The organism is Pseudomonas prosekii (assembly GCF_900105155.1).
Classification (GTDB): Bacteria; Pseudomonadota; Gammaproteobacteria; order Pseudomonadales; family Pseudomonadaceae; genus Aquipseudomonas; species Aquipseudomonas prosekii.
In genome coordinates this window covers 5,451,581-5,679,170 of the sequence record NZ_LT629762.1, presented here as the reverse complement: position 1 = coordinate 5,679,170, position 227,590 = coordinate 5,451,581, and the positions used below count along the sequence as shown (strand labels likewise).

The window sequence follows — 227,590 nt, the reverse complement described above, 5'->3', positions numbered from 1 at the left end:
ACCGATTACATTTTCTGACTGTGTTTTCTGACTGTGTTTTCTGACTATGTTTTCTGACTAAGTTTCCAAGGAGCCCTGATCTGAGAACCTATCGCCTGCCACCGTTGATACGCCGATTGCTCCGTCCGCTGCTGGACCCGTACCGGCGTTATCGCAACGCCCGAGTGATTCACGCGGTGCGGGTTTCGCTGGGTTTGCTCGCAACGATTGCACTGACCACCGGGATCAACCTGCCACACGGTGAGTGGGCCTCGGTGACGATGCTGGTGGTAATTGGCGGTTTGCAGCATCACGGCAACATCGGCAAAAAAGCCGCCGAACGGGCGATTGGCACGTTGATTGGCGCCGGAGTCGGCTTGTTGATCGTCGCGCAGCAAGCCTGGCTCGGCATGCCTTGGCTGACCTATTTTGCGATGTCGGTGGTGTGCGGGTTTTTCTCGTATCACGCCATCGGCAAGGGCGGTTACACGGCTTTGCTGTCGGCGATCACGGTGTTCATCGTCGCCGGTCATGGCGACAACGCCGTGACTGACGGCTTGTGGCGCGGAGTCGATATCTTGATCGGCATCGCCCTGGCGCTGGCGTTCTCCTTCGCCCTGCCGCTGTACGCAGTGTTCTCCTGGCGTTACAACCTCGCGGACGCCTTGCGCGATTGCGCGACAGTTTACGGGCGGATCATTAACGGCCAATCGGTCACCGCTGACGAACACCTCAAACTCATGGGTCGGCTGAACACGGTGATGGTGCAACTGCGTTCGTTGATGCCGTCGGTGTCCAAGGAAGTGAAGATTTCCATGACCGAACTGGACGCGATCCAACGCAATCTGCGCATGTGCATCAGCACCCTGGAAATCCTCGGTAATACGCGGCCGGACGCCAGTGACCCGGTGGCTATGGCCGACCTGCAAACGTCGCTGAAAGTCGAGCATCGACAGGTTCGGGTGCAACTGATCGGCATGGCCCGGGCGCTGAAATCCGGCGCGACCCAGCGCCTCAGCCGTCCCGGTGACGCGCCGGACGCCAGCCTCGACGCGCGGGTTTACAGTCCTTTGGACGGCTACCGTTTATTGACCCGGCAGTTGGCGGCGAATATCAGCGACATGCGTCAGCGTCTGGCCAAAACCGCGCCGCGCTGGAACATTTGACGTTTACGGCGTGGCCACCCGACGCAACTTGATGCGCCAACCTTGTTGCATACCGGCGGCGGCCAGCAGGATCGCCGCGACGCCGAGCCATTGCAGCACTTGCAGACGATGGCCGAAGGCAAACCAGTCAACCAGAATCGCCGCAATCGGGTAGATGAACGCCAGCGCGCCGGTCAGTGCGGTTGGCAGTTTCTGGATCGCGCCGTAGAGCAAAACGTACATCAAACCGGTGTGGACGATGCCCAATGTCAGCAGACTCGCCCAAGCGCTCGGTGCCTGCGGCAGTGCCGAAAAGTGCGCGAACGGCGCGAGCAGCAGCACGCCGGTGCAGACCTGAATCAGCGCGATCAAATGCGGCGGCGTGCCGGTCAGGCGTTTGATGATCAACGCGGCAATCGCGTACAAAAGCGCAGCGCCCAATGCCAGGCCAATTCCCAACAGATATTCATTGCCTCCCTCGCCCTGCTCACCGTGGGCGCTGACGATCGCCAGCATGCCGAGGAACGAAACGACGAGCCAGAAGAGCTTTTGCAGGGTGATTTTCTCGCCGAGAAACAGCGCCGCCAAGCCAACCAACATGAACGGCTGCACGTTGTAGACCGCCGTGCCGATGGCGATCGACGCCCGGGAATAAGAGCCGAACAGCAACACCCAATTGCCGACAATCGCCACGCCGCTGAGCACCGCGAGCGGAAACGTGGTGCGGGTCAGAATGCCGGGCCGGAGGAAGCCGAACGCGGCGCAGATCAACAGCAGCGTGCCAGCGCCGAATACGCAACGCCAGAACACCACGTCCAGCACCGGTTGCCCGGACATCAGCACAAACCAGCCGATGGTCCCGGAGATGAGCATGGCGGCGGTCATTTCAAATGAGCCGTGGCGCAAGGTTTTGTCCATCGTCAGTCTCCCGTGATTGAGCGCAAATTATGCCAATCCGCCGCAGGGCTTCTCCAGCGCAAAAATCAGGCTAAACTCGGCTTTCGCCTTTTTTATCGAGGGCGTTTTGGCTCAATTGCCTAACGGGGGCTTTGCGATGACTGACGACATTGATCAAGTGCTGATCAGCGCGTTGATGGAAGATTCACGGCGTTCACTCAAGGCCCTGGCGCAGATCAGCGGTCTGTCCTCGCCCAGTGTTGCCGAGCGTTTGCGACGCCTGGAAGAGCGCGGTGTGCTCAAGGGTTACACCGTCGAGATCGACCCGAAGTGTTTCGGTTATCAGTTGCAGGCGATTGTGCGTATTCGGCCGCTGCCGGGCCAGTTGCAGGAAGTCGAGCGACAGATTCAGGCTATTCCCGAGTTCACCGAGTGCGATAAAGTCACCGGCGACGACTGCTTTATCGCGCGCTTGCACGTGCGCTCGATGGAACAGTTGGATACCCTGCTCGACCGCCTCAACACTCACGCGGAAACCAATACGGCCATCGTCAAGAAGACCCCGGTCAAACGCCGATTGCCGCCGATGGCGTGATTGGGTTTTTGTCGATATCAACGTAAATCAGTGATTTTTTTTTGCTAAGGATTGGCTTTATGAAAATTCAGATAATGGCATTGGTCGCGCTTATGCTGACGGGTTGCGGCACGGTGCAGACGGTGGTGCGCAGCGATGAAGCGGCGGCAAAAAGTCTCAAGGAGCAGAAAAGTTATTGCGGCGCCATTCCGCGGATCTACAGCGGCGTGACCTACGACTTCTGTTACCTGAATGCGCCGCTGGAGAAAGGGCGTGATTCCGAGACCTATACCAATGCGCCGGCATTCATGTTGATCGACGTGGTGATATCCGGCGCGCTCGATACCTTGCTGCTGCCTTACACGATTTACCGGCAACAGGCTGATGGCAGCATAATTTTGAATGAGTGACGACAGGCCAGTAGAACCAGGCTGATAGACGATTTATCCAGTCAAACTTTTGCAGCGCCCATAAAAAAACCCGCCGAAGCGGGTTTTTTCATTGCTCAAGGCTGGCGATCAATCGTCGCGGCTCATGATGCCGAAGATCTGCAACAAGCTGATGAACAGGTTGTAGATCGATACATACAGGCTGATGGTCGCCATGATGTAGTTGCGTTCGCCGCCGTGAATGATGGCGCTGGTCTGGAACAGAATGCAGACCGAGGAGAACAGCACGAAACCTGCGCTGATCGCCAGTTGCAGCCCGCTGATCTGGAAGAAGATGCTGGCCAGCGTTGCACCCAGCAACACGAAGAAACCGGCGGTGATGAAACCACCGAGGAAGCTCATGTCTTTACGGGTGATCAGCACGTAAGCCGACAGACCACCGAATACCAGCGCAGTCATCGCGAACGCGGAACTGACCACTTCAGCGCCGCCCTGCATGCCCAGGTAGCGGTTGAGGATCGGGCCAAGCAGGAAACCCATGAAACCGGTCAAGGCAAACGCCGACACCAGGCCCCACGCGGAATCGCGCAGTTTGTTGGTCAGGAAGAAAAGGCCATAGAAGCCGATCAGCACCACGAAAATATTCGGGTAACCGACGCGCATCTGTTGAGCTACGAACGCCATCACACCGCTGAATGCGAGAGTGAGGGCGAGCAAGCCGTACGTGTTGCGCAGGACGCGGCTAACCTCTAGCTGCTCAGCCTGCACGCTGTTATTAACTGCGTAATCCTGTTCGCGCATGGCGACACTCCTGTTGGTTTGAAACGTTCAGTGGCAAAGATCATAACAGACGCTCTGTAACAAGCCATGCAGAGAGTTTGACAGTGTGTTTCATTCAGGTATTATGGCGCCCGCAACGCAATAGGAGGTGTGGCCGAGTGGTTTAAGGCAACGGTCTTGAAAACCGTCGACTGTAACAGGTCCATGAGTTCGAATCCCATCGCCTCCGCCATATTTGTACCGACAAAGCCCTGATTATTCAGGGCTTTGTCGTTTATGGGGTTTGTCGAATTCTTTGCTGCTGAGCATGTGTTACATAAGTATTCCGGAAGCGCTCATAACTGATTAGCGCAAAGCACTCTTCTGCCGTCCTGCCGACCGTATACAAACCCAAACCATACAATTCGTTGCTTCACCCTCGCTCGATCCTGCCCGACCCGATTACTGTTTACTCAAACAGTATCTAGGCATCTCCCCGTGGAACCGCATGACATCGAAGAAACCAGCGAGTGGCTGGGCTCACCGACCTAGCTGGAAACCTGCCGCGAGTTCCTGCACATGACCGAGAACGAAGTCCAACAGCTAACCTCGGAACTGCGCGAGTTCCTGCAGGACATCTTCGGCCAGGTGCAGATGCACGCCGAGGTGCCGAACGAGCGCGACCAGCTTAGCGCCGAACTGAGTCGCGCGCACAGAGGCCGCTGGTGCCAACCGCAAGGCGGGCAGCATCGAAACGAAATCAAATTGGGAGCTTTTGGCGCAGAACAAAGTGATCAGCGAGCTTCACGGAAAGCTTCGCGAGCTCACCGGCAAGGATCCGTTTATGAAAATTGAGTCGCCGGATCACTTGCCAATGCGGATGAATTTCAACGCTTAGATATTGCAGCTGTACTGATATTCGAAGGGAAAAAATACTGTATCTACCACCAATGAGAATGGTGCGTCGATCAGCAAAAAAGGAATTAGCTTTCCTTTCGAAGTACCCACGAGCCACCAGTCATATCGCAGCCCGATGTAGGGACAGCGATGTTTGTCGTAATCCATCCGCATAGCGGTGGCCATACACCCACCTAGACTGGCAATCAGGGTTAGCAGAATCACTTTTCGAACCACGTAACGTCCTTTTAATGGTCGCACTCATGTCAACGTATAGCGGTGATCAGTACCAGCAGAAAGGCAGCGAGGCCGTATCAGCTACGAAAGTGAATGGTAAGTCGATGATTACAAGCGGACCGAGAAACTGCGCGAGCACGTACTCACCCTTGACACCATCGTAGCAATCATACGGAGGGTTGGTGACTGCCCCAAGCCAAGCGCAACCACCGAGTTGGGATGTGATCAAAGTCAACATGAGCTTCCGTAGCACGTAATTTCCTTATTACTTTTCCATTGTCTGGTGCGTAGACGCCATCACCAAAAGTTAGTCACCCTCCCCGACTAAATCCGCATGCCCTCCCCTCCGCACCCAACGGCAACCAGCGGAACGGATGAGTGCAGCCGAGTTTTGTTGGTTCTCACCTCAACCGGAGATCGCCATGCATCCCAGCATCCAACTCGGCAACGAAGTGCGCGCAGCGCTGCGCATCCGCTCACGAATCGCCACGAAAGACCTGTACGAAATGATCGGCCGAGCAGTGCCGATGGCGCAGGCCCGCTTCACCGTCAAGGCAGCATGGATATATAACCTCAATCCCTAAATCCCATCATTCATCTGATATTCGGATATCTGATGTTCGTGAACAGTAGATACCGAAAGCTTCATGAATGACGGAGCATGGCTCTGCATCTCATGATGCCTACCATCTCTATTCAGGAATACTCAAGGTGCTGTCATCTAGTCCAAGCCATAACCTTTCAAGCGCTCAGCTTGAAGCGCGGAATGTTTGTGCCCCCCTAATAAAAGGGAGTTGCGCATGAACACTCATCTTCATGCGTTGGTCGTTGGAGCCAGCGGCATCATCGGTAATGCGGTGGTGGAGACCTTGGTGGCAGATCCGCAATGGAGTGTCCGCGCCCTGCGTCGCAGTCTGAACCCGGATGTCGATTCCATCGAGTGCGACCTCACAGATGCAGCAGCTACCAAGGCCGCGCTGGCGGATGTCAGCGATATCACCCACGTTTTTTTTGCGGCATACCAGCCCAATGGCAATGCGCTAACTGAGGCACAGACCAATGCGGCGATGTTGCGCAACGTCCTCGACGGCCTGAAAGCCGCTGGAGCCAGCGTTCAGCGAGTCGTGCTGTACCAGGGCGCGAAAGTATACGGCGGCCACTTGGGCGGGCCGGTTCCTACGCCATTTTACGAAGATGCTTCTCGGCATCTGGCGGCGAATTTGTATTTCGCCCAGGAAGACGTCCTGCGTGAACGCCAGCTCGCCGGCGAATTGGAATACTCAATTCTCCGGCCGGATGCCGTATTGGGCGACATCGCTGGCAATCCTTTCAATATCGCCATGGTCATCGGTGCTTACGCGGCACTGTGCCGCGAATCCGGTGTGCCACTCAAATTCCCCGGTTCGCCACACACCTATCGGGGCATTTACGCTCAATTAACAGATGCCCGCTGGCTTGGGCGCGCAAGCCTATGGGCCGCAACTGCCGATAGTGCGCGCAATGAAGCCTTTAACTTAGTCGGTGAACCGTTCCGCTGGAACCACCTGTGGAAGAAGCTGGGTGAAGCCCTTGACCTGCCGATCGATGAGCCACAACCGATGTCGATGAGCACGCACATGGCTGATCAGGCAGATGTTTGGCAGCACCTCGCAGAGAAACACGACTTGCAACCCATACCATATGCACAGTTAGTGAACTGGGGGTTTGGAGACTTTGTATTCAACTTCCAACAGGACCTGCTATCTGACATGGGCAAGATTCGCCGTGCCGGTTTCACGGAGCCTATGCACACCGAAGTCGCTTTGCTCGAAATGATCGCTAGCTTGCGAGCAAAACGCTTTTTGCCGTGATGTGTTTGGTATCCACACTGACGTTAAAAAACTCTTCCACACAACTACGCCAAGATGTTGAGATCCTGGCGACTAACCTTACCTCGCCAGCAACACTTGCTCTTCCTGCTTATTGAAAAGCGTTCAAGCCCCGCTGGACGGCGGGCCTTGCTTCGATGGCGTGAAACCAATCTGCCAGTCGAGGATGGCTTCTCCAGTCCAAACGGTCGCGAACAGATGAAGCGATCGTAAATGCAGAAATATCTGCCATAGAGAAACGATCTCCGGCCATAAATTCCTCCGTCAGAAAACCTTCTGCAAAAATGAGCTGCTCGATTACGCGCTCGCTCATTACTGCGGCGGCATCGTCCAATCCCGCCTGACGTAGGAAAAATGCAGCGTGGCTAGGAGCGATAACGTCAGTCACGAAAAAGAAGTAGCGATCAAAAACTCTGACAGTTTCTGGGCCGGGCCAAATTGGCGCGAGCTGACCTGGGACTTTGGCATCAGCGTATTGGATGATCGCGTTCGACTGATTGATGATCAGCGCTGGCGTCTCCGAATGGTCGACCAGTGTAGGAACCTTACCGGCAGGATTGAGAGCCTTGTAAGATATATCGCGCTGCTCGTGTGCCCAAAGATCCACTTTCCTGGGGGTATATGAAATGCCCGCCTCTTCCAGCGCGATCGCGGCCCGAAAACTATTTCCCGTATTGGCGCCGTACAGCTCAATTAAGTCGTTCATATGGCACTCTTTTCGATTTCAGAATCCCTAGCGACGGGTCAACCGTTATGGAGCGACCAGAATACGGTGGCGACTGCCAGACCCTGAGCCAGGAACTGATTGGTCGCAGCTCCGCTTGCGCTGCCGTCTGCACGGCATGTGTAGGTGTCGATGAGTCTCTGAAACAACTCGGTGTTCTGGCTTCCGCCCGACTTGATACCGGTGTAGTACTCATTAAGCGAGACGCTGCCATTAAAGCGATCTCATTACTTCTGAAAGAAACTCGGTGAATAGCCGTACTTTTTGCGAAGGAACCCGTCCCGCTGGATAAACGGCGTTGACCGCTATTGAATCCAGCAACCAGTCCGGCAAGACCGAGATAAGCTGTCCAGACTGCAACTCGGCTTGGCATATCCAGGCAGATGCAATCGTGAATCCCAGCCCTGAACAAGCACTCGCGAGGGCGGCCTCTGCCGAAGCGACACGAATACGCGGGGACATCTTCACCACAGTCGATACCCCATCACGACTGAAATTCCAACCTGGACTTGCTGACCCGCCGGGACCTGCGATGGAGTGAAAATTCGTCAGATCTGACGGTTGCTGAGGAGTGCCCATGGCAGCCAAAAAAGCAGGCGAGGCAACCAACAACCTGTTCTCAATGGCGAGCCGCTTGAAACCAAATGACGAGTCTTCCAATTCGCCAAAACGGATCGCCATATCAGCGCCTTCAGCGACAAGATCATGCATTCTGTCCAACGTCAGAAGCTCCAGCTTCAGCTCAGGATGAACTGCCAAGAATTTCGGCAACTGAGGAATAACGATCCTCCCCGCCAAGATAGAAGGCAGCGCCACTCGCAGTACACCTTTCAGGCTGTCCATCCCCATTGCGACGTGGTCGGCCTCCTCCAGATCAAACAGAATCTGCCGTGCTTTTTGCAAAAAAACCTGTCCGGCCTCCGTTGGCACAATTCGGCGGGTACTTCGCAGCAATAGTCGCGTATTTAATCTTGATTCGAGTTCAGAAATTATTCGGGAGATGGAGGGCTGAGATAAACCAAGCTCCCGGGCTGCTGCCGAAAAGCTCGCTGTCTCAGCCGCTCTCACGAACACCTTTAACTCTTGGAAACGATCACTCATTTTGATCTCGGATAGGTGATATTCAAAATCACCCGATAGTCTCCATTTTGCGAATACCGCACCATTCTTCAACACGCTCTGCGCCGCGCTTTGATGCACAAGCGTGGTGAGCTAAAACGTCACCACAGAGGATTGAAGATGAAAGTATTTGTCACTGGAGCATCGGGGTACTTAGGCGGTTCCATCAGCCACCGCTTGGTCGAAAATGGACATGAGGTTATCGGTTTGGTAAGGACGTCTGTACAAGCTGAATGGTTGGAAGCGCGGGGCATTGCTGCGCAGATCGGAACGCTTGATGACGCCGATTTGCTTCAAGAGGTCGCGCGCTCCGCCGACGCCACTATCAATGCCGCGAACTCAGATCATTACTTCTCCATTCGAGCATTGATCACTGCGTTGGCCGGTACCGGGAAAACCCTCATCCATACCAGCGGAGCCAGCATCGTCTGTGACGACGCGATGGGAGGTGAACCCAGTCAGGCCATTTACGCAGATGATCAGCCTTTCACACCCATGCTGCACCGCGTTCCCCGCATTGAAATCGATCGCATGGTCAGGACTGCGGGCGTCAACCAAGGTTTGCGCGCATTTGTAATCAGCCCGTCGACGGTTTACGGCAACGGCCTAGGCATGAAAGTCGTGAGTGACCAATTACCCAAAATCGTCGCGAAATCCAAAGAACTGGGTGCCGGGGTTTACATCGGCAGCGGCAAAACTATCTGGTCCAACGTCAACATCAACGACCTTGTGGATCTTTACCTTTCAGCCTTGGAACGCGCGCCATCCGGAGCATTTTTCTTTGCAGAGAATGGTGAAAGTACCTTCGAATCAATCGCGCGCGCAGTGAGCAAGTCCCTTGGTTTCGAAGGCAGAACCCTAAGTTGGGACATTAATGATGCGATGTCTGAACTGGGTGGTTTCGCTCGGATTGCGCTGGCGACAAACGCACGTGTACGCGCCATCAACGCGCGCAAGCTTTTGGATTGGCAACCCAGTGGTCCGTCGCTTGAGCAAGCAGTTGAACAAGGGCTCTGATTAACAAACCGTCTCAGCGATGCAAATCGCTGAGACTTAGCGGCCTGGTCAACCTTTATCGCTATCCCAACCACCTCCCAGTGATTTGTAGATCGCAACGATCGCACGGTATTGATCGGTTTCGCCGAGCGCCTGAGCATCCTCGGCGTTGAGGCGCTCACGCTGTGCGTCCAACAACACTAGATAATCCACGGTCCCTTCTTTGTATTGGATGGCTGCCAGATCAGCTGCTGCACGGCTCGACTCACTCTGCCGGATCAGCGATAGCAGCCGTTGTTGGCGTTTTCCGTAATCACTGAATGCGTTCTCCGACTCTTCCAGAGCCAGCAACACTTGTTGCTCGTAGGTGGCCAAGGCGCCTTCGGCGTCGGCGTCGGCGCCACGAATGCGTGCGCGAACGCTGCCCAAGTCAAATGCCGCCCAGGTAATGCTTGGTCCGAGCCCCCAGGCTCTGGCAGCACTGGAGCCAATCTGCGAACCTCGGCCGGCTGTGAAACCCAGAAAGCCGCTCAAGCTCACCCTCGGAAACAGGTCTGCGGTGGCCACGCCGATATCCGCAGTGGCGGATGCCAGTCTGCGTTCGGCAGCGAGCACGTCCGGACGCCGGCGCAGCAACTCGGCTGGATCACCGACTGGCAGCGCTTTCGCGATGGCCGGCAAGTCCGCAGGGGCCAACGATACGCTCAGTTTATCCGGGCGCTCACCCAACAGCGTGGCGATGCGGTTTTGCTGCCGCACCTGCTCCGCTTGTAGCTGCGGAACAGTTGCCTCGACAGCAGCCAGACGCGCATCAGCCCGTACTACATCGAGTTCATTTCCGACTCCGGCATCGCGCAGACTAACTGTCACAGTGCGCGAGTCCTGTTGATTCTTCAGATTCGCCAAGGCGATTTTTTCTCGCAGTTGGGCGCCGCGCAATTGTCCGTAGGCGTCCACTAATTCAGCGATCATCGTCACGCGCAGTTGGTATAGATCGGCCGCTGCTGCGCCCTCCTGCGCATTACTGGACTCCAGTTGACGCTGGATACGCCCAAACAGATCGACTTCCCAAGCCATGTCCAAACCAAGATCGTAACGTTCCTGATTGACTCGGCGTTCCGTTTGGCCCGGCACTTGAGCCCGCCCTTGCTCGCTACTAATACGGCTTGTGACCACCGGCAAATTGTCATTGCTGACGTCATCGCGTATCGCCCGTGCCGCCTTCCAGCGAGCGAACGCAACACGAAGATCGCGGTTACCTTGCAGGGATTTGCTCACTAACTGATTGAGCGTGGGGTCATCGAACTGTTGCCACCATACCGTTTCAAATCGCGACTGATCGTATTGGCTGGTGTGCGCTGCCGCGATCGTCGCGGGAGCGGTATCGGGTGCCTTGTAGTCCGGGCCTACCGTGCAGGCAGCGAGGGCTAGAACCAGGAGGCTGGGTAAAAAAAGCTTAAGAGTGTTCATCAGTGTGCCTCCGGATTCGAAGCGTGGGTTTGCTCAGCCTTGCCAACCTTGCGGGCGTTTTTGCGTTCGATGTAGCGACGGATCAACACGAAGAACACGGGTGTCAGTAGCAAGCCGAAGAAGGTCACGCCGAGCATCCCGGAGAACACCGCAACGCCCATGGCACGGCGCATTTCCGATCCGGCACCGGTCGATGTCACGAGCGGAATCACACCCATGATGAACGCAAACGAAGTCATCAGGATCGGGCGCAGACGCATACGGCAGGCTTCAAGCACCGCGTCCAGCGGCGACAGCCCTTGATCCTGTTTGTCCTTGGCGAACTCGACGATCAGGATCGCGTTTTTGCACGCCAGGCCCACCAGTACGATCAGGCCAATCTGGGTGAAGATATTGTTGTCGCCTTTGGAAATGATTACCCCGGCAATCGCCGACAGCAGGGTCATCGGCACGATCAGGATCACCGCTAACGGCAGGCTCCAGCTTTCGTACAGTGCCGCCAGTACCAGGAACGCCAACAGTACGCAGAGCGGGAACACCAGCAACGCGGTATCGCCGGACAAAATCTGCTGAAAGGTCAGGTCGGTCCACTCGTAGGTCATGCCGTTGGGCAGTTCCTCCTTGAGCAGTTTTTCTATCGCAGCCTGAGCCTGGCCGGAGCTGTATCCCGGTGCCGCGCCGCCGTTAATTTCCGCTGTGATAAAGCCGTTGTAGTGCATCACCCGATCCGGGCCGGAGGTGGGCGTGACCTTGACGAAGGTCGCCAGCGGGATCATCTCGCCACGGTCGTTGCGCACCTTCAACTGGCCGATCTGTTCAGGCTCCTGGCGGAACTGCTGTTCAGCCTGGACGTTGACCTGATAGGTGCGGCCAAACCGGTTGAAGTCGTTGGCGTACAGCGAGCCGAGATAGACCTGCAAGGTGTCGAAAATATCGCTGATTGCCACGCCGTGAGTCTTGGCTTTCTCGCGATCGATGTTTGCTTCGACCTGCGGCACGTTGACCGTGTAGCTGGTGAACAGGTTGGCCAATTCCGGCACCGAACGGCTTTTGGTGATGATGTTCATGGTTTCCTTGTACAGCTCGTCGTAGCCCAAGTTGCCCCGGTCCTCGATCTGCAAACGGAAACCACCGATGGTACCCAGGCCTTGTACCGGTGGTGGCGGGAACACCGCGATGTAGGCGTCCTGGATGCCGCCGAACTTGGCGTTCAGCGATGCGGAAATCCCCATCGCCGAAAGGCTCGGGTCGGCGCGTTCTTCGAAGTTGCTCAACCCGATGAACGCGATACCGGCGTTCGGGCTGTTAGTGAAGCCGTTGATCGACAGGCCCGGAAACGCCACGGCGCTGTCGAAGCCCGGTTCGTTCATGGCGATGGTGCTCATGCGACGGATTACATTCTCAGTGCGATCCAGGCTGGCGGCGTCTGGCAATTGGGCGAAGGTCACCAGGTACTTCTTGTCTTGCGTCGGCACGAACCCGGTTGGGGTGGTGCTGAAGCCCATGTAGGTCATCGCGATCAGGCCAGCATAAATCAGCAACGCAACGCTACTGCCCCGAATGATCTTGGCTACTGCCACCACATAACCGTGGCTGGCCTTTTCGAAGAAGCGGTTGAAAGGTTTGAACAACCAGCCACCTAGCAAACGATCGAGCACTTTCGAGAAGTGATCCTTCGGCGCGCCGTGGGCCTTGAGCAATACCGCCGCCAGTGCCGGCGAAAGGGTCAGCGAGTTGAATGCCGAAATCACCGTCGAGATGGCAATGGTTAACGCGAATTGCTTATAGAACTGCCCGGTAAGGCCAGAGATGAACGCCGCAGGTACGAATACCGCACAGAGCACCAATGCCGTGGCGATGATTGGCCCCGTCACTTCGCCCATGGCTTTCTTGGTCGCTTCGATCGGCTCCAGCCCGCCCTCGATATTTCGCTCGACGTTCTCCACCACCACGATCGCATCGTCGACCACGATACCGATGGCCAATACCAGTCCGAACAGCGACAAGGCGTTAAGCGAAAATCCGAGCAGGTGCATCACGGCAAAGGTACCGATCAGCGACACGGGTACCGCGACCAGGGGAATGATCGAGGCGCGCCAGGTTTGCAGGAACAGGATCACCACCAGCACCACGAGAATCAGGGCTTCGAACAGGGTGTGGACCACCGCCTCAATCGAGCTACGAACGAAGATAGTCGGGTCGTAGACGATCTCGAAATCCATGCCTTCCGGAAAGTTTTTCTTCAGCTCGGCCATTTTCGCCCGCACCTGGTTAGAGATGTCGATGGCGTTGGAACCGGGGCGCTGGAAGATCGGCATCGCTACCGCTTCCTGGTTGTTCAGCAAGGCGCGCAAAGCGTACTGGTTTGAGCCGAGTTCGACTCGGGCGATGTCCTTCAGGCGCGTTATTTCGCCGTTGGCACCGCTGCGAATGATCACGTTTTCAAACTCTTCTTCAGTGACCAGGCGTCCCTGGGAGTTGATCGACATTTGGAAACTGGTGGCATTCGGCGCTGGTGGCGCACCGAGTTGCCCAGCAGCGACCTGACGGTTTTGCTCACGTACCGCGTTGACTACATCAGTTGCGGTCAGATTGCGCGAAGCGGTCTTGTTCGGGTCGAGCCAAATACGCAGTGAGTAGTCGCCCATGCCGAACAACTGCACGTCGCCGATACCGTTCAGACGGGCCAATTCATCCTTTACATTGAGGATCGCGTAGTTCGACAGGTAGAGCATGTCGTAGCGCTTATCCGGCGATACCAGATGCACCAGCAACGTCAGCTCAGGCGAAGCCTTGTCGACGGTAATACCGATGCGAGTCACTTCTTCCGGCAGCTTTGGCTCGGTGCGGGTCACGCGGTTTTGCACTTGGACTTGGGCGTTGTCGAGATCGGTGCCGAGGGCGAAGGTCACTGTCAGAGTCAGGCGACCGTCAGCGGTTGATTGCGAGGACATGTACAGCATGTTCTCTACGCCAGTAATGGCTTGCTCCAGTGGAGCAGCCACCGTTTCCCCAATAACTTTTGGGTTGGCACCCGGATAGTTGGCGTGGACCACCACGGTCGGAGGAACCACCTCGGGGTATTCGCTGATGGGCAATTGGAACAGCGAGATAGTGCCAGCAATTAAAATCAGCAGAGACAGTACGGCGGCGAAAATTGGCCGCGTAATGAAGAACTGGGAAAATTTCATGTCAGATCTCCATTAACCGCGAGGCGAAATCGCAGTTTCCGTCTTCACCAGTTCAGGTGATTTGACAGAGACGGGCGACTGGATGACGGGACGATTACTGGCTTCAATTGCCTGACGCTGGCTCGCCAGTGTGGCAACCGTTTCCGGGCTAGCCATTGGCGCATCCTGCGGATCAATCACCGCGCCAGGACGAACGCGTTGAAGGCCGTTGATGACAATGCGATCTTCTTTCTGCAAACCACTGCGAACGATGCGCAGCCCCTCAAGCTTTGGCCCCAGATCGACGCTGCGATAGATAGCTTTGTTGTCTTTATCGACGACCAGCACAAATTTCTTGCCGAGGTCAGTCCCCACTGCTTCGTCTTTGATCAGCAAGCCGGGGTAGGCAGCGCTGCCGACTAACTTCAACCGGGCATACAGTCCGGGGGTGTACTGACCGTCAGCGTTATCGAACACCGCGCGGCCGCGAATGGTGCCGGTTTTCGGGTTGACTTGGTTATCGACGAAGTTCATCTGCCCGATGTGGCTGTTGCCCTCCTCGTTTGACAGGCCCATGTACACCGGAGTGGCTTGACCGCGCTGCCCTTGGCGGGAAAGCAGACTGTATTTAAGGAACATGCGCTCGTCAGTATCGAAATAGGCGTAGACCTTATCGGTGGAGACAACGCTGGTAAGCGGCGTGGTGTCAGCGGTGACGATGTTGCCGGCGGTGATTTCCGCCCGACTGACTCGACCGGTGATCGGTGCGGTAACGCGGGTGAAACTGAGGTTCAAGCGTGCGAGATCCAGCTGCGCCTGAATGGCATCGACACCGGCCCGGGCTTCTTGTGCAGTGGTGGTGCGAGTGTCGGCCAACTCTGCGGAAATCGCGTTGCTGCTCAACAAGCGCTGGCCGCGCTGAGCTTCGTTGCCTGTGCGAACCAAAGTTGCTCGGGCTTGTTGCAGCTGCGCTTCGATGCGATGGACTTCATGTTCGAACGGACGTGCATCAATCTGAAACAGCAAATCACCTCTTTTTACCAGTGCACCATCGGTGAAGGCCACACGGTCGATCTGACCCGAAACCCGAGGACGAACCTCGACGGTTTCTGGCGCCTCCAGTCGAGCGGTGACTTCATCCCACTCGGTGATGGGCTGTTCGAGTACCTTGGCAACGGTGACGTGTGGCGCTGCTGGTGCCAACGCTGCATCAGGTGTGCGGTCACACGCTGCCAGAACTGTCAGTGCCAACGCAGCAAGAGGATAACGCAGAGGTTTTAGTGACTGTTCCATGGGATGTGTCCGCCAGACGGGTTTAGGGATTTGTGGATTCTCGGCCTCACGCGAGGCCTCGACGAATTGAACGGAGTGAATTTGGGTATCACTATTAATGATAGGTGTCATGTTTAAAGCCGAAAGAAGAACTGGCCCTGTTCAACCCTTGGTATCCGCAAGAGCAACGCAAACAGAATCAAGCGCCGGGCCAAGCATTTGCGCTGCACTTAAAGCTCTAGGCGTTGGCACCATTGTGCGGCCATTGCGCTCAAACAATGGGTCGTTGAACAGCCTACGAAGTCGAATCAACGCAGCGCTCACCGCTGGCTGGCCGAGCGATAGCCTCTTGCCTGCACGAGTTAAGTTACGTTCCTGGATGAGCGTTTCGAAGACAACGAGCAGGTTCAAATCGATACTGCGCAGCTCATTACGTTTCATGGGACACATTCCCGTATAGATTTTGACTAGAGTCGCAGACTCGGGACACGCCTAGCATCGCGGAGGTCCGAAGGACGTTCGTCTACGACGTTATATGATCACCGTAATCAATGCTAGCATCGAAGCAAATCGGTTCAATCAGGTTCGCCTGCACTAGAGGAACACCTCATGAAAGTCACGAAAGAACAAGCGGCGGCGAATAAAGAGGCGATCCTCACTGCCGCATCCCGCCTATATCGCGAAAAAGGTATAGATGGAATTGGCATCGGTGAACTCTCACGATCAGTGGGTCTGACCCATGGCGGATTTTACGGACAGTTTCCTGGCGGAAAGGAACAGCTAGCATCGGAAGCCGTCAGCAGAACATTCGAGTCAAACATCCAAGAGTGGCAGAACGCAAAAACCATCTCGGAACTCATACAGGGTTACTTGACGCAAGCGCATCTGGATAATTGGATGGAGGGCTGCCCCATCCCCGCTTTAGGTGCAGACGTCGCTCGCACTGGCGGTGCAGTCAGCAGTGCATTCACCAAAGGTATTGAGGACTTGATTGAAACGCTGATGGTGCTGGTCGAGGGCGAAACTCATGACGAGAAGTACCGGGAATCGCTTCGCATACTTTCCTCAATAGCTGGTGCAATGCTGATTGCCAGAGCGCTGGACAGCCCTCAATTATCTGAACAGTTCTTGCAGTCGGTCATCAGTGGCTGGCCTGCCGCGCCTGAAAAAAAGAGCGGGCTGTAAAGCGCCGCTCAAAGGATGAAAACCACACCCCGAAGAACATCATATGAGTCTTCCTGGGCTGATCAGGTATGGAACGGCACCCACATCATCTTCACTTCGACATTCAGTAGGCCTGACTTAACCGTTGGATCGTCGGTGCCGATCTTGATGGCTTCTTCGAGGTCAGCGGCCTTGAAGATCGTCATGCCGCCGTCTGCCAGTACGCCATTAAGCCCGCCAGCTTTTTCCATGAACGGACCGCTGAGCACGGTCAGGCCTTTCTCTTGCATTTCGATCATGTAGCCAACATGGTCCATGAACCCAGGTTGCTCGTTGTATTTCACGCCTTGGACCCAGTTCGGGCCAGGGGATTGGAAGGCGACAAAATAATGTGGGCCGTTTTCGTCAATCATGATTGTTACTCCAAAAGGAAAATGGGGGATTCAAAAGCGATGTGCTGTCAGGTATGGAATGGGACCCACATCATTTTGACTTCGAGGTTTAGGAAGCCGGACTTGACCGTTGGATCGTCGCCGGCGATTTTTTTTGCGTCTTCAAAATCAGCGGCCTTGAAAATCGACATGCCGCCGTTTGCCAACACTCCATTGAGCCCGCCCGCCTTTTCCATGAACGGGCCGCTGAGCACAATCAGCCCCTTCTGATGCAGTTCGATCATGTAATTCACATGAGTCATAAACTCAGGTTGTTCGTTGTATTTCACGCCCGGTACCCATTTCGGCCCTGGGGTGTGAAAGGCTACAAAATAGTGTGGCCCGTTTTCGTCAATCATCGTTTTGCACTCCAGAAGGATAGTTTGTTTAGAAAGAATGATTATTGAGGGAGTAAGAAGTCATGCCCGGCGAGAGGGCCGCCGGCTTGTTGCATTCTTCCACCCTCCTTGAGTCCCCCGAGATCGACGGTGCGAAAGCCAATTCTCTGAATGAACTCGGTCACGAACGCCTTGGCTTCGCTGTCATCGCCGGACACGAACAGCACCCTTCGGCCTTGGTTGTGGACGGGGCCAGCATTGAAGTTAGCCATTTCAAGATTGTTGAACGCCTTGACTACCCGTGCGCCCGGCGCCAACTCAGCAACAATTTCACTCGCGCCACGCTCCCCGAGGTCGTCAAACACCCATTTGGGCGTTGTCTCCAAAAACGGGTTAGTGGCGTCAATCAGGATTCGGTTGTTCCATGCTGGCAGTCCACTGAGAACTGTCTCGATCGTCGTCCAAGGCGTAGCCAGTAGCACCACCGGAGCTGCGGCGGCTTCGGCGAGGGTGACGACGGAAGCCTTCGGCCCCAACTGCGACAGTGCATCGGCCAATTTAGTCGCACCACTGCGGTTGCTCAGCAAGACCTCATGGCCCTGATCAATCGCGTGCTTAGCAATGGACAGCGCCACAGTGCCCGAGCCCAACATCCCAATTTTCATAAAAGCGACCTCATAAGCGATGCGTTAAATCGGGGAAATGTTTTTTTGGAGTGATCACTCCTATATGCAATACTATGGCGCTGGAAATCCCCTCGTCAAGGAATATTGGAGTGATTGAACCAAAATTATCTGAACCCAAAAAACGTGGTCGCGGGCGGCCATCGAATTTCGACCGGGCGATTGCCGTGCACCAAGCAATGAAATTGTTTTGGGAGTCGGGCTACGAAGGCACATCCTTCGAAAGCCTGATTGCGGTGATGGGAATCAGTGCGTCGAGCTTTTACAACTCTTTTGGGAGTAAAGAGCAGCTCTACGCAGAGGCGACTAATGCCTATCTGGCAGCGTCAGGTGAGTGGTTTCTCGGCATCTTGAATGATGCGACTGACACGCGAACCGCCTTCAAACGATTGATGGAGGCGACCGCTACTGAGTTCACCCGAGACGATCTACCCTCCGGCTGCATGATTTCCGTAGCATGCGTTCACGTTCCTCCCGCGTTGCATTCGGTTCGCGAAATGATGACCGAGCACAGAGCGATGGCTCGCCATGCAATGGAGGCGAGGATTCAGCGCGGCATCGATGAAGGTGACGTGTCGGCCGACACCAATACCCAAGCATTAGCCGCTTACTTCAATGTGCTCGCCCGAGGATTGGCTGTACAAGCCAGAGATGGTGCGACCTCCCACCAACTTCTGGAGATCGTTCAGGTCGCCATGCAAGCGTTTCCTGCTGGCCCAAGGCTTTAGTCAGGTCCTCTAAGCCACGGATTGCGCTGGAACTCTTCCACTAGGAAATCCACCATCACGCGAGTCTTCTGCGGGATCCAGGATGAGGCAGGCATTACCGCATAGATGGGAACGAAAGCGGCGTCGTAATCTGTCAGCAGCCTAACCAATCTACCGGCCTCCAGATCCTCGCCGCAGGCCGACAATGGCGCTCTCAAAACTCCAAGTCCTGCGATCGCGGCTTCGCAAAGCGCTTCAAACCCGTTCACCCGATAGGGTCCTTCAACTTCAACCGACACTGTCTCACCGTTGACACCGCTGAACGTCCACTCGAAAGGCGTGGGGTTGCGCAGGTAAATCAGGCACGGTACGCGAGCCAAATCGCGAGGATGAAGAATCGCTGGATGGTCCTTCAGGAACGCGGGCGAGGCTACGGTGACAGGTTGGAGAGCACCGAGTTTTCGCGCCTGGTGAGAGCTATCTTTCATTTCGCCAACGCGGATAGACACATCTACGCCATCGCGAATCAGATCTGTCGCGGAATCGCTCAGGAAATGCTCCAACACGATGTCGGGGTAGCGCTGGAAAAAGCGCGGCAGCAACGGGGTCAATTGCTTTCGCCCGAGCAGAATTGGTGTAGCGATACGTAAGGTGCCTGAAGGCGTCTGGCGGGTATTGAATGCATCGCCTAACGCCATGGCGTATTGCTCAAGAATAAGCTTCGCCTGCTCATAAAACCGCTCACCGGCATCAGTCAAAAACAACCGGCGGGTGGTACGTGAAAATAGCTTGGCCTGTAGCTGTTTTTCCAAATCGGTAATTTGCTTGCTGACCGTCGATTGACTGATCGACAGCTCAATCGCCGTGCGCGAAAAGCTGCCGATTTCGACGACCCTCACGAAGATTTCTAACGCCGAAAATCTGTCCACACCGCCCCTCTACCGCTGTCATACCCGGCCTGCATATATTCCGGCCGGCGATAAATTTTATCGTCGCCCAACCAATTATCACTTTTGAACCGCTCTATTAGTCTGGCTCTGCGCAACGCCCTTAACATTCAGTTTTATGGAGTCAGTCATGACCATCAGCATCTACGGCGACAGTGGTTCCGGCAGTTTTCGCCGCGTATGGACCGCTGCAAAACACATGGGCATTCAGTTCGAACATATCCCGGTCGACTTGTTGAAAGGCGAAAGCCAAGCGCCGGAATTTCTGGCGATCAGCCCGGTCGGTCGCGTGCCGGTATTGGTCGATGGCGATATCGTCATCTCCGAAGCTTCGGCCATCAACATCTACTTGGCGGAGAAATTCGACTCGCCGCTGTTGCCCAAAGGCACCGCCCGGTATGAAACCTTGCAGTGGATGTTCTGGTCCGCTGAACACTGGCGCGTATTTTCCTCCTACCTGTTCAACGAACGCATCGGCAAACGCGTGATGGGCGTGGCGGAAGACCCGACTATGGTCGAGTTCATCTTCACCAACATCCGCAGCAACGCCGCGATGCTCGACAAACACCTCGAAGGCAAAAAATTCATCGTCGGTGACCAGGTGACGCTGGCGGACTTCGATATCGCAGCACCGTTCTCGCAGATGGCCAGAACCAAAACACCGTACGATGAATTCCCGAACATCATGGCCTGGCAGCAACGCCTGCTGGATGAAGTTCCGGCCTGGAAAGAAACCAAAGAGCTGCTGGACGACCGCATGGACCGCGCGTTTTCCGCGTTCGGTATCACGTTCTGATCTGACTGTGTGGGGGCGCCGAACATCGGCGCCTCCTTAACCAAATGGTCAGTGCGCCCCGTTGATCTCCAACAACACCTTGCCGCCTTTTTGAGTGTGGACGATGGCGTCCTTGAAGGCTGCCAGCGGATACACCTTTGCAACCGGTACTTGTAGACTTCCGGATCTGATCAACTCGACCGCTTCATGCAATATTTCAGGCACTTTCACCCTGAAGGCGGGTTTGTTCTGATAAAAGTTGTGCATCGTGATGCTCTTTCTCATCAGCGGCCTGAGATCTCCCGGTGCAGACATGTCGCCGCTCATTTGTGCGTAGTTGACCAACGATCCTCCAGCCGATAACGCGCTAACCAATCGCGCAGTCGCCACTCCGCTGATGCCGCAGAGCGCCAAGCGCACTGCACCGTCACCGACCATGTCTTGAACGCGCTCAGTCGCATCATTTTCATCCACCAAAACAATGTCTCCACCAGCCGCTTCCACCTCAGCGACTTGCTCCTGTCGCCGCACAAAATTGACCGTCCGTAACCCGCGCCCCTTGGCGATGGCGATCACCGCCCTGCCCACCCCGGAGTTCGCGCAATTCTGCACCACCCAATCGCCGGGTTGTAGGTCAACGAATTCACTCAGCAAAAGTGCCGCTGTGGGCGGATTGATACGCAACATGGCGAGCTGCTGAATATCCGCATCCACGGGCAAAGCGAAGAGATCTGCGGCGGGAATGACCATCCGCTCGCGCCAGGTAAAGCTATAGAGCGGTGGCGTCACGCGATCCCCGACCTTTACATCGTCCACGCCCGCGCCAACGACCAACACGATACCGACGCCTTCGTTGCCGACAACACTCGGTAATGGCGGATGCACCGGAAACTTACCGCCAAACAACAGTAAATCGTTGTGGTTAACTGGGGCGAACTCGACACCGATCAACACCTCGCCCGGTCCGGGTGGGGGTGGCTCAGCGATGTCGACCAACTCCAGACTTTCGAGGGGGTCGCCGTAAGCGTTGATCTGGATCGCTTTCATGTTGGAGTACCTGCGTGAGGGTTTAAATGTCCATGCCGGACACCTATCATAGTGATCGCCCGCAAAAGTATCCATTCTATTGGAGGCGATCACAATGAATGGATCAGTGTAGTTCAGGAGTGATGCGTGAAGGTTTCAAAAGAACAAAATGCTTACAACCGTGAAGCGCTCATTTCAGCGGCTTCCAGCCTGTTCCAGACACAGGGCTTCGCCGCCACTGGCGTCGCGCAAATCAGCGAAGAGGCGGGACTGACCCAAGGTGGTTTTTACGGACATTTTAAATCTAAGAGCCTGTTGGTCGAAGCTGCTTGCCGGAAAGCAATGGCCAACGGTCGCGACTCATGGCGCGCCATGATGGGGCCGGCTGCGAACGACTTGGAAACGCTAATTGACGCCTATGTGTCCCCCGAGCACGTCGAGGCCGTCGCTGAGGGCTGTCCGATGGCTGCTTATACATGCGAAATCAAAAGTCAGGATGAAGCCATCCAAAACACTTTTACTCACGGTTTTGAGGACATGGTCGCAATCCTCCAGGAAGTGCTGGCTCGGGATTTCGCGGATGAAACTGCTCGCCGCGAAGCATTGTTTTTCATGTGCAGTATGGTCGGCAGTGTCGCCATCGCGCGGGCGACCAAAACCACGAACCCTCTGCTTGCTGATGAAATCATTGCGGCAACTAGAGAGAATCTGAAGGCGGTTGCCAACTCAGCCGGTTCCTAAGCATCTGACAGCTCGGCGTGAGTCAGATGACTTACCGCTGTCTCCAGAATTTCAGCTGACAGCGCCGGGCGCGATGCCATTCTCGACAAGGTGAGCGCCCCCATCATCGTGCACATCGCGACGAGTGCACGAGCGCGTTCCGACTCGCCTTTCTCAGATTTGGACTGAGCGACCAATAACTCGATGATCCTTTCCAGACCTTGGGTCGCGACCTGCTTTACCTGCTCGTTGCTCCGGACCAGTTCACTCCCAAGCGCTGCATAGGGGCAGCTTTGCTCCAAGGCATCCCGGTGTAGAGGCGAAAGGTAATGGCCTACGATTGCATCAAAGCCTCCGTCGTCAGCGACCTTCTCCAGCTCTGACATCAGTCCGTCAACTGCTGCGCCGCATGCCTCTGCCACGACCTGATCCTTGGATTGAAAGTGGCGGTAGAAGCCGCCGTGCGTCAGGCCCGCCGCAGACATCAAACCAGAAAGTCCCGTCCCGCCAATACCGTTCTTGCGAAACTCGACGCTGGCAGCATCAACGATTCGTTGCCGGGTCTCGCTGGTTTCCTGCCGTGATTTGCGCATGCCAAAAATCCTGATCAATGGTGTTTGACTTAGATGTTACTTAACATCTATATTTATGACGAGCGTAATATTTAACCTTTCGCACCATAACCTGAGGCTACCAACATGACGCAAGCTACTATTCTCGTAACAGGCGCTACTGGGTACACCGGTCGTAGAACTGTCGAAATCCTCACCTCTAAAGGTGTTCCGGTCAGGGCCCTGGTGCACAAAGAAGATGAACGTTCGGCAGAGCTTCGTGCCATGGGCGCCGAAGTGGTGCTCGGTGATCTGCTGGATTTGAACGCCGTGCGCAGCGCACTTGAAGGTATTCGCACAGCGTACTTCGTATACCCAATTACCCCAGGCTTGATTGATGCGACCGCTCGTTTCGCCCAAGCAGCGAAGGAAGCCGGCGTCGAAGCCGTCGTCAACATGTCGCAGATTTCCGCGAGACGCGAAGCCAAGAGCAATGCGGCGCTTGATCATTGGACTGCGGAGCGGGTCTTCGATTGGTCAGGACTGGCAATGACTCACTTACGCCCAACCTATTTTGCACAGTGGCTGATCTACCCTCATTTCCGCTCGCACATCCTGGAAAAAGGTGAGATCCGCCTACCGTTTGGTGAAGGCCGGCACGCCCCAATCGCCGCTGAGGATCAAGCCCGTCTGATTGCCGCCATTCTCGAAAATCCGAGCCAACATGAAGGCCAAACCTACACCCTGCATGGCCCTACCGAGTTGAATCAGCAAGGTGTCGCCGACGCTATCGGCGAGGTGCTGGGGCGCAAGATCGCCTATCAGCAAATCAGCCTTGAAGAATACAAACACGAACTGCTTGAAGCAGGTTTACCTCCATTCGTCGTTCAACATCTGGTCGAAGTAGCGTTGGATTACCAGCATGGTGTGTTCGAAGGCGAAGACAAGATCATTCGAGAAGTCACCGGACAAGCGCCAATGACTGTGCAAGAGTTCGTCACTCTTCACAAAGATCTATTCGACGTATGAAGACGGTGAGTTGAGCCTGTGTCATGCACGGGCTCATCCTCTCTGAAAAACTTCGCGCTTGATCACGTTGATCGCGGGGCGCCCCGATGACGACGTTCTGCCTTGACACATTCATAGTGACCGCCTTCAATAAATCATGAAGGCTATTGCTCGTTATCTGTTGCTGAGCAATCGCAGGTGCTGCTGGATTTCCATTGAACTGGAAACCCATTCCCAAGTGGCTGATTTGCACGGGAACAAAACGGGGAATAAAAATGAAAAGCCTCAAGCGCAGTGAGTTGTCACGCCGCGACGTACTCAAGCAATCCATGCTCTTGGCCGCAGCAATGGCGGCGATCAATCATGGCTCCGCTTGGGCAGCCACTTCAGAGTCGCCGGCACCTCCCAGTAACCCAAAACTCGCATCAGGTTTCACTGAAAAAATTGTATTGAGGGAAAACCATCGAATCTACGTTCGCGACTATCCCGGCAAAGAACCTGCTTATGTCCTTCTGCATGGCTTTCCCGATAACTGTCGTATCTATGAAGACTTGGCCCCACGTCTGAGCGCCGCTGGCAGACGCGTCATCGCTTTCGATTTTCTTGGCTTCGGCGCGTCCGACAAACCAACAAACTTCCGCTACGACTTTGAACAGCAATTGGCCGACTTCAACGCTGTAGTCAATGATCTAAAATTGAATTCAGTCATCCCGGTTGGGCACGACGCAGGGGGGCCGGCAGCGGTTAACTTCGCATTGGACAATCAGGACCGCGTTGCCTCTCTCGTACTGCTCAACTGTTATTACGCAAACGCCTCAGTATTGGCCTTTCCCGACTTCATTGAACTGTGCTGCAATCCGAAAACCAAGCTTTTGGCCCACGCGATGATGACGGACCCTAAGCAAGCAGCTTACCTCTTCAATTTTCAGCAGGGCCTACTGCTGGCCAACATGACGCCGGCAATGAGGACGCGCTTCGAAACGGTGTTGCAACCTATCATTGCGCACAACTTCACCCAGCAGCCGAGTGCAATGCCCGCTTTTTTGGCCATGACCGGGAAAGCGTACGCAAACCTTGCGGCAAATGACCGGCGCCTTCCTGAACTGGCTAAATTCAATAAGCCGGTCAAACTGATCTGGGGTGGTCTGGACAAATACCTCAACACGGCCGTCGCTAAAGATATCGCCAGCCATTGCCCTCACGCGACGCTGACGACACTCGATGCAGAACATTGGCCGCAGTTCGATCTGCCTGACGAGGTCGCCAAGCACATGTTGGCCTGACCTTACCCTGTTCATGTCATGCTGATTTATTCCGCCTATCGATAGGTTTTATCGTGGCTCGGGCAATTATCGCCCGCCCTTCTCCCGGTTATTTTTGGCTCAAGACTCATCAACTAATGTCTTCAGCCATTACGGGATTCAGCATGACAAAATTATTTACGGGCAAAGTCGCCTTGGTAACTGGCGGGTCGCGCGGCTTAGGCGCGGCGACCGCCAAGGCCCTCGCCGAGCAAGGCGCAGACGTAGCCATCAGTTACGTGTTCGCCGAAGAGCAGGCACTCAACGTGATCGAGTACGTGACTGCTCAAGGCGTGCGAGGCGAAGCATTTCAAGCGGATCAGGCGGACGTCGACGCCGCGCAATCGCTCATTGATCGAGTAATGGCCAAGTTCGGCCGTATCGACATCCTCATCAACAACGCCTCCATCGATCAGCTGGGCAGAGTCGATGATCCCGCCCGCGATGCCGAAGCATTCGATCGCTTCTGGGCCGTTACGCTTTCGGGGTTCATGGCCACTGTGCGTGCGGCGTCCAAAGTACTCAGCGATCAGGGCCGAATCGTGATGATCGGTTCTAACCTGGGCAACCGACCTGGCATGTCGGGTATCGCCGATCTCGCGGCCTTGCGTGCAGCCATCGATGGCTATTCCAGAGGGGTCGCCCGAGACCTTGCCGAGCGCAACATCACCGTTAACGTGGTGCACGCTGGGTTTATGAAAACCGACCTCAACGCGCATCTGCGCGACGCTTTGGCGCCTTTGGTAGAGCGCTTGTGTTTCCCGCGATTTGGCCGACTGGAAGAAGTCGTTGCACCCATTCTCTTTCTAGCCAGCCCTGCCGCGTCCTACATCACTGGCACGATCATCGATGCCGATGGCGGCTACAACATCTAGTCGCCGCAGCACGCGGATGGCTCGGCTGAAATCACTGGGGAATACAGCATGAAAAAACTTGAAGGGAAAATTGCACTCGTCACCGGTGGCACCTCTGGCATTGGTTTGGCGACAGCACGCTTGCTGGTCGAAGAAGGCGCGCACGTATTCATCACGGGTCGTCGTCAGGCTAATCTGGATGAGGCTGTCCGTTCGATCGGTCGCAATGTGACAGGGGTCCAGGGCGACACGAGTAATCTTGATGACGTGGATCGGTTGTTTAGACTCATCACCGAAGAGAAAGGCCGGCTCGACATGGTGTTTTCCAATGCGGCAGCTCAAGCCAGCGCGCCGTTGGGTGCGATAGACATCGAGCAGTACAATCGTGTTTTTGACGTAAACGTGCGCGGCACTTTGTTTACCGTGCAGGGCGCTTTACCGTTGTTGTCGGACGGCGCTTCCGTTCTGCTGATGGCATCCGTTGCTGGGTCAAAAGGCAACCCAGGTCGAAGCATCTACGGAGCTTCGAAGGCGGCGGTTCGATCATTTGCACGGTCGTGGGCCAATGACCTCAAGTCTCGGAACATCCGTGTTAACGCGATTAGTCCTGGCCCCACCGATACTCCCGCATTCGATTCACCGGGAGGAGCCGAGCAGACCGCTCAGATCAAGACCCGGATTGCATCGACCATCCCCCTAGGTCGAATGGCCCGTTCTGAAGAAATCGCCAAAGCAGCCGTTTTCCTACTTTCCGACGACAGTAGCTTCACCACGGGCTCGGAAATGTTCGTGGATGGTGGCTTCACCCAAATCTAGAGTGCTCCCGGCCGAGCGGCCTTTAGACTCTAGGGTTCTCAGCGACCTTCCAGGTCTTATCCCGCCCCTCGCACTAGTTACTGGAGTATTAGGGGCGGACTGCTCGTGCTTACAAGAAAGAATTTCGGCAATAAGTTACAGCCAGAGCCATTGACGGGTTTGCTATCAACCTAAACAAGCCTCCTGACCGTTCTTTTTTTAATCTCCAAGTGGAAATTTCAGAGGTACCTATGCTTTCAGTATGGCTCTCCAATCTCCTCACTCGACGAGGATCCCACTATGCCTGGGCCATGGTCGCCGTGACATTTTTGGCTGCCTTGGTAAGTGCCGCAGCAGTAGGTGCGCCTGGCATCTTCATCGTACCGATGCAGATGGAATTTGGCTGGAACACTACGGAGATCTCGTCAGCACTTTCGATTCGATTTGTCTTGTTTGGTCTGACGGCTCCGTTCGCTGCTGCATTGATGAGCAAATACGGGCCGCGCAATGTCACGGTCGCAGCAATCACCTTAATAATGACCTGCCTCCTTGTGTCGCTCAATATGACGAAGGTCTGGCAGTTAGTTGCATTATGGGGTGTGGGTGTTGGCGTAGGCGCCGGCATGACCGCCCTTGTACTGGGTGCAGTGGTAGCGTCCCGCTGGTTTGAACACCGCAGAGGTCTTGTGATCGGTGTATTGACCGCGAGCAACGCGACAGGCCAGCTTGTTTTCATGCCGCTGCTCGCAACCATCACCGAACATCATGGCTGGCGTTGGGCGCTCGTTGTACTCTCTGCGCTGCTTGCCTTGGCTGCGTTCGCAGTACTCATGTTCATGCGTGACCGCCCGAGCGATCTAGGTCTGCGGCCTTACGGCAACACGAGCACTGATCCAATCGTTACGCCAGTCGCAAGTGGTGAGTCAGTGTTTATGGCGACTCTGCATACGCTGCGCGATGCATCCAAGACGCGTGTGTTCTGGATTTTGTTCGCCACCTTTTTTATCTGTGGCGCGAGTACCGCTGGTTTGGTTCAGGTGCACCTGATTCCATTGTGCGGCGACTTCGGTATTAACCAGATTCAAGCTTCAGGTCTACTCGCAGCCATGGGCGTGTTCGACCTGATCGGCACTGTTCTTTCGGGATGGCTCTCAGACCGTTACGACAGCCGGCACCTGCTGTTCTGGTACTACGGACTGCGCGGGCTTTCGCTGATCGCATTACCGTACACAGACTTCACGATCTTCGGCTTGTCGGTCTTCGCGATGTTCTACGGCCTCGACTGGATCGCAACAGTCCCACCTACAGTACGCCTCACCGTCAACAAGTTCGGGCCAGAGCGTGCTGGCTTGGTGTTTGGATGGGTATTCGCAGGCCATCAAATAGGTGCTGCGGTAGCTGCTTACGGTGCAGGGTGGTCCCGAGTAAATCTGCTGAGCTACCTGCCAGCGTTTTTCACAGCTGGTGTACTGTGCTTGTTTGCTGCGGCAATCATCATGACCATCAGGCAGACGAAACCTGCATCTGAGTTCGCTACCGCTTGAAATTTCCCAGAGGAGGTGTCCGCTCAGCGAATGCGATTTCGATTTCGTTGAGCTGGCAAACCACCGTGCAAGGCGCCCCAATTGCGCCCGGCGAGCGGCGTCCTGCCGAACGTTAAAAATCCTTCATGCAACACCGTGTAGTCAAACATGTGAAATCTCGCATCAGGACCGGTTTCGCTGAATCAGCATCCGCGTCAGGGTGTTGTCGCGTACCCAGTAGTGATGAAACAACCCGGCGGCGGCGTGTAAGCCGATCAACCAGTAACCCGAGCTGCCGATCAGTTCGTGCCAATACTTGAGCTGCTTGGCCAAGTCGGGGTCAACCGTGATCGGCGCGGGTATATGGAAGCCGAAGTATGGAAACGGTTTGTCGCCGGCGGCGAGCATCAGCCAGGCCAGCAGCGGAGTGGCGATCATCAACGCATACAGGGCCAGGTGCGTCAGGTGCGAGATTACGCTCTGCCAGGCCGGAGGTTTTGGTGTGATCGGCGGACGGGGCGTCAGGCGACCGAGCAGGCGCAACCACACCAGTACGAAGATGCTCGCGCCGAACAGGCCATGAAGTCCCATGAGCAGGCCGCGCAGTTCCGAGCCTCGGGCCACGTAGCCCTTGATCTCGACGCACGCATACACGCCGATAAACAACGCCAGCATCAACCAATGCAAGGTTATCGACAGTTTTCCATAACGGTTTACGGCGGTAGTGCGGGTCATAAGCGCCTCGAAATTATCATGAGCGACAGCCAAGTCTTTCAGCCGTTTGCATTCGGTTGCCGGGCAAACCGACGGGGCCACCCTGCCCTCTTAGTCTTAAGACAGTCTGAAGACCGTCGGTTCATAAAGCTTTTCTACCTTCAGACTTCGTTAAGAAATGGTTCGGATACTCGACTCAACCCTATTGAGAAAGGCGTTCCGCCCATGCCCCATTCTGACTGGAACATCCCTTTACCCTTGCACTTCGGCCAGACCGAAACTCCACAGATGCGTCTCTCGAGCGCTCTGTCGGGCGACGATCAACGCCTGCGGTTCGAGGCGTTCATCCAACAGCGCTTTCGCAAGGCCCACGGTGCCGACATCCGTCACTTCATGCCCGAATTGTTTGGTGTGCACAACAGTGACGGGCAGTTGTGTGCGGTAGCCGGGGTGCGCCGTGCACATATCGAACCGCTGTTTCTGGAGCGTTATCTGGATGAGCCGATCGGAACGCTGATCAGTGCCGCATCTGACCGTCAGGTGCAGCGGGACGCCATTGTCGAAGTCGGCAACCTCGCCGCCAGCGACACCGGCAGCGCACGCCTGAGCATCATCGCCATCACCTACTTGCTGGGCATGGGCGGCCTGGAATGGGTGACGTTCACCGGCAACATCGGGCTGGTCAACAGCTTCCACCGTCTCGGTCTGCAACCCGTCACATTGTGCGCCGCCGATCCGGAGCGCCTGGGTGACGAGCGTCAACACTGGGGCAGTTATTACGAAAGCAAACCGTGGGTGCACGTCGGCAACATCCGCGCCGGGTTTATCCATTTGCGCAACATCGGCCTGTTTACTCGATTGGGAATGCCGACCTCGATTGAAGGAGCCTGCCATGTCGCTTGAATTGCAACGCTTCCAGGAAACCTTGCGCAGCCATGCCCGGCGTAATGACAACACCACCGCACTGTGGGGCGATACGTTCAAGCTTGATTACGCCACCGTGTATGCCGAGGTGATGTATCGCCAGGAGCGCTTACGCGACGAGCAGGTGAAAGTCGTAGCCCTGGCGTTGGAGAACGGCGTCGAAGCGCTGCTGTGGGATCTGGCCATCCTGTTCGAAGGCTTGACCTGCGTGACGCTGCCGCCGTTTTTCAGCCCGGCACAACGTGCCCATTGCCTGGAGCAAAGTCAGGCCGAACGGGTGATTGCCGAGTCAGAGCTGGAGGCCGAATTGCTCACCGCAGGTTATGAAAAACGCGGCGAATTCTGGTGCCGCAGCTTCAGTGGTCCCAACCGCATGCCGGCGCTGACCAGCAAACTAACCTTCACCTCTGGAACCACCGGCACCCCGAAAGGCGTGTGTTTGAGCGCCGAAAGTCTGCTGCGGGTAGCGCGGGCGCTGAATCAGGCCAGCAAACCCAGCGATCCACAGCACCATGTGGCGCTGTTGCCGCTCGCGATTTTGTTGGAAAACCTCGGCTGTTATGCGGCGCTGTATGCCGGTGCGACGCTGAGCCTGCCCAGTCAGAAAACTCTGGGCATTCAGGGTGCCAGCGGCGTCGATGTGCCGCGCCTGCTCAGTTACCTGGCCAGTCGAGCACCGCACAGTCTGATCCTGGTGCCACAGTTGCTGTCGTTGCTGGTCAGCGCCGCCGAACAGCAAGCCTTCAATCCACGAACACTGCGTTTTGCCGCGGTGGGTGGGGCACGGGTTGCAGAGGACTTGCTGCGCCGCGCGCAACGCGTCGGTCTTGCGGTCTACGAAGGTTACGGCCTCTCGGAATGCGCTTCGGTGGTGTGCCTCAATCGCCCCGGCGCTCAGCGCCCGGGCAGTGTCGGCCGGCCCCTGCCCCACGTCGAGATACGACTGGCCGACGACGGCGAAGTGCTGATAAAGGGCTCGACCTTGCTCGGCTATCTCGGCGAACCGTCGTGCGCCGAAGAATGGTGGCCGAGCGGTGATCTCGGCGAGTTCGACGAGCAAGGTTTTCTCTACCTCAAGGGCCGCAAAAAGCATCAGTTCGTTACCAGCTTCGGGCGCAACGTCAACCCGGACTGGGTCGAATCCGAACTCACCCAGCGCCGCGACATCGCCCAGGCATTCGTCTATGGCGAGGCGATGCCGCACAACCATGCATTGCTCTGGCCGCACCGCGCCGACTGCAGCAACGCGGAACTGGCTACTGCGGTCGCCGAGGCTAACGCGGCGCTGCCCGATTACGCCCAAGTGCATCGCTGGACACGCCTGCCCCAACCGTTCACTGCCGCCAATGGCTTGCTCACCGCCAATGGCCGCCCGCGCCGCGAGGCCATCGTTGCGCAGTACCACGCACAATTAACCGAATCCATTGTTTCCAGGGAATCCGCATCATGAATTTTTTCGAAACCTTGCAAGAAGCCACGCAGCAGGAACGCCACGAGCTGTTCAATCTGCCGATAATCCTCGATGCCCTGCAAGGCAAGGTCAGTCTTGAGAGCTATCGGGCGTTTCTCGCTCAGGCCTACTACCACGTACGCCACACCGTGCCGTTGATGATGGCCTGCGGTGCTCGTTTGCCGAGCCGGCTAGAGTGGCTGCGCAAAGCAGTGTGCGAGTACATCGAAGATGAATACGGCCACGAGCAGTGGGTGCTCAATGATATTGCCGCGTGTGGCGGAGACCGCGATGCAGTTCGCGATGGCCAGCCGTCGCTGCCAATCGAGCTGATGGTCAGCTACCTCTACGACCTGATCGCCCGTGGCAATCCGGCAGGTCTGTTCGGCATGGTCAACGTGCTGGAAGGCACCAGCATCGCGCTTGCTACTCACGCGGCGGGTAGCATCCGCGCGCGTCTGGCGTTGCCCGAAACTGCTTTCAGCTACTTGAGCTCCCATGGCTCGCTGGACATCGAGCACATGCAGACCTACCGCCGCCTGATGAATCAGTTGGAAGACCCGCAAGACCAAGCGGCAGTGATCCAGGCCTCAAAAGTCGTCTATCGCCTGTACGCCGACATGTTCCGCGGCTTGCCGCGTGTTGCGGAGGCGCAACATGCAGCTGCGTGACGCGCGTGTTGTGTTGACCGGTGCCAGCGGCGGCATCGGTTTGGCCATTGCCGGTGTGCTGTGCGCGGCCGGCGCCCGGGTGCTGGCCGTGGCCCGGCATCAGGAGGCGCTACTGCCGCTGCTTGAGCTGTATCCGCAAAACCTTTGCTGGGTGGCCGCCGACCTGACATTCCTCAGCGACCGCCGCAAAGTGCTGACCGCCGCGCAAACCATCGGGGGCATCAACCTGCTGATCAACGCCGCCGGAGTCAACCACTTCGCCATGCTTGAACAACTCGATGACAGCGAGATCAACGCGATGCTGGCGGTGAATGTCAGCGCGCCCATCTGCCTGACCAAACTCCTGCTGCCGCTGCTCAAACAGGCCGACAGTGCCATGGTGGTCAACGTTGGTTCTACCTACGGCTCAATCGGCTACGCCGGTTACGCAAGTTACTGCGCAACCAAGTTCGCCCTGCGCGGATTTTCCGAAGCGTTGCGCCGGGAACTGGCGGACACCCGGGTCAGCGTGTTGTATGTCGCGCCACGCTCCACTAGCACGTCGATGAACAGCACCGCAGCGCAAGCCTTGAACGATGCACTGAAAGCCACTGTCGACGATCCGCAAACCGTGGCCACAGCGGTGACCCAGGCGATTGCCGGCGACCGCCGCGACTTGTATCTGGGCTGGCCCGAACGCTTCTTTGTACGCCTCAACAACCTGCTGCCGCATCTGGTCGATCGTGGCCTGCGCAAGCATCTGCCACTGATCCGCCATCTCAGTGAAAAACCTGCCAACGAGTCTTCAAAACCATGAGAAAACTTTCCGCATGCCTGCTGTTGGCCGCCCTGAGTCAAAGCGCTTGGGCGATGGACACCGCCGATCAACAACGCCTCAGTCGCATCCAGCAAAGTTGGGCGCACATCCAGTACGAAGTGGTGGAAAAACAGCGCGCCGCTGCTTTCGAACAACTTTCAACGCAAGCAATTCAGTTCACCAACGAGCGACCGACCTTGGCCGAGGCATGGATCTGGAAAGGGATCGTCACTAGCAGTTGGGCCGGTGCCGAGGGCGGCCTCGGCGCGTTGGGCAAAGCGAAGGATGCCAAGGCGGATCTGGAAAAATCGCTGTCCCTGGATCCCAAAGCCTTGCAGGGGTCGGCATACACCAGTCTCGCCGCGCTGTATGACCGAGTGCCGGGCTGGCCGATCGGTTTCGGCGACAGCGACAAAGCCGAGCAACTGCTCAAGCAAGCGCTGCAACTCAATCCCGAGGGCATTGACAGCCTGTACTTCTGGGGCGATCACCTCTACCGTGAAAAACGCTACGCTGAAGCGAAAGCGGCGCTGCAAAAAGCCCTGCAAGCCGCACCGCGTCCAGGCCGGGAAACTGCCGACGCCGGACGCCGCAAAGAGATTGCGGCACTGCTGGTGGATGTGACCAAGAAACTCGACTGACAGGAGTCCGCGTGCGTTTATTACTGATTGAGGACGACGTGGCACTCGGTGAAGGCATTCATCAGGCGTTGGGGCGTGAAGGCTATACCGTCGACTGGCTCAAGGACGGCAGCAGTGCGTTGCATGCGTTGCTCAGTGAGACTTTCGACGTGGCAGTGCTCGATCTCGGTTTGCCGCGCATGGATGGCCTCCAAGTGCTGCGCCGGTTGCGCGACAGTGGTTCGAACCTGCCGGTGCTGATCCTCACAGCCCGTGATGCCACCGAGGACCGCATCGCCGGGCTGGACGCCGGCGCCGATGACTACCTGATCAAACCTTTCGATCTGGCTGAACTCAAGGCACGGCTGCGCGCCTTGTTGCGCCGCAGCGCCGGCCGCGCCCAGGCACTGATCGAGCACGCGGGAATCTGCCTCAACCCCGTCACCCAGCAGGTCAGCTATCAGGGCCAGCCCGTGGCGCTGACGCCCAAGGAATATCAGTTGCTGCATGAATTGCTCTCGCCGCCGGGGCGGGTGATGACCCGCGATCAATTGATTCAGTTGCTCTACGGCTGGAATGAAGAGGCGGAAAGCAACACCCTTGAAGTGCACATCCATCACTTGCGCAAAAAATTCTCCACCGACCTGATCCGTACGATTCGAGGCGTGGGTTATCTGGTTGAGGAACGTCGATGACTTCGATTCGCCGCCGCACGCTCACCCTGATCATCGGCCTGTTGCTGGCCGGTCTGGCGGTGCTGAGCGTGTTCAACGTGCATGACAGCAACCACGAAATCGCCGAAGTCTATGACGCCCATCTGGCACAGAACGCCCGGTTGCTACAGGGCGTGATGCGCATGCCGATGACAGGTCTGGAGCACGCGCAGTTGTATCAAGCGTTCAATCAGGCCCTCAGCGAAGCGAAGCCGCGAGTCAACGGCCATCCTTACGAGAGCAAACTCGCCTTTCAAGTATGGAACCCCAAGGGTGAAGTGCTGGTACACACCGCCAGCGCACCCTCGTTCATCGCACCGCCGACCCAACCGGGCTTCAGCAATGTGGCGGATTTGAAAGGCCGGCAATGGCGTGCGTTTCTGCTGGAGGACAAACAGAACGACCTGCGCATCTGGGTAGGCGAGCGCGATGACGTTCGCGCTGATCTGGTCGATCGCATCGTCCGGCACACACTGTGGCCGAATGTGCTGGGCAGCCTGATTCTCGCGGGCATGGCCTGGTTGGCCATCGGCTGGGGCCTGAAGCCATTGGCCAACATGGCCGCGACCCTGCGGGCCCGGCACAGCGGCTCGCTGGAGCCGTTGCAACTTTCACCACTGCCCAGCGAACTTGAGCCGATGCAAGCTGCGCTCAACCGCATGCTCGCGCAGATCCAGGAAGTGCTCGGCCGCGAGCGCCGCTTCATCGCCGACGCCGCCCACGAAATGCGCACCCCGCTGGCGGTGCTGCGGGTCCATGCGCAAAATTTGTTGGAGGCAGGCACCGAACAGGAGCGCCGCGAGTCGCTGGAGTTTCTGATTTCGGGTGTTGATCGCACTAGTCGCCTGGTCAACCAGTTGCTGACGATGGCGCGCCTGGAACCCAGGCCTGACCTGCCGCCGCTGCAATGCATCGACATCAGCGAGACCGTGCGCAACAGCCTGGTGCAAATGACGCCGTGGCTGCTGAGCAAACAGCTGGAGCTGACCTTTGAAGACGGCGGGCAACCGTTTCACGTCATGGCCAGCACCGCCGCCATCGATATCGCTCTGAACAACCTGATCACCAACGCCGCCAATTTTTCCCCGGAACACGGCGTGATCACCGTCAGCCTGAGCCAAGCCGACGGCTTCTGCCATTTGAGTGTTGAAGATCAGGGGCCGGGAATTGACGAGCAGGAGTGGGGAAGACTGTTCGAGCGATTTTACAGCCGAGGTAACGCACAGGGGGCGGGGCTCGGGCTGACCATCGTCAATACCATCGCGACGCAGTTGGGTGGGCGCATCACGCTAGTCAACCGAACGGGAGGCGGCTTGCGCGCGACTTTGTCGATTTCCGCCAGCGAATAACCCATCAGGATCAACTGATTTCTCCTGTGTGCCATCTCAGGAGGATGTGACGAAAGGCCCTTCCTGGCTTTGCATAACGGGCGCCTGTGCAAACCCGCACATTCGCCCGCCACCAGCGCATTTTCACGGCAACCGGCGCAAATCCAGTCGCGACACCAGCAGCGCGAGCATCGAAGCCAGCAGCAGCAATACACCACTTGCGATAAACGTAGCCTGGTAACCAACCCCGTCATACAGCACGCCTCCCAGCGTCGCGCCGAAGGTGATGGCCAACTGAATGACCGCGACCATCAGTCCTCCTCCGGTTTCGGCATCGCGTGGCAGTGTGCGTGACAGCCAGGTAAACCAGCCCACCGGCGCGCACGTAGCAATCAGTCCCCAGGCCCCCAGCAAAGCTGCGGTCGCCCACATCTCGTGGCCGACGAGGAGTAGCGCCACGGCAATTGCCGACATTAACAGCGGAATAATCATCAGCACTCGGTAAAGCCTTGTGCCCAGTACCGAGCCGATCAGCATCGTGCCGAGCAAACCGGCCATTCCGATAATCAGCAACAGCAGCGAGAGCCCGGACACGTCTACGCGGGTCACCAACTCCAGAAATGGGCGCAAGTAAGTGAACAACGTGAACTGCCCCATAAACAGCAAGGCCACTGCCGCCATGCCCAGCGCTACTTTGGCGTTCTTCAGCAGCCGAAACACTTGAAGTGCCGAGCCCGATTCGTTTTGGCTGGGCATTTTCGGCAACGTAAACGCTTGCCAGCAGAACGCCAGCGCGGCGAGCGGAACCACGCAGAAAAACGCGCCGCGCCAACCAATCAACCCGCCCATGTAACTGCCGATAGGTGCTGCGACTGCGGTGGCAAGTGCGGTTCCGCCCTGAATCAACGCAATGGCTTTAGGCACAAAGTGCTCGGGAGCAATGCGCATCATGACGGCGGTCGACATCGCCCAGCTGCCGCCAATCGCGATGCCCAAAATGGCCCGGCCGATCATCAGTGTCGAATAGTTCGGAGCGAAGGCCACCAGCGTGCCCGATGCGATCATCAACGCTGTGAGGAAAAGCAATACCGGCCTTCGGTCGAGCCGGCGAATGACTGAAGCGATAAAGAGGCTGGTGACCACCGCGAACAGTCCGGAAATGGAAATGGCCTGTCCGGCCTGCCCTTCTGTCAGTGCAAGATCCGTCGCAAGCGGCGTGAGCAAGCTCACCGGCAAAAACTCCGAAGTCACCAATGCGAAAGCGCCCAGCGACATCGCCAGGACTGCTCCCCACACCTGTCGATCGACTGCTTGGAGGGGTAAGGTGGTGGTGCTCATCTAGCTTTCTCCAACACGAAAAACTCCCATACAAAAAGCTCCAATACGAAAAGCTCCGATCCCGACAAACAACACGAGGCGTCAGAATCGTTTCTGCCGCTATAAGTGCTGATCTATTTACGAGTACGGATCAGCAAGTCCTATGCCCCTACCTGCGACCACAGATGAGGCTTGCCCTATTCTCTGGGAATACGTCATGCTTGATAAGCTAATGAAATGTTGTAGAAGTTATTAGCCTGGCTAATCAATCAAGGTAAGCGGATTTCTATGCCACGCCATAATCTGAACGACCTTCTGGCCTTCGTGACCGTCGCCAGAGAAGGCAGTTTTACCCGCGCGGCCGCGCACTTGGGTGTCACCCAGTCGGCCCTGAGCCAGACGGTTTCCGGGCTGGAAAAACGACTGGAGATTCGCCTGCTCACACGCACCACGCGCAGTGTTTCGCCGACCAGTGCTGGCGAGCGCCTGATGCACGCCATCGGTCATCGGTTCGACGAGATCGAATCCGAGCTGGATGCTTTGACGGAGCTTCGCGACAAGCCTGCCGGCACCGTGCGTATTACCTGCGGCGATTTTGCCCTGAGGACCGTCCTGCTTCCGCGACTGACGCCCCTGCTCTTGGACTACCCGGACATCAAGGTTGAGTTTGATATCAACTATGGCTTCCGCGATATCGTGGCTGACCGCTTTGACGCGGGCATCAGGTTTGGTGACACGGTCGATAAAGACATGATCGCCGTGCCAATCGGCCCCGAAGTGCGGATGGCTGCCGTGGCATCACCGGCCTATTTCGCCCGCAACGGCATGCCGAAAAAGCCACAGGATCTGGTCAATCACACGTGCATCGACATACGTTTTCCAACACTTGGCGGCGTTGACGCCTGGGAATTTGAAAAGCGTGGTCGCAAGATCAATGTGCGCGTTACTGGCCAGATCATTGTGAACACCAGCGCGCATGTTCCGGCAGCGGCCGTGAACGGCTTGGGCATCGCTTACTTACCGGAGGAAGAGTTTGCCCCGCATATAGAGGAAGGTCGTTTAATACGCGTATTGGAAGATTGGTGCCCACTGTTCTCGGGTTATCACTTGTACTACCCGAGCCGACGCTTGCCGACGCCGGCGTTCTCTTTAGTTCTGAATGCGCTTAGAGAATCCGAGAACAACCGGGACAGCGTTTTGCGCCGATAAACACCTGAATGCCTCGCTACTTGAACACTTACCAGGGACGTAAAACCAAATGCCAGATCTGATCCAAAACCTCACCGGCCCCCGAACCGCTCAACAAGAGCTCTTCTACGATCTTGAAGACAGCGCTTCAATCATTGGCTGGGCGGTCAATCAACTCAGCACCATGGCTCAAACCACCACGGACGGAAACGCCCCGGCGCTGACAAAAATCTGCGAATTGCTCCTCGCCGAACAAAACAAACTGAGCCGTTATGCAGATGAGGTGAAGGCGGGATCGATTCTGCGCACAGTCGATTGACCCGCCCTCGCCGATTTATCAAGGCGTGGGATGTTCGCTCGCTACCGAGTTGGCTGCATCCACATCGGCCATTTCCTCATCTACTCCGACTTCATCGTCTGCCGACAGCGGGACTTCGGGCGCATTCTTCTTCGGGTCATGCCCGGTTTCGTTATCCGTGCCGCCCGTTACGCCCTTTTGGGAAATGTTGCCTGGCGCATTCTCATCGATGTCCATTTTGAATCTCCGTTTTGACGCGCGGGATATCCGTGCATTCAACTTCAGATATCGCCATGACCCGACAAGTGCCGAACTTTGGACGAACGGACGCACACCAGCGCTTGATCAAATGATGCCCGTAGAAAAATTGAATTAGCCCGTTGTCCGCTCGGTCAAGAATTATGAACAGAGTAATTCTCGCGAGGTAACAGCAATGACTATCGAAGCAGAGACACTTGTGCAACTCACCGAAGCGCTGCAACAGCGCGGTCTGAATCTGGTGTCGGACGTCACGTTCACCCGTGCGCCGTACCGGTTGAATCACCGCTGGACTTGCACCGTCGCCTGACCTTCCCTATTGCTGGCGGCTAGGCGATTAGCCTGCCGCCGGCGCCTTCCTGAACACCCCGCCCGCTCTATCTCAGCACTCTCCCGAATCAGCAAATGTGAAAAATTCATTAACTTCTTGCTGCCGAAGACTTTTTCGCACGGAAACAATCTGCCACACTAACGCGAACAATTATCATCATTATTAGTATTGCCAAGGACGGCGTTCGGGGAGATTCAGATTCATGCTGGGGCATCAACCGCTAAACCGTACGCCGTTTTCACCGACCCTTCTGGCTTTTGCCATCTGTATCGCCAGCGCTCAATTAGCCATCGCGGCCGAAACGCCGACCACTGCAGCGGAGGTCGCCGCACCGCCCGCGACTTTGGAACTGGATGCCACAAGCATCACCAGCCAACAGCTCGGCGCAACCACCGAAGGCTCCGGCTCCTACACCACTGGCCCGATGCAGACCGCGACCAAGTTGCCGCTGACCATGCGTGAAACACCGCAAGCGGTCACGGTGATCACCCGTCAACGCATGGACGATCAGGCGATGACCAGCGTCAACGATGTGGTGAAGAACACCCCCGGCCTGTTCCTCAGCCAGGCCAGCGGCCCGGGTCGGCAGACTTACAGTTCTCGCGGTTTCGACATCGACAACATCATGTACGACGGCCTGCCGAGTTCTTACTCCGGCTACACCATGGGCGTGCAGCCAAACCTGGCGATGTTCGACCGCGTGGAAGTGATTCGCGGCGCCACCGGCCTCGTCACCGGCGCCGGCAACCCCTCGGCGGCGATCAACATGGTGCGCAAACGGCCGACGTTCGAGCCGCAAGTCTCGCTCACCGGCACCGTCGGCAGTTGGGATGATTACCGTGGCGTATTCGACGCGTCCGGTCCGTTGAACGACAGCGGCACTTTGCGCGGGCGAATGGTCGGCTCCTATCAGGACGCCAATAGCTTCCGCGACAAGGAAGAAAGCGATCACGGCTTGTTCTACGGCATCGTCGAAGCTGATTTGAGCGACAGCACCACCGCCAGCCTCGGCTTCTCGCGTCAGGAAGATCAGACCAATTTGTTTTGGGGCGGCTTGCCGATCGGCACCGACGGCCATCACCTCAACCTGCCGCGCTCGACCTATCCCGGCACCGATTGGGAAAACAAGAAACTGCGCGTCGACACGGTGTTCGGCGATATCGAGCATCAGTTCGACAACGGTTGGAAACTTCACGCCGCCGGTTCCACTTCGACCCTCGACGGGATGTTCTCCGGCAGCTACCTGTCACGCTATAACGGCCCGATGGAAAACACCGTTTACCAGTCGCGGCAGGACGAAAAACAAACCGCGCTGGACACTTACGCCAGCGGCCCGGTCGACGCCTTCGGCCGAACCCATGAAGTGGTGGTCGGCGTCAGCAAGCGCATCTACGACAACACCAGCAAAGAGTACAGCCCGTACGACACCGGCTGGGCGCTCGGCGCGCCGAAACCGAACTTCGTGCGCGACGGCAAAATGCACAACATCACCACCCAGGACGCGGTTTACCTGACCACGCGCCTGAGCCTGGCCGATCCGCTGACGCTGATTCTCGGCGGACGTCTGGACTGGTATGACTACGATGATCGTGCGGGCGACGGCGACTACAAAGTCACCCGCAACCTGACGCGCTACGCCGGTCTGATCTACAAACTCGACGATCACTATTCGGTGTACGCCAGCTACACCGACATTTTCACGCCACAAACCTCGAAGGATCTGTCCGGTAAATTGCTTGAGCCAATCGTTGGTGAAAACTACGAAATCGGCATCAAAGGCGAGTACTTCGATGGCGCGCTGAATGCCAGCCTCGCAGTGTTCCAGATCGATCAGAAAAACCGCGAAACCCAGTCTGCCACGCAATTCGGTTGCCCGGTTTTGACCTGCTACGAAGCCTCGGGCCTGGTCCGCAGCCAAGGCGTGGACCTCGAGTTGCAAGGCGCGTTGACCGAGAACTGGCAGGTCGGCGCCGGCTACACCTACACCCGCGCCCACTACCTGAAAGACGGCGACCCGGCCAACGAAAACCAGCGTTTCGACACCGACACGCCTGAGCATCTGTTCAAGGTATCGACGGTTTATCGCTTGCAAGGTCCGCTGGAGAAAATGCGCGTCGGTGGCAATGTTTACTGGCAGAGCCGGATGTACAACGACGTCGACGTCACTGGCGGCAGCTATCGACTGGAACAAGGCAGCTACGCCGTGGCGGATTTGATGGCGGGCTATCAGGTCAACAAGCATCTGGACCTGCAACTCAACGCCAACAACATCTTCGACCGCACCTACTATTCGGCGATTGGCACCAGCACGGTCTGGGGCTCCACCGATACTTACGGCAGCCCGCGCAGCTATGCGCTGACGGCGAAATACAGCTTCTGACAATGACCGCCGCCGCTGCTACAGAATGTCCGTAGCAGCGGCTCGGCAAACCGCGACCTGTCGGTGAATAACCGACAGGTGTGTCAGAAGATTTCCGCTGCTACGCTGTCCTCACCACTGAGGATCGACGATGCCACATTCCGACTTGCTCCCTTCTCTGCTGTTCAAGCTCAACGAAAACCAGCTCGCGCTCGAAACCGCGATTATCGAACTCTCCAACTGGGTCGAAGCACGCGGCTCGGCGGACGTTGCCGATAATGTCCGTACCGCGTTGGACACCATCGACAAGAACGAAGAGTTCATCAAATTGAGCCTGGCGGTGCTAATGTCGCCGGAGTGAAATAACCCTGCGGCAAATTGATTAATCCTCGCGCGCAGAATTTTTCATATCTGCGCCGCTTTTGCGTTTCTGTGCGACAGATCGCGTTTTTGGGGCTGCCCTCGCGCTCGCTCATGGTGTTAGTTTGGAAATGTTTTGTTTCATCATCAAACACTTCCATCTAATGACTCGCTAAGGAATGCCCCCCAGCAATGGATTTTTCTCTCAAGCAACTTGCTGCAACCACACTCATTCTCGCCAGCCTGTCGGCGTTCACCACGTCGGCCCAGGCCAACATCACGGCGCAACAAAGCGAAGCGATCCTCAAGACCTTCAGCGACACTTCGGTCAAGGATTTCCGCCAGTTCCTCGGAGGTCTGGCCAAAAGCGATCTGGCTAAAACCGACAATCTCGGCGCCGCCATTACTGCGTTTCTCGACAACAAAACCCTGTCCGCCGACCAGTTGAACGAGATCCACCGCCTGCTGGGCATTTACGCCCGCGTGAAGTACGGCGCTGCAGCCAAGGAAACACTGCGCGAACTGGTGGAAATCCCGTCGTTCCAGGTGGACGGCGTGGCGCAGCACGACAACCCGGAATTCATCAAGATCGCCGCAAAAATCAAGGCGCTTGCCGAGTCCTTCAACCTGAAATTCCGCAACATCGATAACCGCGTCTACGAGATCTCGCTCGACGGCGCTGGCGAAGAAGTCGTCGGCATTCACGCGCACGCCGATGTCGTGCCAGTGACCCCGGAGAACTGGGTGCTCAAGGACGGCACCAAACTCGACCCGTTCAAAGTCACGCTGATCGGCGATCGCATGTACGGCCGCGGCACTGAGGATGACAAGAACGGCATCGTCGTCACGCTGTACGCGATGAAAGTCATCAAGGAAGAGAAGCTGCCACTGGCGCGCAATTTCAAACTGCTGGTCGACACCACCGAAGAAACCACCGGTGACGCGATTCCTTACTACTTCGAACGCAACCCGACACCGAACTACAACCTGGCGCTCGACGGCGGCTATCCAGTGGTGATTGCCGAAAAAGGCTATGGCACGGTGATGGGCAACTTCCCGGTGCGCAAGGGCCAGGGTACCGGCGCTGAAATCGTCTCGATGACTGGCGGCATGGCCACCAACCAGATTCCGTCGAAGTCGGTCGCGACCCTGCTCAGCGACAAACCTGCGGAACTGGCCGCGAGCCTGCAACAGGCTGGCAACGATTACGCCAAGCGCAATGGCGGCGACTTTGAAGTGGCCGCTGTGGTCGATGGCAAGGACGTCAAGCTGACCGTCACCGGTGTGTCCGCGCACTCTTCCGAGCCGGAATCCGGGGTCAACCCGGTCGCGCGCATGCTCGACTTCATTAATAGCCTCGACGGCAAAATCGCCTTCAAGCACAACCACATCACCGACGCGGCGCGTTATGCCGCTGACAACTGGGGCCTGGATTACCTCGGTGGCAAGTTGGGCGTAGGTTTTGCCGATGACTTCATGGGCCCGCTGACCACCTCGCTGACCTATGTTGCGCTGGACGACAAGACCTTCAAGTTGGCGGTCAATCTGCGCGTGCCGAAGGGCAAGACGCCGGACGCACTGAAGAAGGAAATCGCCGACAAGATCAGCGCCTGGAGCAGCACGTCCAAAGTTGCGGCGAACTTCGATTACTCGATCGCCGCGCCGATGTACCGCAACCCTGAGGGTGAATGGGTCAAGGCGTTGCTGGCCGTGGCCACCGAAAACCTTGGCATGGAACACAAGTTCGGCACGTCGGCCGGCGCGACTTCGGTGCATGAATTGCCCAACGGCGTGCAGTTCGGCCTCGCGCGACCTGAAGTCAAATACACCGGCCACACTGACAACGAGTTCAAGACTGTTGACCAGTTCATGCTCGACTTGCAGATCGTGACCGAAATGCTCGGCCGCATCGGCCAGTTGCCAAAACTCTGACACACCCTTCGAACCCGCCGTCCTGGCGGGTTCGACTCTTCCCGCACTCTTCCCGCAGCTCGTCGACATATCCCGATACATGCCGCTCGTCCGCTGCTCAGCACCTTTTCAAACGTCGTTCTTCAAATATTGTGTCAATCACTCGCACGGAAGACTTGAACGATGAAAAACACATTGGCAGTTCTCACCCTCGCCGGCCTGCTGTCCACGGGCTCGTTGTATGCGCTCGCCGCGGACAAGACCACCGAAGGTTCCGCCCTTCCGCCCGGCACAGCGCAGCCTCAAGGTAACGAAACCAACAGCGTCGGCACGGGCACGGACGGCGGCAAGTCGGCGACCGGGATTGATGGCACCAAAGGCTCGATGTCCAACGGCGCCGATGCTGGCACCACCGATAACGGCCCGACGCCAAGCGGCGGCGCCAAGGGTGGCGGCGAAGGTAAAGGAGGCAGCGGCTCCGGCAGCTGATCTACCCGGACAGATTGCAAAAACATGATCGAGCCCGCTGCATGCGGGCTTTTTCATGGCTGGGGAGAAGTCCGACAGGGTGCTCGGGCTGCTTTTTTCCTTGAGGTTTTGCCACGCGAAACGCCACTCGTCGCTAATGAATAGTTGGCTTGTCTGGCGTGGATGCGCATGGCGCAGGAGTTGCAATGGCCGCTCTTGTCAGCCCGCCACGACATAATTCTGACGCGGCTACACTCATATCAGTTTGATCAGTCCCTGGAGATGTAACCGTGTCAACTCTCAATGAAATCGCAGCGAACCACGCGAGAATGGCTAAGGAAATGGCAGAGAAGTCGACCGATCTAACCGAGCGACATCTCCAGATTGTTGGCGGCTTCGAAGTCCCTGCCGCTGATGAGCAACCGCACATGCCTTTGCACTTTATCGCTGTTGTGCAGGATGCTCACCTGGTGCAGACCACTGGGTATTTGAGCTGACTGGGGCCGGATGGCTGCGGGTCAGGCGGCCTTTGTGTTGTGCGGTTGCGCAAGTATGCTGCGGCCGCCGCCAGCTCTGAGGAAGTGCCGCAGCTTCAACGCCGGGCGCTCGACGAAGTAATACGAAACACCGCTGAACGCGAATGACAGCAACAACACCGAGTTGATGATCGTCGCGTCGTAAGCCACGGGCCAGAAGGCGCGCAGCACATACATGACCACGAAGTGATTGAGGAATACGCCGTAGCTGATGTTGCCCAGCAACTCGTCGATGCGGTGGTATTTCAGTTTACTCAGCAAGAAAACGACCGGAATGCCCAGGGCGATGCCGAGGGTCACTTCGGCGTTGAACGGTCGCCGGGCGATCCAGCCCGTCACTATCGCCAGAAACAACAGCGCCGCCGCAATGGCTGTGGTTGCGACGATAACCCCTGCCCGCGCGCGCATCCTGTACAGGTAGCTGCCGCACAGAAAAATGAACAGCACGCCGGGTAACAATCGGTAGCCGTAGACGTCGGTGTTTATGTAGCCGAGCGTTGCGCTCAGGAACACCGCGACCGAGGCCGCGAACGCGACGCCGCGAAGCCGATAGACCAGCAGAAACGGGATCAGCAGGTAGAAACACATCTCCAGCCCCAACGACCAGCCCGCGGGCAGAATTTCCGGCACGGTGATGCCGAACATGTAGAAGCCCAACGGCACGATGGGCAGGCTGGTGGCGATGTTTTCGACGGTCAGTGCGGCGGCTTGCGGGGTGCCGGGCAGGAGGAAATAAATCACCGCGCAGGAGCTGACAAAGTACAGCAGGAATTGTGGGTAGAGCCGCAGGACCCGATCCAGGTAAAACAAAGGGAATTGCGTCGGCGCGCTGTAATTGCGCTCGATCAGCGAAGTCATCACAAACCCGCTGATGATCAGAAAGGACACCACCGCAACCACGCCGGGATTAAATCCCCAAACCGTCACGCCCATGTGCGAAATCGCTACCAGCACCGCCAGCAAAAGCCGAAAAGCCCCCACGCGCATCATCCTTAATCAGCGTTTATTATTTTGCGCGTCAAGTTACGTGGCTTTTGGCGCGGGGTGAAGCGTTTTTCCGTGTCGGTGATGACGCCAGAATTGAGGGCAAGGCTGAGAGGTAGGCCCACGGGTAGATGCCGCGTTCGTGGCCGTCGCTGAAGATCAGTTGCAGGCCGTAGCCCTGGCTATTCAGCTCGACCAGACGAATCCGCGAATCAACCTTCACTGTCAGCCCTTGCAACCGAAAGGCCCGGCATTGCGAGCACGGGCATTGGCGACGCAGTTCGGCGTGATCGAGCAACTGTTCGCGGCCATCCGGCCAGTTCAGCCGTAGTTGCTGTCTGCTCTGGGAATTGCCCACCGCCAGCGGGTTCATTGCAACTGGCTCAAGGCAATGCGCACCGCTTTGCGCACTTCCGGGTCGCCGTCGTCCTGCGCGGCTTGCAGGGCGGCGATGGCGCCTCGGTCATGCAACTCGCCCAGCGCCAACGCCGCTTCCTTGCGCAGGTTGCTGATGCGATGGCCGAGGGTTTCGATCAGCGCATCAAGGGCCGCGGCAAACCGCAAACGCCCGAGGCTGCGCGTGGCCCGCAGGCGCACTTGCCAATAATCGTCGCTCAAGGCTTCGACCAGCGCCGGCCCTGCATCGACATGGCCGACTTTGCCCAGCGTGGTCGCGGCCTCTTCACGTACTTGCCATGCGTGGTCCTTCAAGGCCTGGCGCAGCGCTGGCAACACCTGAATATCGGAGGCCAAACCCAGCGCACCGGTGGCCGCGCGGCGCACTTCGGTGTCCGGGTCCGCGCTGGCCAATCGCGCCAACGCAGGCAACGCATCCAGCTGCTTGAGCCAGCCCAGCACACCCACTGCTTCACGGCGCACACTGGCGTCTTCGTCCGCCAACGCAAGCAACGCCGCATCAGCCGCCTGCGGGAAACGCAACTCGCGCAACGCCCTGAACGCCGCCACCCGCACGCTGATATCGGCATGCGCGGTCCACGGCAGAATCACCCGCCCCGCCGCTGCGCTTTTAAGCAGGCTCAAACTCTGCGCAGCGGCAGATTGCACGGCCACTGACGGATCAGTCAGCGCCCGGCACAGCGCCTCAACCACCGGCTCATCCTCCCAGGCTTCGAGCAATCGCGCGGCTTCGGCGCGGACTTCTTCGGTCGGGTCCCGGGCCAGTCGATTAACCAGCCAGAGCAGGCCCTCCGGCTCTTCAAGGTCAGCCAATTCAATCAGCGCAATGCGCCGCACACCGGGATCGTCATCGGTGAGGCGCGGTTGCAGGGCAAGAATGTCGTGGTTTTCGGTTGTTTCAAATAATGAGGTCATAGGGCAAATCGCGGCAGTTTGTTTTCTTGGGGAAGTCCGAGGGGGTTCAGGCGTGGCAATTGCCGACCGTCCTCGTGACGCAGGAGCTCGAGGCAGTGACGCTTCAAGCGTGAAAATTGGTGGCTGGTGACCAGTTCGGTGGTGCGCGGGCGCGGGAAATCGAGGCGCAGGTCTTCGATGATTCGCCCGGGCCGCGAGCTCATCACCAGCAGGCGATCGGCGAGGAACAGCGCCTCGTCGATGTCATGGGTGACGAACACCACGGTGGTGCGGATCCGCGTCCAGATGTCCAGCAGCAGCGCTTGCATGCTCAGCCGCGTCAGGGCGTCGAGCGCGCCGAACGGCTCGTCCATCAGCAACAGGCGCGGACGATTGATCAGCACGCGGGCAATTTCCACGCGTTGCTGCATGCCGCCGGAGAGCTGATCCGGCCAGCGTTCGGCAAAGCCTTCGAGGCCGACCAGCGCGAGGATCTCATCGGCCGCTGTGTGCCGTTCAGCCTTGCCGACGCCGCGCATTTTCAGGCCAAAAGCGACGTTGTCGCGGACCGTGCGCCACGGGAACAGTGTGTGATGCTGGAACACCATGCCGCGCTGCGGCGACGGGCCGAGAATCGGCGCGCCGTCGACATTAAGGGTGCCGACACGCGGTTGCAGATGCCCGGCCAAGGCACCGAGCAAGGTCGATTTACCGCAACCGGACGGGCCGAGAATGCACACGAATTGCCCCGGCTCGATCTGACAATCCAGACCTTGCACGGCTTCGAACGCGGCACGGCCCTCACCGAGGCTGATCGACAATTGGGCGATATCGATGCGCCCTTCTGGCTGCTGAAAAACGCTCATCAGGCTTTTCCTCGTGGTCGATGCCAAGGCGTGAACAGCCCGCCGAGGCGTTTAATCAGCAGGCTGCTGCCCATCCCGAGTACGCCGATCAGCAACATGCCGACGACGATGTCGGCGTAGTTCTGGATGGTGTAGGACTCCCAGGTGTAATAGCCGATGCCGTACTGGCCGGAGATCATTTCGGCGGTCACCAGGCAAAACCACGAGGTGCCCATGCCGATGGCGAGGCCAGTGATGATGCTCGGCGCAGCGCCTGGCAGGATCACTTCCAGCAGGATCGCCCGGCGCCCTGCCCCGAGGCTTCTGGCCGAGGCGATCAGGCGTGGATCAACGCCTTCGACGCCGTGCACGGTGTTGAGCAGGATCGGGAACAGCGCGCCGGTGAAGGTGATGAACACCATGGACAGTTCCGAGGACGGAAACATCAGGATCGCCAGCGGAATCCAGGCGACTGCCGGGATCGGCCGCAGCACTTCGAGTGGCGGCAGCAGAAGGTCTTCGGCCCGTTTCGAACGGCCGATGGCCAGGCCCAAAGCGATGCCGATGATCAGCGCCGCGAGGTAACCGGCGAACACCCGGCTGAGGCTGCTGCTGAGGTGCTGCGCCAGTTTGCCGGAGTCGCCGAGGCCAAGCGCGGCATCGACCACGGCCAGCGGCGTCGGCACGTTGGCGAAGGTCACCAGGCCGAGGTTCCAGTGACCGCTGGCAGCGAATTGCCAGAACAGCAGGCAGAGCAGCAGCGAAGCGGCTCTTGGAATCCAGCGTGTTATGGATCGTGACATAGATCTTCCTCTCAACCGAGATCACTGTGGGAGCGAGCCTGCTCGCGATTGCGGTCTGACATTCAGCATTTTTGTTGGCTGATCCACCCCCATCGCGAGCAGGCTCGCTCCCACAGGGGAATTGCGGTGTGTTGGGGTTAGCGAGTGGCAACGGCCTGGGTGGTGGCGTCGGTGAAGTCGAGCACTTTGCCGCCCTGCGCCGTGGCGAATTGCTGGGCTTGGCCCTTGAGCAGGAATGCGCTGAGTCGGCCCTTGGCATCGCTGGCAAACCACGCCTGATCCGCCAGCAATTTGATCCCGCTGTCGCTCGCCTGCGCATACACCGCGCGGATGTTTTTGCCTTCCGATTTCAACCCGGCCAACGCGCTGAACGCCGCTTCCGCCGAGGCGTACTGGCGCACTTTCGGCTCGCCGCGCACCCAGATTTCAGCAACATGGCTGACGTCGGTGATGGCTTTGCCGGTCGCGGCATCCACGCCGTTGATCGGTGTCGGCGCGTAGTTCGCCAGTTGCGCGCTGTAGTCGAGATTCGAGGCCTTGAACGCGGCGCGGATGTACTGGTCATCGATAAACGTGTTGAGGTCGAGACCTCGATCAGCCTTCTTCAGCAACTTCAGCGTATCGATCGCCGTGCCGACCGCCTGCCGATATTCCGGTTTCCAGCTCAGGTCGCGGGTTTGCACGCCCAACGGGCCGTAGAACAGGTAATTGACCTCGGCATCAACCCCGGTGACTTTGGCGATCAACTCGCTGTATTTCTCTGGTTCGGCGCTGAGCAATTGATTGGCTTCAATGCTCGCGCGCAAATAAGCGACGACGATTTCCGGGTACTTTTTCGCATACGCCTGATCGACCAACGCGCCATGGAATGTCGGCGCATTGGCCTGGGAACCGTCGTAAATCTTGCGAGCAAAACCCCGGCTCGGGAACAGTTCGGCGAACGGCACGAAGTCCGCGTGAGCATCGATCTTGCCAGCCTGCAATGCGGAACCGGCGACTTCCGGCGGCTGCGCGATGATGTTCACATCCTTGAGCAGATCCCAGCCTTGCGCCGCGACCGCGCGCAGCAACATGCCGTGCGCGGTTGAGGCGAACGGTACGGAAATGGTTTTGCCTTTGAGCTCCGCCAGCGACTGCACGCTCGATGCGCTCGGCACCACGATGCCGTTGCCGCTGCCCTTGATGCTGCCCGACAACACGCTGATAAACAGGCTGTGCTTGCCGGCGGTTTCGAACGCGACGCCGTTGAACGCGCCGGGGAAATCGGCCATGGCGCCGAAGTCGAGTTTGCCGGCGACCATTTCGTTGGTCAGCGGTGCACCGCTGGTGAAATTCTTCCACTCCAACTCGTATTTGGCGTCTTTGTATGGGCCGTCGTGGGGCAGGTATTTGTCGAGCAGACCGAGTTCGCGGATCAACAGCCCACCCGCGGCGCAGTTGATGGTGGTGTCCTGGGTGCCGATGGCGATGCGGATGGTTTCGGCCGAGGCCGACACGGTGAATGTAGCCAGTAGCAGACCGGCGAATCCTGCACGCAGCAATGTTTGCAAAGACATGAGTTTTGCCCCTCGAATCATTTATAGGATGTTCGTCTCCGCCACGATCAGGGCGCGGTGGGAAACGAGGGGTGTTTTGAATCTGGCGTCCGGTGGTTGCCGGATGGCTCTTTTGTTGTCAGGGCCGGCCTCATCGCGAGCAAGCTCGCTCCCACAGGTTTTGTGGTGTTGGCAGGATTTTCGGCTGGCTTCGATCCACTGTGGGAGCGAGCTTGCTCGCGATGGCTCCCTGTGAATCAGCGCAAGAGGTACGGGATTTCCACTTTCACCGCGCCGGTCGGGCAGTCCTTTTCACAGGGCATGCAGTACCAGCATTCGTCGAACGCCATGTAGGCCTTTTGCGTGGCCGGATTGATCGCCAACAGGTCCATCGGGCAGACGTCCACGCACACGGTGCAGCCTTTGTGGGCGATGCAAAGATCCTCGTCGACCGTGACCGGCGCGTTGGAGCGGAAGAAGATTTCCTGGGGTTGATAGGCCATGGTTCGGACTCTCTTTGATTGATCGTCAGGCCGCAAACGCGCCGACGCGCAGCCGGTCGTAGGCCTGCATTTCTTCGGCATCGAGCGGGATGATGTAAGGCTCGACGGCTTTCTTGAAGCTGGTCATCTGGCCGTCGTCGCCCTTCTTCAAATGGCAATGGCAGAACCAGTCACTGTCGTTGCGTTGCGGGTGATCGACGCGATAGTGGTAAAGCCCCCAGCGACTTTCGGCGCGGAACAGCGAGGCACGCGCGGCCATTTCGGCGCAGTCGCGGATCATGCTGACTTCCATCGCGCGCATCAGCTCGTGGGGGTTGTGCGCCTTGATCTGATCGAGATCGCGCTGGATATCGCTGAAGCGCTGCAGGCCGATTTGCATCTTCTTGGTGACTTTCGGCGGTTGCAGGTAATCGTTCACAAAGCGCCGCAGCTTGTACTCGACTTGCGCTGGCGGCAGACCGTGTTCGCGATCCAGCGGCGCGTAAACCCGCTGTTTTTCCGTTTCGATTTGCTCGGCATTCACCGCTGAAAATTCGCGCCCGGCGACAAAATCCGCCGCGTTGGTTCCGGCAAACCAGCCATAGGTAAACGCGCCAAGCATGTAGTTGTGCGGCACCGCCGCCATGTCGCCGGCCGAGTACAAACCCTTCACCGAAGTCTCGGCACGCTCGTTGACCCACACGCCCGAGGCCGAATGTCCGCTGCAAAAACCGATTTCGGAGATGTGCATTTCGACCATTTGCGTGCGGTAGTCGGTGCCGCGATTGGCGTGAAACTGGCCGCGACTCGGGCGCTCGTTGCTGTGCAGAATCTCCTCGATGTTCTGGATGGTTTCCTCGGCCAGGTGATCGAGTTTGAGGAATACCGGACCGTTGCCGCTTTCGAGTTCCTGGTGGAACTCCCACATCATCTGGCCGCTCCAGTAGTCACATTCGATGAAGCGTTCGCCCTTGTTATTGGCGGTGTAGCCGCCCAATGGACCGGTAACGTAGGCGCAGGCCGGGCCGTTGTAATCCTTGATCAACGGGTTGATCTGAAAACACTCGAGGTTCGCCAGTTCGGCCCCGGCGTGGTAGGCCATGGCGTAGCCGTCGCCGGCATTGGTCGGATTTTCATAGGTGCCCATCAGGTAGCCCGAGGACGGCAGACCCAGGCGCCCGGCGGCGCCGCAGGCGAGGATCACCGCTTTGGCCTTGATCACATGGAAGTCGGCGGTACGGCAATCGAAGCCCATCAAACCGTTGACCGCGCCCTCTTCGTCCGTCAGCAAACGCGTGCAAACGACGCGATTGGTGATGCTTACGCGCGCCCGTTTCAACTGGCGATAAAGCACTTTCTTGATGTCGTGCCCTTCCGGCATCGGCAACACGTAGGCGCCCATGTGGTGGACCTTTTTCACCGCGTAATCGCCGGTTTCGTCCTTCTCGAATTTCACCCCCCAGCGGTCCAACTGCTCGATGGTTTCGAAGCTGTGGGTCGCATAGGCGTAGACCGCAGCCTGGTTGACGATACCGTCATTGGCGATGGTGATTTCCTTGGTGTATTGCTCCGGCGTCGAGTGCCCGGGAATGATCGCGTTGTTCAAGCCGTCCATGCCCATGCTGATCGCACCGCTGCGCTTGACGTTGGCTTTGTCGATCAGCAACACACGCAGATCGCGGTTGCGTTCCTTGGCTTTGATCGCCGCCATCGGGCCCGCGGTGCCGCCGCCGATCACGACGATGTCGTATTCCTGTTCGAGCGTCTTTCTATTCATGGAGCTGGAACTGTGGGTCATGCCTGATCCCCTTTTTGCCGGTCGATCCGCAAGCGGTACTGGAAGGCATCGCCACGGTAATAAAGGTGTTCGAAGTCCACGGGGCGGCCGTCGGCATCGTGGGTCAGACGCTCGATGCGCATGATCGGCGAGCCGGCTTCGACGTTCAGCGCCTGGGTCAGGTCGCTGTCGGCGAGCACGGCGTCAATCGCCAGATCGGCATGCCCGAGCGCCAGACCACAGTCGTTTTCGAGGATCAGGAAGATGTCGCGAGTGACCAGATCAGCCTTCTCCAACCGCTCGCCGATGGCCTGTGGCAGGTAGGTGATTTCCAGCGAGATCGGCTCGCGGTTGATCAGCCGCACGCGTTTGATCTGCGCGACGGTTTCCCCTTCGGCGACTTGCAGACGCTCGGCGACGAGTTTGTCGGCGGCGATGAATTTGAAGCTGCGCAGGCGGTTGATCACCTCGTAGCCGCGACCGGTCATCGACTCGGCAAGGCCTTGCAGGGTGCTGACGTTTTGAAAGGTTTTCGGTTTGGCGACGAAGGTGCCTTTGCCGTGGATCTTGAAGATCAGCCCTTCCTTTTGCAGATCGCCGAGCGCCTGGCGCACGGTAATGCGGCTGACTTTGAACAGCGCGCCGAGCTCGCTTTCGGACGGCATCTGGCTGTCTTGCGGGTATTCGCCATCGAGAATGCGCGCACGCAACACGTCGCGCAGTTGGGTGTGCAGTGGAACGCTGCTTAAGGAAAGTACGTTATCGGTCATCGCAGATCACTTGTTATAACGAGTTATGACGTGATCTTAGAGAGGTGTGCCTTCGCTTGAGAAATACTGTTTGAGCATAAGGTTAGATTCGCAGCAAAAACGAACCCTTCATGTAGCAGCTGCCGAGCACCGCGAGGCTGCGTCCGGCGGCAAAGCGGTCACCAAATCAGCCAATGGGGTGCGTGCAGGGTTTACGACGGCTGCGCCGCCGAACGCAAAAACGATCCCTCTGTAGCAGCTGCCGAGCACCGCGAGGCTGCGTCCGGCGGCGAAGCCGTCGTCAAATCAGCCAATGGGGTGCGTCAGGGGCACCGTGCATGCAGGGTTTACGACGGCTGCGCCGCCGGACGCAGCCTCGCGGTGCTCGGCAGCTGCTACAGGGGTGGGGGGCTAGCGGTTGAGGATTTGGTCCATTACCCAATCGGTTTTCAGCGCCTCCGTAGCCAGTGCCGGGTGTTGCGATTCGCCGCGGATATGCGCATTCATACCAAGCACGTGGTGCCACTGGATGTGTTGGTGATTCTCGATATTCAGGCTGAGGTTTTCATCGGCTGCAAGCTGCACGGGGTGTTCGTCGAACACGGAGAAAGTGATCCGGCCCTTGCTGCCAATCAGCTCGACGCGGTCCTCGCGCCGGTCGGCGACGAAGTTCCAGCAACCCATACCCGTCGCGCCAGACGCGAAGCGCCAAGTGGCGCTGACCGCATCTTCCGCCGCATACAAACCCGCCTGGCGCGCGGTGAAACCGGCGACTTCGCGGATGTCGCCGAGCAGGTACTGGAACAGGTCGAAACCATGGCTGGCGAGGTCGGCGAAGTAACCGCCGCCGGCAATCGTCGGGTCGGTGCGCCAGTTGTCGGCGCCAGTCAGGTCGGTCGGCGAAGGCGCTTTGGTCAGGGTCCAGGTCAGGTGTCGAACCTCACCGATGCGGCCCGCCTCCAGCCACTGCCGCACTTGCTGGAAGCGCGGCAACGAGCGGCGATAGTAGGAAACGAACAGGTGCAAACCGGCATCGCTGAACACCTGCTGCATCGCCTGACTTTGCCCGGCGTTGAGCGACATCGGTTTTTCCACGCAGCAATGTTTGCCGGCGGCGGCGACCATCAACGCGTAAGCGTGGTGACTGTCGGGAGGCGTGGCGATGTACACCGCGTCGACCTCTGGGTCGTCGATCAACGCTTGCGCGTCGGTGTAGACCCGGGCGATGCCATGACGCGCAGCGTAATCGCTGACCGCGTCGAGTCGCCGGCCCATCACCGCCACCAGCGCCGAGCCGGGCGCCTTGTAGAAGGCCGGGCCGCTTTTACGCTCAGCGACGCTGCCACAACCGATCATGCCCCAACGCACCACGTTCATAGTCACTCCTTGATTGTCAGTCGATGCGCAATGCGCGCAGGTCAAGGTGGCCGTCCTGCAGCGGCGGGCACCAGTAATAGCCGCCAGTGATCGGCCGGCTGATGCGGTACAAACCGTCGGTGATGCCGTCCTCCAGACCGCTCATGCGCCGCAGTTGCGCTTCGAAAGCATCGAGGGAAAAGCCAAACGCGAGGAACATCAAACCGGCGCGCTCGCCGTCGATCCACGGCATCGAACGGCGCACCACGAAGGCTTCCGGGGCGAAGCTTTCCTGGGCGGTGCGTTTGACGTGGGCGGAGATTGGCGCGTCGTCGAGTTCTTCGTTATCGCTGAGACGGCGGCCCATGATGTCGTCCTTCACCTGGGACGACATGGCGTGGAAACCTTTGAGGTCGTGCTGCCATTGCTGGATCGCGGCGAAGCTGCCACCGACCAGACCGTCAGCGCCCTCGCCGACCAGTGCGGCAGCGACGGCGGCTTCGTCGTGGGGGTTTTCCGTGCCGTCTTCGTAGCCGGTCAGGTCGTGGCCGGTACGGTGGCGGAAGGTTTCGTTCATCTGCACCAGACGAAATGCCGGGGCCAGCGCGGCTTCGAACGCGGTGCTGCGATTGAGCAGCTCACCGCGATCCTCGCCATGCAACCAGCACCACAGCGCGTGTTGGGTCGACGGGTTATCGACGCCCACCCCGGTCATCGCCGGGAACACCCGCAGACCGTCGATTTGCGCGTGCAGGGCTTGCACCAGCGACTCGCCAAAACCGACCACGGCGCACTTGCCGTCGACCAGTTGAATCAGGTGATCAAGCGCGGCCGGCAGCGCGGCGGCGGATTCGAGAGCGAAGAACATATGACGGGCGTGAGGCGGAACAGGGGTGGCGAGAATGCCCGGCTGGTAGTGACTCATATGAACTCCTTTGAAAGAAGCGCGAAGTTTAACCGTTGCGGGGCGATCAAGGGCAACAAAGCCTTTGCAGGAGGTGGGGTTGCTCGTGATGGTGATGGGTCATTGGGTATTGATGTGGCTGGGATGGCCTCATCGCGAGCAGGCTCACTCCTACAGGGGATTTGGGGTGGGCGCGGGATTGTGGGCAACACCGATAAATTGTAGGAGCTGAGCTTGCTCGCGAAAGCGGTGGGTCATTGGGAGGTGATGCGGCAGGGATGGCCTCATCGCGAGCAGGCTCACTCCCACAGGGGGATTTGTGTTGGGCGCGGGATTGTGGGCAACACCGATAAATTGTAGGAGCTGAGCTTGCTCGCGAAAGCGGTGGTCATTGGGCGGTGATGTGGCTGGCATGGCCTCATCGCGAGCAGGCTCACTGCTAAAGGGGATCAGCGCTGAATCGTTGCAGAGCCGCTCATCCGAGAATCACCAGAACCTGTAAGTTCTGACAGTAGCGACGCAGCCTTGACCCGGTGTCTGATAGCCGACGCACGTTAATTCAGATACCGGGAGCCACTCATGAATCAGCAATTCGACGCAGAAATCAGCAACAGCGTTTTTGTGTTGTACCCAGTAATGGTTCCTGGCTGGGCCACACCGGTGGAGCCAAGCGGTATCGCCGACGGCGGTATATCACGCGATCTTTATGCGCAAGTGCCCGAGGGGCTGCTTTGTCTGGTTGATCCTTGGATCGAGTTCAGCAGTACGGTGGGCAGCTTGCAGGTCAGCGAGGCTTTCAGTCTTTCGCCGCTCGCGGTGGATGACCGGATCGATTTGTACCTTGAAGGCCGATCGCGGCCACTGGCTGGCAAGACCATTGAGGAAAAAGAGGCAGACCAACGCATTCGGCTTTATCTACCGCCCGGCCATTTGCGCGAGGGCGTCAACAAAATCTGGTACCGCGTAACGCGTCCCAGCGGAAATTATCAAAATTCACGAGCCCTTTCCGTGCTCTATCACCTGCGCGGACCGGAAGCGCCGCGCCTGGAATTCCCGGCCGATGTCATCGCCTCAGGGATCGACACCGCACGTGCCGACGCCGGGGTTGATGTACGTTTCCACTACGGCTACATGCGCCCGTACGATCTGATTGAACTGACGGGCGGACTTGCCTTCGCGGAACGACCTGTCGTCGATGGCGAGACGTCGCCGGTCACCGAAACGTATTTCACCGACTTTTTCCAACGGGTCGGCGACGACCCGGCGACGCACTTCTGGTACTGGGTTTTTGACCAATTGGGCAACAAAGCACAGTCCGAAGTGACCAATATTGACGTGCACCTGCAGCAAACGACGCTAATGCCACCCGCGTTGTTTGCCGCTACCAGTCCGATCGATCTGCTGGCCTATCTGAACGGCGTGACCGTGCGGGTCGAGCATCTGCCGGCTATGACCAATGACCAGGCGCAACTGGTGGAGATGAACGCGCCGGGGGCCGCGCCCTTTCCGAGTCTGGTGCTGAATGCCGACAAACGCGCCGATTTCACGTTGACCCCGGCGTTTCTGGCTGCGCGACAGGGGCAGGACATCACGTTGAAATGGGTGTTGATCCGCAACGGCGCACCTGTGGCGGAGTCGCCCACCCTGCAGGTGAAAGTGAACCGAATTATCGACGGCGACACGCGCCTGCCCACTCCAAAGATCACTGCTGTAACCGACGACCGCACGCTTGACCTGAGCAGCTTCACCGGTAACACACGAGTCCTGGTCAGCGCTTGGCCGGGGATTGCAATCCGGCAGCCGTTTTGGGTGCGGTGTGAAGGCACAAATGCCAGCAACGCGGCCGTGGTATTACGGATTCACAACGGTATACCCATCGATAGTGCCGGCGCTCAGGGCGGGGAAGTGACTCGCGCCTATCTCGACCAGTTGGCGAATGACTCGACGATCCGAGTGATCGTGGGCGTCAATTTTGACGGCCGGGCGGATGAAGCGACAGCCGTGTGGTTTCCGGTGCAACCGTACACCATCAGGGCTATCGCATTGCCTGTACCCACCCTGACCTCGGTCAAAGGCGTGCCGAGTGGCGTCGAAATTCTCGACAACGGCTTCACCGTTGAAACTTCCGTTGCCCTCACCGGGACCGCCAGCAAGGGCTTGCCCGTCGAAATTTTCGACGGGGCCGGTTCAAGCGCAGTGTCCAAAGGAACCGTAACGGCCAATGCCACCACCGGGGAATGGCGACTGACCATTGCCGTCGCGGTCGGCGCGCACAGCTTGTACGCGAAATCGGGGTATCACCCTACCCCGGTCTTTTCAAATGTGCGCAACTTGACCGTGACGGCTGCCGCCGCCACTACCATTACCTCGGTCAAAGGCTCGCCGAGTGGGGCCCAAATCCCCAACGGTGGCATCACCACTGAAACCAGCGTCATCCTGAGCGGCACTGCGAGCAAAGGTCAGAAGGTGCAAGTGCTCGACGGCGGCACCCTCAAAGGCGAACCCGTCGCCAATGCAAGCACCGGGGTGTGGACGCTCACCGTCTCGGGACTGACCGTAGCGGCGCATAGTTTTACCGCCAGGGTCGGCTCGGGCGCTGCCTCGGCAGCCAGGACGTTGACGGTGACGGCTGCTGCCGCCACAACCATCACCTCGGTCAAAGGCTCGCCGAGTGGGGCCGAAATCCCCAACGGTGGCATCACCACTGAAACCAGCGTCATCCTGAGCGGCATAGCCAGCAAAGGTCAGAAGGTGCAAGTGCTCGACGGCGGCACCCTCAAAGGCGAACCCGTCGCCAATGCGACGACCGGTGTCTGGACGCTCACGGTTTCGGGACTGACCGTAGCGGCGCATAGTTTTACCGCCAGGGTCGGCGCGGGGGCGGCCTCGGCGGCCAGAACCTTGACCGTGACGGCGGTCATCGTCCCGACCCTCACCTCGGTGAAAGGATCGCCGAGTAACGCCGAGATTCCCGACAATGGCATCACGGTTGAAACATCACTTCTTCTCACCGGGACTGCCAGCAAGGGCCAACTTGTCGAAATTTTCGACGGTTCAGGGGCCAGCGCAGTGTCCAAAGGAAAGGCAACGGCCAACCTCACCACCGGCGTCTGGCAACTGACTATTGCCGTCGCGGTCGGCGCTCACCGCTTGTGCGCAAAGTCGGGGTACCACCCTACGCCGGTCTTTTCGAATGTGCGCAACTTGACCGTGACGGCTGCTGCCGCCACCACCATTACCTCGGTTAAAGGCTCACCGAGCAATGCCGAAATCCTTAATGGCGGCATCACCGTTGAAACCAGCGTCATCCTGAGCGGCATAGCCAGCAAAGGTCAGAAGGTGCAAGTGCTCGACGGCGGCACCCTCAAAGGCGAACCCGTCGCCAATGCGACGACCGGTGTCTGGACGCTCACGGTTTCGGGACTGACCGTAGCGGCGCATAGTTTTACCGCCAGGGTCGGCACGGGGACAGCCTCGGCAGCCAGGACCTTGACCGTGACGGCGGTCATCGTCCCGACCCTCACCTCGGTGAAAGGATCGCCGAGTAACGCCGAGATTCCCGACAATGGCATCACGGTTGAAACATCGCTTCTCCTCACCGGGACTGCCAGCAAGGGCCAACTTGTCGAAATTTTCGACGGTTCAGGGGCCAGCGCAGTGTCCAAAGGAAAGGCAACGGCCAACCTCACCACCGGCGTCTGGCAACTGACTATTGCCGTCGCGGTCGGCGCTCACCGCTTGTACGCAAAGTCGGGGTACCACTCTACCCCGGTCTTTTCGAATGTGCGCAACTTGACCGTGACGGCTGCTGCCGCCACCACCATTACCTCGGTTAAAGGCTCACCGAGCAATGCCGAAATCCTTAATGGCGGCATCACCGTTGAAACCAGCGTCATTCTGACCGGCATAGCCAGCAAAGGTCAGAAGGTGCAAGTGCTCGACGGCACCACCCTCAAAGGCGAACCCATCGCCAATGCAAGCACCGGAGTGTGGACGCTCACCGTCTCGGGGCTGACCGTAGCGGCCCACAGTTTTACCGCCAGGGTCGGCACGGGGGCGGCCTCTGCAGCCAGGACGTTGACCGTGACGGCTGCTGCCGCCACCACTATTACCTCGGTCAGAGGCTCACCGAGCAACGCCGAAATTCCCAACGGCAACACCACTGTTGAAACCACCGTCATCCTGACCGGCACCGCCAGCAAAGGTCAGAAGGTGCAAGTGCTCGACGGCGCCACCCTCAAAGGCGAACCTATCGCCAATGCAAGCAACGGAGTGTGGACGCTCACCGTCTCGGGACTGACGGTAGCGGCCCACAGTTTTACCGCCAAGGTCGGCTCGGGCGCTGCCTCGGCGGCGCGCACCTTTACCGTGCAAGTCCGTTTTTCGTTAGATCAGTCCACTATGGTGCTTAATGGTGTGAAACTAGTCCAAAGCTATGGCTGGACTGTAAAACTAGCCGATATACCAAACAATAACAAAACCAGGACGCCTACTGGCGGAGTTCCACCTTACTCCTATCAATCCGCCAACTCGGCCATAGCTTCGGTAAACACAGCAGGCAAAGTTGTAGGAATGAAAAATGGCACGACGACCATTACCGTTAGAGACTCTCAAAGTCGTTCTGGGCAATTCACTGTCACCGTATCGAATATCCGAAGAATTTTGATCAACACCGCACGTTTGACTTATCAGCAGGCAGACGCCTGGAATAGAAGCGTTGGCGGTGGCGACCTAGGCAATGCCGACTTGACCCCAATGAAAGCGCAATATGACGTAGGCCAAATATTCAGCCCTACAGGCCCGAGCGGGAACCGCTGGAGCAGCCCGATCATCACGTCAGGAGGAAGAACTTTCATACGCGTGATGCATGTAGTAGGCGGCCAATTTCCCTACCAACCTACAGACTACTTCATCCCTGGCGAGCATTTATCTAAAACTTGGACCGCCATCGCAGTAGTTCCCGAATCGTGAGAACCTACCGAGCCATGAATAAAAAGTTCATTTAATACAATGTCCCAATCAACCAGCTCAGGGATTAGCAAAAGCGGACAGAGTTATTTAATTCTTCCGCTCTCATCTAAGAGCATGTCGTTGTTGTGACACGCGGAATATGCCTACAAGTAAACCCGCCGTTTCCGGCCTTTCGCCGGTTGACTGCCTAGCCCTGTCTCCCTGTCCTCACGCCCGTCACGACTCATTCGTGATCGGGTTTGACGGCTCGGGCGGAATCTCAAGACGTATGGTTTCCTTAACTTCGCACGCGTATAACTTCGTTCGCTGCAAAGTCCTATGGTGACTGTGCGTGGGGCACCTTAGGGTGCGCCGGGTACTTGAGACCGGTCCGTCAATCTGCGCACAGTTGCCGCCCATTCGTTTGACGGCGAGCAAGTGGTGACTTCCACTTTCTCAAGAGTTAAACCAATGACCAACGCCAACACAAAATCCACTGCCCTCCCCCCCTGCGCTCACGTTGAACCCGACATCCCCTGCTCGACGCCCTGGAACACGCCACCTTCAGTCGCTGGGGCTCTGGCGGAAACTCACCGCCAACCGATTCCAGCTGTTAATTGTGGTCACGGCGATGGTCAGGTCCACCAGTTCGCTTTCGCTGAATTGGTCCCGCGCCAAACTGTAAACGTCGTCCGGCACGTGGCTTTCAGAGAGCAGCGTCACCGCTTCGGTCCAGGCAAACGCCGCGCGTTCGCGGGGGTTGAAAAAGCTGCTGTCGCGCCACACCACAATCGAATACAAACGCCGGTCCGTCTCGCCGAGGCGCCGGGCGTCGACTGAGTGCATGTCGGTGCAGAACGCGCAGCCGTTGAGTTGCGAGGCGCGGATTTTGATCAGGTGCAGCAGCGCCGGCTCGATGCTCAGGTGGCTGGTCAGGGCTTCCATGGCGATCATCGCTTTCATCGCTTTGGGCGAGGCGCTGTAGTAGTCCAGGCGGGGATTCATGGCGCGACCTCGTTGTGCGCGGAGACAAGCTCCCAAGGTAGGCGCTGACTCAGCCGCGTTACAGAGCCAATTCGACGAAAAATTCGCAGACCAGCAGGCAGTAGACCAATCCGCCGGTTTTCCCCTGCGCAACTTCTCCACGACGGCGCAATGAGGGTAATCTGGCGCGACCTCAGTCGCCTATTCTCAGCCCTCAAAAAGCCCAGGAGCCCCGCCGGTATGGAACTTCACGTTGTCATCAACGGCCGCAAGGACCTGGCAGGCCAGTTGTACCAACAGCTGCGCGCCGCCATCGAAACCGGTCGCCTGGCCGCCGGCACGCAACTGCCGCCGAGCCGTTTGCTGGCGGAACAACTGGGCATTTCGCGCAAGACTATTTCCGACACCTACTCGCAACTGACCTACGAAAACTTCCTCACTGGCGTCACCGGCAAAGGCACTTACGTCAACGCGCGGCCGGCGAAAATCCAGCGCAAGCAAAGCCATTCGGAATTGGCCAGCAGCGAGGTCATCGAGTCCTGGCGCAACCTGCCGGTGTTCCTCCGTCACCCGACGCTGCAGGGTTCGCTGCGATACGACTTTATCGGCGGCGCCACCAGCAAAGGCCAGTTTCCGCAGGACGACTGGCGCCGCTGCACGTCGCATGCGTTGCGGCAGATCGCCGGTTCCAAAGGTTTCTACAGCCTGCCCGAAGGCTTGCCGGCGCTGCGCAATGCGATTGCCCGGCACATCGCGTTTTCCCGTGGGGTCAATTGTCAGGACGAAGACGTGGTGGTGTGCAACGGCGCGCAGCAAGCGCTGGACCTGATTGGCCGAGTGCTGATCCGGCCCGGCAGCCTGGTGGCGATGGAAGACCCCGGTTACCCGCCCGCGCGGCTGTTGTTCGGCAGCCACGGCGCCACCGTGGTCGGCGTGCCGGTGGATGCCGAAGGGATTCAAGTGGATTTGATTCCGCACGGCACGCGGCTGATTTACGTGACGCCGTCGCACCAGTTTCCGCTGGGCATGCCGATGAGTCAGGCGCGGCGCGTGGCCCTGCTGGCGCGTGCGCATGAGCTGGGCGCGATCATCATTGAAGACGATTACGACAGCGAGTTTCGCTACGAAGGTCGCCCGACTGATTCACTGCAAAGCATGGACGAGCGCGGCATCGTCGCCTACGTCGGCACGTTCTCGAAAACCCTGCTGCCGGAGCTGCGGCTGGGCTACACCATTCTGCCGCCAGCGATCCTCGAAGCGGTGATCCGCGCCAAGCAACTCACCGACCTGCACACCTCGACCCTGCCGCAATGGGCGCTGGCCAAGTTCATCGCCGAGGGCTGCCTGCTCAAGCACATCCGCCGCTGCCACACCATTTACGCCGGGCGCCGCGAGCGGATTCTGGCGCGCATCGCCGGTGATCTGGCGCCGTGGCTGGAAGCGGTACCGACCACCGCCGGGTTTCACATGGTGGTGCTGTGCAAGGTGCCGATCGACATTCCATTGGTCATCGAATTGGCGAAAAAGGTTGAAGTCGGGCTGTACGCAATCGACAGCTTTTACTACCAGCAAGCGCCACGGGCCGGACTTTTCTTCGGTTTTGGCGCGATAGAAACCCTCGATATCGACACCGCAATGGACCGCTTGCGCGACATTTTGCAGCAGGTCAGTTGACGATTGGTCTGTGGGTTTATCCGGCGATTGGCTATTGGCGGTCCCCCGGTGCAGGACTATTGTGCAGGGGCGCTATCCCTCAATGAGCAGGATTCGTCCGGCCTGATTCAGGAGTGTGAGCAATGTCCAACGAAGTGATCAACACCGTACAGGTGCAGGCCGCCGCCGGCCGCTCGGAAGAACTGGGCAAGCAGCTGCAAAAGATTGTCGAAACCCTGCGCGAACTTCCCGGCTGCGATTCCTATATGGTCGACCGCTGCCCCGAGGACAGCAACCGCTGGAACGTCAGCGCCCGTTGGCAATCGGAAGCGGCCATGCAATCGCACTTTTACCACCCCGAAGTGCAGGGCTTCATCGGCCTGATCGATAACCGGCTGGCGAATGCCGTCGATTTCAATACATTTCCGATCGTCTGAACACTGACTGACGTCATCGCGAGCAAGCTCGGCTCCCACAGTTGATCGCATTCCTCTGAAGGAACTCGTTCAAGTGTGGGAGCCGAGCTTGCTCGCGATGGCGCCCGCACTACCGCCCTGCTTCTTCCGTTGGAATCACAGGATTGGTCCCCTCGCCTTCACGAAAATTGGCCGTTTTGTTACCCCGGTTCACGGCTTACCGTGGTCCCTGACGACTAACTACTCAGGTGATTCCCCATGAAAGCAGTGCATTTACTCGCCGCCCTCGCCCTGACCCTTTCTGCCTCGGCATTTGCCCACGACCCTTCGGAAAAGATCACCGTGTTGCAGGACGAACTGCTGCAAAACGTCCCCGGCAAAAAAGCCATGATGATCGAGGTCGACTACAAACCCGGCCAATCTTCCATCGCCCACAAACACCAAGGCACGGCCATGGCTTACGTGCTGTCGGGCGAGATCATCTCGCAGGTCAAGGGTCAGAAAGCGATCACCTACAAGGCCGGTCAATACTGGTACGAACCCGCCGGCTCCGAGCATCTGCTGTCGAAAAACGCCAGCGAAACCAAACCGGCCAAGCTCTTGGTGTTCATGGTGTTGTCGCCGGACGAGAAAGTGCTGATCCCCCTGGAACACTAATCGCTGCTGCCCCAGCCATAAATAAAACCGCCCGCATGGAACCGGGCAGAACGTGCATTGAGCTTCGCGGGCAAGCCTCGCTCCTACAAGGGAATGCGTTGCCTTGTAGGAGCGAGGCTTGCCCGCGAAGAGGCCCGACCCGCCACAACAGAACCCTCAGCCATAAAAAAAGCCCCCGTATCTCACGACACGGGGGCTTTTCATTCAGCGCTGAATCAAGCCGCTGGTTCCAGCTCCTGCGTTACCGCCGGCACAACCGCCTGACCACTCAACGCGAGGTCGAGCAGCTCACGGTTGGCTACCGCGTACATGGCGTAATCAGTGCCGCTGGCGGCACGGATTTCTACCAGCATCGCGCGCCAGCGTTCGATCATGCCTTCGTGCTCTGCCATCCACAGCGCCAGACGTGTTTCCACGTCGTGGCTGCCGTCGCCCTGTTGCAGGACCGAAATGGTGATCGCCCGTTGCTGCCAGTCGACATCATCGCGGAACGCTTCACGGGCCAGCGCCTGCCAGTTGTTTTCAACCGGCAGAGCGCTGATCTGTTGCAGGTACCAAGTGATGTCCAGCGCGCTGCCGACCGCGAAGTAAGCCTTCGCCACGTCTGCTGCGTTCTGGCCAGTCACGTCGGCCGCTTCGATGATCGGCAGCAAGGTGTACAGGTGCGAAGTGCCAGCCACCATGCGTGCGAGCAACTCCGGCACACCGGCTTCGACGTACGCCTGATAACGGTTCTGCCAGTTTTCGTGGATCTCGCCGCTCAGCAGTTCGTCGAGCTTGAGGCCCAACTCCTTCAGATGCGGACCGAAGTGCGCAACGTCACGGGCAGCGTTCTGCTCGTTGCGGCGGGCACGCAGGAACCAGCGGGTAGCGCGGCGGCCGAGACGCATCAGCTCGTCCATCAGCTCCAGTTGCACGTCAGCGGCGACCTGATAGTCCAGGGCTTCGATCTGACGGAACCAGTGCGGGAGATGGAAAATGTCACGCACGATCACATAAGCGCCAGCCACGTTCGCCGGGCTCATGCCGGTCGACTCTTTGAGTCGCTGCACGAACGTGATGCCCATGTGGTTGACCAGATCGTTGGCGATCTGGGTGCTGACGATTTCGCGCTTCAGACGGTGACGGCGCATGGCTTCGGAGAACTTGCTCACCAGACTCGGCGGGAAAGCGGTTTCCATGTCGCGGGTCAGGTATTCGTCGTCCGGCACTTGCGAGTTGAGCAGTGCTTCTTTGAGGTCGATCTTGCTGTACGAAATCAGCACCGACAGCTCGGCACGGGTCAGGCCATGGCCTGCCGCAACGCGCTCGTTGATCGCGTCTTCGGCTGGCAGGAACTCGATCGCCCGATCCAGCTTGCCGCGACCTTCCAGATCGTTCATCAGACGCTTGTATTCGGCAATCCGCACGTATGCACGGCGGGCCGCCAGGGACAAGGCCTGAGTCTGCTTGTAGTTGTTGCCCAGCACCAGATTGCCGACTTCGTCGGTCATGCTCGCGAGCAACTGGTTACGTTGCTTGTCGGTCATGTCACCGGCCTGAACCACTTCGTTCAGCAGGATCTTGATGTTCACTTCGTGGTCGGAGCAGTCCACACCACCGGCGTTGTCGATGAAGTCGGTGTTGGAGCCGCCGCCATTGAGGCCGAATTCGACACGACCCAGTTGGGTCATCCCGAGGTTACCGCCCTCGCCCACGACTTTGCAGCGCAGTTCGTTACCGTTGACGCGCAGCGCATCGTTGGCCTTGTCGCCGACATCGGCGTGGCTTTCGGTGCTGGCCTTGACGTACGTGCCGATGCCGCCGTTCCACAACAGGTCTACCGGCGCCTTGAGCAAGGCGTTCAGCAGTTCGGTCGGGGTCAGCTTGTCAGCCTGAATGTCGAAGCGGTCTTTCATCTGCGGGGAAATCGCGATGCTTTTCGCGCTACGGGAGAAGATCCCGCCGCCCTCGGACATGATGCTGGTGTCGTAATCCGACCACGCCGAACGCGGCAGGTCGAACAGGCGCTTACGCTCGGCGAAGCTGTTGGCCGGCTGCGGGTTCGGGTCGATGAAGATGTGCAAGTGGTTGAATGCAGCGACCAGTTGCAGGGTCTCGGACATCAGCAAGCCATTACCGAATACGTCGCCAGCCATGTCGCCGACGCCGACCACGGTGATGCTGTCTTGCTGCACGTTGATCCCGCGCTCGCGGAAGTGGCGCTGTACGCCGACCCACGCGCCTTTGGCGGTGATGCCCATTTTCTTGTGGTCGTAACCCGCCGAGCCGCCCGAAGCAAAGGCGTCGCCGAGCCAGAAACCGTAGTCGATGGCAATACCGTTGGCGATGTCGGAGAAGGTTGCAGTGCCCTTGTCCGCAGCCACTACCAGGTACGGGTCATCGTCGTCATGACGCACAACGTTGACTGGCGGCACCAGCGCGCCGTCCTTCAGGTTGTCGGTGATGTCCAACAGGCCCGAAATGAAGATGCGGTAGCAGGCGATGCCTTCGGCTGCGATCTCGTCGCGACCGCCGCCCAATGGCAGGCGACGCGGCAGGAAACCGCCCTTGGCGCCGACCGGCACGATCACCGAGTTTTTCACTTGCTGGGCTTTTACCAGACCCAACACTTCGGTGCGGTAGTCCTCTTCACGGTCGGACCAGCGCAGGCCGCCGCGCGCAACGTTACCGAAGCGCAAGTGCACGCCTTCGACGCGTGGCGAGTAAACGAAGATTTCAAACTTCGGAACCGGTTTCGGCAGTTCAGGAATCAAGTGCGGGTTGAACTTGAAGCTGAAGTAGGACTTGTTATGGCCCTGCGCGTCAGTCTGGTAGAAGTTGGTGCGCAGCGTAGCTTTGATCAGGTCCAGGTAACGACGCAGGATGCGGTCTTCGTTCAACACCTGGACGTCGTCCAGTGCAGTAACGATCGCTTGTTCCAGACGTTGTTGCTTGTCTTCTAGGTCGTCGCCGGTGAGCTTGCGCGCCAGGTAGAAACGGGTTTTGAACAACCGGGTCAACTCGCGAGCGATGTCGGTGTGGTTGTTCAGCGTGCTGGCGATGTAGCCAAGGTCGAAGCCCAGGCGAATCTGCTTCATGTAGCGCGCATAGGCACGCAGCAGCGCCACGTCGCGCCATGGCAGGCCGGCGGTCAGCACCAAACGGTTGAAGGCATCGTTTTCGGCATCGCCGCGCACGATGTGGACGAATGCGTCCTGCAGCGTGTCGTTGAGTTGCTGGATGTCGAGTTCCAGGCCTTCAGCAGCGGTGAAGGCGAAATCGTGAATCCAGAACTCGCGGCCATTGTTGTGGCGCAGGCGATACGGGAATTCACCCAATACGCGCAAACCGAGGTTTTCCAGAATCGGCAGCACGTCGGACAGCGCCAGCGGCGTGTCGGCGTGATACAGCTTGCAATGCAGCTCGCGTTGGCCGGAAACCTGGCCCAGCGGCTGATAGAAGCTCATCACCAGCGGGTTTTTCTCGGTCAGGCTCAGCAGGTGCTGCATGTCGACGACTGCCGAATGCGCTGCGAAGCGCTCGCGGTAACCGGCCGGGAAGCCTTTCGGGAAGTCGGCCAGCACGTTGGTGCCGCTGGCTTCGCCGAAGCTTTCAACGGTCAGGCTGGCGTAGTCGTCCTGCCAGCTGCGGCAGGCCTGGACCACTTCTTTTTCCAGCAGGACCGGGTCGATGTCCAGACGGTTCTTCGGATCAACCCGCAGAATCAGCTGCACGCGCGCCAAAACGGACTCGGAGAAGAATGTCCAGAATTCGCAATCCGAGGCTTTCAGGCGATCCATCAGCACTTGCTGGATCTTCTGGCGCACTTCGGTGGAATAGATATCGCGCGGCACGTAGGCCAGGCAGTAGCAGAAACGGCCGTACGGGTCTTTGCGCAGGAACACGCGGATCTTGTTGCGTTCCTGGATCTGCACGATCGACATCACGGTGCTGAACAGCTCGTCGACCGGGGTCTGGAACAGGTCGTCGCGCGGCAGCACTTCAACCACTTGCGCCAGTTCCTTGCCCAAGTGAGCCTTGGCCTGGAAGCCGGAACGGCGTTCGATTTCTTCGACCTTGCGGCGGATGTACGGAATCACCCGCACGCTCTCGCCATACACCGAGGAGGTGTAGAGGCCCATGAAACGGCATTCCTTGATGACTTTGCCGTCGGCGTCGATTTCACGGATCGACACGTAATCCGGATACGCCGGACGGTGCACACGGCTCGGGTGCGCAGCCTTGGCGAACGACAGCAGGGTCGGTTCGCGCAGGTAGTTTACGGCGTAGTCTTCGATGCGCAGGTCTTCGTAGGTCAGGCCGGTGCGCAGCAGTTTGGTCAGGCCGAGGAACGAATCCTGGTCATACACGATGTGGCCGCCATCGGCTTCATCGCGGACCACGAACTCTTCATAGCCGAGGAACGTGAAGTGGTTGCCCACCAGCCATTCCAGGAAGCTTTTGATTTCGGCTTTTTCTTCTGGATCGACATTGAACTGGCTGGTGTCGAGGCCGCTGAGCAGTTCCTGGACTTTTTCTTTCATTGGCTCGAAATCGGCGACCGCAACGCGGACTTCACCGAGAACCTGTTCCAGCTCTTTGCTCAGCACATTCAGTTCGGCCGCGTTGGCGCAGCGGTCGATTTCCAGGTACATCAGCGATTCTTGCAGGATGCCTTCGCCCTGGGTGCCCTTCGGCAGGATTTCCAGCAACTCGCCTTTGCTGCCGCGACGCACGCTCAGCACAGTGGTTTGCAAGGTGTGAATGCTGTAGCCGCGACGGTTCAGCTCGGTGCGTACCGAGTCCACGAGAAAGGGCAAATCGTGGTGCAGGACTTCGACCGCGGTGTGGGTCGACTGCCAGCCGTGGCGTTCGTAATCAGGGTTGTAGACGCGCACTTGCGGTTGCGTGTGGTCAAAGCGCTCAAGCAGGCGCCATGCAGAAAGGGTGCAGCCGGCGAGGTCGGACAGCCGACGCTGGGTCAGCTCGTCGAGGGAAATGATGCCGAAAAATTGTTCAGCAAACAGCGCCACTTGTGGCAGTGCCTGTTCACTGATGTGCTGCGCCAGTGCCGCTTGCAGTTGGTGCTGGAAGTCGGCTTTGCTGGCTGCGGTGAAGAACGCCATCTGTGGTACTCCGCTTGGGCTTGTTATTGATGGAAGCGTCGCGTGCAAAACCCCTTTCGGGGCGATCCGTCACCCGGTTCCTGAATCTCGGGCAGAGGAAACAGGGCAACAGGTGGGTGAAGCTGGACGAGACACTCAGGTCACATTCACCTTCCTTGAATGAATCCCGGAAACAGCGCCCGCGCGATGAATTGCACAGGCCTCTACCGGTATCCATTCGATGCGCAGCTTAACGAGTGCGACAACGTGCCTGCTTGCGGTGCTGCGACATATTCGGTCATCGGCACGCAGCTTGGGGCTTGCGCACGGAACAACACTAGCAGGCGCACGGCAAAACGGCCGGTAAAAGCCCGGTTTTGCGCGATCTCGTCCTCGAAATGACCAGCAACACATCGGATGTTCACGACACATGTTCTGACACTCAGACGAGCAGAAATTCCCGGCGGCTGGCAGAATCGCCCTTTGATCGTCTTCACAATGCTCGCCGAGCCAGGAATTTCCCATGCAAATGACCACCGCCCTCTTGATCGTCAACCCGTGCGATGACGAAGAAGACAACATGGCCATGCTCTGCTGCCACAGCGATCAAGGCGACATGTTCCTGATGACCCGCTACCCGGACGAGGACGCGCTGGACATCACCCTCGACGGCGAGCCGTCGACGCTGGACGGCGTAAAAGTCACCCTCAGCCCTAACCGCCTGCTGATTGAAATCGCCGCTGGCGATGCCGACGCGCTGAATGGCGATGATTCGCTGGAAATCATTCACAGCACGGATGCGGGTGATCTGGCTGAGGTTGAGGAAACGTTGCAGAACATTCTTAAAGGCACTGGAACCTTTATCAGCCAGATTTGAGGTGTTTGATCTGACCTCATCGCGAGCAGGCTCACTCCTACAATTGATCGTCGTACGCCGTCAATGTAGGAGTGAGCCTGCTCGCGATGGGGCCGGCACAGCCACCCGACTTCTGCGCGGCTACAAATTTCCAACAACTTCCCCAGCCATTTCCCGCATTTTGCGCAAAATGCCGTTAGTCGCCACCCCCCGCCATGCATTAAAGTAACGCCCCTAGCCCTGGCGTTATTCGAACGTCTTCGGTCACCCTTTCCAGGAACAGTCATCGATGGAACATCGTGAAGCGCTGCTAGCGCTGCGAACATTTCTTTCAACGCAGATTCTCGGCCAGGAAAAACTCATCGAGCGCTTGCTCATCGCCCTGCTCGCCGACGGCCATATGCTGGTCGAGGGCGCACCTGGGCTGGCCAAGACCAAAGCGATCAAAGAGCTCGCCGAAGGCATCGAAGCACAGTTCCACCGTATCCAGTTCACCCCCGACTTGCTGCCCGCCGACATTACCGGCACCGAGATCTATCGCCCGGAAACCGGCAGCTTCGTGTTCCAGCAAGGCCCGATTTTCCACAATCTGGTGCTGGCGGACGAGATCAACCGCGCCCCGGCCAAGGTTCAGTCGGCATTGCTGGAAGCCATGGCCGAGCGCCAAGTCAGCGTCGGGCGCAGCACCTATGAACTGTCGCCGCTGTTTCTGGTAATGGCCACGCAAAACCCGATCGAGCAGGAAGGCACCTATCCGCTGCCCGAAGCTCAGCTCGACCGCTTCCTGATGCACGTGAAAATCGGTTTCCCGGACGCCGCCGTAGAACGCCGCATCCTGCAACAGGCGCGTGGCGAAGCGTTGAATGGCGAAACCAAGCCTGAGCGCCGGGTCAGCCAGCAAGCGATTTTCGCCGCGCGCAAGGAAATCCTCGGGTTGTACATGGCCGATGCCGTGGAGGAATACCTGGTGCAACTGGTCATGGCGACGCGCACGCCGGCCAAGTTCGACCCGGAGATGGCCGAGTGGATCGCCTACGGCGCCAGCCCGCGTGGCTCGATTGCCCTCGACCGCTGCGCCCGGGCCCACGCCTGGCTCGCCGGTCGCGACTTCGTCAGCCCGGAAGACATTCAGGCGGTGCTGTTCGACGTGTTGCGCCACCGCATCATTCTGTCCTTTGAAGCCGAAGCGGCGGGCATCGACCAGGACCGAGTGGTCCAGCGGATTCTCGACGTCGTAGCCGTCGCTTGACCCTGATGAACGTCAGCCTGCCGCCCGAGCCGGGCATCCGTGTCAGCCTCGCCGAGCTGATCGAGATGCGCCATCGGGTGCGCGAAGTGCAGCTGTTTTCGACGCCGAGCCAGCGCAGCCCGTTGATCGGCCTGCACCACTCCAAGCTGCGCGGGCGCGGCGTCGATTTCGACCAGGTGCGCGTTTATCAGGCCGGCGACGACGTACGCACCATCGACTGGCGCGTCACCGCGCGCACCCAAGAGCCACACACCAAACTGTTCCACGAAGAACGCGAACGGCCGATTTTCATCATGGTCGAGCAAAGCCGTCGGCTGTTTTTCGGCTCCGGCCTGATGTTCAAATCGGTGCTCGCCGCACAAGCCGCGAGCCTGATCGGCTGGGCGGCGCTGGGGCACAACGACCGGGTCGGCGGACTGGTGTTTGGCGACAACGAGCATTACGAAATCAAACCTCGGCGCAGCAAGCAAAGCCTGCTGCAATTGCTCAACCGGCTGGTGCGGGTCAACCAGTCGCTGCACACCGAAAGTGAGCAGAACCGCGATTCGCTGAACCTGGCCCTGCGCCGCGCCCGCGAGGTGTTGCGCCCCGGCAGCCTGGTGATCGTGATCTGCGACGAGCGCGCGTTGACCGAAGGCTCGGAACAACAATTGAGCCTGCTCGCGCGGCATTGCGATCTGTTGCTGCTGCCATTGTCCGATCCGCTGGACCACGCCCTGCCCGCCGCCGGCCTGCTGCGTTTCGCCGAGCGTGGCGCGCAACTGGAACTCGACACGCTGAATTACGACCTGCGCCAGACCTATCGCACCCAGGCCGAAGCACGCATCGCTCGTTGGGAATTGCTCGCGCAGAAGCTGCGCATTTTGTTGATGCCGCTGAGCACTCAAAGCGAAATGGTCGAGCAATTGCGCGAATACCTGAACCCGCAGAAACCGGGGAAAGGTCGATGAGCAGCCTCGATCAACTGCAACCACTGATGACTCCGCCGCCAATTGACTTCTGGCCTCCGGCGCCGGGCTGGTGGTTATTGCTGTTGTTATTGCCGCTGATCGGTTTCGGTCTGTGGCAGCTGCGCCGTTTCATCCCGAACAAACGCCCGATCGTACGCGCCGAGCAACCGCTGGACCCGGTGCGGGTCGCCGCGCTGGCCGAACTCGCGCAAATGCCCAAACCCTATGACGGCGCACCGGCCGGTGCCTGGTTGCAGCAACTCAACGGTTTGCTCAAACGCCTGTGCCGCAACCACTACCCCTATAGCCAAAGTCACACGCTGAACGGGCGCAAGTGGCTGGCGTTTCTCGACAACCGCTGCCCGGCCGCCGGTTTGACGCGTTGGATGGTACTGGTCGAAGGCGCCTACAAACCTGAATGCAAACTCGACGACAAAGCCATCGCCGGCCTGACCCAAGCCGTCGACACGTGGATTCGCAAACATGTTTGAGTTCGCCTGGCCGTGGATTTTCGCCCTGCTGCCGTTGCCCTGGCTGATGCGCCTGGTGCTGCCGGTGGCCGACAGCGGCGAGCCGGCGCTGAAAGTCAGCTTCCTCAGCGACCTCGAAGGCCTGGCCCGACGCCGCGCCCGCGCCAACCTGCCGGCGTGGCGCCAACAAGCGCCGTTCATTCTTTTGTGGTTAATGCTGCTGATCGCTGCGGCGCGCCCGCAATGGTTGGGCGATCCGCTGCCGATTGCCGCCAGTGGTCGCGATTTGCTGGTGGCGGTCGACGTCTCCGGATCGATGGATTTCCCCGACATGCAGTGGCAGGACGAAGACGTCAGCCGCCTGTCACTGGTCCAGCATTTGCTCGGCGATTTCCTCGAAAGCCGCGACGGCGACCGGGTCGGCCTGATCCTGTTTGGCAGTCAGGCCTACCTGCAAGCGCCGCTGACCTTCGACCGCCACACCGTGCGCGTGTGGCTGGATGAAGCGCGGATCGGCATTGCCGGCAAGAACACCGCCATCGGCGATGCAATCGGCCTCGCGCTCAAGCGCTTGCGCCTGCGTCCGGCGCAAAGCCGCGTGCTGATTCTGGTCACCGATGGCGCCAACAATGGCGGCGAAATCGACCCGTTGACCGCCGCCCGTCTCGCCGCCAGCGAAAACGTGAAAATCTATCCGATCGGCATCGGCGCCGATCCGGAACAAAGCGGTACGCTGGGCTTTCTCGGCCTCAACCCAAGCCTGGACCTCGACGAACCGGCACTCAAAGCCATCGCCGAAGCCACCGGCGGCCAATACTTCCGCGCCCACGACGGCAAGGAATTGCAGGCGATCAAGGACATTCTCGACACCCTCGAACCCGTCACCCAGCAACCGACCCAGGCCCGCCCGGCTCAAGCGTTGTATCACTGGCCGTTGGCGCTGGCGCTGCTGTTGAGTCTGTTACTGGTGATGCGCGAACTGTGGCCGGACAATCCACTGCAACGCCTGCTGACCAAGGACCTGTTTTTGCAAAGCCAACTCCCCGACTGGCGCCAGCGACTGAATCGCCTGCGCCTGCGGAGGCGTCGATGAGCGCGCTCTGGCCGTACTGGTTCCGCCCGTGGTGGCTGCTGCTGTTGCCGCTGCTCGGCTGGTTGCTCTGGCAACTCTGGCATCGGCAAAAACGCGCCGGGCGCTGGCAGATGATTTTGCCGCCGGCCTTCCACGCCGCGCTGCTGAGTGGCGGCAACGGCCGCGACAGCAAATTGCCGTGGATCGTCCTCGGGTTCGCCTGGGTGCTGACCATCGGCGCGCTGCTGGGACCGAGTTGGCAAAGAGTCGAGCAGACCAGTCAGAAACCGGCTGACCCGCTGGTGGTGCTGCTGGAGTTGACCCCGGAAATGCTCGCCACCGACAGCCCGCCAACCCGGCTGGAGCAAGCGCGGCGCAAGTTGCTCGACTTGCTGCAAAGTCGCAGCGACGCGCAAACCGCAATCGTCGTCTACGCCGGCAGCGCCCACACGCTGGTTCCGCTGTCGGATGACCTGTCGACCAGTCGCAATTTGCTCGACGCACTCAAGCCGTCATTGATGCCCGAGGCTGGGCATCGCGCCGACTTGGCGGTGCTCAAAGCCTTGGCGCTGTTGGATCAAGGTGCGCTCGGCCAGGGTCGAATCCTGCTGATCGGTTCGTCACTGAACGAACAGGAACGCTTCGGCATCGAGCGCGCGCTGGACGGCAAATCCACCGAATTTCTGATGCTGGGCGTTGGCACCGCCGAAGGGGTGCCGGTGGCGCAAGAGGACGGCAGTTTCCTCAAGGATGCCCAAGGCGCGATTCTGGTGCCGCACCTCGACAGTCCGGGGCTCAAATCCTTCACGGCCGACCTCGGCGGGCGCTACCACGCGGCGCGGCTGGACGATGCCGACCTAGGCGCCCTCGGCTTGCTCGATGGCCCGCGCAACCTGCGCGACGACGGCCAGACCTTGCGCCTCGATACCTGGGCCGATCAGGGTTATTGGCTGCTGCTGCCGTTGTTGCTGCTGGCATCCCTGGCCGGGCGTCGTGGCTGGCTGTTTTGCTTGCCGCTGCTGTTTCTGATGCCGCAACCGAGCTACGCCTTCGACTTCGGCGATTTGTGGTTGCGACCCGATCAGCGCGGCCTGCACCTGCTGAAAAAACAGCAGCCGGCCGAAGCCGCCAAACACTTCGAAGACCCGCAATGGCAAGGCGTGGCGCTGTATGAGGCCGGCGACTACAACGGCGCCGCCCAGCGTTTCGCTCAGGGCAACGACGCGCGGGCACACTACAATCGAGGCAATGCGCTGGCGAAAAGCGGTGAGTTGGACGCGGCGCTGGATGCCTACGATCAAGCACTTGAGCGCCAACCCGATTTGCGTCCGGCGCTGACCAACAAGGCCTTGATCGAAAGCCTGCTGAAACAGAAATCGACGCCACCGGAGGTCGAACCCGAGCCGCCCGAGGGCGAAGCGCCGGGCGCGGTCGGTGATGTTCCGCCGCCCGAGTCCGCCACTCAGCCGTTGAGCAGCGGCGAACCGAAAACCGAGGCCCAGCCGAACTCCGCGGACAGCGAAGAACCGCCCACCACGCCACCGCAACCCGGCCCCAACGAAGTGCCGGGCAGTGAGTTGGAGGACGAGCAAAGCACCACGCCACCGCGGCGCCCGGCGAGCGACAGCCTCGAAGGCGAGCAGGTTCAGGCGCTCGAACAATGGCTGCGAAAGATTCCGGACGACCCCGGCGAACTGCTTCGACGCAAGTTCTGGTACGAACAGCAACAACATCAGGATCAGGGAAAAACTCGATGACCCGCTTCAGCGCTTTCTTGCTTGCCCTGCTGTCTGCCCTGATGCTGGCCAACGCTCAGGTGCAGGCTGCGGAGCTGGGTGCCAGTGTCGATCGCAGCCGCCTGAGTTCCGGCGAAACCGTCGAGTTGATCCTCGAATCCAACGATGTGACGATCTTCGGCAAACCCGACCTGACCCCGCTGGACGCGGAATTCGAAGTGCGCGGCACGCGTCAGGTCAACCAGTTGACCACGATCAATGGCGCCAACCGCTCGACAACGCGCTGGTTCATCACCCTGCTGCCCAAACGCAACGGCAGCGTCGAGATTCCGTCGCTGCAACTAGGCGACGGGCGCAGCCAGCCGATCACCCTGCAAGTGGTCGAAGGCGAAACCCAGGACAGCAAGAACAAACTCGCCCCGGTGTTCATCGAAGCCAGTCTCGATCAGGCCAGCGTGTACGTGCAGGCGCAGGCGATTCTGACGTTGCGCATTTACCATTCGGTGTCGCTGTATGACGACAGCAGCCTGACGCCATTGCAGGTGCCCGATGCGCGTATCGAGCAGCTCGGCGACTCGCGCACTTATGAAAAAGACATCAATGGCGTGCGCCATGGCGTGATCGAAATGCGCTATGCGATTTTCCCCCAGCACAGCGGTGTGTTGAGCATCCCGCCGCAGCAGTTCAGCGCCACCCTGGTGGATGCGCAACCGGCGCAGGACGCTTCCGGGCAGGGAACCAAACCGGGCAAATTGCTCCGCGTCAGTTCCGCGCAAATTGCCCTGACGGTGAAGGCCAAACCGGCCTCCTACCCAGCCGATGCACCCTGGCTGCCCGCACGCAGCCTGAGCCTGAGCGAGAGTTGGAGTCCGGAACCGGATCAGGTGCAGGTCGGTGATTCGCTGACCCGCAGCCTGACACTGAAAGTCGATGGCCTGGCCAGTTCGCAACTGCCGCCCCTGCCCGCCACCGACATCAACGGCTTGCGCCGCTACCCCGACCAACCGGTGCTCGGCAACCAGAACAGCGAGCGCGGCTTGATCGGCAGCCGCGAAGAACGTGAAGCGCTGGTGCCCGCCCACAGCGGCGCCATCGAGTTACCGACGGTCGACGTCGTCTGGTGGAACACCTTCGAAGATCATCTGGAACACAGCAGCCTGCCGGCGCGCACCCTGCAAGTGCTGAACAATCCGAGCCTGATGGTTGATACGCCGACCGGCAGCCCGCAAGTAATCTACGGCGCCGACAGCGAAGCGCTGTGGTGGTGGAAACTCAGCACAATGATTCTGGCCTGCACCACCCTGCTCGGTTTTGGCTTGTGGTGGCGCGCGCGCTGGCAACCGGCGATTCTGCGCGCGGCACAAACCGGCCCAAGCCCGCGCAGCGTGCTCGACGACCTCAAACGCGCCTGCCAGGCCAACGACCCCCACGCCACCCGCCAGGCACTGGATGCCTGGGCGCGGCAACAACCGGAAACCCTCGCCGAAATGGCCGCGCGGTTTGTGCCGCTGTCGGATGCGCTGGACGGCCTGAATGGCGCGCTCTACAGCGAATCCGGCCAGCATTGGCAGGGCGAAGACCTGTGGCGCGCAACTCGCGCGATCCCGCTGGCAGAACGGGTTCAAGACCCGGTAGGTGATAGCGGCTTGCCGCCGCTGTATCCGAAATAACGCGTTACCGGGCTGCCTGATCTGCAGCGAGGCGATTCCCGGAAAATTCCTACACAAGAAAACGATTCCCCTGACTGCGCCAAGTTGGCGCCCCCCGCAAAGTCCCGTGCCTGAAAAGACACAGGGACATGTGGATGTTGAAGGCTGCCAAAACCGTTGTTTTCAAGCTCGAGCTTGAAGGCTTCCGCCACGCTCTTCAGGTGGTGGAATTTCGCGCGACCGAAGCGCTCAACCAGACCTATGAAGTCGAACTGCAACTGGTCAGCGAGCACCGGGATCTTGATCTCGAAACGCTCCTGCATCGCCCTGCGTTCCTGTCTTTCGGCGCCGATGGCTCGGGGATTCACGGGCAGGTTTATCGAGTCGCTCAAGGCGATTCCGGCGCTCGCCTGACGAGCTACCAGATCATTCTGGCGCCACACCTCGCCTACCTCGCGCACCGGCATAACCAGCGCATTTTCCAGCAGCAAAACGTTCCGCAGATCATCGCCAGGATCCTCAGCGATCACGGCATGCAGTCGGATGCCTGGCATTTTCAACTCAGCGCCGACTACCCGCCGCGCATTTACTGCGTGCAATACAACGAGAGTGACCTGCACTTCATCCAGCGTTTGTGTGAAGAGGAAGGCTTGCACTTTCATTTCCAGCACAACGCTGACGGGCACACGCTGGTGTTCGGCGATGATCAGACGGTTTTCCCCCAACCTGCCGCGCCAACCGCCTACGCCCCGGGCAGCGGGATGGTTGCCGAAGCTCCAGTCATCGACCGCTTCCAGGTGCAATTGCACACCCGCACCACCCACGTCAGCCGCCGCGATTACCACTTCGAAAAACCCAACGTACAGTTGCAGGCTGATGCGCGAGAAGCACGATTGCCCGAACTGGAGGATTACGCCTTCCCCGGGCAATTCGTCCATCGTGAGCGGGGCCAACATCTGAGCCAACGCGCCCTCGAACGCCGTCGTGCCGATTACCGCCAGGCCCAAGGACGCAGCGACCAGTCGCTGCTGCGCAACGGCAGTTTTCTCGACCTCAGCGAACACCCGCGAGCGGACTGCAACGGCCTATGGTTACTGACTCGCGTCGAACATATTGGCCGCCAGCCACAATCGCTTGAGGAAGCGGCGCCCGACGTCAGCTCTGATGACGGTTTTACCCAGGGTTATCGCAACCATTTTGTTGCGACGCCTTGGGACGTGAATTTCCGTCCGGCGCTGGAGCACCCCAAACCTCGGGTGACCGGCAACCAGCATGCTGTCGTCACCGGCCCCGCTGGCGAAGAGATCTACTGCGATGCCTACGGCCGCGTGAAAGTCCAGATGTTCTGGGATCGCGACGGACAGAAAAACGAGCAATCCAGTTGCTGGCTGCGAGTGGCAACCCATTGGGCGCATGAGCGCTACGGCAGCGTGCAGATTCCGCGCGTCGGCATGGAAGTGCTGGTGGGTTTCAGCGAAGGCGATCCCGACAAACCCTTCGTCCTCGGCTGTCTGCCGAACGCCGCGACGCCGGTGCCGCTGGACCTTCCGGCGCAGCATACGCAAAGCATCCTGCGCAGCCAGAGCAGCCCCGGTGGCGGCGGTTTCAACGAGCTGCGCATCGAGGACCGCGCCGGTGCCGAGGAAATTGCGCTGCGCGCCCAGCGCGATTTCGTCCAGTTGGTGCTCAACGACGAACGCATTCAGGTCGACAACCAGCGCAGCGTGGTCGTCGGCGGCATCGCCAGCCACGACCTGCGCGGCGAAGAACAGCACCTCACCCACGGCAATCGCCTCACCGAACTGAAACAGGACGACCACCTGCTGGTGCTCGGCGACCAGCACGTTCGCGTCAGCAGTCAGCGGCTTAACGCCACGCAGCAAATCCACCTCAGCGCCGGCCAGCAAGTGGTTATTGATGGCGGAGCGCACCTGACGGTCAAGGCCGGCGGGCATTGGCTGACGCTCGGGCCGGAAGGCATTTTCAGCAGCGTGGCAATTGTCGAGGGCGGCGCTCCAGCGACGACGATGCCGGCGGAGCCGCTGATACCGGGGGCGCTGCCGTTGCTTAAAGTGACGTTCGACCCGGCGCAGCAACGCCACGCACTGGTTGCAAACCGCAGCTCGCGGTGCCTGATTTGCGAGGCGGCCCAGGCATGACGCTCTTGACCTCTCTGCCCGCAGACCTGCCGTGGGGCAAACATCAGGCGTTGCTGTTGCTCGATGGCGCAACCGTCAGCGATTTGCCGCAACGCCTGAAACATCTGAGTCCCGGCGCCACCACGGTTGCCTTGTACGACTGCCCGTCCTTCACCGACTTGCGAGATATCTCGCCGGTTTTAGCCACCGTGCAATCAGTCGACGAGCCACTGCTGCAGTTCTATCTCCAGCACGCGCACGAGGAATGGGCCGTGCTGCTGTTCAGCGCGGATTCGGTGCACGCCGTGGCGCAGCACTTGCGCAAATTGCTGACCGTCGAGTTGCCCGAAGGGTTGCCAGTGTTCCTGCGTCTGGCCGACGCAGCCGTCGCCCGAGCCCTGTTCAGCAGCGGCGATCAGCGCTTGTTCGGGCCGCTTTCGGGCGTGGTAACAAGCGATGGCGTCGCGGCGGATTGGCAATATCACCCGCCTCGGTTGGCAGAGTGCCCCGACTTGCCAACGCCCTATCGCCTGAGCGCCGAACAGAATTCAGCGCTGGACCAGGCTGATCAGCGTCGTGTGCTGATCGAACTCGACGCGCATTTACTCAAACACTTCCCCGACTTCCATAGCGGCGCAACCGTGGCCCAACGCTGGCCAGTGCTTGAGCGACTGGGCGCCGAGGCCAGTTCCCTGGGCCTGAGCAGCCAATCCGAACTGTTCTATTACGCCAACGTCATGGCTTGGCTGAACGGTTCACCGCTCGAACAGCATTCGCACCTCAACCGATTGCTGCATACGCCTTCCCTGCAACCTATCGGTGAGCGTATCGCGCTGGCCGCCGACATGGCCCACGAATGGGCCAATCAACGAGGCCGCCCATGAACCACCCTGCCAATCTCGCCGCAGCGGCGGCGCCGAAAACTGCCATTGGCACGCCCGGCGCCTGCCCGTTGCGCCAGACCCATGTGCAGCTTTTGCCATTGCGCTACGGCCTCGTCGAAAAAAACCTCGATCCTGATAAGCCACTGAAGTTGCCTTACGCCCTCGAGACGCGGCCGCTGGGAATCCGTTTGCTACGCGATGGCTGGCTGTACGTAATCGACAGCGTCACCGGCCATCTCCACGAATATCGCGTACTCGACGGCTTGGTCAGCGCCCTGCTGCACAAGGGCGCCAAGGTGGTCGTCGATCAGCGCGCAGCCATCGAAGAGCGCCCGGCCCTGATCTTTTCACGGCGCAGCATGTTGCATGTGAGCTTCGCCGAGGTGCAATGGACTGCCGCCAAATGCGCCCAGGTCATCGACAGCCGCGAAGAGCGCGACCACTTCATGCAAGCCATCGACCTCGGCCCGGTGGATTGCGCAACCGGCGGCGAGCAATTGCTGACGGTTGAGCAAACGCAGCGCTGGCTGGCCGAGATTGCCGAGGCGCCGGCTCCGCCAGTGGAGAACGCAGAAAGCCCGGACGAACCGTCGCCGGACGCCGTGTTGCTGCCGACCGTGCAGGTCAGCGCTGTGCCCGAGCACGAACGCAAACCTTATCTTTGGGAACAACCTCAGCGTTTTCGTGAGGCGCACATCGGCGAGTTTCTCGGGCAGGTACGCCCGGCGTATCAGGACGACACGCTGTTCCTCGTGGTGCCGGACGACCTCGGTGTGTTGCGTGATCTGGCCGATTATCAAGACGTGCTGGTCGGCTGGGTCGACGACTGAACCAATGCTGATAACAACGAGCGCAACTATTTGCTGGCCTGCTACATCGAGTCCTTGAGCCAACTCAGCCCGGCCGACGTCGACAAGCTGTCCGAGGTCAGCAATGACCCTCGCGCAAAAGCCTTGTTCGCCGATCTGCAGCAGTTGCCGGAAGCGCAGCGCGAACAGACCCGCAAGACCTTGCTCGACTACCTGAACCGTGGCGGCAAAGTCGTCCCGCCCAGCGTTACTGCCACTCCTGAACTGGAGCAGATGCGTCGCGATGCCGTGGATCAGGCCTACGCAATGAACCGTTTCGACGGCCTCGCCCCCGACGCCACGGCGTACGGTCGCGCGAATGCTGAGGCGGACCTTCGTTACTACACGGGCGAGTATTTCGCGGCGTCACCAAGCGACTTCGTCGAGCGCCACTTGCAGACGCTGGTCAACCTCGGCAAGGACAACGATCTGCGCATCCGCAATCTGCTTGAGGGTTCGTTGTTCAGCGGTAAACGCGGGGTCAACGACTTCATCGACCGCGCCGCCATGGAAGATGAATTGTTCCAGTACCGCTTCGACATTGGCCGCTGGAATAATCTGCTCGAACGCATCACCGCCGACCGCACGATGCTGGTGTGCGCCGGACGCTACCACCGCTCGGCGTGGTATTACGACGCGCACGAACCAGCGCAGCTGGGCCAGGTGTTCAGCGCCGAATACGCCTGCCTCAAAGACATTTGTCGCAGCGATGAGGCGAGCGAAAAAATCCTCGGCTACCTGGAAAAACATCCGGAGCTGACCCGGCCGCTGTTCTACACGTTGCCGTGGCGCCTGCAACCGGAGCAAGCGGTGCAATACACGCTGTTGTTCAACGCCGGCATGGGCGTGTTCAACAACCTGCCGCGCTGGCTCGCCGAGCTGAAGAAAATCGAGCAACCGCACCTGCCGGCCCTCGACGATTTGCCCGAGCACACCCGCGCCGTCGCCGACGCGGCGCAACACAGCCTCAGCCCCGCGCTGAACATGGGCCTGAGCCGGGCACTGGAGGGGTTCAACCTCGCGGCGGAGAAAATCCCTGACCTCGACGAACTGTTCCAGCGCCTGCCCAAGGCGCTGTACATGCGACTGCTCGACGCGGCAAAAACCACCGGCGTGACCTTTACCGTCGCTACGGCGGCGGAACACGCAGCGCTGCAGACCAACCTCAAGGAAATACTCAGGGAGCGTGACTACCTGAAAACCCTGACCCGTGAACGCAACCAAATCACCCACAACAAAAACCGCCAGGGCCACAAGTCGCCACGGGCGGTGGAGTTGCAGGGCGAAATTGGCCGGGTGCGCGGGCAATTGACGCAACTCGAGGCGCGGTTGGCCGGCGCGCTCAGCCCGATCGCGGAACTGCCGGATCAATCGGTGCGGCTGTACGGGGCGACGCCGGCTCGCGCGGGGGTGACGCTGCTGTTTCCGCCAGAGCAGCAGACCGAGGTCAGGAGTTTACTGAAGAGTATCCGGATGGGGGTTAGCGCGGTGCCGAATGCGGGGTTGATTAGAAGCGAGGGGATGGGGTTGTTGGTGTTTTTGGTTCAGGGGGTGAATTTGGTTTCGGTCGTGAAAGAGACATTTGCCCAATCGCGGGATAAGCGTAAGTTGGCGCCGTTGGTTAGTTCAACTTTCGCAACTGGAGCGGCAGGGTTCGCAGCAGCGCAAAGTCTGGCTGATACGGCGTTGAAAGCACGGAGTGCGGATCTGGTCACCGGACTTCAACGTCACGCTTTGCACAGTGTTCATGTGCAGATGGGGAAAATGCATATCGGATTGGGTGGCTTTACCTACTTTTTGGGATTTCTTGCTTCGATGTTCAGCTTGAATAACCAGATTCAGAATTGGCAGCAGGCGATACGGAGCGGGAATAGCGCGACACAGCGAAGTGCGGCGCTTGCCACCCTGGGCGCCGGTGGTATGGCGACGGTAAATGCCTATGGGCTTAGTCACACCGTACACGCCACTTTCAAAGTCGTGACTGCACGGAGTGCCGAAGCGCGAATAGCTGCTTGGGCAGCCGCAGGTACTCGTCTATCTACCGTATTTTTCCGGTTCAACCTGGCCGGAGCGCTGTTCACGGTATTGGAACTGGGCGGTACTTGGCTTTACAACCGTTACAACATCAGCAACCACGATAAATGGCTTAAAACCACCCCATGGGGCCTGGATGCCGATGTGCGCGGCGACCACTCCTTAGATGAATACAAAAATTATCTGGCCTTCCTTGTTCATGCTCCTTATGTGCAACTCGGTCCGAACGACCATGACTCGTGGCTGAACAATCTGCTGTTAATGGCCAAGCCCAAAGATATTCATTTAGTGCTGCCAGGGGTCAAGCTCGATGACTTTCAGCCACCCTTGACTGGTCAACCCGCCCGACGTCTGGGAATCGGCGCTCACCGCATTTCAATTCCTCTACACAGTCGCGGCACACCCCGCGAACGCAAAGATGTCATCAGCAACGAAATAGCGAACAGTCTGCGCATTGTGGAAACCGGACCGGACCGGCTGGTGCTCTGCATGCAATGTCCACTGGACCCCGATGCCGAATTTACCCCCGCTTCCGAAATGCTGGAATTGACGGTCTGTCTACAGACCTTGAACCCCAACGGTGAGTGGGTTTCTCGCAATCGCGTCATTCGTCTAAATCCCCGTGAAGAAGGCCATTACCCTGTGTCGCCAACTAAAAATGTTAATGAGCCTCCCCCCATGTTGCTGGTTGAAACCCATTCGCTGGAGATGGCCGATCATGCCCACCAAGACTGATAGCCCGCTGCAGCCTGCCCACTCCAAAGCAGGAGATATGGAGCCATTCCTTGGGGGAAGAATCACTTATCTAGCCCCGTTGCCATTACCAACATCCATGCCGCCTCACGGTCCTCACATAGGGGAACTTAATGACGTGTACATGGATTTTGGGGTCGGATGGCCACAGATATTTTCCTGGCAAGTCATATTGGGAGGGCCATTCACAACATCATTTATGTTCATTGTTCTGTTCCCATTGTTTTGTTTTTGTTTTGGTCTTATATCGGGATACGACTGGCTCTACTCATGGGAATTTACCGTTGATGTTTTCTTTGCCGCTTCAGAAATCGGACTTTTAGCTGCTTTTTTTTCGTTGCTCATTTGCGTCTTAACATGGCACCACAACCACAAAAAACGCCTCACCATCTTCCCCACCCGCTTCAACCGCCAGCGCCGCGAAGTCTGCTTCAACCCCGAAGACGCCACCGAACCCGTCTTCGTCCCTTGGGAATCCCTATCCGCCTGGGTCATCGAGTCCCAAGGCGCCACCCAATACGGTATCCAGCGCCAATACGGCATGGGCATCGGTTTCCAGCATGGCGAAACCCTGACCAGCGTCGAATTCCCCTGCTTCGGCCTACCCATCGCCATCAGCCATTGGGAAGCGATTCGCGGGTACATGGAATATGAAATCAACGACCTCAAGACCATCCAGGACCCGCTAGACCTGCAAAACCCCGGCGACCCACCCCACGAAGGCCTGCACACCTTCCACAACGCTCGCGCGCGCATGCACCAACAAATCCGCGACGGCGAACGCAACCGGCTCTCGGGATTTTTCTGGTACCTGTACCACGTCATGACCCTGTGGACGATCCCCAACCACCTCACCGAGTGGGAAGTTCGCCGCATCCAGAAAATGGCGCCGCACGCCATGCCGGAAGTGATGCAGCAATGGTCGGAACCGCTGCCGAAAGAACAATGGACCAAACCCAGCGAGGAACTAAGGCGAATGAGCGAACAAGTGCGGCAACTACACAAACGCCAGCCTCGGCGGCCGATTACCGAGATTTTTGCTGAAGTGCGGCGGATGAATCCGTGCCGCAAACCCGGCGGATAAACACTTCCTTTGTGGCGAGGGGGCTTGCCCCCGTTGGGTCGCGAAGCGGCCCCGTTCTTTTATTCCAGCCCGCCGAATCATTTGAAGCACGACTGCTTCGCAGCCAAACGGGGGCAAGCCCCCTCGCCACAGGTGATGCGTGACCACATCCGCGGTGTTTGCCAGTAAACTCCCTCTCCTTTAGCCGCCCATGTTTACCCCCGCGGCCATCACTTTATTGTTTGCGGAGATTGCCTTGCGTCTGTTCCACACCTCCGACTGGCACCTTGGGCAGAACCTGCACGGCCAGGATCGCGATTTCGAGCACGGTTGTTTTCTCGAATGGCTGTTGCGCCAGCTGAAGCTGGACCAGCCCGACGTGTTGCTGATCGCTGGCGATATCTTTGACACGGTCAACCCGCCGGTCAAAGCCCAGGAACGCCTCTACGATTTCATCGTCGGCGCCCACGAACAGCAGCCGTCGCTGACCATCGTGATGATTGCCGGTAACCACGATTCCGGCTCGCGCATCGAACTGCCCGCGCCGTTGATGCGGCGCCTGCGCACTCACGCGCTGGGCCGGGTGTTGTGGCTGGATGACGGCCAACTTGATGCCGAGCGGCTGTTGCTGCCGCTGCCCGACGCCAGTGGCGACATTCGCGCCTGGTGCCTGGCGCTGCCGTTCCTGCGGCCGGCCGAGGTGACCGGCGCGCAGTTGGGCGACAACTATTTGCGCGGCATCGGGCAGGTCCACGAATGGCTGATCGCCGCAGCCAACGCCAAACGCACGCCGGGGCAGGCGCTGATCGCCATCAGCCACGCGCACATGGCCGGCGGTTCGGTCTCGGAAGACTCCGAGCGCAGCCTGATCATCGGCAATGCCGAAGCGCTGCCCGCCAGCCTGTTTGGCTCGACCATCAGCTACGTCGCGCTCGGGCATCTGCACAAACCGCAGAAGGTCAACGGTGAAGAACGCATCCGCTACAGCGGCTCGCCGATTCCGCTGTCGTTCTCCGAGATCAATTACCAGCACCAGATTCTCGACGTCAAACTCGACGGCGAAACCCTGCTCAGCGTCGAACCGAAACTGATCCCGCGCGCGGTCAATCTGCAGCGCATCGGCCCGGCACCGCTGGCCGAGATTCTGCTGCAACTGGCCGAGCTGCCGAACACTGATTTGCTCGAAGATCTGCAGCGCCAACCGTGGCTGGAAGTGCGCGTGCGCCTCGACGAGCCGCAACCCGATCTGCGTTATCAAGTGGAAACCGCGCTGCAAGGCAAAGCCGTGCGGCTGGTGCGGATTGCCGCTGAATACGCCGGCACCGGACGCAATGACGGCGCTGATGACAATGCCACGCTGATCGAACTGGACCAGCTCTCGCCGCAGGAATTGTTCAGCCGCGCGTGGCAGGACAACTACGGCAGCGAGGTTGACGAGCAAACCCTCAAGGACTTTGCCGAGCTGCTGCAAGACGTGCAAATGGAGCGCGAACAGCCATGAAAATTCTCGCGATCCGCTTGAAAAACCTCGCCTCGCTCGCCGGGCCGTTTGAAATCGACTTCACCGCCGAACCGCTGGCCAGCGCCGGATTGTTCGCGATCACCGGGCCGACCGGCGCCGGCAAAAGCACCTTGCTCGATGCCTTGTGCCTGGCGCTGTTCGGCGCCGTGCCGCGCCTGAACAACACCGGGCGCGACGCCAAAGTGCCGGACGCCGACGGCGAAATCGGCACCGGCGACCCGCGTACCTTGCTGCGCCGTGGCACCGGCGAAGGTTACGCGGAAGTCGATTTCGTCGGCATCGATGGCCGTCGCTATCGCGCGCGCTGGGAAGCCAATCGCGCTCGGGAAAAGGCTGGCGGCAAGTTGCAAGCCAGTCGCCAGAGCCTGCGCGATATCGATCAGGATCAGTTGCTGGCAAGTCAAAAAGGCGAGTACAAGACCCAGCTCGAAGCCGCGCTGGGCCTGAACTTCGAACAGTTCACCCGCGCCGTGCTGCTGGCCCAGAGTGAGTTCAGCGCGTTCCTCAAGGCTGACGACAACGACCGTAGCGAACTGCTGGAAAAACTCACCGACACCGCGCTTTACACGCGTTTGGGCCGGCGCGCGTTCGACAAGACCAAAGAGGCGCGTGAAGCGCACAAATTGCTCCAGGATCAGGCCACCGGTGTCACGCCGCTGGCGCCCGAGGCGCGCGCCGAACTGGATGAGCGCTTCAACGAAGCCCAGCAGCAACTCAAGCTCCAGCAAGCACAACTCAAGCAACTCGAAGAGCAACACACCTGGCTCAAACAGCTGCGCCAATTGCAGGAAGAACAGCAAAGCGCCGCCGAGCAATTGCACACGGCCCAGCAGCATTGGGAAGGCCTGGCCGGCGAACGTTTGAAGCTGACCCGGCTGGAGCAACTGGCACCGCAACGCCATCAATTTGCGCGCAAGACTGAACTGGTCGCGCAGCTCACGCCGCTGGCCGCGCAGATCCAGCAGCACACGCAGCAGCGACAGCAATTGACCGAGCGCCAGACTCAACTCGAGCAGAGCCTGAGCACCGCGCACATCGCGTTGACCGAGGCGCAAAACCAGCACGCGACAAATGCGCCGCTGCTGCGTCAGGCTTTTGAAGAGCAAAGCACCCTCGCCCGCCTGGTGCGCGAGACGAGTGCGAGCGCCGACCTCAAGCAGCAAGCCGAGCAGGCCTGCACGCAGGGCCAAACCACCATTCAAGCTTTGCTTGACCAGCAACAGCAGGTCGCCGAACGTTTGCAGCGCATTGGCGCGGAGCTTGCGCAAAGCGTGCATCTGGCGCCGCTCAGCGATGCCTGGAATGCTTACCGCGATCGCCTGCAACAACTGATGTTGATCGGCAATCGCCTGAACAAAGGTCAGGAAGAACTGGCCAATCTGGAGCAACGCGCGACGCAAGCTGCCGAAGCGCTGGCGGCGCAAAAGCAGAATCTGGAAGTGCTTTACAAAGAAGCCGGCGCCGAGCCGGAAGCCGTCGCCGAGCAAATCCAGCTGCTGAGCACCTTGCTGCAGGACAACCGCAAGCAACTGCGCGGCTTCGAAGAACTGACGCGCTTGTGGGCCAGTCAGCAAGAACTGGACAAGCGCGGTGCCGAGCTGCAACAGCGCCAACTCGCCGCCCAGCAGGAACGCGAACGCCTGACCCAGGACGGGGTGAAAACCAAGTCCGAACTGACCGTCGCCGAACAGACCCTGAACGTCACCCGCCAGTTGCTCGAACGCCAGCGCCTGGCCCGCAGCGAAAGTGTCGAGGAACTGCGCGCGCAGTTGCAGGACGATCAGCCGTGCCCGGTTTGTGGCAGCCCCGAGCATCCATATCACCAGCCCGAAGCGCTGCTGCAAAGCCTCGGCCGGCATGACGAAAGTGAGCTGACCAACGCGCAGCAAGCGGTCGATGTGCTGAAGGAAAAACTCACCGAGCTGCGCGCCGAAGTCGGCGGTTTGATCGCCCAGCAGAAAGAGTTGCTGCAACAGCAGGAACAGCTCGCCAGCCAGCAACAGAGCCTGACGCCGAGCCTCGAAGCGCACCCGCTGTCCGCGCAGTTGCTCAATCAGGACGCGGCCAAACGCAACGCCTGGCTCGCGCAACAAAACAGTCAACTGAACCAGAGCATCAGCCAGGACGAACAGCGCCAAAGCGCCCTGCTCACGTTGCAACAAGACGCCGCGCGCCTTGCGCAGCAACTGCGCAACGCCGAGACCGCCAGCCAGCAAGCCGCGCAACACCTGAGCAATCAGCAACAGGCGTTGGGCAACAACCGCCAGCGCCTCGACGAAGAACTGACGGCGTTCAGCACGCTGCTACCGGCCGATACGCTGGAAGCCCTGCGCAACGAGCCGGCCGCGACGTTCATGCAGCTGGACCAGCAAATCGCCCAGCGCTTGCAGCAACTTGAGCAGCAGCGCGACGAACTCGGCGAACAGCAGCAGCGCCAACAGACGCTGGAAAAAGAACAGGATCGCCAGCAGACCCGCGCGCAACACCTGCAAACCGTGCAGCAGCAGTTCAACGTACTGGCCGAACAGCAACAGACTGGCGAGCACAAACTCGCACAATTGCTCGGCGAACATGCCAGCGCTGAGCAGTGGCAGCAGCAACTCGATCAGGCGGTCGAACAGGCTCGCGCAGCGGAATCCGCGGCCAATCAGGAGCTGCAAAGCGTGCGCACGGCGCTGGTGCAATTGGCCGCCGAACTCAAGGCGCAGCAACAGCGTTCGCAAGCGCTGGAAACTGAGGATCGCGAGCTCAGCAGCAAAATTGCCGACTGGCGCGCGCAGCATCCGCAGCTAGATGACGGTGGTCTCGAAGAATTGCTGAGCGTTGACGATCAGCAGGTCAGTGAGTTGCGGCAGTTGTTGCAAAGCAGCGAAAAAGCCATCGAACAAGCCAAGGTGTTGCTGGAGGAACGCGACAAGCGTCTGCTCCAGCATCAGGCGCAGCACAACGGCAACCTCGACGCCGAACAATTGGCGAGCGCGTTGGCGGAACTGCAAAACCAGTTCAGCGTCATTGAGCACCGATGCGCCGAATTGCGTGCCGAGCAGGCTGAAGATCAGCGCCGGCAAAATGCCAATCAGGCCCTGGCGCAGCAGATCGCCGATGCCAATACCGAGTACCAGCGCTGGGCGCGTTTGAGTGCGCTGATCGGCTCGGCGACTGGCGACATCTTCCGCAAGATCGCTCAGGCTTACAACCTCGACTTGCTGGTGCATCACGCCAACGTGCAATTGCGCCAACTGGTGCGACGCTATCGTCTGAAACGCGGCGGCAGCATGCTCGGCTTGCTGGTGATGGACACGGAAATGGGCGACGAATTGCGCTCGGTGCATTCGTTGTCGGGCGGCGAAACGTTCCTCGTGTCGTTGGCCCTGGCGCTCGGTCTGGCGTCGATGGCGTCGAGCACGTTGAAAATCGAATCGCTGTTTATCGACGAAGGTTTCGGCAGCCTCGATCCGGAATCGCTGCAACTGGCAATGGACGCGCTCGACGGTTTGCAGGCGCAGGGGCGCAAGGTCGCGGTGATTTCCCACGTGCAGGAAATGCATGAACGGATTCCGGTGCAGATTCAGGTCCGCCGCCAAGGCAATGGCTTGAGCACGCTGGAGGTCAAATGACCACGCTGTATTCTTTCCGCCGCTGCCCCTACGCGATGCGCGCCCGCATGGCGCTGCGTTATTGCGCGGTTGAGGTGCAAATTGTCGAAGTCAGCCTGAAAGCCAAACCGGCCGAGATGCTGGCGTTGTCGAGCAAAGGCACGGTGCCGGTGCTGGCGGTGGATGGTCGGGTGATTGATGAAAGCCTGGCGATCATGCACTGGGCGTTGGCGCAGAACGATCCTGAGGACTGGTTACTCGCAGGTGATGCGGTCGGGCAGCAACGGATCGCGGCGCTGATCGAGGAAAATGATCAAGTGTTCAAGGTGCATTTGAATCGCTATAAATACGCCGAGCGGTATCCCGAGCAGCCGATGGAAACGTATCGGGCCGAAGGCGAGGTGTTTTTGCGCACGCTTGATGAGTTGCTGAGAGGTCGGGATTACTTGCTGGCCGCGCATCCGAGCCTGGCGGATGTGGCGCTGCTGCCCTTCGTGCGGCAGTTTGCGCATGTCGATCGGGAATGGTTTGCGCAGACGCCGTATGCGCGATTGCAGGCCTGGCTGCAACAGTTCCTCGACTCGGAACTGTTCACCGCCATTATGAAAAAATGACCGCGTACCCGCAGGAGCGAGGCTTGCTCGCGATGACATTCTCAAGGACGCCATCGCGGGCAAGCCATGCTCCTACAGCGTCGTGAATGCGGGTGCTCAAGCCAACACCGAGCACATCCCCAGCGTCGAGCAATCGACCTGGAACGGCCCGAGAAACTCGGCGCTGCGCTTGATCGGCGGATTCCCCACCAGCAGGCCCAAGGCCTTGGCGGTCTGAATATTGTGCGCAATGTTGTGATTGCATTCGATGGCCCGCGCCACCGAACCTGCCGAGCCCTGCCCGATCCCCAGTAACGAAGCGCCATTGGTCATGAACGCCAGAAAGGCAATGACCCAGAGTTTGTGCCCTTTCATGCGCCGACGACTCCCGCGATGTCTGCGCGATCGACCACCACATTTTGTTGGGCGCGGTGTTCGAACTGGACGCCCGGATAGGCGACTTCAATCGGTGCCTGACGGTCGTGCTGCGTTTGCGGCGAGAGGCTGATGACGAGGACCATGGCCACGTAGAGACCGATGGCCAGGTAGGCGCCGTGTTTGGCGGAAGTGATGATTGCGTGGGCCATGGTGTTCTCCGTGGGCATGTTTCAGTGCCGACAGAATCGATCAAAAAAACTGTGCTCACCACTCAGGGTTTTCCATAGTGACCATCAACCTGGTTGATCATTAAAAGCGTCTATATCGCCGCTGAACCAAGCCTATGAAGCAGGAAAACGCACACGCGTAGGCGCTGCCGAAGGCTGCGATCTTTTGCTGATAAAAGTCAAAAGATCACAGCCTTCGGCAGCGCCTATAGGCAACGTTCAGTAGATTTCAGGCTTGAGTTTTGTGGTCCAAAGCGGCGTAGAAGTTAGCGCTTTGTTGCAGGTATTTTTGCGTGTAGCTCTGGGTGTGGGATTTTTTGCTGCTGATCTCAGTGTTGGCACTGGCTGGCAGGGCAACGGTGGCAGAGATAGCGGATGCGGCGATGATGGAGAAGAGATTGAAGTTCATGGCGGTATTCCTCGGAGTCAGTTGGCTTGCTTGCCTGGTTAGGCCGTGAAGCAAACTTAACGCCGGAGGCTCCGCACCTTGAAATGTTTTGTAACAGTAGCCGTTATCAGTCTGATTAATACTAGAGCGCAGGCCCCGCCAACCGGGGCCTGCGGCGTATTGACGCACCGGTTGACGAGCCTGTTAGCGAACCAAAAACTTCAAATCGCTCGGCGCATCCATCGGCAGTTTCTGCACGGTTTTGCCCAACAGACCGGTTTTGGCATCGCGCTCGACCACAACAATCTGATTACTTTTCTGATTGGCGATCAGCAGGAATTTGCCACTCGGGTCGAGGCTGAACTCACGCGGGTGGTCGCCTTCCACGGAACGGCGTTGCACTTCCTTGAGCTGCGCGGTCGCCGGGTCGATGGCGAACACCAGCAACTGATTCGCGGTGCCACGGTTGCTGACGTAGAGGAACTTGCCGTCCTTGGAAGCGTGCAGTGCCGCGCCGGCCTTGTCGGCAGTCGGCTGCCCCGCCGCCAAGTCAACCAGTTGAGTTTGCTTGAGCGTGCCGTCCTGATAATCGAACACGGCCACCTGAGCGCTCATTTCCATGGTCAGCCAGGCGTGTTTGCCATCGGCGCTGAACAGCAAATGCCGCGGACCGCTGCCTGCTGGCAATGACACCGAGGGCGGATTGGCCGGGGTCAGTGGCAGCTGCGGATTGGCCTTGGGATCGAAGTGATAGACAAAAATCTTGTCTGCGCCCAAGTCGTTGGAGAACACGTATTTGCCATCCGGCGAAGAAATCGTCGAATGCACGTGCGCCGACATCTGGCGCTCGGGATTGACCCGGCTCGACGGATGACTGCTCAGTTGCATCACGGGTTTGAGCTGGCCGTCGGCGTCTACCGGGACCACCGCGAGGGTGCCGCCCGGGTCTTCGACCACTGAATAGTTGCTGACAAACAGGTGGCTGCCGTCGCCGCTGTGGCTCGAGTGCGTTGGCTCGTTGCCAAGGCTTTGCACTTGATTGATCAGCTTCAGTTCGAAGGTCTTGGGGTCGAGCGCATAGCTGCTGACCTTGCCGACCGGGTCCGCCTGTCCGGGGCCATTTTCGTTGACCACGAACACCCGTTGCAGGTCTTTGGAAACGGTCAGCCACGACGGGTTTTCAGTCTTGATCACTTGCAGCGGCTTGGCGCCGATCTGGCCAGTGGCGCTGTCGAAGTTCAGGCGATAAATCCCCTGACTCTGCCCGGCCGTGTAGGAGCCGACCAGCAATTGATAATCGTCGGCGCTGGCCAGTGGCACGCCCATGGCGCCGACGCTGCCGGCCATCAACAGTGGCCAGAAATTACGCATCTTCATGCTCTTCTTCCTCATCGTCATGACCGCCGATAGCGGCCATGCACACCAGCCGGTGCTCGCCGGAATCACCGGTGATCAACCAGCTCTGCAGGGTTGGATCGAATGTCGCGGCGTCGATTTGGACCTTGGTGAATTCCCAACGTTTCAATGCTCGACCGTCCATGCACTCGATGTGCAGGTTGTTCTCGTCATCGAGGGAGGAATCAAAGGCGTGCAAGCCGTCGATTTCCAGCATGTCGCAGTTTTCGAGGGCGTTGAGCAAAGTGTCGGTAACGGCAGTCATGGCAATCAGTCATTTGGATGGAAAGCCGCAATGATAGCTCAATGTGGGAGCAGGCCCGAGCCAGACAACCCACTTCCATCGAGCCATGAACAAAAGTGGGAGCGAGCTTGCTCGCGATGACGGCAGCACAGTCAACATTGCAGTGACTGACAGGCCGCTATCGCGAGCAAGCTCGCTCCCACAGGGGGTGCTGCTCGGCGGTTACAACGCGTCGCGCGACGGTTTGCCGTCCACCAGCCGTTGAATGCGCAGCGGGTTGGCGTTTTTCAGCGGTTCCGGCAGCAAGCTGTCGGGGTAGTTCTGGAAGCACACCGGGCGCAGGAAACGATCGATGGCCAAGGTGCCGACCGAGGTGCCGCGCGCATCGGAAGTGGCCGGATACGGCCCGCCATGCACCATCGAATCGCAGACTTCAACGCCGGTCGGATAACCGTTAAGCAAGATCCGCCCGACTTTCTGTTCCAGCAACGCGGTCAGTTCGCCGAACTGCTCGAAGTCGGCCGGTTCGCCAATGATCGTCGCAGTCAGTTGCCCGTGCAGACCGTTCAACGCAGCGCTGAGTTGCGCCTGGTCCGCGACTTCGACAAACACCGTGGTCGGGCCAAAGACTTCTTCCTGCAACACTTCGTCGCCATTGATCAACAAACTGACGTCAGCCTTGAACAGCTGCGGCTGCGCTTGATTGCCTTGCTGCGCGCTGCCCGCCAGATGTTCGATGGCCGAATGCGCGAGGAGTTTTTCCAAGCCTTTGCCATAGCTGCCCAACGTGCCGGCATTGAGCATGGTTTGCGCCGGTTGCTCAGCAATTAACGCAGCGACTTGCTGGACGAACGCGCTGAACTGCGGCGAACGAATCCCGATCACCAGCCCTGGATTGGTACAGAATTGCCCGCAGCCCTGCACCACCGAGGCGGTCAGGTCACGCGCAACGGTTTCTGCGCGTGCTTGCAGCGCTTGCGGCAACACGATGACCGGGTTGATGCTCGACATCTCGGCGAACACCGGAATCGGCTGCGCACGGGCGGCGGCCATGTCGCACAACGCGCGACCGCCCTTCAGCGAACCGGTGAAACCCACCGCTTGAATCGCCGGATGCTTGACCAGCGCTTCGCCGACCCCGCCGCCGAAGATCATGTTGAACACGCCGGCCGGCATCTCGGTTTTTTCTGCAGCACGAATGATCGCGTCGGCGACCCATTCGGCGGTGGCCATGTGGCCGCTGTGGGCCTTGAACACCACAGGGCAACCGGCGGCAAGTGCCGAAGCGGTGTCGCCGCCGGCGGTGGAGAACGCCAACGGGAAGTTACTCGCGCCGAACACGGCTACCGGACCGAGGCCGATGCGGTATTGGCGCAGGTCCGGGCGTGGCAGCGGTTGGCGGTCGGGCAACGCCTGATCGATCCGCGCGCCATAGAAGTCGCCGCGCCGCAGGACTTTGGCGAACAAACGCATCTGCCCGCTGGTACGACCGCGTTCGCCTTGAATGCGCCCGGCGGGCAATGCGGTTTCGCGGCACACCACGGCGACGAAGTCATCGCCCAAGGCGTCCAGTTCGTCGGCAATCGCGTCAAGAAATTGCGCGCGGCGCTCGGCGCTGAGGCTGCGATAAGCCGGATAAGCGCTGGCGGCAGCCTTGGCGGCGGCGTCGACTTCTTCCGGGGTGGCCTGGTAGAAATCACCCGGCAGGTTCTCGCCCGTGGTGGCATCGACGCTTTGCAGTTTGAGGCCGCCGGCCGCACTACGCTGGCCGCCGATGTAGTTGTGGCCAAGGATCTGGGTCATGAAAATCTCCTTAAAGGGTGCCGACGGTGCCGGGTTCGAATGCCGCTGCCACCGGCGCAATGCCGTTGATCAAAGGCGCGCCGAATTCGGCCTGGCTGATTTCAAACACATCACCCGGTTGGGTGCGGATGCCATCGGCGAAAGACAGGGTCGCGGTGCCGAAGAAGTGAATGTGCACATCTCCCGGGCGCAGGAACTGGCTGTACTTGAAGTGGTGATACTCGAGGTTCGCCAAGCTGTGGCACATATTGGCCTCGCCGCTGAGGAACTCGTTCTGCCACAGCACTTCACCGTCGCGCAGGATGCGACTGGTGCCTGCCAAGTGTTGGGGTAGCTCACCGACGCGAAGTTCCGGACCATAACTGCAACTGCGCAATTTGGAGTGGGCCAGATAGAGGTAATTCTTGCGTTCCATGACGTGATCGGAAAACTCGTTGCCCACCGCATAACCGAGTCGATACGGCTTGCCGTCGTGGCCGATGACGTACAGACCGCTGAGCTCGGGCTCTTCACCGGCGTCTTCGGCAAACGGTGGCAGCGGGAACGATTGGCCCGGGCGCACGACGATGCTGCCGTCGCCCTTGTAGAACCATTCCGGTTGCACGCCCGCCTCGCCCGCCGCCGGTTTACCGCCCTCGACGCCCCACTTGAAGATACGCATGGTGTCGGTCATTGCGGCTTCATCGCCGACTTGCTGGTGCATTTTGTCGCGCGCCGAGGCGCTGCCCAAATGGGTCAGACCGGTGCCGCTGACCAGCATGTGCGCCGGGTCCGGGTGATCCAGCGGCGGCAGAATGCGCAAGTTGGCCAGCAGCTCTGGATAGTCGTGGCTGCTGCCCAAACCGTGGGTTTGCACTTGTTGCTGAAGATTGACTCCGGCCTCGATCGCGGCCAGCGCCAGGTCACGCACGGTGCGCGCATCTTGCACTTCGCGGATCAAAGCGCCTTCAACCACGCCAACCCGGCGCTCGCCGTTACTTAACTCGAATTGAACTAAACGCATGAAATTCTCCCGTAAACAAATCTCGTATATGGCGCTGAACCCTGTGGGAGCGAGCTTGCTCGCGATTGCGGGCTGCCAGTCGACATCAATGCTGAATATTCAGCCGCCATCGCGAGCAAGCTCGCTCCCACAGTGGATATGGGTGATGGCTCAAGTACGCGTCGCACCCCGGGCGCTGGCGGCAAACTGATCGGCGGGCAGCACGTGCTTGCGCTCGAGCAAACGGTAAACCACGCCCGTCAGTACCAACCCGAACACCATCACCGCAGACAGGAAATACAAACCCGAGGCCAAATTGCCGGTGTATTCCTTCAGCGCACCAATCACGAATGGCCCGATGTAGCCGCCGAGGTTGCCGACCGAGTTGATCAAGGCAATCCCCGCCGCCGCACTGGCCCCGGCGAAGAACCGGCCCGGCAAGGTCCAGAACACTGCGGTGCAGGAAAACAGCGCAAACGCCACCAGACACAGCGCCGCCAATTGTGCGACCGGCAAGGTCAGCCAGGCACTCAGGAACAAACCAATCGCACCCAGCACATAAAGCACCGCCAAGTGGCCGTAGCGATCATTCAAACGGTCGGAACTGCGCGGAATGATCAGCAAACCGATGATCCCGAAAATGTACGGCACCGAAGACACGAAACCCGTGGTCAGGTCGCTGCCGCCGAACTGTTTGATCAAGGTCGGCAGCCACAGGCCCAAACCATAAATGCTCAAAGTGACCGGCAGATAAAACAGCGCCAGCAGCAGAACGCGCTTGTCTTTCAGCGCATGCAACGGGTTGCCGTGACGGGTCTGGCCGTATTCGGCGAGGTCTTTTTTCAGCTCGCCGGTCAGCCAGTCCTTCTCGGCCTGGTCCATCCATTTCACCTGTTGCGGACCGTCCGGCAACCAGCGCAGTACTGGCCAGGTCAGCAGGATCGCTGGCGTGCCGATGACGATAAACAGCCATTGCCAGCCGTGCAGCCCAAGGGTGCCGTCCATGCCGAGCAAACCGCCGGACACCGGCCCGGTGATCATCATCGCGATCGGCTGCGAAAGGATGAACAAACCGAGGATTTTGCCGCGATGACGCACTGGGAACCATTGGGTGATGTAGTAGAGAACGCCCGGGAAGAACCCGGCCTCAGCAGCGCCGAGCAAAAAGCGCATGACGTAGAAACTGTGCGGCCCCTGGACGAACGCCATGCCGATGGTGATAGCGCCCCAGGTGACCATGATTCGCGCGAACCAGCGCCGCGCGCCGAAGCGTTCGAGCATCAGGTTGCTGGGAATTTCCAACAGGAAGTAGCCAATGAAAAACAGCCCGGCGCCGAGGCCATAAGCCGCATCGCCGATGCCGATGTCGGCGCCCATGTGCAGCTTGGCGAAGCCGACGGCGGAGCGATCCACATAGGCGATCAGGTACAGCAAGATCAGGAAGGGAATCAGTTTCAGCGTGATGCGACGAATAAGCCGCAATTCCTGGCTCATGAGATCGGTCTCCGATTGTTGTTGTTATAGAACCTCGGGGGACGCCTCTCGCGGAAAACCGCCAGGGCCATCCCTCCGTTGAGCGAGACTATATAGTAATACTATTTAAGCTAACAACACTTCCAAATCCGCAGATTTGCGCTTATGTTAAGCGTCAGCTCGAACAATATAGTCATACAATAAGAGAATCGATCATGGCTGATAAGAAACCCACCCTGCGCTCCGCCCAATGGTTTGGCACCGCCGACAAGAACGGCTTCATGTACCGCAGCTGGATGAAGAATCAGGGCATCGCCGACCATCAGTTCCACGGCAAGCCGATCATCGGCATATGCAACACTTGGTCGGAATTGACCCCGTGCAACGCGCACTTTCGGCAGATCGCCGAGCACGTCAAACGCGGGGTGATCGAGGCCGGTGGCTGGCCGGTCGAGTTTCCAGTGTTCTCCAACGGTGAATCGAACCTGCGCCCCACCGCCATGTTCACCCGCAACCTGACGAGCATGGACGTCGAAGAAGCCATTCGCGGCAACCCGATCGACGGCGTGGTGCTGCTGACCGGTTGCGACAAAACCACTCCGGCATTGCTGATGGGCGCCGCCAGTTGCGACGTCCCGGCGATCGTTGTCACTGGCGGGCCGATGCTCAACGGCAAGCACAAGGGCCAGGACATCGGCTCGGGCACGGTGGTCTGGCAGCTCAGTGAGCAAGTAAAAGCAGGCACGATCACCCTCGACGATTTCCTCGCGGCCGAGGGCGGCATGTCGCGTTCGGCCGGCACCTGCAACACCATGGGCACCGCGTCGACCATGGCCTGCATGGCCGAAGCACTCGGCACTTCCCTGCCGCACAACGCGGCGATTCCGGCAGTGGATGCGCGCCGTTATGTGTTGGCGCACATGTCCGGCATGCGCGCGGTGGAGATGGTTCGCGAAGACTTGCGGCTGTCGAAAATCCTCACTAAAGAAGCTTTTGAAAATGCGATTCGGGTCAACGCAGCGATTGGCGGTTCGACCAACGCGGTGATTCACTTGAAAGCCATCGCCGGGCGCATTGGCGTCGAGCTGGACCTGGACGACTGGACGCGCATCGGTCGCGGCATGCCGACCATCGTCGACCTGCAACCGTCCGGGCGTTTCCTGATGGAAGAGTTCTACTATGCGGGCGGTTTGCCGGCGGTGCTGCGTCGTCTCGGCGAGGCCAACCTGATTCCGAATCCAGACGCGTTGACCGTCAACGGCAAGACCCTCGGCGAGAACACCAAGGACGCGCCGATTTACGGTCAGGACGAAGTGATTCGCACCCTCGACAATCCGATCCGCGCTGACGGCGGCATCTGCGTGTTGCGCGGCAATCTGGCGCCACTCGGCGCTGTGCTGAAACCGTCCGCCGCCACCGCCGAACTGATGCAGCATCGCGGACGTGCGGTGGTGTTCGAGAACTTCGACATGTACAAGGCGCGGATCAACGACCCGGAACTGGACGTTGATGCCAACTCGATTCTGGTCATGAAAAACTGCGGGCCGAAGGGTTATCCGGGCATGGCTGAAGTCGGCAACATGGGGCTGCCGGCCAAGTTGCTCGCGCAGGGTGTGACCGACATGGTGCGGATTTCCGATGCGCGCATGAGCGGCACGGCGTATGGCACGGTGGTTTTGCACGTTGCCCCGGAAGCCGCGGCCGGCGGGCCTTTGGCGGTGGTGCAGGAAGGCGATTTCATTGAGCTCGATTGCGCCACCGGGCGTTTGCACCTGGACATTCCGGACGCCGAACTGGCGGCGCGGATGGCCGATCTGCAACCGCCGCAGCAGATGATCGTCGGTGGCTATCGTCAGTTGTACGTCGACCACGTGCTGCAAGCGGATCAGGGCTGCGACTTCGACTTCCTGGTCGGTTGCCGCGGCTCCGAAGTGCCGCGCCACTCGCACTGATCCCACCGCCCTCTGTGGGACCGAACCTGTGTGGCGAGGGGGCTTGCCCCCGTTCGATTGCGCAGCAGTCGTGAATCAGTCGCCGCGGACTCATTGGCAGTTGCCGCGGCTGATTCAGCGGGCTTCGCTCCCCGACGGGGGCAAGCCCCCTCGCCACAAAAGCTTTGCTCCTGCACAAGTCCTGCTCTGGCGACCGTCCTCGCCCGCGCCTGCTATCATGCGCCCCACCCCCCCATCGCCCAGGATCGCGCCGTTCCCCATGGATTACCGCAAACCCTCTGATCGCAAAAGCATGCACTCGCGCATCGTCCAGGAATTGGGCATGCAGATCGTCTCCGGACGCTTCAAGCCCGACGACAAACTGCCCGCCGAAGCCTTGTTGTGCGAAGAGTACGCGGTCAGCCGGCCGGTATTGCGCGAAGCCACGCGGGTGTTGGTCGCCAAAGGTCTGGTGTATTCCCGTCCGCGCGTCGGCACGGTGGTCAAGGCGCGCAAGGAATGGCACATGCTCGACCCGGACGTGTTGCATTGGTTGATGCAAAGCAGTCCGCAGAATGAATTTTTCGGCTTGTTGACCAGCGTGCGCAGCATCATCGAACCGGCCGCCGCCGCGCTCGCCGCGCAATACGCCACCGACGCCGACATCGCCTCGATCGGCGAAGCCTACCAACGCATGGAGGCCGCGCCGACCCCGGAAGCCTTGCTGCAACCGGACCTGGACTTCCACAGCCGCATCGCCGATGCGACCCACAACGACTTGCTGGCCAACCTGTGCAACATGCTCGGTGTCGCCATCGCCGAGGCGTTGAAGCATTCCAACCAGCGGCCGAACCTGCATGAGCTGGCGCTGCCACGGCACAAGGCGATCCTGACCGCCATCGAAAACCGCGATGCCCTCGGCGCACGACACGCGACACTGGTGCAACTCGACGACGCCCGCAGTGCGCTGGACGTGGTGCTGGGCGGCGATCCACCGAACCACCACTAGACCCAATGCAGGGTTTCGGGGAAATTCGACAATGTGCGGTATCTATATACCGCACGGCTGATTTATTCAGGCGTTAGGGTTCAGGCATCAGCCATGCAAAGGATTGCATCATGCCAACCACAACATTGCCCGCTGCGACGGGCCATTACGCAAACCTGATCGCGCAAACCATCAGCGAACGGTTCAACAGCCGCCCGACCTTGCGTTCAGTCACCGCCAGCCTGCTCAAGGACGATTTGCTGGAAAAATACCCGCTGCTGGATTTCGATCCGCACCTCACCCGCCTCGCCCAACCGGACCCTGAAGGTGGCTGGCGCCTGACGTTACTGCTTGATGTGGTGCTCTCATATCTGGCCAGCGGCACACCGCCGGCGCTCAACGAGCAATTCGGCCGTGCCTGCTACCTGACCAACGACGGAACCAGACACCTTAAGCAAGACAGCACCAGCCACCGCGAGCCCGACATGCAACTGATCGCCGGGCTCATCCGCGAGTTGCCGGCGATTGTTTTCGTCGGTTTTCAACAAGCACTGAGTGATTACTGGAACGAACCGGTGGATGCCGGCGTCAGTCGCTGGCAATGGGTGGGGGATTTACTGAACGGCACGCTGAAAACATCAGCGATCCGCCACGCCGCGCTTAACGCCCAGCACGCCGACATTGTGAGTGAACTGTGCCGTCATCCCGACAAACAGCAACGCCTCGAAGCACCTCCACCGGTGGGCACCCTTCAGGCTTGTGTCATCGAAACAACCCTGCACGTGGGCGAGGTTTCAATCAACCTGCAAAGCCCCGACATACTGGTTATTTGCGGTGAAAGCGTATTGCTGTGCGCAGTGACCGGCAGCATCGAATCATTCCCTTCGGTGGCAGCGTTCGGTCAAGCGTGGGGCGAGCGGTTTGAGCAGACTTTCATGGCCGACAGTGTCGCGTGGAAACGCTATGAGCCCGACGGCAATATCTTCGACACCCAGGCCGCCCTGCTGCTGAACCAGCAACTGGAGGACCTCGCCGCGCTGAAGCTTCCGGCCGGCCAGCGCCTTGCACAACTGGAAAAACGCTTCGCGGCAATCACCGACGTCGCAGCGTTGTTCATCGATGATCAAACCCCCGACGCGCACACCTCACTGCGCTTTCAACACATTCAGTCCGCCATTCCGCAGTGGCTGCAAACCGCCAACGCCGTAGATCGCATGGCTTACCGCAAGCATGTGCTAAGCCTCGCCGGGATCAAGCAAAAGACCGGCGGGCGCAGCTTTCAGACCGGCATCGACGACCTCCACACGTTCGCCAAAAAAGCGCTGCAGCAACAGATGCTCGAGGATCAGCCGCTGGCGCCGGGTTATGACGCCGACCAACTGGAGCTGACGTTTCATGTGCCGGTCGGTGATTTGGGCAGCGGTTATCTGCAACCGGTGAAAATGACCCTGACACAACTGGCGATCCGCAATCTTGCCGGGCGCCCCAACGGCCGGATGACGATTCGGCATACCGGCGGGCAGCTGATTCAGGACTGGACCACGCAAGCCTATGTGCTGGATCTGGTTACTCGCGTCGATGTCGGCAAACACTACCCCGAACTGATTCGTAGCCAATTGTTGGGCGATACCCCGCAGGCGCAGGAACGTGCGCGGCTGTTCGGACTGGAGCTCTCGGTGCATCTGCCGATGCTGGCGCTGGAACAATCGATCAAATCCGAGCAGGGCTTCACCCGTCAGGGTTATCGCTACGTCGAAGCGCTGATGCACGGCACGCAAGCGGAACGGTCGGCCGATGGCCAGCAAGTCGTCCTGCGACCGCTGGCCTTCCAACGCAAAGCAGGCGCTGCGCCTGATGCGGTGAGCAACATGTTCATCATCGAGCCGCACGATCTGAATGCCGACGGCCCGCGCATTCTCTACCGGCCGATGTACTCGCCGGCGCTGCAGCAATATTCCAGCCGCCAGCAACTGCTGAGCGCCATCGCCCAAAGCGGTCCCGTGCAAACCAGCGTGCTCACCTGGCTGACCGACCGCGCGCGGCCGATCTACGAGCATAACGGCTTCAACGAGCCGCACATTGTGCACATGCACCTTGGCGATGAATTCAGCCGCCCGGACAAACCGCAACCGGCAATGCTTGCCGATGACCAAGCCGCAGAATGGCTTGCTGCGCTGGCAAACGGTCAGTTGCTGAATCGGCTGTTCAGCAGCAACGCCCAAGCGTTGATCGAGCTGGCCGATCGCCAATCGGTGTCCAACGCCGAGAGTCGCTGGGCGAGCATTCTCGAAGGCGCATGGCTGCTGTTCAACAACCTGATCCTGCCGTTGTTACGCGGGCCGGCCATGCTGGTGGGCTGGATGCTGCAACTCACCCACAGCCTGATCGAAGACCTTCCGGCGCTTGACGGCGATGATCTGAATGCGCGTGAACAGGCCTGGGTTGATGTGCTGATCAACCTTGGCTTGGTGCTGCTGCACGTCGCGCAAAACCGTGGCGAAAGCGCATTGCTCTCCAGCGATTCACGCGAATCTGCGGTCGCCCTCGCGCCGCTTCGGCGCTCGGCGCAATCACCGGTGATTGCCGGCGCTGCCATCACCGAATTGGCGCCGGGCCTGGCTTCCGAACCACCCGGCAGCGGGCGTACTTTGCTGGATTTCAACCTGTCGACCGCACGCGATTCAGCGTCGGCGCGCCTGTTCGGACAACTCAAAGAGGTGCGCGTGCCTTGGCCGACTGTGTTGCCGCAACCAATCGCCATCGGCCCCTTTGCCGGCCTGTACCGAATCGACAACAAATGGTACGCCACCCTCGCCGGCCTGTTGTTTCGCGTGCGTATCGTGCCGGGTTTCGGCGAGGTATTTCTGGTCCATCCGGAACACGCCGATCACCCCGGGATCAAGCTCAAATCCAATGGCAAAGGCGACTGGACGCTGGACCGGGGCCTGCAACTGGTCGGTGGCGGACGCAAAGGAAGGATCGCCGCCGAGCGGGAAAAACGCCGCCAACGCATCGCCGAACTCGAGCTGAACTATCAAGCGTTTGTCGAGCAACAGGAACGCGTGCAAAAGCGCATCGATATCGCCGAAAACATCTTCCACGCCAAAGAAGCGAACCCTGCCAGCACGGAGCAGGAGCGCGCTACGGCCCGGGAACGATTTGTCGTCGAGATGGACAAGCAAACGCAGAACTACGTCGCCCTGATTGCCGAAATGCGTGAGGCAAGCACGTTGACGGATGTGCCCGTAGATCAGTCGAATATCGCCATTCAGCTGAGCAACATCATCAGGAATCTTCGTAAAAGAGTGGTGATGGCTGACCTCGAACGAGCCGCTTCCGCGCGCAACTACAGTGAATTTATCGGGGGTGAACAGCACATCTACCAAGCCTTGAAAGCAGATGGCGATGGGGTGATGCAGCGGTATTTCAAGTTCATGCAACAAACCGGCGAAATCAACGAAACCATGATTGCGTGCTACGAAGCGGCAGATGCGCGCATGGAGGAGCTGTTACAGATTCCACTCTTGGGGCCAAGGATCCGCAAGGAGCTGAACCACGGCAGATCAGAAGGCGAAATGACCGCGCTGAACGTCAAGGCCTTCCATTTGATCGTGCTGCGTAACCTCAGCGTGAAAACGTTAGGAACAGAACTTTCCACTGCGCTGGAAGCGGTGATTCAACCGTTGCTGTTGCTGGCGCGATCGCATGTCGAATTGCAGAACAATCAGGGCTATGAACGCAGCGAACGCATAGCCGTTCTGGACAACCTGGTCGAGCGTTATAAAAACGCCCAAAGCGCTTTGGGCGGAATCTGGGTGTTTAATGCCGATGAGCTGCAGATGCCGTCGTTCAACCGCATGCGGGTGATCATTGATCAAATGCGCGTTGATGCCGAGAACCGTCTGGTCGAAGAAATTCAGCAGCTTGCCTTGGAACAGCCGCCTTCGTCCGAGGACAGCTCAGCACAAACGCCTGGCACCTCTAAGGAAACCAGCAAAACAAAACCAAGGCCCAGCGCATCGGTCGGCAAAAAGCGTGTGATCAAAACATCCAAAGGCACGTTTATCGGCGAACTGCGGCCACGTGTTACCGATCAGGGCGGCGATATCGTCGACATCAATGCGCCCATGGATGACACGGTACTGGCCTCTTTCCATGAACACGAACCGGATGTCTGGATCGAAATCGTCCAGGCGCGCACGCAGCCACCGCGCTCAGCAAGCAGCTATCCGCAACTCAAGGGCGACGCGCGAAAGGCCTTGGCCAAGGTCGATGAACAGGTGCGCAAGATCGAGGGCTATTCTCAGGACGGCAGTTCGCCCAAGGACATTGAGGAGCAATTTGAACGCGAGGCGCAGAAACTCGACCGCTATGCCCATAGCCTGGATAAACATCCAGACGCGCCACCGGCCAACGAAAAGGATGCGGCGCTGATCGCCGAGCTGCACGGCAAAGCGCTCAGCCTGCGCACCCAGGCCACCCGAATGCGCACTCGCCTGACGCTGGCGCAGCCGCCAACCAGCGTCGGCGTGCGCTATTTATTGCAAGGCAACGAGCTGCACGTCAGACCTATCGGAAAACGAGTTCAGTTGAAAACCGGGCGCAAGGATTTCATGCAGGAATATGGGCTGTTCAACCGCGACGACAAGGCACTGTGGTATGCGCACTTTCACTATGCTGTTTTGACGGATGACAAAACCCACTTCACTACCGCGCATCTGAAAACCGAGGGCCAACGTTTCGAAACGTATGAATCGGCATTGGCCAAAGCAACAAATCCGAGTCAGAAAATCCAGATCTACCACGGTGCCATCGACCTGGCGCTGGCCAATCAGTATTTCCTGCCGTTGCAACCTTACTGAGTCTGAGAGGCGCCCATAAAAAAGCCGCAACCCGAGGTTGCGGCTTTTGTGTTTCTGCGAGGCTTAGTGAGCGAACAGCGAATTGCCCTTCTGCCCTGCCAGTTTCTCCGGTTTGATCAGGAAACGCGCCAGCGCTGGCAACAGCCACAGAGCGCCGAACATGTTCCACAGCAGCATGAAGGTCAGCATCAGGCCCATGTCGGCCTGGAACTTGATCGCCGAGAAAATCCAGGTGCACACACCGATGGCCAGGCACAGACCGGTGAACAGCACGGCTTTACCGGTCGACTTAAGCGTCTGGTAATACGCCTCTTGCAACGGCAGACCGGCGCGCAGGAAGCTTTCCAGTCGGCTGTAAATGTAAATGCCGTAATCCACGCCGATCCCCACGCCCAACGCCACCACCGGCAGGGTCGCAACTTTGACGCCGATGCCCATGAACGCCATCAGTGCGTTACCCAGCACCGAGGTCAGCACCAGCGGCAAGACGATGCACAAGGTCGCCGCCCACGAACGGAAGGTGATCATGCACATGGTCGCAACGCAGATGTACACCAGGATCAGAATTGTCAGTTCCGATTCCTTGATCACTTCGTTGGTCGCGGCCTCAATCCCGGCGTTACCGGCAGCGAGGATGAATTCCAGGCCATCCTTGTTGTTCTCCTTGGCGAACTCCTGCACCGCATGCACCGCGCGGTCCAGCGTCGCGGCCTTGTGGTCGTTGAGGAACACCAGCACCGGCGCCAACGAGCAACTGTTGTTGTACAGACCATCCGCACGGGCGATGGAGTTGTTCAGCACGTCCGGGTTGCGCGACAGGGTTTCCCATTTCAGGTTGCCCTCGTTCATGCCTTTGATCATCTGCTTGGACACGGTCACCAGCGAGATCGCCGACTGCACGCCCTCGGTGTTCTGCATCTTCCACATCAGTTCGTCGATTGGCGCCATGGCTTCATAGCGCGAGCAGCCTTCGGACTTGGTCTTGACCATCACCACCAACACATCGGAACTGGTCGAGTAGTTGCTGATGATGAAGTTGTTGTCCTTGTTGTAACGCGAGTCGGGACGCAGCTCCGGCGCGCCTTGGTCGAGGTCGCCGATCTTCAGGTTCTGGCTGTACCAGAGGCCGCCGCCGAACGCGATCAGCGCCAGGGCAATCGAAATCGGTGCAACCTTGGGGCTGGCGAAGTTCGACAACAGGCGCCAGAACGGGTGTTCGCGGTGCGCGTCTTTCTTGCTGCGCTCGACCGCACGCTTGCTGATGCCGACATAGGAAATCGCCACCGGCAACAGGATCAGGTTGGTAAACACGATGACCGCCACGCCGATGGACGCGCCGATGGCCAGTTCACGAATCACGCCGATGTCGATGATCAGCAGCGTGATAAAACCCACCGCGTCCGCGAGAATCGCGATCATCCCCGGCAGGAACAGTTGCCGGAAAGTCCGCCGCGCCGCCGTCAGCGCGTTGTCCGCTTCGCTGGACTGCAACGCGATGCCATTGATCTTCTGCACGCCGTGGGAAATACCAATGGCGAAGATCAGGAACGGCACCAGCATCGAATACGGATCGAGGCCGAAACCGAAAAAGTGCATCAAACCGAGCTGCCAGACCACCGCCACCAGCGTCGTGCTCAATACCGCCACGGTGCTGCGCATGCAGTTGGTGAACCAGTACAGCAGGATCAAAGTGATGACGAAGGCAATACCGAAGAACATCACCACCATCACCAGACCGTCGATCAAATCGCCGACTTTCTTGGCGAAACCGACGATGTGGATCTGCACATTAGGGTTCTGTTTTTCAAACTTGTCGCGGATCTTGTCTTCGAGTTCGTGGGAGAACTTGCGGTAGTCCAGCGCGAGCAATTTGCCCTGATCCGCTGGGTCCGGGTACGACTCCAACAGCGGGATATCGACGATGCTCGACTTGAAGTCGTTGGACACCAGACGGCCGACCTGGCCGGATTTGAGCACGTTGTTGCGCAGCAGATCGAGGCTTTGCTGAGAGCCGTTATAGCTCTGCGGGATCACTTCACCGCCGGCAAAACCCTCCTCCGTCACCTCGGTCCAGCGCACGCTCGGGCTCCACAGCGACTTGAGGCCGGAACGGTCGACGCCGGAAATGTAGAACACCTCGTCGTTGATCTGACGCAGGGTCTCCATGTATTCCTTGGAGAAAATGTCGCCGTCGGTGGCTTCAACCGAGATCCGCACGGTGTTGCCCAGGTTCGCCAGATCGTTGCGGTGCTCCATCATCTTTTGAATGAACGGATGCTCGAGGGGGATCATTTTTTCGAAACTGGTGGACGGCCGAATCAGCGTGGCCTGCCAGAACAGGAAAATGCTCACCAGCAGGCAGATGGTGATCACTGCCGGCCGGTTATTGAAGATCAGGCGTTCGAGAAACGTCGCCTTGTCTTGGTGATGACTTGTCATGGATGTCATGTCTCCGCCTTATTATTATGTGGCCCGGCTTATTTGCTGAGCTCGGCGCCGGTTGGCGAAGTGGCGCGAACGCCGCCCTGTCCTGCCAGAATCAAGTTGCCATTGCCCGCAGCCGTCACCGCCGACACCGAAATCCGGTCCGGGCGATTGAACACGGTGAAGGTTTCGCCGTTGTCGCTGCTGCTGATCACCGAGCCGCCGTTGCCGACGATCACGATCGAGCCGTCGTCGAGCAGCGTAGCCCCGGACAGGCCGAATTCCAGCGAACCGCGCGCAGCCTGCAGATCGACCTGTTCCCAGTTGCTGCCGAAATCGCTGGAGCGGTACAGGTTGCCGCGCAGTCCATAGGCCAGCAGGGTGTTGGGCTGAGCGGTGCCGATCACGCCGAACAGCGAACCTTCGTATGGGCCTTCGAGCTTTTCCCAGGTCTGGCCCCAGTCGGCGGAGCGGAACATGCTGCCCTGCTCGCCCACGATGAACAGCCCGGCGTCCTTGACCGCCGCGATGGCGTTGAGGTGAAACTGGTCTTCGTTGTCGAGGCGATCACTGGCGTCTTCCCAGTGCTTGCCACCGTCGGTGGTTTCCAGCAATGCGCCGTACGCGCCCACGGCAAAGCCGCTGTTGACGTCTTTGAACCAGACGTCGAGCAGCGGCGATTCGCGTTTCAAGTCTTCAAATTGTTTGGTCCAGGTGACGCCGCCGTCTTCACTGGCGAGGATCTGCGCGTCATGCCCAACGGCCCAGCCGTGTTGGTCATCGACAAAGAACACGGCGGTCAGCAGTTGCCGGGTCGGCACTTTGGCCTGGGTCCAGGTGTTGCCCTGGTCATCGGAATACAGAATGTGCCCACGATCACCGACCGCCACCAGGCGCTTGCCGGCGTGGACGACGTCGAGCATCAGGCTTTTGGCGGCTTTGGCGGATTCCACCGAATACACCAGATCGGCCGGCGGCGCGTCGGCGGCGAGCACCGGCATCGACCATGCAGCACAGCCCAACAGCGAGAGCGCTGTAGCCAGCAACGCGATTTTGCGTAATGCCGGCGGGCGGCAGATACCCACACCCATGACAGGCTCACTCATAGACCTTCCCCCATTATTATTGTTAGGTCGTTCAACCTTTCAGGGCGCCGTAAGGGTGCGCTGCGAGATTGGCTGTTTTTGGAGCATAGTCCTGAAACATGGTCCTGAAACGCGCAATCTAGAGCCCCTTCGGAAGCTGGCTTATCCTATCGGGGTTTGGAAAGGTCTGACAATCGACGCCACGTTATCTTTTGTTAACTGAGGCGGGATGTGGGGTTGGCTGAATGAATGGGTATCAAGTGGGTTGATTACACGCCCTGAACACGACTGTTTACAGTTGATCCGCGTCGATCACCGCGTTGGCGAAGGCTTGCGGGTCTTCTTGCGGCAGGTTGTGGCCGATGCCGCCGCTGATCAGCCGGTATTGGTATTTGCCGGTGAAGCGTTTGGCGTAATCTTCGGCAGCCGGGTGCGGCGCGCCATTGGCGTCGCCTTCCAGAGTGATGGTCGGCACGCTGATGTCGGGTGCCTTGGCCAGCCGTTGTTCCAGCGCTTCATATTGCGCTTCGCCCTTGACCATACCCAGACGCCAGCGATAGTTGAACACGGTGATGGCGACGTGATCCGGGTTGTCCAGCGCCGCCGCGCTGCGGTCGAACGTGGCGTCGTCAAAGGTCCATTTCGGCGACGCGGTTTGCCAGATCAGCTTGGCGAAGTCATGGCGATTTTTCGCGTAACCGGCCTCGCCGCGCTCTGTCGCGAAGTAGAACTGGTACCACCATTGCAACTCGGCTTTGGGCGGCAGCGGAGTTTTCCCGGCCGCCTGGTTGCCGATCAGATAACCACTGACCGCCACCAGCGCCTCTACTCGCTCCGGCCACAGCGCCGCGACGATATCCGCCGAACGTGCGCCCCAGTCGTAGCCGCCGAGCACGGCTTTGTTGATCTTCAGCGCGTCCATGAAATCGATGACATCACTGGCCAGCGCCGCCGGTTGGCCGTTGCGCAGGGTTTTGTCGGAGAGGAAGCGGGTATCGCCATAACCGCGCGCATACGGGATCAACACCCGATAACCCTTGGCTGCGAGCAGCGGCGCCACGTCGCTGTAGCTGTGAATGTCGTAAGGCCAGCCGTGGAGCAGAATCACCACTGGGCCGTCAGCAGGACCGACTTCTGCATAAGCCACGTCCAATAATCCGGCTTTGACGTGCTTTAGCGCGCCGAGCGAATCGGATGTGCTGGTAGCCGTGCTGGCCGCCACCGGGGTCGAGGTTTTAACATCGGCATGCGCCGAGAACGCGGCGACGTTCAGGGCCGCGAACAGGCTGGCGGTGGCGAGTGTGTTCCAGTTCATGGTGATCTCCTCAGGCGGCGAATGAAGGTCGTTTTGATTGCCTTGATGGACGCTATTCAAACGCCCGGGGGTATCTGCCATGTGTCGTAAAACCACGGCTAACATCCCTTAACGTGTCCAGCGGTGGGTGAGATACAGTGCGATACAAATGCACAGCGAACATTTCTGTTGGCGACCGGGTCGCTTTCGCGAGAGGGCTGGCTCCTCTTAGGGAATGTGCTGTGGCGGGTGAATCGGGCGAATAACAAGAGGTGGGCGATGGAACATGTGGACCACATCCTGATCGTCGATGACGATCGCGAGATCCGTGAGCTGGTCGGCAATTACCTGAAGAAAAACGGCCTGCGCACCACGGTCGTGGCTGACGGCCGGCAGATGCGCAGTTTCCTCGAAGCCAATCAGGTGGATTTGATCGTGCTGGACATCATGATGCCCGGCGATGACGGCTTGCTGCTCTGCCGCGAACTGCGCTCGGGCAAACACAAAGCCACGCCGATCCTCATGCTCACCGCTCGCAACGATGAAACCGACCGCATCCTCGGCCTGGAAATGGGCGCCGACGATTACCTGACCAAACCGTTCGCCGCCCGCGAACTGCTGGCGCGGATCAACGCCGTGCTGCGCCGCACGCGCATGCTGCCGCCGAACCTGCTGATCAGCGAAAGCGGTCGGCTGCTGGCGTTTGGTCGCTGGCGCCTCGATACCACCGCCCGCCATTTACTCGACGAGGACGACACCATGGTCGCCCTCAGCGGCGCCGAATATCGTCTGCTGCGGGTGTTTCTCGATCATCCGCAACGGGTGCTCAGCCGCGACCAATTGCTCAACCTGACCCAGGGCCGCGATGCTGACCTGTTCGACCGCTCCATCGATTTGCTGGTCAGCCGGTTGCGCCAGCGGCTGCGGGATGATTCGCGTGAATCCACTTACATCAAGACCGTGCGTAATGAGGGCTACGTGTTTTCGTACCCAGTGGAGATGCTCGGCGCATCGTCATGAGCGGATTTGTATCTGCGTGTATATCAACCGCCGATAGATACGTTGCCGCCGATTTCGCGGCCCACAAGCACACATCAGCGATACACCCGGGCGTTTAACTGTGACCACCAGCTAGCACTGAGCTACTCGGCGCTGCTGACTCACTCAACTTAAACGCACGGAGAATCACCCATGTTCAACTTCTCGAAAGTCTCGTCCCTGGTACTCGGTCTCGCATTGGTTGGCGGTCTCGGTTTGTCGAATCTGGCGTCGGCCAACAGCCCGAATACAGGCTCTCACGCTTCGGTTCAGCAACTGCTGGTGGAAGGTGGATCGGACCGGTTGCAACAGAATCGTGTGGCCGAGGGCGGCGCCGACCGTCTGCAGGAACTGCGTGAACGTGTGGCCGAGGGCGGTTCAGATCGGCTGATGCAGAATCGTGTGGCTGAGGGTGGCGCGGATCGTCTGCAGGAATTGCGTGAACGTGTGGCGCAAGGCAGCCCGGGGAATACGCTGATGGCTGGTGTAGTCGTCGCGGAAAACCGCCCGGAGTTCGGCTCGAAATATCAGCGCTACTGATCACATCCGCCCATACACCCCCAATCAACTGTAGGAGCGAGCCTGCTCGCGATAGCGGTCTGCCAGGCGACTGAGATGTTGAATGTTAAGCAGCCATCGCGAGCAGGCTCACTCCTACAGGGGGTCTGCGGTGGCCACTGAAATCGCGACCGACACCGATCAACTGTAGGAGCGAGCCTGCTCGCGATAGCGGTCTGCCACGCGACTGAGATGTCAAATATTAAGCAGCCATCGCGAGCAGGCTCACTCCTACAGGGGGCTGCGGTGTGGGGTAGGCGCTCGGCAGTCATGGATCAACGCTCTCGATATCAACTATGCGCAAGGGTGTTTTTTCATCGCGCGGTTCCAGCACTAGAGTGGCGACATCTTCTTCCCACTCTCTGGAGCAACATCATGAAAAGCATTATTGGTCTGACCTTCGCCCTTACCGTCCTTGGCGCAACTTCGGCCATGGCCGCGCCTCAAGCCATCGCCGCGGTCAAAGTCGGCCAGCAAGCGGTTCAAAGCGTGAACACTGTCGGCATCGACACCGAACGCAAAGGCAGCGTCAATCTGCAGCAGAACGCCGAACAAACCAAACTCTACGTCGCGGAAAACCGTCCTGAGTTCGGCACCAAGCATCAGCGCATCGATGCTTGATCTGGCAGGCGCTGCAAGCACTCAAGACAAACATCAAACCTGTGGCGAGCAAGCTTGCTCGCCACAGGTGCGTCTTGATCCACAGATTTGATTCAGCGTTCGACAGCCAGCCGCGCCGCCAGCGCTTTCGCCTGACTCGCCACATCCGTCACCGCGGTACTTTCCCACCACATCCCGCGCAACGGCGGCCCCATCGCAAACAACCTTCCGCCAACCCGCCCGTCAGCATCCAGCACCGCGCCATCCGCCGTCGCCGCTATCCCCAACGCCAACGGCCCAGGCTGGATCAACCCGCGCGCCAGCAACTGCTGCGGTAATGGCCGGGCAACGCGCCGCCAGTCGTATTCGATGCCGCTGGAATTGATCAACGCCGCGCCACTGACGATTACCTCCTCAGCCTCACCGCGCCGCCGAATGCGAATACTCACGCCGCCATTACCATCCGCCGCCAAGCCCTTGAACGAAGCCGCCTGAATACGCAGCCGCCCTTCCCCGTGCAAGCGCTCCACCAACTCGGCGCTGAGCGGCGGCGAGCGATGGTGATGGCTTTCCCACCACGGCCGCACGTGCCGCACAAACTGCCGACGCTGCTGATCAGTCGCCTGACTCCACAAGCGGCCGATGTGCGCGCGAACCGTGTCCAGCGGCGCTTGCCAGTCAATGCCTTGGGCGAGCGCCGCGCGACACTGGCGGCGCAACTCGCGGACCAATTGACGCGGCGTGCGCAGACTCTGGTCCACAGCGAGAAAATCCACCCAGGCCGGCGGTTGGCGCCGCACATGCGGGAGCAATCCGTGCCGGGAAAACACTTTGATCGGCCCGCGATGGCCGGCCTGCTCGAGCGACACCACGGCGTCGACCATGGTCAAACCGGAACCGATGATCAATACCGTCGATTGCGCATCCAGTCGGCGCATCGCCGCGACATCCCAAGGGTCCAGCGCCGCTGCATTGACGCCGCTGGACTCGGTTTGCGGCGTGCGCGCAGCAGCAAACATCCCGGTGGCCAACACCGCAAAAGCGCCCTGCAAACGTTGACCATTACTCAAGGTCAGTTGCACCGAATCATCCCGCGCGATCAGATCAACCACCTCCGCGCGCACGTGCTCAACCGAAGAACCGTTCAGCGCGCCCACTTCCTGCGCCTCAGCCAACCGCTGCTGCACGTACAAGCCGAAAATCCCGCGCGGCGGAAACAGCTCGCTGATCGGCACATGCTGCTGGTCCGACTGCGGCCAGCCACCCGCTGCAATGTAGTGCGTCAACCAATGGGTCAAATCATCGGCATTGTCCGGGTCGACGCTCATCCGCGCCGCGTTGCCGTTCAGCGTGTGGCCCAACTCGACGGCGCTGTACGCTTCGCCCCGACCGAGTTCGGCGCGCGGCTCGACGACCAGCACCGAGCGCCGGCCGGGCAAACGCAGCAACTGCGCCGCGAGCATCGCGCCGCTGAGGCCGCCGCCGATGATCAGGATGTCTGCGTGGCGGAGGGTGTCGGTCGGATGCCCGCTGGAAGTTGGATTCATCGCACTCTCGAATGGTTAGCCGATTTTCACAGGTAAAACCTTGTATTTCAGTTGCTTATATAACTATCAGAGAATCGGTCGCAGCTTAAAAACACCGGCCTACTCATCAACTGTTAATGGGTAAACAGTTAAATCACCACATTCCGCACAAACCGCGCCGCCACTTCACCGTCGTTGCGATAGGAGTGTGGCTGGTTGCTGGCAAACATGTAGAACTCACCCGCAGCGATTGTCTGCGCGGTGTCGCCGAGCATCAGCGTCAGGCAGCCTTCGAAGACAAAGAGCTGTTCGCTCCAGCCATCGGCGTCCGGTTGCGAAGGATAGATTTCGCCCGGTTGCAGGCACCATTCCCACTGCTCCACTTCGCGGGTCGCGGTGGCTTTGGAGAGCAACACCGCTTTGCTGCCGGGGATGGTGCCGGCCCAGGCGATTTCGTTGATGCGGCTTGGATCGCGCACGTCGGGTGCCTGGATCAGGTCGCTGAAGGCAACGTCGAGCGCTTCGGCGACGCGGTCGAGGGTGGTCAGGCTGACGTTTTTCTCGCCGGCCTCGATGGCCACCAGCATGCGCCGACTGACGCCGGATTTCTCGGCGAGCGCGGTCTGGCTCATGTCGGCGGCGTGACGCAGGCGTCGGACGTTCTGACTGACGTGCTGCAGGACCGACGCTCGAGGGGTGGAATCTTTGTGCACTATATTGCTCACTCGGTGGGGTTGGGCAGTATACTGCGCAACTTCGGGCGCATTGTGCGTCTCACTCAGGTAGCGCGCAAGGTTATGACGTCGGTGAATTCCCCCCAGGCTTCTTCTCGTTTCTCGCGGTTCAGCAAAGCCGAGTGCGTGCTGGTGGTGATCACCATGATCTGGGGCGGGACGTTTTTGCTGGTGCAGCACGCGATGACTGTCAGCGGCCCGATGTTTTTCGTCGGTCTGCGCTTTGCCGCTGCCGCGTGCATCGTTGCCTTATTCTCCTGGCGCAGCCTGCGCGATCTGACGCTGCTGGAGCTCAAGGCTGGCGCCTTTATTGGCGTGGCGATCATGCTCGGTTACGGCTTGCAGACGGTTGGCTTGCAGACTATTCCCAGCAGCCAATCAGCCTTTATTACCGCGCTTTACGTGCCGTTTGTGCCGTTGCTGCAATGGCTGGTGTTCGGCAAGCGGCCGGGGCTGATGCCGAGCATTGGCATCATGTTGGCGTTCACCGGGTTGATGATGTTGTCTGGGCCTTCCGGCGCTTCGCTGGATTTCAGTCCTGGCGAAATCGCGACGTTGATCAGCACGGTGGCGATTGCCGCCGAGATTATTCTGATCAGCACTTATGCCGGTCAGGTTGATGTGCGGCGGGTGACCGTGGTGCAACTGGCGGTGACGTCGGTGCTGGCGTTCTTGATGGTTGTGCCGACGCAGGAAGTGCTTCCGGGTTTTTCCTGGTTATTGCTCGGCAGCGCGCTGGGGCTGGGCGCAGCAAGTGCGGCGATCCAGGTGGCGATGAACTGGGCGCAGAAGAGCGTTTCGCCAACCCGCGCGACGCTGATTTATGCCGGCGAGCCGGTGTGGGCCGGGATCGTCGGGCGCCTCGCCGGCGAGCGGTTGCCAGCGATTGCGCTGCTCGGCGCCGGGTTGATCGTCGCGGCGGTGATCGTCAGTGAACTGAAAACCAAGGGCAAGGATCGCGAGCAGCGCGAAGAAGCGCTGGAGAGCGAGACGGCGGATTAGATTGCGGCGTTTATGAGGGCTTCTGTAGGAGCGAGGCTTGCCCGCGAAGGCGATTGACCATTCAAAACAGATGTTGGCTGACACCCCGCTTTCGCGAGCAGGCTCACTCCTACAATGGTTTTGTGTCGTGCACAAAACGTCTGGCTTAAGCAATCCAGTGGGAGCAAGGCTCGCCCGCGATGAGGCAGGCCTGCCATCCCCCCGCCGCAAGAAACAATGCAAATCAACCTTTTTCAGTCCACTTTGTAGGATCCTGCCACAAGTTGGCGTTTTGCGATCTTGGAGCTGGCACGTATGATGCTTCACAAACTTCCGCAGATTAGAAGCCTATGTCCCTGATAGTTCTACTGCTTCTGCCCTTTATCGGCAGCTGTGTCGCGGCTTTGCTGCCACACAACGCGCGCAACACCGAATCGCTGTTGGCTGGCCTGGTTGCCTTGATTGGCACTATTCAGGTCGCCCTCCTGTACCCGCAGATCGCCGATGGCGGCGTCATCCGCGAAGAATTCTTCTGGTTGCCCAGCCTCGGGCTGAACTTCGTTTTGCGCATGGACGGCTTTGCCTGGCTGTTCTCGCTGCTGGTGCTGGGCATCGGCACGCTGGTGTCGCTGTACGCCCGCTACTACATGTCGCCGGACGATCCGGTGCCGCGATTCTTCGCGTTTTTCCTGGCGTTCATGGGCGCCATGCTCGGTTTGGTGATCTCCGGCAACCTGATTCAAATCGTGTTTTTCTGGGAACTGACCAGTCTCTTTTCATTCCTGTTGATCGGCTATTGGCACCACCGCGCCGATGCGCGACGCGGCGCCTACATGGCGTTGATGGTCACCGGCGCCGGCGGATTATGCCTGTTGGCGGGGGTTATTCTGCTCGGCCATGTGGTCGGCAGCTACGACCTCGACAAGGTCCTGGCCGCCGGCGATCTGATTCGCGCACACGCCCTCTACCCCATCCTGCTCCCGCTCATTCTGGTCGGCGCTTTAAGCAAAAGCGCGCAATTCCCCTTCCACTTCTGGCTGCCGCACGCCATGGCGGCACCCACCCCGGTTTCGGCTTATCTGCACTCGGCGACCATGGTCAAGGCCGGGGTTTTCCTGCTCGCGCGGCTGTGGCCGTCGCTGTCCGGCAGTGAAGAATGGTTCTACATCGTCGGCGGGGCCGGCGCGTGTACGCTGCTGCTCGGCGCTTATTGCGCGATGTTTCAGAACGACCTCAAAGGTTTGCTGGCGTACTCGACCATCAGCCACCTCGGCCTGATCACCCTGCTGCTGGGCCTCAACAGTCCGCTCGCCGCCGTCGCCGCGGTGTTCCACATCCTCAACCACGCCACCTTCAAAGCTTCGCTGTTCATGGCCGCCGGCATCATCGACCACGAAAGCGGCACCCGCGACATCCGCAAGCTCAGCGGCCTGATCAAGCTGATTCCGTTCACCGCGACGCTGGCGATGGTCGCCAGCGCCTCGATGGCCGGCGTACCGTTGCTCAACGGCTTCCTCTCGAAAGAAATGTTCTTCGCCGAAACCGTGTTCATCAACGCCACGGCGTGGGTAGAAATGGCGCTGCCGATTGTCGCGACCATCGCCGGCATGTTCAGCGTCGCCTATTCCCTGCGCTTCACTGTCGACGTGTTCTTCGGCCCGACCGCCACCGATCTTCCCCACGTCCCGCACGAACCGCCGCGCTGGATGCGTGCGCCGGTCGAACTGTTGGTGTTCACCTGCCTGATCGTCGGAATCTTCCCGGCGCAAGTGGTCGGCCCATTACTCGCCGCTGCCGCACTGCCGGTGGTCGGCGGCACGCTGCCGGAATACAGTCTGGCGATCTGGCACGGCTGGAACGCGCCGATGATCATGAGTCTGGTGGCCATGTCCGGCGGCATCGTCCTCTATCTGTTGCTGCGCAACCAACTTAAACGCGGACGCTTCAAATACCCGCCGATCATTGGCCGCTTCAACGGCAAGCGCCAGTTCGAGCGCAGCCTCGTGGTGATGATGCGTCTGGCCCGACGTCTCGAACGCCGCGTCAGTTCCAAACGTCTGCAAACCCAATTGTTCCTGATGGTCGTCGCCGCTGTGCTGGGCGGGTTGATCCCGATGCTCAACAGCCAGTTGAGCTGGGGCGATCGGCCGAAGATTCCCGGCTCGATCGTGTTCGTGACCCTCTGGTTGCTGGCAATTGCCTGTGCCCTCGGCGCCGCGTGGCAAGCCAAATATCACCGACTGGCGGCCCTGACCATGGTCAGTGTCTGCGGGTTGATGACCTGCGTAACCTTCGTCTGGTTCTCGGCGCCGGACCTGGCGTTGACCCAACTGGTGGTCGAAGTGGTGACCACGGTCCTGATTCTGCTCGGTCTGCGCTGGTTGCCGCGACGGATCGAAGAAGTCACGCCACTACCGAGCACCCTGCGCAAGGCGCGCGTGCGGCGGATTCGTGACTTCCTGTTGTCGGTGGTGGTCGGCGGCGGCATGGCGCTGCTGTCCTACGCGATGCTGACGCGGCAGACACCAAACGATATTTCCTCGTTTTACCTCAGCCGCGCGCTGCCCGAGGGTGGCGGCAGCAACGTGGTCAACGTGATGCTCGTGGACTTCCGTGGCTTCGACACCCTCGGCGAAATCACCGTACTGGCGGCCGTGGCGCTGACAGTCTTCGCCCTGCTGCGTCGTTTCCGCCCACCGAAAGAAAGTTTGCAGCTGCCAGCCCAGCAACGTTTGCTGGCGCCGGATGTAGTCACCGACCTGGTCAACCCGCGTTCGGCCAGCGACACCGCGCTCGGCTTCATGATGGTCCCGGCCGTGCTGGTGCGTCTGTTGCTGCCGATTGCCGTGGTGGTTTCCTTCTATCTATTCATGCGCGGGCACAACCAGCCGGGCGGCGGATTTGTCGCCGGGCTGGTGATGTCGGTGGCGTTCATTCTGCAATACATGGTCGCCGGCACGCAGTGGGTCGAGGCGCAAATGAGCCTGCGACCGTTGCGCTGGATGGGCACCGGTTTGCTGTTCGCCACCGTCACCGGGCTCGGGGCAATGGCGGCGGGTTATCCATTCCTGACCACGCACACCTGGCATTTCAAACTGCCGGTGCTGGGTGACATCCACATTGCCAGCGCGCTGTTTTTCGACATCGGCGTGTACGCCGTGGTGGTTGGTTCAACCCTGCTGATGCTCACCGCCATCGCCCACCAATCGGTGCGAGGTCACAAAACCGCCGCGCAACCCAAGTCCTCTGCCCTGCCCCGAGCCGTAGCTGCCAAAGGAGCCGTCTGATGGAAGAAGTCATCGCAATCGCCATCGGCGTCCTCGCAGCCTCCGGCGTCTGGCTGATCCTGCGGCCACGGACATTTCAGGTGGTCATGGGCCTGTGCCTGCTGTCCTACGGCGTCAACCTGTTCATCTTCAGCATGGGCAGCCTGTTTATCGGCAAGGAACCGATCATCAAGGACGGCGTGCCGCAGGATCTGCTGCACTACACCGACCCGTTGCCCCAAGCGCTGGTTTTGACCGCCATCGTCATCAGCTTCGCCATGACCGCGCTGTTCCTCGTGGTGTTGCTGGCTTCGCGGGGCTTGACCGGCACCGACCACGTGGATGGCCGGGAGCCTAAAGAATGAATGTGATGACGCACCTGATCGCAGCGCCGATTCTCCTGCCGCTGCTGACCGCCGCCATCATGCTGATGCTCGGCGAACGGCATCGCCCGCTCAAAGCCAAGATCAATCTGTTCTCAAGCCTGGTCGGCCTCGGCATTTCGGTGATGCTGCTGCAATGGACCCAAAGCAGCGGCGTGCCCGGTTCGATTGGCGTGTATCTGCCGGGCAACTGGCAGGTGCCGTTCGGCATTGTGCTGGTGGTCGATCAACTGTCGGCAATGATGCTGGTGCTGACCGGGATCATCGGCGTCAGCGCCCTGCTATTCGCCATGGCGCGCTGGGATGGCGCCGGTTCGAGCTTCCACGCCCTGTTCCAGATTCAATTGATGGGTCTGTACGGCGCGTTCCTGACGGCCGACCTGTTCAACCTGTTCGTGTTCTTCGAAGTGCTGCTCGCGGCGTCTTACGGCTTGATGCTGCACGGCTCCGGCCGGGCGCGGGTGTCGTCAGGGCTGCATTACATTTCGATCAACTTGCTCGCCTCTTCGCTGTTTCTGATTGGCGCGGCGCTGATCTACGGCGTCACCGGCACGCTGAACATGGCCGATCTGGCGATGAAAATCCCGCTGGTGCCAGAAGCCGATCTCGGTTTGCTGCATGCTGGCGCGGCGATTCTGGCGGTGGCGTTTCTGGCAAAAGCCGGGATGTGGCCCCTGAACTTCTGGCTGGTGCCAGCCTACTCCGCCGCCAGCGCGCCGGTCGCGGCGATGTTCGCGATCATGACCAAAGTCGGCGTCTACACCTTGCTGCGTCTGTGGACGCTGTTGTTCTCCGGGCAAGCCGGGGCGTCGGCGTATTTCGGCGGCGACTGGCTGATCTACGGCGGCATGGCGACGATTACCTGCGCCGCCGTGGCGATCCTCGCCGCGCAGCGCCTGGAACGCATGGCCAGCCTGAGCATCCTCGTGTCGGCCGGGATTCTGCTGTCAGCCATCGGTTTCGCCCAACCCAACCTGATCGGCGCAGCGTTGTTTTACCTGGTCAGCTCGACGCTGGCATTGAGCGCGCTGTTCCTCTTGGCCGAGTTGATTGAGCGTTCCCGTTCTGCCAATGAGATCCCACTGTTCGACGACGGCGACCTGCTGCCACGGCCGATGGAATCGCTGCAACCGCCCAAAGGCATCAACCTCGACGATGAGCAGAAAGCCGTGGTCGGCCAGGTAATTCCCTGGACCATGGCGTTCCTCGGTTTGAGTTTTATTGCCTGTTCGTTGCTGATCATCGGCATGCCGCCGCTGTCCGGGTTTATCGGCAAGCTCGGCTTGCTGCACGCGCTGCTCAATCCGCTAGGTCTGGGCGATAGCGCCGACATCCCGGTGTCGAACGCGGCGTGGGGCTTGCTCGCACTGCTGGTGCTTTCCGGTCTGGCTTCGCTGATTGCCTTTTCGCGGTTGGGCATCCAGCGCTTCTGGACCCCGGAAGAACGGCCTTCACCGCTGCTGCGACGCTTCGAATGCGTGCCGATCATCGTCCTGCTGGGGTTGAGCGTTGCGCTGACTTTCAAGGCTGAACCGCTGCTGCGCTACACCCAGGCTGCCGCGCAGGCGTTGAATAATCCCGAGCAATACGTAATGGCGGTGCTCGCCACCCGCGCGGTGCCGAGCCCCGAGGGCAAAGCGGCCCTGCTGGAGGCGCAGCCATGAAGCGTCTGTTCCCGGCACCGTGGTTGTCTTTGGCGTTGTGGCTGTTGTGGCTGCTGCTGAACTTGTCGTTGAGCCCTGGCAATCTGTTGCTCGGTGCGCTTCTCGGTTTTTGTGCGCCGCTGATGATGCGCAAACTGCGCCCGTTGCCGATCCGAATTCGCCGGCCGGGGGTCATTGTGCGGTTGTTCTTGCTGGTCGGGCGCGACGTGGTGGTGTCGAACCTCGCCGTGGCCTGGGGCGTGCTGACCGCCGGCCACCGCCCGCCGCGCTCGGCATTCGTCAAAGTGCCGCTGGATTTGCAGGACGCCAATGGCCTCGCGGCGTTGTCGGTGATCTGCACGGTGGTGCCCGGCACGGTCTGGTCGGAACTGGCGCTGGACCGCAGCATTCTTTTGCTGCACGTGTTTGATCTGGACGATGAAACGACGTTTATCGAGCATTTCAAGACAACCTACGAACGGCCCCTGATGGAGATCTTCGAATGAGCCCTTTGTTGGCGAATGCGATCCTGCTGAGCCTGTTCATCTTCTCCGTGGCGATGATCCTGACGCTGCTGCGACTGTTTCGCGGCCCGTCGGCTCAGGACCGAGTGTTGGCGCTGGATTACCTGTACATCATTGCCATGTTGATGATGCTCACCCTGGCCATTCGTTATTCCAGTGACACTTACTTTGAGGCGGCGTTGCTGATCGCGTTGTTCGGCTTCGTCGGCTCGTTTGCCCTGGCCAAATTCCTCCTGCGTGGCGAGGTGATCGAATGAATGGCGAATTGTCGATGTGGGTGGAGATCCCAGTGGCGATTCTGCTGGTGCTCAGCAGCCTGTTTGCGCTGATTGGCGCGGTGGGACTGGTGCGAATGAAGGATTATTTCCAGCGCATGCACCCGCCGGCCCTGGCCTCGACGTTAGGCGCGTGGTGCGTGGCGTTGGCGTCGATCATTTATTTCTCGGCGCTCAAGTCGGCGCCGGTGCTGCACGCGTGGCTGATTCCGATTCTGTTGGCGATCACCGTGCCGGTAACCACGCTGCTGCTGGCGCGCGCGGCGTTGTTCCGCAAGCGCATGGCCGGGGATGATGTGCCGGCCGAGGTGAGTAGCCGCAACAGTGAGCGTCAGGGCTAAGTTCAACGGTTTGTATTGATTGGGCGAGCGTCTTCGCGGGCAAGCCTCGCTCCCACAGCTGTAGCGCAGCGAGGCTTGCCCGCGAAGCTTTCAGCAACTACTCAAATCCACGCAACCGCCAACAACCCCGCCCCCAGCACCACACACAACGGCGAATAGGCCCAGGTATCCAGTCGCGCGAACTTCGAATCCTTGACCTGTTTGAAAAACCCCAACAGATTCGAATCACCAATCGCCCGGGCAAACATCAGCATCGCGACAGCGCTGATCACCCATTGCAGCGACCAGTGATGCACCGTCGGCAAATACAAACCGACACGCAAACACACCAGCATCGCAATCAGCAACAATCCCACGGCGACCAGCAACGTCGCAAAACCCGACGGCTTGAACGCCGGCCTCGATTCGCCGCCGCCCTCGCTGGGCACCCGAGGCACCGCCGCATCACTTCCGAGCTTGCCACCCGCTGCCCAGTACAGATGAATCAGGCTGATCAGCAGGAAGATTGCAGCCATCCATTGCGCGACCATTAGGCTCATATTCAGAATTCCAGCGTGAAATGTCGCAGCAGGATGAACTTCATCGCGCATTTTTGTAAGGGTAAATGTCATCGACGGTGCTAAAGTGCCGCTCCATGAAATTCGCCCGATCTGATCGCACACTAATGGCCTGGATGCTTTATTGCTGCGTCCTGTTCAATGTGTTCGCCTGCAGCATCGGTCACGGGCAAATGGTCGGGATGCAGCTCAACGGCCTCGGCGGCCAGTTTTGCAGCGTCGACCCAGCGACTCAGGCGCCCGCCGCCGCCAACCCTGCCGAAGACAAACTGCCAACTTTGGCCAAAGCCTTTGGCTGCCCGCTGTGCTCCACCGGCGGCATGGGTCCGGCGCTTAATTCCAGCCTGACCCTGGCGATTCTGCCGCAACAACACAGCCCGCCATTGGCCGCCGTTGCCACGATCGACCTGCCTGCCCGCCACACTTGGCCGTCGGCCAACCCCCGCGCCCCGCCCTTCGCCTGAATCACCTCGACCGTATCGATCAGCCTGCTCGCTAACGCGTGGCGTTTGCCTGTGCGCTGTTTTCCAGTCAAGAATTCAGGATTCAATCGATGAAACACATCCCTTTGCTAGCGAGCCTGTTTGGCTGCCTGCCGCTTTCGCTGTGCGCAAGCGCCTGGGCGCAAACCAGCATCGACCTCGCGCCGATCACCATTGATGGCGAAAGCAATGCCGAGCCCGGCCTCAGCCTCGATCAATCCAGCGGCATGGCTTCGCGCCTCGGTTTGAGCGTGCGTGACACGCCGGCCTCGGTGGCCATCGCCGACCGCAACGACATCGAACGCCACGGCGCGCAGAACTTTCAGGACGCCGCCAACACCTTGCCCGGCGTCAATGCCAGCGCGCCGCCGGGGTTTGGCGGATTCGTCTCCTATCGCGGTTTCACCAGCAGCCAGATCACCCAGATGTTCAACGGCATCAACGTTTCCGGCGGCCTCGCCCGCCCGGTGGACGCGTGGATTTATGATCGGGTGGAACTGGTCGGCGGGCCCTCGTCGCTGATCAATGGCGCCGGCTCGGTCGGCGGCTCGTTGAACTACGTGAGCAAACTCGCAACCCGCGACGAGCAAGCCGCCGAAGGTCGGGTCAGCTACGGCAGTTATGACACCACTGAAACCGCCTTCGGCCTTAACCACGCGCTTAGCGAGGCTGGCGCAGACGTGCAGCATTACGCGCGGCTCGACGTCAGTCACAACGCCAGCAACGGCTACATCGACCGCCAGCAACGCGACGCCTGGAGCGTGGCGTTTTCACTGCTCAGCGACCTGACGCCAAACCTGTCGCACACGCTGGCGCTGGAGTATCAGGACGAACACGAGGACAGCCCTTACTGGGGCACGCCGGTGCTCAATCCCAAGGCGGGCGAACTGAAGATCGACAAACACAATCGCTTCAACAACTACAACGTCGAGGACGGTCGTTATGAGCAGCGCACGCTCTGGGTGCGCTCGATTATCGACTACCGGATCAACGACAACACCACGTTGCGCAACACCCTGTATCACCTCGACAGCCAGCGCGATTATCGCAACCTTGAAACCTACCAGTACAACGCCGACAACAGCGCAGTGAATCGCTCCACAGCGTATCAGGTGCGGCATCAGGGCGAGCAGAACGGCAACCAGTTCGAGTTGCGCCACGACAACACTTTGTGGGGGCTGGAGACCACCTGGTCCGGCGGTTTCGAGTACAAGGTCAACCAGACCACCAACTCACCGCTGAATGTCAAAGGCACCAGCAGTGTTGACCCGAACAACTTTCAGCCCGGTCACTTCTACGATATTCCGGGGACCAGACCGGGGTTTGTCAGCGACAAGACCAACCAAGTCACGACCAAAGCGTTGTTCGCCGAAAATCGCCTGGCATTGACCGACAAACTGGCGTTGCTCACCGGCCTGCGCTACGACGACATTGACCTCGACGTGACCAATCACCGGGAAGTGACCACGAGCAATCCGCGACACCTCAAGCGCAGCTGGGAACCGCTGACTGGCCGGGTCGGGTTGACCTATAAATTCATTCCTTCGGCTAACGTTTACGTGCAATACAGCACCGCCGCCGAGCAGCCGAATGGCACGCAGGATTTCGACGTGTCCACCGGCAAGCAATGGGAGGTTGGCAGCAAGTTTGATTATCTCGACGGTCGCGGCTCAGCGACGCTGGCGGCGTACACAATCGAGCGCAAGGATTTTGCGGTGACTGATCCGCTGGACACAACCCAGAGCATCCCGGTGGGTCAGCAAACGTCGAAAGGCATCGAGTTGGCGAGTTCTTTGCGCATTACCGACAAGCTCCTGGCCGAGGGCAATTTCGCCTGGGTTGATGCGCAATACGATGAGTTCAACGAGAAAAACGCGGCGGGCGCGGGGGTTTCGCGCAAGGGCAATACGCCCACCAATGTCCCGGACCGCGTCGGCAATCTGTGGCTGACCTACGACTTTGCGCCGCAATGGCAGGGTGGTGTCGATGCGCGGTACGTGGCGTCAGTGTTTGCCGACAACGCCAACACCATGACCGTGCCGTCGTACACGTTGTTCGGCAGTTTTCTCAGCTACAAGGTGGATCGGCATACCACGATCACCGGGCGGGTGCGCAACCTGACCAATGAGGTGTATGCCGAGTTTGCGCATGTGTCGCCGGCCTATTACCTCGGGACACCGCGCACGTTTGAATTGGCGGTGCAGACCAGGTTCTAACAGCAAGAGCATCGCGGGCAAGCCTTGCTCCCACAGATTTCGGGTTGTCCGTCGATTCGATTCGACAAATACCTGTGGGAGCATGGCTTGCCCGCGAAGGCAGCCTCGAAATCGCCATCGCCGGCAAGCCTTGCTCCTGAAAGTTATTGGTTAATTCAATGAAGCGCTGACCTTATCCGCCACATCCTTCGGCACCCACGCCTGCCACACATCCGGGTGCGCCTTCATGAACGCCTCGGCCGCCTGCCGCGGTGCGGTGTGTTTCTCGCTCATCTGCGCCAGCGCCTTGTTCAATGGCTCGATCGGGAAATCGACCTTGCTGAAGAACTCGGCAATCTGCGGATACTCTTTCTGGAACGGGGTCGACACGCCAATCGACAGTTTCGACGGCAGCGAACGGGTCGGTTTCGGATTCGGGTTATCGGCGTCGGTCAGGGTTTTCCACGCTTCAGCGTCAAACGGCGGTTCTTCCAGTTGGATCAACTTGAAGCGCCCGAGCAATGGCGTCGGCGACCAGTAGTAAAACAGGATCGGCTTGCCGCGACGGATCGACGAACTGATCTCCGCGTCCAGCGCTGCACCCGAGCCGCTGCGGAAATTCACAAAACTGTCGTTGAGCCCATAGGCGGTAAGTTTCTGCTTGTTGACCACTTCCGAAGTCCAGCCGATCGGGCTGTTGAGGAAGCGCCCTTTGCCGGGGCTCTCCGGGTCGTTGAATAAGTCCTTGTAGCGCGCCAGGTCGGTCACGCTGCGCAGGTCCGGCGCCATCGGTTTGATGCCTTTGGCCGGATCGCCCTTGATCACGTATTCCGGCACCCACCAGCCTTCGGTGGCGCCTTTCACCGTGTCGCCGAGGCTGACGACTTTGCCTTCGGCCTCAGCCTTGACCCACACCGGACTGCGCCCCGCCCACTCTTCGCCGATGACCTGAATGTCATTGTTGGCCAGCGCGGTTTCCAGTGTGATGGTGGTGCCGGGCAGCGTGTCGGTCGGCAATCCGTAACCCTTCTCGACGATGATCCGCAGGATATCGGTGATCAGGCTGCCGCTTTCCCAGTTCAGATCGGCGAAATGTATCGGGGCTTGCGCGGCGAACACCGGGAGCGGCGTCGTCAGCAGACCGAAGGTGGCCAGGGTGGCCGCCAGCAACCGTCGAATTCCTTTCATGCTTTTGCACCTCGTGCTGTTCACAGCAATAGCAGGATGGCCTGACAGACAAGACCGCAAGCCTCTGAATACTCAGTCCACTGACTGTAGTAGAGGTTCCTGCTTTTTCGCGGTGATGAGGTGGGGGGATTACTTTTCAGCAGGTTGCTGCAACTGCGCCAGTTCCCTGCGCACCATGCTGGCGTATTCCGCCGGACGCAATGTGTAGATTTGCGACGCCACCCAGTTCAGCCAAGCGCTTTGCATTACAGCCTTCTGGTCGAACAGGCGTTGAGCCTCGACCTTGGCACTGGCGAGGTTCTGCTGGTGAAAATCGGCGCGGGTCAGCGCCATTACTCGCTGGCCTTGAAGGTCACCAGTTCACCCTTGCGCCACTTGGCAGCCTTGGCCGTCACGGCTTTGAGGGTTTTGGTCAGGCCTTCCTGCAACTGTTGGTGAGCGGCAAAAACCATCACCACGCTGTGGCCTTCCTTGAACACCACGCCGTGGCCGTCAGCCGTGGTGACAAACGCGTAATCGCCCAAACCGTAAACAGTCAGTTTGATTTCGCGAAACCTGATCTCGAGTTTCCCGCCTTCACGGCTGGGCAGCACGGAAGCGCTGAAATGATCGCCGACCTTGAGTTTGAGGCCGGGCTTGTCGTCGACGACCAATGAAGCTTCGGTGTCGATCTCGGCGATGTAAATGCCTTCGGCGTTCTGTTCGGTGACATAAACAAAACGCGACTGAAACTGTTTAACCAACTTCGCACGCAAATCGCCCAGAACGAACAACGCGTGCATATCAAGATTACTTACTGCCAAGGAAACATCCCCACATCTGAAAATGATGCTGCACGCAGGAAAGACGCACAGCAGAAAAAAGCGGCCATGGCGAATAACTTGCCGAATGAGCCGGGTTGAAATCCTGAACCGAGCAGAGCGCCCGTCCAACGCGAGGTAAGTAAGATTACTGGATTGTCACTCGCGCCGTCCTCCCTGACTTTCGTCAGAAACGTGAGGAGAACACTCTAATTGCAACCAAAAATAGCGGACTACCAACATTAGGGAAGAGTCCGCCTGAAAAAAGCGATTTTTCTGACATATCAGCGGCAAAAAATTGCTTTAGATGGACGTCATCGCTAACCAGCGTCGGCGATTCTAGAGCAGCGATGCTCATCGAGACTACTCAAAACGACGGACATACGTCGGTAAACATACGAAAAGGACTTCTAATGTGCACCATGACTCATTTTGCCCATCGCCCAACGCAGCACCAAAACAGCTGTGGGGCCATGCACCCGGCGCTGTTGCAAGCAGACGGACTGGACCTGCAAGCGTTTACTCTGCCCACTTTCCAGGTGGTGCCGGCCGGCAAGGCGTTCTTCCATATCAGGGAAACGTCGACAGGACGTGTCAGAGGTTTCCGCACCGACCATAACCAAGCCTGCGCCCTCGCCCGCTCATTGGCAGCACGCGCCTGACACACTTTATTGCATTGGCTTCAAATAACGTTTCGTCATGCCGACGAGTTAACTCAGCCGTCGGGCGGCAACAACTGCCATACTGCGCGACCCATGAAGGCCGCTCCCCTCGGCGGACGGCTTCAATACAACAGAATATTTTCAAGGGAAGGCTGCTACGTGACGGAATTTGATATCGGCGAATTTTTTATCCGGGGCGAAGCCCGAGAGATCGAAGGCGAGTTTCAGGCTGTCATCGTGATGCGTACCAAACCGCCCTTGAACACCGTGACTTACCATCAGGTCGAGAAAGATCGCTGGTTCAAAACCTCGGACGTCGCCGCCGTTGCCGCCCAGGATGCCGCCAAAGCCCTGAAGCTGGCGGTCGATGAAGGTGCGCTGAAAGCCTGATTTCGCGTTGGCGTCTACGCTCTTTGCTGCTTTCGAACATCGAGATCGAACTCCTGCAGCGCGGCTGCCTCAGATGCAATGAAGCCGCACTCAGATTTCGCATTCGACGCGACCCAAGGAGATGAACATGGACTCACCAACACACGACTTGCAAGGCTTGTTCGACCAGCTCGGTCTGGACTCCGACGAGAAATCCATCGACCAATTCATCGCTGATCACAGATTGCCCGACGATGTAAAACTGATCGAAGCCGACTTCTGGAACGAGCGCCAAGCTGCATTCCTGAAAGAAGAACTGCGCATCGACGCCGATTGGGCACGGGTAGTGGACGAATTGAACCTGCGCCTGCATCAAAATCACTAATCCCGAACCTCACCCACCCCTGTAGCAGCTGGCGAAGCCTGCGTTGTAGCAGCTGGCGCAGCCTGCGTTCGGCTGCGAAGCAGTCGTAAACCCTGAGCGCGAGGTATTCCTGATACACCGCGCTGGCTGATTTCACGACTGCTGCGCAGCCGAACGCAGGCTGCGCCAGCTGCTACAGGGGTCGGGAAACTTCGTGACTGCGCACTATAAACCCCGCCCCTAGCGCGGTTTTTCTGGTTTATAGCCCAACCGCAACCCACCCCAATGCCTGCCCTTGAGCATGATCGGCACCGACAAATCGTGCATCAGCTCACCGGTGTCGCGCGTGTACGTCTGCAACAGCACCAGTTGCTGATGGCTGCCACAACGAATCCCGGTGCGGTCGGCGAACTTGCGTTTGGTGCGGTTCTGCACGGTATCGACCTGCGGATCGCCCGTCAGCGGCTGGCTGAACACAGCGTTATGCGTCGGCACATACCCTTGCTGCGTGCAGGCAATCGCAAACACCAGACCTTCATGGCGCGGCAACAACGGTTCCTGAATCGCCGGCAGCACCTGATCGGTGTACCGGTCGAAACGCGTCTGGAACTTCGCCGGGGCAGTGTGCGCAATCGCCTGGTAATTGCGATCAAACAAGTCATCCAGGCTCACCCGGCCCTGATCGACATCCGCCTCAAAACGCGCGGCAATCTGACTCGCGCCTTCGCGGGCGAGGTCATAAATGCGCTGGTGATAATCGTCCAGACCGACTTCGGCGAGGCGCTCGCTGATGGTTTCAGCCTGACCTTCCATTTGCACAGCGGCCTCGGCCAGGCGTCGGGTTTGCTCATCACTGATCGCCAAATCGCTGCGCATCTGTTCGATGGCGTGGAACAGACTGTCCAGTTGTTCGCGATTGGTTTCGGCGCCACGGGCGATTTCGCCGACCTGCTGTTCAACACCGGCGGCCAGGCGTGCGATGTTGTCGAGGTGCTGACCGGTGTGCTCGACCTGCTGCACACCGACGTCGAGATCGCCGGAGAGTTGGCGGATCTGCTCGACCACTTGCGCCGTGCGTTGCTGAATGTCAGCGACCATTTCCCCGACTTCACCCGTTGCCGTCGCCGTACGCGCGGCCAAACCGCGCACCTCATCGGCGACCACCGCAAAACCTCGACCGTGCTCGCCGGCCCGCGCCGCTTCGATGGCGGCGTTGAGTGCGAGCAGATTGGTCTGGCTGGCGATGGACTGGATCACCAGCGTGACACGCTGAATATCGTCGCTGCGCAGGCTCAAGGCTTCGATCAGTTCGCGGCTGGCGCTCGCGCGTTCGCTGAGCTGATGCATGCGCGAAATCGATTCGATCAACTCGGTGCGCCCGGCGGCGCTGCTTTGATGGGCTTCGCTGGCAGCGCTCAACGCTTCGCGGCTGAGCGTCGAAGTCGCCTGTTCGGTGGAAATCATCACTTCGGCATTGCTGACGATGCGCTTGGCGGCGTCGAGCTGCGACTGCACTTTCTCCGCCAGTTGCTTGACCGAGAACGCCACGCCCGCGGCGGACAAGGCGTTGTGGCTGGTGGTATAGGAAAGATCGCGGGTCAGTTCGGCGATCGCGCTGCTGTTGTCGACCGGCGTTGAATCGACACTCGCGCGGCTGCGCAGGCGCGGCAACCAAATAATCAGCACCGCCACCGGCAGGCCGACGTAAAGCGATGCACCGCCCAGACTCATACCGCAGAGCAACAGCACCAGAGCGATGCTTTGCAATGTCGGCGTCAGCCAGCGGTTTGTTGCTGCAAGCGCTGGTGCAGGCAATCGCCCAACCAGAGATCCGTCTCTCGTCATCTTCGTCACCCCATGCGTCTTCTATTTGTTGTGACTGCATTAAACGCCACTAATGGGCCATTATCTATGGTCAGTTGGTCGCGGATGTTGCAGTGGGTCAATAGAAAACGCAGACGGCAAAAAACATCGCGGGCAAGCCTTGCTCCTACGGTTGTGTGTAGGAAAAAGGCTTGCCCGCGATGTGGGCGCTACCGAATCAGGCCTGACGCTGGTGCTTGTCGATCTGTTCGTGACGCTCTTGGGCTTCGATGCAGTACTTGGTGGTCGGGCTGATCAGCAGGCGCTTCAGGCCGATGGCCTCGCCGCTGTCGTCGCACCAGCCAAAGCTGTCTTCTTTGATGCGTTCCAGAGCCTGTTCCAACTGAGGCAGCATGCGCTGGTCGCGATCGATCGCGTTGACCAGCCAGGTGCGCTCTTCTTCAACGGAAGCAGCGTCGGCCGGGTCAGCCGGAGTATCCAGGCTTTCGATGGCGATGCGGTTCTGCTCGATGCGCTCGTGGGTTTCGACTTTCATGTTCTGCAACAGCTCAGAGAAAAAAGCATGTTGCTCGGCATTCATGTAGTCATCCGCCGGCATGGCCAGCAACTTGTCCTTTGTCATTGATATCTCTATAAAAAAACGTGCATTAAGGCGAATTAGGGAGCGTTCCGGCGAACGTTGATCGTCCGCCGCAAAGGCGCCATTTATTCCAAGCGCCACCCGGCACTCAATTTACGAGGGGCGGCAGTCTAAGGCCGACTTGAGGCCTCAGCAACTGAAAAGACAGCGAATTTGTCCGACAACACCCGGAAAGTGCGCCATGGCAGCCGTTGTGGTGGTTATCGGAGTGCGTTTATAGCAAGAAATTCAGTCCAGCGGCTTTATATAGAAGACAAACGGCGGCGCTACGCGGTTATCACGCACTGCCCAATTTGCCGCGCGGGCGGAAAAGCTTGAGGCATTCGTCGCTACCCCGATAACCTGAGCCGCCCTTCTCCACGGATGCGCCCATGACTGCCGCCGAACAACCCGCCCCGGCATTGAAGGAGATTTTCAACGCCGAGCGCCTCAAGCACATCGCCACCGAAATGACCGCGATTTACCCGGCATTCGACGCCAAGGCTTTCCTGAAAATGACCAACGATGGCCTCGCCGAATTGTCGATCATGCAGCGCATGGCTCGGGTCAGCGAGTGCCTGCACGCCGTGTTGCCGTTGAGTTATGAAGAATCCCTCGAGGTGCTGCGCGCCCTCGCCCCTCGGCTGAACAGCGGTTTTGTGAGTATTTCGCTGCCGCATTATGTGGCGATGTATGGCGCGCATTCGTTTGAGCAATCGATGGCGGCGCTGAAGTATTTCACGACGTTCGGCTCGTCCGAGTTCGCGATCCGGCATTTCCTGCGCAGCGACCTTGAGCGTTCGCTGGCGCTGATGCTGGAGTGGTCGGGCGATGCCAACGAACACGTCCGGCGCCTCGCCAGCGAAGGCAGTCGCCCGCGTCTGCCGTGGTCGTTTCGGCTGGAGCAGATTCAGGCTGACCCGACGTTGGCGGCGGCGATTCTCGACAACCTCAAGGCTGATGAAAGCCTGTATGTGCGCAAGTCCGTGGCCAATCACCTCAACGACATCACCAAGGATCACCCGGAATGGGTGCTGGATTTGATCGAAGGCTGGTCGCTGGAAAACAGGCACACGGCGTGGATCGCCAAACATGCGCTGCGCAGTTTGATCAAACAGGGCAATCAGCGCGCGCTGGCGGTGATCGGCGCGGGCGGCAAGCCTGAAGTTGAGATTGTCGGAGTGAAGGTTGAGCCGGCGGTGATTCGCCTGGGGCAGAAAATCAGCCTGTCGTTCACGCTGAAATCCATAGTCCCGGACAGTCAGAGATTGGTGATCGACTATGCAATCGATTACGTCAAAGCCAACGGCAGCACTTCCGCGAAGGTGTTCAAGCTCAAAGCACTGACCTTGCCCGGGCACGCCAGCGAGTTTGTCACCCGCAGCCAGCAGATCAAGGAACTGACCACGCGCCGGCATTACGCGGGGCAGCACGCGGTGCACATCATGGTGAATGGCGAGAGGCTGGCAAGCAGCTCATTCGAAATCCTCCCCTAGCCGCCCACCGTAGGAGCAAAGCTTGCTCGCGAAGAACGATGACGCGGTGTATCAGACCGGACGCCATCGCGAGCAAGCTTTGCTCCCACGGCATGACGCATCAGCGTTCACTGCCCAGCAGCAACCCTTGCTCGCGCTCGCACAATTGCGCCACGTAATCCCACAACACGCGCAATCTCACCGATTTATGCAGTTCGCGCCGCGTGCTGATCCAATAACTGCGCAGAATGCTTTCGTCCGGCAACAGCGCCACCAACTGCGGATCCGCACTCGCCATGTAACAAGGCAACACCGCAATGCCCAGCCCCGAGCGCGCAGCCTGGTGCTGGGCGATCACGCTGGTGCTGTGGAACACCACTCGCGGGTTGCGGCAGAAGCTGTTGAGGAACATCAGTTCCTGGCTGAATAGCAAATCGTCGACGTAGCCGATCCACGCATGGCGGCCGAGGTCTTCGCGGCTGAGCAGCGGCGGCGCCTGGTCGAGGTAGGCCTGGCTGGCGTAGAGCGCGAGGCGATAGTCAGTGAGTTTGCGCGTGACCAGCATGTCGGCGGCCGGGCGTTCGAGGTGAATGCTGATTTCCGCTTCGCGGTTGAGGATGCTGACGAAGCGCGGCACCGCCACCAGTTCCACTTCGAGGCCAGGATAACGCTCGAACAACCCGTTCATGCGGCTGGCGAGAAACATGATGCCCAGCCCCTCGGTTACGCCGACGCGGATCTTGCCCAGCGGCGCGGTCGACTGGGTGATTTCCTCTTGCGCCAGCAGCGCGACATTTTCCATTGCTTCGGCATGCTTGAGCAGCGCCTCCCCGGCCGGCGTCAGTTGATAACCCTGCGCGTGCTGGACGAACAGCGCAGTGCCGAGGCTCTTTTCAATCGCCTCGATGTGCCGGGCCACCGTGGCGTGGGTGGTGTTCAAACGGCGGGCGGCCGTGAGCAACCGACCGCTGCGCTGTAACTCGAGAAAAAACCGCAGGTCATTCCAATCGAACATCCGACTTCCTTAGCGCGACAATGCGCGAAAGCAATGTTGTGTGACCGCGATGCTGTCTGAAAACGCACAGCGGCTGCGCAAAAACTAACATTCTTTATACGAAAGCTAACAACTAGGATGAACCCAACAACAAAAACAATCAGAGGTCATGGATGCAGACTTCCCAGGACGAATACGATTACATCGTGGTCGGCGCCGGGCCCGCCGGATGTTTGCTGGCCAATCGATTGTCGGCCAACTCGCAACATCGGGTGCTGCTGCTCGAAGCTGGCGGTCGCGACAACTATCCGTGGATTCATATCCCCGTCGGTTACCTGTTCTGCATCGGCAACCCGCGCACCGATTGGTGCTTCAAGACCGAAGCGCAACCGGGCCTGCAAGGTCGGGCGTTGAGTTATCCGCGCGGCAAAGTGCTCGGCGGCTGTTCTTCGATCAACGGCATGATCTACATGCGCGGCCAGGCCGGCGACTACGATGGCTGGGCCGCCGAGGGCAATCCGGGCTGGGCCTGGCAAGACGTGCTGCCGCTGTTCAAAAAAAGCGAAAACCATTTCGCCGGCGATTCGCAGTTCCACGGCGCTGCCGGCGAATGGCGGATTGAACGCCAGCGGCTGTCATGGCCGGTGCTGGATGCATTTCGCAGCGCTGCCGAGCAAAGCGGCATTGCAAGCATCGATGACTTCAATCAGGGCGATAACGAAGGTTGCGGTTACTTCCAGGTCAACCAGAAATCCGGGATTCGCTGGAACGCCGCCAAGGCTTTTCTCAAACCGATCCGCCATCGTGCCAACCTGACCGTTTTGACCGACGTTGAAGTCGACCGCGTGCTGCTGGAAAACGCCCGCGCCGCTGCGGTGAGCGCACGCTGGCAAGGTCAGGCGAAAACCTTCAAGGCGCGCAAGGAGATCGTTCTGTGCGCCGGCTCGGTGGGTTCGCCAAGCATTTTGCAGCGCTCCGGGATCGGCCCGCGTGCGCTGCTGCAACGCCTCGGCATCGGTGTTGCGCATGAACTGCCGGGGGTCGGCGGCAATTTGCAGGATCACCTGCAACTGCGGCTGATCTACAAACTGGAAAACGCGCGCACGCTGAATCAGATCGCCGGCACCCTGCTGGGCAAGATGGGCATGGGTTTGCGTTATCTGTATGACCGCAGCGGGCCGCTGTCGATGGCGCCGAGTCAGTTGGGCGCGTTTGCCCGCTCGGGCCCGGAGCAGACCTCGGCGAATCTTGAATACCACGTGCAGCCGCTGTCGCTGGAGCGTTTTGGCGAACCGCTGCACGCGTTCCCGGCTTTCACTGCGTCGGTGTGTGATCTGCGCCCGCAAAGCCGTGGACGCATCGAAATCCGCAGCGCTGATCCGCAGGACGCACCGGTGATCCAACCCAATTATCTGAGCCATCCCGAGGATTTGCGCGTGGCGGCGGACGCCATTCGCCTGACACGGCGCATTGTCGCGGCGCCCGCGTTGGCTGCATTCAAACCGGTCGAATATCTACCCGGCGAAAGTTTGCAGAGTGAAGAGCAATTGCATGAAGCAGCGGCGCGAATTGGCACAACGATTTTTCACCCGGTGGGCACCTGCCGGATGGGCAATGATGTTGATGCGGTGGTGGACGCGCAGTTGAAAGTCCACGGGATTCCCGGTTTGCGCATCGCCGATGCGTCGATCATGCCGCGAATCACCTCGGGCAACACATGTTCGCCTACGCTGATGATTGCCGAGAAGGCTGCGCAGATGATGCTTGCCCCCGCGACACGCAGTTCAAACCCTGTAGGAGCGAGGCTTGCCCGCGAAGAACGATAACGCGGGGTGTCAGGCCTGACGCCTTCGCGAGCAAGCTTTGCTCCTACAGGGAACGAAGTACACCGCGCTTTATGGATAAACGCGGCACTGGCCCACAAGGCCGGCGCCGACAGTGGAACAACAAAAACAATCACTGTGAGGGATACCGATATGTCAGAGCACGTTCAACCCCTGGAAGCCACGCGCAGCGCGGGCACCAGCAGCGACACCCGCAAAGTCATCTTCGCCTCGTCCCTGGGGACGGTGTTCGAGTGGTACGACTTTTTCCTCTATGGCGCCCTCGCGGTGGTGATCAGCAAACAGTTTTTTGCCGGGGTCAACGACACCACGGCGTTCATTTTTGCGCTGATGGCGTTTGCCGCCGGTTTCATCGTGCGGCCGTTCGGCGCGTTGGTGTTCGGCCGTTTGGGCGACATGATCGGGCGTAAATACACCTTTCTCGCGACCATTATTCTCATGGGCCTGGCAACGTTTTGCGTAGGCCTGCTACCGACTTACGCGACCATTGGCATCGCCGCGCCGATCATCCTGATCATCCTGCGCATGCTCCAGGGCTTGGCGCTCGGCGGCGAATACGGTGGCGCCGCAACCTACGTCGCCGAACATGCGCCGATGGGCAAACGCGGTTTCCATACCAGTTGGATTCAGTCGACCGCGACCCTCGGTTTGCTGCTGTCGCTGCTGGTAGTGCTCGGTTGCCGTTACTTCACCGGCGACCAGTTTGAAGTCTGGGGCTGGCGCATTCCGTTCCTGTTTTCCATCGTGCTGCTGGGCATTTCCACCTGGATTCGCCTGAGCCTGCACGAGTCGCCGGCCTTCGTGAAAATGAAGGACGAAGGCAAGCTGTGCAAACAACCGCTGCGCGATTCGTTCGGCAAGTGGGAAAACCTCAAAGTCGTATTGATTGCGCTGTTCAGCATCAACGCCGGGCAAGCGGTCACCTTCTACGCGGCGCAGTTTTACGTGCTGTTCTTCCTCACGCAATTCCTGCGGATGGACCCGGCGCTGGCCAACAGTCTGCTGATAGTCAGCGTGATTATCGGCGCGCCGTTCTTCATCTTTTTCGGCTGGCTGTCGGACAAGGTCGGGCGCAAACCGGTGCTGATGATCGGCCTGCTGCTGGCAACCGCGCTGTACTTCCCGATCTTCAAAACCCTGGCGCATTACGCCAACCCGGCGATCGATCAGGCCAGCCAACAGGCGCCGATCACCGTGCTCGCGGACCCGGCGACGTGCACCTTCCAGTTCGACCCGGTGGGCAAGGCGAAATTTGATAGCCCGTGCGACAAGGTCAAGACCTTCCTGGTTAAGCAAGGCCTGCCTTACACCAGCGCCGCCGCTCCGGCCGGTGCGGGGGTGCAGGTCAGCGTCGGCGACGTGAAAATTGACGGTTACGACGAAGCGGCAATGCGCGGCGCGGTGACGCTGGCCGGTTATCCGTCGCAGGCTGATACGCAGCAGATCAACAAACCGATGATCGTCGCGCTGATTGTGGCGCTGATCATTATTTCCGCCATGTGCTACGGCCCGCTGGCGGCGCTGATGGTCGAACTGTTCCCGACGCGCATCCGCTACACCTCGATGTCCCTGCCCTACCACATCGGCAATGGCTGGTTTGGCGGCTTCCTGCCAACCGTGTCGTTTGCGCTGGTGGTCTACACCGGCGATATCTTTTATGGCTTGTGGTACCCGGTGGTGATCACCGGTGTGAGTCTGGTGGTGGGCATGATCTTTTTGCGCGAGACGAAAAACGTCGACCTCGACAAAAACTGATCCGAAGATCACGCCCCTGTAGCAGCTCGTTCACCCTGTAGCAGCTGCCGAGGCACGAGGCTGCGTTCGGCTGCGAAGCAGTCGTGAAATCAGGCACCGCGGTGTTTCAGGAACACCGCGTGCTCAGGTCCTGCGACTGCTGCGCAGCCGAACGCAGCCTCGTGCCTCGGCAGCTGCTACAAAGACTCGCGACAGGTTAAGCTCGATGCACATTCAGTGAAATCAGGCACCGCGGTGGTTCAGGCACACCGTGTGCTCAGGTCCTGCGACTGCTGCGCAGCCGAACGCAGCCTCGTGCCTCGGCAGCTGCTACAAAGGCTCGCGACAGGTTAAGCTCGATGTACATCCAGTGAAATCAGGCACCGCGGTGTTTCAGGAACACCGCGTGCTCAGGTCCTGCGACTGCTACGCAGCCGAACGCAGCCTCGTGCCTCGGCAGCTGCTACAAAGACTCGCGACAGGTTAAGCTCGATGCACATTTCAGCCCCGCCAATCAAACGACCGAGGCCCCATGATCATTTCCTCCGCATCCGATTACCGCGAGGCCGCACGGCGCAAACTTCCGCGATTCCTCTTCGATTACATCGACGGCGGCGCCTATGCCGAGCACACGCTGCGCGCCAACAGCGCCGACCTGACCAGCATCAGCCTGCGTCAACGCATTCTGAAAAACGTCGAAACCCTGAGCCTGGAAACCACCCTCTTCAACCAGCCGCTGGCCATGCCGATCATCCTCGCGCCGGTCGGCCTCACGGGCATGTTCGCCCGCCGAGGTGAAGTGCAAGCGGTGCGCGCGGCGCAAAACAAAGGCATTCCGCTGTGCCTGTCGACAGTGTCGGTGTGTTCCATCGAGGAAGTCACCGCGCAGAGCCAACAGGCAATCTGGTTTCAACTGTACGTGTTGAAAGACCGCGGCTTCATGCGCAATGCCCTGGAGCGAGCCAAGGCTGCCGGGGTGAAAAACCTCGTGTTCACCGTCGACATGCCAACTCCCGGCGCCCGTTACCGCGATGCGCATTCGGGCATGTCGGGGCCGTTCGCGTCGTCGCGACGAATGCTCCAGGCGATGACCAGACCGGACTGGGCGTTCAATGTCGGCCTGATGGGCCGGCCGCACGACTTGGGCAATATTTCGGCGTACCTCGGCAAAGCCGTGACGCTGGAAGACTACATGGGCTGGCTGGCGAACAACTTTGACCCGTCGATCAGTTGGAGCGATCTGGAGTGGATTCGCGACTTCTGGCAAGGCCCGATGATCATCAAGGGCATTCTCGATCCGCAGGACGCCAAGGACGCTGTGACCTTCGGCGCCGACGGCATTGTTGTGTCAAACCACGGCGGCCGGCAGTTGGACGGAGTGCTGTCGACGACCAAGGCTTTGCCGCCAATCATGCAGGCGATTGGCGATGATTTGACCGTGCTGGTGGATTCCGGGATTCGCTCGGGACTGGACGTCGTGCGCATGTTGGCGCTGGGCGCGAAAGGCGTGTTGCTCGGGCGTTCGATGGCCTACGCGCTGGCGGCGGACGGTCAACGCGGGGTGGAAAACATGCTGGATATTTTCGCCAGGGAAATGCGCGTGGCGATGACATTGACCGGGGTGACCTCGATTGCCGAAATCAACGAATCGACACTGGTAAGCGCTGCCCCCATCCCCTAAGTCAAACAGATCCCCCTGTGGCGAGGGGGCTCGCCCCCGTTGGGCTGCGCAGCGGCCCCGCTTTTATGGGACTACTGCAAAATCCAACGGGGGCAAGCCCCCTCGCCACAAGTTACTCGGCGCTTGATGAATTTTCGGTCACTTCACCAAACCAACGAATCGACACTGGTAAGCGCTGCCCCCATCTCCTAAGTCAAACAGATCCCCCTGTGGCGAGGGGGCTCGCCCCCGTTGGGCTGCGCAGCGGCCCCGCGTTTATGGGACTGCTGCGCACTCCAACGGGGGCAAGCCCCCTCGCCACAAGTTACTCGGCGCTTGATGAATTTTCGGTCACTTCACCAATCGCTTTTCCTTCGAAGGCCGATAGCCGAAATACGAGCTGTAGCATTTGCTGAAATGGCTCGGTGAAACAAACCCGCACGCCACCAGCACATCCACCTGCGACAACTCGGTGTGCTGCAGCAAGCGCCGCGCTTCAGTGATGCGCAATTCCAGGTAATAGCGCTGCGGCGTGGTGCCCAATTGCTCCTTGAACAGCCGCTCGAGTTGCCGCCGCGAACGCCCGGCATACACCGCCAGCTGCTCCAGCTCCAGCGGCTCCTCAAGGTTGGCGTCCATCAACTTGACCACCTCACGCAGCGGCGCGCTCAAGCAGATATTTTCCGTCGGTTTGATCCGCCGATATCGCGACTCCTCGAACGCCAGAATGTCCTCGATGCCCTCGACCAATGCCTTATCGTGCAATCCCTTGATCCAGTCCAGCGCCATGTGAAACGCCCCGGACGGACTCGACGCCGTGAGCCGGTCGCGATCAATCACGTAAGGCTCGCTGCTGACCTGTGTAACCTTGCAGAACTCCGCCAGCGCCGGGCGATGTTCCGGGTGAATTGCGCAGCGATAACCATCGAGCAGCCCGGCACGCCCGAGAAACCACGCGCCATTCCACAAACCGGCCAGGCTGACACCCAGTTCGGCGGCGGCTCTGAGCACATGAATGAGGTCTTCTGAGGCCTTCAACTCAGTCCGGTAACCGCCACAAATCACCAGCAAGTCCAGGCTCTTGATCACCGCACAATCAAGGCGCGCATCCGGGCGAATCACCAGCCCGAGGTCGCTGACCACTTCACCGTCCTGCAAGCCGAATGTCTGCGAAGCGAACGACTCGGCGCGCAGCAGATTGGCGGTGACAATCGTGTCCAGCGCCTGGGTAAACGCCGGCAGGGAAAAATGCTCCAGCAGCAAAAAACCGGCGCGAACGGTTCGGCTCGCCGCGCCAGGCTGCTCATTCAGGTAGCGAAGGTTTTTACCTTTCATGCCTCCGCTGAATTGCCGTCGTTCGATCAATGCTCGCCCACTCGGTTGCGTTAACGAGCACGTAGTTTGCGGGGTTTGCGCGGTGTTCTGCCAGCGGCGAATCAAAGTGTTTTTTCGCTGCAGCGAAGCCCGGCTGAAACCCTGCTCACAAAAGGCTTCCACCGACTCGGCATACCCGACCCTGCTGGAACTGCTCAACGCCGGGAAGGCTCTCAATCGACGTTGTCGAGAATCTCGAATTTCACGACGTCGGGGTAGAACGCCACGTAGCCTCGAATCTGCTCGACCGAGACTTTCGGGTCTTCGTAGCTCCACACCGCGTTGGCGCCTTCATGCCCCGGAATCTGCAGGCTGAAATAACTGGCGTCGCCCTTGTACGGGCAATAACTGGTGTGGTCGGTGCGCGCGTAATACTTTTCGTCGATGTCTTCGCGCGGGATGTAATACACCGGCGGATAGTTGGCCTCCAGCAACACCAACGCCCGGGCGGACGCGGCCACTTGAATACCGTGGAATTTCACCAACAGGCAGCCGGGTTGCTCGGCGATGGTGATGACAGGGCTGGGACCGGTGCTTTTCATGGACGACGTTCCTCCTGACGCTGATAAACCTGTGGGAGCAAGGCTTGCCCGCGATGGCGGCGCGCCGGGCACACCGCGTTTTGCTTGATCGCGAGCAAGCTTTGCGCCTACAGACGGGTAGGCGAAGCGGCCCCAAAACCTGAGACCACGATCTTTCAGGTATAACCCAACTTTCGCCTCGACGACGGCTGCGCAGCCGAACGGAGCGCCGCAACAAACGCCTCAACCATCGGTGGAACGCGTCACAGCCTCCCACGCGTCAATCTCCTGCGCCATGCTCGCCAACCGCTCGCGCACCAGTTTCAACGCGTCGCTGCCCAGCAGCAGATGCGCCGGCGGTGCGTCGCTGGCAATCAGGCTCAGCATGGCGCGAGCGGCTTTGAGTGGATCGCCCAATTGCTGACCACTTTTGGCCTGACGCGCAGCTCTGATCGGACCGAAACTGGCGTCATAGTCGGCAATGCTGCGCTCGGAGCGACGCATCGAGCGCCCCGCCCAATCGGTGCGAAAAGAGCCCGGCGCGACGGCCGTGACGGCGATGCCAAACGGTTTGAGCTCCTTGCTCAACGTGTCGGAAATACCTTCCAGGGCGAATTTGCTGCCGCAGTAGTAAGCGATGCCGGGCATCGTGATGAAACCGCCCATCGAGGTGATGTTGATGATGTGCCCGGCGCGGCGCTGGCGGAAGAACGGCACAAACGCCTTGGTCACCGCGACGGCGCCGAACACATTGACATCAAACTGCTGACGCATCTCCTCCAGCGCAGACTCTTCGAACACGCCTTCATGGCCGTAACCGGCGTTGTTCACCAGCACGTCCACCGGACCGAGGCTGTTTTCGACCTCAGCGACCAGCGCGTCGATGGCGCTGAAATCGGTGACATCCAGGCAACGTGCAAACGCCTGTCCGCCAGGGTGTTGTTCGAACTCGGCGCGCGCCGTTTCGCTGCGCACGGTGCCGATAACACGGTGACCGGCGGCCAGTGCTTCATCGGCCAGCGCGCGGCCAAAACCGCTGCTGACACCGGTGATAAAAAGAGTTTTATGAACAGTCATGATCAGGTTCCGCCGCGGGTTGTGGAGATGTCGACCATGCTAAGCAGGCAATCGCGGCGGTTGAACGCCGATTGTTGTGAGTGTTTTGCCTAATCCTATGAGGCGATTGATTTGCCGCGCGCGGGGGTTCACATTCAGCCCATTGTTATCAAACAGGACCGACAGGTGAGCGCGTCAGCGATTGCTCAAAACGATGAACAGCAGCAGATGGTCGCGCTGCTGACGAAACTCGCGCCGGATGAGGGCTACAACCTCACGGCGCTGGCCGATGTGCGTTTGCTGCGCTCCAACCGGGCGCTGCAACGCACGCCAGTGCTTTACGATCCGGGCATCGTCATCGTCTGCCAGGGCCGCAAAATCGGCTATTGGGGCGAGGCGATTTATCGCTACGACGCCCAGCATTACCTGGCGGTTGCGGTGCCCGTGCCGTTCACCATGGAAACCGACGCGAGTGCCGAAGAACCGTTGCTGGCGATCTATCTTCATCTGGATTTCAACCTCGCCGCCGAGCTGATGTTGCAGATCGATGACTCGCTGCAACTCGATGACGTTCTGCAATTCGCCGACCCGCCGAGCGCCGAGCCCAAAGGTATGTTCGCCTCGCCGATGGAGCCGCGTTTGCGCCAATCGGTGCTGCGCCTGCTCGAAGCCCTCGACTCGCCGCTGGACGGCCGTTTGCTGGGGCCGGCGCTGGTGCGCGAAATCTATTACCGGATTCTCACTGGCGCGCAGGGTGGCTCGATGCGCGCCGCCCTCGCCGCTCGCGGGCAGTTCGGGCGCATCTCCCGGGCGTTGCGCACAATCCATGGCAGCCTCGGTGAACGGCTCGACGTCGAACAGCTGGCTGCGCAAGCCAACATGAGCGTGCCGACCTTTCACGCGCATTTCAAAGCGGTGACGCAGACCTCGCCGATGCAGTATTTGAAGTCGACGCGTCTGCATCAGGCGCGGCTGTTGATGGCGCGCAATGGCTACAGCGTGGCGCGGGCGGCGTCGCACGTCGGCTATGAAAGTGGCTCGCAGTTCAGCCGTGAATTCAAAAGGCTGTTCGGGCGCACACCGACCGCTGAGGTGGCGCGGATGAAAGGTGCCTTCGCATTGCCGCCGCCGCTGCACGACTCGGTATTCGTGTCCTCGCACTAAATCTTGTAGGAGTGAGCTTGCTCGCGAAAGCGCAGTGTCAGCCGCTTGCTCTTTTGAATTTGAAACCGCCATCGCGAGCAAGCTCGCTCCCACATTGGCTCGGGGGGTGAGCGCAATATCTTGTTATCACTGAAAACCTTTTATCTGTATATCCATACAGATAAAGGTTGCCCCATTCACAATCCCTGCGCATTCTGTGCACTTCTTCAAACCGACTCGAACGATGGTGGTTATGCAGCTGTACCTCTGTGAAAAACCTTCCCAGGCCAAAGACATCGCAGCAGTGCTCGGCGCCAAGCGTCGGGGCGACGGTTGCTGGCTGGGAACGAACGTCACGGTGACCTGGTGCATCGGCCATCTGCTCGAAACCGCGCCGCCGGACGCCTATGACGCGCGCTACAAACGCTGGGTGCTGGCCGACCTGCCGATCATCCCCGACAAATGGAAGATGACCGTCAAACCGCGTACCGCCAGCCAATACAAAGCGGTCAAACGCCTGCTCGGCGAAGCCACCGAACTGGTGATTGCCACCGACGCCGACCGTGAGGGCGAGATGATCGCCCGGGAACTGGTCGAGCATTGCCGCTATCGCGGGCCGATCCGCCGCTTGTGGCTGTCGGCACTCGACGACGCTTCGATCCGCAAGGCACTGGCGGCGCTCAAACCCGGCGCCGACACCTTCAGCCTCTATCACTCGGCACTGGGCCGCTCCCGCGCCGATTGGCTGATCGGGATGAACATGAGCCGCCTCTTCACCCTGCTCGGCCGCCAATCGGGCTATCAAGGCGTGTTGCCCGTCGGTCGCGTGCAAACGCCGACATTGCGGCTGGTGGTCGATCGGGATCGCAGTATCGCTGACTTTGTCCCCGTCGCGTATTGGGCGATCGACGTGCAACTGCTCCACGATGGCACGCCGTTCACCGCGCAATGGCGCGCCGCTTCAGACGTTTGCGACGATCAGGACCGCTGCCTGAATCAGCCGTTGGCGCAACAAGCGGCAGCGGCGATGAGCAACGCGAGCAGCGCCCGCCTGCTGAAACTGCGCACCGAGCGCATGCGCGAAATCGCCCCGCTGCCGTTCGACCTCGGCACCTTGCAGGAAGTCTGCTCGAAGAAGCTCGGCCTAGGCGCCCAGGAAACCCTCGACATCGCCCAGGCGCTCTACGAAACTCACAAAGTCATCACCTACCCACGCAGCGATTGCGGTTACCTGCCGCTGAGCCAGCACAGCGAAGCACCGGGCATCCTCGCCGCGCTGCGCCAGGCCGATCCGAGCCTGAACGCCCTGAACGATTTCCTCCAGCCGCAGCGACGTTCGCGGGCCTGGAACGACGCCAAGGTCAGCGCCCACCACGGCATCATCCCCACTGCAGCGGCGAAAAACCTCGAGCGGCTGATGGGCAAGCAACGGGCGGTCTACACGTTGATACGTGCCCGTTATCTGGCGCAGTTCCTGCCCAACCACGAATACGATCGTACTCAAGCCGACTTCAACTGTGCCGGCGAAGCGTTGCGCGCCGTGGGCAAACAAATCGTCGAGCCGGGTTGGAAACGTGCCTTGCCCGAAGCGCTTGCTCCGGCCAAGGGACGCGAGGCGCCGGCCCCGCAAACCCTGCCGGCACTCGCCGAAGGCTGCGATTACGCGGTGGACGAGGTCAGGCTCAAAGACCTCTGGACCCAACCACCCAAGCCGTTCACCGAGGGCGACCTGATCAAGGCAATGAAGAACGTCGCCAAACTGGTGGAAGACCCGCTGCTCAAGCAGAAACTCAAGGACACCACCGGCATCGGCACTGAAGCGACCCGCGCCTCGATCATTCAGGGCCTGCTCGACCGCGGTTATCTGGTGAAAAACGGCAAGGCGCTGGCGGCCACGCCGGCGGCGTTCAGCCTGATCGACGCAGTGCCGCGGGCGATTGCCGACCCCGGCACCACGGCCATTTGGGAGCAGGCACTGGACATGGTGCAAAGCGGCGAGATGAGCCTCGAAGAATTTGTCACCAAACAAGCCGCGTGGATGAGCAAGCAAGTCGCCCGATGCTCCGGCCTGAGCATGACCATCAGCGGCCCGGCCAGCCCGGCCGGTCGCGGCGCCGCCCCGTGGAAGAAAAAACGCAAAACTGCCCCGCGCAAAGCTGCGACCGGGACTAAACGCGCCGCCAAACCGGCGAGCAAGGCTTAAGGGCACTTCGGCCAGCGCCCAATGGTCTAGTGTTGCTCAAGCCCAGGCGCTCACCGCACTTTCAGAAAAGGCATCGACCATGATCATCGTTCATCACCTGAATAACTCCCGCTCCCAACGCATTCTCTGGTTGCTGGAAGAATTGGCCATCCCCTACGAACTCAAACTCTATCAGCGCGACCCGAAGACCAATCTGGCACCGCCAGAATTGAAAGCGATCAATGCCTTGGGCAAATCGCCGGTCATCGAGGACGGCGCGCAAAAGCTGATCGAGTCCGCCGCCATCATCGACTACCTGATTCGCCGCCACGGTGGCGGTCGTCTGCAACCGGATCCGTCCACCCCGGCTTACGATCTATACGTGCAATGGCTGCACTTCGCCGAAGGTTCGGCGATGCTGCCGCTGATGCTCAACCTGTACGTCGGCAAACTCGGTGAAGCCGGGGCGCCGCTGCACCCACGGATCAACTCGGAAGTGGCCAACTACCTGAGCTACCTCGACAGCGCGTTGAGCCAATCCGACTATCTGTTGGGCGACGAATTCAGCGCCGCTGACATTCAGATGAGCTTTATTGGCGAGATCGCCCGGGCTCAAGGCAAGTTGCGCGACTACCCGCACGTTGCGGCTTGGGTCGATCGCTTCCAGGCCCGCCCGGCTTACGCCGCTGCACTGAAAACCGGTGGCAAGTACGACTTCGCGCCCCACTGAGCACACATGCCCGGGCCAGCAATGGCCCGGAACATCAGGAGCCAGCCATGTCGTCAATAGAACTGCACGCCGCTCAGCGTGACGAAGTGGCAACGATTGAAAACATGATGCAGTTCTACCTGCACGACTTCAGCGAATGGCTGCCGCTGAAGCTGGGCGAACAGGGTTTGTTCAACTTCCAGATAAAACCGGGTTACTGGCGCAACCCGGCAACCCGCCCGTTTCTGATCAAGGTTGACGGCGAACTCGGCGGTTTTGTTGTCGTGGACGCAGACACTCATGTCCCCGGCGCCGAGCACAACATCGGTTATTTCTTTGTCAGTCGGCGCTTTCGTGGCCAAGGTGTCGCGAAATTTGTCGTCTCTGCCCTCTTGAGCCAAATCCCCGGTCAATGGCAAATTTTCCACATCGACGCCAACCAGCCTGCACGGCGGTTCTGGGCGCGTTTGATCCCTGCTTTCACCGAGGGAAACTTCACCACGCAGCCACTGAACCTAGACGGCTATCCGTGCACGCTCTACCGCCTCGAAAGCTCGCCCCAGCAGCCTGTTAGGCGCCCTCTCTAATTCCAAAAGCACTTTGTCCGACAATATGTAGTGACCAAAAATAATCACTACATAACCGTTGACGTCTTCGATTTGCCCTTGCATGATGCAGACGTCTCCCCGATCGGGAGTACAGGCAACATGTTTGAGCAAGCTCGTCTGACCGCCGAGCTGTTATTCCCGGATACACGCTGCCCACAAGGCAGATTGAAGAAGCTGACCTGGCCCGAACGTCCAGTACAAGGACGAGAAGCGCTGGCGAAACGTTCTCATGAAGCTTGTGGCCGACCCTTGAAACGTCGGCAGTGGCCTCCAGTTTTTCGCCGCTTCTCTTCGTTGTGACGCTATTGCGTAGCAGTTATTCAACACGACTACATGCAGCAGACGCGGGACCCCGTCAATTTGGCGGCTGACCGCTGACGTCCTGGTTTCGGTGCCAGGGATCAACTAACCGATGGGCTACTTGTATTAGCGAATCAACTTTGAAAGATCACCAAATGGTCAAGGGGCTTAATTATGAATCTGAACAATCAACCGACTATCGATGAACTGGCGCGTATGTTCGCTGAACAAAAAGACAGCCACGACAGCCATATTCTGTGGATCAGCAAGTCCGGCCAGGTGCACATGGACTGCCTGTCGCCGCATACCCACGAAGAAGAGTTCGACAAGAACAACCAGAACCTGCTGGCCCGCCTGAAGATGTACCGTCGCGGCCAAGGTTACGTCGGCAAGAAAGCCGCGGCCGACAAGGACTTCATCGGCAATGTTCTGCAAACTTTGAAACAAGCGTGGGCATCGATGCAGAACCAGAACGAAGTTCGGGTGATTGATCGGTTCTACTGATCAAGATTGAAAAAAAGGGCCTGCTTCCTTCCTGGAACAGGCCCTTTTTATTGCCCAAAAATCACGCCATCCCCCTGTAGGAGTGAGCCTGCTCGCGATCGCGGCGGTCAGTCAGCAATGATGTTGAATATGAACGCCTCATCGCGAGCAGGCTCACTCCTATATTAGTTGCGTGGTGACAACACCATCCTCACAAACGCCAGCAAGCTGCTCACCGAATTCACCTCGATCACCACGTTGGGCGTGATCCCTTGCTCGCGGAAATACTCCAAAGTCCCACGGGACAGGTCCTTGCGGCACAACCTCCATCTATAGGCTGTGCTTATGCGCGGCATTGCTTATCGGTCTTGGACGCTATGGATCAATCAACCGAAGATTGCTCCACACCCAGCGACACACCCATCCGATAGGAGTCACACCATGCAACAGTCCCACGCTTACAACGACCAGAGTCTGGCCCTGACCACTTCGATTCTCGATGCCAAGGCACGCAAGAATCTCTCATGGCAGGACCTGGCTGACGGCACCGGGCTGAGCCTGGCCTACGTCACCGCTGCCCTGCTCGGCCAGCATCCATTGCCGGAAGCGGCAGCCAAAGTGGTCGGCGATAAACTTGAGCTGGACGCGGACAGCGTCGCTCGCCTGCAGATCATCCCGCTGCGCGGCAGCCTCGCGGGTGTGCCGACCGACCCGACCATCTACCGCTTCCACGAAATGATCCAGATCTACGGCACCACGCTCAAGGCGCTGGTTCATGAGCAATTCGGCGACGGCATCATCAGCGCGATCAACTTCAAACTCGACATGAAAAAAGTCGAAGACCCGGAGGGCGGCTCCCGCGCGGTGATTACCCTCGACGGCAAATTCCTGCCACTGCGTCCTTTCTAAACGGCGGCCGGCCCGCACATCGAGTGCGGGCCTCGACCCACCGAATGAACACCCCATTTATAAGGAAGCACCCATGAAAGCGCTCATCGACGGTTTCTTGAAATTTCAAAAAGACGCGTTTCCGCAACGCACCGACCTGTTCAAACACCTGGCAACCACCCAGCACCCCGGCACCTTGTTCATCACCTGTTCAGACAGCCGCGTGGTCCCGGAACTGTTGACCCAGCAAGAGCCCGGCGAGCTGTTCGTGATCCGCAATGCCGGCAACATCGTGCCGTCGTACAGCCCGCACCCGGGCGGCGTTTCGGCCACGGTGGAATACGCGGTCGCGGTGTTGGGCGTGACCGACATTGTGATTTGCGGCCATTCCGATTGCGGGGCCATGACCGCCGTCGCTTCGTGCAAATGCATGGATCACCTGCCAGCGGTCAGCGGCTGGTTGCAACATGCGGAGTCGGCCAAGGTCATCAACGAATCGCGGCCGCATGCCGATCAAGCGGCGAAGGTCAGCTCGATGGTGCGCGAAAACGTGATCGCGCAACTGGCGAATATCCAGACTCACCCGAGCGTGCGCCTGGCCCAGGAAAAAGGTCAGTTGAACCTGCACGGCTGGGTGTACGACATCGAGACCGGTTCAATCGATGCGCTGGACGCCGCCAGCCGCGACTTTGTCTCGTTGGTCGAGCACCCGACTACTTGCGCGGTTTACGCAAAAACGCCGCAAGTGGCCTGAGCCTCTCACTGGCCTGAGCCAGGAATCACAGCCACGCGCCAACTACCTTTTTCACCTTCAGCAACCCTTGGCGCAGGGTGACCATATCCACCGAACCGAGCGCCAGGCGAATCGCGTGCGGCACGTGCACCGAGGTCGCAAACGGTTCGGCGGTCGACACCGACACCTGCTCTTGCAACAACGCCATGACGATCTGATCCGCCCTTGCCTCCTCCGACAAGGGCAGCCAGACAAAATACGACGACGGATGGCGGATGATGTGCAACCCGGCCAGCAACTCATCGACCAACGCCTGCCGCGCCTGCGCATCGGCGCGTTTTTGCGCTTCGAGCAAATGCACGGTTCCGTCATCCAGCCAACCGGTAGCAATCGCCGTCATTACGCCAGGGGTGTTCCAGGTGGTTGCGCGAATCGTTCGTTCCAGCGCCGCGACTTTTGCCAGCGGCGCCGCGACAAACCCGACGCGCAACCCGGTGGCGATACTCTTGGATAATCCGCAAACGTACACCGTGCGTTCCGGGGCCAATTCGGCCAGCGGTGGCGGCGGCGCTTCAGCGAGAAACGCATACGCCGCGTCTTCGATGATCAGCAAATCATGCTGGCGCGCAATCGCCACCAGTTGCTCGCGCTGCTCCAGCGCCATCACCCAACCCAGCGGATTGTGCAAGGTCGGCATGCTGTATACGGCACGCACCGAACGGCTGCGACAAAGTTTATCCAGCGCGGCGAGGTCCGGCCCGCTGTCGCTGACCGGGATCGCCACCACTTCCAGATGCAGGGTTTCGGCCAATACCTTGAAACCCGGATAGGTCAACGCGTCGGCAGCGATCACGTCGCCGGGCTGCAGCAGCGCCATCATGGTCACCGCCAAACCGTGCTGGGCACCGCTGACGATCAACACCTGTTCGGCCTCGACGTGCAAGCCGCGCGTGTGCAGATGCCGCGCCACCGAGGCGCGATCCTGCAAGCGCCCGGCATGCGGCTGGTAACGTAAATGCGCTTCGAGGTCGCCGGACAACGCCAACTGACGCAACGCCGTGCGCAATAGCTCAGCCTGACCGGGCAGCGCCGGGTAGTTGAAATTGAGGTCGATCATGCCCGCTACCACGCTCGGTTGATGCACGCCCAACCCGTGCGGCAGCGAAGTTTCGCGGACAAACGTGCCGCGCCCGGTTTCGCCACTGACCAGGCCCATCGCCTCCAATTCGCTGTAGACCCGACTCGCCGTGACCAGCGCCAGGCCCTCGCTCGCGGCGAGTTGACGGTGCGTCGGCAAGCGCGTGCCGGGCAGCAATTGGCCCGAGCGAATGTCCGCAGCAAAGCTATCGACCAACGACTTGTAGCGGGAACGTGCCATCGCCAATGTATCCATGACAATTTTTTGATTGTGCTGATCTTCAGTCATAGGATGCGCTGAAAGCAACCCGCCGCAGACACGGAGTGACGCCGAATGGAACGCAGCACCAACCTCAATAGCCCGACGCTGCAACACAGCACGCGCGGCTGGATCAACGGCCTGATCGGCGTGGTGATTTTCAGCGGCTCGCTGCCGGCGACGCGCGTTGCGGTGCTGGAATTTGATCCGGTATTTCTCACCGTCGCCCGCGCGACCATTGCCGGTGTGCTCGCGCTGTGCCTGTTGTGGCTGTTCAAAGAACAGCGCCCTGCCCGGCAACAACTGATCCCGTTGATCGTCGTCGCACTGGGCGTGGTCGTCGGGTTTCCGCTGCTGACCGCGCTGGCCCTGCAGTACGTGACGTCGGCGCATTCAATCGTGTTTATCGGCCTGCTGCCGCTGGCGACGGCGGTGTTCGGCGTGCTGCGCGGCGGCGAACGGCCGCAACCGGCGTTCTGGCTGTTCTCGATTCTCGGCAGTTTGCTGGTGGTCGGTTTTGCCGTGTCGCAAGGGCTGAGCGCCTCGCCGACCGGTGATCTGCTGATGCTGCTGGCGGTGGTGGTGTGCGGGCTCGGTTATGCGGAAGGCGCAAAACTCTCGAGAACCCTGGGCGGCTGGCAGGTGATTTGCTGGGCGCTGCTGCTGGCGTTGCCGTTCATGGCAGCGCTGACCTGGCTGCGCCTGCCGGCGTCGTTTGCGCCGATCAGCACTCCGGCATGGCTGAGCCTGGCGTACGTTTCGCTGTTCAGCATGTTGATCGGTTTTGTGTTCTGGTACCGCGGATTGGCCCAGGGCGGGATTGCCGCCGTGGGCCAACTGCAATTGCTGCAACCGTTCTTCGGTCTGGCGCTCGCCGCCACTTTGCTGCACGAGCAGGTCAGCCTGGGAATGCTCGGCGTCACCGTTGCGGTGATCCTCTGCGTGGCCGGCGCGCGAAAGTTTTCTCGCTAACGCTCAGCCGACTCAGCGTTTCACCGACAGATCGGTCTGGGTCATGCGGCTGCGCACGGTGAACACGCCATCGCCCGAGAGGATCGCGCTGCGGGCGAACAGTCGACCGCTTTCCCAGTTCGAAAGGCCCAATTCCGGCTTGTTCAACGCGTATTGACCGTCGACCCATCGGGTGATGCCGTTGCCGACAAAAGGCGCGTTCACGGCATTGTAGAAACGCTCGTGCGCCGCTGCGGTTTCGCTGATCAGCGACACGGTGAATTGCGGGCTGTAGCGGTTGAACAGGTCGATGGCTTGATCCAGGTCGTCGACGATTTTCAGGCTGACTTCCGGGGTTTCTTCCCACTCCCACTCGCGGCCCAATTGATCTTCCGCCAACGGTTCGGCCAAAGCCTCGGTGACATAGCCTTCGGCGCGATAAACCTCGACGCTGGCGTTCTGCCAATCGCTCGGCAAGTGCGTTTCGCTGCCCTCGACGATGTGCAATTTGCAGCCCTGCTGGCGTGCGGCTCCGGCCTGTTGCAGGGCATCGAGAAACAGCGGCACCAGTTCCGCGGCGCGCTCGCGGTGGATCAGGCAAACGTTAAGGGTGTTGCAGACTTTGCGGTCCAGCGAATTGCGCACCACGGCGGCGAAGCGCGTGGCATCGGCGTGTTTGTCGGCGATCAACCAGGCGCCGCCAGTGCCGTGCAGGCTGACGGCGGTGCCAGCCTGCTGGGCGATGCTGCCCAGTTGACTGACCGCGCGACCCGAACCACGGGCCACCGCCAGCGACAGACGGCGGTCGGCAAACATCGCCCAACCGGCGGCATGGTTGACGCTTTCCACCAGCGACACCGCGCCGGCCGGCAAACCGGCGTCCGCCAGGGCCGGGTTCAAGGCATGGGTGACGATGGCTTGCGCGGTGCCCAAAGCATCGCTGCCAATGCGCAGCACCGCGGTGTTGCCGGTGCGCAAGACGCCAGCGGCATCGGCGAAGACGTTCGGCCGACCTTCGAAGACAAACGCGACGATGCCCAGCGGCGAGACCACTTGCTCGACTTTCCAGCCGTCGTGCTCGACACAACTGAGGACTTTGCCGCGCGTGGCCGGGGCATCGCGCCAGGCGCGCAGGCCGGCGATCATGTCGCGGCGCATGCGTTCGTCGGCGAGCAGGCGCGTGGTCGAACGCCCACGGCCCTTGGCGCGTTCGATGTCGGCGAGGTTGGCGGCTTCGATCAAGCTCCAGCAGGCCGGGGTTTCCAGACGTTGCGCGAACCGATCAAAGAACTCGCTGATGGCCGCGTCCGACACCGCCGACAGCGCGCTGAATGCCGCTTGGGCGCGCTCGATCGCCACCGCTGCCGCTTGCTGATCCACCACCGGAATCAACAACAACTCGCCACTCACCTGCTCGACCAGCAGATGGTCACCGGGCTGGAAGCGCGCCGCCAGTTCGGGGCTGACCACCGAGACACGGTTGCCGGCAAAAGGGATCGGCGTACCAGCGACGAGACGTTCGAGCATCAAGGACATGAAACGGATTCACCATGCAGAGGGCGGCCGGAAAATGTATAGGAAAACCGCCGAAGCGTCATTAGCGGCGCGAGGGTCAGAACACCGACCAGCCGATCCGCTGGCTCAACAGTTCCAGCGCCGCCATGCCGGCCAGCGAGTTACCCGCGACGTTCAATTCCGGCGACCAGACGCACACGGTGAACTGCCCCGGCACCACCGCGACGATGCCGCCACCGACCCCGCTTTTACCCGGCAGGCCGACCCGATAAGCAAAGTTGCCCGCTTCGTCGTAAAGGCCGCTGGTGGCCATGATCGAGTTGACTTGCTGGGTCTGGCGCGCGCTGAGGATCTGTTCGCCGCTGTGTTTGCAGAAGCCGTCATTGGCGAGAAAACAGAAGGCGCGGGCCAGGTCCACGCAACTCATGCGCAATGCGCAATGGCTGAAATAGCTGCGCAACACCGCTTCGACGTCGTTGTGAAAGTTGCCGAATGATTGCATCAGGTAAGCCATCGCGGCGTTGCGCGCGCGGTGCTGGTATTCGGAGTCGGCGACTTTGCCGTCGACCATCACTTGCGGGTTGCCGGACAGGCGCCGGACGAAATCGCGCATCGACAGGGCCGGCGCGGCGAAACGTGACTGGTTGATGTCGCAGATCACCAGGGCGCCGGCATTGATGAACGGATTGCGCGGGCGGCCGCGTTCGAATTCCAGCTGCACCAGCGAGTTGAACGGCTGGCCCGAAGGCTCGTGGCCGAGGCGTTGCCAGATCGCTTCGCCGGAATGATCGATGGCTTGCACCAGGCTGAAAACCTTGGAAATGCTCTGCACCGAAAACGGCGTGTGCGCGTCGCCGGCGCAATACAACTCGCCGTCGTTGCCGTACACGGCGATCCCCAATTGATTGGCTGGCACGGTGCCGAGCGCGGGAATGTAGTCGGCGACTTTGCCCTGGCCGATCAGGGGATGAACTGCGTCAAGAATCTCGTTCAACAGCGCTTGCATGCCCGGTTCCGAAGTCTCGCCCGCCGGTTTCGACGGACACAGACGCTAGACGCGGCTGGCGTGGGGCGAATCACAGTTTTGTAGGCGAATGTATCTGGCGGCCCTCGGGATACATGGCGTTGCATCAACGCGGTTTTACGACACAGCGCCAATACATGCGGCGGGCAAACTCCTGTCGTCTGCTGACCGCGGTCGGCCCTTGCTTTGGAGCGTTGTCATGAATGCCACACTTCCTCGTTATCACGGCTGGTCGCTGTTCGGCCTGCTGTCCTTGCTGGTGCTGTTGATGACCGGCGCGATCCTGCTGCTCAATCCCGACCTGGTGGAAGCCACGCGCAGCGCCATTCGGGCGACGGCGCGGACCTCGTTTGTGCTGTTTCTTGCGGCGTTTCTGGCCTCGGCACTCGCGGTGCTGGTGCCCTCGCCGCTGAGCAAATCACTGGTGCGGGAGCGGCGTTTTATCGGTTTGGCGTTTGCCTTTTCGCATCTGGTGCACGCGGTGTTGATATACAGCTACGGGCAATTGAACCCGGAGTTCTGGCCGGGCCGGACCACGGTCGGCAACATTCCGGGGTCGCTGGGTTATCTGTTTATTGTGCTGATGGCGATCACCTCGTTCAAAACCCCGGCGAAGATGATCGGCCCCAAAGCCTGGAAAGCCTTGCACGTGACCGGCATGTGGGTGCTTGCGGCGGTGTTCACCTACTCCAACTTCAAACGAATCCCGATGAGCGCGTGGTATGTGCTGCCGTTCGGCATGATGTGCGCGGCGATTGCACTGCGGCTGATCGGAAAACTGGCGCTGAGAAACAAACGCAGCCAGCGCCACGCGTATTCCTGAATTCACCCCTGAATACCTGTGGCAGCGAGCTTGCTCCCACATGGGCTTATCGGGTGGGCTTGTATTGCAATGTGTACAGCCGCGTTTTCGATACACCTCCAGCCTGAAACCTCGCCGCAATGACACATCGCAGATACAGCCGCTTGATCAAATGTGCTGGTCGATTCATCAAAAAATCCAAGCATCGAACGGAGATCAAGCCATGAACACTGCAATTTCCTCTGCCGTCAAAGGCCTGCACCTGAACCTCGACCGCGCAGGCAGCTGGGTCGCGCCGCTGACGCTGCGGGTGTTTCTGGCGTGGGAGTTTTTTGAATCAGGCCTGGAAAAATGGAACGGCCAGAACTGGTTCGCGGATATTCAGGATGCTTTTCCATTCCCGTTCAACCAATTGCCGGCCACGCTGAACTGGGAATTGTCGATGTGGGCCGAGCTGATTTGCGCTCTCGCCTTGCTGGTCGGCCTCGGCACACGGCTGTCGGCAATCAGTCTGATGGTGGTGACGGTGGTGGCGACGGCGGCTGTTCATTGGCCGGCCGATTGGTCTACATTGAGTGAACTTGCCCAAGGCTATGCCATCAGTAACAAAGGACATGGCAACTTCAAACTGCCGTTGATTTACCTTGCCGCCCTGATGCCGCTGTTGCTCTGCGGCGCTGGCAAGCTCAGTCTGGATGCCTTGCTGGCACGGCTGTTCTGGCGCCGCAGCAACTGACATACCATCGCGATAAGCTGCGCTTCCCCACAGGTGCACCCACACTTTCAACCACATTTGCAAGACAACAGGAGCCACCCATGAGCGTGACCACCCAATGGATCGAGATCGACAGCCCCGAAGGTAAATTCGGTGCTTACCTGGCGATACCGCATACCCAAAAGGGTCCGGGGATTGTGTTGATCCAGGAGATTTTCGGCGTCAACGAACACATCCGCTCGGTCGTCGAGCAATACGCTGCCGACGGTTATCTGGTGATCGCGCCGGATCTGTTCTGGCGCAGCGGTCCGCGCATCGAGCTGAGCTATGACGAAGCGGGCTGGAAAAAAGCCGTTGAGCTGATGAACGCCACCGATGTCGGCAAAGCGCAGGACGACATCAAACTGACCATCGAAGCGCTGAAAGCCCAGCCGGGCCTGGACGGCGGCATTGCTTCGATCGGTTATTGCTTCGGCGGCATGCTCTCCTACAACACCGCCGCCAATGGTCTGGTCGACGTGGCGGTCTCCTACTATGGCGGCGGCATTCAGAACCAACTCGACCGCGCCGACCAGATCGACGTGCCGTTTCTGATGCACTTCGGTGAAGCCGACAGCCACATTCCGCTGGAAGCCGTCGAGCAAATCGCCGAGCGTTTCGACAGCAACGACAACGTTGAAATTGTCGTGTACCCGGAAGCCGAGCACGGCTTCAACTGCTCGCACCGTGACAGCTACAACCAACGCGCAGCGGCTGAAGCGCATGGCAATACGCTGATTTTCCTTGGTCAGGAACTGTAAGCGCGAACACCTGTGGGAATGGGCCTGTTTGCGAAAGCGGTGTTTCGGCCGACAGTGATGTTGGATCTGGAGGCCCCATCGCGAGCAGGCTCACTCCTACATTTTTGATCTGTGCTGATCTTGGGATTTTTGTTTATTTCGGTGAACGGCGCGGTTGGGGGTTTGTCTGCTATGAACACAAACTGTGCGGCTGACAGAGATTCCCTGTAGGAGTGAGCCTGCTCGCGAACGCGATCTCCCAGTCAACGCACATTTCCCTCTAACCCAAACATCATTTGTCTCGATCATTCAAATCACAAAAGCGAATTTTTCATTCGCCGCTGATCTGTTCACGATGGCGACACTTTTTACAGACCGGACTTACTCCTGATGAACTTCAATCTGGCCATCGCCTGCATGATCGTGGTGTCTTTCGCGATTGCCCTCAGTCACGCCTGAAACACTATTTCGCTGAACCGCCACGCGGTTTGTAAAACATGAACCGGCCGATTCGCGCGGTGCGCACGTATTCCTGTGTCCAGTCCGGTTTCACCGAACGGTCATGGAAATACATCGCGCCGTGGGTTCGATCCGGCAGTTGTTTGTTGAGTGCCTTGCGCGCGATTTCCTTGGCCAGCGCATAAGGCCGGTCTTCCTGCACGCTGTCTGCACGGCCGTCGCACCACCACGAAAACTGGCAGGCGTGGCGTTCTGAGCCTTGTTTGACGATCCCGCAGACCGTGTCCGGAAAGCCCGGATGACCGAGGCGATTCATCACTACATTGGCCACGGCTTCCATGTCGGCGCTGTCCTTGCCCTTCGCTTCCCAATAAATACTGCGCGCCAGGCACGTGATGGTTTCGTCCAGCGGCGCGGTGCCAGCCGGGTCGACGGCCTGAACTTCGGATTGGGTGATGGTCTCGGCTTTCTTCGGCGCCGGGGCTGCAGCGCCCTTGTCGGCGGCTTTTTCTTCCAGAACCTGGGCCTTGTCCACGGCCACTTCCTTTTTTTGCTCCTGATCGTCAGCGAACACCTGGCCGGCAAAAAAGCTCAGGGCGAGGCAAGTGGCTATCCAGGGGAAACGCATGATGGGCGGGCTCTTCAGGCGTCGGCAGGCGACTTGGCTACAGTGTAGACGGCAAATTGTTCAAAAAGATCGACCAGTAACCGCAAAAACCCAGTGCCCTTCCCACGACGAAATCGAGCATCATGGGCGCAGTCCGTTCAAGGGGGATTTTCATGCGCGTTTTATCATTTGCTGTGGGTGTTGCGGCGTTGTCGTCGGGGCTGACGTTTGCTGGCGCAGCGTTCGCCACCGAAGAAACGCAACTGGTGCAGTCGATCAACGCCTATCGCAGCCAGGTGCAGCGTTGCGGCGGGCAAGCCTCGCCGGAGTTGCCACCACTGGCGTCGGACCCGCGCCTGGTGTTGTCGGCGACACACAACATCGACTTGCAACAAGCGATGTCGCAAGCCAAATACCCGATGGTCAATGTGCAGGCGATTACCCTTTCCGGGCCGCGCGATGCGCAATCGGCGATGCAAGCGGTGCAGGAAAGCTTTTGCCAGGTGGTGCTGAATCCGCAATACATCGACGTCGGGGTCAGCCGCGAGGGTCGCGAATGGCGGATTGTGCTCGCGCGTCCGTTGTTGAGTGCACGTCTGGGCGATGCGGCGGCCGAGGGGCAAAAGTTGCTGGAACTGCTCAATGCGGCGCGCGCGCAACCGCGTCAGTGCGGCGGCCAGGCGTTCGCCGCAACCACGCCGCTGGCCTGGAACGCAATACTCGGCGGCGCCGCCGAAGCGCACAGTCGGGACATGGCCAACAACAATTACTTCGACCACAAGGACCGCAACGGCGGCACCCCGGGTGACCGCGCGGAACTGGCCGGTTACAGCTACCAGCAAATCGGCGAAAACATCGCCGCCGGCCAAGACACCATTCGCAAAGTGGTGGACGGCTGGATTGGCAGTCCGGGGCATTGCGCCAACCTGATGAACCCGCAGTTCAAGGAACTGGGCGCGGCGTACGCGGTAGACCCCAAGAGCGACAGCGGGATTTATTGGACCGCAATGTTCGGCGCGCAATGATTGGGCTTCGTGGGAGCGATGCTTGCTCGCGATAGCGGTGTGTCAGCCGCCATCAAATCAACCTGACACACCGCCTTCGCGAGCAAGCTCAGCTCCTACAGGGTTTGGGGGATACCTGAAATCTATGGCCAACCCTACATCCCCTGTGGGAGCGAGCTTGCTCGCGATAGCGGTGTGTCAGCCGCCATCAATGCAATTTGACCCACCGCTTTCGCGAGCAAGCTCAGCTCCTACAGGGTTTGTGTGGTACCCGAAATCTATGGCCAACTCTATCCCCTGTGGGGGCGGAGATTGGGTTGGGCGTTAATCTGCAGCGGTCATCTGCACCACTTCGATCCCGAGTTTGCGGTAGTCCTCGATGTTGCCGGAGGCCATGGTGTGCTCGGTGATCAGCGTGTGGATACGCGCGCACGGCGCCACCACGAACGGCTCGACCGCGCCGAGTTTGTCCGCCGTGGTCACCGCCACCACGTGCGCGGCGCTGTCGAGCATTGCCAGTTTCACCGGTACTTCATCGAAGTGCAGAGAGCTGATGCCGACCTCGGGATGAATCGCGCAAACCCCGGTAAACAGCAGGTCAGCCTTGATCCCCTGCAACAACCGCAAAGTCTCGTGCCCACTCACTGCCAGTGTCGACGGATTAATCTGGCCGCCGGCCAGAATCACCTTGATGCCCGGATACTCCGCGAGGGTAATCGCGATCATCGGCGAGGCCGTGACCGCTGTTATAGCAATGTCCGAAGGCAACGAACGCGCGATCTGCAACGTCGTCGAGCCAGAGTCGAACATCACAATCTGGCCATTCTTCACGTACCCCGCAGCCAGTTGCGCCAGGCGGGCTTTCACCTCATCGGTTTCGCTGACACGGGTGAAAAAGTCCTTGCCGGTGTCTTTCGGTCGCGGCAACGCCCCGCCGTGCACGCGCTGCACCAGCCCGGCGCTGTCCAGCTCCGCGAGATCGCGGCGGATGGTGTCTTCGGAAACGGCGAAATGCTGACTCAGCTCGGAAGCCATAACTTTGCCGTCTCGCTCAAGAATCAGCAGGATTTTCTGCCGGCGCAGAGAAGGAAGCTCGATTGCCGCGTGCATGGTTGTGCCTTTTTATGCGGGTTAGTGCGGGTTTTGCAACGTAGGGCGAGATTAGCCAAAGTCCGCAACGAACACAAACAGCAAAGACTTTCTGGCAGACTTGCGCCTCACGCAAACGCGCCGCCCTGCCCTCGAGCCACACACCATGCTTTTTTCCCTGGTTTCAAACGGTTCACCAAGCGCTGGCGAACAGCCCGACGCCATCGTGCCGTGGTGGAGTTTTACCAAAACGCTGCTCGCCGCTGCGGCGCTGACTTTGGTGCGTGACGGCGTGATCGATCTCGACGAGGTGCTGCCGGAAGGTCCGTTCACTTTGCGCCAGTTGCTCCGGCATGAGGCCGGTCTGGCGGACTACGGCGAGCTGGCCGATTACCACGCGGCCGTGGCGCGAAATGACGTCCCGTGGTCGGCCGATGAAATGCTCCAACGCCTTGATGCCGGCCGGCTGCGCTATGGCCCGGGAGCCGGCTGGGGCTATTCAAATGTTGGCTATCTGTATGTGTCGAGGCTGATCACGCGTTTGTGCGATCTATCGCTGGAACAGGCATTGATCCAGCGAGTTTTCGCGCCGCTCGGCTTATCAAACGTGAGCCTGGCGACGACCCCGGAAGCGTTGAAAAACGTGCGCATGGGCAGCGCTGCTGCGTACCACCCAGGCTGGGTTTATCACGGTTTGCTGGTCGGTTCGTTGAAGGATGCAGCCTTGTGCCTGGAACGCCTGATGACAGGTGGACTGCTCGGTCCGTCCCTGCGCAACCAAATGCAAACCGCCTACCCGCTCGGCGGGCCAATCGCCGGTCGACCATGGATAGCGCCAGGCTACGGCCTCGGGTTGATGCAAGGGCCGGTGCGCGGCGGGCGCGTTTTAAGCGGACATACCGGCAGTGGACCGGGCAGCGTGGTGGCGGTTCATCACTGCGCCGAACATGAAAACACCGCGACCTGCGCGGTGTTTCTCGAGGACGCTGACCAAGGCATCGTTGAGGCACACGTCGTGAGCCATTTAGCCACAGCCCTCGAAACCGCTGCGGGCCGATGAGCCAGTGTTCAGTTGCTCGCCACCCGCGCCACACTCCCCGCCGTCACTAACGCCTTGAGCGACGCATCGAACTGCTTCAACGCGTTCACTTGCAACTCGGTTTGCTGATCAATCTGCGCGGCGATCTCGGGTACCGCTTTGCCGTGGACCCAGACTGAAGGCATTTGCTCGGCGCGGGCGCCTTCAGCCTTGCCGATGTATTGCAGGTCGGCGTCGTAGAATTTGGCGAGGAAACGCGCTTCGACCTGGTCATTGCGCTTGCTCACCAGCCGGCTGTAAGTGTCGAGCATCACCACCACGTCCGGGTGCGCTTGCACCAGTGCGTCGAGGTTGTCGTAGACGGTCACCGAGGCAAATTGTTTTTGCAGCGACCCCATCAGCCAGTTGATCGCCAGTGTTGGGTCGGAGCTTTTGACGAAGGCGTTGCTGATGCGCGAATCGAGCGCGGGATTCTTGCTGCCGTTGACCGCGACGCTGTGGTAGTTCTCCAGGTATTGCAGGGTGTTGACGGTGTTTTCGCTATACAGCACGCCGACCGACTGGCCGTGTTGCAGGCTGGCGTTGCTGCCGCCAACGGGCAGGAAATGGCAGGTTTGCGGCTCGGCAGCATAAACCGGGGCGGTGGCGGCGAAACCGCCGCTGAGTGCAGCGACAAGGGCCAGGACAGTTGAAATTCTCATCGCGCAGTTCCTTCAGAAGCGAAATCGGTATGTCGCCATCCTCCTCCGATGCTAAAAAACCAGAACTCGCTATTTGTGATGTTCACTATCGATTGAACGAATGGTCAGGTAATAGCTAAGAGAAACCCTGTGGTGAGGGGGCTTGCCCCCTAGCCACAGTGCAATTCACGCCGGCAAATCTTAGCGAGTCTGCAGAGGTCCGATCTCAACCACACCACCCTGCAACCGCACCGGCCAGACACGCAAGCGTTGCTGCGGGTATTCCAGGCAACGGCCGTCCTCGAGGCGAAAGTGCTGTTTGTAGATCGGCGAGGCGACCACCAGATCACCCTTGATGTTGCCGATCAAGCCGCGCCCGATCACATTCGCCCCGGATTGCGGATCGTGGTTGTCGATGGCGTAGAGGGTTTTGCCCTCGGCGTCCGGCAAGTAGAACAGCGCCACTTGCGCGCCGTCGAGCCAGATCACGACGCCGGAATTGCTCACCAGGTCTTGTTGTTCGCAGACCGGTTGCCAAGTGGCGGCGGTGCCGATGGCGGGTGCCCGTTGGGGGATGGAAAGGCTCATCAGGCAATCTCCTCGGTGAGCGGAATCAGGTTGAGTTCGGCGGCCATGATCGGGCGCCGTTGGCCGCGTTCCTGAACAAAATGGATGTCCGGGTCCGGGCGTTTATCGTTGACGAAGGTGCGGAAGCGCTTGAGTTTTTCCGGGTCTTTGAGGGCGTTGGCCCATTCGCATTCGTAGCGATCGACGACCAACTGCATCTGCGCTTCAAGTTCGGCGCCGAGCCCGAGGCTGTCTTCGATGATTACTTCTTTGAGGAAATCCAGACCGCCCTCCAGGCTCTCGCGCCACACCGAGGTGCGCTGCAATTTGTCGGCGGTGCGGATGTAGAACATCAGGAAACGGTCGATGTAGCGGATCAGCGTGTCATCGTCGAGGTCGGTGGCGAACAGCTCGGCATGACGCGGACGCATGCCGCCGTTGCCGGAGATGTAAAGGTTCCAGCCCTTTTCGGTAGCAATCACGCCGACGTCTTTGCTCTGCGCTTCGGCGCATTCACGGGTGCAACCGGACACGGCGAATTTGAGTTTGTGCGGCGAGCGCAGGCCTTTGTAGCGGTCTTCGATCAGCAGGGCCATTTTCACGCTGTCCTGCACACCGTAACGGCACCAGGTGCTGCCGACGCAGGATTTCACCGTGCGCGTGGATTTGCCGTAAGCGTGGCCGGTTTCGAAACCGGCTTCGATCAGCTCGCTCCAGATCTCCGGCAATTCATGCAACTGCGCGCCGAACAGGTCGATGCGCTGGCCGCCGGTGATCTTGGTGTAGAGGTCGTACTTTTTCGCCACCACGCCAATCGCGATCAGTTTGTCGGCGGTGATCTCGCCGCCGGGGATGCGCGGCACCACCGAATACGTGCCGTTTTTCTGCATGTTGGCCATGAAAGTGTCGTTGGTGTCCTGCAACGGCACCAGCGACGCGTCCATGATCGGCTGGTTCCAGCAAGACGCGAGAATCGAGCCCACCGCCGGTTTGCACACGTCGCAACCGGTGTGGCCACGCCCGTGTTTGGCGAGCAATTCTTCGAAGGTGAGCACGCCCTCAACGCGCACCAGCGCATAGAGTTCCTGACGCGTGTAGGCGAAATGTTCGCACAGGCTTTTGTCGACGCTGACGCCACGGGCAATCAACTCGTGCTCGAAAACTTGCTTGAGCAGCCCGGCGCATCCGCCGCAACCGGTGCCGGCCTTGGTCTGCGCTTTGAGCAAGCCGAGGTCGGTGCAGCCGCCGTCAATTGCGGAACAGATCGAGCCTTTGCTGACGTTGTGGCACGAGCAGACAGTAGCGCTTTGCGGCAGTGCGCCGGGGCCGAGGGTCGGCGCGCCTCCGGACGACGGCAGGATCAGACTGGCCGGTTCCGCTGGCAAGGCAATCGCGTTCTGCAGGTATTGCAGCAGCGTGTCGTAGTAGCTGTTATCGCCGACCAGCACCGCGCCGATCACGTGTTTTCCGCTGGCATCGACTACCAGACGCCGGTAGCTGGCGCTCGCTTCGTCGATGAACTGATAGCTGCGCGCGCCCGGCGTGTGGGCGTGGGCATCGCCGATCGAACCGACGTCAACGCCGAGCAATTTGAGTTTGGTCGACATGTCCGCGCCAAGGAACGGCTCGGCGCCCTGCTTGCATAACTGAGCGGCAACCCCGCGGGCCATTTGGTAACCCGGCGCAACGAGGCCGAACAGGCTGCCGTTCCACGCCGCGCATTCGCCGATGGCGTAAATGTTCGGGTCGCTGCTGAGGCATTCGTCGTTGATCACCACGCCGCCGCGCGGCCCGATGTCCAACGCGCAGTCGCGGGCCAACGCATCCTGCGCACGGATCCCGGCGGAGAACACAATCAGGTCGGTTTCGAGGAATTCGTCATTGGCAAAATTCATCCGGTAGCGGTAATCCTCGCCAGCGCTGATCGACTGCGTGGCGCGGGACAGGTGCACACCGACGCCCAGTCGCTCGATTTGCGCCTTCAGTGCCAGACCGCCGAAGTCATCCAGTTGCACCGGCATCAAGCGTGGGGCGAACTCGACCACGTGCGCTTCCAGCCCCAGGCTCTTGAGGGCATTGGCCGCTTCCAGACCCAGCAAACCACCGCCGACCACCACTCCGCGCCGCGCATTGGCCGCTGCCGCACGGATGGCGTCGAGGTCTTCGAGCGTGCGATAGACCAGCCGCGAGTCACCTTCGGCGCCGTCAATCGGCGGCACAAACGGGTACGAACCGGTGGCCAACACCAACTTGTCGTAGGCCACGCAACCCTGCGCGGTAATCACCTCGCGGCGCTCGCGATCAATCTGCAGAATCGGCACGCCCAAGTGCAGCGTGACGCCCGGCGTCTGGTACAGCGACGCATCCGACAGCGCCAGCGATTCGGCATCGCGGCCGGTGAAATACTCGGAAAGATGCACGCGGTCGTAGGCACGCATCGGCTCCTCGCTGAAGACGTGCAGCCGATAGTCCGCCAGCGCTCCGCGCTCGATCAGTTGTTCGACACAATGATGTCCGACCATGCCATTGCCGATCACGATCAGCGTTTGCAGTTTGTTCAACGCGGCAACATTGGAATTCATAAGAAGCACCCTTGCACGGCCAATCACGGTTCAAAAAGCAAAAAAAAACGCCTGAAACCTTGCGGTTCCAGGCGTCTTTGCCTGTTCTTTTGCGGTGTTGTGATCAGGCATCTATGCCTGCTCCACCGATGTTGCCCACGACCAGTTGGCCATTCGATCGTCGTTGACCGAGGGGGCGACCCAACGCGTATTCGCAATGGGTTTGCCTGACGACTTGCAGCGTTTGTGCCAATCGCCGCGCCCCCCCTTGAAACCGGGCGACTCGGCGATTTATTGCGATTGCCATCGACGCTGGGCGGCGACGATTGCGCATCCGACTGGTGCACGGCGCTATAAAAAAGTGCATCGATTACAGCTTGAGTCAGCGCTGCGAATAGCCGCGCGTTCAGCCCCGACCCGCTGATTTACCGGCGTTGAATACTGATCATCGGTTATGGCGCGTGACTTGCTAGTAACACCTCAAAGCAGTCAACGCTGATTGCCCACCTACGACAAAGACGCCGTGTAACTCCCGTTTGCATAACGGAGGGTCACATGGCGTTTTTTTTGTTTTGGCGCCGGGCAAAAAGCAAGTAACGGATCGAGGGACGAAGATGGCACACACCAGCGTACGCAGCGTATGTCCCTATTGTGGCGTGGGTTGCGGCATCGTCATGCAGGTCGAAAGCAACCGGGTGGTCAAGGTCACCGGTGATAAAACCCATCCCAGCAATTTCGGGCGGATCTGCACCAAAGGCACGACCTGCGGCCAGGCGATTGCCGAATCGGGACGCATGGAAAACGCCTTTTTGCGCCAGGAGCGCAGTCGCGATCCGGTGCAGATTGGCATCGATGAAGCGATCAACGAAACCGCCAGCCGCCTGCGCAATCTGCTGGATCGCCACGGTCCGGACGCGCTGGCGTTTTATGTCTCGGGGCAAATGTCGCTGGAAGCGCAATACCTGATCAACAAGTTGGCCAAGGGTTTCGTGCGCACTCACAACATCGAATCCAACTCGCGGCTGTGCATGGCCAGCGCTGGCAGCGGCTACAAACTCTCGCTCGGTTCCGACGGGCCGCCGGGTTCTTATGAGGATTTCGACCACGCCGAGGTGTTCCTGGTGATCGGCGCGAACATGGCCGACTGTCACCCGATTCTGTTCCTGCGCATGATGGATCGGGTCAAGGCGGGGGCGAAGTTGATCGTGGTTGACCCGCGGCGCAACGCCACCGCAGACAAGGCCGGTTTGTTCCTGCACATCAAACCTGGCACCGACCTCGCGTTGCTCAATGGTTTGCTGCATCTGCTGGTGAAAAACGGCCACACCGACCCGGACTTTATCGCGTCCTTTACCGAAGGTTGGGAAGCGCTGCCGGCGTTCCTCGAAGACTATTCGCCGAGCGCCGTCGCCGAGATTACCGGCCTGCGCGAAGCCGATATTCGTCAGGCCGCTGAATGGATCGGCGCGGCAGCCGAGTGGATGAGTTGCTGGACCATGGGCCTCAATCAGAGCACCCACGGCACCTGGAACACCAACGCGCTGTGCAATTTGCACCTGGCCACCGGCGCCATTTGCCGGCCGGGCAGCGGGCCGTTTTCCCTGACCGGACAACCCAATGCCATGGGCGGCCGCGAGATGGGCTACATGGGCCCGGGCTTGCCTGGTCAGCGTTCGGTGCTGGTCGAAGCCGATCGCGCATTTATTGAAGACTTGTGGCAAATCCCTCGCGATAGCCTGCCGCGCACGGTGAGTGGCGGCACAGTGGCGATGTTCGAACAGATGCGCGCCGGACAGATCAAGGCGTGCTGGATCATCTGCACCAACCCGGTCGCCTCGGCGCCGAATCGCCAGACCGTCATCGAAGGTTTGCAGAACGCCGAACTGGTGATCACCCAGGATGCTTTTCTCGACACCGAGACCAATCGCTACGCCGACATTTTGCTGCCCGGCGCGCTGTGGGCCGAGGCCGAAGGCGTGATGATCAACTCCGAGCGCAACCTGACGCTGATGCAAAAAGCCGTGGATGCGCCTGGCGAATCAATGCCCGACTGGCAAATCATCGCCAAAGTCGCGTGCGCCATGGGCTTCGCCGAGGCCTTCAGTTACAGCTCGGCGTCGCAGGTATTTGAAGAGATCAAACGCGCCTGGAACCCGAAGACCGGGTATGACATTCGCGGCGCGAGTTATGCGCGTTTGCGAGAGAGCCCAGTGCAATGGCCGTGCGCCGCCGACGCGGCTGCGTTGCGTAATCCGATTCGTTATCTGAACGATGGCGTGAGTCAGCAGCTGAAGATTGATGACGACGGCAGTCGCCCGGCCATCGTATTTGCCACTGAGCGCGGCAAGGGGATTTTCTTCGCCCGACCTCACTTGTCGCCGGCAGAAATGCCCAATGAGCAGTTCCCGTTTGTGCTGAATACCGGGCGCCTGCAGCACCAGTGGCACACGCTGACGAAGACCGGCAAAGTCGCGACGCTGAACAAACTGAATCCGGGGCCTTTCGTTGAAATCCACCCGGAAGACGCCGCCAGCCTTGGGATCAAGGACAAGGATCACCTCGAGATTCGTTCGTTGCGTGGCCGTGCGGTGTTGCCGGCGGTGGTCACGGACCGGGTGCGTCAGGGCAACTGTTTTGCGCCGTTTCACTGGAACGATGTGTTTGGCGAAAACCTGGCGATCAACGCGGTGACCAACGATGCCGTCGACCCGATTTCGCTGCAGCCGGAATTCAAGTTCTGCGCGGTCGCGCTGCAGCGCGTCGAACTGATCGAGCACCAGTTTCTGCATGTCGCGACGCCTGCCGACATTGACCTTGCCGGTGCAACTGAGGAACTGCCCATGCCGTGCATCGAGGCTTTTGCCGAGCTCGCCGGCATCAGCCGCCAGCCTTCGCCACAACTGAACGACAGTGAACGCACCTACCTCGCCGGTTTTATCAGCGGCCTGCAATCGACTGCCGGGCGCCAGGCCGCTGGTGTCCCTGCCCTGCCCGCCAACGCGCCGATGGCCGAGGGCACGCGGTTATGGCTGGACGGCTTGCTCGGCGGCTTGTTCAGCCGGGTGCAAAGTGCCGTGGCGACGAGTGTGCTGGCCGACGATAACCGGCCGACGGTGACGATGTTGTGGGCCTCGCAAACCGGTAACGCCGAAGCATTGGCGCAGCGTTTTGCCGCGCGGTTGCGCGAAGAAGGCATCGCCGTGGAATTGAGCGCGATGGCCGATTTCCCGGCGAGCAAACTGGCGGACACGCAGACGTTGGCGCTGATCAGCAGCACTTTCGGTGACGGCGATCCGCCGGACAATGGCGAGGGTTTCTGGCACACCTTGAGCCGCGCCGAAACGCGTCTGGAATCGCTGCGTTTCGCCGTGCTGGCGCTGGGCGATCCGAACTACGAGCAGTTCTGCCACCACGGCAAACAACTCGATCAACGCCTGCAGGAACTGGGCGCCACGCGGCTGCTGGATCGGGTCGATTGCGATACCGAGTTTGAAGAACGCGCGCAGGCCTGGCTGAAGCAGTTTCATCAATTGCTGAAACCGGCGCAGGCGTTGAGCGCCGGTGTCGCCAAGAGCCCGATTGAAGCGCCCGGCAAAAGCAATCCTTACGCTTCGCGGCTGCTGAATAATCTGCACTTGAATCAGCAGAGCCGGCATAAGGAAACGCGGATGTTTTCGCTGGATCTGGCCGATTCCGGATTGCGCTACGAGGCCGGCGATGCCTTGGGCGTGTGGCCGCGCAACTGTCCGGAACTGGTCGACGAAGTGCTCACGCTCACGCGGCTTGGCGCGGATACCTGCGTGACTGTCGACAAACTCGGCGATATCGGACTGCGCCAGGCGCTCACCGAGCACTTTGAGATTGCCCGGCCGAATCGCGAAACCCTGACGTTCATCGCCGAGCGCAGCGCCAATCCACAGCTGAAACAGTTGCTGAGCTGTGAGCGCAGAGAGGAATTGAAGGACTGGCTCTGGGGCCGGCAATTGGCGGACGTGCTGCAGGCGTTTCCGATTGAGTGCTCGGCGACTGAGCTGTTGGGCGCGCTGAAACGTCTGCAACCACGGTTGTATTCCATTTCTTCCAGCGCCAAGGCGCATCCCGAGGAAGTGCATTTGACCGTGGCAGCGGTGCGCTATGGCAAACGCAAAGGCGTGTCGTCAACCTTCCTCGCCGACCGCGTGGCCAGCGGCGAAGTCCCGGTGTTCGTGCAGCCAACCCGGCACTTTCGCGCACCCGGCGACGGCAACGTGCCGATGATCATGATCGGCCCCGGCACCGGCGTGGCGCCGTTTCGTGGCTTCCTGCAAGAACGTCGCGCCCGTGGCGATCAGGGTCGCAACTGGCTGTTCTTCGGCGAACAACACGCTGCCAGCGATTTTTACTACCGCGAAGAATTGCAAGGCATGCAGCACGACGGCCTGCTGACGCAACTGAGCCTGGCCTTCTCCCGCGATCAGCCACAGAAGATTTACGTGCAGGACCGAATCAGAGAACACGGCGCCGAATTGTGGCGCTGGCTGCAGGACGGCGCCCAGCTGTATGTCTGCGGCGACGCGAGTCAGATGGCCAAGGATGTCGACCGGGTGCTGCGCGAGGTGGCGCAGGAGCACGGTGGGTTAAGTGCGGAAAATGCCGCGGATTACTGGCGGCAGATGAGCGAGCAGAAGCGCTATTTGCGCGATGTTTATTGAGTTGGAGTTAGGGTTACACCTCCGCACCCTGCCCCGCCATTAGCCAACCACCGCCCCCTGTGGTTTGGCTGGGGAGCTGCGTTATCGTTGATCGCGAGCAGGCTCACTCCTACTTTTGATCGGTATGTGGCCAAGATTCATGCATTACCGATAACCCCTGTAGGAGCGAGCCTGCTCGCGAAAGCGCCACCCCCAACACCACAAATCTCAAGCCTCAACCTCGCACCTGTGGCGAGCGAGCTTGCTCGCGTTGGAGCGCGCAGCGGTCCCATGTTTTGGGCTGCTGCACATCTGCGCAGGATTGATAAAAGGTCGGGGTTGGAGCGTGGGGCTTACGAACGCAACACGCCTATCGCGCGGCGATATTTCTCGACGCGTTCCAGATCGTCCCACGAAGGTTGGGCGATTCGTGACAGGTCGCTGTTTTCTTCCAGGTCAGCGAGTTTGACCACTCGGCCGATCGGGTTCAGCGCCGCGCGTTCGACGAAGGCTTCATAGGTTTCGCCTGGTATTTTGGTGACAGACTGGATCGCTTCCAGCACCGCTTCGCTGAACCCTTCCTGACGCAACGCTTCGAGGCTGATGCCGGTGTCTTCGACCACGTCGTGGAGCACGGCGACGATACGTTCCTCCAGGGTGCTCACCCGCAGCATCACTTTCAGCGGATGCAGAATGTAAGGCGATCCGCCCTTGTCGACCTGCCCTTCATGCGCAGCCGCAGCGATTGCAATCGCGCGTTCCAGTGTCTGGCTCATCTTGGTTTTCCTGAGGTAGGTCCCATATCCAAAGGCCAGTACCGCTCCCGACAATCGTCTGATCGTGGGCAATACTGGCAATATCGGCGCTTTTGACGATACTTCTGTGCGCTCATCTAACAACAAAAATAAAGGACTGAACATGTCTGAACTGCAACTGCACCCCAAAGCCGCGCAATCCTTGAGCCAATGGCACACGATGATTCGCACCGGCGACCTGCAAGCCTTGCCCTCGTTGCTCGCCCCTGACGCGGTGTTTCGCTCGCCGATGGCGCACACGCCTTACCCCGGCGCGGCGGTGGTTTCGATGATTCTGAACACGGTGTTCGGGGTGTTCGAGGACTTTGCCTACCACCGAGAACTGGCGACCGCCGATGGCTTGAATGTGGTGCTGGAATTCAGCGCCAGCGTGAGTGGCAAACAGCTGAAGGGCATCGACATGATCCGTTTCAATGAGGACGGAAAAATTGTCGAGTTCGAGGTAATGGTCCGCCCGTTGAGCGGTCTGCAAGCCCTCGGCGCGGAGATGGGCCAGCGGCTGGGTGCGTACCTGGCGGCAAGCAAAGGCTGAACAACACAACTGCATAGTGACCACCTGTGGCGAGGGGGCTTGCCCCCGTTCGGCTGCGCAGCAGTCGTAAATCCAGGCATCCGTTTCTTTCATGGGGAAGCTGGGGGTCGCTGCGCAACCCAACGGGGGCAAGCCCCCTCGCCACAGGGTTTGTGTCAGCAGGTCGAGCGAGATGCTGCGCAAAACGAATTGAACCCCACGCCCGCTGCTGTTTTCGAAACTCTATAAGCGCTGTCCCTCCTCCGAGGAAAGCGCTCCCTGGAGGAAATCCCGATGAACAGTAGACTGCCGCTTCTGTTTTTTATCGCCAGCCTCAGCCCGGCACTTGCCATGGCTGAAGGTTGTGATGTGCAAACCCGATCACAAAGCCCTTCCGTGCCCGCGGTCGAATCGCATACCTGCTACGAGTACGAAGGCATGCCGGTGAACTCCATCGACTGGTCGTGCAGCAACGAAAGCAAGGAAATGCTCAGCAGCACCAAGAAAAAAGTCGAGCATTGCGCCGATCGTTACCAAGCCACTTGCGTGGCCACGCTGACCCAGGAATCCCTGGCCAACCCGCACTCCACCAGCAAAGACAAAAACGCCAAATCGCTGAACATCCCTAACAACGCCCAAGTCACGACGTACTACTACGGCGCCGAACACATCGATCAGGCGCGGATCGATTGCGAATCGGGCGGCGGCCACTGGAAAACCAAATAGCTTCGGTTCAAGGGGACCGTTTAAAGGGACAGATTTATTTGTCTGGAAAATAAATCTGTCCCTTTAAAGGTTGATACACCAACCCGCCGCACAGCCGCGCGCAAACCCTCTGCATCCGTTATTTATGCTCAGTTCCCAGCTTAATAATATTTTACCGATACCAGGGTGAACCCTAGTCTTGAGCCCAAGAGATGGCAGGTCATAACCGACCTGACTCCCACTTCGAAGGGTATTGAGATGACCACAGATAAAATAAAAACAGACACGTTGATCGTCGGCGCCGGTCAGGCTGGCGTGGCCATGAGTGAACACCTGAGCAAACTCGGTGTGCCGCATCTGGTGCTGGAACGCAGCCGCATTGCCGAACGCTGGCGCACCGGGCGGTGGGATTCGTTGGTGGCCAACGGTCCGGCCTGGCACGATCGCTTTCCGGGGCTTGAGTTTGACGACGTCAGCCCCGACGGTTTTGCCCCGAAAGAGCGGGTCGCCGATTACTTCGAAGCCTATGCAAAAAAATTCAACGCACCGATTCGCACCGGCGTTGAAGTGAAGAAAGTCCAGCGCAACGTCGGTCGTCCCGGCTTCACCATCGAAACCTCGGAAGGCGTGATCGAAGCCAATCGTGTAGTCGCGGCGACCGGGCCGTTCCAGCGCCCGGTAATCCCGCCGATTGCACCGAAAGACGCACCGTTCAAGCAGCTTCACTCGGCCGACTATCGCAACCCGCAGCAACTGCCGGAAGGCGCGGTGCTGGTGGTGGGCGCCGGTTCTTCCGGTGTGCAGATTGCCGATGAATTGCAGCGCAGCGGCAAAAAGGTCTACCTCTCGGTCGGCGCCCACGACCGCCCTCCTCGCGCTTACCGCAACCGTGATTTCTGCTGGTGGCTGGGCGTGCTCGGCGAGTGGGATCAAGCGGCGATGAAACCTGGCCGTGAGCACGTGACCATCGCCGTCAGCGGCGCCCATGGTGGCAAAACCGTGGACTTCCGTGGCCTCGCCCATCGCGGCATGACCTTGGTGGGCCTGACCCAGGCGTTCGATGGCAGCGTCGCGACGTTCCAGCCGAACCTGTCCGAGAACCTCGCGCGCGGCGACGAAAACTACCGCGCGCTGCTGGACGCCGCCGACGCTTACATCGAGCGCAATGGCCTCGACCTGCCGGAAGAACCGGAAGCGCGGATTACCTTTGCCGATCCCGAGTGCGTGACCAAGCCGATCCTGCAACTCGACCTGGTCGAGGCGGGCGTGACGTCGATCATCTGGGCCACCGGTTTTGCCACCGATTACAGCTGGCTGCAGGTTGACGCGTTCGACGCCAACGGCAAACCGCAGCATCAACGCGGGGTGTCGAGCGAGGCCGGGGTGTATTTCCTCGGGCTGCCGTGGCAGTCGCGGCGCGGCTCGTCGTTTATCTGGGGCGTCTGGCACGACGCCAAATATGTCGCCGACCACATCGCCATCCAGCGTTCGTACCTGGAGTACCGCGATGCCGATGAGCGTCAGGCCGACAGCCTGCCTGCCGCCACGAAAACCACCGTCAGCGCTTAATTCTTTTTTCAGGAGCTTCACATGTCCACGCCCACTCACACCCGTATTCGCATGTTCAACACCAAGGAAACTTACCCGAACCAAAGCCTGGATAACGACTTGTGCCAAGCCGTGCGCGCTGGCAACACGGTGTATGTCCGGGGCCAGGTCGGCACCGATTTTGACGGCAAATTGGTCGGCCTCGGCGACCCGCGCGCGCAAACCGAGCAGGCGATGCGCAACGTCAAACAGTTGCTGGAAGAGGCTGGCAGCGACCTCAGCCACATCGTCAAAACCACCACTTACCTGATCGACCCGCGCTACCGCGAGCCGGTTTATCAGGAAGTCGGCAAGTGGCTCAAAGGCGTGTTTCCGATTTCGACCGGGCTGGTGGTGTCGGCGCTGGGGCAGCCGCAGTGGTTGATGGAGATTGATGTGATTGCGGTGATTCCTGAGTAAGCAGCGAAACCGCATGGCGGCATTCGCGGGCAAGCCTCGCTCCTACAGGGGTATGCGTTCCTTAGTAGGAGCGAGGCTCGCCCGCGAAGAGGCCCGCCCAGAAATCGACTCGCCAGGCCTGAACTCTTTCCAGCCTGAAAAAGGAGCAAAACCATGACCTTTTCCATCACCGCTCGCTGCCCCGACACCGGCCAACTCGGCATCGCCATCAGTTCTTCCAGCATTGCCGTCGGCGCGCGTTGCCCGTGGTTGTTGCCGGGGGTCGGCGCGGTCTCGACGCAGAACATCACCCTGCCGTCGCTCGGCCCGGACACGCTCGCGCTCATGGAGCAAGGCCTCGCGCCCGCCGAAGCGCTGGACAAAGTGCTGACCCGCAACGGCTACAGCCAATACCGGCAAATCACCGCAATCGACCACCTCGGGCGCACCGCGCATTTCAGCGGCGCGCAGACCTTGGGCACGCACAATGCGGTGTCCGGCGAACACTGCGTGGCGGCCGGCAACATGCTCGCCGAGCGTTCGGTAATCGAGGCGATGGTCGAGGCGTTCGAGCATGGCGAAGGCCAGCTCGCCGACCGTTTGCTCGCGGCGATGCACGCTGCGATTGCGGCCGGCGGTGAAGCCGGGCCGGTGCATTCGGCGGCGATGGTGGTGGTCGGCGAGCTGACCTGGCCGATCATCAATTTGCGCGTCGATTGGGCCGATGAAGACCCGATCGGTCAGTTGCAGAAACTCTGGGACGCCTATCGCCCGCAGGTTCAGGACTACATCGACCGCGCCCTCGCCCCGGACAAATCCCCGGGCTACGGCGTTGCCGGAGACGAGCGGTGAGCCACAGCCGCGACTTGCTTGCCACGCTGGTGGGGTTCGACACCACTAGCCGCGAATCCAATCTGCAACTGATCGAATTCGTCCGCGATTATCTTGCCGGTTTCGACGTGCCGTGCGAGCTGGTCTACAACGATGAGCGCAGCAAGGCCAATCTGTTCGCGACCATTGGCCCAGCGCAGCTGCCGGGCATCGTTTTGTCCGGACACACCGACGTGGTGCCGGTCGATGGCCAGCCGTGGAGTGTCGCGCCGTTCGAATTGAGCGAGCGCGATGGCAAGCTTTACGGGCGCGGCACTGCCGACATGAAAGGCTACATCGCCTGTGTTCTGGCGCTGGTTCCGGCGCTGGTGGAAGCGACGCTGAAACGGCCGGTGCACATTGCGCTGTCCTACGATGAAGAAGTCGGCTGCCTCGGCGTGCGCTCGTTGCTGAAAGCCTTGGAGCAGCGCCCGGTCAAACCGATGTTGTGCATCATCGGCGAGCCGACCGAGCTGAAACCGGTGCTCGGGCACAAGGGCAAACTGGCGATGCGCTGCGACGTTCACGGCGAAGCCTGCCATTCGGCCTACGCGCCGCTAGGCGTGAACGCGATTGAATACGCCGCCGAGCTGATCGGCGAACTCGGGCGAATCGGTCAGCGCCTGCGAGCCCCGGAGCATCACGACGCGCGTTTTGATCCACCGTTCAGCACCGTGCAAACCGGGGTCATATCTGGCGGCAAGGCGCTGAACATCGTCCCCGCCGATTGCCGCTTCGATTTCGAGATCCGCGCCCTGCCCTCGCATGATCCGAGCGAAGTTGCGCAGGCGCTGCAAAGCTACGCCGAGCAACACGTGCTGCCACGCATGCGCGCGGTCAGTGAGCAGAGCGATATTCGTTTCAGCGAGCTGTCGGCGTATCCCGGTCTGGCTACCGATGCGCGCAGTGAAGCGGCGGAACTGATTGCGGCGTTTTCCGGTTCGCGCGAGTTCGGCACCGTTGCGTTTGGCACTGAAGGCGGCTTGTTTGATGCGGCGGGGATTCCCACGGTGGTGTGCGGGCCGGGCAGCATGGAGCAGGGGCACAAACCGGACGAATTTGTCAGCCTCGCGCAGTTGCACGGTTGCGATGCAATGCTGCAGCGGCTGCTGCTGTCGATCAGCGCCTGAGGCCTGAGCCAGACGCTCAGGTGGCCGCCGCTCAGGTATCCGCCGCTCAGGTGTAAAGTCGGGCCAGTTCTTCCTGGCAATAATCGACGAACAACTGCACCGGTTTGGTCAGTTGCGCCCTCCTCAACCACGCCGCTGACAAGCCGGAGCCGGTCACGGTTTCGGCCAGCGGCACGCACACGACTTTCTGCCCGTCGTAGGTATACGGCGAAAACGGTTTGGTCACGAGGATCGAGAAACCAAAACCGCGCCCGACCATACCGCGCACCATCTCGATAGACGGTGAGCTGAAGACGATATGCGGGGTTAAACCGCGTTCTTCGAAAATGCTCACGAAGTAGGTCCGGCTCGGCACTACGTCGAGCAGGATCATCGGTTCCAGCACCAGATCATCGAGCGATACTTTCGCTTGCTGGGCGAAGCGATGGTCGGCCGGAAGCAACGCGTAAGGCTGCTGCGGCGGCATCAGCGCGACGGTTTCGATGGTGCTGTCGAGGTCGTGTTCGAAGAGCATTGCGAGGTCGATGCTGCCGGCGGTCAGGGCCTGGACCAGTTCCTGTTGTTCGCCGTCGCGAATGCGGATTTCCACGCCCGGCCAGCGTTCCTTGAAACCGGCGATCAAACGCGGCAGGTACAGCGGCGCGACGGTTTCGAAGCAGCCGATATCGATTTGTCCGGCGACCACGTCGTTGTCCGCCAGCGCGTTTTGCTCGAATTCGTGGGCGACCCGCAGCAGTTCCAGCGCCTTGCGGTAGAAGCGCGAGCCGCTCGGCGTCAGCGAAACGCCCTGGGCGTGGTGGCGGATAAACAGCTGCACGCCGAAGCTTTCTTCCAGATGTTTGATGGCCGTCGACACCGACGGCTGGGCGATGTAGAGCTTGCGCGAAGCCTCTGCCACGCTGCCGCACTCGGCGGTGGTGACGAAATAGCGCAACTGTCGCAAGTTATAAGCGGCCATGCAGACCTCCTGAAAAAAACACCCCAAACACCTGCCCTGCACACACCTGTCCTGGAATATCTGCAGGAGCAAGCCTTGCTCCCACAAGAGGCAGCGCTGGCTGGTTGAACCGCGAGAACACCACACCCGGAACATACCGGAGCGAGGAAAACCCGGGGCATATATTTTTTAAGGTTTGAAGCAACAAACTTACTAATTTATCTATGCCGGTGCTTTGCACATGATCACTCCAACAAGAAAAGCGTCGTTCACGCGGCGCTCACCGAAGTACGTCCACGTACTCACTTTGCCTTGGAGTTCGCCATGGTCACCACTGCAACAACCTCCGCCCCGCTTATCGAGAAACACACGATTGGCTACGTGCCACCGGAAGATCGCCATGGAAAGGTCCGGGATTTGTTCACCCTCTGGTTCGGCGGCAACATCGCGCCGCTGCCCATCGTCACCGGCGCCCTCGGCGTGCAACTGTTTCACCTGAACCTGGTGTGGGGCATTGTCGCGATTCTGGTCGGGCATCTGGTCGGCGGCGTGCTGATGGCGCTGCACTCGGCGCAAGGCCCGCAAATGGGTATCCCGCAGATGATCCAGAGCCGCGCCCAGTTCGGCTCGCTCGGTGCGCTGTTGGTAGTGCTGATCGCCGGCATCATGTACATCGGTTTCTTCGCCTCCAACATCGTCCTCGCCGGCAAGTCGCTGCACGGCGTGGTCGACAGCGTGCCAGTGCCGGTCGGCATCGTTATCGGCGCGCTCGGTTCGGGGATCATCGGCATCATCGGCTACCGCTTCATTCACGTGCTCAACCGCATCGGCACCTGGGTGCTCGGCGCCGGCATCGTGCTTGGCTTCGGCTACATCTTTACCCACGTGCAGACCGCCGACTTCCTCACCCGCGGCAGCTTCAACATCTCTGGTTGGCTGGCCACGGTGTCGCTGGCGGCGCTTTGGCAAATCGCCTTCGCCCCTTACGTCTCCGACTATTCGCGTTACCTGCCGGCGGACGTGCCGGTCGCCTCAACGTTCTGGACCACCTATCTGGGCACCGTGCTCGGTTCCAGTTTGTCGTTTATCTTTGGCGCCGTTGCCGTGTTGGCGACGCCAATCGGCATGGACACCATGGACGCGGTCAAACTCGCCACCGGCTCCATCGGCCCGTTGATGCTGGTGTTGTTCCTGCTCAGCGTCATCAGCCACAACGCCCTCAACCTCTACGGCGCGGTGCTGTCGCTGATCACCCTGGTGCAAACCTTCGCCTATCGCTGGATCCCGACCGCCAAGAGCCGCGCCGTGATCTCGGTGATTGTTCTCGGCGGTTGCTGCTTCGCGGCGGTCGGCGCTTCGGCGGATTTCATCGGCCACTTTGTCGACATGGTGTTGGTGCTGCTGGTGGTGTTGGTGCCGTGGACCGCGATCAACCTGATCGACTTCTATGCGATCCATAAAGGTCAGTACGACATCGACTCGATCTTCCACGTCGATGGCGGCATTTATGGTCGCTACAACCCGCAGGCGCTGCTGGCCTATGCGATCGGCATCATCGTGCAAATCCCGTTCATGAACACCCCGCTGTACGTCGGGCCGATTTCTGAACACATCAACGGCGCCGACCTGTCATGGCTGGTCGGCCTGCTGGTGACGTCGCCGCTGTATTTCTGGCTGGCGAACCGCGACACGGCGTACAAACGTCGCTTGTCCACCGGCAAACTGGCGAGCGGCATGTAATTCGTCACTGTTCCAAACCTGAAAAACCCGCACATGCTGCGGGTTTTTCTCGTTTCAGGGTGCGGTGCGACAGATGCCTGCACGCAAGTGACTGCCGAGTCGTTTTAAGGCTGGGCATTCGCGTAGCAACCTGCAACCCGCGCCGATGATCAAACTTGAACGTCCGTATTTTTCATCAGTCAGTGATCCCTGTATCAAGACTTTCGTACAGACGATTGAAGCAATCGGTCGTCGATGGCAATGTTTTGGAAATTTTTTGTTTCGCAAACAGGAGTGCGCGATGCGCCAGACTGATCAGGATTTCAACTATTGGTGGAACACCTCCGGCCCGTGGGTAGAAGAGCCCAACGTGCGCCGAAGTGGCACCAGCGGCGTGCAGCGCGTCACGCATGACGGCACCACTGTTTACGTCAAACGCCAAACCGGCCACCTGTTTCGCAGCCTCAAATACCCGTTCGGCCGTCCGACCGTGCTGCGCGAAGGCAAGGCCTTGTCCAAACTGCAGGAACTCGGCGTGCCCGCGCCCCAGCCGATTTTCTACAGCGCCAAGAAGGTCGACGGCGTTTGGCAGGGCCTATTGGTGACCAAGGACCTGAACGGTTTTCAGGACCTAGACACGTGGTACGACAATGGCGGGCAAGCCCGCTTGAGCGAACACGAACACCTGCAATTGCTCGAACGTCTGGCGACCCTGCTGGCCAGAATGCATTTGGGCCGCTGGCAGCACGGCTGCATGCGTTCCAAACATGTTTTCATCAAGGAACGGAACACCGCTGCAGGTATCGAGGTGGAACTGGCGTTGCTCGATCTGGAGAAATCCCACGGCCGCGCCACTACTCTGAGCGCCGCGCGCCACGATATTCCGCAACTGCGCCGGCATTCGTACTGGAGCGTGGCGGAATGGCGAACGTTCCTTGCCTGCTATGAAAAGATTCTCGGCCAGCCCCTCGGCAGCGATGTCCACGCAAACGTGCAACCGCGACGCCGGGCATTAAGCTAAGATTTGCCGCTCCAAAGGTTCGCGGACCTGCCAATGTGCACCGGAACGCTCAATGCAAACGAGGGAAAGACAATGCAGCACGTCACGCCGAACCGCTTTATAACGGGCCTGTTCGCCCTGTTGCTGCTCTGCGTGACGTTGCCGGCCCTCGCTCAGCCCGACCCCGCCCAGCAAAGCAATTCGCGCAGCCTGCCGGAGTTGACGGAAACCGCGAGCCTGGACGACCTGAACAATCAGCTCGACCTGATCCGTCAGAAAGTCTCGGTCAGCGCCAACGACGACTTGCTGTCGAGCCTGCGCCAGGCTGCGTTGCAGGTGCAAAAGCAGGCTGACAGCCTGACCTCGCAGCAAACCACCGACATTGAGCACCTCGACGAGCAGATCAACATTCTCGGCCCGGTTGAACGCGACGAAGCGCCGACCATCAGCAGTCAACGCAAAGCGCTGACCGCCCAAAAGAACCGCCTGATCAGTGACCAAAAGCAGACCAGCGGCTTGAGCCAATCAGCCCGTGACCTGGCTACGCAGATCTTCAGCTTGCGCCGCAGCCTCTTCGACTCGCAAATCAGTACACGCTCGGCGAGCCCGCTGAGCACCGAATTCTGGTCGAGCATTATTCGCCCGACCGACGACGATCTGGGGCGTCTGCAAGGCCTGCTCAAAGACGTCAAAAACGTTTTCACCACCGCCATGGCACCCGGCAATCGCCTGCAATTCATCGCCGTGGTGCTCGGCGCACTGTTGATTTGGGTGGTCGGCCGACGCTTGCTCGAATCGTTGCTGATCCGCTTGATGATCCGCTGGTTGCCTGAAGGTCGGCTGCGCCGCAGCGCTTTGGCACTCGCCGTCGGGCTGGCGACCATCCTGACCATCGGCGCCGCGACCGCGCTGCTGATCTGGGGCATCACCAGCAACGCCGCGCCGTCCGCCGATGTTCTCAACCTGCTCAACCAGTTGCAGACGCTGATCATTTTCTGCGCCTTCATCGTTGGCCTCGGCCGTGCTCTGTTGATGCTCTCGCACCCGTCCTGGCGCTTGCCGCAGATTCCTGACCAGATCGCTACCGCCATGGGCCACTTCCCTGTGGTGCTGGCGCTGGCGCTGATGCTCATCGGCACCCAGGAACGGATCAACAGCGTGATCGCCAGCAGCCTGGCGCTGACCGTGGCGGTCAACGGCCTGACCGCGCTGGCCGTGTCGCTGGTGTTTTTCTTCGCCCTGCTGCGCTATCGCCGCACCCGTCGCAAGTTTGAGCTGGAACGCCTCGCCGGTTTTGCCGGGCTGATCCCGTTTGTCGTCGCGGTGTGGGTTGGCTTCAGCCTGCTGGCGTTGCTCGCTGGTTACCTGACGCTGGCGTATTTCCTGACGGTGAAACTGCTGTGGATCAGCGTGGTGTCAGCCACGGCTTATCTGCTGATCGCCTGCTTCGGTGACCTCTGCGAAACCCTGCTTTCACCCAAGCAGCCCGGCGGTCTGGCGCTCGGCGCAGCACTCGGTTTGTCGCCGCGTCACCAGGCGCAGGCAAGCACGGTATTGGCGGGGATCGGCCGCACGTTGTTGTTGTTCACTGCGGTTTTACTCGCCTTCCTGCCGTCCGGTTCCAGCCCCGGAGAATTGCTCGAAAGCTTCACCCGGATGGATCTGCGCAACAAACCGCTGGGTAACCTGAACATCGTTCCCGGCGACATTCTGCTCGCGCTGATTCTGCTGGTCGCCGGTCTGCTCGGCATCCGCGCACTCAAGGAATGGCTGGGCGACAAGCTGCTGCCGGAAACCAACATGGACGCCGGCATGCGCGCCTCGCTGGTGACGCTGGTCGGTTACATCGGCGTGGTGCTGGTGGTGATGGTCGTGCTGTCGACCCTGCGCATCAGCCTGACCAACCTGACTTGGGTGGTCAGTGCGCTGTCGGTCGGTATCGGTTTTGGCCTGCAAGCCATTGTGCAGAACTTCATCTCCGGCCTGATCCTGCTCACCGAACGCCCGGTCAAAGTCGGCGATTGGGTCAGCCTGGCCGGCGTCGAGGGCGACATCCGCCGCATCAACGTGCGCGCCACCGAAATCCAGATGGCCGACCGCTCGACGGTGATCGTGCCGAACTCGCAATTCATCACGCAAAACGTACGCAACGTGACGATGGGCAACGCGCTGGGCGTGGTCGGCATCACCCTGACCTTGCCGCTGGAAACTGACGTGCTGAAGATTCGTGAACTGCTGATGGACGCTTTCACCGAACACGAAGCCGTGCTGGACAACCCCGCGCCCTCGGTAACTTTCAAAGACCTGACCACCGCCGGGCTGGTCATCAGCGTCAGCGGCTACGTCAACAGCCCGCGCACCGTCGGCGGCACCCGCAGCGACCTGCTGTTCACCGTCCTCAGCCGCCTGCGCGACATGGGCATCGCCCTGTCGTCACCGCAAAGCATGATGTTGATCAGCGAAGGCGTCGAAAAAACCCCACCTGTGGTCGAGTAATCCGCGCAACGGGCGCTCGACTCAATCCTCCGAGCGCCCTCGCCCTTCACGGTCGCCCACGTAATGCCTGCCGAGCGCAAACGCCGGCAGCCACGACTCGCGGCGCACCGTCCAACTTTCGTAAGTGGGCTGCAACTGATCCGGCGCATCCAGCGCACCGAGGTTCACTTCGACTTCGTCACCGCTGCGATTGAACACCGACGAGCCGCAACGCGGACAGAAACACCGCCCGGCGTAATCACGCGTCTCACCCTCAATCGTCACCGCCTCCTGCGGAAAAATCGCCGACGCGTGAAACAGCGCGCCGTGGTACTTGCGGCAGTCCAGACAATGGCAGAGGCCGACTCGATACGGGCGGCCCGTCGCCTCGAATCGCACATCGCCGCAGAGGCAACCACCGGTAAATCGGTCCATGCGGGGCTCCTTTTGATCAGGTGTAGGGGACTGATTAAAAGTAGCAGTGATTGGCTGGGGTTGGCTGAGGTTGGCTGGGATTGGCTGCGCGTGAGGCGAATGGGGGGATCTGCTGCTGTGAGTCGAGCTGATATCATTCGCGCAATTACAAGCTTGGGTGAAAATCATGAACCGTCGAAAGAAAATTCAGCAACTGTTGAAGGCTCACGCGAAGAAGGCCAGCTCCAAATTGGCGCCGGTGAACAAAGATAAATACGTGAGTAAGGCGGATCGGGCGAAGTTGGAAGCTGAGGCTGAGGCGAACCAGGGGGCTGGGGTTTCTGGTTCTGATGAAGGTTGAGTGCTGAGGCGGTTATTGCCTGCTGATATTTGGGTGAGTGCCAAGTAGTAGCCGTTGCAATCGCGCAGGCCGAACTATTGGGAGCCGTAAGGCATGTACTGAAATGTTTTCGCGGCGGGCAGCGTTCGGCCAAGAGCTACCGTTCCAGAAATGCAGCTTCTGAACCATTTCAGACATCAATTCACGGGCCACTGGTATAGATGAGCACAGCTATGAATGCTGCGAATGGAGATAGCAGAATCAGGCCTCCGACGACAACTGCCCAGCCCCAGGCAAAACCACTCTCTCCCTTGAAACGTCCGCCACTCAGCAAGCCCAACACAAACACGCCAATTCGATGAGCTATCAAATCGATAATGAAGTCCATTGGCCCTTTCTCCTTGCCGGTTTTCCATGAGACATCAGAACGTCAGCTTCTGGCCGATTGCCTTCTCACAAGAGGATCCCTTACGCTTGGAAGAATCGATCGGGCCGGCATGGGCAAAGGGCACTGGACGGTTTGTCATCAATGATCTCCTCGCTGGCCAGGCGTCCCACTACCGCCGCCAAAGTAATTCCAGGGTGCATTGCACAAACATAAACGCCGCCCACTTTTGGTAGATAACCGATGACGGGGATGCCATCGGCAGGCATGGGCCTAAGTCCGACACAAGCCCATTCCAGATCTATGGAAACAACACCATGGAGTTCGTTCTGGATTGTCTTGGCAGTTCGAAGCGCTATCGCTGCCGGCTGATTTTCCATGGCGTCGTCCAAGTAATCTTCTGCCGCCAGCAACGCACCATCCGAACTTTGCCTCACTTCCATTTCAAGGCTGGAGATGAGGGTGTGCACGAGGTTGGGTTGTGACTTGTAACGGATGAAAATGGCAGGCGAGGCCTCTATTGGCAGGGACACTTCAAGCATGCCTGTCAGCTCCGAGATGCCTGTCCCGGCTGCCAATACGACAATATCGGCATCGATGATGCCTATTGTTGTTTCGACTCCGATCACCTTTGCACTCTGGGTTACAAAACCGAGCACTCGCGTCTGAGTGAGAGTTTTCGCCCCATATGCCTCGGCACCTGCGATTAACGCATGCGAAACTGCCACTGCATCCAGCGCCCCTTCTTCAGTTGCATATAAAGCAGACTGAGGAGGGTTCTTTAGATTTGGTTCAAGGTCGAGAATCTGCGATCGAGACACTAGGTTTGCCGAAGTCTGGTTACCTGAGATCGGCAGCGCTCCATTCGCCATCACGCTGTAAGACAAGGCTCCTGTCCATCGTATTTTCAGACCAGGCAGCTGCGTTTCGAGTCGGCGGTACTCCTTGATTGCAGAACCGCGCAGTTGCGCAATTGGGTCAGGTTCGGGGTGTGAGGTATTGATCCAAGCGAATGAACTGCCAGTCACTCCCGAAGCTATACCTTCAGCCTCGACCAAGGTGACATTCGCGCCTTTACCTGCCAAGTGATACGCCAATGACGCGCCCACGATGCCTGCACCAATGACAACGACTCGTTTGCCCTGACCATTTCCCATATCAACCTCCGTTCTGTCGATGTGCCGATGGTATGACAGCTGGATGATTTCATGACATGAGAACCTGATCGTTCAGGACGCTTTTTGAGTGTCTGCTTCTGGCCGATATCTGCCGTTGGCGATCGGCGGCTTTCGGCCAGAAGTGGACCTCAACGAGCAATACAAGAAGTAGCCATCGCGTAGATCTTGTCCCCTTGCCAACCAGGCGCCGTGCAGATACTGTCCACTCATGAATCAGCTACGTATTGCCTCGACCACCACTACCACGACCGCCCGAGGCGGGTCGTGAGAGGCGTCGTGAGTCAATAACGCACGAACTTCAAAGGCCCGCCAGTGATGGATAGGGCCTTTTCTTTTGCCCTTGTGTCGCTGGTCCAAACGCAAGGAAAAGCACTATGCATGCACTGTTGATTCTCGATATGCAGGTTGGATTGTTTCATGGCCCGGATAAACCATGGGCTGGTGAGGCGCTGCTGAATACGTTTAATAGTCTGTTGAATAAAGCCCGCATGGCCAGCGCGCCAATTTTTCTTGCTCGCCACGTCGGTCCGCCCGGCTCGCCTATCGAACCTGGAAGCCCGTTGACGCAGTTGGTGCAGGAACTGTCGCTGCAAGGCGATGAAGTGATTTTCACAAAAAGCCGACCTAACGCTTTCGCCATGACTGACCTGGCCGATCGACTAAAGGCTTGTGGTTCTCAAGGCGTGGTTATTGCCGGAATGAAGACCCAGTATTGTGTCGATAGCACCTGCCGCGCCGCACGAGATCTTGGATTCGATGCAGTGCTGATCGCCGATGGTCATACCTGCACCGACACTCCCGCATTGAAGGCTGAAAGTATCGTCGCTCATCACAATGCAACCCTGGCGGGCCCATTCTGTCATGTCGTTCACGCTGAGAACTGGCGTTTCTAACCGGCATTGATAGATCGACTCAAGTTCTGAGTCGATCTGTCCGCTCTACGTGGCTGCTGCCCCACGGCAGGCAGCAATCGGCCAAGAGCGGACGTTCAAATAACAAAATGGTGGCATGCCAAAGAAATTCTTTAGCAAGTTGTTCACATCACATAGAAGGCTTTTGCTGAAGATCTACCCGCTTCAAAAGCTCAACTAGTTGAGTATCCAGCGCCTCAAAGTCATCGCGTTGGCGATCATACTGGTAAAGCACTTCAATCGTTTTTCCGTAGAGGCGGTCGGCTTCAAAAGTCGTCAGCCCCCTACTGACGTAAACGGACGTTCCGTCAATGCCCTGAAGCAGGTAAACGGTCTGACCTCGAAACTTGTATTCGCTTCTGCCTGCCGTCACAGACGTGGGCTCTAGCCCTTTTAGCGCTGTTTGCCCCCGAGGAATCGGAGTTTCGACAGGTCTTATTCGCACAATCATATGAGAACCTCTGACTATGTCCGGCTGGACTATTCGCATACCTTTCAGCTCAACACCGAATGTAACAACACTGGATTTAGTACGCTTTATCCACGTGCATACTGATGAGGGCAATGTAATTTGAAAACTTGCGGCGTCACATCGTCCATCCACCGCGACAACCGGTGAAGCCGTCTCTGGAGAAAGTAAATGAAACAATGGAACCAAGCCTAAAGCCAAAAAAACACCCAGACCTAATCGCCGTGTCACCGCCATGATCTGTCTCTACCTAATATATTTTTAAGTGACGTATCACCTGAATATACCCCACCATCACCTTCGCGAACTGTTAATTACCTAGCGTCGGCTCGTTTCAGAAACACGCTGGACAGAGGTTTGAGGTGAATGACTGCAATGGGGCGTTTTCTGCCTATGCCAACGGCAGAGTCGGGCCGTTTTCAGCCGGTCGCCACGGGCAGAAAACGTCCAAGAGCAGCCAGATGTCGCGGATTGTACTGGTCGGGATTGCTGTTTACTTTTGCAGGCGCTAGCCTCGCCAAATTTAAAATGCACAAATCAAGGTCATGCCGATGTAGAGCAGCACCTGAGAAAATGCGTTAGTAGAGATCGAGAAAGCGATTATGACTTTACGCCCCGCAACTGATTCTGATCGAGCAGCCCTCTTTGACTTGCATCGAACAGTCTTCCACAGTCACATCGAGAAAATATGGGGCTGGAATGAAAGTTGGCAACTCTCACATTTTGCAGCGGAGTTCGCGTGCGCAGCCACTTCAGTTATTGAAGCCGATGGCCAGATTGTTGGATACGTTCAGATCCTGGACCAGGAAGATCGGATCTATGTTCAGAACATCGCTGTTTCACAGGAGTTTCAACGCAAGGGCATTGGCACCCGCATTCTAAAGAAACTCCAGCTGAACGCGGCTGCCCGAAATGTACCCGTGCAATTGGGCGTTTTCCGAACGAACACATTGGCACAAAGGCTCTATGAAAGTCTGGGCTTTCGCCGGACTGGCGAAACAACCACACATATCGAAATGTCTTGGGCTGCGAACTGAAATTCGAGTTATATCAAAGCCTTGGCTAGCTAAAGGGCAGGAGCGGATGTTTGAACCGTCGCTGATTTTGTAGAAGCTGAACGTCCGCTCTTGGCCGGAAACAGCCGCTTAATGACGGCGACATGTTGCTCCAGCCTGCAAATAGCAAAACAACCAACAAAAAACTCATGTCTGTGGCGCGGTTGTCTATCAGTCTGTAACTGACGCTCCAAAACCCGCACAATTGCCGGCTTTTTTTTCGACAGGAAGTCCCCATGCAACGGATTGTAATTCTTGGCAATGCCGGTAGCGGTAAATCTACCCTTGCCCGAGCCTTGGGCAAGCGTCTCGGTTTACCCGTGGTGCATCTGGACACCCTGTTTTGGGAACCCGGCTGGATTGAGCCAGACGCCGAGCAGTTTCGCGCACGCGTCAGCGAAGCAATCTCAGCGGATGTCTGGATCTGTGAAGGCAACTATGCCCGGCGCACATTCGACCTGCGCCTGCCTCGTGCCGACCTGATCATTTGGCTCGATACGCCGCGGCTCACCTGCTTCACCCGGGTGATCTTGCGCAGCATATTGAATCGACCTCGCGCAGACCTTCCTGCAGGTTGTACAGAGAAGCTTGACCGGGCGTTCCTGACCTTCCTGAACTTCGTATGGAATTTCGATCGTGGCTATCGCCCTGGTATCGAGGCGGTGCGTCAGGCCATTGGCCCGCAGATCCCGACGGTGCAGTTACGATGCAAGCGACAGATTGGCGCATTTCTGGATAGCTTGCCCGCGCCACCTGAAATCTGCCTCGAATAGTTGAATGGCAGTCTCGGCCACCTGAGTTCACGCCGAAATACCGTGCTCACTTGCGATCAAAAAAAGCCCAATCGGGCACCATCATGAACGTCCGTTTTTGGCCGATTTCTACCTGTTGCGAAGAGCTGCAATCGATCCATTGCAAGAACTCATGACGTCAGGATAAAGGGGCAACACGCGGTCCCGCCCAAAACAGACGTTTGAATCACTTGTGAAATGTGACATCACTCATCCAAATTTTTACGGTTTTTTTACAGTAGGTGTTTTTACCCGCAACGATACTGGCCGCGATTTTTTAGATGGTCCATGTGCCAATCATTTTTTATGGCCCCAGCAAATCGTATTGCCCAAGGATGGCGTGCACTTTCTCCACCGTAATTTGAGAGACGCGACCCTTGAGCGAAACAGTGACCAGTACCCATGCAGATTCCCAATCCAAAACGTCAGGAGTGGGCTTGCTTGTCGCCGCTGTCGGCGTGGTTTACGGGGATATTGGCACCAGCCCCCTTTACACACTGAAAGAAGTATTTTCCGGCCACTATGGAGTTCAGGTAAATCACGACGGAGTGTTAGGCATTCTATCGTTGATCTTTTGGTCACTGATTTGGGTCGTCTCGATCAAATACGTGCTGTTTATTCTGCGTGCCAACAATCAGGGTGAAGGCGGCATCATGGCGTTGACGGCGTTAGCCCGCCGCGCCGCAGCACCCTATCCGCACATGAGCAAGGTACTGGTTCTGCTCGGTCTGTTCGGCGCGGCACTTTTTTACGGGGACAGCATGATCACCCCAGCTATTTCAGTGCTATCGGCAGTTGAGGGGTTACAGCTAGCGTTTGACGGAATAGAGCACTGGGTGGTGCCCTTGTCAGTGATCGTGCTGGTGGCGCTGTTCCTGATACAGAAACATGGCACGGCTCGAATCGGCACCCTGTTTGGCCCGGTTATGGTGCTGTGGTTCGTGGTGTTGGGCGTGCTCGGAATCTACGGCATTTTGCAGCGGCCCGAAGTGTTGCAAGCGCTTAACCCTGCTTGGGCAGTGCAGTTCTTCGTCGTTCATCCGGGAATGGGTGTAGCAATTTTGGGTGCCGTCGTGTTGGCATTGACCGGTGCTGAAGCGCTGTATGCGGACATGGGCCACTTTGGTCGCAAACCGATTTCCCGTGCTTGGTTCATTCTTGTGTTGCCGGGGCTGGTGCTCAATTATTTTGGACAAGGCGCCCTCATCCTGGAGAACCCGGAGGCGGTGCGCAATCCGTTCTATCTGCTCGCGCCGAGCTGGGCATTGCTGCCGATGGTCGCACTGTCCACACTTGCGACCATCATCGCTTCTCAAGCAGTAATCTCTGGTGCTTTCTCCCTGACGCGCCAGGCAATCCAGCTTGGTTACGTCCCTCGGATGTTCATCCAGCACACCTCCAGCCAGGAACAGGGGCAGATTTATATCGGTACGGTTAACTGGGCGTTGATGGTCGGTGTTGTTCTGCTGGTGATCGGCTTCGAGTCGTCCAGTGCCTTGGCCGCTGCCTATGGGGTCGCTGTGACGGGCACCATGTTGATCACCACCATTCTGTCTTCGGCGGTTGTCCTGTTCCTCTGGAAAACGCCCCGCTGGCTGGCCATTCCGATGCTGTTCGGTTTTCTACTGGTAGACAGCCTGTACTTCGCCGCCAACGCGCCGAAGATTTTCCAGGGCGGTGCGTTTCCGGTGATCGCCGGTATTGGCCTGTTTGTTTTGATGACCACTTGGAAAAGGGGACGAAAGATCATCGTCGAGCGGTTGGATGAGACCGCGCTGCCTCTGCCGATGTTTATCAGCAGTATCCGTTCACAGCCGCCGCATCGGGTGCAGGGTACTGCGGTTTTTCTGACGGCGAGGGCCGATGCTGTTCCTCATGCTCTACTGCACAATCTGCTGCACAACCAAGTGCTGCACGAGCAAGTGGTATTGCTCACTGTAGTGTCCGAAGACAGTCCTCGGGTCACAGCCGACCGACGTTTTGAGGTTGAAGCGTATGGCGAAGGGTTCTTTCGGGTCAGTCTCCACTTCGGATTCATGGAGGAGCCCGATGTACCCATGGCCTTAAGTCTTTGTCATTTGAATGAGTTGGATTTCAGCGCGATGCGCACGACTTACTTCCTCAGCCGGGAGACGGTGATCCCAACCAAGCGTATTGGTATGGCGCGCTGGCGAGAGGGCCTGTTCGCGTTTCTGCTGAAGAATGCCAATAGCAACCTGAAATACTTCAAGTTGCCGTTGAATCGGGTGATAGAGCTGGGTACGCAGGTCGAGATGTAAAAAATCACCAAGCAAGCCCGCATTGGCGGGCTTGTTGTATTCGGCAGAATATCCGTGCGTCGTGAATGACTGCTTTTGGCCGAAAGCTGCCGTTCGTGCCCGGTGGCTTCCGGCCAAAAGCAAACGCGCAAAGATGGCAAGAATTGCAAAATTGGGGGCAGACCAAAAATCTGTCCCCTTTTCTCTTGGGGCAGGCCACGAACATCTCCCGCTCTATAGGCCAAATGAGCCATCGAGTAACCCCGCATCGCGCAAAAACAGGCCCGGTCCGCAGGGTTGCGAGGGAAATGGCCCCCGCTGTTGTTGCAGGACTCGGACCATTACATGCGGCCCGCGCCTAACCAGGGGCCATTTCTCGCAGCAACGCGGCTCGCGATGAAACGGCAACAGACCCTAGAGCTGAAAGCGCGAGATGTTCTCTCGCAATGTCACGCTGGTGCGTGCCAGTCCTTCGCTTTCCTGCTGAGCGCTGCGGAAGGCTGCAGCGGATTGCTCGGCGCTTTCGCTGACGGTCACGATGCCCCGGCTGATCTGCTCGGCAACGGTACTCTGCTGCTCGGCGGCAGCAGCGATTTGGTGGTTCATGCCGTTGATCCGCTCGATCATGGCTACGATCGTGCTTACCGCGTCACCGGCCTCGGAAACGCCGGACACCGACTGCGCACTGGAGTGCTTGCAGCGTTGCATATGCTCCGAGGTCTCGTCGGCAATTTTCTGCAGACTGGCGATCAGCCCCTCAATTTCGGAGGTGGCCTTCTGGGTGCGCTGTGCAAGACTGCGCACCTCGTCGGCTACCACCGCAAAGCCGCGTCCGGCCTCGCCAGCACGGGCAGCTTCGATGGCTGCATTGAGGGCCAGCAGGTTGGTCTGGTCGGCCACCGACTTGATCACTTCAAGCACGCCGCCGATATTGCCGGTTTCATTCTTCAGCCGGCCCATGGCCATGTTGGACTGTTCGATTGTCTCGGCCAGCTCGCCGATCATGTTGACGGCATCTTTGGCCTTTTGCTGGCTGTACAGGGCCGCGCTATCGGCCTCGCTCGCGGCACTGGCGGCGGATTCGGCATTGCGCGCGACATCTTGCACGGTGGCGGCCATTTGGTGAACGGCGGTGACGATCTGCTCGACCTCGCACTGTGCCATGGCCACGCTTTCGGCATTTCTCATGCTCGATTGGCTAAGCTCTTGGCTGGATTCGGCCACAGTCTGTGAGGAGAGGTTTATGCCCTTGGTCATGTCCCGCAGGTTCTCCTGCATGCTCAGCAGGGCGGCCATTATGCTGGCTTGGGGTGGTTCAATCGTGCGCTCGCTAGCGCGCAAATCGCCTTGGGCAACTCGTTGGGCGAGCTGGTTGAGTTCGCTCGGTTCTGCACCCAGCGCGCGCAGCAGGTTGCGGCTGATGACGTAGCCCAGTACCGCTGCTAGCAAGACGGCCAGCGCAGAAATGGCGAGTAGCAGGTTGCGTTGTGACAGATAGTTAGCCTCATTTTCGCTGACCTGCAGGTCGGCCTTCTGGTTGGTGTAGCGCAGGTATTCGCCAATTGCCTGGGTCAGCTCGGCCAGTAATGGTGTGCACTGCTCGCTGACCATGCGCAGGGCCTCGTCGTTTTCACCCTTGAACAGGTGTTCGGCAATGGTCTGCGCTACCGGTTTGTAGCGGCTCTCGACCTGCTCGATGGTTGAGAGTAGTTCACGTGCTTTGGGCGACACATCATTTTGGCTATCAATTGCCTGGCGTAGCGCGGCGAGGCTGCTGGCCACCATTTGTTCATTGGCGGCAATAGCGCCCCGCTGAAGTCCTCTCGCGGTGACATTGCTGTTCAAGGCGATGTTACGCAGGGCAATCGCGCGCTGGGCGGCGGCGTCGTTCAGTGTGTTGGCCAGGCGGGTGCTTGCATTAACGCCATTAACGTAGAGAAAAAAGTCCTTGTTGCTGTTAGCCAAGGCGTACAGCGAGATAGCGGCGATCAGCAACATAAACGCGAGCAGGCTGGCATAGCCGGCATAGAGGCTGGTCCGTGTAGAAAGCCTAGGAGTGTGCGATGGCATGATGTACCTGCGTAATGGGAGAAGCAATTTAGGGACACCTGCAGGGTATGTATTTGCCCTTGTCCGCATCCTGCGCAGGTATTCTTTTGTTCGACGGCAACGAGCAGCGGCGTTATTTCCTGGCTAGTTGAAACTTGTACAAGCGTCTATGCCTGTACAAGTCTTGTACAGCTATATTGGCGTGATGTCGTCATGACATCACTCAGCCCGATGAACGGTCAGTAACGTCCGGTTTCTGGCACTCGCGAGAAATAGAGGTCGTGCTATTGGGCTGACTACTGTTTTGCGGCGATACAGCTCAAGGCCATCTTTGGGCCGATAGAATCCTGCGAGCGCTGTAAAGACGTGTAGCGCTATGTCTGTATAGGTACCCTGGATGGGTGAGCCAGGCCGCGCTAATTGTGAGCATTCGCTGCGCTAGGGGCTGCTGCCGATTCATCGCGAGCCGCCTTGCTGCGAGAAATGGCTCCCGGTTATGGGGGGCGAGTTCATTCTCGGATCTCCATGCGAGATGGCGGGGAAGATTTGGCGAACGTGCGGCGAGAGTGTTATGCAAATAGCGCGCGATGGGTTGACTGCCCCACTTGCGGGACATTCATGCCGACTGGGCGAGCATGAGAGGGACTAGCGGATTGATCGACATGAACGTCTGATTGGTCGATTTTGCCAGCTTATAAGCCACAAGTTATCTCCGACGTTAATGTCTACTTTTGGCCGAAAGCAGACGCTGACAGCCATTCCCACTCCATGCCCCCAGTCAAGAACCCGGACCGGTCATTTCATCGTCGGTCAGGGTGTTGATAAGCAGACGTCCCGAATCGACCATAGGCCCACTCCCAACAACTCGCGCGGAAGCAGTATCCCCGCCATGATTGCCCGATTCCACAATCCCGCTGGTACGCGTTTCGGCTGGGGCTGGTTGATCGCATTTAGGATTTGCTGGGCGAGCGGCTGGTGTATGTGATCGAGGACGTGCAGCCCAATCCCGACGTTACCCAGTTGCGTGGTACTTACGAGCGATTTTGGCAAGAGGCCGGCGAGTGTGACGCGGTGATCGCGGTCGGTGGTGGCAGTGCAATTGATACGGCGAAGGCGTTGATCGTCGGCACGGAATCGGGTCGTTTTGATGAATTGCCCGCTTTGCTGGCGACCGGCAAATCCTTCGTTCCGGCTCGCAGCAAGGTTCTGATTGCAGCGCCGACCACGGCTGGCCGTCATTGATCTGAATACCGTAGCCGTCCCTGGAGCGGCCTGTTTCGTGGACAGATCCAGCCGCTTCACAGCTCCCGAAATCGTCGCTCGAAATCATTCGCCAACTGTTCCAGCGTGACGCTGCCCAAGCGATCAATCAGCAATGCTTGCGCCGCGTCAAACGCTTCGGTCAGCGCGGCATTCACCGCTTGTTCGACCAGGCATTGCGGATGGTCGGTCGATAAACCGATGGCGAACAGCGAGGACGAGCCCAGCGCTTGGTGGATGTCCAGCAGGGTCATTTCTGCCAGCGGCTTTGCCAGCGTCCACCCTCCCCTGTGGCCCTTTTCCGAGCGCACATAACCTTGTTTTTTCAGCAGCGCCATGGTCCGCCGAACCACCACCGGATTGGTGCCGAGCATCTGCGCGATGGTGTCGGACGTGGCCGGTTGGTCGTGGCGAGCCATGTGGATCAGCACGTGCAGCATGCGCGACAGGCGCGTGTCATTTCTCATCGATGCGGTTTCCTGAATGTGCGCCGGCGAGTATCGCTCGATACAGCATAAGTTACGAGACTGTTGACACGCCAACTTCATGTAACTTACGTTGTGTCTAGATTTCTTCGAGCAGGTCGAAGATCGACGGAGACTGATTCATGACTTATGACGTGATCATCGTTGGCGGCAGCTATTCCGGCATTTCCGCAGGTTTGCAATTGGCCCGAGCGCGGCGAAAGGTGTTGATCATCGATGCTGGACAACGCCGCAACCGCTTCGCCAACAGCTCCCACGGATTTCTTGGCCAGGATGGCCGCGACCCTGGGGCAATAGCCGACGAAGCTCGTGCGCAATTGCTGGCGTATCCAACCGTGGAGTGGCTTTCGCAGCCCGCCGTTGAGGCAACGCGCGGCGATGATGGATACGTGATCACCGTCGCAAACGGCGAACAATTCGCGGCGCGGCGCTTGATTCTCGCCACGGGCGTGGTCGATGAACTGCCGGACATTCCCGGGCTGGCGGAGCGCTGGGGGCGGCGTGTGTTTCATTGCCCGTATTGCCACGGCTATGAATTGGACGGCGGGCAGATTGGCGTGTTGGCGGCGTCGCCAATGGCGATCCATCACGCGCTGATGTTGCCGGACTGGGGCCCAACCACACTGTTGCTCAACGAAGTGTTCGAACCGGATGCCGAGCAGTTGGCAGCGCTGGCCAAGCGTGGCGTGACGCTAGTGACCGAACCCGTATTGTCGATCGGCGGCGAACACGCCGAGGTGACTCTCGCCAGCGGTCGTGTGCTGAAATTCGCAGGACTGTTTACCCAGCCTCGGACGCGCATGAGCAGCCCGTTGGCGGCGCAATTGGGGTGCGCATTTGAGGTCGGGCCGACGGGAGATTTCATCAAGGTCGATGCGATGCGCGAAACCAGCGTAACCGGCGTGTTTGCCTGCGGAGATGCGGCGATAGGTGCGGGCAATGTCGCTATTGCGGTGGGTGACGGCGCACGTACCGGCGGCGCGGCGCATCAATCGCTGATGTTTCGCTGAACCCGCGACGTTCATTCACCCGAACAGCAAAAAAGCCCGGCTGATGAGGCCGGGCTTTTCATCGAGTCTTACGCTGGAACCATGCATTCAGACTGCACGGCGTTCGAGCAGACGTTCTGCGCCACCTTCGGCAACCAGATTGCCTTTCAGACGATCCGAACCATCCGCTGCGACGGCATCGCTGAACAGCGGGTCGGTTTGCGTAGCGGCGGCAACCGCGTCGCTGAACAGTGGATCGGTTTGCGTAGCAGCGGCGACCGCGTCGCTGAACAGACGATCCGAATTATCCGCAACTGCGCGTTTTTCCAGCAGGCGATCAGCGCCACCTTCGGCGACGCGGTTCTGCATCAGACGATCCGAGCCGCCTTCAGCGACCACAGGTTGGGCAGGAGTCGCTGCGAAAGCATTCAGTGCGAAGATCGAAAAAGCGATGCCGAGGATGGTTTGGCGTTTCATTATCGTGTGCTCCGTGGAGTGGTTTGGAATGGAGCCGATCTTACGCCGCGCTGCTGATATGAGAACTTCATTGAGTTAATGGTTGTTATTGATTCGATTAATGACTGAAAAATTGGGCGACTTCTTCCTTCTCCAAGCAGCGATATGCCGTGGCAGCGCTGTATGAATCATCGAAGATGCATGACGTGAGTAGCACGGTCCTCATTCGACCGTTGAAATCCGCAACGCAGATAAAATGCGTCGCCCTCCGGGGTATCGGTTGATAGGCGTAGCACATTAAATTGCTGACTAGCGCGCTCGACTAGCGTGGCTACCAGCAATTGTCCAACGTGCTGTCTGCGTGCTGAAGCGGCGACATACAACCTGCGCAACCTGCCGGTCTCAGTTGGCGCATAGGGGTCAACGGTAATGCCACCAATCCCTATCAGGTTATCGCTCTGATAGGCTGCCATCAGGCACTCACCCGGCGCATCGAAGCGGTTAATTCCGCTATGCCATTCCTCAATCAAGCGAGTGAGGAAGCGGAAACCTTCGGCGACCGCTTCTCTCTCCAGCGCGGCGATTTGCACCGGAAGATGCAGGATCTGTTGAATCTGAATCTGTCGCATTGATCATCCGTGAAATGAAAAGAACCCAGTTGGCAGAAAGAATGTATCGACGCGAACTTCAGTCATGCCGGTTTCGGCCTATTGCGATACCCGCGACAACACATCAACAACACCCGCAACCATCGTCTCAGCACTCTCCACCCCATCAACACGCAACACCGGCGCCTTTTGCCGGGATAACCAAGCCTCGTGCCAAGCTCGATTGCGTCCTGAAAAATTGGGATCGTCGTACTGCGAAGCCCACTCGCGAAAAGCCACATGTATCTCGTGCATGTCTCCGCCCGGGGCTATCCGATTGCCGAAGCGCCGCGTTTCCCGTGCGGCCAGGCGTTCAAGGCGAATCGGCGTCGGCGTCACGACAAACACAATCAGATCGGCAGGAGCAATCAGCGTTTCTCCCCAGCCCATACATGAGCCACTCAGCACCCAATCTTCGTCAGCGAATTTTTGCTGGATCAACGACACGCGCTCTTCGGCAGGTCGTTTGGTGGTGAAAGGAGGATTGGTCGGCATCCAGTAAAAATCATCGACATCGACATGCCGTACACCGAGCAGCGTTGCGAGGTTTTGCCCCAGCGTGGTGACGCCCGCACACGAGGCACCTGTGATGTACATCCGCATTTTTTCCTCCATGAATATGAGCCGATTTTGACGTCGGCAAGATATCGCATACCTCGCCTCAGTGCCGCACTCAAACTTCGCAAAACCCTCAAAGCAACCGATCAGTGGCAGAATCCCCGCAACTTGATCGTTTTGGAGACCAGCATGCTTCGTGTATTTGAACGAAGACTCGACCCCTTCCCACCTGACGAAGTGCCACCGCCGCCCGCCGGCCTGGCCCGGTTTCTATGGGCCTGCACGCGCGGCGCTCGCGGTTACATCCTGGCGCTGGCGCTGTTGAGTGCCGGTGTGTCGATTTACGAAGCGTGGCTGTTTTCGTTTCTGGGACAGATCGTCGACCTGCTCTCGACCTGGCAGGCCGGCGGTGAAGCGGCGGCGCAGGAAAGTCGCGTGTTGTGGGGCATGGGCATTGTCATGGTGACCAGCGTCGGGCTGGTGGCGTTGCGCACGATGGTCCAGCACCAAGTATTGGCGATCAACTTGCCGTTGCGGCTGCGCTGGGATTTCCACCGGCTGATGCTGCGACAAAGCCTCTCGTTTTTTTCCGATGAGTTCTCCGGCCGCGTCACCACCAAGGTCATGCAGACTGCGCTGGCGGTGCGCGACGTGCTGTTCACAATGATCGAAATCCTGCCAGGGATCGGCGTGTATTTCATCGCGATCATCGCGCTGGCCGGCGGCTTCGCGCTGAAGCTGATCCTGCCCTTCATGGCCTGGTTCGTGTTGTTCGGCTTGGCCATGTGGTATTTCGTGCCGCGTCTGGGCAAAGTCGGCCAGGAGCAGGCCAACGCACGGTCGATGATGACCGGGCGAATTTCGGACGCGTACACCAACATCACCACGGTGAAACTGTTTTCCCACTCCAATCGCGAAGCGCATTTCGCGCGTGCGGCGATGGAGGATTTCAAGCAAACCGGTTTCCGCCAGATGCGCCTGGTGAGCCAGTTCGAGATCGTCAATCAGGCACTGGTAGTGGCGTTGATCATGTCGGCGGGCGGCTATGCGTTGTGGCTGTGGCATGCCGGCGCGGTCGGCGCGGGTGCCGTGGCGGCGATCACGGCGATGGCGTTGCGGATCAACGGCATGTCGAACTGGATCATGTGGCAAATGACGTCGCTGTTCGAAAGCATCGGCACCGCCCAGGATGGCATGGCGACGCTGACCCTCGGCACCAAAGTGCAGGACGCGCCGGATGCGGGCGCGCTGCAGACCACCGGCGGCGCGGTGACTTTCAACAATGTCAGCTTCAACTACAACGGCGAGCGCCAAGTGCTCAGCGGCCTCAACCTGAACATCCGCCCGGGCGAAAGAATCGGCCTGGTCGGGCGTTCAGGCGCCGGTAAATCCACGCTGATCAACCTGCTGCTGCGTTTCTACGACGTCGACAGCGGCGAGATTTGCATCGACGGCCAAAACATCGCGAAAGTGACGCAAGACAGCCTGCGCGCCTCGATCGGCATGGTCACGCAGGATACGTCCCTGCTGCACCGTTCGATCCGCGACAACATTGCCTACGGCCGACCCGACGCGACGGATGAACAAATCCGCAGCGCCGCCGCCAATGCGCAGGCCGACGAGTTCATCAGCCAACTCAGCGACCGCCAGGGGCATAGCGGCTATGACACCTTGGTCGGTGAGCGCGGCATCAAGTTGTCGGGCGGCCAACGCCAACGCGTGGCAATCGCCCGGGTCATGCTAAAAAACGCCCCGATCCTGCTGCTCGACGAAGCCACCAGCGCGCTGGACTCGGAGGTCGAAGTTGCGATCCAGGAAAGCCTCGATGAGATGATGCAAGGCAAAACCGTAATCGCCATCGCCCATCGACTGTCGACGATTGCCGCCATGGACCGGCTCATCGTGATGGATGACGGGCGCATTATCGAGCAGGGAACGCACAGCGAATTGCTGGCGAAGAATGGCGTTTACGCGCGGCTTTGGCAGCATCAGAGCGGTGGTTTTTTGGGCGAGGACAAAGGTGTGGTTGAGGCGTTGGATCAGGTGTGAACGGTGGAGTGCGGAGTGCGGCGAGCGATGCCCGCCGCGCTCCAGCTGTTCGTTGACCGCTGGCAGCTCCAGATGTCAGGTAGGCCATTTGCTGCAACGGCTGAGCGTGAAGTATTCACGGGCCTATCTGACAATTTATCGCTGCACGGCGATGAGCATCGATCGAGTTAAAAAACTGCTCCTTCGATATGGTGGACCTTCGGTTCTTCAGAAAAATAATCCTCCAGGCCCAGCATGAACATCTGATGGTCTTCACTCGCCTCGAAGCCCGGCGAGTGATCTTCAAGTGAAGCCCAGCGCACTATCAGGTTGAAATGCTCGGGGGTTTCGATTCCTTGCGCGAGCAAATGGCCGCCGTAACCCTTCGCGCGGGTGAGCAACGGCGCGACCTCGGCGAAGGCACTTTTGAATTGTTCAATGCGCTCTTTGTGCACGGGAAGCAGAGCAATTTCATAAATCATGGCGTTTCCTCTGATACGACTTAGACGGCTGACATTCCGCACTTACGAAATGAGCGATGGCTCGACTGCAATCGCGATTTTGCCTTGCAGGCCGTTGTCGGGACTTTCCAGCCGAGCATGGGCCAGGCCGATATCGGCCAGCGAATAGACCGCGCCAACGTGTGGCCGCAACTGACCGCGAGCGACCAACGTGCTCAGCTCATCAAGCTTGCCGCGGTTTTGTCGGGTGAAGACGAAGTGATAACTGGCGTTCTTGCCCCAGGCCTGAACGAGGTTTTGCGGCTGCGCGATGTCGACAATCGAGACCACGCGGCCCAGTTGAGCCAGCGCATCCGGGCTGCGCGACAAGGTGTCGCCGCCGATGGTGTCGAACACCACATCCACGCCTCGGCCGCCGGTTTCGCGCAGGATGGCGTCGACGTAATCTTCCTGTTTGTAGTCGATGAGCACATCGGCACCCATGCTGCGGGCGAACTCGAAATTCGCTTCGCGCACGGTGGTAAAGACCCGCGCGCCAATGGCTTTTGCGACTTGGATCGCGACATGACCCACGCCTCCCGCGCCGCCGTGGATCAGAATGCTCTCCCCTACCCTGAGCGCCGCTCGCACGGTCAGTGCTTCCCAAACAGTGCCGCCTACCAAAGTCAGACTGGCAGCCTCAAGATGGCTCAGCGATGGCGGTTTGTGGCCGATGATGCTTTCGGCCGCAACGTGGTACTCGGCATAACTGCCTGGGCCGTCGAATATTTGCGGGGTGTACCAGACTTCGTCGCCCGGAGCGAAGCCCGTCACCCCCGGCCCGACTTCTTCGACAACGCCTGATACGTCATGTCCGGTGATCGCCGGCAGTGGCACCAGGTCAGCGTAATCGCCGCGCCGAACCTGAAAATCCAAAGGGTTGATGGAGGTTGCGTGTACCCGCACCAAGACCTGTCCCACACCCGGCACTGGCTTGGGCACGTCGCAGAGCTCGAACGATTCCGGGCCGCCAAATGATTTGAGTAGCATCGCTTTCATTTTGAAATCCTCGTATCGATAAAAAGGAATATCGAGATATCTCGATATGGTGCGGTAAAAAATTACAGATCTTTCCCGATCAACTCGGCAAGGGCACTGATGGTTGCTTCATTGCGTTTGTAGTACGTCCATTGACCGATGCGCCTGACTTCGACCAGGCCCACTCGTTGCAGGGTTGCGAGATAACCCGACACCGTTGACTGCGACAGCCCGACACCCTCCTGGATACTGCTGACGCAGACACCCACCATGAAAACGTCACCCTCATCCTGCGCAGGGAAATTGTTCAAGGGGTCCTTCAAGCCTTTCAAGATTTGAAGGCGTACCGGATTTGAGAGTGCTTTGAATATTTCGAGTAAGTCCATGGGCCGGATGATATCGAGATTTATCGATATATCAATACCCAATTTTTCCTCCACGACGGACGGTTTCCGGCCAAGCACTTGTCCAGTTTCAGCGAAAGGAGATGAAGACTCGCGAGGCATTTGGCGAGCAACCAACCGACTCTTCATCCCCAACTCAGATCACCCGGCGCTGGTCGGCACTGGCGCGTTGAGCAACTGCTGCTCCCACAAGTACGCAATACCGCTACCGGCAGCATGCTGCAGCAGCACATCGGTCAGCGTACCGGCCGTTTCCTCCCGAGCCCAGTCACGCTGCCACTCTGCGGCAAGAGCGAGCCAAGTCATCATGTTCGCGCCCGCCGCAATCATGCGCTGGATCGCCACTTGATGGGCCTCGACCGAAACCGCGCCGGACGCGTCAGTGATCACCGTTACATCCCAGCCTTCGCCGAGTGCCTGGATCACCGGCATGGCGACGCAGACTTCGGTCCACAGTCCCGCAATAACCAGTTGCTTGCGGCCCGTCGCTTTCACCGCGTCCACAACTTTCGGGTCTTCCCAGGTATTGATCAGCGTCCGATCAATCACCTCTTGGCCGGGAAAAACATCGAGGATTTGCGGAAAGATGAAACCGCCGCGCTCGGCTATCACGCTGGTCAAAATGGTCGGCACGTTGAACGCCTTGGCAGCCTTCGCCAACGCCGTCGCATTGTTGACCACCATTTGCGGCTCATGGCTGTTCAGGTTAGTGAGCTGGAAAGGCTGGTGGTCGATCAGAACGAGCACCGAATCTTCAGGACGAAGAAGCGAGGTAAGGCCGTTACGAAAAGTCATTAGTGCATCCTGTTGTCGTTATGAATCGGATTGGTAATGAGCGGCAGACGCCAGCGGCGACGTTGCCTTCGAACGACACTCTGCTGTTCCCCTGCTTAATCCGGTAGTGTTGCCAGGTGTTTGGCTGTGTCGCGAAATGAGGAACGCCCGTTTGGATATCGAAGAGCTTCAGACATTCGTAGAGGTTGCTGACGCCGGGGGCGTTTCACCTGCCGCAGTCCGGCTGGGCGTGTCCAAGTCAATCGTCAGTCGCAGGCTGGCGCGGCTGGAAGCGCAGCTTGGCGTGCAGTTGCTGACACGCTCGACTCGCGGCGCGGCGCTGACTGAGGAGGGCGCGACCTTTCGCGACTATGCCGCGAGGGTCTGCTCAGAAATGGAAGCAGCCAGGGAAGCGATCCTGCCCGCCGGCGCGCTGCAAGGTCGTTTACGAGTGGCCGCGCCGCTTTCTTTTGGCCCGACTCACTTCGCCCCCGTACTGGCGGAAATGGCCGTGCGGCACCCGCAACTTCAGATCCAGACCTGCTACAGCGACCGCTTCGTTGACCTCATCGCCGAAGGTTACGACTGCGCGATCCGCGTCGGCTACCTGCAGGACTCCAACCTGATCGCAAGACGCATCGGCCCAATCAACGGCAAGCTCGTCGCGAGTCCGGGCTATATCAAGGCTCATGGTTCACCCGAGAAACCGGAGGAACTGATCGCCCATCAAGCCCTGATGCAGAGCACCGAAGCCTGGCAATTCATGGATGGCGACAAGGTCGTCACCATTCGCCCGCAAGGACGCTTCAAGGCTGACAACGGCATCGCGCTAGTCGCCGCCGCCGTCGCAGGACTCGGGGTCGCTTATCTGCCCGATTGCCTCACGTATGACAGCGTGGAATCCGGCGCACTGGTGCCGATCATGACGCGTTATCCACCACCGCCAGCAGGTGCCTATTTAGTCCGCCCGGCAGGCCAGCATCCGGCGCAGAAGATCCGGGTGTTTGCGGAATTGTTGATCGAGTATTTCGGGAAATCTCCGTATTTTGCCGGAGATGTTGCTGTTTGATGGGGGGAGGTGTTTGAGTGAGTGGTTTCGGCCTATCGCGGACATCAGAATATCTGGCCACTCACGCAGAGGATAAGGTCGTAAGCTGTGTGCTTCGTTGTCGATAAGGAAATCGCATGTCACCGAACAAGGCTTGCCCCGTCATCCTCTCGAGCATTCCTGGTGCACGTATCCTCCTGTTCCGCCATCCAGTAGCGGGCGTACAACTGGTCAAAGGGACAATCGAGAAAGGCGAAACTCCGGCTGAAACTGCCCTGCGCGAATTAAGCGAAGAATCGGGCATTGCAGCTGCCTCGGTTGTCAGCGATCTGGGCTGCTGGGACGCCGGGCATCTCGACCAGATATGGTCATTCCAGCTGTGTTTTACGCATGCGTCCTTGCCGGAGCAATGGGCTCATCTCACGCTCGACGACCATGGCCACACCTTCAACTTTTTTTGGGCTCCGCTCGATAATTTGCCGTATGACGACTGTCATCCGGTCTTCCGTCGAGCATTAAGATTTCTAGCTGCCAGGCTGACTGCGCGAGGTTTTGTACTGGCTCATGATCAAAGTAGCGATACGTCCGCCGAAGGTCCGACTTGAGGTTCTCAGACGCTTTTCAAAAGAGGGGACAGATTTATTTGCTTAAAAATAAATCTGTCCCCTTTTTTGCGTATCAGACAGTCGCACCCAGCAACGCTTCATCCTTCGCCACCGCACGTTTATAGGCGTCGCGGCTCGTTAACTTCTTGGCGTAAGCGAGAAACGCGGCTCTGTGCGGCAAGGTGCCTAAGCCTAGCCCCCAGCCAATGTGGGAACCCACATAAACGTCTGCAGCGGTGAAGCGTTCACCAGCAATAAACGGCTGCGCTAACACCGCGCGTTCCAGTTGATCGACGGTGCGCTCATAGCTGCCGTAGCCAAAGAAGAACTCCTGATCCGGCTCTGGGTTGAAACCGGCGCGGTGGTTAGTGACAGCCTGCTCCAGAGGCCCCGCAGCGAAAAACATCCAACGGTAATAGGCGGCCCGCTCCGCCGCCACTGGAGCCAGCCCGGCTTCGGGGAATGCGTCAGCCAGGTACGCACAGATGGCGGCGGTTTCTGTTATGGTTTGCCCGTTATGCACCAGCGCCGGGATCTTTCCGATTGGGTTGACGTCGCGAAAAAAACTGACGCGCAGGTCATCAGCGTCGGCCACCATTGGCACTGCCAGCGCAGCACCACCCCAACGGTCAGCCTGACTGGTCGGCTGGTAATCCATTACCACCGTCTCATACGCGCAGCCGATTTCTTCGAGCATCCAGCGCACCATGCGTCCGCGAGAATTGGGGTTGGTATAGAACGTCATTGTCATCGTGAGGTCCTTTTTGGCTCGGTTTGTTGACGACAATGGTAAGAGCGAAGTTGTGTCAGCCCGTGGGCAAAATCCGCCAGAATACTTGCCGAACGCGCCATTAGCGGCGCGTTGCACTCTGCATTGCCGCTCTCCTGCGGTTCGGAGCTCAGAAATGCCGTACCTTCACACCAGCGCCGAGCGGTGTAAATTGCCCAGGGTGTTCTGGGAATCTATAGAGCAGCTGGGACTGGATCCCTGGTTGATTGAGCAGCACGCTCAACTGCCCCATGGCCTTCACCTGAACGAATCCTTTGTCAGCACGCATCAGTTGTTTGCCGTCTGGGATGCCATTGAGGCGCTTTCTGCAGACCCTGCATTCGCGATAAAAATGGTTCGCGACACACCCAGTGCGAAACACAAAATGGCGTTTGTCGCTGCGTTGTATGCGGCTGATTTTCGTGACGGACTGGCGCGGTTATCGCGCTTGCAGCGCCTGTGCAGTCCCGACAAACTTTGCATCGACGAGCGCCAAGACACCGTTTCATTCTCGATTCAGTGGCCTTCTGGCACGGCCCCGGCTCCCTATCTTTCAGTGGAGGCTTGTTTTGCCTTGGTACTGGAGCTCGGTCGACGAGGCACCGGTATGAATCGCCCCTAGTTTCGTAGACACCTCCAAGCCTTAAAATGAGGCCCATTAGGAGGTGCCATGAGCAACCAGCGATATCCCGAAGAATTCAAAATCCAGGCGGTCAAGCAAGTGACCGAAAAGCAGCTTCCTGTCTCGGAGGTGGCTGCACGATTGGGTGTGTCCGTGCACAGCCTCTATGCCTGGGTTAAGCGCTACACCAAGCCCCAAGAACAGCGCGTTGAGGAGGATGATCAAAGCGCTGAGGTTCGTCGTCTACGTGCCGAGCTGAAACGGGTGACGGAGGAGCGAGACATCTTAAAAAAGGCCGCCGCGTACTTTGCCAAGGAGTGCGGCTGAAGTACGCCTTTATTAAGCAGCAATCGGGTCATTACGCGATTCGACGGCTTTGCCTGACGCTCAAGGTTCATCCCAGCGGCTACTACGCGTGGCTATCAGAACCAAAATCTGCGCGAGCCAAGGACGATCAGCGACTGCTTGGATTGATCAAACACTCCTGGCTGGAAAGCGGTGGCGTTTATGGCTATCGCAAGATCCATGATGACCTGCGAGAGGTTGGTGAGAGCTGTGGCCGTCACCGGGTGGCTAGGTTGATGCGCCTTGAGGGTTTACGTTCTCAGACTGGGTATCGACGGAGGCCGGGAAAATATGGCGGTAAACCAGCCGTTGCCTCACCGAACTTACTGAAGCGCCAATTCGATGTCAGAGAACCCAACAAAGTCTGGGTCACAGACATTACCTACATCCGAACATATGAAGGCTGGCTGTATTTGGCCGTGGTGCTCGATCTGTTTTCACGCCAGATCATTGGTTGGTCAATGAAGTCGCAGATGACCAGCGACGTAGCCATTGATGCACTGCTGATGGCGGTTTGGAGACGTAAGCCGAAGCAAGAGGTGATGATCCACTCAGATCAAGGCAGTCAGTACAGCAGCTCAGACTGGCGAAGCTTCTTGAAAGCTAACAACCTGGTGGCCAGCATGAGTCGTCGAGGTAACTGCCACGACAACGCTGTGGCGGAGAGCTTTTTCCAGCTGCTAAAGCGGGAACGGATCAAGCGTAAAATCTACACTACACGCCAGGATGCTCGGGATGATGTGTTCGATTACATCGAGATGTTTTACAACCCAAAACGACGCCACAGTTTCAACAATCAGCTGTCACCGGTAGAGTTTGAAAAGCGTTACGCAGCGAGCCTGGAGAGTGTCTAGAAAACCCGGGGCGATTCATCCCAACTTCTTTGGCATTCCCACAAGTAATAAAACGGATTGAGCGTTTTAAGATCCTGCAGAGTTAACACTTCTCGAATACCGGAAATGAATGCAGGCAAGTCCTTCGATTTGGAGACGCCGTAGGACGCTTTCATGATGAAGGTCGCTACGTTGGAATCTGCGTACACGCCATAACCTATCGGGTAGCTGATTGGCGCGGTCGACGTTGCAAACTCTTTATCCAGCACTATCAGCGAACGCCCGCGCATGGCGGTCGAGACAATTCCGTTCGCGCCGAAACTGCGCCGGCCGATTTTAAAGGAGCCTCTGTCATCGGTGCAGGCATACAAAATCCGCCAATCACGCAGAATCTCGAGGTTTTCTTTGAAGATTTCAAAAGCGTCCGACACATCGTCTGCGGAACACACCGCATGAATGGCGGACTGCACGTCAAACTCCTCGAACTTTGGTGTCTTGCGCGACCGCAAAGAACCCGCAATGGAATAGAACTTACGCAGAACTGATTGATACAAGCCCTTGAGTGTCATCAGCAAATCCCTTTTCGTTTCTTGATCCGTCAATTCTGTAGTGAGGGAGCAAGCCCCCTCACCGGCCTGAATTATCCAGGCTTGTGGTTATCCAGCAACCGATTGACCGCTAACTCGCCCATCGTAATTACCCGTTGCAGCACCAGCAGCGTTTGCCGTCGCGGGTTGTCCGTCAAGCCAACCATGTCGTTGACGATGATGCTGGCGGAGGCCAACGCATCACACGCATCAACAAGTAAGGTCTCGTCGTCGGCGTCTGCGTCGATGGCAAAAATGTTGCTGGGTTTGCGCGGCGCTATCTGCGTTTTCGTCGCCCCGGGATTGAGGTAATACTCGAGCGCGCGGTCTGCTGCGACTTTCATCTTTTGCGGATCGAGATCGAAAGTGGCGTCGTAAGGTACTGGACCGGTATTCGGGGGATTCGGCGTTACTTTGAACATAGTTGCTATACCTCATTGAAGGGCCGCAACCATTCCCTACTAAAAGAAGGGTGGCAGCTGTACGCAGGTTAGTAGACCGGGAGGTTTAGCAAAAACCGGCGCACCCGAAGGTGCCCTGCGCACAACTGCCATCAAATACAGATACCGAAATACCTGAATGAACAGAGTTGATGCACCTCACTAAAACTCTCGAGCTACTAAACCCGACCACTGATGAGCAGTGGCAGGCAAACAATAGGGCTCAAGAGCAAGGCGCACAAGCCGGCGGATTCTGTCTTAACCGTAGGCAAAGGCACAAGGTTTTGTAGTCTTCAGGACGTTACAACGGGTGTCGCTAAACAGATCCCACTAAACATGTTTAGAAGCCAGCAAACAGCCATCAGGCCCGTTGCAGACGCCGAAAAACCTGACGACCGACACCTCTGATTACAGTCAATCGCGAACCTTTCGCCACCAAACCGCGTCCGAGCAAGGGTCTTGATGTTTACCGCTCGCCGCGAGGTTCCTGTTTGAAAGCTGCCATCGTTGAAAAATACCGCTTGATGATCAAAACCATGGGTTATGTCGGCTGGGCCTTGTTCTGGCTGCTGCTGTGGGACATCGCGGTCACCATGGACTACATGTTGTTCCTCAACACCAAGATCAACCTGCCGCTGATGCCCCTGACTTTGCTGGGTTCGGCGCTGATCGTGCTGATCAGTTTTCGCAACAGCAGCGCCTACAACCGCTGGTGGGAAGCGCGGACGCTGTGGGGCTCGATGGTCAACAATTCACGCAGTTTTACCCGCCAAGTGCTGACATTGCTCGACGACACCGACGGCGAAATCAACCCGATGAAGTCGACGCTGGTGCGTCGCCACGTCGCCTACGTGAACTGCCTGGCCGCGCACCTGAAGGGCGAGCCCTGCCCGGACGAGGTTCGCGCATTTATCCCGGCCGAAGAGTTCGCCCGCAGCGCCACCACCAACAACTTCGCCAACGACGTGCTCAATGGCTCGGCCGCCCTGCTGGCCCTGGAATACAAGGCCGGGCGGCTCGACAGCATTCGCCTCACGCGGCTGGAATCGACGCTGGTCGAACTGTCCAACAGCCAGGGCGGCATGGAGCGGATCGCCAATACGCCTCTGCCCTACCCTTATGTTTACTTTCCACGGCTGTTTATTTCGCTGTTCTGCCTGATCGTGCCGGTTGGCCTCGTCGAGTCGCTGGGTTGGTTTACCCCGCTGGCCTCAACCGTGGTCGGTTTTATGCTGTTGGCTATCGAACGCATCGGCACCGACCTGCAAAGCCCGTTTCGCTCCAGCGAACATCAAATCCAAATGGAAGCGATCTGCGAAACCATCGAGAAAAACCTGCAATCGATGCAGCGTGATTCTCTGGGCAATGACCGGATTGGTTAAATGCCAGCGACAGCGATATTGAAATGACATCACACAAATAGTATTTTGCCGGGGGATCAAACTACAGCGTCACAAGGAAGAACCATGACCCTCAAAGGAACGCTGATTTCCGGCTACTTCGTGATCGGCCTGATTTACGCACTTTACTCGTGGATGTTCACAATCTATTCCCACGCCAGCTTCGCCTACAACCTGGGCCGAGGCTTGATTTGGCCGGCCGCAATGTTCCCCGCATTCGGCGCATTTATCGGCGGCATCATCATCGTTGTGGTCATCGGCGCGATTCATTTGAATCGCCGCTAAACGCTGCACCTCCCAAAATCATCAAGGACAAATGCTCATGAGCATGAAAAAGGTAACGCTGGCTGTGTTGTTGGCAGCGGCATTGGCAGGTTGTGGCGGCAGTAAGGACAAGGCTGAAGAGTTGATCGAAGTCAGCGGCCTGACCAAGCAATACGGCACTATCGTTGATATCGCATCAGCGGCTTACGCTTCCCGCTATCCCATGCTGGAGCGCGAACAAGTGCGCAACGTAGTGCGCGATAACATTGATCCGGACCAACTGAAAAGCGACATGGTCGATGTGTACGCCGATCACTTCGACAACGACGAACTTGATCTGATGATCCGCGCCAATCAACATCCCGAGCAGGCAATGGCGATGATTGTCGGTTCAAAAGAAGGTCGCGCACTCGCCGAGAAAATCATGAAAGTGCAAACAACTATCGCCAAAGACATGCAAGAAGCGATGGCGGACAGTGATGAAGCAATCATCGACGACTTGGATGATTTGAAGGACGAACAGAAGGGTTAAGCCCCTGAAAAGGGACGGATCTATTTTTCAGCCCCTGAGAGGAGCGATAAGTAAATCTGTCCCCTTTTCGATGACCGCAACCATAAGCAAAAAATCTTGCAGCATCTCCTGACCTTTTTGCAGCGCTGGGCCTCCAACCCTGAGACGGCCGACGTGGCTTCTCAATCCCAGATAGCTGACTTCAGCCAAGGACAGACGATGACTTTTTTTGTTTTTCTTCTAGCCTGCGGTGCCGCGGCGAGCACCGGCATCATGTTCAAACCCGGCCCGTGGTACCAAGCGCTGATCAAACCGCGTTTCACCCCGCCCAATTGGTTGTTTCCCGTGGCGTGGACGACGATTTATCTGCTGATTTCCTGGGCAGGATATCGCTTGAGCCTGATACCGGGCAGCCAAGTGGTGTTGGCGTTGTGGGCCGCGCAAATTGCGCTGAACACCTTGTGGACGCCGGTATTTTTCGGCGCGCACCGGATTTTCGCCGGCATGGTGATCATTTCGTTGCTGTGGCTGGTGGTCGCGGCGATGGTGGTATTGGCGATGCGCCTGGATGTCATCACCGGGCTGATTCTATTGCCGTATCTGGCGTGGCTCTGCGTCGCGGCGGCGTTGAACTTTTCGATTTTGCGCAACAACCGCTGAGGTGAATTGCGGCGTTCCTCGGAACGCCGCAAGCCGTTCTCAGCGAGTCTGGGTGCCATCACCCAAATCATCCCAATACGGCGGCGTGCCAATCGCCTGCAGGAAGTAATCCCACACCACCCGCACCTTCTGAGAACGCAGGCGATTCTCCGGCGAGAGCAAGTGTATCTGGCTCGGCGACTGCTCCACCGAGCCTTGCCACTGCGGCAACAGCCGAATCAGCTGTTGATTGACGAAGCTTTCGCGGCTGAACAACCACGACGGGAAAAACACAATTCCCCGCCCTGCCAGCGCCGCTTCCACCAGCACCTGCGCGTTGTTGCTGCGCAGCGGGCCGTGCACATCGATGATTTCGACATGCTCACCGCCAGATTGGCCGTCGCCGGGCGTGCGGAAAAACCAGCGCTGGGCGCCGCCCGTGCCTTTGTAGACCAGGCAGGCGTGGTTTTTCAGGTCTTGCGGCGAGCTCGGTTTGCCGTGTTTTTTCAGGTAGTCGGCGCTGGCGCACAGCACGTATTGCTGATCGCAGATCTTGCGGCCGATCAAACCGGAATCCTGCAGATGACCGACGCGAAAAATGAGGTCGGCGCCCTCCTGAATCGGGTCAATATAGGCATCCGTGACCGTCAGTTCCACGGTCAATTTCGGGTATTTGTCGTAGAGGCCATTAAGCAGTTTGACGATGTGCAAACTGCCAAACGCTACCGGCGCGTTGATCCGCACCAGGCCACCTGCTTCGGCGCCCTTGCCCATGATTTCTTCGTCGGCGGCGTCGAGCAATTCCAGCACGTCGCGGATTTGCAGGTAATAGCGCTCGCCGGCGTCGGTGAGTTTCACCGCGCGCGTGTTGCGATACAGCAGTTGCTGGCCGACCTCGCGTTCGAGCGCGGCGATAAAACGCGACACCGATGAGGCCGGCACCTGGAAATGCCGCGCCGTCGCAGTGAAGCTGCCGGTCACGGCAACCATTGCAAAGTAGCGGTGCGCTTTCAGGTGCATGGGCAACTCTCATCAGGAAGTTTTTCGGCGGACACAGCAAAACAGCCGTTACAAATGTAACGGCTGTCGATACCTCAGGCCAGCAAAGATCCGGCGCTTAGCCCTGATGCGGCGCGTAGTCGATGTAGCCCTCGGCGCCACCACCGTAAAAGGTTGCGCGTTGCGCTTCGGTCAGCGGCCAGTTGTTTTTCAGGCGTGCGACCAGGTCCGGGTTGCTGATGAACGGCGTACCGAACGCGGCAAGGTCGATCATGCCGTCATTGATCAAATCTTCTGCGCGAGCGCGGGTCATGCCGCCCGCGAGGATCAAGGCAGTTTGCGCCAGCCTGGATTTCATCGCCGCCAGCAGATTCATAAACGCATCCTTTGGGCCGCCGCCGGTATCTTCGGTGCCCGGCGCCGGGAACCCGGATTGGTCCATCACATGCACGTAAGCCAGTTTGCGCGCGCCAATTTCGGCAGCCAGCGCGGTGTAGGTTTCGTCGATTTGTGGGTACCACGGCATGTCGAAGAGTTGCCCGTAAGGAGAAACGCGAATGCCGACGCGCCCGGCGCCGATTCGGGCGACCACGGCGTCGATCACTTCCAGGGTGAAGCGCAGACGGTTGTCCAACTCAGCAGCGGAGTATTGGTCGGTGCGGTCATTGACCAGCGGATTGAGAAACTGCTCGTGCAGATAACCGTTGGCGCCGTGGATTTCCACGCCGTCAAAACCGGCTTCAATCGCATTTTCCGCCGCTTGGGCGAACTCACCGACGATGCGCGAAACCTCTTCAGTGTTCAGCTGACGCGGCGCCGGCGGTTCCACCAGTGCGGGTTGGCCATCGGCGTCATAACCGAACGCCGTCGCACCCACCGGACGTTTGCTGGACGCGCTCACGGGCAGTTTTCCACCTTCCTGAATCGACGAATGCGAGACGCGACCGACGTGCCAGAGTTGCGCGAACATCTTGCCGCCGATGGCGTGCACCGAGTCGGTGGTCAGGCGCCATCCGGCGATTTGCTCGGCGCTGAAGATGCCCGGGTTGAACAGGTAACCCTGGCCCTCGCGGGAGATCGGCGTGCCTTCGCTGACGATCAAACCGGCAGTAGCGCGTTGCGCGTAATACAGCGCAATGCGCTCGTCAGCGACGTCGTTCGGGGCACGGGATCGGGTGAGCGGCGCCATGACCACGCGGTTGTTCAGCGTGATGTCGCCCATGCGGAAGTCTTCGAAGAGTTTCGACATTTGAGTACCTGCGAATAAGGGGATTGAAAGCTGTGAGCAAGGCCGACTACGCCGCCTCGAACTCACCTGGGAAGTGCTGAATGTTGAAGTTGCGTCGATGCTAACTGGAGGCACGCAGAGCCACAATCCGCCTGAATCGCAAATGACTATTGCTTTTTCAGCAACGCCGACAGCAATGCTGACAACAACGAAGCCGCTGGGTAAGCGGCTTCGTTTGATACCAATCGAGCTTTATTTTCAGGACTGCACGAACGCCAAAAGGTCTGCGCTCAGCCGTTCCTTGTGCGTGTCGGTGATGCCGTGCGGCGCGCCTTCGTAGACGATCAGTTGGCTGTCCTTGATCAATTTTGCCGAGGCCCGCCCCGCCGCCTCGATCGGCACAATCTGGTCGTCGTCACCGTGGATGATCAAGGTCGGCACGTCGAACTTCTTCAGGTCCTCGGTGAAGTCGGTTTCGGAAAACGCTTTAATGCTGTCGTGGGTGTTTTTGTGGCCACCGAGCATGCCTTGCAGCCACCAGGCATTGATCACGCCTTGCGACGGCTTGGCATCGGGCCGGTTGTAACCGAAGAACGGCCCGCTCGGGATGTCGATAAACAGCTGCGAGCGGTCGGCCAGCAGGCCTTGGCGAATGCCGTCGAACACCGACACCGGCAGACCACCGGGGTTGGCGTCGGTCTTGACCATCAGCGGCGGCACCGCCGAAATCAGCCCGGCCCTCTTCACCCGCGCGGTGCCGTGACGGCCAATGTAACGCGCCACTTCGCCGCCGCCCGTGGAGAAACCGAACAGCGTCACGTCGGTGACGTCGAGGTGGTCGAGCAACTGCGCGAGGTCGTCGGCGTAATGGTCCATGTCATTGCCGTCCCACGGCTGACTGGAGCGGCCATGCCCGCGCCGATCATGAGCAATGCAGCGAAAGCCGTTGGCGGCCAAGTGATACATCTGCGCTTCCCAACTGTCGGCGTTCAACGGCCAACCGTGGCTGAACACCACGACCGGGCCGCTGCCCCAATCCTTGTAATAGATTTCCACGTTGTCTTGGGTGGTGAAGGTGCTCATGGTTTTTGCACTCCCTGGGAGTTTTGGCGGATGTTCATGGCGTGGTGCCGGGCAATTAACTGCCACAGCATGGTGAGATACAGCGGCGGCTCACTACGTAAAATCGGCACGTTGCGCCGACAACAACCGCTGCAAATTTGCCTGTTTTACGTAGTGCCGTTTCGCGCTCGGCGCCACGCTTGAGCAAGTCAATCAAGGCAGATAACGCGCCGACATGAACACACCGGACCCTGCACTTGCGACCGCAACCAGCCCTCGCATCAACTGGCAGCAGGCCAAGCGTCAGGCCAGCATCGCCAGGGTGGTGGCGCTGCTGCAAGGCGCCGACGAGCAACCGATTCGCTTGTCCGACCTGTGCCGCCAGGCCGGGGTCAGCGAACGCACCTTGCGTTCGATTTTCAAGGAAGTGTTCGGCGTCGGGCCTAATCGTTATCTGCATGTTCGTCGTTTGCACCTGGTGCGTGCGGCGTTGTCGATCGCCAATCCGACTACGCAAACGGTCAGCCAGATCGCCCTGCGCTTTGGCTTCTCCGACAGCGGGCGGATGGCCGCCGATTACCATCAATTGTTCGGTGAATATCCGAGCAAAACCCTGTTGCGGACCTTGCTGTGAAGCTGGCCGTGATACTGGCTATAAGTGGCTCAAGGCCTTGGCGGCTTTCAGCGATTGCGCCGGCAGCGTGCCGAAATACTGTCGATAGAGGCTGGCGAACCGACCGAAATCCCACACGCCGAAGCGTGCGCAAATGTGCGTGATGGTGTCCTCCGGCCCGGCGTGGCGGATGGCTGCGCGGATCGCGTGCAAGCGGCGGATCATCAAATAGCGATGCGGGCTCATGCCGAGGTATTCGTTGAAAACGTTGCGCACCGTGCGCTCTGACGCGCAGGTCGCCTGGCAAATGTCTTCGGTGTACACCGACTGGATGTCCAGGGTGTCGAGCAGTTCCAGCGCGCGGCGCAGGATGTCTTTGTGGTCGCGGTTGTGGCGCGGCGCCGCGTGCACCGGATCGACCGGCAGCAACAGGCGAAACACCACGCCCATCACCTCGGTGCGCGCGGCTTGCTCCGCCGCGTCGGTGTGCAGCGCTTGCGGTGCGTGGGCGTCGATGTGAAACAGCCGCCGCGCCAGCCATAACAATGGGCCGAGGTGGCGCTGGGCATTGCTCACCAGGTTGCGATGCAGCAGCGAAAAGTCGAATTCATCCTCGCGGATCGCCGCCCAGCGCAACACCAATTCGCAGGACATCGCCACCGTCAGCCAACTCGCCGGGCTCTTCGCGTTGATGTGGAACATCGCGTTCGGCACCATCCAGCCGACCCGCCGGTGGTTGAAGGCATGGCCGTCGACCACGGTCGATTCGTGCGCGGTCAGCGGCACGAAAATATTGAAGTAACCTGGCAGGCCGATCCCGGTGTAGACCGTGCCCGCGCCCTCGCGGCCGCTCATCAGCGCCACGCCATTGAGGTCGACGACGTTCAGTTGCCAATCGCGCTGCTGCCGCGTGCGCAGCACATAACGACCCTGCACGCCGTATAAAGCCTCTTCGAACTCATCGAATTCCGAGCAGATCAACTGCACCATCGACGCACCTCAATGATCCCGGACAGTAGACGGCAGCCTCCATGCCAGTTCGGTCCAGGTCATCAGCATAGACGACGAAAACGGCAGGCCAAGCGACGGCCCATGCCGCCCATCCGCCCGCCGTTTTCAATGGATCAACGGTTGAGGTATTCGCTGGTGGAAATGACCGGCGCGTAGCCGAATGCGAGTGCCGCCATGAACGCCGCGTGCACCTGCGCGGCGGGCACCTTGACCCCGTTGAACTCCATGTCCAGCGTGGCGCAGGCATCGTGCAGCACGGTGGTGGTGTAGCCGAAATCCACCGCCGCGCGGGTCATGCCGTCGACGCACATGTGGCTCATGTTGCCGACCACCACCACTTCGTTGATGCCGTGCTGATCGAGGATGTCCTTGAGCTCGGTTTCGCGGAACGAGTTGATGTAATGCTTGAGCACCACTGGCTCGTCCTGACGGTTTTTCGCACTTTGGTGGATCTGTGCGCCTTCGCTGCCGGGGCGGAAGAACGGCGCGTTGGCGTCCTTGAATTCATGGCGGATATGCACCACCAGATCACCGCGCTCACGAAACCGCTCGATGACCCGCGCGGCTTGTGCGGCGGCCTCCTCGACCTGCGAAAGCGCCCAGCGGCCGCCGGGGAAATAGTCGTTCTGGATATCGACGACCACCAATGCTTTTTTGTTGGAATCGCTGCTGCTCATGAGTGTTCTCCACGTAACGGATTGACGGGTTGACGGGTTAACGAGAGCCAGGTGAATTCAAAGAACGCTGCGCAAGTCGGTCTCGGTCTCGGCTTCGGGTTCGACCGTGCTCGGGCTCAGGTTCAAGGCTTTGGCCACGCCGGCGCCGTACGCCGGATCGGCTTTGGCACAGTTGTCGATGTGTCGCTGTTTGATCATCTGCGGCGCATCGCCCATGGCCCGCGCCGTGTTGTCGAACAGCAATTGTTGTTGCAGCGAGGTCATCAGGCGAAACAGCTTGCCGGGTTGCTCGTAATGGTCTTCGACGAGGCTCTGGTCCCAGTGCCCGGCATCGCCGTCGAGCGGCAAGGTCGGTTCGTGCAGCTGCCGGTGATCCTGCCATTCGCCGAAGCTGTTGGGGTAATACGACAGGGTCGAGCCGAGGTTGCCATCGGTGCGCATAGCGCCGTCGCGGTGGTAGCTGTGGAGCGGGCAGCGCGGCGCGTTGACCGGGATGTGATTGAAGTTGACCCCGAGGCGATAACGTTGCGCATCGCCATAGGAAAACAGCCGCGCCTGGAGCATTTTGTCTGGCGAAAAACTTACGCCGGGGACGATATTCGCCGGGGAAAACGCGGCCTGTTCGACCTCGGCAAAATGGTTCTCGGGGTTGCGATTGAGTTCAAGAATGCCGACCTCTTGCAGCGGGTATTCGCCGTGCGGCCAGACTTTGGTCAGGTCGAACGGGTTGTGCCGATGCGTGCGCGCCTGCTCTTCGGTCATGGTCTGAATGCACAATTTCCAGCGCGGGAAGTCACCGCTTTCGATGCTTTCGTACAAGTCGCGCAGATGACTTTCGCGATCGGCGCCGACCACTTGCGCCGCTTCGCCGTCGCTGAGGTTGGCAATTGTTTGCTGGCAAACGAAGTGAAATTTGGTCCACACGCGCTGGTTTTGCGCATTGATCAGGCTGAACGTATGGCTGCCAAAGCCGTGCATGTGCCGGTAGCTGCTGGGGATGCCGCGATCGCTCATGATGATCGTGACCTGATGCAGCGCCTCGGGCAGCAGCGTCCAGAGGTCCCAGTTATTGGTTGGCGAACGCAGGCCGGTGCGCGGATCGCGTTTGACCACATGGTTGAGGTCGGGAAAACGCAGCGGATCGCGAAAGAAGAACACTGGCGTGTTGTTGCCGACGATGTCCCAGTTGCCTTGATCGGTGTAGAGCTTGACCGCAAAACCGCGAATATCGCGCTCGGCGTCGGCAGCCCCGCGTTCGCCGGCCACCGTGGAAAAACGCACGAACGCCGGGGTCTGCTTGCCGATTTCCGCAAACAGGCTGGCCTTGCTGAAACGGCTGATGTCGGCGATCACGGTGAAGGTCCCGTAGGCGCCGGCGCCCTTGGCGTGCATGCGCCGTTCGGGGATCACCTCGCGGTCGAAATGGGCGAGTTTTTCCAGCAGCCAGATGTCTTGCAACAACGCCGGCCCGCGCGGCCCGGCGGTCTGGCTGTTAAGGTTGTCGATCACCGGGGCGCCGGTGGCGTGGGTGAGGTTTTTATCGTTCATGTGGGCGACCTCTCACGGAAAGGACTCAGTTCAAGCGAACGCATGATCCGAGAATGCCCAGCGCTGGACTACGTAAAAACGGCAAATAGTCGGGCATCGCGCGCGGGGTTGATCGGCGCAGTCTCGTGCGTAAGCTCGGGCGCAATAACGGCTAATCTGAATAGACCAGCCACACGGCCTCACACATTTTGGGGAACGAGATGATTGGAAAAACTGCGCGGCAGTGCTCGTCCTGGCGCCTGCCCTGCCTGATCGTCATCAGCCTGGCGCTGACGGCGGGATGTTCGAGCAAAGCGGGCTCGACCCAAGGTTCGAGCTGTTATGCCAAAGCCGTCCCGACGGCCGGCGAAGGAGGCTTGGCCTGGGGCGACAGTTTGCACATAGCGCGTAAAAAGTCCCTGGACAACTGTTACCGCTACGCCAGCCGCTCCGGTGGTACGCCGAAGACTTGCCAAGTGGTGCTGGCCAAATGCAAAAACTAGCCGAAAAGCGCTGAGTTTGAGCGCGGCGCCGCAAAAAACTGGAACCTCACCCGAGCCTGCCAATCAACCCTATATAGATTCAGGTTGAGGAAGGTGTGTGATGACGGCGAGTGAGGACTTGATGGACTGGAATTCACGCTGGCGAATAGCCAACGGGGTCGTCTGGTGCCGGACCTGCCACGCCCGGCAACCCGAAGTCGAGCGCCCCGCCGCGTTCGCCCATTCCCCCGGCTGCGGGCGCGCGCAGGAGCGGTGTGATCCGTGGGATGAGTTGGATGGGATCTGCAAAAAGTTCGACGACGGCGTCTGAGTCCTGCACCTGCTACCCATAGCGATTTGGGGCAAGCATGTCCTGCGCGAAAGTTTCCCGACGCAATACCTGCCCATTCAGCGCTAACCGCTCACCTTTCCAGCATTGCGGCCGATGTCTCTACCTCAGGGCATAGGAGCAATACAGATGAGAAACAATCAACCCGTCACGCAGCGCGAGGTCAGCCTCGGACCTCAACAAAAACTCATCTCGACCACGGATGCACGAGGCGTTATCACGTACTGCAACGACGCGTTTGTCGACATCAGCGGTTTCGACAAAGTTGACCTGATCGGCGCGCCGCAAAATATCGTCCGCCACCCGGATGTGCCCTCGGCCGTGTTCGCCCATATGTGGGCCGCGCTGAAGCTGGGCAAACCGTGGATGGGCATCGTCAAGAACCGTTCGAAAACCGGCGATCATTATTGGGTCAACGCTTACGTCACGCCGGTTTTTGAGGGCAGCCAAGTGGTCGGCTACGAGTCGGTGCGGGTCAAACCGACCGCCGAGCAAATCCGTCGCGCCGAAGCGCTGTATAAACGCCTGAGCCTGGGCAAATCTGCGGTCCCTGGCAGCGATAAATGGCAACCCGCCCTGCTCGCTGCCCTGCCAGTCCTGGCCATGGGCCTGGTGGGCACGTTGTGCGGCGCTTATCTGGGCATTGCTCCAGCCATCGCGCTGGCAGTTGCGGTGTCGGTGCCGATTGGTTTGTTCGTTTCGCGGCAGCAGAATCAAGGCGCGCTGCGTTTGCTGGACATGGCCGAAGCATCCACGTCCGATGCCTTGCTGGCGAAAATGTACAGCGACGAACGCGGCCCGCAGGCACGTCTGGAAACCGCGTTTGTCAGCCAGGCTTCGCGGCTCAAGACTTGCCTCACGCGCCTGCAAGACACCGCTGAACAATTGAATCAACTGGCCGGCCGTTCTGACGGTCTCGCCGCCGACAGTTCACGCGGGCTGGAACGCCAACGCGTCGAAACCGAGCAAGTGTCGACGGCGGTCAATCAAATGGCCGCGACCACCCAGGAAGTCGCCAGCCACGTGCAACGCACCGCCGACGCCACTCAGGAAGCCAACGTGCTGACCGGGCGTGGGCGCGAAGTCGCGCGCGACACCCGCGAGGCGATTCAGCGTCTGTCGGTGGTGGTCGGGGAAACCGGGGCGACGGTCGCGCAATTGGCCAGGGACAGCAACGAAATCGGCACCGTGGTTGACGTGATCAAAGGCATCGCCGACCAGACCAACCTGCTGGCGCTGAACGCCGCCATCGAAGCCGCACGCGCGGGCGACATGGGCCGGGGTTTCGCCGTGGTTGCCGATGAGGTGCGCCAATTGGCGCAACGCACCACCGAGTCGACCGCGCAGATCCACAGCTTGATTTCCAAGTTGCAGGTGTCGTCGAACAACGCGGTGAAAACCATGGAAAGCGGTCATCGTCAGGCTGAAGAAGGCGTGGCGTGGGTGCTTGAAGCGGACAAGGCGTTAGTCGGCATCAGTGAAGCCGTGGCCAATATTACCGACATGACCACGCAGATCGCCGCCGCGACCGAAGAGCAAACTGCGGTGGCCGAGGAAATCAGCCGCAACATCACCACCATCGCCACTCTGGCCGATCAGACGTCCGAACAGGCGCGGCATTCGGCCGAGCTGAGCAAGGAATTGACCGACACCGCCAAGACGCAATATTCGTTGGTTGAGCGCTTTAACCGATAAATCTTGCCGCCTCGATCCGGACCGCGCGGCAACAACAGGTTTTGCGCGTAAACGGGTCAAGTGCGGTGGTCGATCAAGACACCAGCAACGCCTGATGCACTTCAATCGAAGGCACCAAGCCGTCTACGCGCCGAGTGTCCAGCCAGCCTCGAGTCTTGGCGATGTCGAAAATCTGGCCCTGATCCATCAGGGCCAGAATCAAGTCATCGGACACTCGATAACGCCCGCAATCCGGGCAATCTCTTTCTTCCCAGGGGCCGTCGCACAGGATGCGCTGGGCGGCACCGACACAAATCAGACAATTCATCGCGATCACCTTGTTCTTGTTGTACACGATCCGTCGTGGGCCGCTTCGATGTGATCTTCACCGGCGAGCGATCAGTTATTTGCTCTCGTCAGCCTTGCCCTCCTGCATCTGAACGGAGGATTTGGTGCCGTCGGTGTTGTCCTTGGTTTCGTTGTTCGAGTTGTCGAAGCAACCGTGCAGCATGAACAAACTGCAAAAACCCAGGCTTACGTATAACTTTTTCATCAAATGACTCCTGTTAACGCAGCCCCCGAATGGGGCTTAACGCGGCTCCCGGATGGGACAGCCGTTGTGCTCCGCACGAAATCCGGCGGACATTTCATAGGATGGCTTACGAACGCGCATTACGCCTCCCAACGGTCAGCACCACGGTGTAGAAGGTTTTGCCGAAGATCGGGATTCGCGCCTGGCCTCGGGGTGTTACTTGTCTGTCGAAACCAACGGCTGGACGTTCAAAAATTCGCGGCAAACGGCGGACCGGCGGTTTGCCACTGAGCCACAACCGCCGACAATCTGAATTTTCCGCGTGCCACGGCGTCTGCTTTTTTAAGCAGTACTGGGTTGAACAACACTCGGTTCAACAGCAGCTAAAGGAGCAAACAAGCTTGGCCTATCTAGATTGGGTGCAGTGGCCGGCGATGCTGGTGACGGTACTGGCTGCGTGGTTGATCGGCTCGCAACGCCCGAAGCGCCGAATGACCGGGTTCTTCTGTTTCATCCTGAGCAATATTCTGTGGAGCATTTGGGGCTTTTATGCCGAAGCCTATGCGCTGATCGTTTTGCAGATTTGCTTGTGCTTGATGAACCTGCGTGGCTGCAAGAAAAACTTTCGTGGACAGTGAAAATCAGGACGCGCGATGGCCGAGCAAGTTCTTGCGAAAACCGCGCGCGTTCATCCCCAGCAACACGCATTCGAGCAAAATCAGCGCGTAAGCATCTGCATGTAGCCCCCAGATAACCCACAACGCATTGCTCGCGATAAAGCCCCAAAACGCGAACATCCGCCGCCGCGGGCGCTGCGAACCGACAAACCACGCCGACACCACCGTCACCACCATCGCTGGCCATTGCAACGCGTCGATCAGTTCTATGCTCACGGCGCTGCGCCTGCATTCATCGAAGGATTAAGCGACGCGCCGAGCGAGGCCAGATACTCGCCAAAACCGCCGCGGCATTTGAAGTCGCGACGTGCGCTGGTGACGACCGGGTTGGTTGCGGTCCAGACAATTCGCGCGCCGGTGCGCTCCAGATCGGCCACCAGGTGAACGTCTTCGTGTGCCTCCAGGTGCTGAAACCCTCCGGCGTTTCGATAGGCTTCGGCGCTCAAACCAAGGTTGGCGCCGTGGATGTGCCGATGATTTTCGACGAATTGGTAGAGCTCCAGATAACGTGAACGCACCGATTCGCCGTGGTCATTCCAGCTATCAACTTCGACCGTGCCGCACACCGCGTCAGCCTTGAAACCGAGCTGCCGGGCCAGCCAATCAGGCGGCACCACGGTGTCGGCATCGGTGAATGCCAGCCATTGCGCGCCGGCGCTGAGCAACTGCTGCGCGCCCGCCGCGCGGGCGCGGCCAACGTTCTGAAAGGTCACTTCCAGTTGCCCGACACTATGCGCCGCGACCCGCTGCGCGGTGGCGTCCGAACACGTATCCAAAACCACTACCACCGCCACTCGCTGGCCACACAGGTCAGCATGCTCGGCGGCACGCAGGACGGAGTGCAGGCAATCGGTGATGTGTTTTTCTTCGTTATGCGCGGGAATCACAACACCGATCATAAACGGCTCCTCGTTCAGGCGAAGTGGACGGTCTCCAGTTATCGACACTCGCCGTTAGAAGAAGGTTTAAACAATTTGCGCCGCTATTGTTCGGCGTCGTGACCGAAGAATTTTGCATCAAGCACCAGCTCGCGCAGCGGTTTCAGGCGTTGCTCGGCCAGATCGGCCTGGCGCAAGCATTCATCGGCATCGCCGCCGGCACCCGAAGTGCGTGCCAACCCGGCCATTTGCCGGAGCAACAGGATGCGTTCTTCGACCGCGCGCAAGGTGTCCCACAGCCCGGTATCGATGGCCGCGTTGACCTCGCAAATCAGTGATTTCATCGAGAACGCATGGCCGGTGTGGCAACGAAACCGCACGATCGGGCCTTCTTCGATCTGCACCAGCACGCCGTGACAATCCGGGCAGGTGAACTGCGAAACCTTGCCCAGGCCCATCACCCCCGCCTCCAGGCCGTTGCCCTTGAGGGAAATGATGTTCTCGATCAGATGCCGATCGCGCACGGCATGGCTTGGCTGGCCGGCAATTGGTTGGCCGACGGCGCTGGCGAGGGCATTGGCGAGCACTGCGATGGTGCCGACGAGGTCGATGTCGACGTGGGCGATGGCGCTTTCGGGCATTGAGCCGAGCATCGCTTCGGCCGGTTCCTGCACATACGTCAGGCCGCCGCGGTCCTTGACTGCCCACAGGCCGGCGGTGCCGTCGTCGAGCGCGCCGGAGAGGATCACGCCGATCACCCGCGCTCCGTAATTCACCGCCGCCGAACGAAACAGCACGTCCACCGCCGGCCGCGCGCGGCACTCTTTCGGCCCACGGGTCAGGCGAATCCCGGCCTCGGTCAACATCAAATGCCGGTCGGCGATGGCCACGTACACGGTGCGCGCTTCGATCCGCTGGCCATCCTGCGCCGCGACCACGCGCATCGCCGTGACCCGGCCAAGAATGCTGTGCAGCACGCTCGGCTCGTGCGCCGGGATGTGCAGCACCACCAGATAGGCCACGGGCAGGTCGGCGGGCAGGTTTGCGAACAGCGCGATCAACGCCTGCACGCCACCGGCCGAGGTGCCGATGACGACGATATTGCGCGCGCCTGCATCGAGTTCATTAGTCATGCCGTCTCCAATCTGTTTGTTTCAACCGCTTTGAACATTGGTTAACTCTAGTCACTCAACGCGCGCTGCTGGAAAAATGCCTGATCAGAGGCGGAAGAATTGCTGCATTGCCTCGGCCAGCAGGTTGACCGCTTCGTCGTCGCGCGACGCCGCCGAGCACATGAACACCACGTCGTGATCGGCGATCAGCGGCAAGCCGTCGAGGATCTGCATGTGCGCCGTGACCATCGCGCGGTCAATCAAGCTGATCGCCAGTCCGGCCTCGACGCAGGCCTTAACCGCCTGATTCGACGGACTTTCCAGCACCACCCGCGCCCGTCGCCCGTCGTGCTTGAGCGATTCGATCATCGCTTGCCGATACGGGCATTGCGCGGCGTGCACGGCCAGCGGCAACGGCTCCAGCACGGCCAGATTGTTGTTGATCGGACCGACCCAGACGGGCGTGGTCGCGACCAATAATTGCGTGTGTTCGTCGAGCTGGCCCTTGGGTTGCGCAATGACCGCGCAGTGCAATTTGTCGCGCTGCACCAGATCACGCAGCGCGTAACTCGGCGCGGTTTTCAGTTCCAGCACCACGTTGGGCCACGCGGCGATGAAGGTCGGGAGGATGTCGCGGATCACGTGGCCGGCATATTCATCGGGCACGCCCAAGGTGATGCGCCCGGCCAGATGGCTGCCGTGCAGGTCGGCGAGCACGCGGTCGTGGGTGCCGAGCAACGCCGTGGTGGATTGCAGCAGACGCTTGCCCAGCGCGGTCAGCGACACCGACTGATTGTCACGATTGAGCAAGCGCCCCCCCGCCACTGCCTCCAGGCGCTGAATGTGCACGCTCACTGCCGCCGGACTTTTGTGCAACTGTTCGGCCGCCGCGCTGAACTTGCCGATGCGCGCCACGGCGTGAAAGGTGCGTAGCAAGTCGATATCGAGAATGGCGGTCATGGTTCACTCTTTGTGAAGAACTTCTGCACTATATTTTGATTTATTAGATTAGCCAGCTTTCGTAGCCTGTGGCAATGAACCAGCCCCTACCGATTGTCTGCAAAACAAAACCCGCGACTGACTGGCGTCAGGCGATCCCCCTGCCCTTGCTCGAAGCGGCGTTGATCTTGACGTGGAGCTCGGGTTTTGTCGGCGCGCGCTTCTCGATTGATTACGCGCCGGCGCTGTTGGTGGTGTTCTGGCGCTGCGTGGTGGTGACGCTGATCCTGTTGCCCTTCGTCGCCCGACAGCTACGGCGAACCTCACCGGTGACATTGCTGAAAAACGCCGGTATCGGCTTGCTGGCAATGAGCGGTTACCTGTTTGGCGTGATTCAAGGGATTGCGCTGGGCGTGCCGGCCGGCCTCGCCGCGTTGTTCGCTGATTTGCTGCCGATGGGCATGGCGCTGCTCGCTGCGCTGGTGTTGCGCCAACGTCTGGTATGGCAAGTCTGGGCGGGATTGCTCGTCGGTTTGCTCGGCGTGGTGCTGGTTACGCACGGCGCGCTGGCGTGGGGCGATGCGCCGTTGTGGGCGTATGGCTTGCCGCTGCTGGGCATGTTGTCGCTGGCGGTGGCGACGCTGTGGCAGAAGCATCTGCCCGCCACGCAGTCGATGGATCTGCTGCCCAACCTGTGGCTGCAATGTTGTGTGTCGAGCGTTGCGTTCGGCGTCATCGAGGGTTGGCACGGCAGCCTCGCGCCGATCCCAAGCAGCGGCTTTGCCTTGAGCGTTTTGTGGACCGTCGGGCTGTCGACCATTGGCGGCTACGGCCTGTACTGGATCTGCCTGCGCCGCGCCAGCGCCACCCGCGTCGCGAGTATTTTGTACCTGAGCCCGCCGGTCACCATGCTCTGGGCCTGGGCGATGTTCGATGAACCGCTGTCGTGGCAAATGGCGCTGGGCATGGCGGTTTCTGCGGTCGGGATCTGGCTGGTGGTGCGCTCGGAGAATCGGCAAAAACCCTGAGAGGACACCAAACAAATCCACTATGCTGCGCTGACTTTCTGTTCGACTTGCTGTTCAACGTCAGCCTTACGGGCCAGGGCAATCATGATCAAACACACCGCGCGCTACGTATTTGCCCTTTCGGCGTTAGCCGCAATGAGCGCACCCGCACACGCCTCGACGTGGCAGATTTGCAGCCTGAATGTGCTGATCACCGAAGTGGTCAAACAGCCGTACCCACAACTGCAAGCGCGGGTGGTGAAAGTCAGTTCCCGGCAAGCGACGGCGGACTGCCCTGAAGAAAATGCGAGCCTGACGTTCACCCCGGAAACCAAAGACTATCAATCGACCCTGCCCCGCCGCCAATGGCCGAAAAAAGGCCAATCCGTGCAGATCGACTACCGCTATCTGGACGGTATCTGCAAGGGTGACGGCAACAGCTATCCGTGCCGTATCAAGCACTATCCATTGGTCGGTCGTTAGCAGGTGAACGCCGTCAAACCGTCGGTTGCACCGCCGCTGGTTGCCGACCTTTGAAGGCCAGCGAAAAACACAGAAAAATCACCAGCGCAAAACCTGCCGGGAACAGCCAGATGCTTTTCCAGTCGTGACTGCTGGCCGCAGCGTAATGGTCGGTGACCTGCCCGGCGACCCAGAAACCGATCAACATGCCCAAGCCGTAAGTCGCCAGAGTGATCAAGCCTTGCGCCGAACTTCTGAAGCGTTCCGGCGCTTTCGCGTCGGTGTAGATCTGCCCGGAAACGAAGAAGAAGTCGTAGCAGATGCCGTGCAGCGCGATGCCGGTGAACAGCATGAACGCCAGGTCGCCGTTGTTGCCGTACGCGAACAGCAAATAGCGCAACGCCCACGCGAGCATGCCCACCAACAGCGCGATCTTGATCCCGAAACGGTGGATGAACAACGGCAGCAACAGCATGAACAGCACTTCGGAGACCTGCCCGATGGCCATTTTTGCCGTGGGGTTGGTCACGCCGATTTCGGCGAGGAACGGGTTGGCATTCTGGTAATAAAACGCCAGCGGAATGCAGATCAGAATCGAGGCAATGAAGAACACCAGATAGCTGCGATCCTTCAACAAACCCAAGGCATCCAGACCGAGCATTTGCTTGAGACCGCCGCCCGCTTCAGCCTTCAACGGCGCGGTGCGCGGCAGCGTGAAGCTATAGAGGCCGAGCAGCAGCGAGGCAATTGCCGCCATCAAAAAAGTGTTGCGCAACCCACCGCTGGAAATCGCCGCTTGCGAGTCCCAGGCGAACACAAAACTGATGACCACGCCGGCGACAATCCAGCCAATCGTGCCCCACACGCGGATGCGCGAAAACTCCAGTGCCGGGTCGCTCATCTGCCGGAACGCCACCGAGTTGACCAATGCCAACGTCGGCATATAGATCATCATGTAGGCCAGCACGTACGGGTAAAACGTGGCGAAATCCGGCGCGCGATAAAGTTGATACAGCAACACGGCGCCGATCAGGTGCAGCACCGCGAGAATGCGCTCGGCGTTGAAGAAACGGTCGGCGATCAAGCCAATCACAAACGGCGCGATGATCGCGCCCCACGACTGCGTCGAAAACGCCATGCCGATCTGCCCGCCACTGGCGCCAAGATTGCTGGCGAGGAACGTGCCGAGGGTGACAAACCAGCCACCCCAGATGAAAAACTGCAGGAACATCATTGCGCTGAGTCGCGCGGTCATCGTCGTCATTCAAATCACCTTTTTATTGTTATTTTCTTTTCAAATCAGAGCCAGATCAGAGCTTTGTAGCCTGGCAATTTCAGGCGTCAGGCAACCCCAGCAAACGGCGGTTGGACGCTTCATCGGCCGAGACACCGGCGAAATCGTCAAAGGCCTTTTGCGTTTTGCTGATCATGTGCCGCTGAATAAACGCGGCACCTTCAGCCGCGCCCTGTGCCGAATCCTTGAGGCAACATTCCCACTCCAGCACCGCCCAGCCGCTGAAATCGTATTGGGTGAGTTTGCTGAAAATCGATTTGAAATCGATCTGGCCATCGCCCAGCGAACGGAAGCGCCCTGGCCGCTCGACCCAGCCCTGATAACCGCCGTAGACCCCGGAGCGCGCATCGGGGCGGAACTCGGCGTCCTTGACGTGGAACATGCGAATCCGCTCGTGGTAACGGTCGATGAAGCCCAGATAGTCCATTTGCTGCAGCAGCAAATGGCTCGGGTCGTAAAGGATCGCTGCGCGCGGATGGTGATTGACCGCGTCGAGAAAACGCTCGAACGAGGCGCCGTCGTGCAGGTCTTCGCCGGGATGAATTTCGTAGCAAAGATCCACGCCGGCCTCTGCAAAACAGTCGAGGATCGGCAACCAGCGCTTGGCCAGTTCGGCAAAACCCTGCTCGACCAAGCCGCTAGGCCGTTGCGGCCATGGGTAAATGTACGGCCACAGCAGCGCCCCGGAAAACGTCGCGTGCGCGGTCAATCCCAAGCGTTGACTGGCGCGCGCGGCGAGCTTCAATTGCTCGACCGCCCACTCGGTGCGCGCCTGCGGTTGACCGCGCAGATGCGCTGGGGCGAAGTCGTCGAACAGCGTGTCGAACGCCGGGTGCACAGCGACCAACTGGCCTTGCAGGTGGGTCGACAGCTCACTGATTTCGACGCCTGCCTGCGCGCAAATCGCCTTCAGCTCATCGCAGTAATCCTGACTGTCTGCCGCGCGCGCCAGGTCGATGAATTGCGTGCCCAAGGTTGGCAGTTGAATCGCTTTGTAGCCTTGCGACGCGGCCCACTGGGCGATGTTCGCCAAGCTGTCGAACGGCGCTTCGGCGGACATGAATTGCGCGAGGAAAATCCCCGGGCCGCGCAGGCCGGTCGGGGGTTGGACGATGTCGTTCACGGCAGGATTCTCCAGAGTCATGGGGTACAGACCAGATCGGTCCACTTGGCGTCACCGCGGTGGTTGGCGATCACCGTTTCGATAAACGCCATGCCGCGCAGGCCGACTTCGATGCCCGGCACGCCGGGCGCATCGTGGCCGCTGGTTTGCCCTTGGGCGTGGCCACGGATCGCATTGGCGAGGTCGCCGTAAAGGTTGGCCATGGCTTCGAGATAGCCTTCCGGGTGGCCGGCCGGCAAACGCATGCGCTGGCTGGCGGCGGCGCATAACCACGGCTGGCCGACGCCGGAACGCAACACGCGCATGGGTTGATCGAGGGCGCGGTGGATCAGGCTGGCGGGCTCTTCCTGACGCCATTCGAGGCCACCCTTGTCGCCGTAGAGACGAATCTTCAGCGGGTTTTCTTCGCCAGCGCAGACTTGGCTGGCGATCAACACGCCACTGGCGCCGTCGGCCATTTTGAACAGCATCGAGGCGTCGTCATCCAGTTGCCGCCCGGCGATGTGCACGCCCAACATCGCGCATAACTGCCGGATCGGTTGATCAGCGACAAATTCGGCGAGGGAAAACGCGTGCGTGCCAATGTCGCCAATGCAGCCGCCCAATCCCGACAACTCAGGGTTGTCGCGCCATTCGGCTTGCTTGTTGCCCTGCCCGGCCACATCCGCGCTGAGCCAGCCTTGCGGGTACTCGACGATCACCTTGCGCAGCGCGCCGATCACGCCGCTGCGCACCATCTCACGCGCCTGCCAGACCATCGGGTAACCGAGGTAAGTGTGGGCCAGCCCATACAGGCGACTGCTGCGCTGTACCACGTCTTTCAACGCAAGCACCTCGGCCAGATTCAGCGCCGCCGGTTTTTCGCTGAACACGTGAAACCCGGCGCTCAACGCCTGGCTGGCAACGGGTGCGTGCAGGTGGTTGGGCGTGACGATCACCACCAGTTGCATGCGCTGCGCTTCGGGCAGCGTGCGCTCGGTGTCGAGCATTTGTTGCCAGTCGCTGTAGCAGCGCGATGCCGGCAAACCCAGCGCCGCGCCGGTGTCCTGGGTGTTTTGCGGGTTGCGGCTGAAGGCGCCGCACACCAGCTCGAAACGGCCGTCGAGCCCGGCCGCCTGACGGTGCGCCTGGGCGATGAAAGCACCCTCGCCGCCGCCGACAAAACCCATTCGTATTTTTGCCACTGGCAGGTTCATCGCGTTGGTTCTCTTCAGAAGCGCTCGGTGGAAAGCGGCTGGTAACTGGCTATGATGTAACCGGTTACATCGTGGCGGAAATTTAGGCTGAGTTCGCCAAAGTGTCAAACCCCCGAGGCTAAAAAACCCGCACATTTCAGCGCAACGCCGACCTGCGGTAAGCTCGCCGGCCGCGCTGTTCGAAATCGAGGTGAGCTTGTCCAATATCCGTGAAGTAGCCCGACTGGCCGGGGTTTCGGTGGCCACGGTGTCGCGAACCCTGAAATCGCCCGAGCGCGTGCTGCCCGACACGCGGGACAAGGTCAACGCCGCTGTGGCGAAGGCCGGCTACCGACCGAACTTGATGGCGGTGCAATTTCGTTCACGGCGCACCGGCAACCTGGTGATTCTGGTGCCGGCGATTGCCAACGTGTTTTTCGCCCGGGTCATCAGCGGCGCGCAACAAGCGGCGCAAGCGGCGGGCTATCGACTGCTGCTGTGCGACACCCAGGGCCGTGAAGAAATCGAGCGCGAATTCGCCGCGCTGGTGTACGCGCACCAGGCCGACGGCGTGATCCAGTTGCGCGCCTACGACCCATTCGAAGCGTCCGCGCCCGACGCCGAACTGCCGCCGATCGTCAACGCCTGCGAAGTGATTCAGGGCGGCCGCCACCCCACCATCAGCCTCGACAACCGCGCCGCCGCGAAAGCCATGACCGAACACCTGATCAGCCTCGGCCACCGGCGCATCGGCCTGATCAAAGGCCCGAAAAGCAGCCCGCTGACCCGCGAGCGCGTCGCCGGTTACCAGGATGCATTGCGCGACGCCGGCCTCGCGTGCGACCCCGAACTGATCTGCCACGGCGACTTCAGTTTGCAGGCCGGCGACGACGGCGCGGCGGCGATGTTGCGATTGCCCGAGCGCCCTACCGCGCTGTTCTGCGAAAACGATGAAATGGCCATCGGCGCGCTGAAGCAGATCAAACAACAAGGCTTGCGGGTGCCCGAAGACGTTTCACTGGTCGGCTTCGACGACATCCCGTTCGCCGCTTACTGCGACCCGCCGCTGACCACCATCACCCAACCCGCCGAAGTCTTCGGCCAGAAAGCCGTGGAAATGCTCATCGCGCTGATCGAGAAGCAGCCGATTGCGCAGCGGCATGTGGTGTTGCCGTTCGAGGTGACATTGCGCGCGAG

214 protein-coding genes, 1 tRNA gene and 2 pseudogenes (2 of these 217 cut by a window edge) are annotated in these 227,590 nt (G+C 59.4%); 121 read left to right on the top strand and 96 right to left on the bottom strand.

Annotated elements, in window-relative coordinates:
• Positions 1 to 18: the end of an NADP-dependent glyceraldehyde-3-phosphate dehydrogenase gene (locus tag BLU01_RS25695; protein WP_092280753.1), read on the top strand. The gene continues 1,608 nt to the left of window position 1, outside the view; the window shows 18 of its 1,626 coding nt (coding positions 1,609-1,626); its start codon lies beyond the left edge, outside the window; the stop codon is at positions 16 to 18.
• Positions 19 to 104: 86 nt separating this feature from the next.
• Positions 105 to 1,145, top strand: coding sequence for an FUSC family protein (locus BLU01_RS25690; protein WP_092280751.1), 1,041 nt, complete (start codon positions 105 to 107; stop codon positions 1,143 to 1,145).
• 3 nt (positions 1,146 to 1,148) lie between these two features.
• Here BLU01_RS25690 and BLU01_RS25685 read toward each other — a convergent pair whose 3' ends face one another.
• The gene (locus BLU01_RS25685; protein ID WP_092280749.1) at positions 1,149 to 2,042 is read right to left on the bottom strand and encodes a DMT family transporter; all 894 of its coding nucleotides are present in this window, start codon (positions 2,040 to 2,042) and stop codon (positions 1,149 to 1,151) included.
• Between the two features lie 136 nt (positions 2,043 to 2,178).
• Between BLU01_RS25685 and BLU01_RS25680 the strand changes: the two genes are divergently transcribed.
• Positions 2,179 to 2,616, top strand: a complete 438-nt coding sequence (locus BLU01_RS25680) for an Lrp/AsnC family transcriptional regulator (protein ID WP_054046539.1) — start codon at positions 2,179 to 2,181, stop codon at positions 2,614 to 2,616.
• 59 nt (positions 2,617 to 2,675) lie between these two features.
• Positions 2,676 to 3,005: a YceK/YidQ family lipoprotein gene (locus tag BLU01_RS25675; protein WP_092280747.1), complete on the top strand. Its 330-nt coding sequence runs from the start codon at positions 2,676 to 2,678 to the stop codon at positions 3,003 to 3,005.
• 108 nt (positions 3,006 to 3,113) lie between these two features.
• Here the strand turns inward: BLU01_RS25675 and BLU01_RS25670 are convergent, their stop codons facing one another.
• Positions 3,114 to 3,785: a Bax inhibitor-1/YccA family protein gene (locus BLU01_RS25670; protein ID WP_092280745.1), complete on the bottom strand. Its 672-nt coding sequence runs from the start codon at positions 3,783 to 3,785 to the stop codon at positions 3,114 to 3,116.
• Between the two features lie 123 nt (positions 3,786 to 3,908).
• Between BLU01_RS25670 and BLU01_RS25665 the strand changes: the two genes are divergently transcribed.
• A tRNA-Ser gene (locus BLU01_RS25665) sits at positions 3,909 to 3,996 on the top strand.
• Positions 3,997 to 4,322: 326 nt separating this feature from the next.
• Positions 4,323 to 4,598, top strand: a complete 276-nt coding sequence (locus BLU01_RS27675) for a hypothetical protein (RefSeq protein ID WP_157720192.1) — start codon at positions 4,323 to 4,325, stop codon at positions 4,596 to 4,598.
• A gap of 39 nt (positions 4,599 to 4,637) precedes the next feature.
• Here the strand turns inward: BLU01_RS27675 and BLU01_RS28235 are convergent, their stop codons facing one another.
• Positions 4,638 to 4,877, bottom strand: a complete 240-nt coding sequence (locus BLU01_RS28235; RefSeq protein WP_092280743.1) for a YceK/YidQ family lipoprotein — start codon at positions 4,875 to 4,877, stop codon at positions 4,638 to 4,640.
• 46 nt (positions 4,878 to 4,923) lie between these two features.
• The gene (locus BLU01_RS27825) at positions 4,924 to 5,115 is read right to left on the bottom strand and encodes a YceK/YidQ family lipoprotein (RefSeq protein WP_231987113.1); all 192 of its coding nucleotides are present in this window, start codon (positions 5,113 to 5,115) and stop codon (positions 4,924 to 4,926) included.
• Positions 5,116 to 5,299: 184 nt separating this feature from the next.
• On the opposite strand from BLU01_RS27825, the gene BLU01_RS27670 reads away from it, so the two are divergent.
• Both BLU01_RS27670 and BLU01_RS25650 read left to right on the top strand, forming a co-directional pair.
• Entirely contained in the window at positions 5,300 to 5,461 is a 162-nt protein-coding gene (locus BLU01_RS27670) for a hypothetical protein (RefSeq protein ID WP_157720191.1), read from the top strand.
• A 216-nt stretch (positions 5,462 to 5,677) separates the two neighbouring features.
• On the top strand, positions 5,678 to 6,727 hold the full coding sequence (locus BLU01_RS25650) for an SDR family oxidoreductase (protein WP_092280739.1): 1,050 nt from the start codon (positions 5,678 to 5,680) through the stop codon (positions 6,725 to 6,727).
• A gap of 109 nt (positions 6,728 to 6,836) precedes the next feature.
• Here BLU01_RS25650 and BLU01_RS25645 read toward each other — a convergent pair whose 3' ends face one another.
• The gene (locus BLU01_RS25645; RefSeq protein ID WP_092280737.1) at positions 6,837 to 7,451 is read right to left on the bottom strand and encodes a glutathione S-transferase family protein; all 615 of its coding nucleotides are present in this window, start codon (positions 7,449 to 7,451) and stop codon (positions 6,837 to 6,839) included.
• Positions 7,452 to 7,682: 231 nt separating this feature from the next.
• Positions 7,683 to 8,645: a LysR family transcriptional regulator gene (locus tag BLU01_RS25640; protein ID WP_197675573.1), complete on the bottom strand. Its 963-nt coding sequence runs from the start codon at positions 8,643 to 8,645 to the stop codon at positions 7,683 to 7,685.
• Between the two features lie 63 nt (positions 8,646 to 8,708).
• On the opposite strand from BLU01_RS25640, the gene BLU01_RS25635 reads away from it, so the two are divergent.
• Positions 8,709 to 9,605, top strand: a complete 897-nt coding sequence (locus BLU01_RS25635; protein ID WP_092280733.1) for an NAD-dependent epimerase/dehydratase family protein — start codon at positions 8,709 to 8,711, stop codon at positions 9,603 to 9,605.
• A gap of 48 nt (positions 9,606 to 9,653) precedes the next feature.
• On the opposite strand, the gene BLU01_RS25630 is transcribed toward BLU01_RS25635, so the two are convergent.
• The 4 genes from BLU01_RS25630 to BLU01_RS25615 form a co-directional block, all read right to left on the bottom strand.
• Positions 9,654 to 11,054: an efflux transporter outer membrane subunit gene (locus BLU01_RS25630; RefSeq protein WP_092280731.1), complete on the bottom strand. Its 1,401-nt coding sequence runs from the start codon at positions 11,052 to 11,054 to the stop codon at positions 9,654 to 9,656.
• A complete protein-coding gene (locus tag BLU01_RS25625; RefSeq protein WP_092280729.1) occupies positions 11,054 to 14,245 on the bottom strand; it encodes an efflux RND transporter permease subunit in 3,192 nt (1,063 codons plus the stop codon). Before BLU01_RS25625 ends, BLU01_RS25630 begins: the two co-directional genes overlap by 1 nt.
• A gap of 12 nt (positions 14,246 to 14,257) precedes the next feature.
• Entirely contained in the window at positions 14,258 to 15,517 is a 1,260-nt protein-coding gene (gene mexE / locus BLU01_RS25620) for a multidrug efflux RND transporter periplasmic adaptor subunit MexE (protein WP_092280727.1), read from the bottom strand.
• A gap of 141 nt (positions 15,518 to 15,658) precedes the next feature.
• Complete coding sequence (locus BLU01_RS25615; RefSeq protein WP_092280725.1) at positions 15,659 to 15,937, bottom strand: LysR family transcriptional regulator; 279 nt, start codon at positions 15,935 to 15,937, stop codon at positions 15,659 to 15,661.
• A 168-nt stretch (positions 15,938 to 16,105) separates the two neighbouring features.
• Between BLU01_RS25615 and BLU01_RS25610 the strand changes: the two genes are divergently transcribed.
• Positions 16,106 to 16,681, top strand: coding sequence for a TetR/AcrR family transcriptional regulator (locus BLU01_RS25610; RefSeq protein ID WP_092280723.1), 576 nt, complete (start codon positions 16,106 to 16,108; stop codon positions 16,679 to 16,681).
• A gap of 62 nt (positions 16,682 to 16,743) precedes the next feature.
• On the opposite strand, the gene BLU01_RS25605 is transcribed toward BLU01_RS25610, so the two are convergent.
• Genes BLU01_RS25605 through BLU01_RS25595 form a run of 3 tightly spaced genes read right to left on the bottom strand, consistent with a single transcriptional unit; the run spans position 16,744 to position 18,094 of the window.
• Complete coding sequence (locus BLU01_RS25605; RefSeq protein WP_092280721.1) at positions 16,744 to 17,073, bottom strand: YciI family protein; 330 nt, start codon at positions 17,071 to 17,073, stop codon at positions 16,744 to 16,746.
• Positions 17,074 to 17,120: 47 nt separating this feature from the next.
• Entirely contained in the window at positions 17,121 to 17,450 is a 330-nt protein-coding gene (locus BLU01_RS25600; protein WP_092280719.1) for a YciI family protein, read from the bottom strand.
• Between the two features lie 41 nt (positions 17,451 to 17,491).
• Complete coding sequence (locus BLU01_RS25595) at positions 17,492 to 18,094, bottom strand: NADPH-dependent F420 reductase (RefSeq protein WP_092280717.1); 603 nt, start codon at positions 18,092 to 18,094, stop codon at positions 17,492 to 17,494.
• 110 nt (positions 18,095 to 18,204) lie between these two features.
• On the opposite strand from BLU01_RS25595, the gene BLU01_RS25590 reads away from it, so the two are divergent.
• A complete protein-coding gene (locus BLU01_RS25590; protein ID WP_197675572.1) occupies positions 18,205 to 18,840 on the top strand; it encodes a TetR/AcrR family transcriptional regulator in 636 nt (211 codons plus the stop codon).
• On the opposite strand, the gene BLU01_RS25585 is transcribed toward BLU01_RS25590, so the two are convergent.
• Positions 18,837 to 19,748, bottom strand: coding sequence for a LysR family transcriptional regulator (locus BLU01_RS25585; protein WP_092280715.1), 912 nt, complete (start codon positions 19,746 to 19,748; stop codon positions 18,837 to 18,839). The two genes, BLU01_RS25590 and BLU01_RS25585, sit on opposite strands and share 4 nt — an antisense overlap.
• A gap of 148 nt (positions 19,749 to 19,896) precedes the next feature.
• Here BLU01_RS25585 and BLU01_RS25580 point away from each other — a divergent pair, with 148 nt between their 5' ends.
• The gene (locus tag BLU01_RS25580) at positions 19,897 to 20,562 is read left to right on the top strand and encodes a glutathione S-transferase family protein (RefSeq protein ID WP_092280713.1); all 666 of its coding nucleotides are present in this window, start codon (positions 19,897 to 19,899) and stop codon (positions 20,560 to 20,562) included.
• A 48-nt stretch (positions 20,563 to 20,610) separates the two neighbouring features.
• On the opposite strand, the gene BLU01_RS25575 is transcribed toward BLU01_RS25580, so the two are convergent.
• Positions 20,611 to 21,588, bottom strand: coding sequence for a zinc-dependent alcohol dehydrogenase family protein (locus BLU01_RS25575; RefSeq protein ID WP_092280711.1), 978 nt, complete (start codon positions 21,586 to 21,588; stop codon positions 20,611 to 20,613).
• A gap of 126 nt (positions 21,589 to 21,714) precedes the next feature.
• Here BLU01_RS25575 and BLU01_RS25570 point away from each other — a divergent pair, with 126 nt between their 5' ends.
• On the top strand, positions 21,715 to 22,308 hold the full coding sequence (locus BLU01_RS25570) for a TetR/AcrR family transcriptional regulator (protein ID WP_092280709.1): 594 nt from the start codon (positions 21,715 to 21,717) through the stop codon (positions 22,306 to 22,308).
• Here BLU01_RS25570 and BLU01_RS25565 read toward each other — a convergent pair.
• Entirely contained in the window at positions 22,305 to 22,880 is a 576-nt protein-coding gene (locus BLU01_RS25565) for a TetR/AcrR family transcriptional regulator (RefSeq protein ID WP_092280707.1), read from the bottom strand. The genes BLU01_RS25570 and BLU01_RS25565 overlap by 4 nt on opposite strands.
• Positions 22,881 to 22,985: 105 nt before the next feature.
• On the opposite strand from BLU01_RS25565, the gene BLU01_RS25560 reads away from it, so the two are divergent.
• The 5 genes from BLU01_RS25560 (at position 22,986) to BLU01_RS25540 (ending at position 28,340) form a co-directional block, all read left to right on the top strand.
• Positions 22,986 to 23,867 (top strand): NmrA family NAD(P)-binding protein, encoded by an 882-nt coding sequence (locus tag BLU01_RS25560; protein WP_092280705.1) that lies wholly within the window; start codon positions 22,986 to 22,988, stop codon positions 23,865 to 23,867.
• A gap of 194 nt (positions 23,868 to 24,061) precedes the next feature.
• On the top strand, positions 24,062 to 25,129 hold the full coding sequence (locus tag BLU01_RS25555; RefSeq protein ID WP_157720190.1) for an alpha/beta fold hydrolase: 1,068 nt from the start codon (positions 24,062 to 24,064) through the stop codon (positions 25,127 to 25,129).
• Between the two features lie 143 nt (positions 25,130 to 25,272).
• Positions 25,273 to 26,022, top strand: a complete 750-nt coding sequence (locus tag BLU01_RS25550; RefSeq protein WP_092280701.1) for an SDR family NAD(P)-dependent oxidoreductase — start codon at positions 25,273 to 25,275, stop codon at positions 26,020 to 26,022.
• A gap of 48 nt (positions 26,023 to 26,070) precedes the next feature.
• On the top strand, positions 26,071 to 26,817 hold the full coding sequence (locus tag BLU01_RS25545; protein ID WP_092280699.1) for an SDR family NAD(P)-dependent oxidoreductase: 747 nt from the start codon (positions 26,071 to 26,073) through the stop codon (positions 26,815 to 26,817).
• 230 nt (positions 26,818 to 27,047) lie between these two features.
• Positions 27,048 to 28,340 carry an MFS transporter gene (locus BLU01_RS25540; RefSeq protein WP_092280697.1) on the top strand — a complete coding sequence of 431 codons (1,293 nt, stop codon included), beginning with the start codon at positions 27,048 to 27,050 and terminating at the stop codon, positions 28,338 to 28,340.
• A 162-nt stretch (positions 28,341 to 28,502) separates the two neighbouring features.
• On the opposite strand, the gene BLU01_RS25535 is transcribed toward BLU01_RS25540, so the two are convergent.
• Entirely contained in the window at positions 28,503 to 29,054 is a 552-nt protein-coding gene (locus BLU01_RS25535) for a cytochrome b (protein WP_092280695.1), read from the bottom strand.
• A gap of 204 nt (positions 29,055 to 29,258) precedes the next feature.
• Here BLU01_RS25535 and BLU01_RS25530 point away from each other — a divergent pair, with 204 nt between their 5' ends.
• Genes BLU01_RS25530 through BLU01_RS25500 form a run of 7 tightly spaced genes read left to right on the top strand, consistent with a single transcriptional unit; the run spans position 29,259 to position 35,556 of the window.
• Positions 29,259 to 29,936, top strand: coding sequence for a thermostable hemolysin (locus BLU01_RS25530; RefSeq protein ID WP_092280693.1), 678 nt, complete (start codon positions 29,259 to 29,261; stop codon positions 29,934 to 29,936).
• Positions 29,926 to 31,407, top strand: a complete 1,482-nt coding sequence (locus tag BLU01_RS25525) for an AMP-binding protein (protein ID WP_092280691.1) — start codon at positions 29,926 to 29,928, stop codon at positions 31,405 to 31,407. Before BLU01_RS25530 ends, BLU01_RS25525 begins: the two co-directional genes overlap by 11 nt.
• Positions 31,404 to 32,078 carry a TenA family transcriptional regulator gene (locus tag BLU01_RS25520; protein WP_092280689.1) on the top strand — a complete coding sequence of 225 codons (675 nt, stop codon included), beginning with the start codon at positions 31,404 to 31,406 and terminating at the stop codon, positions 32,076 to 32,078. The genes BLU01_RS25525 and BLU01_RS25520 overlap by 4 nt, the downstream gene beginning before the upstream one ends.
• Positions 32,065 to 32,874, top strand: a complete 810-nt coding sequence (locus tag BLU01_RS25515; RefSeq protein WP_092280687.1) for an SDR family oxidoreductase — start codon at positions 32,065 to 32,067, stop codon at positions 32,872 to 32,874. The genes BLU01_RS25520 and BLU01_RS25515 overlap by 14 nt, the downstream gene beginning before the upstream one ends.
• Entirely contained in the window at positions 32,871 to 33,515 is a 645-nt protein-coding gene (locus BLU01_RS25510; protein ID WP_092280685.1) for a tetratricopeptide repeat protein, read from the top strand. The genes BLU01_RS25515 and BLU01_RS25510 overlap by 4 nt, the downstream gene beginning before the upstream one ends.
• An 11-nt stretch (positions 33,516 to 33,526) precedes the next feature.
• A complete protein-coding gene (locus tag BLU01_RS25505; RefSeq protein WP_092280683.1) occupies positions 33,527 to 34,189 on the top strand; it encodes a response regulator in 663 nt (220 codons plus the stop codon).
• The gene (locus BLU01_RS25500; RefSeq protein WP_092280681.1) at positions 34,186 to 35,556 is read left to right on the top strand and encodes an ATP-binding protein; all 1,371 of its coding nucleotides are present in this window, start codon (positions 34,186 to 34,188) and stop codon (positions 35,554 to 35,556) included. Before BLU01_RS25505 ends, BLU01_RS25500 begins: the two co-directional genes overlap by 4 nt.
• A gap of 123 nt (positions 35,557 to 35,679) precedes the next feature.
• Here BLU01_RS25500 and BLU01_RS25495 read toward each other — a convergent pair whose 3' ends face one another.
• The gene (locus BLU01_RS25495) at positions 35,680 to 36,873 is read right to left on the bottom strand and encodes an MFS transporter (protein ID WP_092280679.1); all 1,194 of its coding nucleotides are present in this window, start codon (positions 36,871 to 36,873) and stop codon (positions 35,680 to 35,682) included.
• A 267-nt stretch (positions 36,874 to 37,140) separates the two neighbouring features.
• On the opposite strand from BLU01_RS25495, the gene BLU01_RS25490 reads away from it, so the two are divergent.
• Together BLU01_RS25490 and BLU01_RS25485 are read left to right on the top strand one after the other, a co-directional pair.
• Positions 37,141 to 38,061 carry a LysR family transcriptional regulator gene (locus tag BLU01_RS25490; protein ID WP_092280677.1) on the top strand — a complete coding sequence of 307 codons (921 nt, stop codon included), beginning with the start codon at positions 37,141 to 37,143 and terminating at the stop codon, positions 38,059 to 38,061.
• A gap of 49 nt (positions 38,062 to 38,110) precedes the next feature.
• Positions 38,111 to 38,359, top strand: a complete 249-nt coding sequence (locus BLU01_RS25485) for a hypothetical protein (RefSeq protein WP_092280675.1) — start codon at positions 38,111 to 38,113, stop codon at positions 38,357 to 38,359.
• An 18-nt stretch (positions 38,360 to 38,377) separates the two neighbouring features.
• Here the strand turns inward: BLU01_RS25485 and BLU01_RS25480 are convergent, their stop codons facing one another.
• On the bottom strand, positions 38,378 to 38,575 hold the full coding sequence (locus BLU01_RS25480; protein WP_092280673.1) for a hypothetical protein: 198 nt from the start codon (positions 38,573 to 38,575) through the stop codon (positions 38,378 to 38,380).
• A gap of 196 nt (positions 38,576 to 38,771) precedes the next feature.
• On the opposite strand from BLU01_RS25480, the gene BLU01_RS28220 reads away from it, so the two are divergent.
• From BLU01_RS28220 to BLU01_RS25455, 6 genes are all read left to right on the top strand, one after another.
• On the top strand, positions 38,772 to 38,906 hold the full coding sequence (locus BLU01_RS28220) for a hypothetical protein (protein ID WP_256592631.1): 135 nt from the start codon (positions 38,772 to 38,774) through the stop codon (positions 38,904 to 38,906).
• A 223-nt stretch (positions 38,907 to 39,129) separates the two neighbouring features.
• A complete protein-coding gene (locus BLU01_RS25475) occupies positions 39,130 to 41,307 on the top strand; it encodes a TonB-dependent siderophore receptor (RefSeq protein ID WP_092280670.1) in 2,178 nt (725 codons plus the stop codon).
• A gap of 130 nt (positions 41,308 to 41,437) precedes the next feature.
• Positions 41,438 to 41,647 (top strand): hypothetical protein, encoded by a 210-nt coding sequence (locus BLU01_RS25470; protein ID WP_092280668.1) that lies wholly within the window; start codon positions 41,438 to 41,440, stop codon positions 41,645 to 41,647.
• Between the two features lie 191 nt (positions 41,648 to 41,838).
• Positions 41,839 to 43,578, top strand: coding sequence for a dipeptidase (locus BLU01_RS25465; protein ID WP_092280666.1), 1,740 nt, complete (start codon positions 41,839 to 41,841; stop codon positions 43,576 to 43,578).
• Between the two features lie 162 nt (positions 43,579 to 43,740).
• Positions 43,741 to 44,046, top strand: a complete 306-nt coding sequence (locus BLU01_RS25460) for a hypothetical protein (RefSeq protein WP_092280664.1) — start codon at positions 43,741 to 43,743, stop codon at positions 44,044 to 44,046.
• A gap of 269 nt (positions 44,047 to 44,315) precedes the next feature.
• Positions 44,316 to 44,522, top strand: a complete 207-nt coding sequence (locus tag BLU01_RS25455) for a hypothetical protein (protein ID WP_092280662.1) — start codon at positions 44,316 to 44,318, stop codon at positions 44,520 to 44,522.
• Between the two features lie 21 nt (positions 44,523 to 44,543).
• Here the strand turns inward: BLU01_RS25455 and BLU01_RS25450 are convergent, their stop codons facing one another.
• The 11 genes from BLU01_RS25450 to BLU01_RS25400 form a co-directional block, all read right to left on the bottom strand.
• Positions 44,544 to 45,542, bottom strand: coding sequence for an acyltransferase family protein (locus BLU01_RS25450; RefSeq protein WP_092281747.1), 999 nt, complete (start codon positions 45,540 to 45,542; stop codon positions 44,544 to 44,546).
• Between the two features lie 37 nt (positions 45,543 to 45,579).
• Positions 45,580 to 45,918 (bottom strand): DUF971 domain-containing protein, encoded by a 339-nt coding sequence (locus BLU01_RS25445; protein ID WP_092280660.1) that lies wholly within the window; start codon positions 45,916 to 45,918, stop codon positions 45,580 to 45,582.
• Positions 45,915 to 46,877 (bottom strand): HEAT repeat domain-containing protein, encoded by a 963-nt coding sequence (locus BLU01_RS25440; protein ID WP_092280658.1) that lies wholly within the window; start codon positions 46,875 to 46,877, stop codon positions 45,915 to 45,917. The genes BLU01_RS25445 and BLU01_RS25440 overlap by 4 nt, the downstream gene beginning before the upstream one ends.
• Complete coding sequence (locus BLU01_RS25435) at positions 46,874 to 47,722, bottom strand: ABC transporter ATP-binding protein (RefSeq protein WP_092280656.1); 849 nt, start codon at positions 47,720 to 47,722, stop codon at positions 46,874 to 46,876. Before BLU01_RS25435 ends, BLU01_RS25440 begins: the two co-directional genes overlap by 4 nt.
• Entirely contained in the window at positions 47,722 to 48,504 is a 783-nt protein-coding gene (locus BLU01_RS25430) for an ABC transporter permease (protein WP_092280654.1), read from the bottom strand. Before BLU01_RS25430 ends, BLU01_RS25435 begins: the two co-directional genes overlap by 1 nt.
• 137 nt (positions 48,505 to 48,641) lie before the next feature.
• Complete coding sequence (locus BLU01_RS25425; protein WP_167370452.1) at positions 48,642 to 50,060, bottom strand: ABC transporter substrate-binding protein; 1,419 nt, start codon at positions 50,058 to 50,060, stop codon at positions 48,642 to 48,644.
• Between the two features lie 236 nt (positions 50,061 to 50,296).
• The gene (locus tag BLU01_RS25420; protein WP_007946457.1) at positions 50,297 to 50,542 is read right to left on the bottom strand and encodes a 4Fe-4S dicluster domain-containing protein; all 246 of its coding nucleotides are present in this window, start codon (positions 50,540 to 50,542) and stop codon (positions 50,297 to 50,299) included.
• 25 nt (positions 50,543 to 50,567) lie between these two features.
• Positions 50,568 to 52,298, bottom strand: a complete 1,731-nt coding sequence (locus BLU01_RS25415; RefSeq protein ID WP_092281745.1) for a fumarate reductase/succinate dehydrogenase flavoprotein subunit — start codon at positions 52,296 to 52,298, stop codon at positions 50,568 to 50,570.
• Between the two features lie 17 nt (positions 52,299 to 52,315).
• Entirely contained in the window at positions 52,316 to 53,068 is a 753-nt protein-coding gene (locus BLU01_RS25410) for a GntR family transcriptional regulator (RefSeq protein WP_092280652.1), read from the bottom strand.
• A gap of 390 nt (positions 53,069 to 53,458) precedes the next feature.
• Positions 53,459 to 54,424: a Gfo/Idh/MocA family protein gene (locus tag BLU01_RS25405; RefSeq protein ID WP_092280650.1), complete on the bottom strand. Its 966-nt coding sequence runs from the start codon at positions 54,422 to 54,424 to the stop codon at positions 53,459 to 53,461.
• Between the two features lie 16 nt (positions 54,425 to 54,440).
• Positions 54,441 to 55,328: a Dyp-type peroxidase gene (locus BLU01_RS25400; RefSeq protein ID WP_092280648.1), complete on the bottom strand. Its 888-nt coding sequence runs from the start codon at positions 55,326 to 55,328 to the stop codon at positions 54,441 to 54,443.
• A 558-nt stretch (positions 55,329 to 55,886) separates the two neighbouring features.
• Between BLU01_RS25400 and BLU01_RS25395 the strand changes: the two genes are divergently transcribed.
• On the top strand, positions 55,887 to 60,278 hold the full coding sequence (locus BLU01_RS25395; RefSeq protein ID WP_092280646.1) for an Ig-like domain-containing protein: 4,392 nt from the start codon (positions 55,887 to 55,889) through the stop codon (positions 60,276 to 60,278).
• 543 nt (positions 60,279 to 60,821) lie between these two features.
• On the opposite strand, the gene BLU01_RS25390 is transcribed toward BLU01_RS25395, so the two are convergent.
• On the bottom strand, positions 60,822 to 61,262 hold the full coding sequence (locus BLU01_RS25390) for a carboxymuconolactone decarboxylase family protein (protein WP_092280644.1): 441 nt from the start codon (positions 61,260 to 61,262) through the stop codon (positions 60,822 to 60,824).
• Positions 61,263 to 61,481: 219 nt separating this feature from the next.
• Between BLU01_RS25390 and pdxR the strand changes: the two genes are divergently transcribed.
• The 3 genes from pdxR to BLU01_RS25375 all read left to right on the top strand — a co-directional run bounded on the left by pdxR (position 61,482) and on the right by BLU01_RS25375 (position 63,967).
• Positions 61,482 to 62,915: a MocR-like pyridoxine biosynthesis transcription factor PdxR gene (gene pdxR / locus BLU01_RS25385; RefSeq protein WP_092280642.1), complete on the top strand. Its 1,434-nt coding sequence runs from the start codon at positions 61,482 to 61,484 to the stop codon at positions 62,913 to 62,915.
• A 122-nt stretch (positions 62,916 to 63,037) separates the two neighbouring features.
• A complete protein-coding gene (locus tag BLU01_RS25380; protein ID WP_092280640.1) occupies positions 63,038 to 63,331 on the top strand; it encodes an antibiotic biosynthesis monooxygenase family protein in 294 nt (97 codons plus the stop codon).
• Between the two features lie 237 nt (positions 63,332 to 63,568).
• Positions 63,569 to 63,967 (top strand): cupin domain-containing protein, encoded by a 399-nt coding sequence (locus tag BLU01_RS25375; RefSeq protein WP_092280638.1) that lies wholly within the window; start codon positions 63,569 to 63,571, stop codon positions 63,965 to 63,967.
• 215 nt (positions 63,968 to 64,182) lie between these two features.
• On the opposite strand, the gene BLU01_RS25370 is transcribed toward BLU01_RS25375, so the two are convergent.
• On the bottom strand, positions 64,183 to 69,075 hold the full coding sequence (locus BLU01_RS25370; protein ID WP_092280636.1) for an NAD-glutamate dehydrogenase: 4,893 nt from the start codon (positions 69,073 to 69,075) through the stop codon (positions 64,183 to 64,185).
• A gap of 502 nt (positions 69,076 to 69,577) precedes the next feature.
• Here BLU01_RS25370 and BLU01_RS25365 point away from each other — a divergent pair.
• The 15 genes from BLU01_RS25365 (at position 69,578) to BLU01_RS25300 (ending at position 90,488) form a co-directional block, all read left to right on the top strand.
• Complete coding sequence (locus tag BLU01_RS25365; protein WP_092280634.1) at positions 69,578 to 69,931, top strand: hypothetical protein; 354 nt, start codon at positions 69,578 to 69,580, stop codon at positions 69,929 to 69,931.
• Positions 69,932 to 70,199: 268 nt separating this feature from the next.
• A complete protein-coding gene (locus tag BLU01_RS25360; RefSeq protein ID WP_003218556.1) occupies positions 70,200 to 71,159 on the top strand; it encodes an AAA family ATPase in 960 nt (319 codons plus the stop codon).
• 5 nt (positions 71,160 to 71,164) lie between these two features.
• On the top strand, positions 71,165 to 72,109 hold the full coding sequence (locus BLU01_RS25355; protein WP_092280632.1) for a DUF58 domain-containing protein: 945 nt from the start codon (positions 71,165 to 71,167) through the stop codon (positions 72,107 to 72,109).
• Positions 72,106 to 72,600, top strand: a complete 495-nt coding sequence (locus BLU01_RS25350) for a DUF4381 domain-containing protein (RefSeq protein ID WP_092280630.1) — start codon at positions 72,106 to 72,108, stop codon at positions 72,598 to 72,600. Before BLU01_RS25355 ends, BLU01_RS25350 begins: the two co-directional genes overlap by 4 nt.
• On the top strand, positions 72,593 to 73,672 hold the full coding sequence (locus BLU01_RS25345; RefSeq protein ID WP_092280628.1) for a vWA domain-containing protein: 1,080 nt from the start codon (positions 72,593 to 72,595) through the stop codon (positions 73,670 to 73,672). Before BLU01_RS25350 ends, BLU01_RS25345 begins: the two co-directional genes overlap by 8 nt.
• Positions 73,669 to 75,408: a tetratricopeptide repeat protein gene (locus BLU01_RS25340; RefSeq protein ID WP_092280626.1), complete on the top strand. Its 1,740-nt coding sequence runs from the start codon at positions 73,669 to 73,671 to the stop codon at positions 75,406 to 75,408. The genes BLU01_RS25345 and BLU01_RS25340 overlap by 4 nt, the downstream gene beginning before the upstream one ends.
• Positions 75,405 to 77,057, top strand: a complete 1,653-nt coding sequence (locus BLU01_RS25335; RefSeq protein ID WP_092280624.1) for a BatD family protein — start codon at positions 75,405 to 75,407, stop codon at positions 77,055 to 77,057. Before BLU01_RS25340 ends, BLU01_RS25335 begins: the two co-directional genes overlap by 4 nt.
• A 134-nt stretch (positions 77,058 to 77,191) precedes the next feature.
• Positions 77,192 to 79,195 carry a type VI secretion system Vgr family protein gene (locus BLU01_RS25330; protein ID WP_092281744.1) on the top strand — a complete coding sequence of 668 codons (2,004 nt, stop codon included), beginning with the start codon at positions 77,192 to 77,194 and terminating at the stop codon, positions 79,193 to 79,195.
• Positions 79,192 to 80,058: a DUF4123 domain-containing protein gene (locus BLU01_RS25325; protein ID WP_092280622.1), complete on the top strand. Its 867-nt coding sequence runs from the start codon at positions 79,192 to 79,194 to the stop codon at positions 80,056 to 80,058. The genes BLU01_RS25330 and BLU01_RS25325 overlap by 4 nt, the downstream gene beginning before the upstream one ends.
• Complete coding sequence (locus tag BLU01_RS28150) at positions 80,055 to 80,888, top strand: toxin VasX (protein WP_231987112.1); 834 nt, start codon at positions 80,055 to 80,057, stop codon at positions 80,886 to 80,888. The genes BLU01_RS25325 and BLU01_RS28150 overlap by 4 nt, the downstream gene beginning before the upstream one ends.
• A gap of 30 nt (positions 80,889 to 80,918) precedes the next feature.
• Positions 80,919 to 83,675, top strand: coding sequence for a hypothetical protein (locus BLU01_RS25320; protein WP_231987111.1), 2,757 nt, complete (start codon positions 80,919 to 80,921; stop codon positions 83,673 to 83,675).
• Entirely contained in the window at positions 83,659 to 84,777 is a 1,119-nt protein-coding gene (locus tag BLU01_RS25315) for a DNA-binding protein (protein WP_092280620.1), read from the top strand. Before BLU01_RS25320 ends, BLU01_RS25315 begins: the two co-directional genes overlap by 17 nt.
• Before the next feature lie 235 nt (positions 84,778 to 85,012).
• The gene (locus BLU01_RS25310) at positions 85,013 to 86,257 is read left to right on the top strand and encodes an exonuclease SbcCD subunit D C-terminal domain-containing protein (protein WP_092281743.1); all 1,245 of its coding nucleotides are present in this window, start codon (positions 85,013 to 85,015) and stop codon (positions 86,255 to 86,257) included.
• Positions 86,254 to 89,895, top strand: a complete 3,642-nt coding sequence (locus BLU01_RS25305; RefSeq protein ID WP_092280618.1) for an AAA family ATPase — start codon at positions 86,254 to 86,256, stop codon at positions 89,893 to 89,895. Before BLU01_RS25310 ends, BLU01_RS25305 begins: the two co-directional genes overlap by 4 nt.
• Positions 89,892 to 90,488: a glutathione S-transferase gene (locus tag BLU01_RS25300; RefSeq protein ID WP_092280616.1), complete on the top strand. Its 597-nt coding sequence runs from the start codon at positions 89,892 to 89,894 to the stop codon at positions 90,486 to 90,488. The genes BLU01_RS25305 and BLU01_RS25300 overlap by 4 nt, the downstream gene beginning before the upstream one ends.
• A 96-nt stretch (positions 90,489 to 90,584) precedes the next feature.
• Here BLU01_RS25300 and BLU01_RS25295 read toward each other — a convergent pair whose 3' ends face one another.
• The 8 genes from BLU01_RS25295 to BLU01_RS25260 all read right to left on the bottom strand — a co-directional run bounded on the left by BLU01_RS25295 (position 90,585) and on the right by BLU01_RS25260 (position 97,378).
• Positions 90,585 to 90,842, bottom strand: coding sequence for a hypothetical protein (locus BLU01_RS25295; RefSeq protein ID WP_092280614.1), 258 nt, complete (start codon positions 90,840 to 90,842; stop codon positions 90,585 to 90,587).
• A complete protein-coding gene (locus BLU01_RS25290) occupies positions 90,839 to 91,054 on the bottom strand; it encodes a hypothetical protein (RefSeq protein WP_092280612.1) in 216 nt (71 codons plus the stop codon). The genes BLU01_RS25295 and BLU01_RS25290 overlap by 4 nt, the downstream gene beginning before the upstream one ends.
• A 247-nt stretch (positions 91,055 to 91,301) precedes the next feature.
• Positions 91,302 to 91,481 (bottom strand): hypothetical protein, encoded by a 180-nt coding sequence (locus BLU01_RS25285; protein ID WP_092280610.1) that lies wholly within the window; start codon positions 91,479 to 91,481, stop codon positions 91,302 to 91,304.
• Between the two features lie 183 nt (positions 91,482 to 91,664).
• Positions 91,665 to 92,837: a lactonase family protein gene (locus BLU01_RS25280; protein WP_092280608.1), complete on the bottom strand. Its 1,173-nt coding sequence runs from the start codon at positions 92,835 to 92,837 to the stop codon at positions 91,665 to 91,667.
• Complete coding sequence (locus tag BLU01_RS25275; RefSeq protein WP_092280606.1) at positions 92,824 to 93,120, bottom strand: DUF5629 family protein; 297 nt, start codon at positions 93,118 to 93,120, stop codon at positions 92,824 to 92,826. Before BLU01_RS25275 ends, BLU01_RS25280 begins: the two co-directional genes overlap by 14 nt.
• A 201-nt stretch (positions 93,121 to 93,321) precedes the next feature.
• Complete coding sequence (locus tag BLU01_RS25270; RefSeq protein ID WP_092280604.1) at positions 93,322 to 94,902, bottom strand: aldehyde dehydrogenase (NADP(+)); 1,581 nt, start codon at positions 94,900 to 94,902, stop codon at positions 93,322 to 93,324.
• 10 nt (positions 94,903 to 94,912) lie between these two features.
• Positions 94,913 to 95,905, bottom strand: coding sequence for an AraD1 family protein (gene araD1 / locus BLU01_RS25265; protein ID WP_092280602.1), 993 nt, complete (start codon positions 95,903 to 95,905; stop codon positions 94,913 to 94,915).
• Between the two features lie 150 nt (positions 95,906 to 96,055).
• Positions 96,056 to 97,378: an MFS transporter gene (locus BLU01_RS25260; RefSeq protein WP_092280600.1), complete on the bottom strand. Its 1,323-nt coding sequence runs from the start codon at positions 97,376 to 97,378 to the stop codon at positions 96,056 to 96,058.
• 194 nt (positions 97,379 to 97,572) lie between these two features.
• On the opposite strand from BLU01_RS25260, the gene BLU01_RS25255 reads away from it, so the two are divergent.
• From BLU01_RS25255 to BLU01_RS25245, 3 genes are all read left to right on the top strand, one after another.
• The gene (locus tag BLU01_RS25255; protein ID WP_092280598.1) at positions 97,573 to 99,309 is read left to right on the top strand and encodes an IlvD/Edd family dehydratase; all 1,737 of its coding nucleotides are present in this window, start codon (positions 97,573 to 97,575) and stop codon (positions 99,307 to 99,309) included.
• A 259-nt stretch (positions 99,310 to 99,568) separates the two neighbouring features.
• Entirely contained in the window at positions 99,569 to 100,297 is a 729-nt protein-coding gene (locus tag BLU01_RS25250) for a FadR/GntR family transcriptional regulator (protein WP_157720189.1), read from the top strand.
• 110 nt (positions 100,298 to 100,407) lie between these two features.
• On the top strand, positions 100,408 to 105,138 hold the full coding sequence (locus tag BLU01_RS25245) for a dermonecrotic toxin domain-containing protein (protein WP_092280594.1): 4,731 nt from the start codon (positions 100,408 to 100,410) through the stop codon (positions 105,136 to 105,138).
• Positions 105,139 to 105,201: 63 nt separating this feature from the next.
• Here the strand turns inward: BLU01_RS25245 and BLU01_RS25240 are convergent, their stop codons facing one another.
• The 3 genes from BLU01_RS25240 to BLU01_RS25230 form a co-directional block, all read right to left on the bottom strand.
• Positions 105,202 to 107,577, bottom strand: a complete 2,376-nt coding sequence (locus tag BLU01_RS25240) for an efflux RND transporter permease subunit (RefSeq protein ID WP_371918724.1) — start codon at positions 107,575 to 107,577, stop codon at positions 105,202 to 105,204.
• Positions 107,578 to 107,615: 38 nt separating this feature from the next.
• Entirely contained in the window at positions 107,616 to 108,668 is a 1,053-nt protein-coding gene (locus tag BLU01_RS25235; protein ID WP_092280590.1) for a YCF48-related protein, read from the bottom strand.
• A 271-nt stretch (positions 108,669 to 108,939) separates the two neighbouring features.
• Positions 108,940 to 109,962 (bottom strand): alpha/beta fold hydrolase, encoded by a 1,023-nt coding sequence (locus tag BLU01_RS25230; RefSeq protein ID WP_092280588.1) that lies wholly within the window; start codon positions 109,960 to 109,962, stop codon positions 108,940 to 108,942.
• A 258-nt stretch (positions 109,963 to 110,220) separates the two neighbouring features.
• Here BLU01_RS25230 and BLU01_RS25225 point away from each other — a divergent pair, with 258 nt between their 5' ends.
• The 3 genes from BLU01_RS25225 to BLU01_RS25215 all read left to right on the top strand — a co-directional run bounded on the left by BLU01_RS25225 (position 110,221) and on the right by BLU01_RS25215 (position 112,158).
• Positions 110,221 to 110,961 carry a response regulator gene (locus tag BLU01_RS25225; RefSeq protein ID WP_092280586.1) on the top strand — a complete coding sequence of 247 codons (741 nt, stop codon included), beginning with the start codon at positions 110,221 to 110,223 and terminating at the stop codon, positions 110,959 to 110,961.
• 171 nt (positions 110,962 to 111,132) lie between these two features.
• Positions 111,133 to 111,519, top strand: coding sequence for a hypothetical protein (locus tag BLU01_RS25220; protein ID WP_092280584.1), 387 nt, complete (start codon positions 111,133 to 111,135; stop codon positions 111,517 to 111,519).
• Positions 111,520 to 111,912: 393 nt separating this feature from the next.
• Positions 111,913 to 112,158 (top strand): hypothetical protein, encoded by a 246-nt coding sequence (locus BLU01_RS25215; RefSeq protein WP_092280582.1) that lies wholly within the window; start codon positions 111,913 to 111,915, stop codon positions 112,156 to 112,158.
• Between the two features lie 92 nt (positions 112,159 to 112,250).
• Here BLU01_RS25215 and BLU01_RS25210 read toward each other — a convergent pair whose 3' ends face one another.
• Positions 112,251 to 113,684: an FAD/NAD(P)-binding protein gene (locus BLU01_RS25210; RefSeq protein WP_092280580.1), complete on the bottom strand. Its 1,434-nt coding sequence runs from the start codon at positions 113,682 to 113,684 to the stop codon at positions 112,251 to 112,253.
• A 128-nt stretch (positions 113,685 to 113,812) separates the two neighbouring features.
• Positions 113,813 to 114,376: a helix-turn-helix domain-containing protein gene (locus BLU01_RS25205; protein WP_092280578.1), complete on the bottom strand. Its 564-nt coding sequence runs from the start codon at positions 114,374 to 114,376 to the stop codon at positions 113,813 to 113,815.
• Here BLU01_RS25205 and BLU01_RS25200 point away from each other — a divergent pair.
• From BLU01_RS25200 to BLU01_RS25170, 7 genes are all read left to right on the top strand, one after another.
• Positions 114,371 to 115,399, top strand: a complete 1,029-nt coding sequence (locus BLU01_RS25200; protein WP_092280576.1) for a DMT family transporter — start codon at positions 114,371 to 114,373, stop codon at positions 115,397 to 115,399. The two genes, BLU01_RS25205 and BLU01_RS25200, sit on opposite strands and share 6 nt — an antisense overlap.
• 329 nt (positions 115,400 to 115,728) lie before the next feature.
• On the top strand, positions 115,729 to 118,665 hold the full coding sequence (locus tag BLU01_RS25195) for a monovalent cation/H+ antiporter subunit A (protein WP_092280574.1): 2,937 nt from the start codon (positions 115,729 to 115,731) through the stop codon (positions 118,663 to 118,665).
• Positions 118,665 to 119,009, top strand: coding sequence for a Na+/H+ antiporter subunit C (locus BLU01_RS25190; protein ID WP_007986256.1), 345 nt, complete (start codon positions 118,665 to 118,667; stop codon positions 119,007 to 119,009). The genes BLU01_RS25195 and BLU01_RS25190 overlap by 1 nt, the downstream gene beginning before the upstream one ends.
• Positions 119,006 to 120,691, top strand: coding sequence for a monovalent cation/H+ antiporter subunit D (locus BLU01_RS25185; protein ID WP_092280572.1), 1,686 nt, complete (start codon positions 119,006 to 119,008; stop codon positions 120,689 to 120,691). Before BLU01_RS25190 ends, BLU01_RS25185 begins: the two co-directional genes overlap by 4 nt.
• A complete protein-coding gene (locus BLU01_RS25180; protein ID WP_092280570.1) occupies positions 120,688 to 121,176 on the top strand; it encodes a Na+/H+ antiporter subunit E in 489 nt (162 codons plus the stop codon). Before BLU01_RS25185 ends, BLU01_RS25180 begins: the two co-directional genes overlap by 4 nt.
• Positions 121,173 to 121,451, top strand: a complete 279-nt coding sequence (locus BLU01_RS25175; RefSeq protein WP_092280568.1) for a K+/H+ antiporter subunit F — start codon at positions 121,173 to 121,175, stop codon at positions 121,449 to 121,451. The genes BLU01_RS25180 and BLU01_RS25175 overlap by 4 nt, the downstream gene beginning before the upstream one ends.
• Positions 121,448 to 121,810: a Na+/H+ antiporter subunit G gene (locus BLU01_RS25170; protein WP_092280566.1), complete on the top strand. Its 363-nt coding sequence runs from the start codon at positions 121,448 to 121,450 to the stop codon at positions 121,808 to 121,810. The genes BLU01_RS25175 and BLU01_RS25170 overlap by 4 nt, the downstream gene beginning before the upstream one ends.
• Before the next feature lie 101 nt (positions 121,811 to 121,911).
• On the opposite strand, the gene BLU01_RS25165 is transcribed toward BLU01_RS25170, so the two are convergent.
• Positions 121,912 to 122,349 carry a DUF3995 domain-containing protein gene (locus BLU01_RS25165; protein WP_092280564.1) on the bottom strand — a complete coding sequence of 146 codons (438 nt, stop codon included), beginning with the start codon at positions 122,347 to 122,349 and terminating at the stop codon, positions 121,912 to 121,914.
• Positions 122,350 to 122,444: 95 nt separating this feature from the next.
• Between BLU01_RS25165 and BLU01_RS25160 the strand changes: the two genes are divergently transcribed.
• On the top strand, positions 122,445 to 122,831 hold the full coding sequence (locus BLU01_RS25160) for a DUF2946 domain-containing protein (protein WP_092280562.1): 387 nt from the start codon (positions 122,445 to 122,447) through the stop codon (positions 122,829 to 122,831).
• Between the two features lie 89 nt (positions 122,832 to 122,920).
• Entirely contained in the window at positions 122,921 to 125,065 is a 2,145-nt protein-coding gene (locus BLU01_RS25155) for a TonB-dependent receptor (RefSeq protein WP_092280560.1), read from the top strand.
• A 150-nt stretch (positions 125,066 to 125,215) separates the two neighbouring features.
• Here BLU01_RS25155 and BLU01_RS25150 read toward each other — a convergent pair whose 3' ends face one another.
• The 3 genes from BLU01_RS25150 to BLU01_RS25140 form a co-directional block, all read right to left on the bottom strand.
• Positions 125,216 to 126,232 carry an ABC transporter substrate-binding protein gene (locus tag BLU01_RS25150; protein WP_092280558.1) on the bottom strand — a complete coding sequence of 339 codons (1,017 nt, stop codon included), beginning with the start codon at positions 126,230 to 126,232 and terminating at the stop codon, positions 125,216 to 125,218.
• Between the two features lie 129 nt (positions 126,233 to 126,361).
• The gene (locus BLU01_RS25145) at positions 126,362 to 126,565 is read right to left on the bottom strand and encodes a hypothetical protein (RefSeq protein ID WP_092280556.1); all 204 of its coding nucleotides are present in this window, start codon (positions 126,563 to 126,565) and stop codon (positions 126,362 to 126,364) included.
• Positions 126,565 to 127,035 (bottom strand): hypothetical protein, encoded by a 471-nt coding sequence (locus BLU01_RS25140; protein WP_092280554.1) that lies wholly within the window; start codon positions 127,033 to 127,035, stop codon positions 126,565 to 126,567. Before BLU01_RS25140 ends, BLU01_RS25145 begins: the two co-directional genes overlap by 1 nt.
• Before the next feature lie 470 nt (positions 127,036 to 127,505).
• Between BLU01_RS25140 and BLU01_RS25135 the strand changes: the two genes are divergently transcribed.
• The 3 genes from BLU01_RS25135 to BLU01_RS25125 all read left to right on the top strand — a co-directional run bounded on the left by BLU01_RS25135 (position 127,506) and on the right by BLU01_RS25125 (position 128,448).
• Positions 127,506 to 127,694, top strand: a complete 189-nt coding sequence (locus BLU01_RS25135) for a hypothetical protein (protein WP_408003152.1) — start codon at positions 127,506 to 127,508, stop codon at positions 127,692 to 127,694.
• Between the two features lie 159 nt (positions 127,695 to 127,853).
• Complete coding sequence (locus BLU01_RS25130; RefSeq protein WP_092280552.1) at positions 127,854 to 128,084, top strand: hypothetical protein; 231 nt, start codon at positions 127,854 to 127,856, stop codon at positions 128,082 to 128,084.
• A gap of 127 nt (positions 128,085 to 128,211) precedes the next feature.
• Complete coding sequence (locus BLU01_RS25125) at positions 128,212 to 128,448, top strand: DUF2789 domain-containing protein (protein ID WP_092280550.1); 237 nt, start codon at positions 128,212 to 128,214, stop codon at positions 128,446 to 128,448.
• 219 nt (positions 128,449 to 128,667) lie between these two features.
• Here the strand turns inward: BLU01_RS25125 and BLU01_RS25120 are convergent, their stop codons facing one another.
• Both BLU01_RS25120 and BLU01_RS25115 read right to left on the bottom strand, forming a co-directional pair.
• Entirely contained in the window at positions 128,668 to 129,891 is a 1,224-nt protein-coding gene (locus tag BLU01_RS25120; protein WP_408003151.1) for a methyl-accepting chemotaxis protein, read from the bottom strand.
• A 577-nt stretch (positions 129,892 to 130,468) separates the two neighbouring features.
• On the bottom strand, positions 130,469 to 130,873 hold the full coding sequence (locus tag BLU01_RS25115; protein ID WP_007907888.1) for a TraR/DksA family transcriptional regulator: 405 nt from the start codon (positions 130,871 to 130,873) through the stop codon (positions 130,469 to 130,471).
• Positions 130,874 to 131,262: 389 nt separating this feature from the next.
• Here BLU01_RS25115 and BLU01_RS25110 point away from each other — a divergent pair, with 389 nt between their 5' ends.
• Positions 131,263 to 132,366 (top strand): DNA alkylation repair protein, encoded by a 1,104-nt coding sequence (locus BLU01_RS25110; protein ID WP_092280546.1) that lies wholly within the window; start codon positions 131,263 to 131,265, stop codon positions 132,364 to 132,366.
• A gap of 100 nt (positions 132,367 to 132,466) precedes the next feature.
• On the opposite strand, the gene BLU01_RS25105 is transcribed toward BLU01_RS25110, so the two are convergent.
• On the bottom strand, positions 132,467 to 133,360 hold the full coding sequence (locus BLU01_RS25105) for a LysR family transcriptional regulator (RefSeq protein ID WP_092280544.1): 894 nt from the start codon (positions 133,358 to 133,360) through the stop codon (positions 132,467 to 132,469).
• 152 nt (positions 133,361 to 133,512) lie between these two features.
• Here BLU01_RS25105 and BLU01_RS25100 point away from each other — a divergent pair, with 152 nt between their 5' ends.
• The 3 genes from BLU01_RS25100 (at position 133,513) to lldD (ending at position 138,598) form a co-directional block, all read left to right on the top strand.
• Positions 133,513 to 135,165: a GMC family oxidoreductase gene (locus BLU01_RS25100; RefSeq protein WP_092280542.1), complete on the top strand. Its 1,653-nt coding sequence runs from the start codon at positions 133,513 to 133,515 to the stop codon at positions 135,163 to 135,165.
• A gap of 150 nt (positions 135,166 to 135,315) precedes the next feature.
• A complete protein-coding gene (locus BLU01_RS25095; protein WP_092280540.1) occupies positions 135,316 to 136,938 on the top strand; it encodes an MFS transporter in 1,623 nt (540 codons plus the stop codon).
• Positions 136,939 to 137,449: 511 nt separating this feature from the next.
• A complete protein-coding gene (gene lldD, locus BLU01_RS25090) occupies positions 137,450 to 138,598 on the top strand; it encodes an FMN-dependent L-lactate dehydrogenase LldD (protein ID WP_092280538.1) in 1,149 nt (382 codons plus the stop codon).
• A 330-nt stretch (positions 138,599 to 138,928) separates the two neighbouring features.
• Here the strand turns inward: lldD and BLU01_RS25085 are convergent, their stop codons facing one another.
• The 3 genes from BLU01_RS25085 to BLU01_RS25075 all read right to left on the bottom strand — a co-directional run bounded on the left by BLU01_RS25085 (position 138,929) and on the right by BLU01_RS25075 (position 141,549).
• Positions 138,929 to 139,912, bottom strand: coding sequence for a GlxA family transcriptional regulator (locus tag BLU01_RS25085; protein WP_092280536.1), 984 nt, complete (start codon positions 139,910 to 139,912; stop codon positions 138,929 to 138,931).
• 212 nt (positions 139,913 to 140,124) lie between these two features.
• Complete coding sequence (locus tag BLU01_RS25080) at positions 140,125 to 140,493, bottom strand: DUF427 domain-containing protein (protein WP_092280534.1); 369 nt, start codon at positions 140,491 to 140,493, stop codon at positions 140,125 to 140,127.
• A 222-nt stretch (positions 140,494 to 140,715) separates the two neighbouring features.
• Positions 140,716 to 141,549 carry an oxidoreductase gene (locus BLU01_RS25075; protein ID WP_092280532.1) on the bottom strand — a complete coding sequence of 278 codons (834 nt, stop codon included), beginning with the start codon at positions 141,547 to 141,549 and terminating at the stop codon, positions 140,716 to 140,718.
• Positions 141,550 to 141,756: 207 nt separating this feature from the next.
• On the opposite strand from BLU01_RS25075, the gene BLU01_RS25070 reads away from it, so the two are divergent.
• The 7 genes from BLU01_RS25070 (at position 141,757) to BLU01_RS25040 (ending at position 148,595) form a co-directional block, all read left to right on the top strand.
• Entirely contained in the window at positions 141,757 to 142,692 is a 936-nt protein-coding gene (locus BLU01_RS25070) for an AraC family transcriptional regulator (protein ID WP_092281741.1), read from the top strand.
• Positions 142,693 to 142,924: 232 nt separating this feature from the next.
• Positions 142,925 to 144,874 (top strand): DNA topoisomerase III, encoded by a 1,950-nt coding sequence (locus BLU01_RS25065; protein ID WP_092280530.1) that lies wholly within the window; start codon positions 142,925 to 142,927, stop codon positions 144,872 to 144,874.
• Positions 144,875 to 144,953: 79 nt separating this feature from the next.
• Positions 144,954 to 145,583 carry a glutathione S-transferase family protein gene (locus BLU01_RS25060; RefSeq protein ID WP_092280528.1) on the top strand — a complete coding sequence of 210 codons (630 nt, stop codon included), beginning with the start codon at positions 144,954 to 144,956 and terminating at the stop codon, positions 145,581 to 145,583.
• A 47-nt stretch (positions 145,584 to 145,630) separates the two neighbouring features.
• Positions 145,631 to 146,149, top strand: coding sequence for a GNAT family N-acetyltransferase (locus BLU01_RS25055; protein WP_149087019.1), 519 nt, complete (start codon positions 145,631 to 145,633; stop codon positions 146,147 to 146,149).
• A 495-nt stretch (positions 146,150 to 146,644) separates the two neighbouring features.
• Positions 146,645 to 146,974, top strand: a complete 330-nt coding sequence (locus tag BLU01_RS25050) for a hypothetical protein (protein WP_092280526.1) — start codon at positions 146,645 to 146,647, stop codon at positions 146,972 to 146,974.
• A gap of 420 nt (positions 146,975 to 147,394) precedes the next feature.
• Positions 147,395 to 147,862: a cyanase gene (gene cynS / locus BLU01_RS25045; protein ID WP_092280524.1), complete on the top strand. Its 468-nt coding sequence runs from the start codon at positions 147,395 to 147,397 to the stop codon at positions 147,860 to 147,862.
• A gap of 73 nt (positions 147,863 to 147,935) precedes the next feature.
• Entirely contained in the window at positions 147,936 to 148,595 is a 660-nt protein-coding gene (locus tag BLU01_RS25040; RefSeq protein WP_092280522.1) for a carbonic anhydrase, read from the top strand.
• 25 nt (positions 148,596 to 148,620) lie between these two features.
• Here BLU01_RS25040 and BLU01_RS25035 read toward each other — a convergent pair whose 3' ends face one another.
• The gene (locus BLU01_RS25035) at positions 148,621 to 149,952 is read right to left on the bottom strand and encodes an aminotransferase-like domain-containing protein (RefSeq protein WP_092281739.1); all 1,332 of its coding nucleotides are present in this window, start codon (positions 149,950 to 149,952) and stop codon (positions 148,621 to 148,623) included.
• Positions 149,953 to 150,045: 93 nt separating this feature from the next.
• On the opposite strand from BLU01_RS25035, the gene BLU01_RS25030 reads away from it, so the two are divergent.
• Positions 150,046 to 150,942, top strand: a complete 897-nt coding sequence (locus BLU01_RS25030) for a DMT family transporter (protein ID WP_092280520.1) — start codon at positions 150,046 to 150,048, stop codon at positions 150,940 to 150,942.
• A gap of 12 nt (positions 150,943 to 150,954) precedes the next feature.
• On the opposite strand, the gene BLU01_RS25025 is transcribed toward BLU01_RS25030, so the two are convergent.
• Together BLU01_RS25025 and glsB are read right to left on the bottom strand one after the other, a co-directional pair.
• Positions 150,955 to 152,457, bottom strand: a complete 1,503-nt coding sequence (locus BLU01_RS25025; protein WP_092280518.1) for an aldehyde dehydrogenase family protein — start codon at positions 152,455 to 152,457, stop codon at positions 150,955 to 150,957.
• A 76-nt stretch (positions 152,458 to 152,533) separates the two neighbouring features.
• Entirely contained in the window at positions 152,534 to 153,442 is a 909-nt protein-coding gene (glsB, locus tag BLU01_RS25020; RefSeq protein ID WP_092280516.1) for a glutaminase B, read from the bottom strand.
• Between the two features lie 217 nt (positions 153,443 to 153,659).
• Between glsB and BLU01_RS25015 the strand changes: the two genes are divergently transcribed.
• The 3 genes from BLU01_RS25015 to BLU01_RS25005 all read left to right on the top strand — a co-directional run bounded on the left by BLU01_RS25015 (position 153,660) and on the right by BLU01_RS25005 (position 155,777).
• Positions 153,660 to 154,283, top strand: coding sequence for a ferric reductase-like transmembrane domain-containing protein (locus BLU01_RS25015; RefSeq protein ID WP_092280514.1), 624 nt, complete (start codon positions 153,660 to 153,662; stop codon positions 154,281 to 154,283).
• 202 nt (positions 154,284 to 154,485) lie between these two features.
• Entirely contained in the window at positions 154,486 to 154,998 is a 513-nt protein-coding gene (locus BLU01_RS25010; RefSeq protein WP_092280512.1) for an HvfX family Cu-binding RiPP maturation protein, read from the top strand.
• 80 nt (positions 154,999 to 155,078) lie between these two features.
• A complete protein-coding gene (locus tag BLU01_RS25005) occupies positions 155,079 to 155,777 on the top strand; it encodes a dienelactone hydrolase family protein (protein ID WP_092280510.1) in 699 nt (232 codons plus the stop codon).
• Between the two features lie 442 nt (positions 155,778 to 156,219).
• On the opposite strand, the gene BLU01_RS25000 is transcribed toward BLU01_RS25005, so the two are convergent.
• Positions 156,220 to 156,843 (bottom strand): cell wall hydrolase, encoded by a 624-nt coding sequence (locus BLU01_RS25000; RefSeq protein WP_092280508.1) that lies wholly within the window; start codon positions 156,841 to 156,843, stop codon positions 156,220 to 156,222.
• Positions 156,844 to 156,995: 152 nt separating this feature from the next.
• Here BLU01_RS25000 and BLU01_RS24995 point away from each other — a divergent pair, with 152 nt between their 5' ends.
• Positions 156,996 to 157,847, top strand: a complete 852-nt coding sequence (locus BLU01_RS24995) for a CAP domain-containing protein (RefSeq protein WP_092280506.1) — start codon at positions 156,996 to 156,998, stop codon at positions 157,845 to 157,847.
• 303 nt (positions 157,848 to 158,150) lie between these two features.
• Here BLU01_RS24995 and BLU01_RS24990 read toward each other — a convergent pair whose 3' ends face one another.
• Entirely contained in the window at positions 158,151 to 158,936 is a 786-nt protein-coding gene (locus BLU01_RS24990) for a DeoR/GlpR family DNA-binding transcription regulator (RefSeq protein ID WP_092280504.1), read from the bottom strand.
• Positions 158,937 to 159,081: 145 nt separating this feature from the next.
• Between BLU01_RS24990 and BLU01_RS24985 the strand changes: the two genes are divergently transcribed.
• Complete coding sequence (locus BLU01_RS24985) at positions 159,082 to 159,975, top strand: serine hydrolase domain-containing protein (protein ID WP_092280502.1); 894 nt, start codon at positions 159,082 to 159,084, stop codon at positions 159,973 to 159,975.
• Between the two features lie 8 nt (positions 159,976 to 159,983).
• Here the strand turns inward: BLU01_RS24985 and BLU01_RS24980 are convergent, their stop codons facing one another.
• From BLU01_RS24980 to nirB, 3 genes are all read right to left on the bottom strand, one after another.
• Positions 159,984 to 160,655: an ATPase gene (locus BLU01_RS24980; protein WP_092280500.1), complete on the bottom strand. Its 672-nt coding sequence runs from the start codon at positions 160,653 to 160,655 to the stop codon at positions 159,984 to 159,986.
• Between the two features lie 180 nt (positions 160,656 to 160,835).
• The gene (gene nirD, locus BLU01_RS24975) at positions 160,836 to 161,222 is read right to left on the bottom strand and encodes a nitrite reductase small subunit NirD (protein ID WP_092280498.1); all 387 of its coding nucleotides are present in this window, start codon (positions 161,220 to 161,222) and stop codon (positions 160,836 to 160,838) included.
• Entirely contained in the window at positions 161,222 to 163,783 is a 2,562-nt protein-coding gene (gene nirB, locus BLU01_RS24970; protein ID WP_092280496.1) for a nitrite reductase large subunit NirB, read from the bottom strand. Before nirB ends, nirD begins: the two co-directional genes overlap by 1 nt.
• A gap of 593 nt (positions 163,784 to 164,376) precedes the next feature.
• On the opposite strand from nirB, the gene BLU01_RS24965 reads away from it, so the two are divergent.
• Positions 164,377 to 168,453, top strand: coding sequence for a bifunctional nitrate reductase/sulfite reductase flavoprotein subunit alpha (locus BLU01_RS24965; RefSeq protein ID WP_092280494.1), 4,077 nt, complete (start codon positions 164,377 to 164,379; stop codon positions 168,451 to 168,453).
• Between the two features lie 332 nt (positions 168,454 to 168,785).
• On the opposite strand, the gene BLU01_RS24960 is transcribed toward BLU01_RS24965, so the two are convergent.
• Positions 168,786 to 169,208, bottom strand: coding sequence for an HD domain-containing protein (locus BLU01_RS24960; RefSeq protein WP_092280492.1), 423 nt, complete (start codon positions 169,206 to 169,208; stop codon positions 168,786 to 168,788).
• Positions 169,209 to 169,350: 142 nt separating this feature from the next.
• On the opposite strand from BLU01_RS24960, the gene BLU01_RS24955 reads away from it, so the two are divergent.
• The 6 genes from BLU01_RS24955 (at position 169,351) to argE (ending at position 174,449) form a co-directional block, all read left to right on the top strand.
• Positions 169,351 to 169,779 (top strand): nuclear transport factor 2 family protein, encoded by a 429-nt coding sequence (locus BLU01_RS24955; protein ID WP_092280490.1) that lies wholly within the window; start codon positions 169,351 to 169,353, stop codon positions 169,777 to 169,779.
• 273 nt (positions 169,780 to 170,052) lie between these two features.
• A complete protein-coding gene (locus BLU01_RS24950; protein ID WP_092280488.1) occupies positions 170,053 to 170,484 on the top strand; it encodes a hypothetical protein in 432 nt (143 codons plus the stop codon).
• Between the two features lie 201 nt (positions 170,485 to 170,685).
• The gene (locus BLU01_RS24945) at positions 170,686 to 172,032 is read left to right on the top strand and encodes a flavin-containing monooxygenase (RefSeq protein WP_408003150.1); all 1,347 of its coding nucleotides are present in this window, start codon (positions 170,686 to 170,688) and stop codon (positions 172,030 to 172,032) included.
• Positions 172,033 to 172,053: 21 nt separating this feature from the next.
• Positions 172,054 to 172,470 (top strand): RidA family protein, encoded by a 417-nt coding sequence (locus BLU01_RS24940; RefSeq protein WP_092280484.1) that lies wholly within the window; start codon positions 172,054 to 172,056, stop codon positions 172,468 to 172,470.
• 153 nt (positions 172,471 to 172,623) lie between these two features.
• The gene (locus BLU01_RS24935; RefSeq protein WP_092280482.1) at positions 172,624 to 173,301 is read left to right on the top strand and encodes a DUF1028 domain-containing protein; all 678 of its coding nucleotides are present in this window, start codon (positions 172,624 to 172,626) and stop codon (positions 173,299 to 173,301) included.
• Complete coding sequence (gene argE, locus BLU01_RS24930; protein WP_092280480.1) at positions 173,298 to 174,449, top strand: acetylornithine deacetylase; 1,152 nt, start codon at positions 173,298 to 173,300, stop codon at positions 174,447 to 174,449. The genes BLU01_RS24935 and argE overlap by 4 nt, the downstream gene beginning before the upstream one ends.
• A gap of 46 nt (positions 174,450 to 174,495) precedes the next feature.
• Here argE and BLU01_RS24925 read toward each other — a convergent pair whose 3' ends face one another.
• On the bottom strand, positions 174,496 to 175,407 hold the full coding sequence (locus BLU01_RS24925; RefSeq protein WP_092280478.1) for a LysR family transcriptional regulator: 912 nt from the start codon (positions 175,405 to 175,407) through the stop codon (positions 174,496 to 174,498).
• A 303-nt stretch (positions 175,408 to 175,710) separates the two neighbouring features.
• Here BLU01_RS24925 and BLU01_RS24920 point away from each other — a divergent pair, with 303 nt between their 5' ends.
• From BLU01_RS24920 to BLU01_RS24910, 3 genes are all read left to right on the top strand, one after another.
• Complete coding sequence (locus BLU01_RS24920) at positions 175,711 to 177,126, top strand: purine-cytosine permease family protein (protein ID WP_092280476.1); 1,416 nt, start codon at positions 175,711 to 175,713, stop codon at positions 177,124 to 177,126.
• 280 nt (positions 177,127 to 177,406) lie between these two features.
• Positions 177,407 to 178,126 carry a lipopolysaccharide kinase InaA family protein gene (locus BLU01_RS24915; protein WP_092280474.1) on the top strand — a complete coding sequence of 240 codons (720 nt, stop codon included), beginning with the start codon at positions 177,407 to 177,409 and terminating at the stop codon, positions 178,124 to 178,126.
• 72 nt (positions 178,127 to 178,198) lie between these two features.
• On the top strand, positions 178,199 to 180,601 hold the full coding sequence (locus BLU01_RS24910; RefSeq protein ID WP_092280472.1) for a DUF3772 domain-containing protein: 2,403 nt from the start codon (positions 178,199 to 178,201) through the stop codon (positions 180,599 to 180,601).
• Between the two features lie 21 nt (positions 180,602 to 180,622).
• On the opposite strand, the gene BLU01_RS24905 is transcribed toward BLU01_RS24910, so the two are convergent.
• Positions 180,623 to 181,015 carry a GFA family protein gene (locus tag BLU01_RS24905; RefSeq protein ID WP_092280470.1) on the bottom strand — a complete coding sequence of 131 codons (393 nt, stop codon included), beginning with the start codon at positions 181,013 to 181,015 and terminating at the stop codon, positions 180,623 to 180,625.
• Positions 181,016 to 181,181: 166 nt separating this feature from the next.
• Between BLU01_RS24905 and BLU01_RS24900 the strand changes: the two genes are divergently transcribed.
• The gene (locus tag BLU01_RS24900; protein WP_092280468.1) at positions 181,182 to 181,355 is read left to right on the top strand and encodes a DUF2986 domain-containing protein; all 174 of its coding nucleotides are present in this window, start codon (positions 181,182 to 181,184) and stop codon (positions 181,353 to 181,355) included.
• A 181-nt stretch (positions 181,356 to 181,536) separates the two neighbouring features.
• On the opposite strand, the gene BLU01_RS24895 is transcribed toward BLU01_RS24900, so the two are convergent.
• Positions 181,537 to 181,722: a hypothetical protein gene (locus tag BLU01_RS24895; RefSeq protein WP_092280466.1), complete on the bottom strand. Its 186-nt coding sequence runs from the start codon at positions 181,720 to 181,722 to the stop codon at positions 181,537 to 181,539.
• An 80-nt stretch (positions 181,723 to 181,802) separates the two neighbouring features.
• Complete coding sequence (locus BLU01_RS24890; RefSeq protein WP_092280464.1) at positions 181,803 to 182,876, bottom strand: NAD(P)/FAD-dependent oxidoreductase; 1,074 nt, start codon at positions 182,874 to 182,876, stop codon at positions 181,803 to 181,805.
• Positions 182,877 to 183,271: 395 nt separating this feature from the next.
• Between BLU01_RS24890 and BLU01_RS24885 the strand changes: the two genes are divergently transcribed.
• Positions 183,272 to 183,790 (top strand): cysteine hydrolase family protein, encoded by a 519-nt coding sequence (locus BLU01_RS24885; RefSeq protein ID WP_092280462.1) that lies wholly within the window; start codon positions 183,272 to 183,274, stop codon positions 183,788 to 183,790.
• A gap of 148 nt (positions 183,791 to 183,938) precedes the next feature.
• Here BLU01_RS24885 and BLU01_RS27665 read toward each other — a convergent pair whose 3' ends face one another.
• Positions 183,939 to 184,514 carry a hypothetical protein gene (locus tag BLU01_RS27665; RefSeq protein ID WP_157720188.1) on the bottom strand — a complete coding sequence of 192 codons (576 nt, stop codon included), beginning with the start codon at positions 184,512 to 184,514 and terminating at the stop codon, positions 183,939 to 183,941.
• A gap of 365 nt (positions 184,515 to 184,879) precedes the next feature.
• Between BLU01_RS27665 and BLU01_RS24875 the strand changes: the two genes are divergently transcribed.
• The 3 genes from BLU01_RS24875 to BLU01_RS24865 all read left to right on the top strand — a co-directional run bounded on the left by BLU01_RS24875 (position 184,880) and on the right by BLU01_RS24865 (position 188,402).
• A complete protein-coding gene (locus BLU01_RS24875; RefSeq protein ID WP_092280458.1) occupies positions 184,880 to 185,314 on the top strand; it encodes a GNAT family N-acetyltransferase in 435 nt (144 codons plus the stop codon).
• A gap of 254 nt (positions 185,315 to 185,568) precedes the next feature.
• Positions 185,569 to 186,105 (top strand): P-loop NTPase family protein, encoded by a 537-nt coding sequence (locus BLU01_RS24870; protein ID WP_092280456.1) that lies wholly within the window; start codon positions 185,569 to 185,571, stop codon positions 186,103 to 186,105.
• A gap of 395 nt (positions 186,106 to 186,500) precedes the next feature.
• Complete coding sequence (locus tag BLU01_RS24865; protein ID WP_092280454.1) at positions 186,501 to 188,402, top strand: potassium transporter Kup; 1,902 nt, start codon at positions 186,501 to 186,503, stop codon at positions 188,400 to 188,402.
• 393 nt (positions 188,403 to 188,795) lie between these two features.
• Here the strand turns inward: BLU01_RS24865 and BLU01_RS24860 are convergent, their stop codons facing one another.
• Positions 188,796 to 190,451 carry a methyl-accepting chemotaxis protein gene (locus BLU01_RS24860; protein WP_092280452.1) on the bottom strand — a complete coding sequence of 552 codons (1,656 nt, stop codon included), beginning with the start codon at positions 190,449 to 190,451 and terminating at the stop codon, positions 188,796 to 188,798.
• A gap of 868 nt (positions 190,452 to 191,319) precedes the next feature.
• Between BLU01_RS24860 and BLU01_RS24855 the strand changes: the two are divergent.
• Positions 191,320 to 191,663 (top strand): annotated as a pseudogene (locus BLU01_RS24855) (iron-containing alcohol dehydrogenase); the annotation flags it as partial.
• 65 nt (positions 191,664 to 191,728) lie between these two features.
• Here BLU01_RS24855 and BLU01_RS24850 read toward each other — a convergent pair.
• On the bottom strand, positions 191,729 to 192,157 hold the full coding sequence (locus BLU01_RS24850; RefSeq protein ID WP_092280450.1) for an Rrf2 family transcriptional regulator: 429 nt from the start codon (positions 192,155 to 192,157) through the stop codon (positions 191,729 to 191,731).
• A 140-nt stretch (positions 192,158 to 192,297) separates the two neighbouring features.
• On the opposite strand from BLU01_RS24850, the gene BLU01_RS24845 reads away from it, so the two are divergent.
• Complete coding sequence (locus BLU01_RS24845; RefSeq protein WP_092280448.1) at positions 192,298 to 193,185, top strand: NAD(P)/FAD-dependent oxidoreductase; 888 nt, start codon at positions 192,298 to 192,300, stop codon at positions 193,183 to 193,185.
• Positions 193,186 to 193,272: 87 nt separating this feature from the next.
• On the opposite strand, the gene BLU01_RS24840 is transcribed toward BLU01_RS24845, so the two are convergent.
• From BLU01_RS24840 to BLU01_RS24830, 3 genes are all read right to left on the bottom strand, one after another.
• Positions 193,273 to 193,641 (bottom strand): hypothetical protein, encoded by a 369-nt coding sequence (locus BLU01_RS24840; RefSeq protein ID WP_092280446.1) that lies wholly within the window; start codon positions 193,639 to 193,641, stop codon positions 193,273 to 193,275.
• A 167-nt stretch (positions 193,642 to 193,808) separates the two neighbouring features.
• Positions 193,809 to 194,249, bottom strand: a complete 441-nt coding sequence (locus BLU01_RS24835) for a GNAT family N-acetyltransferase (RefSeq protein WP_092280444.1) — start codon at positions 194,247 to 194,249, stop codon at positions 193,809 to 193,811.
• Positions 194,250 to 194,327: 78 nt separating this feature from the next.
• Positions 194,328 to 194,870 (bottom strand): ATP-binding protein, encoded by a 543-nt coding sequence (locus BLU01_RS24830; RefSeq protein WP_092280442.1) that lies wholly within the window; start codon positions 194,868 to 194,870, stop codon positions 194,328 to 194,330.
• 144 nt (positions 194,871 to 195,014) lie between these two features.
• Here BLU01_RS24830 and BLU01_RS24825 point away from each other — a divergent pair, with 144 nt between their 5' ends.
• Positions 195,015 to 196,874: an ABC transporter ATP-binding protein gene (locus BLU01_RS24825; RefSeq protein ID WP_092280440.1), complete on the top strand. Its 1,860-nt coding sequence runs from the start codon at positions 195,015 to 195,017 to the stop codon at positions 196,872 to 196,874.
• 167 nt (positions 196,875 to 197,041) lie between these two features.
• Here the strand turns inward: BLU01_RS24825 and BLU01_RS24820 are convergent, their stop codons facing one another.
• The 4 genes from BLU01_RS24820 to BLU01_RS24805 form a co-directional block, all read right to left on the bottom strand.
• Positions 197,042 to 197,335 (bottom strand): antibiotic biosynthesis monooxygenase family protein, encoded by a 294-nt coding sequence (locus BLU01_RS24820; protein WP_092280438.1) that lies wholly within the window; start codon positions 197,333 to 197,335, stop codon positions 197,042 to 197,044.
• A gap of 42 nt (positions 197,336 to 197,377) precedes the next feature.
• On the bottom strand, positions 197,378 to 198,352 hold the full coding sequence (locus BLU01_RS24815) for a zinc-dependent alcohol dehydrogenase family protein (protein WP_092280436.1): 975 nt from the start codon (positions 198,350 to 198,352) through the stop codon (positions 197,378 to 197,380).
• A gap of 62 nt (positions 198,353 to 198,414) precedes the next feature.
• Positions 198,415 to 198,717, bottom strand: coding sequence for an ArsR/SmtB family transcription factor (locus BLU01_RS24810; protein ID WP_092281738.1), 303 nt, complete (start codon positions 198,715 to 198,717; stop codon positions 198,415 to 198,417).
• 159 nt (positions 198,718 to 198,876) lie between these two features.
• Complete coding sequence (locus tag BLU01_RS24805; protein ID WP_092280434.1) at positions 198,877 to 199,530, bottom strand: hydrolase; 654 nt, start codon at positions 199,528 to 199,530, stop codon at positions 198,877 to 198,879.
• A 151-nt stretch (positions 199,531 to 199,681) separates the two neighbouring features.
• Between BLU01_RS24805 and BLU01_RS24800 the strand changes: the two genes are divergently transcribed.
• A complete protein-coding gene (locus tag BLU01_RS24800; protein WP_092280432.1) occupies positions 199,682 to 200,578 on the top strand; it encodes a LysR family transcriptional regulator in 897 nt (298 codons plus the stop codon).
• 116 nt (positions 200,579 to 200,694) lie between these two features.
• Positions 200,695 to 201,162 (top strand): NUDIX hydrolase, encoded by a 468-nt coding sequence (locus tag BLU01_RS24795; RefSeq protein ID WP_092280430.1) that lies wholly within the window; start codon positions 200,695 to 200,697, stop codon positions 201,160 to 201,162.
• A 73-nt stretch (positions 201,163 to 201,235) separates the two neighbouring features.
• Here BLU01_RS24795 and BLU01_RS24790 read toward each other — a convergent pair whose 3' ends face one another.
• The gene (locus tag BLU01_RS24790; RefSeq protein WP_197675571.1) at positions 201,236 to 201,913 is read right to left on the bottom strand and encodes a glutathione S-transferase family protein; all 678 of its coding nucleotides are present in this window, start codon (positions 201,911 to 201,913) and stop codon (positions 201,236 to 201,238) included.
• Between the two features lie 154 nt (positions 201,914 to 202,067).
• On the opposite strand from BLU01_RS24790, the gene BLU01_RS24785 reads away from it, so the two are divergent.
• Positions 202,068 to 202,553: an AraC family transcriptional regulator ligand-binding domain-containing protein gene (locus BLU01_RS24785; RefSeq protein WP_092280426.1), complete on the top strand. Its 486-nt coding sequence runs from the start codon at positions 202,068 to 202,070 to the stop codon at positions 202,551 to 202,553.
• A 48-nt stretch (positions 202,554 to 202,601) separates the two neighbouring features.
• Positions 202,602 to 203,752 (top strand): IS3 family transposase gene (locus BLU01_RS24780; RefSeq protein WP_092271200.1). Its coding sequence is split into 2 segments (ribosomal slippage): positions 202,602 to 202,836 and positions 202,836 to 203,752, totalling 1,152 coding nucleotides; the frame shifts between segments, so codons are not numbered across the junction.
• Here BLU01_RS24780 and BLU01_RS24775 read toward each other — a convergent pair.
• Positions 203,749 to 204,300, bottom strand: coding sequence for a hypothetical protein (locus BLU01_RS24775; protein ID WP_092280424.1), 552 nt, complete (start codon positions 204,298 to 204,300; stop codon positions 203,749 to 203,751). The genes BLU01_RS24780 and BLU01_RS24775 overlap by 4 nt on opposite strands.
• A 71-nt stretch (positions 204,301 to 204,371) precedes the next feature.
• The gene (locus BLU01_RS24770) at positions 204,372 to 204,740 is read right to left on the bottom strand and encodes a DUF6124 family protein (protein WP_092280422.1); all 369 of its coding nucleotides are present in this window, start codon (positions 204,738 to 204,740) and stop codon (positions 204,372 to 204,374) included.
• 509 nt (positions 204,741 to 205,249) lie between these two features.
• Here BLU01_RS24770 and BLU01_RS24765 point away from each other — a divergent pair.
• The 4 genes from BLU01_RS24765 to tspO all read left to right on the top strand — a co-directional run bounded on the left by BLU01_RS24765 (position 205,250) and on the right by tspO (position 207,593).
• On the top strand, positions 205,250 to 206,140 hold the full coding sequence (locus tag BLU01_RS24765; RefSeq protein WP_092280420.1) for a bestrophin family protein: 891 nt from the start codon (positions 205,250 to 205,252) through the stop codon (positions 206,138 to 206,140).
• Between the two features lie 84 nt (positions 206,141 to 206,224).
• Positions 206,225 to 206,443, top strand: a complete 219-nt coding sequence (locus BLU01_RS24760) for a hypothetical protein (protein ID WP_092280418.1) — start codon at positions 206,225 to 206,227, stop codon at positions 206,441 to 206,443.
• 37 nt (positions 206,444 to 206,480) lie between these two features.
• Positions 206,481 to 206,954, top strand: coding sequence for a DUF2059 domain-containing protein (locus BLU01_RS24755; RefSeq protein WP_092280416.1), 474 nt, complete (start codon positions 206,481 to 206,483; stop codon positions 206,952 to 206,954).
• A 198-nt stretch (positions 206,955 to 207,152) separates the two neighbouring features.
• Complete coding sequence (gene tspO, locus BLU01_RS24750; protein WP_092280414.1) at positions 207,153 to 207,593, top strand: tryptophan-rich sensory protein TspO; 441 nt, start codon at positions 207,153 to 207,155, stop codon at positions 207,591 to 207,593.
• Positions 207,594 to 207,632: 39 nt separating this feature from the next.
• Here tspO and BLU01_RS24745 read toward each other — a convergent pair whose 3' ends face one another.
• From BLU01_RS24745 to BLU01_RS24735, 3 genes are all read right to left on the bottom strand, one after another.
• The gene (locus BLU01_RS24745) at positions 207,633 to 208,592 is read right to left on the bottom strand and encodes a LysR family transcriptional regulator (protein ID WP_092280412.1); all 960 of its coding nucleotides are present in this window, start codon (positions 208,590 to 208,592) and stop codon (positions 207,633 to 207,635) included.
• A 97-nt stretch (positions 208,593 to 208,689) separates the two neighbouring features.
• A complete protein-coding gene (locus BLU01_RS24740; protein ID WP_092280410.1) occupies positions 208,690 to 209,820 on the bottom strand; it encodes an alkene reductase in 1,131 nt (376 codons plus the stop codon).
• Between the two features lie 237 nt (positions 209,821 to 210,057).
• A complete protein-coding gene (locus tag BLU01_RS24735) occupies positions 210,058 to 210,882 on the bottom strand; it encodes an alpha/beta fold hydrolase (protein ID WP_092280408.1) in 825 nt (274 codons plus the stop codon).
• A gap of 214 nt (positions 210,883 to 211,096) precedes the next feature.
• Between BLU01_RS24735 and BLU01_RS24730 the strand changes: the two genes are divergently transcribed.
• Positions 211,097 to 211,495, top strand: coding sequence for a helix-turn-helix transcriptional regulator (locus BLU01_RS24730; RefSeq protein ID WP_092280406.1), 399 nt, complete (start codon positions 211,097 to 211,099; stop codon positions 211,493 to 211,495).
• A gap of 18 nt (positions 211,496 to 211,513) precedes the next feature.
• Here the strand turns inward: BLU01_RS24730 and BLU01_RS24725 are convergent, their stop codons facing one another.
• The 3 genes from BLU01_RS24725 to BLU01_RS24715 form a co-directional block, all read right to left on the bottom strand.
• On the bottom strand, positions 211,514 to 212,464 hold the full coding sequence (locus tag BLU01_RS24725) for an AraC family transcriptional regulator (protein WP_092280404.1): 951 nt from the start codon (positions 212,462 to 212,464) through the stop codon (positions 211,514 to 211,516).
• A gap of 134 nt (positions 212,465 to 212,598) precedes the next feature.
• Positions 212,599 to 213,162: a cysteine hydrolase family protein gene (locus tag BLU01_RS24720; RefSeq protein WP_092280402.1), complete on the bottom strand. Its 564-nt coding sequence runs from the start codon at positions 213,160 to 213,162 to the stop codon at positions 212,599 to 212,601.
• A gap of 57 nt (positions 213,163 to 213,219) precedes the next feature.
• Positions 213,220 to 214,710 carry a catalase gene (locus tag BLU01_RS24715; protein WP_092280400.1) on the bottom strand — a complete coding sequence of 497 codons (1,491 nt, stop codon included), beginning with the start codon at positions 214,708 to 214,710 and terminating at the stop codon, positions 213,220 to 213,222.
• A gap of 200 nt (positions 214,711 to 214,910) precedes the next feature.
• Here BLU01_RS24715 and BLU01_RS24710 point away from each other — a divergent pair, with 200 nt between their 5' ends.
• From BLU01_RS24710 to BLU01_RS24700, 3 genes and pseudogenes are all read left to right on the top strand, one after another.
• Positions 214,911 to 215,192, top strand: coding sequence for a hypothetical protein (locus BLU01_RS24710; RefSeq protein ID WP_092280398.1), 282 nt, complete (start codon positions 214,911 to 214,913; stop codon positions 215,190 to 215,192).
• Between the two features lie 424 nt (positions 215,193 to 215,616).
• Positions 215,617 to 215,922: pseudogene (locus tag BLU01_RS28465) on the top strand (PAS domain-containing protein); the annotation flags it as partial.
• A 201-nt stretch (positions 215,923 to 216,123) separates the two neighbouring features.
• Entirely contained in the window at positions 216,124 to 217,215 is a 1,092-nt protein-coding gene (locus BLU01_RS24700; protein ID WP_456238999.1) for a methyl-accepting chemotaxis protein, read from the top strand.
• A 73-nt stretch (positions 217,216 to 217,288) separates the two neighbouring features.
• Here the strand turns inward: BLU01_RS24700 and BLU01_RS24695 are convergent, their stop codons facing one another.
• Entirely contained in the window at positions 217,289 to 217,522 is a 234-nt protein-coding gene (locus BLU01_RS24695; RefSeq protein WP_092281737.1) for a hypothetical protein, read from the bottom strand.
• Positions 217,523 to 217,597: 75 nt separating this feature from the next.
• Positions 217,598 to 217,747: a hypothetical protein gene (locus BLU01_RS27820; protein WP_167370451.1), complete on the bottom strand. Its 150-nt coding sequence runs from the start codon at positions 217,745 to 217,747 to the stop codon at positions 217,598 to 217,600.
• A gap of 380 nt (positions 217,748 to 218,127) precedes the next feature.
• Between BLU01_RS27820 and BLU01_RS24690 the strand changes: the two genes are divergently transcribed.
• Complete coding sequence (locus tag BLU01_RS24690) at positions 218,128 to 218,364, top strand: hypothetical protein (RefSeq protein WP_092280394.1); 237 nt, start codon at positions 218,128 to 218,130, stop codon at positions 218,362 to 218,364.
• Between the two features lie 3 nt (positions 218,365 to 218,367).
• On the opposite strand, the gene BLU01_RS24685 is transcribed toward BLU01_RS24690, so the two are convergent.
• From BLU01_RS24685 to BLU01_RS24670, 4 genes are all read right to left on the bottom strand, one after another.
• Positions 218,368 to 218,580 (bottom strand): hypothetical protein, encoded by a 213-nt coding sequence (locus tag BLU01_RS24685; RefSeq protein ID WP_371927389.1) that lies wholly within the window; start codon positions 218,578 to 218,580, stop codon positions 218,368 to 218,370.
• Between the two features lie 35 nt (positions 218,581 to 218,615).
• Positions 218,616 to 219,302 (bottom strand): glycosyltransferase, encoded by a 687-nt coding sequence (locus BLU01_RS24680; protein ID WP_092280392.1) that lies wholly within the window; start codon positions 219,300 to 219,302, stop codon positions 218,616 to 218,618.
• 83 nt (positions 219,303 to 219,385) lie between these two features.
• A complete protein-coding gene (locus BLU01_RS24675) occupies positions 219,386 to 220,414 on the bottom strand; it encodes a chemotaxis protein CheB (RefSeq protein ID WP_092280390.1) in 1,029 nt (342 codons plus the stop codon).
• An 84-nt stretch (positions 220,415 to 220,498) separates the two neighbouring features.
• Positions 220,499 to 221,353: a LysR family transcriptional regulator gene (locus BLU01_RS24670; protein WP_092280388.1), complete on the bottom strand. Its 855-nt coding sequence runs from the start codon at positions 221,351 to 221,353 to the stop codon at positions 220,499 to 220,501.
• A gap of 74 nt (positions 221,354 to 221,427) precedes the next feature.
• On the opposite strand from BLU01_RS24670, the gene BLU01_RS24665 reads away from it, so the two are divergent.
• Both BLU01_RS24665 and BLU01_RS24660 read left to right on the top strand, forming a co-directional pair.
• Positions 221,428 to 222,360, top strand: coding sequence for a DMT family transporter (locus tag BLU01_RS24665; RefSeq protein ID WP_092280386.1), 933 nt, complete (start codon positions 221,428 to 221,430; stop codon positions 222,358 to 222,360).
• 135 nt (positions 222,361 to 222,495) lie between these two features.
• The gene (locus BLU01_RS24660; protein WP_197675570.1) at positions 222,496 to 222,822 is read left to right on the top strand and encodes a hypothetical protein; all 327 of its coding nucleotides are present in this window, start codon (positions 222,496 to 222,498) and stop codon (positions 222,820 to 222,822) included.
• Positions 222,823 to 222,835: 13 nt separating this feature from the next.
• Here the strand turns inward: BLU01_RS24660 and BLU01_RS24655 are convergent, their stop codons facing one another.
• The 3 genes from BLU01_RS24655 to BLU01_RS24645 all read right to left on the bottom strand — a co-directional run bounded on the left by BLU01_RS24655 (position 222,836) and on the right by BLU01_RS24645 (position 226,414).
• Positions 222,836 to 224,065, bottom strand: a complete 1,230-nt coding sequence (locus BLU01_RS24655) for a nucleoside permease (protein ID WP_092280382.1) — start codon at positions 224,063 to 224,065, stop codon at positions 222,836 to 222,838.
• Between the two features lie 70 nt (positions 224,066 to 224,135).
• The gene (locus BLU01_RS24650) at positions 224,136 to 225,239 is read right to left on the bottom strand and encodes a sugar phosphate isomerase/epimerase family protein (RefSeq protein ID WP_092280380.1); all 1,104 of its coding nucleotides are present in this window, start codon (positions 225,237 to 225,239) and stop codon (positions 224,136 to 224,138) included.
• Complete coding sequence (locus tag BLU01_RS24645) at positions 225,236 to 226,414, bottom strand: Gfo/Idh/MocA family protein (protein WP_373562298.1); 1,179 nt, start codon at positions 226,412 to 226,414, stop codon at positions 225,236 to 225,238. Before BLU01_RS24645 ends, BLU01_RS24650 begins: the two co-directional genes overlap by 4 nt.
• A gap of 196 nt (positions 226,415 to 226,610) precedes the next feature.
• Between BLU01_RS24645 and BLU01_RS24640 the strand changes: the two genes are divergently transcribed.
• Positions 226,611 to 227,590, top strand: the 5' portion of a protein-coding gene (locus tag BLU01_RS24640; protein ID WP_092280376.1) for a LacI family DNA-binding transcriptional regulator. It continues 25 nt past the right edge of the window; 980 of the gene's 1,005 nt are visible here — the first part of the coding sequence; it begins with the start codon at positions 226,611 to 226,613; the stop codon falls past the right edge of the window.

Coding starts and splice junctions, on each gene's coding strand:
- BLU01_RS25685 (WP_092280749.1), bottom strand. CDS start 2,042: ATGGACAAAACCTTGCGCCACGGCTCATTTGAAATGACCGCCGCCATG.
- BLU01_RS25680 (WP_054046539.1), top strand. CDS start 2,179: ATGACTGACGACATTGATCAAGTGCTGATCAGCGCGTTGATGGAAGAT.
- BLU01_RS25675 (WP_092280747.1), top strand. CDS start 2,676: ATGAAAATTCAGATAATGGCATTGGTCGCGCTTATGCTGACGGGTTGC.
- BLU01_RS25670 (WP_092280745.1), bottom strand. CDS start 3,785: ATGCGCGAACAGGATTACGCAGTTAATAACAGCGTGCAGGCTGAGCAG.
- BLU01_RS27675 (WP_157720192.1), top strand. CDS start 4,323: ATGACCGAGAACGAAGTCCAACAGCTAACCTCGGAACTGCGCGAGTTC.
- BLU01_RS27825 (WP_231987113.1), bottom strand. CDS start 5,115: ATGTTGACTTTGATCACATCCCAACTCGGTGGTTGCGCTTGGCTTGGG.
- BLU01_RS27670 (WP_157720191.1), top strand. CDS start 5,300: ATGCATCCCAGCATCCAACTCGGCAACGAAGTGCGCGCAGCGCTGCGC.
- BLU01_RS25650 (WP_092280739.1), top strand. CDS start 5,678: ATGAACACTCATCTTCATGCGTTGGTCGTTGGAGCCAGCGGCATCATC.
- BLU01_RS25645 (WP_092280737.1), bottom strand. CDS start 7,451: ATGAACGACTTAATTGAGCTGTACGGCGCCAATACGGGAAATAGTTTT.
- BLU01_RS25635 (WP_092280733.1), top strand. CDS start 8,709: ATGAAAGTATTTGTCACTGGAGCATCGGGGTACTTAGGCGGTTCCATC.
- BLU01_RS25630 (WP_092280731.1), bottom strand. CDS start 11,054: ATGAACACTCTTAAGCTTTTTTTACCCAGCCTCCTGGTTCTAGCCCTC.
- BLU01_RS25625 (WP_092280729.1), bottom strand. CDS start 14,245: ATGAAATTTTCCCAGTTCTTCATTACGCGGCCAATTTTCGCCGCCGTA.
- mexE (WP_092280727.1), bottom strand. CDS start 15,517: ATGGAACAGTCACTAAAACCTCTGCGTTATCCTCTTGCTGCGTTGGCA.
- BLU01_RS25615 (WP_092280725.1), bottom strand. CDS start 15,937: ATGAAACGTAATGAGCTGCGCAGTATCGATTTGAACCTGCTCGTTGTC.
- BLU01_RS25610 (WP_092280723.1), top strand. CDS start 16,106: ATGAAAGTCACGAAAGAACAAGCGGCGGCGAATAAAGAGGCGATCCTC.
- BLU01_RS25605 (WP_092280721.1), bottom strand. CDS start 17,073: ATGATTGACGAAAACGGCCCACATTATTTTGTCGCCTTCCAATCCCCT.
- BLU01_RS25600 (WP_092280719.1), bottom strand. CDS start 17,450: ATGATTGACGAAAACGGGCCACACTATTTTGTAGCCTTTCACACCCCA.
- BLU01_RS25595 (WP_092280717.1), bottom strand. CDS start 18,094: ATGAAAATTGGGATGTTGGGCTCGGGCACTGTGGCGCTGTCCATTGCT.
- BLU01_RS25580 (WP_092280713.1), top strand. CDS start 19,897: ATGACCATCAGCATCTACGGCGACAGTGGTTCCGGCAGTTTTCGCCGC.
- BLU01_RS25575 (WP_092280711.1), bottom strand. CDS start 21,588: ATGAAAGCGATCCAGATCAACGCTTACGGCGACCCCCTCGAAAGTCTG.
- BLU01_RS25565 (WP_092280707.1), bottom strand. CDS start 22,880: ATGCGCAAATCACGGCAGGAAACCAGCGAGACCCGGCAACGAATCGTT.
- BLU01_RS25560 (WP_092280705.1), top strand. CDS start 22,986: ATGACGCAAGCTACTATTCTCGTAACAGGCGCTACTGGGTACACCGGT.
- BLU01_RS25550 (WP_092280701.1), top strand. CDS start 25,273: ATGACAAAATTATTTACGGGCAAAGTCGCCTTGGTAACTGGCGGGTCG.
- BLU01_RS25545 (WP_092280699.1), top strand. CDS start 26,071: ATGAAAAAACTTGAAGGGAAAATTGCACTCGTCACCGGTGGCACCTCT.
- BLU01_RS25540 (WP_092280697.1), top strand. CDS start 27,048: ATGCTTTCAGTATGGCTCTCCAATCTCCTCACTCGACGAGGATCCCAC.
- BLU01_RS25535 (WP_092280695.1), bottom strand. CDS start 29,054: ATGACCCGCACTACCGCCGTAAACCGTTATGGAAAACTGTCGATAACC.
- BLU01_RS25530 (WP_092280693.1), top strand. CDS start 29,259: ATGCCCCATTCTGACTGGAACATCCCTTTACCCTTGCACTTCGGCCAG.
- BLU01_RS25525 (WP_092280691.1), top strand. CDS start 29,926: ATGTCGCTTGAATTGCAACGCTTCCAGGAAACCTTGCGCAGCCATGCC.
- BLU01_RS25520 (WP_092280689.1), top strand. CDS start 31,404: ATGAATTTTTTCGAAACCTTGCAAGAAGCCACGCAGCAGGAACGCCAC.
- BLU01_RS25515 (WP_092280687.1), top strand. CDS start 32,065: ATGCAGCTGCGTGACGCGCGTGTTGTGTTGACCGGTGCCAGCGGCGGC.
- BLU01_RS25510 (WP_092280685.1), top strand. CDS start 32,871: ATGAGAAAACTTTCCGCATGCCTGCTGTTGGCCGCCCTGAGTCAAAGC.
- BLU01_RS25500 (WP_092280681.1), top strand. CDS start 34,186: ATGACTTCGATTCGCCGCCGCACGCTCACCCTGATCATCGGCCTGTTG.
- BLU01_RS25495 (WP_092280679.1), bottom strand. CDS start 36,873: ATGAGCACCACCACCTTACCCCTCCAAGCAGTCGATCGACAGGTGTGG.
- BLU01_RS25490 (WP_092280677.1), top strand. CDS start 37,141: ATGCCACGCCATAATCTGAACGACCTTCTGGCCTTCGTGACCGTCGCC.
- BLU01_RS25485 (WP_092280675.1), top strand. CDS start 38,111: ATGCCAGATCTGATCCAAAACCTCACCGGCCCCCGAACCGCTCAACAA.
- BLU01_RS25480 (WP_092280673.1), bottom strand. CDS start 38,575: ATGGACATCGATGAGAATGCGCCAGGCAACATTTCCCAAAAGGGCGTA.
- BLU01_RS28220 (WP_256592631.1), top strand. CDS start 38,772: ATGACTATCGAAGCAGAGACACTTGTGCAACTCACCGAAGCGCTGCAA.
- BLU01_RS25475 (WP_092280670.1), top strand. CDS start 39,130: ATGCTGGGGCATCAACCGCTAAACCGTACGCCGTTTTCACCGACCCTT.
- BLU01_RS25470 (WP_092280668.1), top strand. CDS start 41,438: ATGCCACATTCCGACTTGCTCCCTTCTCTGCTGTTCAAGCTCAACGAA.
- BLU01_RS25465 (WP_092280666.1), top strand. CDS start 41,839: ATGGATTTTTCTCTCAAGCAACTTGCTGCAACCACACTCATTCTCGCC.
- BLU01_RS25460 (WP_092280664.1), top strand. CDS start 43,741: ATGAAAAACACATTGGCAGTTCTCACCCTCGCCGGCCTGCTGTCCACG.
- BLU01_RS25445 (WP_092280660.1), bottom strand. CDS start 45,918: ATGAACCCGCTGGCGGTGGGCAATTCCCAGAGCAGACAGCAACTACGG.
- BLU01_RS25440 (WP_092280658.1), bottom strand. CDS start 46,877: ATGACCTCATTATTTGAAACAACCGAAAACCACGACATTCTTGCCCTG.
- BLU01_RS25435 (WP_092280656.1), bottom strand. CDS start 47,722: ATGAGCGTTTTTCAGCAGCCAGAAGGGCGCATCGATATCGCCCAATTG.
- BLU01_RS25430 (WP_092280654.1), bottom strand. CDS start 48,504: ATGTCACGATCCATAACACGCTGGATTCCAAGAGCCGCTTCGCTGCTG.
- BLU01_RS25425 (WP_167370452.1), bottom strand. CDS start 50,060: ATGTCTTTGCAAACATTGCTGCGTGCAGGATTCGCCGGTCTGCTACTG.
- BLU01_RS25420 (WP_007946457.1), bottom strand. CDS start 50,542: ATGGCCTATCAACCCCAGGAAATCTTCTTCCGCTCCAACGCGCCGGTC.
- BLU01_RS25415 (WP_092281745.1), bottom strand. CDS start 52,298: ATGAATAGAAAGACGCTCGAACAGGAATACGACATCGTCGTGATCGGC.
- BLU01_RS25410 (WP_092280652.1), bottom strand. CDS start 53,068: ATGACCGATAACGTACTTTCCTTAAGCAGCGTTCCACTGCACACCCAA.
- BLU01_RS25405 (WP_092280650.1), bottom strand. CDS start 54,424: ATGAACGTGGTGCGTTGGGGCATGATCGGTTGTGGCAGCGTCGCTGAG.
- BLU01_RS25400 (WP_092280648.1), bottom strand. CDS start 55,328: ATGAGTCACTACCAGCCGGGCATTCTCGCCACCCCTGTTCCGCCTCAC.
- BLU01_RS25395 (WP_092280646.1), top strand. CDS start 55,887: ATGAATCAGCAATTCGACGCAGAAATCAGCAACAGCGTTTTTGTGTTG.
- BLU01_RS25390 (WP_092280644.1), bottom strand. CDS start 61,262: ATGAATCCCCGCCTGGACTACTACAGCGCCTCGCCCAAAGCGATGAAA.
- pdxR (WP_092280642.1), top strand. CDS start 61,482: ATGGAACTTCACGTTGTCATCAACGGCCGCAAGGACCTGGCAGGCCAG.
- BLU01_RS25380 (WP_092280640.1), top strand. CDS start 63,038: ATGTCCAACGAAGTGATCAACACCGTACAGGTGCAGGCCGCCGCCGGC.
- BLU01_RS25375 (WP_092280638.1), top strand. CDS start 63,569: ATGAAAGCAGTGCATTTACTCGCCGCCCTCGCCCTGACCCTTTCTGCC.
- BLU01_RS25370 (WP_092280636.1), bottom strand. CDS start 69,075: ATGGCGTTCTTCACCGCAGCCAGCAAAGCCGACTTCCAGCACCAACTG.
- BLU01_RS25365 (WP_092280634.1), top strand. CDS start 69,578: ATGCAAATGACCACCGCCCTCTTGATCGTCAACCCGTGCGATGACGAA.
- BLU01_RS25360 (WP_003218556.1), top strand. CDS start 70,200: ATGGAACATCGTGAAGCGCTGCTAGCGCTGCGAACATTTCTTTCAACG.
- BLU01_RS25355 (WP_092280632.1), top strand. CDS start 71,165: ATGAACGTCAGCCTGCCGCCCGAGCCGGGCATCCGTGTCAGCCTCGCC.
- BLU01_RS25350 (WP_092280630.1), top strand. CDS start 72,106: ATGAGCAGCCTCGATCAACTGCAACCACTGATGACTCCGCCGCCAATT.
- BLU01_RS25345 (WP_092280628.1), top strand. CDS start 72,593: ATGTTTGAGTTCGCCTGGCCGTGGATTTTCGCCCTGCTGCCGTTGCCC.
- BLU01_RS25340 (WP_092280626.1), top strand. CDS start 73,669: ATGAGCGCGCTCTGGCCGTACTGGTTCCGCCCGTGGTGGCTGCTGCTG.
- BLU01_RS25335 (WP_092280624.1), top strand. CDS start 75,405: ATGACCCGCTTCAGCGCTTTCTTGCTTGCCCTGCTGTCTGCCCTGATG.
- BLU01_RS25330 (WP_092281744.1), top strand. CDS start 77,192: ATGTTGAAGGCTGCCAAAACCGTTGTTTTCAAGCTCGAGCTTGAAGGC.
- BLU01_RS25325 (WP_092280622.1), top strand. CDS start 79,192: ATGACGCTCTTGACCTCTCTGCCCGCAGACCTGCCGTGGGGCAAACAT.
- BLU01_RS28150 (WP_231987112.1), top strand. CDS start 80,055: ATGAACCACCCTGCCAATCTCGCCGCAGCGGCGGCGCCGAAAACTGCC.
- BLU01_RS25315 (WP_092280620.1), top strand. CDS start 83,659: ATGCCCACCAAGACTGATAGCCCGCTGCAGCCTGCCCACTCCAAAGCA.
- BLU01_RS25305 (WP_092280618.1), top strand. CDS start 86,254: ATGAAAATTCTCGCGATCCGCTTGAAAAACCTCGCCTCGCTCGCCGGG.
- BLU01_RS25300 (WP_092280616.1), top strand. CDS start 89,892: ATGACCACGCTGTATTCTTTCCGCCGCTGCCCCTACGCGATGCGCGCC.
- BLU01_RS25295 (WP_092280614.1), bottom strand. CDS start 90,842: ATGAAAGGGCACAAACTCTGGGTCATTGCCTTTCTGGCGTTCATGACC.
- BLU01_RS25290 (WP_092280612.1), bottom strand. CDS start 91,054: ATGGCCCACGCAATCATCACTTCCGCCAAACACGGCGCCTACCTGGCC.
- BLU01_RS25285 (WP_092280610.1), bottom strand. CDS start 91,481: ATGAACTTCAATCTCTTCTCCATCATCGCCGCATCCGCTATCTCTGCC.
- BLU01_RS25280 (WP_092280608.1), bottom strand. CDS start 92,837: ATGAAGATGCGTAATTTCTGGCCACTGTTGATGGCCGGCAGCGTCGGC.
- BLU01_RS25275 (WP_092280606.1), bottom strand. CDS start 93,120: ATGACTGCCGTTACCGACACTTTGCTCAACGCCCTCGAAAACTGCGAC.
- BLU01_RS25270 (WP_092280604.1), bottom strand. CDS start 94,902: ATGACCCAGATCCTTGGCCACAACTACATCGGCGGCCAGCGTAGTGCG.
- araD1 (WP_092280602.1), bottom strand. CDS start 95,905: ATGCGTTTAGTTCAATTCGAGTTAAGTAACGGCGAGCGCCGGGTTGGC.
- BLU01_RS25260 (WP_092280600.1), bottom strand. CDS start 97,378: ATGAGCCAGGAATTGCGGCTTATTCGTCGCATCACGCTGAAACTGATT.
- BLU01_RS25255 (WP_092280598.1), top strand. CDS start 97,573: ATGGCTGATAAGAAACCCACCCTGCGCTCCGCCCAATGGTTTGGCACC.
- BLU01_RS25250 (WP_157720189.1), top strand. CDS start 99,569: ATGGATTACCGCAAACCCTCTGATCGCAAAAGCATGCACTCGCGCATC.
- BLU01_RS25245 (WP_092280594.1), top strand. CDS start 100,408: ATGCCAACCACAACATTGCCCGCTGCGACGGGCCATTACGCAAACCTG.
- BLU01_RS25240 (WP_371918724.1), bottom strand. CDS start 107,577: ATGACAAGTCATCACCAAGACAAGGCGACGTTTCTCGAACGCCTGATC.
- BLU01_RS25235 (WP_092280590.1), bottom strand. CDS start 108,668: ATGAGTGAGCCTGTCATGGGTGTGGGTATCTGCCGCCCGCCGGCATTA.
- BLU01_RS25230 (WP_092280588.1), bottom strand. CDS start 109,962: ATGAACTGGAACACACTCGCCACCGCCAGCCTGTTCGCGGCCCTGAAC.
- BLU01_RS25225 (WP_092280586.1), top strand. CDS start 110,221: ATGGAACATGTGGACCACATCCTGATCGTCGATGACGATCGCGAGATC.
- BLU01_RS25220 (WP_092280584.1), top strand. CDS start 111,133: ATGTTCAACTTCTCGAAAGTCTCGTCCCTGGTACTCGGTCTCGCATTG.
- BLU01_RS25215 (WP_092280582.1), top strand. CDS start 111,913: ATGAAAAGCATTATTGGTCTGACCTTCGCCCTTACCGTCCTTGGCGCA.
- BLU01_RS25210 (WP_092280580.1), bottom strand. CDS start 113,684: ATGAATCCAACTTCCAGCGGGCATCCGACCGACACCCTCCGCCACGCA.
- BLU01_RS25195 (WP_092280574.1), top strand. CDS start 115,729: ATGTCCCTGATAGTTCTACTGCTTCTGCCCTTTATCGGCAGCTGTGTC.
- BLU01_RS25190 (WP_007986256.1), top strand. CDS start 118,665: ATGGAAGAAGTCATCGCAATCGCCATCGGCGTCCTCGCAGCCTCCGGC.
- BLU01_RS25185 (WP_092280572.1), top strand. CDS start 119,006: ATGAATGTGATGACGCACCTGATCGCAGCGCCGATTCTCCTGCCGCTG.
- BLU01_RS25180 (WP_092280570.1), top strand. CDS start 120,688: ATGAAGCGTCTGTTCCCGGCACCGTGGTTGTCTTTGGCGTTGTGGCTG.
- BLU01_RS25175 (WP_092280568.1), top strand. CDS start 121,173: ATGAGCCCTTTGTTGGCGAATGCGATCCTGCTGAGCCTGTTCATCTTC.
- BLU01_RS25170 (WP_092280566.1), top strand. CDS start 121,448: ATGAATGGCGAATTGTCGATGTGGGTGGAGATCCCAGTGGCGATTCTG.
- BLU01_RS25165 (WP_092280564.1), bottom strand. CDS start 122,349: ATGAGCCTAATGGTCGCGCAATGGATGGCTGCAATCTTCCTGCTGATC.
- BLU01_RS25160 (WP_092280562.1), top strand. CDS start 122,445: ATGAAATTCGCCCGATCTGATCGCACACTAATGGCCTGGATGCTTTAT.
- BLU01_RS25155 (WP_092280560.1), top strand. CDS start 122,921: ATGAAACACATCCCTTTGCTAGCGAGCCTGTTTGGCTGCCTGCCGCTT.
- BLU01_RS25150 (WP_092280558.1), bottom strand. CDS start 126,232: ATGAAAGGAATTCGACGGTTGCTGGCGGCCACCCTGGCCACCTTCGGT.
- BLU01_RS25145 (WP_092280556.1), bottom strand. CDS start 126,565: ATGGCGCTGACCCGCGCCGATTTTCACCAGCAGAACCTCGCCAGTGCC.
- BLU01_RS25135 (WP_408003152.1), top strand. CDS start 127,506: ATGCACCCGGCGCTGTTGCAAGCAGACGGACTGGACCTGCAAGCGTTT.
- BLU01_RS25125 (WP_092280550.1), top strand. CDS start 128,212: ATGGACTCACCAACACACGACTTGCAAGGCTTGTTCGACCAGCTCGGT.
- BLU01_RS25120 (WP_408003151.1), bottom strand. CDS start 129,891: ATGATTTCCACCGAACAGGCGACTTCGACGCTCAGCCGCGAAGCGTTG.
- BLU01_RS25115 (WP_007907888.1), bottom strand. CDS start 130,873: ATGACAAAGGACAAGTTGCTGGCCATGCCGGCGGATGACTACATGAAT.
- BLU01_RS25110 (WP_092280546.1), top strand. CDS start 131,263: ATGACTGCCGCCGAACAACCCGCCCCGGCATTGAAGGAGATTTTCAAC.
- BLU01_RS25105 (WP_092280544.1), bottom strand. CDS start 133,360: ATGTTCGATTGGAATGACCTGCGGTTTTTTCTCGAGTTACAGCGCAGC.
- BLU01_RS25100 (WP_092280542.1), top strand. CDS start 133,513: ATGCAGACTTCCCAGGACGAATACGATTACATCGTGGTCGGCGCCGGG.
- BLU01_RS25095 (WP_092280540.1), top strand. CDS start 135,316: ATGTCAGAGCACGTTCAACCCCTGGAAGCCACGCGCAGCGCGGGCACC.
- lldD (WP_092280538.1), top strand. CDS start 137,450: ATGATCATTTCCTCCGCATCCGATTACCGCGAGGCCGCACGGCGCAAA.
- BLU01_RS25085 (WP_092280536.1), bottom strand. CDS start 139,912: ATGAAAGGTAAAAACCTTCGCTACCTGAATGAGCAGCCTGGCGCGGCG.
- BLU01_RS25080 (WP_092280534.1), bottom strand. CDS start 140,493: ATGAAAAGCACCGGTCCCAGCCCTGTCATCACCATCGCCGAGCAACCC.
- BLU01_RS25075 (WP_092280532.1), bottom strand. CDS start 141,549: ATGACTGTTCATAAAACTCTTTTTATCACCGGTGTCAGCAGCGGTTTT.
- BLU01_RS25070 (WP_092281741.1), top strand. CDS start 141,757: ATGGTCGCGCTGCTGACGAAACTCGCGCCGGATGAGGGCTACAACCTC.
- BLU01_RS25065 (WP_092280530.1), top strand. CDS start 142,925: ATGCAGCTGTACCTCTGTGAAAAACCTTCCCAGGCCAAAGACATCGCA.
- BLU01_RS25060 (WP_092280528.1), top strand. CDS start 144,954: ATGATCATCGTTCATCACCTGAATAACTCCCGCTCCCAACGCATTCTC.
- BLU01_RS25055 (WP_149087019.1), top strand. CDS start 145,631: ATGTCGTCAATAGAACTGCACGCCGCTCAGCGTGACGAAGTGGCAACG.
- BLU01_RS25050 (WP_092280526.1), top strand. CDS start 146,645: ATGAATCTGAACAATCAACCGACTATCGATGAACTGGCGCGTATGTTC.
- cynS (WP_092280524.1), top strand. CDS start 147,395: ATGCAACAGTCCCACGCTTACAACGACCAGAGTCTGGCCCTGACCACT.
- BLU01_RS25040 (WP_092280522.1), top strand. CDS start 147,936: ATGAAAGCGCTCATCGACGGTTTCTTGAAATTTCAAAAAGACGCGTTT.
- BLU01_RS25035 (WP_092281739.1), bottom strand. CDS start 149,952: ATGGCACGTTCCCGCTACAAGTCGTTGGTCGATAGCTTTGCTGCGGAC.
- BLU01_RS25030 (WP_092280520.1), top strand. CDS start 150,046: ATGGAACGCAGCACCAACCTCAATAGCCCGACGCTGCAACACAGCACG.
- BLU01_RS25025 (WP_092280518.1), bottom strand. CDS start 152,457: ATGTCCTTGATGCTCGAACGTCTCGTCGCTGGTACGCCGATCCCTTTT.
- glsB (WP_092280516.1), bottom strand. CDS start 153,442: ATGCAAGCGCTGTTGAACGAGATTCTTGACGCAGTTCATCCCCTGATC.
- BLU01_RS25015 (WP_092280514.1), top strand. CDS start 153,660: ATGAATGCCACACTTCCTCGTTATCACGGCTGGTCGCTGTTCGGCCTG.
- BLU01_RS25010 (WP_092280512.1), top strand. CDS start 154,486: ATGAACACTGCAATTTCCTCTGCCGTCAAAGGCCTGCACCTGAACCTC.
- BLU01_RS25005 (WP_092280510.1), top strand. CDS start 155,079: ATGAGCGTGACCACCCAATGGATCGAGATCGACAGCCCCGAAGGTAAA.
- BLU01_RS25000 (WP_092280508.1), bottom strand. CDS start 156,843: ATGCGTTTCCCCTGGATAGCCACTTGCCTCGCCCTGAGCTTTTTTGCC.
- BLU01_RS24995 (WP_092280506.1), top strand. CDS start 156,996: ATGCGCGTTTTATCATTTGCTGTGGGTGTTGCGGCGTTGTCGTCGGGG.
- BLU01_RS24990 (WP_092280504.1), bottom strand. CDS start 158,936: ATGCACGCGGCAATCGAGCTTCCTTCTCTGCGCCGGCAGAAAATCCTG.
- BLU01_RS24985 (WP_092280502.1), top strand. CDS start 159,082: ATGCTTTTTTCCCTGGTTTCAAACGGTTCACCAAGCGCTGGCGAACAG.
- BLU01_RS24980 (WP_092280500.1), bottom strand. CDS start 160,655: ATGAGAATTTCAACTGTCCTGGCCCTTGTCGCTGCACTCAGCGGCGGT.
- nirD (WP_092280498.1), bottom strand. CDS start 161,222: ATGAGCCTTTCCATCCCCCAACGGGCACCCGCCATCGGCACCGCCGCC.
- nirB (WP_092280496.1), bottom strand. CDS start 163,783: ATGAATTCCAATGTTGCCGCGTTGAACAAACTGCAAACGCTGATCGTG.
- BLU01_RS24965 (WP_092280494.1), top strand. CDS start 164,377: ATGGCACACACCAGCGTACGCAGCGTATGTCCCTATTGTGGCGTGGGT.
- BLU01_RS24960 (WP_092280492.1), bottom strand. CDS start 169,208: ATGAGCCAGACACTGGAACGCGCGATTGCAATCGCTGCGGCTGCGCAT.
- BLU01_RS24955 (WP_092280490.1), top strand. CDS start 169,351: ATGTCTGAACTGCAACTGCACCCCAAAGCCGCGCAATCCTTGAGCCAA.
- BLU01_RS24950 (WP_092280488.1), top strand. CDS start 170,053: ATGAACAGTAGACTGCCGCTTCTGTTTTTTATCGCCAGCCTCAGCCCG.
- BLU01_RS24940 (WP_092280484.1), top strand. CDS start 172,054: ATGTCCACGCCCACTCACACCCGTATTCGCATGTTCAACACCAAGGAA.
- BLU01_RS24935 (WP_092280482.1), top strand. CDS start 172,624: ATGACCTTTTCCATCACCGCTCGCTGCCCCGACACCGGCCAACTCGGC.
- BLU01_RS24925 (WP_092280478.1), bottom strand. CDS start 175,407: ATGGCCGCTTATAACTTGCGACAGTTGCGCTATTTCGTCACCACCGCC.
- BLU01_RS24920 (WP_092280476.1), top strand. CDS start 175,711: ATGGTCACCACTGCAACAACCTCCGCCCCGCTTATCGAGAAACACACG.
- BLU01_RS24915 (WP_092280474.1), top strand. CDS start 177,407: ATGCGCCAGACTGATCAGGATTTCAACTATTGGTGGAACACCTCCGGC.
- BLU01_RS24910 (WP_092280472.1), top strand. CDS start 178,199: ATGCAGCACGTCACGCCGAACCGCTTTATAACGGGCCTGTTCGCCCTG.
- BLU01_RS24905 (WP_092280470.1), bottom strand. CDS start 181,015: ATGGACCGATTTACCGGTGGTTGCCTCTGCGGCGATGTGCGATTCGAG.
- BLU01_RS24900 (WP_092280468.1), top strand. CDS start 181,182: ATGAACCGTCGAAAGAAAATTCAGCAACTGTTGAAGGCTCACGCGAAG.
- BLU01_RS24895 (WP_092280466.1), bottom strand. CDS start 181,722: ATGGACTTCATTATCGATTTGATAGCTCATCGAATTGGCGTGTTTGTG.
- BLU01_RS24890 (WP_092280464.1), bottom strand. CDS start 182,876: ATGGGAAATGGTCAGGGCAAACGAGTCGTTGTCATTGGTGCAGGCATC.
- BLU01_RS24885 (WP_092280462.1), top strand. CDS start 183,272: ATGCATGCACTGTTGATTCTCGATATGCAGGTTGGATTGTTTCATGGC.
- BLU01_RS27665 (WP_157720188.1), bottom strand. CDS start 184,514: ATGGCGGTGACACGGCGATTAGGTCTGGGTGTTTTTTTGGCTTTAGGC.
- BLU01_RS24875 (WP_092280458.1), top strand. CDS start 184,880: ATGACTTTACGCCCCGCAACTGATTCTGATCGAGCAGCCCTCTTTGAC.
- BLU01_RS24870 (WP_092280456.1), top strand. CDS start 185,569: ATGCAACGGATTGTAATTCTTGGCAATGCCGGTAGCGGTAAATCTACC.
- BLU01_RS24860 (WP_092280452.1), bottom strand. CDS start 190,451: ATGCCATCGCACACTCCTAGGCTTTCTACACGGACCAGCCTCTATGCC.
- BLU01_RS24850 (WP_092280450.1), bottom strand. CDS start 192,157: ATGAGAAATGACACGCGCCTGTCGCGCATGCTGCACGTGCTGATCCAC.
- BLU01_RS24845 (WP_092280448.1), top strand. CDS start 192,298: ATGACTTATGACGTGATCATCGTTGGCGGCAGCTATTCCGGCATTTCC.
- BLU01_RS24840 (WP_092280446.1), bottom strand. CDS start 193,641: ATGAAACGCCAAACCATCCTCGGCATCGCTTTTTCGATCTTCGCACTG.
- BLU01_RS24835 (WP_092280444.1), bottom strand. CDS start 194,249: ATGCGACAGATTCAGATTCAACAGATCCTGCATCTTCCGGTGCAAATC.
- BLU01_RS24830 (WP_092280442.1), bottom strand. CDS start 194,870: ATGCGGATGTACATCACAGGTGCCTCGTGTGCGGGCGTCACCACGCTG.
- BLU01_RS24825 (WP_092280440.1), top strand. CDS start 195,015: ATGCTTCGTGTATTTGAACGAAGACTCGACCCCTTCCCACCTGACGAA.
- BLU01_RS24820 (WP_092280438.1), bottom strand. CDS start 197,335: ATGATTTATGAAATTGCTCTGCTTCCCGTGCACAAAGAGCGCATTGAA.
- BLU01_RS24815 (WP_092280436.1), bottom strand. CDS start 198,352: ATGAAAGCGATGCTACTCAAATCATTTGGCGGCCCGGAATCGTTCGAG.
- BLU01_RS24810 (WP_092281738.1), bottom strand. CDS start 198,717: ATGGACTTACTCGAAATATTCAAAGCACTCTCAAATCCGGTACGCCTT.
- BLU01_RS24805 (WP_092280434.1), bottom strand. CDS start 199,530: ATGACTTTTCGTAACGGCCTTACCTCGCTTCTTCGTCCTGAAGATTCG.
- BLU01_RS24795 (WP_092280430.1), top strand. CDS start 200,695: ATGTCACCGAACAAGGCTTGCCCCGTCATCCTCTCGAGCATTCCTGGT.
- BLU01_RS24790 (WP_197675571.1), bottom strand. CDS start 201,913: ATGACAATGACGTTCTATACCAACCCCAATTCTCGCGGACGCATGGTG.
- BLU01_RS24785 (WP_092280426.1), top strand. CDS start 202,068: ATGCCGTACCTTCACACCAGCGCCGAGCGGTGTAAATTGCCCAGGGTG.
- BLU01_RS24775 (WP_092280424.1), bottom strand. CDS start 204,300: ATGACACTCAAGGGCTTGTATCAATCAGTTCTGCGTAAGTTCTATTCC.
- BLU01_RS24770 (WP_092280422.1), bottom strand. CDS start 204,740: ATGTTCAAAGTAACGCCGAATCCCCCGAATACCGGTCCAGTACCTTAC.
- BLU01_RS24760 (WP_092280418.1), top strand. CDS start 206,225: ATGACCCTCAAAGGAACGCTGATTTCCGGCTACTTCGTGATCGGCCTG.
- BLU01_RS24755 (WP_092280416.1), top strand. CDS start 206,481: ATGAGCATGAAAAAGGTAACGCTGGCTGTGTTGTTGGCAGCGGCATTG.
- tspO (WP_092280414.1), top strand. CDS start 207,153: ATGACTTTTTTTGTTTTTCTTCTAGCCTGCGGTGCCGCGGCGAGCACC.
- BLU01_RS24745 (WP_092280412.1), bottom strand. CDS start 208,592: ATGCACCTGAAAGCGCACCGCTACTTTGCAATGGTTGCCGTGACCGGC.
- BLU01_RS24740 (WP_092280410.1), bottom strand. CDS start 209,820: ATGTCGAAACTCTTCGAAGACTTCCGCATGGGCGACATCACGCTGAAC.
- BLU01_RS24735 (WP_092280408.1), bottom strand. CDS start 210,882: ATGAGCACCTTCACCACCCAAGACAACGTGGAAATCTATTACAAGGAT.
- BLU01_RS24730 (WP_092280406.1), top strand. CDS start 211,097: ATGAACACACCGGACCCTGCACTTGCGACCGCAACCAGCCCTCGCATC.
- BLU01_RS24725 (WP_092280404.1), bottom strand. CDS start 212,464: ATGGTGCAGTTGATCTGCTCGGAATTCGATGAGTTCGAAGAGGCTTTA.
- BLU01_RS24720 (WP_092280402.1), bottom strand. CDS start 213,162: ATGAGCAGCAGCGATTCCAACAAAAAAGCATTGGTGGTCGTCGATATC.
- BLU01_RS24715 (WP_092280400.1), bottom strand. CDS start 214,710: ATGAACGATAAAAACCTCACCCACGCCACCGGCGCCCCGGTGATCGAC.
- BLU01_RS24710 (WP_092280398.1), top strand. CDS start 214,911: ATGATTGGAAAAACTGCGCGGCAGTGCTCGTCCTGGCGCCTGCCCTGC.
- BLU01_RS24700 (WP_456238999.1), top strand. CDS start 216,124: ATGGGCCTGGTGGGCACGTTGTGCGGCGCTTATCTGGGCATTGCTCCA.
- BLU01_RS24695 (WP_092281737.1), bottom strand. CDS start 217,522: ATGAATTGTCTGATTTGTGTCGGTGCCGCCCAGCGCATCCTGTGCGAC.
- BLU01_RS27820 (WP_167370451.1), bottom strand. CDS start 217,747: ATGAAAAAGTTATACGTAAGCCTGGGTTTTTGCAGTTTGTTCATGCTG.
- BLU01_RS24685 (WP_371927389.1), bottom strand. CDS start 218,580: ATGGTGGTGACGGTGGTGTCGGCGTGGTTTGTCGGTTCGCAGCGCCCG.
- BLU01_RS24680 (WP_092280392.1), bottom strand. CDS start 219,302: ATGATCGGTGTTGTGATTCCCGCGCATAACGAAGAAAAACACATCACC.
- BLU01_RS24675 (WP_092280390.1), bottom strand. CDS start 220,414: ATGACTAATGAACTCGATGCAGGCGCGCGCAATATCGTCGTCATCGGC.
- BLU01_RS24670 (WP_092280388.1), bottom strand. CDS start 221,353: ATGACCGCCATTCTCGATATCGACTTGCTACGCACCTTTCACGCCGTG.
- BLU01_RS24665 (WP_092280386.1), top strand. CDS start 221,428: ATGAACCAGCCCCTACCGATTGTCTGCAAAACAAAACCCGCGACTGAC.
- BLU01_RS24660 (WP_197675570.1), top strand. CDS start 222,496: ATGAGCGCACCCGCACACGCCTCGACGTGGCAGATTTGCAGCCTGAAT.
- BLU01_RS24655 (WP_092280382.1), bottom strand. CDS start 224,065: ATGACGACGATGACCGCGCGACTCAGCGCAATGATGTTCCTGCAGTTT.
- BLU01_RS24650 (WP_092280380.1), bottom strand. CDS start 225,239: ATGACTCTGGAGAATCCTGCCGTGAACGACATCGTCCAACCCCCGACC.
- BLU01_RS24645 (WP_373562298.1), bottom strand. CDS start 226,414: ATGAACCTGCCAGTGGCAAAAATACGAATGGGTTTTGTCGGCGGCGGC.